The sequence below is a fragment of the Clostridium aestuarii genome, assembly GCF_026735135.1.
Classification (GTDB): domain Bacteria; phylum Bacillota; class Clostridia; order Clostridiales; family Clostridiaceae; genus Clostridium_H; species Clostridium_H aestuarii.
The window spans coordinates 634,385-865,070 of sequence record NZ_JAPQER010000002.1; the positions used below are offsets into that span (position 1 = coordinate 634,385).

Consider the following 230,686-nt stretch of genomic DNA (forward strand, 5'->3'; position numbering starts at 1 on the left):
CTTAAGTCAGTTACATCTTTATCTAATCCTATATCTCTAAGACCTAATCCTCCTGCAATTTCTTCAATCTTTGCATCTATAATGTAGAAATCATTATTGTCTAATAAGTCTTGGATATTTCCCATTTCCTCTAATAATTTCTCTAATTGTTCTGGTGATGCCTCAGCCATTTTATCCGTTATTTGAAGCATTTCCTGTTCTAAATCAAATAGATATTGAAAAGCCTCTCTTAATACATCTCTTATACTTTTTCCCTTTTCTAATTGAGTATGCTGATCCATGTAACCAACATTCACCCTATTACTCCATTGAATCTTTCCTTCATCAGGCATAAGCTTTCCAGTTATTATATTCATAAAGGTAGATTTACCTTCTCCATTTGCCCCTATTAATCCAATATGTTCCCCTTTTAATAATCTAAATGAAACATCTTCAAATATAGCTCTATCGCCAAACCCATGGCTCATGTTCTTAACCGTTAATATACTCATACTTCTCTCCCTTCTAGTAAATAACACTACTCCAAATTCACGACAAAATTCAACATTAATTATACAATGTTTTTTTCTAATCTACCACATAAACTTCATATATTATTGATAAAAAATATATTCTATTAATTTCATAAACACTAAACCAAATATAATAGACATTTGACACTTTTTTATAAAAACTAGAATAAAATAAAGAGAAATACTAAAATTTAAGTTTTCTCTTTAAATAAAAAATATAGTTAGCTAAAATATGCTAATAAATTAATATTGAGGTGAAGTTTAATGCGCAGTATAAAGAGTAAATTAATATTTTGGTTTTCACTGACTATCAGTTTTATCTTAATATTAATATGCTTTTTCAATTATAATACAGCAAAGAAAAAAATTCTTCATGAATTTGAACAAAAAGAGTTAATGAATACTCAAAAAATATCTAAAGATATTGATAAAGTTATAAAAAGTCTTGAAGCAAAAGGAAATACTATTGCATCTATGAGTAAGAATTTAGAATATACAAAAGAAAATTATAATAGTGTAAAACTATATTTAAAAGATTCTTTATCAGATATAATGAAACCAGATGATAACTTAGAAACTTTATATACATTTTTCAGACCAAATATGCAAATTGAAAATGAACTTCCATATATGTGCATTCTTAGAGATGAAAATAAAGCTCCCTCTTCTTTTGAACCAAGTACTATGAACGACTTCAAATATTGGGAACAAGACTGGTATAAAATAGGCATAAATACAAAAGAATTTACTTGGACAGAACCATATTTAGAAGATGCTACTGGAAGAAAACTTATTTCAGGCGTAAAAATTTTAGAAAATAATAAAGGACAAACTATAGGTGTTTCTGGTATAGATGTTAACTTAGATAGAATTCAAGAAATAATGGAAAATATAGATTTAAAGAATCAAGGATTTCCACTACTAGTTTCTGAGGAAGGTACGTATATATATCATACTAATTCAGACTATATGTTGAAAAAGAATATTAATAATGAAAACAATGAAATTGGTGCATTATACAATACAATAAAAAGTAAAGAAACAGCATTTGAAATTACAGACTATAATAAAGAAAAATATTACGCTTTCTATAATAATATTAACTCCACAGGATGGAAATTAATTATTTTATATAAAAAATCAGCTATAACTAATCAATTAAATAGCATTTTAATTATAGATATTGCACTATTAGTTGTAGGAATACTATTTACAATTCTAATTTCAATGTTTTTAAGTAAAAAATTATTAAAAACTATTGATAAAGGAATTGAATGTTCAAAAGCACTAACAAATGGAGATTTAACTCAAACTATAGACATCAAAGAAAAAGATGAAATTGCTATATTAATAAAAGCCATAAATGATTCTTCAAAATCTATAAGAAATATTATTTATTCTATAAAAAATGATGTCGGTGGATTAAATCAAATTTCTAGTAATTTGCAAATTACAAATGACACTATAGTCTCAACCGCAGATAATATTGATGAACAAATTAAAAAAGTAAATTTTGATATCACAAAACAAAATGAAGATATAAACAATATTTATGAAAGCTTTGATGATGTAAATGGTTCTATGGATAAAATTTATAACATGTCAAAAGAAAATGTTAATAAAACAAGTCATAGTGTAGAAGTTATAAAGAAAACTAAAAATTTAATGGACACTTCAGTAGGTGAATTAAATAAAATTATAAATTTAGTTAATTTTTCTGTAAAATCTATGAAAAATTTAGAATGTAGAACAAAACAGATAGATAAAACATTAGATATGATTAGGAATATTTCAAAGCAAACTAATCTTTTATCATTAAATGCAAGTATCGAAGCCGCAAGAGCTGGAGAAGCAGGTAAAGGATTTTCAGTAGTTGCTGAGGAAGTAAGAAAACTAGCAGAAGAAACGAATACTACTTTAAATGAAATGGAAAACTTAGTACTCAAAATAGAAGAAGAATCAAATACAACTATAGAAACTATGAATTTAGATGTGGAAAATACAATAACTAAATTAAATTCTATAAAGGGTACTCAGTCTAATTTAAATTCTATTATTGAAAATTTAGATAATTTCGAGAAATATTCTAAAGAATTAAGTTCTATGATACAAGAGCAAAAAACTTTTAATGACACGGTAAAACAACTTCTTGAAACAATAATACACTCTTCAAAAGGAATAAAAAATTCTACTGAAAATATACTTGAATCTACTATTGAAGAAGGAACTAGTGTTAAAGGTTTGACGGAAGATTCTGCCACTTTGAATTCTATTTCAAAATCACTAGAAAATTTAATATCTAAATTTAAAATATAAATTATTAACCAAATAAGAATTTTCACATTTAATGGTTAATATTTTGGCTCAGAAAATTAGTTTAGCAAATTTTCTGAGCCTTTTCATTTAAAACTTTTTCAATTTAGTAAATTCTTATAAATAAAACTTTCAAATAGTTTCCTTCTGGAAATTTATCTGTAACTGCAAAATCTTTTGGAAGCTGATGCTCCTCTATTATTTGATATTTTTTATTTGATTCCTCAAAAGCTTTGTCTATAAATTTTTTAAACTTTATCATATTAAATGTACTGCAATTTGTAGAAGCTATAATCATTCCTTCATCTTCTGTTATCTCAATAGTTGATTTAACCAAGTCTTTATAGTCTCTAGCTGCACTAAAACTGTTATCCTTAGATGTAGCAAAACTTGGTGGATCAAGAATAACCATATCAAATTTTATATTATTCTTTTTTATCTGTTTAAAATAAACAAAAAGATCTTCAACTATTATATTATGCTTTTTATAATCAATATTATTTATATTAAAATTCTCAATAGTTTTATCTAAACTTCTCTTTGCTAAATCAAGACTTGTAGTAATTGCTCCTCCTTTTGCCGCAAACATGGAAAAAGCTCCTGTATACGAAAAAGTATTTAATACAGTTTTATTTTTAGAATACTTATCTCTAATAGATTTTCTTACTTCCTTTTGATCTAAAAACACTCCTACCATTGCACCATCATTAAGATAAATTGCAAAGTTAACTCCATTTTCCTTAACTATAAGGGGTTCTGGTGCTTTTCTTCCGCATACATAACTGTCTTGATCTATAACCATACCATTTTCATCAAATCTCTTTTTTTCATATATGCCATCAAAAGGTACTAAAGATTTTATTGCTTTAATTATTATATCTTTAAATGCATATATTCCTTTACTATACCAAGTTATAAGATAATACCCATCAAAATAGTCAACAGTAAGACCTCCTATTCCGTCTCCTTCTCCATTAACTACTCTAAATGCAGTAGTATCCTTAGAATAATAAAATCTTTTTCTTTTATATAGTGCGTTCCTAAGCTTATCATAAAATAATTTATAATCAATAGAACTTTTTTTACTACTACTTAAAACCCAACCGCATCCCTTGTTTTGATTTCCATAATATCCTCTTCCTAAAAAAGTATTTTTTTTATCTATAATCTTTACAATTTGTCCTTCTTTTTTTAAATCTTTTATATTTTCTATAGCTTCTTTAAAAATCAACGGATATCCATTCTTGTATTTATTAATAAATTCTTTTTTTACTATAAGCGTTGTCTCATTCATAATATCCCATCCTAAATTAAATTTATTGCATTATTTATTATACCTTTAAGCAATAAAATTTGTCTACTTTGTTTTCAAATTTATATTTTTTTCTTAGTAAAGGATAGTTTCCTTAATACATAATTTTTTTTAATATGTAAATAAAAAATTTATACAATTTAAAACAAAACTTGTTGACAATGATGTTTTTATATTATACAATCTTAATGAAATTAACATTAAGTAATAAATGGAAATCTTGAATAAAGTTCACTAGACGAAGGATATAAGAGAGTGCTTATTATTAAGCCGCCGAAGGGACAAACTATGTTTTACACCAATAAAGCATAGTGAAATTCTCAGGCAAAAGTATTGTATCTGGATAGACTCTGAATATAAACAGAGAGAACAAACTTGGGTTTTGTTCTCTCTTTATTTTTATGTTTTTTTATGAGAATAGCTATTCCATCATATATAAACAAAAAATTTAAAACTTTAAAGTTTTATGCAATTAACAATTTCTACAAATGGTTCTGTAAAAATTAAATATAATTTATACTAGTTGAAAGATATAAGAGAGAGCTTAAACTATTAAGCCGCCGAAGGGACAAATCTTGTTCTATCCCAATAAGATAAGATGAATTTCTCAGGCAAAAGTACTATATCTGGATAGACTCTGGATATAAACAGAGAGAACAAACTTGGGTTTTGTTCTCTCTTTATTTTTTGTTTAAAAATTTTTGTAAAATTATGTGAAAGGAAGATATTTTTATGACAGATTATAATAAAAATAAACATGGATATTTATTAGCCTTACTAGCAGGAGTTTCATGGGGCTTTATGGGCATTTTTGTAAAGAACTTAGATGATTTAGGATTTAACTCTATGACAATATCATCTTTCAGACCAACTATAGCAGTAATTTTCTATCTTATAATAAACCTAATAAAAAATCCAGAATGCTTTAAAACAAATTTAAAGGGATTACTATTCTTTGCTGTTTATGGAATATTTGCGTTAGATGGAATGTTTATTGCATCTAGTTATGCAGTTAAATATACAGGAGTTGCTACTGCTTCAGTTTTACTATTTATAAATCCTATTATTGTGGTTGTTTTATCATATTTTATATTTAAAGAAAAATTCACAACAAAAAAAATTATAGCTTTAATTTTAGCTATATTAGGATGCTGTTTAGTTGTAAAAGCATATGATAGTAACACTTTTAAATTAAATTTGATAGGTATACTATGGGGAATACTTTCTGGCGTTACAGTTGCATTGCAGAATATTTTAGGAAAAATTGCTATAAAAAAATATTCCTATAAAACACATTTGATATATTCATTTTTGTTTGGAGCAATATTTCTATGGTTCTTTGTACCGCCATGGGATTTAGTAAAATCAATTAAAGGTACAGATTCATTAATTAATATTCTTGGAATTGGCTTTGTTGCTACACTTATACCAAATGAAGCAATGATTAAAGCACTTCAGTACATAGAATCAGGTAAAGTAAGTATTGTTGCAAGTGTAGAACCTCTAGTAGCTTCAATATTAGCTTTTATAATTTTTGGTGAAATATTTGAAATTCCTCAATTGATAGGTATGTTTTTAATTATAACTTCAATACTATTAGTTCAATTAAAAGATAAGAAAAACAGTAACAGTACACAAAAAATAAAAACTGATAAAAACATTAAAAACAAACTATTATTTACTAGAGAATGAAGAGTTTTCACTCTTTCATTCTCTTGAATTTAATTATTCTCTAGGTAACTGATATTTTTAAATGTCCAAATAAAAAAATATATCATATTTAGTGCAAAAATTATACTTACTATTTGTAAAATTGACTTTAAAATAGGAATTTCATAAACTATATATAAAATCCTATATGCAAATATAGCATCTATAGTTGCTATTATATACGGTACAAAAAAAATTACCATCATTTCTCTAGATATTATCTTCTTTAATTCTCTAAAAGTTAATCCTAAATTAATCATATTATCGTATTTATTCTGTTCTTGTTTAATTTCTATGTAAAATTTATAGTTCATAAAACTAACAGCTGATAAATATAATATACTTCCTACAAAAACTATGAGGTATACTAATATATTATTGATTGTTTTTTCTGAATTATATAACTCTACTCTAAAAGTAAGATAATCATTTATATTTTTATCATTTTTCTGATATTTATATTTTATTTTTTTAGTTATTTTATCTATTTTTTCCCAGTTATCAATTTCATATCCTATAAATAATCTTTTATCATATTTATCATATATTCTATCAAATTCTTCATTTGATAAAATATATGTATTTTGTAACACTCCTTTTAAAGTAATACATCCTTCCACATTACTTTTTATAATGAAATTATCATCTTCAAAAGAATTTAATTTCTTTCCAATTAAATTCTTTTCCGATTGTAATATGTCTTCATATCTAGGTACTAATACAACTTCTCCTTTTTTCAAATTCACCATTTTTCTTTTTATTATAGAAACTGCATTATTATATTCACTTTGTTTAATAAAATTAATTTCCTGTTTTTTTTCATTTTGTTCCTTATTTAATTGTATTACATGCAATTCTATTTTATTATATTTTAAATTATTAGCTTTAAGTATATCATCAATAAATCTTTCATCCTGCGCATAATTAGAATAATCATTAACTAAATAATTCAAACTAAAAGGCGAGTTTTTAACAGCATCTCTCTTTAATACAGATTTTTGTATATACGCAGACCCTATTGATGTAAAAGAAACAGCTAATAATATAGTTACTATAAACAGCATAGTTATATTGTCATAAACTCTATACTTTAAGTCAGATAAAAACAAAAAATTCATCTTATTTAAATAAATTTTCTTAATTTTGGAAAATAAATATATTATGTAATTAACTATATAATTAAAGAATAAGTAGTTGCCCAATACAAATACCATTAATATTATCAAAAGTCTAATAGATAAAATATTATTTATATTAGAGGTAAACACTAATATATATCCTGCTATAATTACAGCAATAGAAATTACTGATTTTATTAAAGATACTTCTAATTTTAAATTTTCTTCTTTTTTATAATCTATTAAATCAATAATATTGTTAATTTTTATAGTTCTTCCTATAAATACAGGTATCATACAAAATAATATCAAGTATCTAAATACAGTTTTTAATATTACTCTCATTGAAAAATACAATTTTAATTCTTCAATTTCTAATATGTTAGAAATTATAACTATGAAAAATTTTAAAAACACAACACCAAAAATTATTCCTATTATTATAGATAAAACTCCTATAACCATATTTTCTATAAACAATATTTTTCTTATTTGCTTTTTATTCATCCCTAATATCAAAAATATTCCAAAATCTTTTTTCTTTGATTTAATAAACATCTTTAAAAAATACATAACAAAAAATATCGTTATTATATAAATTATTTCTCTAAAAAATAAAAAAATATCTTTAAGGTAACTTCCCTCAAGAAAAGGATGATAATAAATCATAGACAGTATAAAAAATGTAGCTAATGAAAAAATGCTGCTTAATAAATATCCTATATGTACTCTTAAATTTCTAAATACATTATTCAATACTATTTTCTCAAAAGTCATACCTACTGCCTCCTAAAAAAGCAATTACATCTAAAATTCTCTTATAAAAATCACTTTTTTCTTCTCCCTTATGTATTTGATTATATATTTCTCCATCTTTTAAAAATAAAACTCTATCACAAAAACTTGCCGATAATGGATCATGTGTACCCATCATTATAGACATACCAAAATTTTTATTTATTTTTTTAAATAAATTCATTATATTATTTGTTAAATTAGAATCTACTTTTCCTGTTGGTTCATCTGCAAACAATATTGCTGGTTCATGTATTATAGCTCTTGCAATAGCAACTTTTTGCTTTTCGCCTCCAGAAAGTTCGTAAATACTCTTCTTATTAACTATATCCTCTAATTTCAAAACGTCTTTTAGTCTATTTAACTTGTTATCTATTTCATTAGCTTTTACTTCATTTAAAACTAGTGGTAATATTATATTTTCTTCAATATTCAAATTATCTATAAGTCTAAAATCTTGAAAAACAAATCCTATTTTTTCTCTTCTCATTATGGCTAATTTTTCTTTATTTAACTTTTCCATATCTAAACCATTTATAATCACTTTTCCAGAAGATGCTTTCATAACAGTAGCAGCAACATTCATCAGAGTAGTTTTTCCACTTCCCGAAGGTCCCATTACAGCAACAAATTCTCCTTTATCTAACACTAAGTTAATATTTTTTAAAGCTATATGTCCATGTCCTGAACCAAAAATCTTATATATCTCTTTTAACTCTAATACACTCATCAGTTCACCTCATTATATAGCTTAAAATTTTTGAAAACAATTTTCACTTTAGTTCCAACTCCTTCTTCTGAATCAACACTTATATCATGATTTAACTTTTTACAGACCTCATTTACTAAATAAAGCCCCATACCTGTTGATTCTCCAAATTTCCTCCCATTTTCTCCTGTATAAAAAGGCTCAATAACTCTCTTTAAATCTTTTTTAGGTATTCCCACTCCTTCATCTGCTACTTCTAAAATCATAGTACCCTTATCTCTATAAGCATTTATTTTAACATACTTACCTTTATTTAAAGAATATTTAACTGCATTTATTACTAATTGTTCCAATATAAATTTAATCCATTTTCTATCAGATTTCACGCTCAAATTTTCATTAATATTTAATTTAGGATAAATTAAATTTTTTATAAAATATCTTTTCAGTGAATTTACAACTTCATTAGTTAATTCTTTTAAATTTAAATCTATTACATTAAAATCATGTTCAAAAGTATCTAATCTTGCATTATATAATGCTATATTTAATCCTCTTTCCAACTTTTCAGTCTCTTCTTTTATCTCTAAAACATATGGTTCATCCTCATTTTCTTGCAAAATTAATTTTATTACTGATAAAGGAGTTTTCATTTGATGTACCCATTGATTTATAAAATTCAAATGCTCATTTTGCTTTCTTACATAAGAATGAACTTTATATTGATAAATACCATATAAATCATTTACAAACCTATTTAAATCCTTTCCAAATTCTGATGTTCCAAAAATTCCTAATACATTGTTAAAATCATCAGGCTTTGTTTTTAAAGCAAAATATATCTTTTTATCATTTAAATACTTTATTATTAAATAAGTTACAAGTAAAAACGAACTTAAAAATATAAAATATAATGTGTTATCTAAATCACTAAATCCATTAAACACAAAGTAAATTGTAAATAAAACAACAAAATTTAAAATATATAAAACAATTAATCCTATTTGCTCTCTAAAAAATAACTTCATTAAGAATTCCTCCAAGTAATATTTAATCTATACCCTGAACCCCTAACTGTTTCTATTGCATTCTCTATTCCAAACTTATTTAATTTTTTTCTAACCCTTGTTATATTAACATTCAAAGTATTCTCCTCTACAAAATTCTCATCATCCCATAATTTTTCTAGAAGTACTTCTCTTGTTGCCACTTTAGGATATTTTTTAATTATAACTTCTAGTAATTCAGCTTCTCTTTTAGTTAAACTTATTCCTTGATTTTCAAAATAAAGTTCTAAACGCTCAGGATATAATGAAATACCTTCAATTTCAATAATTCTCTCTACAGAAGCTACTTTTGAAGCATATTCTCCATAAACTCTTCTTAACTGACCTTTTATTTTAGCTAAAACGACCTCATAATAAAAGGGTTTTGTTATGTAATCATCCGCCCCACTTTCTATTGCCATAACTTGATTCATCTCACTATCTCTAGCAGAAATAAATATTATAGGACATATTGAGTTTTGCCTTATTTTTGTACACCAAAAATACCCATCATACTTAGGCAAATTGACATCAAGTAACACTAAATCAGGTTTTTCTTCAATAAAAATCTCTAAAACTCTATCAAAGTCTTCTATTACTAATGTTTCATATTCATATTTCTTAATATAATCTGATAAAAATCCTGCTATGTTTTTATCATCTTCTACTATCATTATTTTATAACTCATAATTGTCACCTTTCTAATAACCAATTATATTTATTTAAATTAAACATTTCTTTTTAAGCTTTCTTATACAATTATATCAATAATTATCAATTTCAATGTAAAATTATTTATATTTATATAAATAAAACTGAAGAAACTATTACATTTCTTCAGTGTAAAACCATGTCTATTATAAAGTTGGATATAAAATCTTATATATTTTCATTCTACTTTTTACTTTTTCCACAAAATTCTTTTTATAATAATCTTCCCAAAATTCTTTTCTTTCTTCTTTTTCTTTATTTCCTTTGACATCTTGCCAATTTACGCCTCCCCATTTTTCTACAGCTTGTTCAATATCTTTATTTTTATAATTTTGTGATATAAACCAAGTACCTATTTTTATATTAGTATCTGGTTCAGCTAAATTTTGTAGATTAAAATCTGTAAAACCCATTTCTTTTGCTATCACTTCTGCTGATTTATCTTGTAAGTTCATAGGACCACATTTTTCACCTTTTTCATATTCTTTTGGAGCAAAATTACTTGAAATATGAATAATAGCTGCTATTAATTCTGGTTCTACACTATATTCTTTAGAATATTTTTTAATCTCAGTTTTATATTTCAAAGGAAATATTACTGTTCTAGCAAGCAATGTTCCCCCTATAATTAATACTAATATTGCTCCAAAAATCACTCCTATTTTTTTCATCTCTATGTTCCTCCTAATTCAAAATTTTATTTGTTTTTTATCTTTTTTCTTCCAAACTCAACTTACAATTATATTTTAAAACTTATAAAAATCTTTAACTATCGATTTATCTTTCACGTTCATTACATACTTATAAGGTTTATATTAATAAAAAACTTTAAGTATCTCTAATTTGATTCAACGCTTTATACCTTATAAAAATCATAAAAAGATATTGTTAGAAACAAATTAAACTTATATGTTTAGCAACATCATTATGATTATATAATAGTTTTTATATATTTTAACTTTGTCTGGTAACTGTTTTATAATAAAAATTTGATGTTACAAAATAATAAATAAAATATATTATTAGATAAGGTATTATAGTTAAAACACTAACCTCTAGCAAATTAACCTTAAATGCCCCTGTAAAAAGTGAAACTGCAACTAAACTATGAATTGAACCTACTAAAAAAGGAGTTAAAAACACAAATAGCATTTGTTTAAATATATTCATTTTAATTTCCTTATTATCTGCTCCTACTTTTCTCAAAATATCATATCTTGATACTTCCTCTTGTGCTTCTGAAAGTTGCTTGAAAAATATTATACTTCCTGTGCATATTAAAAATACTAACCCTAAAAATATTCCTATAAATAGCATTACTCCTGTCATTGTAGATATTTCTTTATATACTGAATAATATGATGAAACCATTCCTAAATTCTCTGATTTACCTTCATCATAAGCTTTGTCTTTTATTTTTTTGTACAAATTATTTACTTCTTTATCTAAAGCTTCACTTTTATTTTGATTATCCACAATATAGGCATCAATTTTTCTTGATTTATCTTTTAAATTATACTTATGATAAACACTATCTTTAACTGCAATTATTTTAAACAACATATGTTCATTAAATAGTGCATAATCTCTAAAATCTAATATATTGAATTTTTCTTTAGAACTATCAAAATCTACAGTAACCTTTTTATTTTTATAACTCTCCATAAATTTTGAATTATAAAATTCATCAAAAAATATCACTTCCTTTTCAGATTTTAAGCTTGGAAGGTCATAATTTAACTTTCTAGCCTTAAATATCTTTTTTAATTGACTCTCTGATATTATACTTGTTGGTAATTCTCTACTATCAGAATTTGAAAGTTTAACTTCAAGTTCTGCAACATTCACATGTACTTCCGATAATATTCTATTATTTTTATATTTATCAACTATACTTTTAAATTGTTTATCAAAATCATTTTCAGCTAAAGTACTTACATATGAAAATGGCATTGATTTATCCATTGTTTCTGAAAAGTTTTTATAATAACTTACACTTACTCCCATAGCTGTTAATGTAGAAGCGCTTAAAATTGCTATGGTTGCTAATGTTTTAGAATTACCTTTAATTCTATAAAGTAGCTGAGAAGTAGATATCATATTTAATCCTTTAAAATATTTTTTTTCATTTTTCTTTAAAGCTTTAATTACAAAAATTATACATGACCCAAACAAAACATACGTTCCTGAAATTACTAATACAAGAGTAATCAAAATAGTTAACATAAAACTATTTAAGGGATGATTATATATCCAGTATCCACCTCCTATAAGTATTAATGATAAGGCTGATAATATTAAAGATGCCTTTGGTTCTTTTTCTCTTTTATTTTCCGCTTTAAACAATTCAATCAATTCATATCTATAAATTATTGAATAGCCGTGTGCTGAAATTATTAAAAACAATATAAAAAATATAGTAATAGTTTCTTTAATTGCTTTAAACGACATCGTAAATTTTATAACAGTAGGTATTCCTATTAATTTTATAAGAATTCCTATAAAAATTTTTGATAAAAATATTCCTACAATTATTCCTATACCTAGAGATATAGTTCCTATTGCTAATGTCTCGTAAAATAACATTCTTCCGATTTGCTTTTTTTCTATTCCCAAAAGTGAATATAATCCTATCTCTTTTTTTCTTTTTCTTATAAAAAAACTATTAGAATACCATACAAATACTGCTGAAAATATTGCAATAACAATAGCCGCTCCTTTGAATGCATCATTTAATTTAACAACTGACAATAATGCTTCATTTATCTCATTACTGTGTTCAATTGATTTAAATATAAAATATATAGTTACACTAAAAATCATAGACAAAATATACACAAAATAATTCTTGAAATTCTTTTTTATATTGTTAAAAGCTATATCAAACAACTGCACTGTTATCACCACCTACTCTAGACATCATCTCCATTATTTCTTGAAAAAAAGCTTTTCTTGTTGATATACGATTAATCTCTTCATATATTACACCATCTTTTATTAATAAAACTTTTCTGCAATAGCTTGCTGCAAAGGCATCATGAGTTACCATCATAATAGTTGCTTTATCATTTTTATTTAATTCACTTAGTGCTTCTAATAATTCTGTTGATGATTTTGAGTCTAATGCTCCTGTAGGCTCATCAGCCAAAACCAAAGATGGTCTAGTTATCATAGCTCTTGCTGCAGCAGCCCTTTGTTTCTGTCCACCTGAAACTTCATAAGGATACTTATTTAACAAATCATTAATTCCTAATTGCTTAGATATTTCTCTAACTTTTTTATTTAGTTTTTTATTATTAATCCTTGCCAATGCCAATGGTAGTGCTATATTTTCTTTAATTGTTAATGTATCTAATAGATTAAAGTCCTGAAATATAAAACCTAGCCTTTCTCTTCTAAATTTTGCTAAATCTTTATCTTTCATTTTTGTTATATCTTGATTATCAATAACAACCTTACCACTAGTAGGCTTATCAATAGTAGATATAATATTTAATAAAGTAGTCTTTCCTGCACCTGAAGGTCCCATAATCCCTATGAATTCTCCCTGTTCTATTTCTAAATCTATTCCATTCAATGCAGTATATACATTTCCTTCTCTGCCATAAATCTTTTTCAAATCTTTTGCTACCAATACGTTTTTCAAACTAATCATCCTTTCATTTATATAAAATCTATCTTCCTGTTCAAAAAATTACAAAATTTTATTTTCCGCCCAAATAATAACCCATTATATATATAATCCATAAATGTACAGGATAAAAAATATAAAATAAGTATTTTGTAAGCTTTATATTTAATCCACGTTTGCCATTATACATAAGGAAAAATGGGAAAGCAAAAACCTGCATCCATTGGACATCAAAGAAAAACAAACCATAAGCTGTATAATTAGGATCTGTTATAAAACTTGGTAAACTTAATCCAATGGTTAGTACTAATGATACAATTATATATGCAATAATCATTTTTCCTTTTTTATTTCTTAAGAAATAAAAAACTAATGTCATAGCTACACCATATATACTAGCTTCTGTAAATACAGATATAGCCCCTGCTGCTATTGTTCCAACAATACCTAAAACATATAATTTCTTATTTTCTTTATTTTTTTTAATTAATTCAATAGAACTCATTAATAATACCGCCATTGCCATGGACAAAAATATGTTATTATGTAGTCCATATTCTCTTTTAAACAACATTACAACTAATTTACTTCCAGCAAACATAACTAAGGACCAAGTAAACAGTCTAAAGTTATATTTTCTCCTACTTCTCGTATGAAAAAATCCTTCCACTATAAAGAAAAAGAATATTGGTGCTACTATTCTTCCTGCATAACTAAACCACTCTGGCATATTAGGAACATAAGAATGTAAATGATCTAAAACCATTAATATCATTGCAAAAATTTTTAATTGAAAGCTATTCAATCTCATAAAACTCCCCCCTAAACCGATTAATCTTTGAACTAAATAATACTTACAGTGTAAATTATATAATGAACATCTATTTATCAACTATCGATTTTCATTACATATACCTTACAATCATGTAAGATTCTATCTTATTCATCTGACTACTTGTAATTTTAATATTTTATATTCTATAAATAAAAGATAGTCATATATATTTTTTTGATAAGTTTTACTTAATCCTTAAAAATAAAAGCAACCTCTTGTCATTGAGATCAATAACAAAAGATTGCTAAATTATATAAATATCAATTTTTTACCATTTTACATAAGAATAGATAAAACTTATCCAAGTCCTCTAAACTTTCAAAAGCTCCTTGAGCTGTTTTATCTTTACCTCCACCCTTGCCATTAAATTCTCTAATATGTTCTTTAAAAACCTTTCCGCAGCTTATTTTTATATTGCTATTATTAATAAATAATATATTTTTGTCTTTTAATGAAGTCAATATGCATATATATGGATTTTTACTTATAGCTTCTCCAATATCCTTAACCTCTTCAAAACTTTTATTCTCATAGCTTTTAAATATAAAGCTTTCATTTGAATCATTTATTAATTTTATAGCTTCCTCTTGCGCTAACTTAATTTTCAAATCATTTAGCTGTCTTTTCAAATTAAATATTTCCTCAGATTGTTTATTTACATTTTTAATTAAATGATTTTCATCTGTAGAAAATTTCTTGCTTAAAGTACTTATTATCTCATGCTTAACTTTAAAATCTTCGTATGCTCTCTTTCCACATTTTAAGTACATTCTGCTCATACCCTTATACTTTTCTACTTTAAGTATTTTTATAATACCTATCTCTCCAGTTCTTAATACATGTGTTCCACAACAAGGACAACAATCCATATCTTTTGCTTCTACTATTCTTATATCTCCTTCTACATCTATCTTCTTTCTCGAAGAAGTTTTATTTAAACCTTCTTTATCTACAATATAAGTTACAAAAGGTTCATTCACATATATATATCTATTTACTTCCCTTTCTATTTCCTCTATCATAGTATCAGTAAAAGGATATATATCTATATCTATAGTTACATAATCTTCTCCCATATGGAATCCTTTATTGTTCCCTTTATATAACTTATGTATAACTCCTGATAAAAGATGCTCTCCAGAATGCTGCTGTATAAAATCAAATCTTCTTTCAAAATCCACACTACATATTGCCTTTCCACACTTAAGTTCTTTTTCTATTTGATGATAAATTATATTATTTTTTTCATAAACATATATAACCTTAACTCCATTTATACTTCCAGTATCAGAAGGCTGTCCTCCCCCTTCTGGATAAAAAGGAGTTTTATTTAAAACTACCAATATTTTTTGTTCTTCTTTTATTACATCCACTATTTCTGCTTCACATTCTTTTAAATAAGGCTCTATATAATAAAGCTTTTCTGTCATATTTGTACCCCTTTCAATTATGCTTTATGTTACATCTATCAATCTTGATGACTAGATTTTTACTTCTTATATGCCAAAGACATAAGTTTAAAACCACCTATTAATCCTAATACACAACCACCACCACTTAAAATTTTATATGGGATTGGATTATTTTCAAATTTTATAGATACTAAAACTAAAAGTAGCCCTAATAAAAAAGTTATTATAGCACTCTTTTTTTTAGACATTTTTTAACCTTCCCCCTTTCTAAAAACTTCTTTATGTATAACCATTTGTAAAAATTAATTTAAATTTAACTTTACAATATCAAATTAATTTTAATTATTAATTGCCCATTACATAATACTTTATATTTTAAAGTTTTATACACATATTATCACTACAATTAAATACATAATAACATACAAAATATTCCTAAACAACACTTCTTCTAAAACAGAAAACTATCTCACTTATCATTTTTTATTCTTTCTTTGGGATATTTAATTATACTTATATCTGAATAAAGAGTTTAAATTTGGAAATTATAAAATATAAATGTAAACATTAATTCACGTAATTTCAAAGGGAAGGTGATTAACTATAGATAATCGATTTAATAATTTTCAAGAAAAACGTATGCAAATATTTGGAGAACTAGTAAAACGCTATTGGAATGGAGAACTTAAAAATGCTGATACTCTAAACATTCTTGCAGAAGATATCAAAGAAAAATATAATTTTAAGGATGAAGACATTTTCTTCATAAAAAATCACATTAGAGTAGCTATGGGACTAGACCCAAGAGATAAAGATAATTTTCAAGATGAAATAAATATTATCAAAAACTCTAAAGAAATTAATCAACCTATTATTACAAAAATAGATGGACCTTGTGAATATTGCGAAGAGGAAAATTGTAAATGCAGTGAAGATTGTAAATATGAAGCTCATATTTACAAAAGAAATAAAGGACCTGTAATAGTACGTAATAACTGTTTAAACTGTGGAGAATGCGTTACTACATGTAATTTTGGAGCTTTAGCAGATAAGATAGAGTTTATGCCAATAATAGATCTTTTAAAAGATGAAAACACAACAGTTTATGCCACTGTAGCCCCAGCAATAGTGGGACAATTTGGTGAAGATGTATCTATGGGACAGTTAAGAACGGCTTTAAAACTTTTAGGTTTTAAAGACATGGTTGAAGTAGCCTTATTTGCTGATATTTTAACTATAAAAGAGGCTTTTGAATTTACTCATTTAGTAAAAAGTAAAAATGACTTTTTTTTAACTAGCTGCTGCTGTCCAATCTGGTTTAATTTAATAAAGAAAAATTATCCTAATCTTTTTGAGCACATGTCTCCATCTGTATCACCTATGATAGCTTCAGGCAGATTTTTAAAGAAATTATATAAGGATATAAAAGTTGTATTTATAGCACCTTGTGTTGCTAAAAAAGCTGAAATAAAAGAACCTGCTTTAAAAGGTGCTGTGGACTTTGTATTAAATTTCAGAGAACTAAATGAGATATTTAAAGTACTCAATATTAATTTAAAAAAATTACCTGGAGATGAAAAAGATCAAGCTTCTTTTGCTGGAAGAGTGTATGCAAGAACTGGAGGTGTAAGTTTTTCAGTTAAAACAGTAGTAAATAGACTTGATCCAACACGACTTATTAAGCTTAAGGCTAAAAAAGTTGATGGAGTTCAAGGGTGCAAAAAAATATTAGATGACTTATCTATTGGAAAAGATATTGGTGCAAATTTTATAGAAGGTATGGGATGTAAAGGCGGCTGCGTAGGAGGACCAAGAACTAACATAAATGTAGATAAAGCTACAAAAATAGTAAATGAATTTGGAGAGGATTCTCTAATTATGACACCCTTTGATAATCTTAATGTAATGAAAATACTTAAACAATTTGGAATTAATCGTATTGAAGAGATAGCAACAAATGAAAAAATAGCAAAACTGTTAACCCGATAACAATCACTCATATTCAAATGTAGAAACTCTCATTTTAAAACTAGATATTCTCTATAACATTATGCTCTACCTTATAGCATATGTCTGGCATTTTAATTCTTAAAGTGCCAGACAACTACTCATGCAACAACATTTAACTTCTTCTTAGAAAACTTAATTTGGCACCATCATTTTTTAAAATAAAACTATTCTGAAAATATTTCATTTACTAATTTAATCAATTTATCTTTAACAAAATCTTTTTTTATAAAATAGGTAGCTCCAAGTGCTTCACAAACCTCTAACTCATTTGAAAAATTTTTTTCTCCACCATCTGAAAGTACAATTGTTTTTATATCTTTATTTAATCGCCCTAATTCTATTACAACTTGCAAACCACTTTTTTTCGGCATATATACATCAGTAATTACTAAATCAATATTGTCAGATTCTTTATATACATTAATACCTTCTTCTCCATCACAAGCCTCATATATTTTATAATTTGCTTCTTCTAAAATAATTCTTATAAATTTTCTAATGCTTGCAGAATCATCAATAACTAATATATATTTTTCTTCTGTATTCATAGTTTTTAACTTCCCCCTTTATTTATTACTAGGTATTTTCTATAATACATCAATAAAAAACATACTTATATTAAAAGTATCGTCTATTATAAAAAAAACCTAACACTTAATAAGTTAAAATTAAAGTTAGAATAAAAAACAGAAGCACAAATCACTTCTGTTTTTATTCATAACTTATAACTAAAATAATTAACTTTATAAAACTAATTATAAATATTATTGTAAAAAACTAATTATAATTAAATTTCCATAATAATAGGAAGAACAATTGGCCTCCTTTTTATCTTTTCATATAAATATCTTTCTATAGATTTTTTCATATTAGCTTTTAATACATACCATTCAATAATTTTATTTTCTAAGCAATTATCCAACTCTTTTCTAACAATTTCTTTTACTTCATTAATTAAAGCCTCTGATTCTCTTACATATACAAATCCCCTCGTAATTATATCTGGTCCTGCTATAACACTATAAGATTCTTTTTCTATGGTAACAACTACTGTGAGCATACCATCTTGAGCTAATCGTCTCCTGTCTCTAAGAACTATATTTCCCACATCTCCTACTCCAAGTCCATCTACAAACACAGCACCAGTAGGAACTCTTCCATCTATCCTAGCTTCTTTCTCTGATACTTCTAAAACCTGGCCTGTTTCTAAAACAAAAATATTTTCCCGTTCCATACCTAACTTATGAGCTAAATCACTATGATGTTTCAAATGCCTGTATTCACCATGAGCTGGCATAAAATACTTAGGATGAACTAATGTATGAATTAACTTTAATTCTTCTTGGCATGCGTGACCTGAAACATGCACTTCTTCTAAATCCTCATAAATTACTTCTGCCCCTTTTTTAAATAATTGATTAATTACCTTAGATATAAGTTTCTCATTTCCTGGAATCGGTGATGCTGAAATAATAAACAAATCTTTCGGTTCAATCTTAATTTTTTTATGAGTAGAAAAAGCTATTCTAGCAAGAGCAGCCATAGGTTCTCCTTGACTTCCAGTGGTTATTATAGTTATCTGCTCATTAGGATAATTACGTATTTCATCTACACCTATAAGATACTCTTCAGGTATATGCAGATATCCAAGTTCAATAGCTACCTGTGATATATTTTCCATACTTCTTCCACTGAAGGCTACTTTTCTTCCATACTCCACAGAAGCATTTACTATCTGCTGCATTCTATGGATATTTGATGCAAATGTTGCCACAATAATTCTTCCTTCTGACTTAGAAAATATTCTAGTAAAAGTTTCTCCTATAGCTTTTTCTGAAATTGTATGACCTGGACGCTGTACATTAGTACTATCTGCCATAAGCAGCAGTACTCCCTGCTTTCCTAGATTTGAGATGCGTTCCAAGTCCATCACTAATCCATCAATAGGTGTATAATCTATTTTAAAATCACCAGTATGTAATATCACACCAACTGGTGTATGAATAGCAATAGCACAAGAATCTGCTATGCTGTGCGTAGTTCTTATAAACTCAATTTTAAAATTTTCTATTTCTACTACATCTCCAGCTTTTATCCTATGAAGTTCACAATCTGAAAGTATATTATGTTCCCTTAATTTATTTTCAACTAACCCCAAGGTTAATCGTGTACCATAAACAGGTACATTCAATTGCTTTAAAATATAAGGTAATGATCCTATATGATCTTCATGTCCATGAGTTAGGAAAATCCCCTTTACCTTCTGCGCATTATTTAATAAATAAGTAATATCAGGAATTACTAAATCCACACCATACATTTCTTCCTCTGGGAAAGATATTCCACAGTCTATAACAACTATTTCATCTTTATACTCAATAGCTGTTATATTCTTACCAATTTCTCCAAGACCTCCTAATGGAATAATTCTTACACTGTTCTCGTTTTTTACCAATTCCTCACCTTTTTTCTTATAAATTATATTATTAATTTCATTTCTTTTATTTTTCCTTCTAATAGTAAAATTAATTCTTTTTCTTTGCAAAATTTTATATAAAGAAAAAACACTTGCTCACACAAGTGCTAAATTTCCTTATATATTTAATTAATAAATTAATTGAACCTATTAAATTTATAATGAAAAGTGATTTAGTCTATCATTAAGATCCTTAGAAAAATTATTTAATTCTTCTGTTAAGTCTTTTATATTATCCATTTTTTCTTTTACTTCTGAAGTAGAAGCTGCTATTTCTTCTGACGATGCAGATATTTCTTCTGACACTGAAAGTACTGAATCCATAGAAGAGCTTACAGCATCTTTATTTGTATATATTCCATATATTTTTTGTACATTTTCTTCAATAATTTCTGGCATTGTTTCTATATAATCAATAACTTTTTTTAAAGTTTCTCTTGTTTTATTTATGGTTTCTATTTGATTTTCTGCAACTTCCCCAGATTTTTCTACACTACCTACAGAACTATTAATTACATTTATCAATTCATTTATTAAAATATTTATCTGTTTTACAGCTCCAGAAGTTTCATTAGATAACTTTTTAATTTGTTCTGCTACTACAGCAAAGCCTCTTCCAGCTTCCCCCGCCCTAGCGGATTCTATTGAAGCATTTAAAGCAAGAAGGTTTATTTGATTAGAAATTTCTTCTATAGTATCTATTATTCCTACTATAGCATTAGATTTATTAAATAAGTCTTGTATATTGTTATTAGTCTCTTTAGATGCAATTATGTTTTCTTGGCTTTTATTTTCCAAATCATTTAGTATGTTTATAATATTTGAGTTTAAGCTATTTGCTTCTTTAGCTTCATTATCCATAATAATACTATTTTTCTTAATTAAATCTATATCTTGTGATAATATCTGCATACTTTCAAAACTATTTTGCATTTCTCTGGTAGAATCATTTATTGCAGCAGATATTTCTTCCATAGCTTCTTTTATACTACTAGTATTTTCTAAAGTAATATTTGTAGATGAATTTATAAAGAAAGCCTTTTCTTCAAGAGTATTAGATATTTCTTTTATTTTTAACAAAACATTTCTTATTTCATCAATCATTTTATTAAATACTTCGCCTATATATCCTATTTCATCTTTATTTTTAATATTAACTTTTACATTCATACTCCCCTTTGAAGCCATTTCCATGCACTCTACTATATTACTAAGAGGCTTTACTTTCTTTTTCATTAAATTTCTTATTAATAAAACAGAAACTAACGTTATTATTAAAGATATAAAAATTATAAATTTTAAAATATTATAAGCTGGTTTATAAAAATCTTCATTATAACATCCTACATTTATATACCAATCCCACGGTTCAAAATATCCCACAGCATTTACTTTTGGTTTTTCTTTATTATCCGTAGGATTTTTCCACCAAAAATGTATTATCCCATCATTTTTAGGATTATTGCCTTCAGCAAATATAAGTTCAATTACATTGTTTCCTCTTACATCTTTAACTTTAGATATATTTTCTCCTTCTTTAAAAGGATGCATTTTCTCAATTCCATTACTATCAATCGCATACATATATGCCTTTATATTTAGTTCTAATTTCTCATTAAATCCTCTAGTTTTATCATCTGTTTGTTTTTGATTTAGCATTTGGCATCTAAATATTTCTTGAGCTTCATCTCTATTTAAGGTTCCTTTATTTACTTGTTTTTCTAGACTATCCATCATAGCAAGTCCCATTTCAATCCTATTTTTCAATGCAGTCTCTCCTAAATCAGTTAAAGCCTTTTTGGAACTTAAAAAAGAGGCAACTGCTATAATCAAAACTGAAAAAACTATTAAAATAAAAAAACGTAAGTAAGATAGAAAAAAACTTTTGCTTAGTTCATTGTTTTTTAATTTTGTTTTTTTCTCCATATTCTCTCCCCATTTCTACTTCATATTTAGATTTATAATAATAAACTTTAGCTATTTTGTATCATAAATTTATCCTTATCACTCTGTGTTAAATAAAATTTTACAATAAATTCATTATAATGCAATTGATATTAATTTTCAATATCATTTTTTTGGTTTTGCAATTATATATTTTATATTTTAAACCTCTTTACTATTTCATTAAGTCTTTGAGCAAGTTCATTTTGATTTTGTGCAACATTCATTACCTTTTCCATTTCATCAGATGTTTCATTTATATCTACATGTATTTCATCTGTATTTTCTGATGATTTTTGTGCAATTTCAGCCGTAACCTGAATTGCTTCACTTACTTGATTTATAGTAGCATTTAATTCTTCTGTCATAGCCGCTAATTCTTCTGACATTTTACTTACATAATCTGCATCATTATAGTATTGATTTCCCATATTAACAAATGAATCAATTTGAGGATTTATATAATCATTAATAAATTTTAATACTTCACTGCTATTGAAAGAAAGTTTTTCAAATACTATCTGTACTTTATCAATAGTATTTTTAATATCAGCTACTGCCTCTGATGACTGTTCAGAAAGCTTTCTTACTCCATCTGCTACTACAGCAAATCCTCTTCCTTTTTCCCCTGCTCTTGCTGCTTCTATAGATGCATTTAAAGCAAGTAAATTTGTTTGCTCTGCTATATTTGCAATAGTATCCGTCATAACTTTAATATTTTGTACTATCTTTCCCTCTTCAATTGCATTTAATATATTTTGTTTTTTTTGTTCATATAATTTTTCTATTTCTTCTAAAGCATTTTTACTGTTATCTTGGAGATTTAATGCTCTTTCTTTAAACTCATTTGAATTATTGCTTCCATCTAATGCTTTCATGGACAATTCATTTATACTTGAATCTATTTCTTCCACAGAAGCTGTAATTTCTTCTGCTGAAGCACTTGTTTCTTGTACACCACCTGCTATTGTCTTTGTTACATTATTTATATTTTTAAATTTGAAACTCATATCTTCAGTTATTTCAAAAAGTTCTTCACTTGCTACATTTAAATTATGAGAATCATTTAATATTTCTTTAATTAAAGCAATTAACCCTTTTTGCATTGAATTAACTGCATTTGCAAGCTCTCCTATCTCATCTTTACGTTTTAAAAATTCATTTGGAATAACTACAGTAAAATCACCTTTTGAAACTATTTTCAAATCACTAATAGCCATTTGAATTGGTTTAGATATATTTAATTCTAAAAGTAATCCAATAATGATTCCTATAAACAACTGTCCTATAATAAGTATAATTGCTAAAATTATTATATGCCTAATATAATTTTCCCCTTGTGAAATTTCAGTACTATTCTTTTCAAATTCATTATTTACAAATTTATCTAAACTATTAAACAAGTCTTTTTCTTCACTAATAAGAGTAAACATCTCTTTATCTGTAACTTTAGACATATCTTTTGGCTCTAAAATATTGTTTACATGCAAAAAATATTTATCTGATTTTTTGTTTAGTTCCCTTAACATGTTGTTATTGTTTTCAGGATCATCTTCATTATCAAATTCTTTTATTGTCCTATTATATTTTTTAATTGCTTCACGTATCCATCCTTTTTTCATATCAATAGTTTTTAAATTTTTTTCAATTCTTATATCTCTTACATTTATACCACAAGCATTTATAGAATTTCTTAATTCCTGAATCATTGTTAATTTTTTATTATCATTCCAGGTTGTTTTTAAAGTATTTATTTTTAATAGTATATTAATTGAAAATATACTTGTAAAAATAATAATTACAGCAAAAGACATTAACATTTTTGTTCTGAATTTCAAATTTTTCATTTTATATTTTACCCCCTAATAATTAATTTAATTTTCACATATCAACTTATCGTTAACAACAAAATTTTAAAGTAAAATAAAAAAAAACAATTAATTATAATAATTAATTGTTGACCGGTTGCACCACTAGCTCTAAATTCTCAAGGTACCCAGATAAAGAGAATTCTTCATTGCTTCCAACTTCTATTTAAAATTGCTTAAATTTATTTAACGATATAATTATAATAGTTGTATCGACATTTTTCAAGAAAAATATGTATATTTCAAGTAATTAATTGTAAAAATTTGATTATTCCATATTATTTTCACATAAATACCATTTACAAAATACACTATTTGTTAAACATATTACCTCTTTTTAAAGTGAATTTTACATATAAATCTACAATATAGTAATATATATTAATCAACACTCCATATTAAACCAAAACTACTTTTATAATAATCACCTACTGCTTTTATTTTATAAATATCGAATTTTGTAATTATAATTTAACCTAGTATACTTCCCTTATCATTTGGAAATACTAAAAAATTAGGGTGATAAAATGAACTATTTTACTAATCATAAAATAATTAAAGATGAGGATGGTTATATAATTATTTTATATCTAAATCAACAATTAAATGAATTTGCAAAAGAATTTGATAAAATACCAAAAACAGATAAAGAAAACTTAGAACAAGGAATTCAAAATTATATTAAAAATAAGCTTCCGAATATTAAAATAAACACAGCTAATCAATTAACTGATGATATTATTTATACTAATCAAATCCTATACCTTCCAATACAATCAACACTTAATAAACATAATATTGTATCAAACCCCAGTGATATTTTAGTACTGGTAAATAAAAATAATAGTCTACCTTCGGATTATGTTCCTGAAAATCTTGTAATACCAAATGTTCCATTCTCTTTTGAGGAATTTAATGAAAAAAAATTAATGAGACGTGATGCAGCATTAGCTCTTGAAGAATTATTTAAGAAAGCAAAGGTAGATAATATTGACTTGTATGCAGTATCCAGTTATCGTTCATATACTCGTCAAGAAGCAATATTTACTTCAAGCATTAACAAACACGGCATAGAAATTGCTAATCAGTTTAGCGCCAAAGCAGGAGAAAGTGAGCATCAAACAGGGCTAGCAATGGATATAACAAGTGCAACAGTAAATTTCTATTTAACCCAATACTTTGGAAATACAAAAGAAGGAAAGTGGGTTAAAGAGAATGCTGCTGACTTTGGATTTATCATACGATATCCAAAAGATAAAGAACATATTACAGGTTATCAATATGAACCATGGCATATTCGTTATATTGGTAAAGAAGACGCAAAAAATATTGCAAATCAAAACATAACACTTGAAGAATACCTAAGTAAAAAATAGTTTCTGATAATTTAAATAAGACATCTTAAAAAATAACAAGTCAAAGATACTTATGAGTATGATACAAAATCTCTTAGTATCCTTACTAGTTATTTTTTAAGATGCCTAAACACTTATTTGATTCCTTTATCTAAGTACTGTTTCATTCTAAAATTCCAAAGTTTATAAGCCTCAGGACATTCATCATTAACTGCTGATAAAAATTCATCTAAAACACCTAATTTATTTAGTCCTTTCATTAAATGCCTAGGATAAATAACCTCTTCAGAATAATTATTTTTAGGATCGATTACTCTCAGTGAAAATTGTTTTCCAATGTACAAATCTTTACATCTAATATCAAGTTTTTTAAACTCAAGTCTTTTAAATTCTTTAATAAGCTTAATAATATTATGTGCTATCTCTTTATTAAAACCTCTTTTTTTAATATATTTATCTAAACGTTCTCCACCTACATAGCTTCTTACAATGTAATATGGTCCATGAGCATACGTCTTAGGAAAATATTTACTATTTTCAGTTTTCTTCAAAATGTCGTATTCCTTATTACATACTTTCTTATCTTTGAAAATCTTAATTATTTTTTTGTTAGGAAGTAAATATACAATCCCATTATGACCACGTCCTAAAAATTCACCTTTTCTCAGCATTTTCTCAGCTCTGCTATCTAAATCAATATAACCACTATTATCTTTATCCATACTCTCCTCTTCTTTAATTATATTGTTATTACTATATTGTATGAGAAATCTTTGAAAAGTATTTACTTACCTTAATGTATATCAATATAAAAAGAGTAAAACTTCTTAAGTTCCAAAATTTTCTCAAGAAGTTTTACTCTTAAATTCTTAAATTGATGGTTTTTTTATATTAATCAAGCTTTTCTAATTAAAAAATATACCTTTGCTCTGAATTTATTGTGCAACAATTTTCTTATTATTAGTTTATATACATGCTTTTCTACCATATGTTAAGTACAGAATTAATAACAAAGTACAAATCTCAGCTAAGATAATAGAAATCCAAATTCCTATATTCCCTATTACATGAGGAAGAACTATTAATGAAATTATCGTAAACACCATTCCTCTGCTTATAGATATAATATTTGCTATCTTTGATCTTTCTGTAGATTGATAATAAGTTACATTAACTATATTTATTGAAGCTATAATAAATGAGAAAACATAAATGGTCATAGCATCATAAGTTAATTTTATAAGAGTTTCATTACCATTAAAAATGCTGATTATTTTTTGTCCAAAAATTAATATTATCCCATATATAACTAATGAAGCTACAAAATTTGTTTTAACTCCCATTTTGAATACTTTATTTACCTTTTCATAGTCTCTCTTTCCATAGTTATAGCTTAACAATGGCTGTACTCCTTGAGAAACACCAATAAACAATGCTAATAACACAGTACTTATATAACCAATGATACTATAACCCGCCATACCAATTTCTCCTAACCTTCTTATTACAACCTGGTTAAAAGCAAATATAGTAACTGCTGGTGATAACTGAACTATAAACTCTGGTGTTCCTGTCTTCAAAATTCTTATAAGCTCATGTTTTTTTAGCTTAGGCACATATAACTTAAGTACTCCTTTTTCCCTAACAAAATGAGTTAAAAGAAGAATTACACTAGATAATTGTCCTAATCCTGATGCTATTGCTGCACCTGATATTCCCCAATGGAGTATAAATATAAACACATAATCTAATGCTATATTAGTTAATGCACCCACAATCAAAGAAAGCATAGCTAAATTTGGATTACCATCATTTCTAACAAATGCACTTAATGCTAAACTTCCTGAAAATCCAATTCCAAAAATCAAATAGTAATACAGATAATCAGCAGTTCCTTTTAACAATTCATCAGTAGCACCAAGCATTCTAGCTAATTGCTCTGGAAATAACATACCAATTATTGATAATACTGCTGATATAACTACTATTAAAAATATACTCTGCAAGAATATATTATTTCCTTCTTCATGCTTATTCTCTCCAAACTTTATGGACATTACCGATGCCCCTCCCATTGTTATCATCATGGTCGCGGCTATCATCAATGTTATAAGAGGTAGCGCTACATTTACTGATGCTAAAGCACTTGTCCCTACACCTCTACCTACAAATATTCCATCAACAACAATATAAAGTGCTGAAACCATCATACCTATTACAGAAGGTACAGCATATTTTATAAACTCTTTCCATAGTGACTTCATAAATCATCCCTCCTAAAAGAGATTATAAAGTCTATACCATGTATAGAGTCAATAACTTTAAATCAAAATTTGCAATTCATATAATAGCTCATCATTTTTCCATAATCCTAGTGTATTGAATAATTGAGTTTCTATACTAGTACTTATAGGATTAATCTTATTCTCTTTAATATATTTTCTTAATTTTTCTACTGCTGTTTCTCTTTCATTATTTAAATAGGTTATACATATAAATTTTCCACCTGGTATTGTTCTAATTCCTATATTCTTATTATCAATATCTTCACCACAAATTGTCGAATAAATACTCTTATAACAAATCTCACCTTCATTTAAAAACAAATCTAAATTGATGAAATATCCTGATTCACCTTCAAACATTAGCTCATTATCTTCAACAACTTTATCCATATTTCTTAGTTTTATTTCTATATCACTCTCTTTATCTTTTCTATTCAACTCAACATCTATGGTAAATCTTTTTTCTATTTCTCTAAAATATATTTCATTAGTTTCTTTCATTTCTATTGCATACTTGATTTTATCTTCTATATGACCTATAGCTATACTTACATTTTTTAATCTAATCATCTCTTTTTCTACTACTTTTCGTTGACTTTGTATAAACGATAGAAGTGCTATAACATCTTTGGTATTAAATACATCTTTAAGTGCCTTAAGAGGAGCTCCTATGTTTTTTGAATATTTTATTAAATCTAAATACATAAATTGATCTATTGTATAATATCTATAATTACTCTTAGAATCAACATAAGCTGGCTTTAAAAGTCCCATCTTATCATAAATTCTTAACGCTTGAATAGATACATTATTAATCTTAGCTGTTTCTCCTATAGAAAAATATTCTTTCATAATCACTCCATAATATATATTTTATTTAATAAATATTCTACTTTGTTGGGTATGAAGTCATTTCTTTCACAATATCTAGATATTTTTGTGATACTTCAGGACACACTGTCAATATAGTATCTATAACATAATCAATATTACTGTCATCTATTTTTTTTGCATTACACTCTTCATCAGAAATCATATCTTCATTATTTAAAGAAGCATAAATATCGCTTACAATTGGAGATTGCATAACTTTATCACTTTCTGTACATCTATCTGAAAAATATAATATTCCTTCATTTACTATAAACTGTCCATATACATATTCCTTTGGAGCTTTTGAGCCATCTTCATACTGAGTGTGTTCCACATGTTTTAAATCAAGCTTACACTTATCTTCTTTTCTTGTTAAAACACATCTTACTTCTAGTTCTAATAATCTTTTTTTCATGTTCTCAGAAAATTCTTCTCCTAAATCCGAAATAAAGCGCTTTACAGATATTGTTTTCTTCATTTTATAATTTTTTTTCATTGCAAGTATTCTCCTTTTTATTGTATTTTCTTATATTGAAAGGTTTAACCTAAACCTATAAACCAAAGATAGGTTGAATTAATTAAAACCACCTTTATAAAGGTGGTAAAAAATTTGCTGTCTATGCATCATAAAATTTTATTTATGTTTTACCAATATTTAATTATTATTCTAGTAATATACCCTACATTGTAGATGATATATTTTACTTTTATATCAGTATTATTTTCCATCACTTCTATTATTATATCACAATAATTAAAAATTAACCTTAAAGTTCTTTTTTTGAAAGTTTTTTTTGATGAAATTTTTTATAAATAATATATTTTATCTCCTAATAGTTTTGCTTCTTCTATATCATGAGTTACAATTATAACTGTCCTTTTGTCTTCACTCCAAATTTGCAAAAACTCTTCTATTATACTTTTTTTAAGTTCAAAATCAAGCCCTTTAAAAGGTTCATCCATAAGTAATAATCTATTTTTATGTGCAAAAGCTCTAGCTAGGGCAACTCTTCTTTTCATTCCACCACTAAGTTTAGCTGGCAATTTATCTTTATGTTCCTTTAGTTTTACCATTACTAAATATTTATTTATAATATCGTCCATTTCTTTTTTTTCCATATATGATTTTAAAACAAATGCTATATTTTCATAAGCTGTAAGCCATGGAATAAGCCTATCCTCTTGAAAAATATAAGATATGTTATTATCACTAAATATTATTTTTCCAGTATCTGCTTTCTCTATACCACTTATAATATTTAACAACGTTGTTTTACCACACCCTGATGGTCCCAATATAATTGAAATTTTGTTTTTCATAAACTCTATGTTTAAGTTATCAAAAATCTTTTGTCCTTCAAAACTCTTACATACATTTATTAATTTCACTTCATAATCATTAACATTATCACTCATAATTATCTTCTCCATATAGTATCCTTCATATATCATTCTTTGGCTTTATTTTTTATATAATATTTAAACATATTTTCGAAAATAAAACTTAATAAAACCACTACAATAGTCCATGCAAAAAGTTCTTCCGTATCTAAAATAGTTTTTGCATTTAAAAGATTTAATCCTATAGAATATCTCGGAGTACTTAAAACCTCTGACGCCACACATACCTTCCATCCAATACCTAAACACATAAGTATTCCTGATACAATATATGGTTTTATAGATGGCAAATAAATATCCTTTAATATGTACTTTCTCTTAACCTTATATATATGAGCCATTTGAATTAAATTTTTATTTACTGATTTTATTCCTTCAAGTACATTAGTATAGATCAGTGGAAAACACATAAACACACTTGCGAGTATTGCCACATTAGAAGATGTAACCCAAACTAAAACTATTATTATAATTGAAATAACTGGTGTTGCTTTAATTGTTATTATAAAAGGATTTAATAATTCTTCTACAAATTCATTAATTCCTGATATCACTCCTAAAATTATACCTATAATGATAGATAAAATAAGTGCTACTATTACTCTTAAAATACTTCTAAATACACTTTGCCAAAAATACCTCTTTCCTATAAGCACACATAAAGTTCTAAATACACTAAAAGGTGATGGAAACAAGATTTCATTATTAATAAAAAGGGAGCATAGCTCCCATATTAACAACCAAAATAGTAATATTAAAAATTTTTTTATTATTTTTTTTGTTTTTTTAGTTTGTTTTTTTACTCGTGTAGTAGAAATTTTCATCTGGAATTTTTCCTCCAATGGATTTTGGATTACTTTTATTTAGAATACTATAGAATTTTTCTAAAGAATCCTTTCCATCCTGTGAACTAATAAATACTATATTACATTTAGGAATAGCCTTTTCTGCTATTGCTGCCTTTAAAATTATGCCATTTTTCTCTATAAGCTTACCTGCTTCTGTTTTGTTACTATTTACAAAATCTATAGATTTCCTATATCTATCTAAAAACTCATCTACATCTTTTCCTCTTTTATCAATAAAATCTTTTCTACATATTAACGTTCCCATAACTAATTTACTATTTGCATCTGATACCTTTTCCCATTCTTTTGTTAAATCTAATTGAATTTTTAAATCTTTATTTTTCATTTTTACTGTAGTCACAAAAGGTTCTGGTAATACTGCTATTTCAACCTTTTTTGAAGCAACAGCAGTTGCTAAATCACTATGATGCATTTTATATTCGATTTTAACATCTTTATCAGGCTCTAATCCATTTTTCTTTAATATATAATTCAAAACGTACTCTGGAACAGCTCCTTTTCCACTAGCATACAGTGTCTTTCCTTTTAAATCTTTTATGCTCTTTATTGTATCACCATTTTCAACAATATGTAAAACACCTAAAGTATTTATACCCACTAGCTTAACTCCACCCTTTGTTTTATTATATAAAACAGCTGCTGAATTAGCTGGTACTGCTGCTACATCAAATTCTCCATTCACAATTTTAGGAACTATCTGGGTAGGTGAATTAAACATAGTGATATCATAATCATCCTTATTTTCTTCCATAAGCTTAACCAGCCCCATACCTGTAGGACCTTTTAATGCAGCTATTTTGATTTTTTCTTTTTTATTCTCCTTATTAGCATCATCCATACTACTTTTACTTTCTTTATTAATATTTTCTATTTTATTTGAACAACCTACTGCAAACAAAGTAGAAAATACTAATGTTAATGCCATAAATACTATCGCTACTCTCTTATTCATAATATTTGCCTCCTGTATTTAAGTTTGAAATAAAACAAGCATTTTGTTACTTTCATACATTATTGTACCACTATTTTTCAGTTTTTTTAATAATATACATAGACAAATTTATTTTTCTTCTAACACCTTATAAACTTTTTCTTTTATAAATATTTCGTACAGTTCTGAATCTAAATAACCTCTTTCAACTTCACTTTTTAAAATATTCAAAGCTTTGTTTACATCTAGAGCCTTTCTATATGCTCTATCTCTTGCTGTAAGTGCTTCAAAAATATCTAAAATTGTAAGCATCCTTCCTTTAAATGAAACTTGTTCTTTTTTTAGTTTAAAAGGATATCCTGTACCATTGCATTTTTCATGGTGAGAAATAGCTATACTTCTTACATTTTTTAAATTTTCCACCCAATTAATTTTTTTCAGTATTTGATCTGTGTAGATAACATGTTTTTCTATATGTTTTCTTTCCTCCTGTGTTAAATTTCCTCTTTTAATTTTAAGATTCTTAAATTCAAAATCATCTATTAATAATTTCAATTCACCATCATAATCTTCATACTTAACCTTTTTAATTTCTTCAAGTTTTTCTTCTTCTTCTTCAGTTATATATCCTTTTGTATTAGTTTGTACTATAAAATCTAAATACTCATCTAATTTATTATAAATTCCTTTTTCTTCTTCATTTATTAAATTTTTAAATTCTTTAATTTCTAAATTCTTTTTAATAAATTTAAATCTATAAATAATACTTCCAATTCTATCATTTGTTAGTCTATTTTTCTTCAACAATACATTTTCTGATATACCAATTTTTCCAATATCATGTAGTAGTGCTGCATAATAAAATTCCATTAACTCCTCATTAGAAAAAACATAATCTTTATAACTACCATAATCTACATTATTAATAGATTTTGCAAACCTTAAAGCAAGAATTGCAACCCTTTTAGAGTGACCAGCAGTCTCTGGATTTCTAGCATCAATAGTAGCTACCATAGTTTCCATAAAAGATTTAAATAACATTTCTATTTTTTCATACAATTTAACTCTTTGAAACAATACTGCAACTTGGGAAGCTATAGAAATAACCATCTCTGCTTCTTCATTTTCATAAGGTATTATATAATTTTGAAAATCATCTTCACTGTTAAGCTTCTTATTATAATCCTTTTTTTTGTTTATAATTTGAAGAATACCTATTACATTTCCTTCAAAATCCTTCATAGGTACAACTAACATATTAATTGTTTTATAGTTAATAATTTTATCAAAGCTGTCATTATATTTTAAACTTAATTCTCTTGGAATTTCTTTTACATTTTTTAAATTTAAATAATCTCCAGTATAAGCAGCATATCCCGCTATACTATTCTTATCTACATTTAATGCAAATTCTTTAAATTTAATTTCTCTTGAATTATTTCTTGTTATTGCAAATTTTAGAATTTTTTTCTCTTCCTTTTCTTCAACAGTGTATAAACTTCCTGCATCACTTTTTGTAAATTCCATGGCGAATTCTAATATACTTTCAAGTAATTTATATGTATCTTTTTCTTGTGATAAAGCCATTCCTATTTTGTTTAATTGCATAATTGTATATTTAAGTTTATTTATAGTTTCATTATTATTCAAGGTTTCACCTCTTACTCTTCAAAGTTATTTAATATTCATTTTCTACCAAATTAAAACCATATTCTAAAGCTTTATTAAAGTCAAATTTTTCATTAAAATGCATACAATAAACCCTTTGTCTATAGCTTAGTTTTATATATTTGGATAATTTATTTATATACAAGTGAGGATTGTCTTTAAAATCATAACTACACGTATCTTGATATAAATAATCAATTTCATTATTATAAAATCTATTTAATATATACTCACTTATTTCTGAAGAATCTCCACTAAAGTATATTGCTTTATTATTATAATTTAAAACATATCCATAACACATTAAATTCTTAACATGTTCAACTTTAATAGGTTCAATAACAATATTAAAATCCTCTGTTTTTATATTGTATATTTCTTGTTCATTTATTAAAAAGTATACCTCCTCACTCATACCTACTAAATTTAAGTATTGTTTTATCTGTTGAATATTTGGATAAATTATATTTACCCTTTTCTTTAAAACATAGTAACAATAGGCTATTAAATCACCTAAAGAACCTATATGATCCGAATGCATATGTGTAATCAAAACAATTATATAATCTGCCCCATCAATTAATTTATTTTTAATAATTTTGCTAAAAGTCCTACTTCCACAATCAATTAACAATAGAGACTTACCTTTTTTTATATAAGCATTATTATTTCCATATCTCACATTAAATGCACTGCCGCATCCAATAAATTTTAAAACCCCTTTATATCTTCCCATGAAACTCCTCCTGTAAATCAAACCCTATTTATAATAAGTTACAGATTAAACTTTTTTATAATTTTACTATTGAGTACTTTTTAATAAAGTTTTTATAATATAAAATTAGAATAATGAGCAATTATATAATTAACTATATAATTGCTCCTTCATTTTGTCTAAATTATTGTTTTAAATAATTCTAAAAATTAGATATTACTTTTTCAGCACTGTATAAATTAAAACATTATGCTGGATCCGGAATTGGTAATTCACGATTAATCATATCTGAAATATATAATATGTAGCTCTCATTCTTATATATAGCTACTATATAAATTTTATACTCTCCATAAGGAATATGATATTTATAATTATGATTACTAAGTGACCAAAGATTTAAAATTTCTCCATTAGCCATTATATCATTTAGGCCATTAATAACTTCATTAGAAGAAGATTGGACTGCTCCCACTTCAAATGTAATATCATTATCATCTTCTACATGAAATTCAATATATCCACTATCTGTGTCTATAATTATATTATCAACAGTTATTAAATTCAATTCATTAACCGAATTGTCTGTCACATATTTAACTTTAATATTATCATTTTCACTTGCACTTATAGAAATAGTATTATTAATTAATTCATGTTTTATCCAACCATTATCTCCAATCTTTACCCATATATTATTTATATTATCAGTATTATTTAACAATTCGATCGACCAACGATTTGCTTCTTTCTTAACTACTCCATCATAACCTAAGTGAGAATATTTATCGTTATTACTCATTGTTAAAGTAGTTATTTTCCCACTTCCATGCCCTCCTGATTGTAATACTGCTTTAACTCTTACCTTAATATCTATTATATCTACACTAACTGATAATAATTCTTTGGTTTCAAAATCACTAATATCTTTCCAACTTCCATTATCAATCTTATACTCCATAGTACTATCTGCCCCATTAATACTAATATTTCCATCCACATTAGCCTGTAAATTTACAATTGGTGCCTCTATTACATTTGGTACAATAAATTCATATCTTTCACTTTCATTTTCATCAGGTTCTGTTAATGAAACATAAGCAGTGTTTAAAGTATCAAATATATTTGCTGATATTGATATGCTGCTTGAAGTCGTGCTTTCAATATTAATTGTTCCTATATTATTTCCACCTATGCTTGAATCATATAAAGTTACTACTGTTCCAATTGGTATTATTCCTGTTGTATTATCTACAATTAAATTATCTTCTCCTTCTGCATTGTTAACTACTAATATTGCTGCTAATCTATCAGCTTCTGCTTTTGTTTTTGATGCTACTACTTCTGATACTGCTGTATCAAATGCTTCTTTGATTGATTTTCTATCTGGAAATGCTGGTTCTGGTCTTAAGGCTAGTACCTTTTCTGCTACTTTTAATTTTTCTTCATATGTTAATGTTCCATAATCCATTCCAAAATCCAACTCTAAAAGTCCTGATTCCAATGCCACCTTCATATCATAATCATTATTTGCACTATTTACTGTTGCTTGCCCTTCAACAGTCATAATGATATGATTTGTAAATTTTTCAGAAACATATACCAAATATTTCTTATTTTCATACTCCGCAATAATATATGCTTTCATTGTTGACATATAGGTTTCCTTACATCTATAATTACTCTGATACTCCACAACATCATTTAAGTACTCTGCAAAACCAATGCCACTATTTTGATTAACATAATCATCTACATCTTGTGCCGTGTTAATTGTAATATTATCGTATTCAAGCTCTTCTGGATCTATCCCTGCTATATAAAATTTAACTTCATTATTTAGATTATCCATACTAAATTCAATGTAATTATCATATGGCTTTGGTGCTATAACTGTATTATCAATTGCTAATAGTTTTAATTCATCAATTAAATTATCTGCAACACATTTAACTCTAATATTTTCAGTTGTATTTATAGAAACCTTATTATCAATTAATTCATATTTTGTCCAATCATTATCTCCAATTTTTACCCAAATATTATTTAAATTATTAATGTTATTTAATAATTTAACTGTATAAATCCCCGTTTCTTTTTTAACTACTGCACCATACATTATCTGAGAGTCAACACTGTTATTCTTCATAACTAAAGTTGTAATTTTCCCACTCTCATTTCCACCTTCTCCTGCTTGAGCCTTTACTCTTACATTAATGTTTATCAAAGCATCCGTATTTCTTAATGCTTCATACATACTAAATTGACTAATATCATTCCAACTTCCATCACCTATTTGATACTCCATAGTACTATCTGCCCCATTAATGTTAAGATTTTCATCAGAATCAATTTGTAGATTTACTATAGGTGCTTCTGGTTGTTGTTGTTCTTCTAATACTTCTGATACTGCTGTATTAAATACTGTTTGTATTGCTCCTTTATCGTCATATCCTTCTATTGATCTTGAACTTAATACTTTTTCTGCCACTTTTGTTTTTTCTGTTGCTTCCATCGCTGTATATTCATTTCCTAAATTCAATCCTAAATCTTGTGATTCTATTGCTGTCTTCATTTCTTCTGAACTACTTGCATTATTCACTGCTGATACAGCTGCTGCTAATTTTTCTGCTTCTTCTTTTTGTCTTATTTCTTCTTCTTTTTCTTTTATTACTTCTGACATTGCTGTATTAAATACTGTTTGTATTTCTTCTTTACCTGCATATCCTTCTGAAGATCTTGAACTTAATACTTTTTCTGCTACTTTTGTTTTTTCTGTTGCTTCCATCGCTGTATATTCATTTCCTAAATTCAATGCTAAATCTGCTGATTCTATTACTGTCTTCATTTCTTCTGAACTATTTGCATTATTTACTAATAATACAGCTGCTGCTAATTTCTTTGCTTCTTCTTTTTGTCTTATTGCTTCTTCTTTTTCTTTTATTACTTCTGATACTGCTGTATTAAATACTGTTTGTATTTCTCCTTTATCAGCATATCCTTCTATTACTCTTGAACTTAATACTTTTTCTGCTACTTTTGTTTTTTCTACTGCTTCCAATGTTTCATAATCATTTCCTAAATTTAACCCTAAATCTATTAATTCTATTGCTATTTTCATTTCTTCTGAACTATTTGCATTATTTACTGCTAATACAGCTGCTGCTAATTTTTCTGCTTCTTCTTTTTGTTTTACTTCTTCTTCTCTTTCTTTTATTACTTCTGATACTGCTGTATTAAATACTGTTTGTATTGCTCCTTTATTGGCATACCCTTCTATTGATCTTGAACTTAATACTATTTCTCCTACTTTTGTTTTTTCTGTTGTTTCCATTGCTGTATATTCATTTCCTAAATTCAATCCTAAATCTACTAATTCTATTGCTGTCTTCATTTCTTCTGAACTACTTGCATTATTCACTGATAATACAGCTACTGCTAATTTTTCTGCTTCTTCTTTTTGTTTTACTTCTTCTTCTTTTTCTTTTATTACTTCTGATACTGCTGTATTAAATACTGTTTGTATTGCTCCTTTATCGGCATACCCTTCTATTGATCTTGAACTTAATACTATTTCTGCTACTTTTGTTTTTTCTGTTGTTTCCATTGCTGTATATTCATTTCCTAAATTCAATCCTAAATCTACTGATTCTATTGCTGTATTCATTTCTTCTGAACTACTTGCATTATTCACTGATAATACAGCTGCTGCTAATTTTTCTACTTCTTCTTTTTGTTTTACTTCTTTTTCTTTTTCTTTTATTACTTCTGATACTGCTGTATTAAATGCTGTTTGTATTGCTCCTTTATCGGCATATCCTTCTATTGATCTTGAACTTAATACTATTTCTGCTACTTTTGTTTTTTCTGTTATTCCCATCGCTATATATTCATTTCCTAAATTCAATGCTAAATCTTGTGATTCTATTGCTATCTTCATTTCTGCCCAACTACTTGCACTATTTACTATTGATACAGATATAGTATTTTCATCTGGTATAGTATTTTTATCTGGTGTAGTATTTTCATCTGGTATAGTATTTTCATCCGGTGTAGTGTCTTCATCTGGTGTAGTGTCTTCATCTGGTGTAGTGTTTTCATCCGGTATAATATTTTCATCCGGTATAGTATTTTCATCTGGTGTAGCATTTTCATCTGGTGTAGCATTTTCATCTGGTGTAGCATTGTTATCTGGTGTAGCATTTTCATCTGGTGTAGCATTGTTATCTGGTGTAGCATTGTTATCTGGTGTAGCATTTTCATCTGGTGTAGCATTGTTATCTGGTGTAGCATTTTCATCTGGTGTAGCATTGTTATCTGGTGTAGCATTTTCATCTGGTGTAGCATTGTTATCTGGTGTAGCATTGTTATCTGGTGGTGGATTATTATCTCTATCATTTGGTGCTGTATATTGTCTTATAGGAACACTTATTTTATACTGCTGTTCTTCCTTTTTATCATTCTCTTCTTTCTCCTGTTTCTTCGTTTCTATAACTTCTTCTATTCCTTCTAATAATTTTGAATCTATTTTTTCTGAATTTTCCTTAACTATTTGAAGTATAAATAAATCTAATGATTCCTTAGTTATTTTCTTCATATCTAGATTTTTTTCACCATTCACTTCCGAATCCACAACCATATGTTCATTCTTTTCTAATACATTTTGAATTTCCTTAACAACCTTATTTTTATTATCAGTAATATTTATTGATGTACTAGTGCTAACAATTCCTTCTAACACTCCAACATCAATATTATTTTCAGTAAAATTCACATAAAATTTTGTCCCTCTTACTCCCATTACTGTAGAAGAAGCTTTTATTTCAAATTTACTTGCTCCTTTTAACTTTTTTTTAATATCTGCCCATATTTTACCCGACCAAAGTCCTATTGATGTTTGCCCTTCAGACTCATCTCCAGATAGTTCACTCAAAGTTAACTGATTATTTTCTGAAATAACTATTTGTTTATCATCATCTATTAAAAGTGTTACTTGTGAATTTTCATCTACAACTATACTATTTCCTTCTACTAAACTCATCCCTTCAAAAACATCAAATGGGCGTTCACCACCTTGTATAAATACTTTTGCATTACCTTTAAGCTTAGTAATTTGAGCACTTCTGTATTCCTTTGCATATATTGTTTTTCCCGAAAATATACCAACTATAAAAACTGCTATACTCATTTTTGCAACTAACTTTTGCATTCGTTTTTTAAATTTATATTCTGCCAATAAATTTTTCCTCCTTTCTAGTCTACGTTTATATCTTCAAGCTCATAAATCGAAATCATAGTTTCTTTTCCTTTTACCTTTATTTCACCTAAATAATTAGCTTTAATCTTATCCTTTACTCTTTCATAAGTTGAAGCACTTAATAATATTTGACCTCTTTTAGCACTACTTTCAAGCCTTGCAGAAGTATTTACTGTATCACCTATAGCTGTATAATCCATTCTTGTACTTGATCCTATATTCCCTACTACTGCATATCCTGTATTAATTCCTATTCCAAATTCAACAGATATACCAAATTTATCTTGTAATTTTTTTCTAAGTTTTTCTGAACCCTTTTTCATTTCAAATGCTGCTTGTACTGCTTTTAACGGATGTTCTTCTAAATCTAATGGAGCATTAAAAATTGCCATTGTAGCATCACCAATAAACTTGTCCAATGTTCCTCTAAATTTAAATATTGATTCTGATGTTAAAGTTAAATATTCGTTTAAAATTTCTACTACTTGCTCTGGCTGTACTTTTTCTGACAACGGTGTAAATCCTCTAATATCTACAAATAAGACTGAAATTTCTCTTTTTTCTCCACCTAATTGCATTTCTTTTAATTCACCTTTTAATATTTCGTCAACTACCTGAGGTGCTACGTATTTTCCAAAAATATTTGTAACTCTCCTTCTTTCTGCAAATTCATTTAAATATTTATAGGCAATACTAAAAATATAAAGGAGAGCTAATAATATTAACGGATAAGCTACATTCAAAATATATCCATTAGAATATACAAATCTTGAAATAATCAAATAAATAGCTGACAATAATAAAAGCAATATAAACGATAATTTAGGAGTTATCTTATTAAAAATAAAGTATGAAGCTATTCCCAAAAATATTGTTATCAATATTTTAATAAGCTCCGATACTTCTTGCTTAAAATTATTATGAAGTATATTTTGAATAATATTAGCATGAACCTCTACACCATACATTCTTGCATTTTTTTGAATAGAAGTATAAAAGCTATCATTAGGAAAGCCTTCAGCATAAGGACCAATTAAAACAATTTTATCTTTAAAATATATAGGAGGTACTTTTCCACTTAAAACATCGTAATATGATACATGATTAAAAGCTCCAGGAACACCATTAAAATCAATATAATATCTATTGAAAAAGTCCTTTGGTATCTCTCCATTTAATATCTTTTTTCCTGTCCTTTTTTCATATTCTTTTACTATTACATAGTCAAAACTTTTTATTTCTTTATTATTAAATTTAAAAGATTCCAATGCACTTCTTACTATTCCATCTTTAGGATCTTCAAAAACATTAATGTGCCCTGCTACACTAATCTTTTTTAATTGCTCAAAGCTCTCAATAATACTTTCAGGATTTACATCGCCTATAATTTTTCCCATTTTAAACTGCGCTGATAACTTTTTATAATTAAAGTTACCTACCACAGGAAACACTACATTTCCTACACTTTTAACTATATTAACTAATGCATCATCGCTCTCTTTTTTAGAAGATTCAGCCAAAATCACATCCACTCCAACAACTGCTGCCTCTCCTTCTTTTAACTTTTGTATAAGCTTTGCATGAACGTTTCTATCCCATGGCCACCTTCCAATATTATTTAAACTTTTATCATCTATACCTACAATAACTATGTTTTGCAAATCCACATTTTTCTTTTTATATTGAAACAAAGAATCTCTACCGTTATTTTCCACACTATCAAACAACCCTATAAATGAAATAATTACAACTACCAACGTAATAAACATTGAAAAATATATATTTTTTGTCCTCATTAACAATCTCCTAATCTATCTTTAATCTACTAATTATGTTGTTTTTATTATCTGACACATATAAGTATCCATCCATATATATTAATGAAGTGGGTTGGTTTAGTCTAGCTTCACTATAAACTCCCGCTTTACCATCTCCCAGCAATGTAGAAATTGTACCATCTTTTTTTATAACTCTTATACTATGATTAAACGTATCGGCTACATAAATATTTTCTTTTTCATCTAAACATATACCCTTAGGAAAATTAAACTTTGCACTTCCCTTTTGTCCATCTTGAAAACCACCTTTTATATAGTTAGTACCTTGTATATACTGATTTTCAGAGCCTGCAATAGTTGTAACTCTTCCTTTACTTATTTTTCTAATTCTTTGATTTCCGCTATCAGCTATATAAATTGCTCCATCGTTACCTACAACTATATCTGATGGTTCATTAAACATAGCTTCTTTTAAATCTCCATCTTTATATCCACCGTATTTACTTTTAATACCTGACAAAGTAGAAACTTGTCCTTTTTTAGATATTTTTCGTATAACATGATTTAAGATATCAGCTACATAAACATCTCCATTCTTATCTATTGCAATTCCTGAAGGCAAATTAAATTCTGCTTCTTTTGCGTTGCCATCCTTATACCCCTTCTTACCTGTACCTGCAAAAGTATATATATTTCCATTCATTATTTTTCTTATAACATTATTTCCGCTATCAGAAATATAAACATTTTTTTTACCATCCACAGCCAAATCTCTTGGTTTATCAAATTTTGCTTTACTTATATCACCATCTATATACTCCCCTAAAGGTAATTTAAAATTGTCCTTTTTATCTGAATATCCTGCTAATGTTGTAACTGTATCTTTCGATATCTTTCTTATTTTGTTATTATATGAATCTGCTATCAATAAGTTTTTTTCTTTATCTAAAGCCATTCCATAATTAAACAAGAACTCTGCCTCTAATACCTTACCGTCTTTATCACCCATTTTTCCACTTCCACTAAAAATTTCATATTTTGTATTAGTGCTTTCTTTAAACGATATTTTATTTATATTTTTAGAATTAGATGCTTGTCTAGCTAATAAAATTACTGAACATAACAAAATTATAGAAGCAATAAATACTATCTTTTTTCTACCCATAAAATTCCTCCAATAAATTTTTTATTGTTGCTTTATGTAATAAACCTTATTTAATGATAAACCATAAAAATTTATTTTTTAATTCTCTTTTCTTAAATAATTTTATCAAATTCTACTTTAATTTTCCACTATTTCTCGCAAAACATTAAAATATTATTAAATTTTTCTCAATAAATTATTTTATATGTGTAAAAAAACGTCTTTTATTGTCAAAAACATTTATTATAGTTTTATCCGTAAATTTTATAATTAGATAAATTTTTTCACTATTTATAAAAAGGTTTCTAATTGTTTGTATTTTTAATACAAAAAAATAAAACATCCTAAATTATTAAGAAGTTTTATTCTTAAATTCTCATATTCGTTTTTTAAATTAATTTGTTCATTAATATCTTATTTTCTAAAACATAGAATATTAGAAAATAGTGTATAATTGTAAATAATAAACCTTAGAGACAATACATATTTATATACAATGGTTAGAATGGATGATGATAAATATCACTATATCATTGATGCTAAAGTCGTAGATGAACTTGTATTAGAAATTAATTCTAAATCTCAATTAAAAATTTAAATGATAAATGCGTTGGTTGAAAATTTTTATTCCTACCAACGCATTTTATTTTTATAAAGTATTTTTAATTTTTCATATACTCATTATTTCATTACTCCATCTAATAGCATTAATATAAGCATCTCTTATCTCTTCAAAACTTAAATTAAATTTATCACAAAAGTTATCTATAAATTGCCAATTCCCCTTTTCATACTCTATAACAATTTTCAATATTTCACCTAAGTTATTTTGATAACCCAGAAGCGCTCTTTTTATATCATCTTCAAGAGGGGTTTGAGATAACACATCTTTCATATCTCTATTTGTTAAAACATCAATTAAAGATAATATTCCAACTAAAAAACATTCATTTTTTATATTAACAGTAAAAAGAGAAGCAATATTCTCAGCCATATTCCCTCTAATCAACGATTTCCTTATTAATTCATTTGGTTTATTATTTCCCATATCTCGCATCATAATTATTGAAATCCACTTTTTTAATTCTTTAAATCCAAAAAACACCAATGTTTGCTTTATAGATGTTATATTATTTGATATACCAAATATTGGTGAGTTAACTAATTTTAATAGTTTATATGTTAGTGAGACATCCCTTTCAATTATCTTAGCTATTTTTGAATACTCTGGACTCTCCAATTTAAGCTCCTTTAACAATCTTATTACATTAGATGGAATTACCTGAATATCTTTTCCTACCATAACAACTGGTTTTGAAAAAAAGAAACCTTGAAAATAAGAATATCCAAAATTTATAGCTTCTTCAAATTCTTCTTTTGTTTCTACTTTTTCCGCAAGAAATTGAACACCATATTTTTTATACCTTTTTACTATCTCCATTCTCTCTTCTTTAGACGTAAGAATAAAATCTACTTTTATAATATCAACAATCTTTATTAACTCTAAATACTTGTAATCTAAAACAAAATCATCTAAAGCTAGAATATAATTTTGTTTTTTAAGCAATTTACAGACATCTAAAAAATCCTTATCTGGAACTATATCTTCTAGTATTTCAACAACAATATTCTCTGAGGGAAATAAAAATGGCATTTCTTTAATGATTAGATTTTTTGTAAAATTAATAAAATATTTTTTACTTGAAACTTTATTATTATTTCTTAATAAAAGAAGACTATTATTTAGTACACTCATTGTAGCTTCATCCGCTTCATCTATTTTGCTAAAATTTTCAAGGCTTGATCTATATAGCAACTCATATGCATATACTTTCATGTTTTTATCAAGTATAGGTTGTCTTGCCATAAATATTTCCATACAAGTTCCTCCTTTGGTTATAAAAAAGTTATACAAGAATATTGTAGCATATGTTTCAATTTACAAACATTATACCACATTCAACAAAAATCCCCATTAAAATTGGGTATTTTTATAATTCTTGATTATTATTTGTTACTTTGATTCTATTTATTGGAAGTTATATAGAATTTACTCTTGTATTTTTAACTTCAATTTTCTTATCTCTTCATCTTTAAAAGCTATTATTTTTTCATATTTTTGTTCCATTTCACCCCAGTTCTTGTTAAGTAAATTTATAAATGATGCCATTTCATCTGCACTACCTGCTATACGATTAAATAACAAAAGATTTGAAGCCAATACTTCTGGAATTTCTTTATGCGAATATCTGAGCTGATGATCAATTTCACCATATCCTTCCTCAAATATTGTTCTTACTTGAATTTCTGCTATAACCTTTTGATTTGTTGGGAAAAACTCTACAAGATAATGTACTGATCGATATCCTGATTTTCTTGACTGAATTTCAATATTCAATTCTTCAAATCTTTTAGTATCATCACCTTCTCTTACGTTAGCAGTTATTTCAATAACCTTCCATGTATTTAAGATAAATCTATGTATACTCTCCCAATCTTGTTTAAAAATATGTATTGCTCTAATACCTATTAAGTCATTTATTTCTTCTTTATAATTGTCAACATGAAATTGAAAATCTTTTTCATATTTTTGTTTTCTATCACTAGTTTTTCTAATAATTTTTTCAATTAAGCGTTCAGGATTCTTTACTCTTGATTTTACTGAGTGTATCTTATTGTGTGTTCTCAAAGTATTTGCTATAAAATCAGCTTGAGTTTCATAAGTATCCCTATAATTATTAAAATCAACATATATGTCATTTAAATCATTCCATTTTATTTCATTATTCATAATTTCTTCTTCTGCAAAAGGATATTTTCTTAAAAAATCTTCCCTTATAAGTTCATACTTCATATAAATTCTCCTTAATATATATTAATTTTATATAATAGTATTTTTACTAATACAAAAATCATCCCTTAAAGTATTATATAGGTGTTTTTTCCCTATTGCAATATTGTAATTTTCACTACAAGAAAACAAAACTTTATTAAATTAAAATAAAGTTTTGCTTTGACTCTTACACTTGTAAATAATATGCTATATATTAATATAAAACAAGGATTTTAAACTTCTTAAAAAGTTTAAAATCCTTGTTTTATATTAGCCATATGCTACTTCTATTTTACTTTCAAGTTTACTTGCTGCTGCTTCATCTATTATAAATGTAACATTTGTATGAAGTTGAAGGATTGATGCAGGAACTGTTGGAGTTATTTTCCCTTCTATGGCATTTTTAATTACTTCTGCTTTATTTTTTCCACTAGCCAAAAGAATTATTTGCTTTGACTGCATTATCGTTTTCATACCCATGCTTATGGCTTTTTTAGGAACTTCATCAATATACTTAAAAAATCTTGAATTTGCCTTTATTGTACTTTCTTCAAGTTCTACAAGATGAGTACTTGCTTCAAAATTTACATCAGGTTCATTAAAACCTATATGCCCATTTGCTCCTATACCTAATACTTGAATATCTATACCTCCTGATTGTAAAATTTTTTCTTCATATTCAAAACATTCTTTCTCAATATCTTCTGCCATTCCATTAGGTATATTTATATTTTGGAGATTTATATTTACATGTTTAAAAAAATTATTCATCATAAAATAATAATAACTTTGCTCATTATTTTTATTTAATCCATAATATTCATCTAAATTAAAAGTCTTAACTTCTGAAAAATCTATTTCATTTGCATTATAAAATTTTATCAACTCATTATACATACCCACTGGTGTACTGCCCGTGGCAAGTCCTAAAATACTATTAGGTTTTAAAATAACTTGACTTGCAAGTATTTTAGCTGCTTTTTTACTCATTTCATTGTAATCTTTTAAAATCATTATTCTCATTTAATACACCTTCTTATTTATATAAAGTTATCTTTACTTATAGACAATTTTCCCCTCTACAATAGTCATTTTTACATCAAAATTTTTATCAATTAATATTAAATCTGCATCTTTTCCGACTTCAACACTTCCTTTTTCATTATACATTTTTAATATTTTTGCTGGATTTAAAGAAACCATATTTATTACCTCATTAATGCTTAAATCTGTATTTTCATATATATTTCTTACTGCTTCATTGAGCTTTAATATACTTCCAGCTAAAGTGCCATTCTCTAATTTTGCTGAACCATTCTTTACTATAACTTTCTGTCCTCCAAGTTCATATTCACCTTCATTAAGATTTCCTGCTTTCATGCAATCAGTAATTAAAACAATTTTTTCTTTTTCTTTAACTTTTAATAATATATTAAATATTCCTGGATGAACATGAATTTTATCAGCTATAAGTTCACAATATATATCACTTTCTAATGCTGCTCCTACTACCCCTGGTTCTCTGTGATGCAAAGGTTTCATTGCATTAAAGGTGTGAGTTGTTTGTGTTATCCCATCTTTTATGGCTTTCATAGCTTCTTCATAACATGCATTTGAATGTCCCATAGATAATATTATTTCTGTATTTTTCTTTACTTTTTTTATAAATTTATGATTGTTATCTTCTTCTGGAGCTAACGTTATTATCTTTATTACATCTGTATATTTCTCTATAAATGAATAATCTGGTTTCATTATATATTTGCTATTTTGAGCCCCCTTAAATTTTTCACTTACAAATGGTCCTTCCATATGAGCGCCTATCACTTTTGCTCCATATATATTATCTATTTTTTCTTTTGTCATAACTTCTCTTATTGAATTTAAAGCTTTACAAATTTGTTCTTTTGACATTGTCATAGTGGTAGGCAAGAATGATGTAACTCCATTTTTACAAATTGTTTTACTTATGGTTTCTATAGCCTCTATATCTCCATCCATGACATCACACCCACCAGCACCATGTATATGAATATCTATAAATCCCGGAGATATATAAATTCCTTTTGCATCTATTATTTGTATTCCCTCATACTTGCAATAATTTTTTTTGAATTCTTTAATTCCTATTATCTTTTCTATTTTTTTATCAAAAATTATCACTTTATCCTTTAATAGTTCTTTTTTTGTTAATATTACGCCGTTTATTATTGCTTTCACGGCTATCATCTCCTCATTTTCAATATTCTATTAAAAATCTTTATTAAGTCAAAATCACTTCATACTTATATTTATCACTCCTATATATTTCTTTTGTATGCTCTATTGGAACTCCATTTTCTAAATAGGTTACTCTTCTAAACATAAGTGCTAGAGAATTCATATCTTGTTCTAAGAGTTTTGCTTCATATTCATTAAGCATTATAGGTTCTATTGTTTGCTTTGCCTTTTCAAATACATACCTATACTCTTCTTCTAAAATTTCATAAAGTGATCTCCCTTCTAACATTTCTCTTGTTATATTAGAACACAATTTTTGTGGAAGCCACACTGTTTCAATTGCAAAAGGCTCTCCATTTATTATTCTTAATCTGTTAATTTCTATTACATTAGGTTTATCTTCATTATCTATATTAAGAACTTCTCTATCATATTTAGTAGCTAATTTTATTTTAAAGGAAAGAATTTTTGTATCTGCTCTCAAACCCTTTTCTATCATTTGTTCAGTAAATCCTTTGAGTTGAAGTTGCTGTTTTCCCTTTATTTCTGCAACAAAGGTTCCTTTCCCTTGTTCACGATAAAGATACCCTTCATTTACTAAAGCCATTACTGCTTTATTTACCGTCATCCTACTCACATCTTGTATTTCGCATATTTCTCTTTCTGGTGGTATAAGTTCGCCTGATTTTAATTCCCTATTTTCTATCATTTCCTGCAATATTTCTTTTATCTGATAATATAGAGGAAGAGGATTAGTTTTACATACCTTTTTCAATTTTTTCGCTCCTCACTAGTATTTTTTAATACTAAAATAATTACATATATGAATATATTCATATACAACATATTGATATGTTGTATATACCAATTATATAGCAAAATAAAACTTCTTAAATTCTAAAATTCTTAAGAAGTTCTATTCTTAATTTTTCATTATATGATTTTCACTATGGTTCCTATAGGCACTGTATTGGCTAGTTCTAACACATCCTTATTATACATTCTTATACATCCATTTGAAACTGCTTTTCCTATAGAACCAGGATTATTAGTACCATGAATTCCATATCCTTTAATACTTAAGCCTAACCATCTAACGCCAAAAGGTCCACCAGGATTAACAGCTCTATTAATAATTCTAAATATACCTTTTGGTGTGGGTGTTGATGGTTTCCCCACAGCCACAGGATATGTTTTTAAAATTCTATTATTCTGGTAAAGTGTAAGCGTAAATATTTTGGTATTTACAAGAATTTTATAGAAATATCTATCTAATCTATACATATAATATCCAGGAAACATAAACATATGTGTCCCTCCAAATATTACTATCTATACATTTTATTCACCTTACCACATTATGTACTCCAAAATTTATATGTTTTGCTTAATAAACTTTTATTTTTTACACAAACTAAAAATGTATTTCAAAAATCTTATATTAACAAATTTATACGTTATTATTGAAAAGTTTATCTGAAAACTATATAATTATTCACATGTATATACATTTGCATGTACATAATAAATTAAAAAACGAGGGCTTTGAAAATGAAACAAACAAAAGATATTTTTAGAAAATTCTTTAAAAGATATGCCTTAGATGCACTTAGTGCAATGGCTTTAGGACTTTTTGCTTCTTTGATAATAGGTCTTATTTTGTCACAGTTATCCAAAATACCAGGACTTGCTTTTATAAAAGATTTTGCAAATATTGTTTCTGCAAAATCGCCTGTTGTTGGTTCTGCTATAGGCGTAGCTATTGCTCATGGATTAAAATGTGCTCCTCTCACTATGTTTTCTTCAGCAGCAACTGGAGCTTTTGGTTATTCTCTTGGTGGACCAGTAGGTGCATATATAGCTGCCGTAATTGGTGCTGAATTTGGAAATCTAATTTCTAATAAAACAAAAATAGATATTATACTAGTTCCTTCAATAACAATAATTACAGGATGCATCGCTGGTAAGTTTGTTGGCCCATACATATCAACATTTATGACAAATATTGGTGAACTTATAAATGTAGCTACAACTCTACGTCCTATTCCTATGGGGATTGCTGTTTCATCTCTTATGGGTATTGCTCTTACTATGCCAATAAGTAGTGCAGCTATTGCAATATCTCTAAATTTAACAGGTCTTGCAGCTGGTGCAGCAACAGTTGGTTGTTGTGCTCAAATGGTAGGATTTGCAATATCAAGTTATAGAGAAAATAAAACATCTGGTCTTATTTCTCAAGGTATTGGAACTTCAATGCTTCAAGTCGCTAATATTTTTAAAAATCCTTTAATATTCATTCCACCAACACTTGCTGGTGCTATTATTGGACCAATATCTACTACTATATTCAAAATGGAAAATATCTCTATTGGAGCAGGAATGGGTACCAGTGGTTTAGTAGGACCTTTAGGTACTTTTACAGCAATGCAGGGAACCGAAGTAGCATATACATTAATTTTAAAAATAATATTATTACAATTTATTGCACCTGCTGTTCTTTCTTTTATCTTCTCTGAGTTCATGAGAAAAAAAGGTTGGATTAAATTTGGAGATATGGATTTAAGTTTATAAAAATACTCTATAGGGTAGCATTTTTAAAATTGTCTACCCTATAGGATACACTTTATTATAAATTAAAGTATTTTATTAGTTATGTTAAATTGGCATCCAATCTTTAAAAACAGGTTGATATCCTATTTTTAACAATCCTTGTCTTACTTCTTCAACACTCCTACCATCTATTATATCAAATTGAGGATCACTTTTTTTGTTAGAGGTATGTCCACCCACTTCTGTAGAAACTCCTGCCGATATTTTGTTAACCCCTAGTGGTATTAAATTGTTTTTAAATTCTGCACTTTCTCTTGTAGTCATTGTTATCCCTAAACGAGGTAAAAACACTCTGCATGCTAATACCATTTGAACTATATTTCTATCATTTGCATCATGTATCTCTGTAAAACTTCCTACATGAGGTCTTATTCTAGGAAGTGCAACTGCTATATCAACATCAGAATATTTATCTTGAAGATATTTAGCATGAAGTCCTACATAGAAAAATTCTTTTCTCCAATCATCCAATCCTAAAAGAGCACCTATACATACACTTCTCATTTTAGCTTTACAAACTCTTTCTGGAGCATCTAACCTAAACATATATTTCTTTTTAGGACCTGCAATATGTACCTTATCATATATTTCTTCATTATAAGTCTCTTGAAACATAGCAAAACCATCTACTCCAGCTTCAGCAAGTTGATTATATTCTTCTTGTTCAAGAGCATATACCTCTATAGATATAGAATCAAAATATTTTTTTAATATTTTAACCGCATCAATCATATAAGAAACTGGTGTTTCTTTTCTTGATGAACCAGTTAAAATAAGAATATGTCTTAATCCTGTATCATGAATTCTTCTAGCTTCTTCTTCTATCTCTTTCATTGTAAGTTTTTTTCTTTTTATATGATTCGTATAATTAAAACCACAATAAGCACATTTGTTCACACAATAATTTGCTAGATACATTGGTGTAAATAACATTACAGCTTTTCCAAAATTATTTAATGTCAACTGATGAGCCTTTTCAGCTATTTCTTCAAAATAATTTTCCGCAGCAGGAGATAGTAACGTTAAAAAATCATATACATCTAATTTATGCTTATTTATAACTCTTAAAACATCTTCATCAGTTATATTTCCCCAAAAATTTTCAAAATCAAATTCTTTATATTTTAAATATTCATTGTAGAAACTCATTTTTTTATGCCTCTCCTTCATTTAAAAATCCTGTTAAAGGTGAAGATGCACTTGCATATTTTCTCACTGCTCCTGCCTTTGCAAGATAAGCCATTCTTCCTGCCTTTACTGCAAAATTAAAAGCTTGTGCCATTTCAACTGGGTTTTCTGCAGTAGCTATTGCTGTATTTACCAAAACTGCTTCTGCTCCCATTTCCATGGCTTGTGCCGCTTCTGATGGTTTACCTATACCTGCATCTACAACTATGGGAAGATTTATTTCATCAATTAATATTTGAACTATTTCTTTAGTTCTTATCCCTCTGTTAGTTCCAATTGGAGCTCCTAAAGGCATAACTGCTGCTGCACCAGCATTCACTAATCTTTTAGCATCCATTAAATCTGGATTAATATAAGGTAAAACAGTAAATCCTTCTTTAACTAGAATTTCTGTAGCTTTTATTGTCTCCAAATTATCTGGAAGTAAATATTTGTTATCAGATATAACTTCAATTTTAATCCAATTTCCACACCCACTAGCTTTAGCTAATTTTGCTATTCTAACAGCTTCTTCTGCATTTCTAGCCCCTGAAGTATTTGGAAGAAAGATTCTATCTTTAGGTATATATTCTAAAACATTTTCTTCTTTATAAGTAATGTCAACTCTTCTTAACGCCATAGTTATTACTTGTGATTCTGATTTTTCTATAACCTTTGTAAGCATTTTTTTATCTGGAAATTTACCTGTTCCAATAAACAACCTATTTTTAAGTTCTATTCCATCAATTTTTAAATTATCCATAATTAACACTCCTATATATTTTTTTCTTTCATTATTAATCTTAGAACTGTATTAGCTTGATGGTTAGCTGCAATAGCAACTCTTGGAGCCATCAAACCACACCCTTGCTTTGCTTCATTAGTTTCATCACCAATTAAATAAAAATTTTCATTAACTTTTTTAGTTTTTATAGTATTATTAGAAAAATATCCAGCCATTCCTGAAGCAGCCACTACAATTTTATCCCTTTTATTGCTTAATATTACATTAACTAATGCAGCTTTAGCCTGTGGATTATCAAAAGCTTCAACTATAATATCCACACCTTCAAAAATACTTAATGCATTTTCCTGTGTAATATATTCATTTTTAATTTCTACTTCTACAAAAGGATTAATTTCTGAAATAAGTTCCTTCATGGCTTCTGTTTTTGTCACACCTAAATGTTTTATTAAATACTGCTGCCTATTTAAATTACTAGGCTCAACTATATCAAAGTCTACTAATACAAGTTTGCCTATTCCTATTCTTGCAAGAGATACTGCTACATTTGAGCCAAGTCCTCCTAAACCAGCAATTCCTACACAGGCTTTCTTAACCTTTTCATGTACCTTTGGAGTATGTCGTGCAACTAAAAGATTTTCTAATTCTTCTTTAGTTGGAACTTCTCCTTTTTTTATTAAAATAACTTTATCGTTATCTTTCAAAGTGAAATCTTCTTTTATAATAAATCCATTTAAAATAACTACATCTGCATCTTTCTTAAAAACATCTCTAATTTCATAAACAGTAGCATTCTCTTCTAGAGTAAATTTTTTTTCATTTACAAATATATTCATATAATCAGCCTCCACCTACAAAGCTTATAATTTCAATTTTATCCTCTTTGTTAAGTATAAACTCATTGTATTTTTCTTTTGAAACTATTTCTAAATTAACTTCTACAACCACCTTGTCCATATTTAAATCAAACTTTTTAATAAGTTCTTCTATATTCATTCCTTCATTAAACTTTACTTCTTTACCATTAACTATCATGTATATCTACCCTCCCCTCATGTTTTTATATGAAAATATATGAAAATTAATTTAATTCAAAACATTGCAACTTTCATCAATGTTGCTTTACCCAAAATTTTATCTTATTAGCGTATACTATCTTTTAATATTTTTGTAGCTGCATAAGGGTTTTTATCTGCCATAATATAAGACATTACTGCAATTCCATCAATACCTGCACAAATAACTTCTTGTGCATTTTTTTCATTTATACCACCTAAACCTATTAAAGTTATACCAATATTCTCTCTAATTTTTTTAATAAAATTTATTCCCCTAGGTTTTAACCCCTTCTTACAGTCTGTTTCATATACATGGCTTGCAAACACATAATCAGCTCCATTTTTTTCTGCTAATACTGCTTCTTCTAAACTGTGTACTGAAACTCCTACTAGACCATCAAACTCATGTTTTTGTTCCATAAATTTTTTAAATCCTATATGAATTCCGTGTGCTTTTATTTTTTTAGCTACATCCATATTTCCATTAATTATTAATTTTACATTTTTATTTTCTATAATATCTTTAATCTTATCTGCAATTGGAAGCAATTCTTCAAAAGATAAATCTTTTTCTCTAAGAATAACAGCATCTACTCCTCCATCAGCAGCCTCTTTTATAACACTATATAAATCACCCGCTTTTATAATATTTCTATTGGTTATAAGGTATAACATCTTGTTTTTACTACCTTTAAATTGTTTTATTATAATTCTCTCTCCTCTCTAATACCTAAAAAAATAAAAGCTTACCTATAGGCAAGCTTTTATATAAATATATTAGAATTTACTTTAATTTATAATAGTGCTTTCCTACGCTAATACTAATTATTTCAGGTTCGAAGAATTCCGATACAAATCGGTCTCAGCCATATATTATGGCACTCCTAGCAACTTTTAACTTTATTTAATTTTTACGTGTATATTATAACTTAATATACTATATTTGTAAAGGAAAAATAAATTCAGAATTATTATATAATAAATAAGATTGTATTTTTAATAATAATTATTATATAATATACAATATACAATATTATATTGTAATTAAATAAAATTATTTTAATTTTAAATAGAGGTGAATATTATGAATACTAAACGTACTAAAATATCAATAATAGGGGCAGGATATGTAGGAGCAACTTCTGCTTATGCACTTATGATGGCTGGATTTGCATCTGAAATTGTTATTGTAGATATAAACAAAGAAAAAGCAGTTGGAGAAGCTATGGATTTATCTCACGGTGTATCCTTTCTAAAACCAGTAGAAGTATATGCTGGAAACTATAAAGACACTGCTGATTCTGATATAGTAATCATAACTGCTGGAGCAGCTCAAAAGCCTGGCGAAACAAGATTAGACTTAATAAATAAAAATTTTGATATATTTAAAAAAATCATTCCTCAAATTGTAAAATATAATCCAAATGCTATATTACTTGTTGTTGCAAATCCTGTAGATATACTAACTTATATAACTTATAAGCTTTCTGGTTTTCCAAAAGAAAGGGTTATTGGTTCTGGTACTGTTCTTGATACTTCAAGATTCAAGCATCTATTAAGTGAACATTTTAATATAGATGATAGAAATATTCACACATATATAATAGGTGAGCATGGAGATTCTGAGGTGGCAACTTGGAGTTTAACTAATATAGGTTGTATGAATATAAATTACTACTGCAATAATATATGTAAAAAGTGTGATGGATTATCAAAATATGAAATCCATGAAAGTGTAAAGAATGCAGGCTATGAAATTATCAACAAAAAGGGAGCAACTTATTTCGCTGTAGGATTAGCAATAAAAAGAATAGTTGAAGCTATATTAAGAGATGAAAACTCTATTTTAACGGTTTCAAGTCTACTTGAAGGACAATATGGAATAAATGATGTTTATGTAGGTATTCCAACAATAGTAGGATCTAGTGGAATAAAGAAAGTACTGGAAGTTCCCTTAAATGAAGAAGAATTAATTAAATTTAAAGATTCAGCAACTCACTTAAAAGGATATATTGATAAATTAAAATTTTAATATTATATAATAAATTTCAAATCAACATATAAATTAAAATAAATGGACTATATATGCTTATTTAAGCTATATATAGTCCATTTTTAATTAAAATATTCTTCATAAATATACTATACATTTTCTCTAAGTTGTTCGACTATACTTTGATTGCTAGTTCCTTTATAAGATATAAGTGGTATCAATATTGAAACAATAATTAGTATTGGTGCAGCAATCAATACTGGCAATATAGTAAAATTATATGTGAAGAACCAAATTCCTCCCACTATTGCCTGTACTACAAGATAGGAAAATACATTTCCAATTGTCAGTGTTATGGCTATTGTCAATAATGCATAATATATTCCTTCAAAAACAAGCATTTTATAAAGCTGCTTTTTTGTCATCCCTATGCTTTTCAACATTGCAAATTCTCTTTTTCTTGTAATTATACTTGTAATAATAGAATTTATAAAATTTAATATACCAATAAATCCAACAATACAACAGAGTATGCTGCCTACGATCAAATAAGTGTTTTGCAAATGTTTAAAACTATCAACATAAATTTGTTTTGATTTATAATTCATCATAGGTTCAATATTATCTATATAGTTTTTAAGAAATTTTTCCATGGATTCACTATTTTTATCATCTACATCAAAAATATAATTTATAAACATAGGCTCTTTAACCTGATATTTAAACTCACTGGATGGTAGAAAACATGGCATACCTTCAGCACTGTATCGTCGTAAAGAAATATTATGGGGAATATTTGCCTTTGCCATCACCTCATATGTTTTTTGTTTATTATCATCAAATTTTATAGTTATTTTATCTCCAATATTATAATAACTTCTGTTATCACCATCTTCAGAATAAATTAGAGGACTAATTAGTACATATTTCCCTGTGGTAAATTTTTTTCTATCAAATTTTCCTTCTACAATATTAAGCTTTCCTACAATAAAATCATTAACTCCATAAATATCCAAGCCTACTTTTCCTGAATTTTTACTTTGTATCAATTGCTCTTTTTTATGTTTATCCATCTGTTCCATAAACTCATCTGTAAAGATATCATTAAAGTTTTTCATACCATTTTTGCTCAATTGGTGTAAATTATACTTATAATATGTCTTGCCAGCTCCTTTTATACCATCCATACTGTTGATTTCATCAATCAATTTTTGTGATGGCATATCCTCTTTACTTACAAAATGAGATTTAAAATAATTTACATGTCCCACATTAAAATCACTTACTGCGTTATTACTTAAAAATTTATCCATATCAAATCCTTTTGTTATGGTGTAAACTGCATTTAGAAGTATTAAACTAAGAGACATTGAAATAATAACCACTATAGTTTTTTTCTTATTTCTAAATAGATTCGCAAATGCCATTTTGTGAATTTTTGCGCCCTTTGATGATTCCTTGGATTTCTTTTTATATTGTGATTTTATCCCTGTATATATTACAGCTTCAATAGGTGAAACCTTTGATGCAATTTTATTTGGTTTTCGTGAACTTATATATACCGTTATAAGAGAAAATAAAGCCGAACCTATAAATATAACTGGACTTACTGAAATACTGCTATTGTCAATGTTTGTTATACTTAATATTATTGGTAACAATACAACCCCTAAAATATAGCCTAAAATAAGTCCTATTGGTATTCCTATCGCGGAGAGCATATATGCTTGTTTTTTTACTAGTTTTTTAATTTGTTTTGAAGTTGTCCCTATGGTTTTTAATAGTCCATAAAAACGAATATCTTTTGTAACTGAAATTTGAAAAATATTATAAATAATTAAATATCCAGTAAAAATTATAGATACTATTGCTGCTATAATTGCTAAAATTATAGTAGGATCTAAAGTGAATTTTGCAGACATATATGCCCAGTTAACACCGTAATCTATATCTTTAAGACCATAACCACTTTCTTTTATTACAGTTTGTATGTTTTTTTCTATATCTAAGCTATTATTAAACATTACATCTGCAAAAACTAGTCCAGAATATAGATTATTATCCTTTTGATATTTTTGATCTAAATCTGAAAGATTTTCATCTACAAATCCTTGGGAAACATATGCCATACTTGCCATTGCAACAATGTCGCCTTCCCAATATCCAGATAAAACAAAATCCTTAGTAAAATCGTTACCATTTATTGTATATTTTAATGTTATTGGAGAACCAACTTTATGCGGTACCCCCATCATATCCAGCACAATAGTATCAGTTACCACTTCATTTATTTTTTTCGGCATTTTACCTTTTGTTGGATAACAGAATCCCCATTTTGCTGTATTATCAGTTGCAAAACGTATCTCTGTAGGTCTTTTAATAAGCTTTTTATTTTCAACAGAACCCACTAGAATAGAATATCCAATATCCTTGATTAGAGGATGATTTTTCATATCATTATATTCTTCATAAGTAAGGTACTTTAACCCTGCATGAGCAGATGTTCCAACTTGCCGCATTGTTTGTTCTTGTATGGATTTAATCATTCCCATTCCTATGGTAAAAAGAGTAGTAAAAAGTACTGTAGTAAACACTATGGCAATTATTGCAAAGATATTTCTAAGTTTATTGTTTTTTAAGCTTTTTCGTGATAAGTTATTTATGACCTTTTGGTTATTATTACGCATCCAAATCACCTCCTCTAATAGATAATTTTTCCGTCTTCAATGCGTATGATTCTATCACAAAGCTGAGCAATATCTTCATTGTGAGTAATCATAACTATTGTTTGGTTGAATTTTTTACTTGTTACTTTTAAAAGTCCTATAACCTCTTGAGTTGTTTTACTATCTAGGTTTCCAGTAGGTTCATCTGCAAGAATTATTGCTGGTTTTGCAGCTAAAGCTCTTGCTATTGCAACACGCTGCTGCTGCCCACCTGATAAATTATTGGGAAGATAGTTTACTTTTTCTGTTAACCCTAAAGTATCTATTATGTTATTTATGTAATCTTTATCTACTGTGTTTCCATCAAGTTCAACAGGAAGTATTATATTTTCATAGACATTTAAAATAGGTACTAAATTATAGCTTTGAAATACAAAACCTATATTTCTTCTTCTAAATACAGTTAGTTCATCATCATTCATTTTAAATATCTCTTTGTCCCTAACTATAACTTCTCCACTTGTAGGTCTATCAAGCCCTCCTAACATATGAAGTAAAGTTGACTTTCCTGAACCTGATGTTCCTACAATTGCCAAAAACTCTCCTTGTTTTACTTCTATGTTAACTCCATCAAGAGCTTTTACTACATTCTTCTCATTACCATAATATTTCTTAAGCATACTGCTTTTTAATATGTTCATAATTATTCCTCCTGACTCAATATAAAAATTGGATTACACCAGAGCCAATAACTGTTATCACCTTTGGTATAATCCAATTATAAAATTTAATTCTTACATAATCTTTACAGATTTCAATTTTTTTCTTTCAATTTTGTAAGAAAATCGAAAACATACTTCCTTCTCCTAAAGATGATTTAACTGTTATATATCCACCTTCTTTATACAATATAAACTGTGAAAGATAAAGCCCAATTCCCATACCTTTGTAATCAGACACATTTTCGCTTCTATAAAATCTTTTAAATATTTGATTATAATCTTTTTTATCTATTCCAATTCCTTGATCCGTAATTTCAACTTTAGTATAGATTTCAAGTGGACTGATTTTAATATTTACACTAGAAAACTCAGGTGAATATTTTATAGCATTTTCTAAAATATTAGTTATAGCTTCACAAGTCCATTTTCTGTTATGAAAAAGCTTTCTATCCTCAAACTCTTCAACTTGAATTTTTATGTTTTTATCACTTGATTGAGAATAAACTGAGCTAACTGCTTTTGCAATAGTTTCTTTTATATATTCATAATCAGGTATAAAATCTATAGCTCCAGTTTCTAATCTTGACATTTTTAATAGAGATTTCATAAGCCAATTCATTTTTTCTGATTGTTCTTTCGTTCTCATTAAAAATTCTCTACTCTCATCTTCACTTAAATCTCCATTTAACAATATATCTGTATGCATAGATATATTTGCTAAGGGAGTTTTTATTTGGTGTGAAATATTTCCAATCAATTCCTTTATAATTTCTTTTTCCTTTTGAGTTTTATTTACATCATTATTTATCATTTCTATAACGTTTTTTGCTTGATATGCTAATTTAGACTCCCTAGAATCTCTAGTTTCAGATATTTTAACATCATCTTTTTTGGACAATATTTGTTCTAAAACACAACTTATAAAATCAAACTTTTTAGCTATATATCTTCTTGAAAAAAATATAACTAAGCAGCATACTAATATATCAATAATAGTAATTATTATTATACTTTTCATTTTTTACTCCTCACACCATATGTAGCCCATACCATGAACAGTCTTTATATATTTAGGGTTAGATGGATTATCTTCAATTTTCTTACGCAACCTTCTTATAGTAACAGGTAACGTGTTTTCATCTACAAAATTACCGCTGTCATCCCACAAATTACTTAGTATCTGCTCTTTAAGTAAAACTTGTCCTTTGTTTTTCATAAGATATTTTAGCAATTTAAATTCAGTAGAACTAATAGCTATTTCTATATCATCTTTATAAACTTTTAAATTATCTAAATTAATTACTATGGCTTCTGATTTAATTTCATTAAATTTATAATTGTTTACACTTCTTCTAAAAGTAGAATTTATCCTCGCCATTAAAACAGAAAGAGAAAAAGGCTTTGTAATATAATCATCTGCACCAGAATATAAACCTTCAACTTCATCAGTTTCAAGTTCTCTTGCAGTAAGCATTATAATTGGAACTGATGATGACTTCCTAATCTCTTTGCAAAAATCAATACCATTTCCATCTGGAAGATTTAAATCCAAAATAATCATATCTATATTAACTTTTTTGAACAGCTCATTAGCTGATTTTAAATTCAAAGCACTATATACATTGTAACCAGACTTATCAAAAGTAAAGGACATACCTCTGCTTAACCCCTCATCATCTTCAACTATTAAAATATTCTTCATAACTTCAACTCCCATTCTTCATCCTCTACATCTTTCCATATAAATTTATAACATAATATATTATTCTATGTTTTATAAATATTTCCTTTTAATTTTAGATAAAAGGAAACCACTAGTTACTTGTGCAACTAGTGGTTTCTTGTTTTTTAATAACAATGATTCAAAGGACCGCTCCCCTTACCAAGGTCTAGCTTTGCTTTTAATGCACCAGTTATGTATTCTTTACTATTGCGTATACTCTCTTCAGCATTGTACCCTAACGCAAGGTTACTAGCAATAGCTGAAGATAAAGTACAACCAGTACCATGTGTATTAGGGTTTTCGATTTTTTCACCTTCAAACCAATGAATTATACCATTTGAAAATAATAAATCATTAGCATTATCTTCAAGATGTCCACCTTTAATTAAAATATGTCCATCATAATTCTCAGCTATTTTTTTAGCTGCCTTCACCATATCTTCTATACTCTTAATTTGAAATCCGCAAAGAATTTCTGCTTCAAAAAGATTAGGGGTAATAACCGTTGCTAGTGGCATTAATTCATTTAATAATTTATTGATAGCATCATCATTAAGCAATTTGCTTCCTGAAGTTGCAACCATAACAGGATCAACCACAATATTTTTAGGTTTATATTCCTTTAACTTTTGTGCAATCGCTTCAATAATTTCAATTGAAGAAACCATTCCTATCTTTACAGCATCAGGAAAAATGTCTGTAAATACACAATCCATTTGATTTTTCACAAAATCTACTGAACAAGCTTCTATACCATAAACACCTGTTGTGTTTTGAGCTGTTAGTGCAGTTATAACACTCATTCCATAACATTTGTGGGCTATTATTGTTTTTAAATCTGCCTGAACACCTGCTCCACCGCTGCAGTCAGAACCTGCTATAGTTAATACTTTTTTCATATCAGCACCTCTAATTCTAATAGATTATTTATGCAGTAATTATTTATTATACAATTTCAATCTTAGCATACTTTTTCAATGTATCAAAATCCATTAAGCTTACAGTATCAATCAAATATGTTCTAAAACTGCTAGTTCCTTCTTCCCTTTCTACTATTTTTTCATATGCTTTTTCACCTGATAATCCCATCACAGTAACTGCCATTACTGAAACAGCAAAAATATTATCTTTATTAGAAGCACAGTATGTGGCTATTACACTGCCTGTCATACATCCTGTACCTGTAATTTTTGACATCATTGCATGTCCATTACGTATTAAGCATACCTTTTCACTATCTGTTACAATATCAATAGCTCCTGTAACAGCAATAACACAATTGAATTTTTTAGCAACTTTTTTTACAAATTCAATAGCCTCTTCAATATTCTGATTGTCAACAAGATCGTCTTCTTGCACATCAACTCCACCTGTATTTTTTGCATTTGTATACAAAGCTTTTATTTCAGACATATTTCCTTTAATAACAGAAAAATCTATTTCATCTATTAAAGTTTTTACTGATTCATTTCTTAACTTTGAAGCTCCTACGCCTACTGGATCTAGTACAACTGGTAATCCTAGTTCATTAGCTTTCTTTCCTGCTTTCAGCATAGATTCTATTACTCTTGTATTAAGGGTACCTACATTAATATATAGGGAATTACTTATAGATACAATGTCTTCTACTTCATTTACATCATCTGCCATAAGTGGTGAGCCACCAGCTGCTAAAACAATATTAGCACAATCATTTACAGTTACATAATTTGTTATATTATGTACAAGTGGTGGATTTAATTTTATATTTTCTAATAATTTTTTGAACATATTTGCATCTCCTTTTTCAAAATTAATTTAATTTTTAAAAAGCATATATTATATCTTAAATTTTAGAATCTCTTCTTTCAATTTTTCTGCACTTTCCTTTGATTTTGAAACCTGTTCTAAAACATCGTTGGATTTATCAGTAACACTAGATACTTTATTAGCAATATCTGTAGTTCCCTCTGCTCCTTCACTTGCTGCTTGTGCTACTCCATCTACAGTTTTTAATATATCTTCTGTAGAAGCCAAAAGTTCTTCAGAAGTTGAACTAAATTCTGTTACAAGATCATCTACAAACTTAGCATCTTTACTATATTTATCAGCAACATCAAGCATTTTCTTATAATCATTATTAACATCTGTAGCTACAAATGTAAGTAGATTATTTGAGTTCTCAGAAAGATTTTTAACTGCTTCTGTAACTTTACTCGTTATATTCTGTATTTCTACTGTTGTATCTTTTGACTGCTCTGCAAGTTTTTTTATTTCTTCTGCTACTACTGAAAATCCTTTTCCTGCTTCTCCTGCTCTTGCAGCCTCAATTGCCGCATTTAGTGCAAGAAGATTTGTTTGTGATGTTATCTGCATTATAGAATCAGAAAGCACATTTATTTGTTCAACAACTTTTGATGATTCTATAGCTTCTTCAAGCTGAATTTGAGTACTTTTAAGCATTTCATAAGCTTTTCTCTGTGCTGCTTGTACATTTCCTTTTGTATCTTCTGCTCTTTTATTTATTTCTCCTGCTTGAATTGCACCTTCCTGTGACTTTTGAGCAATAGATTGTACAGCTCTTTCTATTTCTTGTGAAGTTGCTGACATTTCTTCTGCTGAAGCTGCAGTTTCTTCCATGCTTGCAGATAATTCTTCTGTAGTTGCTGAAACATCTTCTATATTGCTGTTTAAATCAATTACATTGTTATTTACATTTTTAACAACATTTACAATAGCATACGCTTCATTATTTATATTTTTTGCCAATGCATTAATCGACTTTTGCATTAAACTTGATGCTTCTGCAATTTCTCCAATTTCATCCTTACGTTTTATGAATTTTTCTCGAACTTCAATAGAAAAATCACCTTTACCAAGTAATTTCAAATACTTAACACAACCTTCTAAAGGAATTGTTATATTCCTTGATATAATAATAGCAACTACCACTCCAATAATTACAGCAACTATTAGTAAAATCAAAAACACAGTTACTGTTTTTTTATACATAACATTACTTTGAATATGAACTTCATCTGCACGTTTTACATTATAATCAGATAATTTCTCTAATTCATCATGCAAATTATTTATTATATTTTCAATTGAAACGTACTTGTTTAAGGCTTCATTTTGTTTTCCCTCTAATGCAAGCTTTAATACCTCAGTTCTTCCTTCTCTATACTTTTGAATATTACTTTCAATAATAGGAATTAAATCTTTCTCTTCCTTGTCAAGATCTAAATTTTTATATTCCTCCCAATTTTCATTAAAGATCTTTGCTCTATTTCCTAAATCTCTCATCCTTACATTCTGTTTATCAGATTCATCCACATGAAGCATTATATAATATGTATCCCCTTCAATTGCTCTTGATTGAGTTCTACTATCATTAATACGTTCAATTGCCAATAAGTAATCTTTATACATGGATGTCATATCCTTATTAGCTTTTAAAATATTGTTATAACCCATACCAGCCATTAAAATCATTAAAATAAACATCGTTAATGATAAAATAAATATTTTTGTTCTAACTTTAAAGTTATTTAACATTTTAGTTTCCCCCCCAGTTGACATATTTTGATATATTTTTTAATTAAAATATACTTGCAAAATATATTTTACCTGTTTTTTATCAAAATTCAACATTTTTCTATTATTGTAGTATCAATGAATATATATTTAAACAAATAAATCTATTAATTTTAAACTATTTTAACTGTAATTTCTACTGAATTTGCATAATAAAACATTAAATTTAGTCTTTTACTAAAATTGTAAAAACACTCTGTATTTTCAACTTAACCTAATACTTGCTACAAAGTTTTTTACACATAATTTGATTAAAAATATATTTACAAAAGAATCATAAATATATATAATAGTTTTATGAATTAAATGAACGAAGGTTCATAATAGGAGGTAATGTTATGCCAAAGATAATAAAGGATGTTGAAAAAACTATTAGAAATTGTGCTATGCAACTATTTATTGAGTTTAGCTACAATAATGTTGATATGAGGATGATATCTAAAAATTCTAAAATATCCGTTGGAACTATTTATAACTACTATAAAAATAAAAAGCAACTTTATCTAAGCATACTTGAAGAAAGTTGGGAAAATACCTTTAATAAGCTTGATTCCATAAATTCTCTTACTATATCATCAACAGAAAAAGTAAACAAATTTATAGAAACACTTTATGAAGATATTGAAGCACGAAATGGTTTAGGTAAAACTTTGATAAATGATTCATCAAATGACTTAAAAGCTGATAAATTATTTATTAATTTGAAAAACAACTTGCTTTTAAGAGTAACAATTTTTCTTAATTCTTTTAATAAAGTAGATAGTCTTAACGATTGTTGTAACATTAATATTCGATTAGCAGAGTCTTTATTATCATCCGTATTAATAATGTTAGACTCCCATCCTAATGAAAAAAAAGATAACATAAACTTTTTAATTCAACTTATTAATTTATCTATAAAATAGAAAAGGAGTAGTATCTTTATGGGTTTACAATTTTATTTATTATCAATATTTATTGGTATTGTATGTGGTAGTATAACAAGTCTTATTGGTGCTAGTGGAGTTATGGTTATAGTTCCTATTCTAACTATGTTTTTTAACATTAGTGTACATGCCGCAATAGGTACAAGCCTTTTTGTAGATGTTGTAGCTTCTTTAACTGTATCTTACTCTTACTACAAAAATGGTAATATAGACCTTAAATCAAGTATTTGGATAGCTTTAACTTCTATTATTGGTGCTCAATTAGGAGCATCATTGGCAAGTAATATGGGGGAAAGCAATCTTTCTTCTAGCTTTGGAATTGTATTAATTATTGCAGGTTTATCCATGTTACTTAAAAGCTATAAAAATAAAACTAGTTCACCAAACAAAATTAATAAATTTATTTGTTTTAAATCAGAATGGCAAAAAATATTGGCATCTTTAATTATAGGATTAGGTATAGGAGTATTAAGTGGTGTATTTGGAGCTGGCGGAGGAGTTATGATACTTTTTGCTTTAATATCAATAATGTCCTTTCCACTTCATAAAGCTATAGGAACTTCTACTCTTATAATGGCTATAACAGCACTTTCTTCAACTATTGGATATGCTGCTAAAGGCAATATAAACTTTATGCTAAGTGCTTTAATAAGCATTGGCGCAATACTTGGAGGAATTATAGGTTCTCGTTATGCCAATAATATAAATGAAAAAACCTTAAAAAAAATAGTAGGTATATGCTTTACTCTTATGGGCGTAATAATGACTATACTAGCTAAACTTAAATAACATCTTTTAAATTAGTATATTTAACTAGATAAAACACTAGCTTAATCTTCTTCCAATAAGCTAGTGTTTTTTAACTGAAATTACTCCATTTAGAAATCATATCTCTTTTCAATCTAATTGTTATTTTTTATAAACCTCTTCTGTAATATAATCATCTGTCCAAATCATTGTAAAATGACCTTATTATTTGCAATATATACATTTTATGGTTAATATTTTTAATATTTAAATTGAGCTATAATAATATTCATTTCTTCTGCTAATTCAGCCAATGATTCACTTGCATTTGATATTTGTTCCATTGAAGCAGTTTGTTCTTCTACTGAAGCAGATACTTCTTCTGTAGCAGCTGCATTTTCTTCGGATATTGCTGATAAATTCTCAATACTACTAATTATATTATCTTTTTTGTTTGCCATCATTTTTTCTGATTCATTCAATGTATCTATTGCTTTTCTTGTTTTTTCTATGGCTTGTGCGATTCCTTCAAATTTATTTTCAGTTTCTTTCACACTTTCAGTTTGTTCATTTACAATTGTAGTCATTTGCTGCATTGTAATAACTGCATTTTCAGTTTTTGATTTTAAATCATTAATAGTTTTAGAAATTTCTTCTGTAAATTGGTTAGATTGCTCTGCCAATTTTCTAATTTCATCTGCTACTACTGCGAAACCTTTTCCAGCTTCTCCTGCGCGAGCTGATTCTATTGCTGCATTTAATGCTAATAAGTTAGTTTGCTCTGCAATGTTCTTAATCATTTCACTAGATTGATAAATCTTTTCCGCACTTTTATTTGAATTCACAATTACATCATTAATTTGTTGTGATGCATTCTGATTTATTTTTGTTTTTTCAACTAAGTCTTCAATATTTTTAATACCTTCTTCTTTTAACTGCGTAACTTTGTCTGCTGATTGATTTAATTCTTTTAGTTTATCTTGTCCATCATCTATCAATACTCCTAATTCATTAATATTAGCAACAGCTTTTTCTATATCTTTTGCTTGCTCATTAGAACCATTTGCAATTTCTCCTATTGTTCTAGCCACTTCCTGTGAAGCTGTTGATGATTGTTGACATGTTGCTGTCAGTTCTTCTGATGAAGCTGCTACCTGTTGAGATGCTTTGGAAATATCCTTAATAACATTTTTTAACGCTTGGGTAAGATTTTTAAACGCTAATGCTAACTGTCCTATTTCATCCTTCTTCTTTAGAAATTTATCTGGTATATCTTTTCTTATATCTAATTCAGCCATTTGTTTAGCATAATTTGTTGTATCAACAATAGCATGAGTTATCGTTCTAGCAATTATATAAGCAACAAATATTGCCAATATTAATCCTGCTGTACTTATAACAACTAATCTATTTCTAAGCTGACTTATATGTTTTTCTATAAATTGATTAGATTTCTCACTAGGTACCCCTATAAATAGTATTCCAATAACATCTTTATCTTTATCTAGTAATGGCTTATATACAGTCATATAAGGCTTTCCTAAAATATCTGCTTTTCCAATATATTCTTTTCCTTGTGTCACATCTTTATACGCTAAACTCTCTTTTCCCAAGAAAGTTCCTATAGCTCTTTCGCCGTCTTCAGTCATAATATTTGTTGCAATTCTTTTAAAGTCATCCCCATTTTTACTAAATATAGTTGCTACATTTCCCATACTATCTAAAACAGCATCCACCATTTCATTTCTAGACTCTATGTTCTTACCATTTTCATCTATCAATTGACCATTTTTATAATAAACATTCCCAAAATACTGTTGAAAATAATAAGTTGATGAAGAAATATCTCCCCTAAGCTTTTCTGTCAACAATTCATTTTGAAGCATTTTCATTCCATTTAAGCCTTTACTATAATCTAAAAAACTTATAGTTGAAATTATTAAAATAAGCAACGCACAAAAATAAATAATAAGTTTTGTTTTTATACTTTTCATCATAGAGCACTTCCTTTCATTCGCCTTGATTCGCTATTTTTATTTATTATTCTATATTTTTTTACTTTTTCCTCTAATTTTCGATATTTTTTTATGATTTTAACCTTATTTTTTAATACAATATTAAAACGCATTAGTTCTAAAATCTCAATTATCAATATAACTTCATCACAGTTTCCACTTATATTTAAAAGCATGCATAAAAAGTTCTCCTTTTTTATGCGTATTGTACTTATCCAATATTCCTCTATACTCAAATAGGGTGAACAAGCTTTTAGCTGTCGCAAAAACTCATCCACCCTAAATAATTATTATATTCTTACTACTAATTTCGTTTCTTATATTTTAGTATATACTCATTTTTAATATCAATAAAGTTAAGAACCTGTTTTGTAGGAACACCGTAACCTTTAATTATCGATATAGCTTCACTACACATTCACAATGCGGCGTTGATGGGAACATGTCCTTAGCTATTACCTTTTCAACCTTATATCCAGCCTCTATAAGAACATTCAAATCATTAACCAATGTTTTAGGATTACAAGAAACATAAATTATATCCTTAGCATCAAAGTCTATTACATATTTTAATGCAACCGGATGAACTCCTGGTCTTGGTGGATCTAAAATTATTATATCTGGTTTAGCTTTTACATTCTTTATTACCTTAGCCACATCTCCTGCTATAAACTCACAGTTATCAATAGCATTAAGCTTAGCATTTTCATTAGCTGCTTTAACTGCTTCCTCTATAAGCTCAATTCCTATAACCTTTTTAGCATTATTGGCTGCTATTTGACCTATAGTTCCTGTTCCACAATAAAGGTCAAATACTACTTTAGATTTTGCATCTCCCATAAATTCTCTAACTATGCTGTATAATTTTTCTGCTCCTCTTGAGTTAGTTTGGAAAAATGAAAAAGGAGATATTTTAAATTTAAGACCTAATAATTCTTCTGTAATATAATCCTGTCCATATAATATTTTAAGCTCATCTGCCTGAACCACATCTGATAGAGAGTCATTTATCGTATGAAGTATTCCTTTTAATTCTCCCTTATAATGCAATCCTTTTAGCATTTCTGTAATCTCGCTCATATCAAAGTCTATCTGAGATGTTGTTACTAAATTTATAAGAAGCTCTCCTGTATTCTTACCCTGTCTAATAACTAAGTTTCTTAAATATCCTTCATGGCTCATTATTCTGTAATGAGATAATTTTTTTTCTCTAAAATACTTTAATACTGTTTTCAAGACTATTCTAAAATTCTCATCTACTATTTGACATTCATCAGCTGTAATTATTCCAAAGCTTTTTCCCTTCATATGCATTCCAAGGCAAAGTTCTCCACCTTTTTCCATATCTCCAAAGGTAAATTCCATCTTGTTTCTATATTCCCATTCTTCTGGACTTCCTTCTATACCTAGAAATTCAAAATCTTTAATTCCTGCATTTTTAAATAATTTAAGTACCTGCTCTTTCTTAAATTCCAACTGTTTTTCATAGGAAATAAATTGGTGGGAACATCCTCCGCACAATTCAAAAACAGGACATTTTGCTTTTATCTTATAATCTGCATCTTCAATAATTTCATTTATCTTTGCTTGTGCATTACCACTTTTAAACTTATGTACAAAAGCCTTCACCTTTTGACCTGGAAGTGCATTTTTAATTAAAACCTTTTTACCCTCGTAATAAGCCACTCCAAACCCTGGGAATTCTGTATCTACAACATTAAATTCATATACTTTTCTCTTTCTCATATGTTCACTCCTAGACTATTTTAGATATTTTAAGATTTGCTACTTTTTTACCAATAGTTTGTGCCTTTTTATATTCTGCAATACTTGTGCTAACTAATGATACTACTACATAAAAAATAAACAACATAGGAACTATTTCCTTTACATAATACCCAAACAAAATTCTTAACAAAAGATCAAATACAAATAAAGCTGCTACAGAAATTATGGCTGTAACTATTAAATCTATAAGATTTGCTTTAAAAGTATCTAAAAAACTTATTTTTTTAGTTATGTCTTTTGTGTTTTCTTCAAATTCATTTTGTTCTAACACATTAAATTCCTCCTAATTAGTCAAACATAAATATTTGGCTTAAATTGTATTAAACTATAAGTTTCAAAGTTCGTTACTTATATAAAGTACAATATTAAGAATACACATAAAAAAAACATTTTTCAATAGTATATAAAAACAAAAAGACTCTAGCAATACGCCAGAGTTTTTTTGTCAGATGATATGACCAATAAGCAGGTCAATTGCCTATCATAACAGGTCAACTGCCTGCTAAATCGAAAATTTATCGTCAACTGCCTTATGGTCAATTGCTGATTTGTAAAAAATGATAATTCAATTTTTACAATATTTACATTTTTAATATACATCTTTTATTTGAAAATGTCAATAAATTTTTTTAAACTTATATTTCTTTATTTTTTCTACTACAGTCTTTATCACAAAAATTCTCTTTTCTTACACATGTGAGTTCGATTGAACCACATTTAGGACACTCTCTTTTATTATTTTCATAATTTATTTCAAATGCGTTTCCACAATTCAAACATCTTAATGTACAAACATTAATAGTATAATTTCCACCCTCTATTTTTATGGCTTTCCCCTCTGTTAATGCTTGTGTTACCTTTCTTCTCGCTCCATCAATTATATTTTGAAAAGTCTGTCTTGAAACCATCATCTTTTCTGCACATTGTTCTTGATTTAATTTTTCGATATCCTTAAGTCTCATAGCTTCTAACTCTTCTATTTTTAAAACAATTTCCTGAAGCTCACATTTTCTTTTACCCAGAGGAACAAAATAATTGTTTTCAGGGAAAAATTGAACTCTCCTCCATTTTACTGGTCTCGGCATATCATTCTCCTCACATTTTTTATAACTTATAACTCTTAAACTCATTTATTTTTTATTATAACATATTTTAATAATATAAAAAAAGAGTGAATACTCACCCTTTTTTTATTATTCGTTACAGTGTCCTTCATGTTCATGTTCAGTACATACAGAACCTGTAGATTTTAATGTTCCTGCTAAGAATGCTTCTACTGATTTTTCTGCTTCTCCTACAGCACCTACGACTACTTCTATACCATTTTCATTAAATAAATCTTGTGCAGTTGCTCCCATTCCACCAGCAATTATTACATTTGCATCATTTTCTTTTAAGAATACAGGTAAATATCCTGGTCTATGTCCTGGGTTTGCTATCATTTCACTACCTAAAACCTTTTTTCCCTCAACATTATACATTCTAAATCCTTCACAATGTCCAAAATGTCCACTTACCATATTTCCATCTACTGCTACTGCTATTTTCATTTAAACTTCCTCCTTTTATTGTACTATTAATTTTTATGAATATTATCTTTAATTTTATTCCACATTTTTATTATTGCTAAATTAGCTTTGCTATCTTTGTATTCTGTAATAGACTTTAAATTATTAATAGCTTTCATTACAGTATCATCATAAGGTATTTCTCCTACGACTTCATATTTATTATCACAACAATATTTTTTTATTTCTTCTGCAACTTCTAAATTTATATCTGCTTTATTTATACATACTAAAGATTTTATTTTAAAGAAATCACATACTGACAGAACCCTTTTCATGTCTTCAAGTCCTGATTTTGTTGGTTCTGTTACTACTAAAACAGCATCTGCACCAGTAATTGATGCCATAACTGCACAACCTATTCCTGGTGATCCATCAGAAATTATCATTCTATCATCCTGTGCATATTGCTTAGCTTTTTTTCTAACCTCAGTTACCAATTTGCCTGAGCCATCTGCACCTATTTCCATTTCTGCTCTGGAAACAACACCTTTTTCTGTTTTAGTAATCATAGTTCTTGCTCCAATATCGTCAACCAGCTTAATAGCATCTGAAGGACATATAATCGAACATGCACCGCAACCTTCACATTTATGCTCATTTATTCTGCAATCTTTTATTGCATCAAATCTGCATACTTCTTCACATTTCCCACATTTGATACATGCCTCTTCGTCCATTATTGCTTTTTTTCCTGTAACAAAATCTTTTTTATGTTCATCCTGTCCTTTATACATCAAATAAAGATTAGGAGCATCAACATCACAATCCGCTTTTATTACATCTTTAGCAAGTTCTGATAAAGCTACCGAAATAGTAGTTTTTCCTGTTCCACCTTTTCCGCTAATTACAACTAGTTCCAAGATATCACCACCTCCATTTCGGAAGCTATATTTTTAAATATTTTCTTGTATTTATCATTTTCTACAAGCATTTTACCTTTAGAATAAATTTCAGCAACTTCTCTACTATAAGGTACTGCTCCAAATACATTAATATTTTCATTTTTGCAATAATCTCTTATTATATTATGTTTATTGATTTCCTTATTGATTATAACACCAAAAGGAATATTAAACTTTCTAACAAGTTCTACTGCTAACTTTAAATCATGAAGACCAAATTCTGTTGTTTCTGTTACAAGTGCTGCTGCATCTACACTTTGAAGTATATTAACTACATTACAGGATGTTCCTGGAGAACAGTCTATTATATTGATTCCTTCATTTGCTTTCTTCAAAAGAGTTTTAATAACTGGAACAGCCATAGGCTCTCCTATATTCAACAAACCACGTTTACATACTGTTCCTTCTGATAAACCTTCTTCAATCACACCAGTAGTTCTTTCTTCATAATGCACAGCACCAACAGGACATACTATTTCACATACTCCACAACCGTGGCATAATTTTTCAAATAGTATTATATCTTTTTTAGTTTTAGCAAGTGCATTAAACTGACATGCCTCTGCACATTTACCACACATAATACATTTTTCATCATCTACTAAAGGGTAAATAACTTTAACTTCTTCTTTTTTAGTAATATCAGGCTTCAAAAATATAAATCCATTTGGTTCTTCAACATCTGCATCTATGTAAGAAGCCTTTAATATCTTTACTAAATTTGTTGATACTGTTGTTTTCCCAGTTCCACCTTTTCCGCTTAATATTGCTATATTCAAACTAGCTCAACTCCTTATTTGTGCATTCCATTGTGAGCAGTACCTGCATGAGCTATTTCTTGAAGTTTTCCATCTAAATATAAAGCTATAATATCTTCAACTTTTTCTTCTGTTCCCTTGAAGATTTTTATACCTGAACCATCTAATATTCTAAAAGCATTAGGACCTGCAGCACCTGTTATTACAATATTTACATCATTGTCAACAACTTGCTGTGCTGCTGCTATTCCTGCTCCTTGAGCTGATGTCACTCCTTTATTTTCTAGCACTGTATATTCTTTTGTTTCTGTATCAAAAATCTGAAAATAACTACATCTACCAAATCTTGAATCCAAAACATCTGTTTTTACTTTTCCTGAAGATGATACTAATATTTTCATTTAAATACCTCCTACTCTATTTATGCCACATATACTTATTTTTAGTTTCATGGCATATGCTGAATACATTATACACCAATTATTGTTTTATGGCAAATGCCATTTATTAAATTGTTATAAATTTTAATTTGTGATATATTTTAATATGAAAACTAAATTTCAAAGGATGTGGCAACAATGGAATTAACTAAGATAAAAGGAAATACATATTACATAGACTCTCCAACAAATATAGGAGTATACGTATTTAAAAATAAATTCTGTGCATTAATTGATTCAGGATTGGATAACTCAGCTGCAAAAAAATTTGATGATATATTAAAAAACAATGGTCTTCATCCAAAATATATTATCAATACCCATGCTCATTTGGATCACTGCGGTGGAAACCATTATTTCAACCAAAATTATACAGGTACTATTGTATATACTTCACAAAAAGAAAAATTATACATGGAAAATCCTCAGCTTCTTTCTACTATAGTTTCTTCAGCTCCCCCTATAAAAAAAATAGCTGTAAAAGCAAAACCTTTTAAGGTCGATTACATTTTGGAATACGGTACTAATAAAATAAATGATGAAAAATTTGAAATTATTCCTTTAAAAGGACATTCTGAAGAACACATAGGAATTATAACACCTGAAAAAGTTTGTTTTTTGGGAGACTGCATATTCAGCGCTGAGACACTTGATAAATATCCTTTTCCTTTTTTATTTGATATTGAAGCAAGTATAGAAACTCTTGAAAATCTTAGAGAAGTTGATGCAGATTACTTTGTAATAAGTCATGGTAAAAATATACTTACTAAAGCTGAACTTTTAACTTTAATAGATAAAAACATTGAAAACATTGAAAAATACATAGACATGATTTTAGAACTTTTAGATCAGCCTTGCACTAGAGAAGATATTCTTGAAAATATAATGATATTAGATGATATATCCGTAGGAATCAGAAAGTATATGCTTAATCTATCTTCTATTTCTGCATTTATTTCTTATCTTTATAATAAAGATCTAATTGATTGTTCTATTGAAGATGGAAAACTTTATTATTTCAAAAAATAATAAAAACATATCCTCCTTGATGAATATTAAAATTAACTTCAAGGAGGACTTTTTCCAATTTGTTATTCTAATTTTTTAATCTATACTTGAAATAATTTTATTTTATCTTTATATCAAATTCTCTCATAGACCTTAGTTTCCCTCTATACTCTATTTTTCCTGCTTCTATTAATTTTCTTAATCTATAATCAATAAATGTATCTCCTACCACTTGTTGTGACATTCCCATAACAGTACCTATTACCCTTGCTGCTTTCATAAATTCATTAGGGGTATATTCTAATATATCTGCATCATAATAGCTCTCATCTACATTAATTATTTTTCCATCTTTCAAAATTCTTAACGTAGATTTGCTTTTTCTAAGTTCATTCCATTCATCCATAAACATTTGTTTTGTATCTTCTTTTATTAGGGAAATATTTTCTAAAGCTTTTCCTATTTCTTCTGGATTACATTCTCCAGTTGCTCTAGCTTTATATTTTTCACCATTGAATTCTTTTTCTACACTTTTCGACACTGATATTTCATATATTTCATTATTTTTAAATCTATTAGCTAAATACCTTAGAGCAGTTTGCTCTATAACATTATCACCATGCCAAACTATTATTTTACCATCTTCTGGAATAGATAACTCTAAGTTATAATTTTCTTCAATTTCTTTGTCAATTTCCTTTATAAATTCTAGTTCTACAGTTTCAATAAACATTTGTTTAAACCATTGAACTCTTTTGTCTATATTTCGTTCAAGCTCATATATACTACCTGTAGAAAGATCATCTCTAAAACACCTTGTTTCTCCATAGTATTTGCTATCTTTATGTTCTTTAAAATATACTCTTATAGTTCCTCTTGGCGAATCTCCTATAGCTATATGGAAATAGTTACTCACAATATCCCCTCCAATAATTAAACTATTTTTATTATATATACCATAAAAACATTATTGCAACAAATAATTATATTTTCTGATTAATTAATATTATTAGCTATCTGCATAAATATTTATTTTATATTCACCTAAAGTATTAAAAGTTATATTTAATGTATATTCTTCATCTCCGGTTACTTTATGTTTATTTCCTATTAAATATCTACCTTTATCGTTTGTTAGTGCTATATTATGATATTTTACTGTTATATCTCTTTCTGCAACAGTTTCTCCATTTCTTGTACATTCCATGATATAAACCACATTATTAATATAACTAACATTATTTGATAAATTTGAATTAATTTTTATGTCTATCCAATCTCCTACGCACTTCTTCCCTGATGGATTGTTCCATGATATTATCATAGGTTTAACATCTTTATTATTATTTTTCTTCTTACTATGATTATGTCTATTAACTGTTGATATTTTTTTAACCTGTTCCTCTTTTTCATCTGCTAACTTAATATCCCTTTGATTACTTTTTAAATCCTTTACTATTCCATCCTTAGTACTGTTAAGTATACTAACAACTTGACCATTTTTTATTTTTCTAGCGTATACATACTCAGGAAATTCCACACTATCTGTATTCTTCATGAATTTGTCTAAATAAAATTTTTCTCCTTTTTCTTTACTTTTTTCAAATGCTTTATTTACCTCTTTGCATGCCACATATTTCCTTGAATCATTATAAAATGAATACATTTTGTTATTTTTTAATCTATTTTTATAATCTAAAAATAATAAGTTATTTCCTTCTTTTGATATATTATTTAAAAATGAATCAATTAATTCGTCTCTATCATACTGATAAAATCTATTATTTATAGTGTCTTTTATAATATATCCTTTCACTCGTGCAAAAGCGGTATTTTTAGCCATTAATATAAATATAAGTACTGCTATAATTACTATCAATAATTTATTTTTTTTCATTTTACCAACTTCCTTTTATATCTAATGTAGTACACCTACACCGACCTATTTTATTATATTTGTACATAGACTACCTATATTAAAAATATATAAACAATATTTATTTAATATTTTTTACATTTATTACTTTATTATACATTGTACATAAAACGATTTTTAATGTAAATCAATTTTTAGAATTTAACAGCCCTAGTATAAGAAACTTAGAATATTTCTTATACTAAGGCTGTTAGATTTATTTTTATTCAACACTAATTGCATTAACAAAACACTAAAGTGTAAACACATATCTTAATAATATTATTGGCTAAATATAACAATTAGAAACATTTTAAACTTTTCTACTGCTAAAAGTGCATGAGGAATCCCTGCTGGCATAACTATTGTCTCACCTTTTTTTACCATAAACTTTTCATCCCCAACAGTAATTTCTGATTCACCATCAAGTATGTATACTAATGCATCTCCATTAGATGAATGCGAACTAATTTCTTCTCCTTTATCAAAAGCAAATAGCGTAACACTTGAGGCTTTTCCTTGTGACAATGTTCTGCTTATTACTGTTCCCTCTTGATAATCTACAAGAGATTCCATTTCTATAACTTTTGAAAAATCTATATTTTTAATTAGATGTTGTATCATTTTTCTCCCTCCAATATTGCTTTCTGCTAAATTTTCATTATATATATTATGTGTAAAACAATTCGACTTTAATATAAATAGAACTATTTATTAAAAAAATTTTTACTAAACCTAAGATATAATTAAAACAGGCATAAAACTTTAAGCTTTAAAGTTTTATGCCTATAATTAAATTAACTTATTCTTATATTTAACCATTTTATAATATCATCCAATATATTATCTTTACAATCTTCATTTAATATTTCATGATATAAATTATCATATAATTTAATATCCTTATCTTTTGAAGAAATAGTATCATAAAAGTTAACTGAAGATTTAGGTGAAACAATTTTATCTTCCTTTCCATGAAGTATAAGACATGGACAATTATAGTTCTTTATATTATTTTTTAACCATTTTATTCCTGAATTTGCTATTTGAAGATTTAATCTTACAGTTGTATTTTTTAATACTAGTTCATCACTTTTGTATTGCTCTACAACATCTTTATTCGTACAAACAAGATCACAAAATTGATTTGGTACTTGTCCTCTAAAAAAGTATGGAAACTTTAAACTCTTTAATTTTACTGAAAACGGAATATCTCCTGTAGCAGCACCTGATAATATTTGTCCACAAATTTTATCACCATAAAGTATACCGTAACAAGCTGTAATAAATCCTCCCATACTGTGCCCAAATATAAATAATGGTATATTTGAATACTCCTTTTTTATCAATTCGACAAAACTATCAATGTCTTCAACAAAATCTTTAAAAGAGTTTACATACCCTCTTTTCCCGTCAGATTTACCATGACCCCTATGGTCAAATTTATATACTACATAACCATTTTCAACAAATTTATTTTTTACATATTCATATCTTCCACAATGTTCAGCAATTCCATGTACTATAAGTATTGTTGCCTTTGGATTTGATGGTATATCCTTTGTATAAAAAATTTTTGTTCCATCAAATGAATCTAAGTAATTTTCAGTATCACTCATTACAAACATCCTTTCTTTGATATCCACTTTATTATTTTATTATAGCAATCTTCGTTTTACTTATTTTTTCATAAAACAATCTATCCTTTATAAAAATATCTGTAATTCATCACTACAAATGTCTTTATGATACTTACATATTCTGTGTTTTACCTAAAGCAATCTTTTTGGATACCATATTGAAAAGCATTTTATAAATTTTGCTAATTTTAAAAACAATTTCCGCTAAAATTATTCCTCCTATTACATCCCAAACAAGATGTTGTTTAACAAATAAAGTAGATAAAATTATAATTGTTGCCGTAAAACTAACAATTAATATACTCTTTGTATTTTTAGCCTTACAATTTACTATTCCTTTTATCATGAGATAACTTGTAAAAACATGAATACTTGGGAAACAATTATATGGATTATCCGTTTTATATATGAATTTAACAAGTTTTGATAATATATCATTTTGTTCTATTACAGGTCTTTCAATTCCCGTTTGAAACAAGAAAAATATAGCATAACTTAGTAATAATCCTAAAATTAAACTAATAATCATTTTATGATATATCTCCTTATCTCTGAAGCAAAAATAAACTAATGTAGATATCATAAAAGGATACCAAATTATATATGGAATTATAAATATTTTTGAAAAAGGAATTAAATTATCCAAACCTATTGAAATATCGTATACACCTCTAGAAGAATTATTTAAAAATGCATAAAATATATTTATCACAGGTATTATCAACATCAAACTTAACGATGGTATATTTACCTTTATCTTATTTATCATATTTTTAAGTTTTCACTCCTTGTTTTTTTATTTTACATCATAACTTATATTATAAAAAACAAATATATATATATCAATTCATTTATATTACATTTTCAAATTTAAAACTTACATTTTTGTAAGTAAATCTCACTACTTCCTTTAAAGTAGATTTTTTCGAAGCAATAAAAAAGAAAACTTCTTAAATTTTCAAGAAGTTTTACTTTTTTATTCCTATATTATTGATTTTTCCACTTAGCTAGAGCATCTGCTAAAGCTGAATTTATTGGCTCATCTACATTTTGTTTTTTCAAATATTTATTTACATCTCTCTTATTAACACTCTTACTTTGATTTTCTTTTCTTTTCTTAAATACTGACATTTTCTCTCTATATCCACATGTAGCACATACAAATATCTCCCCGTCACCTTTTCCTCTTAGTTCTAGCTTCTTGTGACATTCTGGACATCTTGCATTAGTTACCTTTGCTAATCCTTTTCTATATCCACATTCTCTATCTTGGCATACAAGCATTTTTCCTTTTTTACTGTTTACTTCTAATAAATATTTACCACATTCTGGACATCTTGCTCTTGTCATATTATCGTGTTTATAAGATTCCGTACTAGTTGCTACATCTGATACAAGTTTTGAAGCATAATTTCTCATATCTCCTATAAATTTCTTATCATTTAAATTTCCTTTGCTAATTTGAGATAACTGCTGCTCCCATTTTGCTGTAAGTGTAGGGGATTTTAAATCAGATGGTACCAGTTCTACTAATTGTTTTCCTTTTGATGTTGGGAATATATCTTTTCCCTTCTTTTCAATATAAAAAGTGTTAAATAATTTTTCTATTATATCTGCTCTTGTAGCGACTGTACCTAATCCACCTGTTTCTCCTATAGCTTTTACAAGTTCTTTATTATCTGTATTCATATATTTTTTTGGATTTTCCATAGCTGAAAGCAAAGTAGCTTCATTAAATCTTGCTGGTGGTTTAGTCTGTCCTTTTACTGATCTAACATCAACTAATTTCACCTTATCTCCCTTATTAAGCTCCGGTAGTGATTGATCTTTTATATCTTCATTATCAATATCATCATCTAAAACCTCTTCATTATCATATACTGCTTTCCATCCCTTTGCTTTAACTATTTTACCTTTGGATATAAATATTTCTTCATCAACTGAAACATTCACTGTAGTTTGTTCATATTCAAAAGCAGGATACAATACAGATAAAAATCTTCTTACTACCAAATCATAAATATTTCTTTCCTCAGATGTAAGCTCTCCTAAGCTTAATCTCTGTTCCGTTGGAATTATAGCATGGTGATCTGAGACCTTACCGTTATCAACAAATCTTTTGTTTGCATTTATTTTACCTCTAAGCACCTGTCTTGCACTCTTTGCATATGGTCCAACTGCTATATTATTCAATCTTTCAGGTAAAGTTGCAACTATGTCTGTAGTTAAATATCTTGAATCCGTTCTTGGATATGTAAGCACTTTATGATTTTCATATAATCTCTGCATAAGTGATAATGTTTTCTTAGCTGAATATCCATATCTTCTGTTAGCATCCCTTTGAAGCTCTGTTAAATCATATAATGCAGGAGAATATTTTTTCTTTGCAGCTTTTTTCACCTCTGTAACTTCTCCTGTTTTACCCTTTACCTTTAAAGCAATTTTTTCTGCTTTTTCCTTATTAAATGTACGTGTCTGACTACTTCTATTGTCCTGCCACTGTAGCTCAAATTCCTTTGTCTTTCCTTTAATAGTATAATAGTCTCTTGGAACAAATTTCTTTATTTCTTCTTCTCTCTCTACTATCATTGCAAGTGTTGGAGTTTGAACTCTTCCTGCTGAAAGTTGTGCATTATATTTACAAGTTAATGCTCTTGTAACATTAAGTCCTACAATCCAATCTGCCTCTGCTCTACATACAGCTGATCTATATAAATTTTCATAATTTTTTCCTGGTTTTAAATTATTAAAGCCATCTCTAATAGCCTTATCTGTTTGAGATGAAATCCATAAACGTTTAATTGGTTTTCTAAATCCAACTTTTTCCATGATCCATCTAGCAACAAGTTCACCTTCACGCCCAGCATCTGTAGCTATTACTAAATCGTCAATATCTTTTCTTTGCATGATAGTTTTAATGCTATGAAAATGCTTTGAAGTTTTTTTAATTATTGCAAGCTCCATTTTCTTTGGAAGCATAGGTAAAGTATCCATACTCCATTTTTTATATTTTTCTCCATATCTTTCTGGATCTGCAAGTGTAATTAAATGACCCAATCCCCAAATAACAATATACTTAGAACCTTCTAATGAGCTTTTCCCTTTTTTATTACAATTTAATACTTTTCCAATATCACGAGCTACTGAAGGTTTTTCTGCTAAAACTAAAGTTTTTCCCATGTTATCTCCTTTCATGTTCATTACTGTTTGTTATCTTATTTCATCTTTAACAGTATAACATATATAATGTTTATAATTTTCACAGAAGAATAAAAGGCTGCAGAAAATTATTACTGCAGTCTTTTATTCTTCATTAATTCAAAATAAAGTTCTTCCTGTCTATCTACTTTAATATTAAAGCTGTTTCTGATTTCACTTATCTTTTCAACATCTATATCTGCTACAATTAATTCCTCTTTTTTATGACTAGCTACAATAATATTCCCTAAAGGATCTATAACCATAGAATCACCACTATAAATAATTCTATTTGTTTCACCAACTATATTCGCTCCAATTACATAACATTGATTTTCTATAGCTCTTGCTCTCAAAAGAGTGATCCAATGTTCTCTTCTTGCTTCTGGCCAATTTGCAATTACTATAATAACTTGTGCTTTTTTAGATGCTATTTGAAATATTTCTGGAAATCTTAAATCATAACATATAAAGGCTGAAAATGTAGAATCATCTATCTTAAAAAAATCAATCTTATTACCTTTTTCATAAAATTCATGTTCCCTTCCATAAGAAAAAGGATGCATCTTAGTATACCTAAGGAGTTCTTCACCATTGGGTGATACCATTGATAAATTATTTTTACCTTTTCCACTAGTCGCCTTTTCAACATACCCAAAACACACATTAATATTGTGCATATCAGCCTTTTCCTTAAACCATTCTATAGTTTCTTCATTTTCATCCCCTATACGGTTTATATTCCTTGAAAATCCTGTCAAAGTCATCTCGGGAAATATAATTATATCAGCTTTTTTCTTACCAGCTTCAGCTATAAAACCTTCACATTTTTGCTGATTTTTTTCTTTATTTCTTACATCAATATTAAACTGAGCTACTGCTATTTTCATTGTTACCCCCGTTATAACAGTTCACAGTGAACAAACGACAGCCAACAGTTAAGAATTGTTGCTAATTAAAAACTGCACATACTTTCAATTGTCATCTATAAACTATTTAAATATGCTATTTTCCCATTCTTATTGAATCTATTAAATTTTTTGGAAAATCTCTTTCTTCCATAGCTACAGCTAATTTCTCATAATCATAAGGTATTTCTATAAGTTCAACATCAATACCCTCTTCTTCTACCTTTAAAATGCAGTAAGTAGCATTTGGGTTTCCTATTTTAGGTTTACCAACACTTCCATCATTCACCAAAAGCTTATTATCATATTTTTTAGAATAAGGTAAATGAGTATGTGCACAAACAAGTACATCACCTGTAAACTCGTCTATTACTTCTTTTGCTTCCGTTGAATTTTCCATTAAATATTCATTTACTGCTCTAGTGCTTCCATGAACAAATTTTATAATTTTCCCCTTATCTACTATAGTTATATCTTGTGGAAGTCTCTTTAAAAACTTTTTATTCTTATCACTTACTTCACTACATGACCAAGGTAGTACAAAGTTTTTATTAAGTTCATTATCCCTAACATATTTTATATCACCACTTACTACTGCTGAATCATAATTTCCTATAATAAGTAATATATTCTCTTTTTTTATTAAATCAATTACTTCATTTGGAAAAGGACCATATCCAACTAAATCCCCAAGACATACTATTGTATTTATATGTCTTTTATTTATATCTTTAAGCACTTCTTCTAATGCAAAAATGTTTCCATGTATATCTGATATAACAGCTATTTTCATATACGTCATCCTCCTTTGTACATACCACTACTATTTCTTAATAATATCATATTTTTTATACAAAAATTATATATTTAATAATTTCACTGTACAATAAAATGTTTTCATTAATGTAAAAGCGCTTCGTTTATGATAAACGAAACGCTTTTATATATGTAAATAAGGCTTTGGGTCAACTGCTACATATGTCAACTGCCCGCTGTATCCTTTAATTACATTCCTAAATATTAAATAAATCTTTTGATATTTTTTTAACAACTTTTTCAATTATTAATATACATAATTTCTGCTAATTTGTCAAATTTTTTTTGCAAAAATATTTTTTTATAATCTAAAAATTTCTACAATTAAATTTTTAAATGCCAAATTGAAGTTTTGTTGTAACCTTTTATTGAGGAAGCATAATAAATCTTATTACAAATAATGACGCCATAATATACATTATAGGATGAACTTCTTTATGTCTTCCAGTTACAATTTTCATTATTGGATAGAATATCATTCCTGCTGCCACACCATTAGCTATACTATAACTGAAAGGCATAATAGCAATTGTGAAAAATGCTGGAAGAGCTTCTGTAAAATCATCAAAATCTATATCTTTAACAGCTCCTAGCATAAGAACACCTACAATTATAAGCGCTGGTGATGTAGCTTCTGCTGGAACAACACCAACTAGTCCACCAAAGAAAATAGAAATTGCAAATAGAATCCCTACTACAAAAGTAGTAAGTCCTGTTCTTCCTCCTTCTGAAATACCTGCTGTAGATTCTACAACTGTTGCTAAAGTAGTAGTTCCAAACATTGCTCCCAATGTTGTAGCTACAGCATCAGAAAATAAAGCTTTTCTCATGTTTTTAACTTTTCCATCTTTTTCAATCATTCCTGATTTTTGAGCTGTTCCTACTAAAGTTCCTATAGAATCAAATAAATCTACTAAACTGAAAGTTATAACAACCATTAAAATACTTGTAATTGCACCAATAACTCCTGTACCCCCATGTGCAAGAAGTCCTTTAAAATCAAAAGCCATAAAAGTTTTTCCTACTGGAGGAATATAAAACAATTTCACACCTGAAATTTTAGTTATACCCATAGGTATTCCTATTAAAGTAGTTAAAACAATTCCTATTAACATTGATGCTTTTACTTTACGTGCCATAAGTATTCCCATAATAATAATTCCTATTACAGTTAATATAGTACTTGGATTTGTAAAACTTCCAAAACTAACTAAAGTTCCTGAATTTGCAACTATAACATTTCCGCTTTTAAGACCAATAAGCGATATAAAAAGTCCAATTCCTCCAGTTATAGCAAGTTTAAGATTGTTGGGCAAAGATTCTACTATTTTTTCTCTTATTGATGTAAGCGTAATTAAAATAAATATTGTTCCCGATATAAAAACCGCTGCCAATGCTTGCTGCCATGTATATCCTAATGTTAAACACACACTGTAAGAAAAGAATGCTGTAAGCCCTATACCTGGTGCCAACACAAAGGGTAAATTTGCATGGAATGCCATTATGAATGTACCGATAGCTGAAGCTATGCATGTACTGGCAAAAGCTGAACCCACTATTGGATCATTAATAATACTAAGCGAAGCTGCTGCATCTCCTTTTAATCCAGCTGCATTCATTCCTGAAATTTTTAAAATATTAGGAATTACTAAAAGTGCATATGCCACTGTTACAAATGTAGTAAACCCTGCTAATACCTCGGTTTTAACGTCTGTATTGTTTTCAGATAATTTGAATAATGATTCCCAAATAGATTTTGATTTTTTTGTTTCTTTTGTTTTTCTTGTAATATCCACACGTTTGTCCTCCTTTTGTAAATAAAAAAATCTAGTATTAGATTGTGAGTAAATCTGATACTAGATTTTAAAATACTTGTTTAGATTTACCCATAGTGAGAAATTTCGTGGTTTTCTCGTAGAAACTACCGAACCTTGTTATCGGAATTATATGGGGTTACATAACTCTATTAAATTTTACTAAGAAAAATGTTATCATTTCACTTTGTATAAGTCAATATATTTTATTATTGTAATAAAATTCTGTTTTTTCTAACAAATAAAGTCAATCTTTTCTCCTATAGAATTGGCAACCTTTACAAGCTTTCCATATCCATCATATCTTTCATCTATAAATTCTTTTGATACATCTTTCTTATCTTCTTTACTATGATTTACAAGAATAATTTTTTCTTCATTAATATCCTTGCAAAATTCAATAATCCTTAATAAAAAATTGTTTTCATTAAAAAAACATCCTTTTATTTTTTCATAATCATTGTTGATTTTTTTTATAAAAACTTTCATATTTAATTTCAGCATATACTGATAATTAAATATCAATCCTAATTTACTTAAATCTCTTTTATATTTTTTTGCTAAATCCATTAAATTGTCTTCAGCATTTCTTTCTATCATATCATTTCTTAACATTTTTACCAGCTCGTTATAGAAATCAATAAATTCCATCATATCGTTTTTAATTACATCAGTATTATGGAAAATTTTTATTATTACATTTTGATATTTTGTTATACTCTTAATCTTTAACATTATATTTTCTTTATCTAACAATGCTGTATCATTCTGACTTTCATAATACTTATCATTAATAGTAAATTCAGTGTTTTGTGCATTAATAAATTTATTCCATATACCTGTATAAGAAACAATCTTTCCTTCTTTATCAAATATACTGAATTCATTATTTTTCCCTTCTATTTTTGATTTTAAAATCAATCTTTCTTTATCATATACATATTTTTCTATAAAAACTTCAATTCCTATATTTTCTTCTTCTATAACTTCTTTAAGTTTGCGCAATACAGCACCATTTGTGTCACTACTTTTTATATTCACAGCAAGTTCTATAGTTTTTTCTCCTATAGCTACAGTAAAAGTATGTTTCCCATCATCTATTATTGCAAGTGCTTTTTCATATACGATTTTACTTAAATTTTCCTGACAGTCAGCTAATTGTATGACTTTTACTTTAAATATTCCTTTTCTTGCTTTATTTGTCACATAAGCTTTTATTTTACTATCATCACTAGAAGTCACTACCTTATTCATAAAGCTTCCATCATCATCTGTTGAAATAATTTTTTTACATATATAACTTAAATTCTTTGCTCTTTTATTTAAATCTATTATAAATGCTAACAACTTATCGTCATGCGATTCATACAACAAACTCATATTATTCTCCCCGGATTCTTGATAATATTCATTTGCTATATCATATGCAATATACCAGTTTATAGATGACAGATAAGAATTGATAATTAATCAAAAAAACAAGCTGCTGATAACTAGTTATCAGCAGCTAATAATTCATAAATTTTTATTTAAAGTATTCAACTCCAGCTTTAAATATTTCTTGATCTTTTTCTCCTATAATATTCTTATAAACATTTTTACCTATTCTTTCTGAGTGAGCCATTTTCCCAAGTATTCTTCCATCTGGACTTGTTATACCTTCTACAGCATACATAGAGCCATTAGGATTGAATTCTACATTACAGCTAGGATTGCCAACAAAATCAACATATTGAGTTGCTATTTGTCCATTTTCAAATAACTTTTCTGCCATTTTGTCACTGCAAACAAATCTTCCTTCTCCATGAGAAATTGCAACTGCATGAGTATCTCCTGCTCTTACATTATTTAACCAAGGAGAAAGCTTAGAAACAACCTTTGTATTTACCATCTTAGACATATGTCTGCCTATCTTATTAAATGTCAATGTTGGGCACTCTTCATCCATATCTCTTATTTCTCCATAAGGTACAAGGCCAAGTTTTATTAGTACTTGGAAACCGTTGCATATTCCAAGCATCAACCCATCTCTATTGTTTAAAAGTTCCATTACAGACTCTTTAACTTTAGGATTTCTAAACACCGTAGCTATAAATTTCCCCGAACCATCAGGTTCATCTCCAGCACTGAATCCACCTGGAAGCATTATTATTTGAGACTGCTTTATTGATTTAGCCATAGCTTCTATTGAATATTCTATATCTTTTGGTGTTATATTTCTAAATACTTTAGTTTCTACCTCACCACCAGCTTTTGTAAAAGCTTTTTGTAAGTCGTACTCACAATTTGTCCCAGGAAATACTGGTATAAATATTCTAGGCTTTGGAATTTTTATTGAAGGTCCTTTAATTGCCTGTTTATCTGATATTTCATATTTTATTTCATCTTTTATATCTTCTGTTTTAGTAGAAAATACTTTTTCTAATGGTTTTTGCCATTTTTCATAAAGTTCATCTATATCTATTTCTACATTATTAATTTTTATTAATGGCTTAGATTGCGTAAATCCTAAAAGAACATAATTTACATTTGAAAAAGCTTCTTTTAATTCAACCTTATCATCTATCTCTAAAATAATTGAACCATAATCTTCACTGAATAAATCTTCAGCTTTTATATTATGTGAAAAATTCATTCCTACTTTATTTCCAAAACACATTTTTGCTATTGTTTCCGCAACTCCACCCATTCTTACACTATGAGCTGCCAAAACTTTGCCTTCACTTATAAGTTTATTTACAACATCAAAATTCTTTTTTAATATTTCAAAATCAGGAATATTATCTTCCTTCTTTAGAGCCTTTAATAAAACAACTCTATTCCCGCACTTTTTAAATTCAGGAGATATAACCTTATCAGTATCTACAACATTCACTCCAAAAGCCACCAAAGTAGGAGGTACATTCATATCTTTAAAGGTTCCTGACATACTATCTTTTCCACCAATTGCAGGTATTCCAAATCTTTTTTGAGCATAAAAAGCTCCAAGTAAAGCACTGAATGGTTTACCCCATTTTGATGGATTACTACCTAACTTTTCAAAATACTCCTGCAATGTAAGCCTTGTATTTTTATAATCTCCACCTGCAGCAACTATCTTTGTTACTGATTCAACTACTGCATATAAAGCTCCATGGAAAGGACTCCATTTACCTATCTTTGGATTATACCCATGAGCCATTATACTCCCTGTCTTTGTTTCGCCATGTAATACTGGAATTTTAGCACACATAACTTCACTTGGAGTTGCTTGGTATTTTCCACCAAAAGGCATTAATACAGTACCTGCCCCTATGGAACTATCGAATCTTTCTACTAATCCTCTTTGACTACACACATTTAAATCTTCCATAGTTTCTATCCATTTTTGTTTAATATCATCTACAGATTTCTCATTAAAATAAGTATTTTCTGAAGGATTATTTACTTTTATATTAGTTTTTTGTTTTACTCCATTGGTATCTAAAAATTTTCTACTTAAATCTACTATATACTTATCTCTCCAGCTCATTTTAAGTCTATTATCATCAGTAACCTCAGCTGCTCTCACTGCTTCAAGATTTTCTTCTTCAGCATATTTTATAAATTCTGCTGCATCACTATTTTCTACAACTACAGCCATTCTTTCTTGAGATTCAGATATAGCAAGCTCAGTTCCATCTAATCCATCATATTTTTTAGTAACCAAATCTAAATTTATATTAAGCCCTTCACTTAATTCTCCTATGGCAACTGAAACACCACCTGCTCCAAAATCATTACATCTTTTAATCATTTTGCTAACATGTTCATTTCTAAAAAGTCTTTGAAGCTTTCTTTCTGTAGGAGCATTTCCTTTTTGTACTTCTGCGCCACAATTTAAAATTGATGTTTCATCATGTTCTTTAGATGAACCTGTAGCGCCACCACATCCATCACGTCCTGTTCTTCCACCAACTAAAATAACTGCGTCCCCTTTAACTGGACATTTACGTATAACATTTTCCTTAGGTGAAGCTGCAATTACAGCTCCTATCTCCATCCTTTTTGCTACAAAATCTTCATCATAAACCTCAGCTACATGTCCTGTTGCAAGACCAATTTGATTTCCATAAGAACTATAACCATGAGCTGCTTTTATAGTTATCTGTCTTTGAGGAAGCTTTCCATCTAAAGTTTTCTCAATTGTTTGTCTAGGATCTGCACATCCTGTAACTCTCATAGCCTGATATACATATGATCTTCCAGAAAGAGGATCTCTAATTGCCCCGCCGAGACATGTTGCAGCACCACCAAAAGGTTCTATCTCTGTTGGGTGGTTGTGAGTTTCATTTTTAAACATAATAAGATATTTTTCAATTTTACCATTAACATCAACTTCACATTCTATACTACAAGCATTGATTTCATCTGATACTTCAAGGTCATCCAGCATTCCTCTTTTTCTAAGTTCTTTCATTCCCATTACAGCTATATCCATAAAACATATATCTTTTTCTTTATCACCATATACAAAATCTCTAGAATTTAAATATTCATTGTACGCTTTCTTAATAGGCTCTACATATTTTCCTTCTTCAAATTCAACCTCTTCAATTTTTGTTGAAAATGTTGTATGTCGGCAGTGATCTGACCAATAAGTGTCTATAACTTTAATTTCAGTTATAGTAGGATTTCTTTTTTCTTCATTTTTAAAATACTGCTGACAAAACTTCAAATCTTCAAAGCTCATCGCAAATCCTTGTTCCTGCATAAAGCTTTTAAGTTCTTCATCATTTTTATTTACAAATCCCTCTAAGATTTCAACATTCTGAGGAATATTAGTTTCCATTTCTAAACTTTCAGGTTTTGAAAAAAGTGCTTCTCTTGAATCAACACTATTTATATAATAATGCTTGATTTTTTTTAGCTTTTCCTCACTAATTTCACCTTTTATTATAATTACCTTACCACATCTTACTATAGGTTTTTCTTTTTGAGTCAGTATTTGAATACATTGAGCTGCTGAATCAGCTCTTTGATCATATTGTCCTGGGAGATATTCCACTGCAAATACTTTACATTTATCATCTACGCTAATTTCTTCATCATAAACATTATCTACTGTAGGTTCTGAAAAAATTAAATTTCTAGCTTTTAAATATTCTTCATCTTCTATTCCAGCTACATCATAACGATTTAATATTCTTAAATCTTTTACATCCTTTATATTAAGATTTTCTCTTATATCCTTTAAAAAGCCCTTTGCTTCAACATCAAAACCAAGTTTCTTCTCAACAAATATTCTTCTAACTTTAGTTTTCATGTACACATCCCTTTCTTTTTCCAATATCTTTTCTATAATAAATACCTTCAAAGTTAACTTTAGCAATATCATCATAAGCTTTTTCTCTTGCTTCTTCTAAAGTATCGCCTAATGCTACTACAGATAATACTCTTCCGCCTGAAGTTATAAGCTTATCTTCTTGTAACTCTGCTCCAGATACAAACATCTTATTTTCTACTTTATCTAAGCCTTTTATTGTAAATCCTTTTTCATACTTTATAGGATATCCTTTTGATACAGCTGTAACACAGCAAGCATTTTTTTCTTTCCATTTTAATTTAACATTACTTAAATTTTTATCTATTGCATTTAATATAAGTTCTACATAATCACTTTCCATAAGAGGTAATACTGCTTGAGTTTCTGGATCGCCCATTCTTACATTATATTCTAAAAGGTAAACCCCTTTTTTAGTTATCATAATTCCAAAGAATATAGTACCTATATAATCCATTTTCTCTTCTTTAATTCCATTTAAAGTAGCCTTCAAAATATCTTTTTTAAATTGATCTAAAATTTCATCGCTACAGTAGCAATTTGGAGCAACAACTCCCATTCCTCCTGTATTAGGTCCTTTATCACCATCAAGAACTTGTTTATGATCTTCACTAGATATAAAAGGAATTATAGTTTCTCCATCTGTTATAGAAAGAATAGAAGCTTCAACACCTTCTAAAAATTCTTCAATTACTATTTTAAGTCCAGCTCCTTTGAATATATCCTCTAACATAAGTTTGTTTATTGCCTCAATACCTTCAAACTTATTCTCACATATAATAACTCCTTTTCCAGCAGCAAGCCCATCTGCTTTTATTACTACTGGATAACTACATTTTGTTAAATAGTCTAACGCCTTTTTTCTATCCTCAAAAACTGCATATTCAGCAGTTTTTATTCCATACTTTTTCATAAAATCTTTAGCATATATTTTGCTTCCCTCAAGTTCTGCAGCTTTTTTAGATGGACCAAATATTTTTAAGTTGTTTTCCTTAAACTTATCTACTATTCCTTCTACTAATGGAGCTTCAGGACCTACAATTGTAAGGTCTATACACTCTTTTTTAGCAAATACAACTAATTCATCTATATTTTCTATATTTACATTTTCACATTTATTTTCATTGGCAGTACCACCATTTCCCGGTGCACAATAAATCTTATCTATTGAGGAATTTTCTGAAATTTTCCAAGCTATAGCATGTTCACGTCCACCAGAACCCACTATTAATACTTTCATTTTAAATTCAACTCCCTATCACAACAGTTTAAAATTTAAACATATTGAAATTTATTCTTTACTGAATTTTTAATCTTCTATTTTTAACTAAATTTTAGTGTTTAAAATGTCTTATTCCTGTAAACACCATTGATATTCCATTTTCATTACATGCTTTTATTGAATCCTTATCTCTTATTGATCCACCTGGTTGAATTATGGCTTTAATTCCATATTCAGCAGCCTCTTTTACTACATCATCAAATGGGAAGAAAGCATCCGATGCAAGCACTAATCCATCTTTTGCTCTTTCAAGTGCTTGTTTTGCTGCCCATATTCTATTAACTTGACCTGCTCCTATTCCTGTAGCCATACCGTCTTTAGCTACAACTATAGCATTAGATTTTACATATTTACAAACCTTCATTGCAAATATCATGTCCTTCATTTCACCTTCAGTTGGCTGCTTTTCAGTAACAACTTCGATTTTATCAGCAAATTTATCATCTTCACTCATTACCAAAATTCCGCCATCTACTTTAGCAATATTGAATTCATCTTCTGGCTTAACAGCACATTTTATAACTCTTAAATTCTTCTTAGTTTTTAACACTTCAAGTGCGTCATCATCAAACTCAGGTGCTATAACTATTTCCAAGAATATTTTCACCATTTCTTCTGCTGCTTCCTTTGTAACTTTTCTATTACAAGCTGCAATTCCTCCAAAAATTGAAATTGGATCACAGGAATATGCTTTTATGTAAGCTTCTCTAATATCATTTCCAATAGCAACTCCACATGGTGTATTATGCTTAAGTCCACAGCAAGCTATCTCATCAAATTCCCATACTGTTTTCCATGCTATATCCATATCTTTTATGTTGTTATATGAAAGCTGTTTTCCGTTCAGCTGTTCAAAATTATTAATTGCACCTTTTCCATTTGTAGCAGTATAATAAGCAGCAGTTTGATGAGAATTTTCACCATATCTTAAATCCATAGATTTCTTATATGAAAAATCTAAATAATTAGGATATTCCTCTTCTTCTAAAAGGAAACTGCTTATAGCTCCATCATAAGCTGCCATTAAATTAAACACCTTACCTGCAAGATGTTTTCTTGTTCTATAGTCTACATCTTCATTCTCTTTTATCTGTTCCATTACATTATCATAATCCTTTGTATCTGTAAGAACTATAACATCTTTAAAATTTTTCGCTGATGATCTAATCATAGTTGGACCACCAATATCTATAAATTCTATTTTTTCATCAAATTCTAAATCTTCTTTTACCTTTTCAAAGAAAGGATATAAATTTACAACTACCATATCAATTGGTTTTATATTTTTTTCTTCTATAACCTTCATATGCTCTTCATTTTCTCTTACAGCAAGAATACCACCATGTATAACTGGATGAAGTGTTTTAACTCTTCCATCTAATATTTCATCAAAACCAGTAACCTCGTTAACCTCTGTAACTGGTATTCCATTTTCTTTTAAGTGTCTGAATGTTCCCCCTGTAGATATTATTTCTACATCTCTATCTATTAAAAACTTTGCAAGTTCTAGTATTCCTTCTTTATTAAACACACTTATCAATGCTCTTTTAATCATGATATTTCCTCCACTCTTAACTTATTCTTAGACTATTTTTATTTTTCTTCCTTCAATTTTAACTCTTCCTTCTGAAATAAGCTTTATAGCTTCTGAAAGAGCTTTATGCTCCTGCTCAAGCACCCTTTTTTGAAGGGTTTCTGGAGTATCATCTTCTAAAACTTTAACAGCTTTTTGAATTATTATACTTCCCGTATCTGTACCTTCATCTACAAAATGAACAGTACATCCTGTAATTTTCACTCCATATTCTAATGCTCTCTCATGAACCTTTATTCCATACATACCCTTTCCACAAAAAGATGGTATTAAAGACGGATGAATATTTATTATCTTATTGTGAAATCTTTTTAAAATATCACCTTTTAATATGGATAAAAATCCTGCTAAAACTATTAAATCTACCTTTTCATTCACAATTTCTAATATTTTATCTGAAAGAGCAACCCCATGCTCTTTTTTATCAATTACAAAAGTTTTAATATCATGTTTTTTAGCTCTATCTATTCCAAAAGCCCCCGCTTTATCACAAATTACACACTCTATACAACAATTCAAATAATTATTTTCTATACTGTCAATTATTGATTGAAGGTTAGTTCCTCCTCCTGATATAAGAACTGCTATTTTAAGCATACACCTTTGCCTCCAGCTTCTACGCATCCTATTTTATACGCTTTACTGCCCAAACTTTCTATTGATTTAATAACATCTTCAGCATCTTCTTTACTTACACATACCACATACCCTATTCCCATATTAAAAGTATTAAACATATGTTCTTCTTCTACTCCTAAGCTCATCATATATTTAAAAATAGGAGGAATTTCAAAACTGTTTTTATTTATAACGGCTTTAAAATCATCTTTAAACATTCTAGGAATATTTTCATAAAATCCCCCTCCAGTTATATGAGCCATTCCTTTAATTTTATATTCTTTTATTAAATTCAAAACTATCTTCGCATATATCTTTGTAGGAGTTAATATTACATCTCCAATTTTCTTTTCATCAAAATCCTTATTTAAATCAGTAATCAATTTTCTAACTAAAGAATATCCATTACTGTGAATTCCTGAAGATTCAATTCCTATAAGGACATCCCCTACACTTATTTTACTTCCATCTATTATTTCATCCTTTTCAACAATTCCTACACCAAAACCAGCTATATCATATTCTCCCGTTTTATAAAAACCAGGCATTTCGGCTGTTTCTCCTCCAATAAGAGCACAACCAGCTTGCATACATCCTTCACTGACTCCCTTTACTAAATCCGCTGCTTTTTCTGCATCAAGCTTTCCGCAAGCAATATAATCCAGGAAAAACAGTGGTTTTGCTCCGTGGCATAATATATCATTTACACACATTGCAACACAATCTATACCCACTGTATCATATTTTTCCATATCAAAGGCTACTTTTAATTTAGTTCCAACTCCATCCGTACCGGATACAAGAACAGGATTTTTAAACTTAGGAAGTTCATACATTCCTGCAAAACTTCCTAAATTATTAAGCACTCCTGCATTAAATGTGTTTCCTGCATATTCCTTCATTAGTTTAACTGCTTTATATCCTTCTTCAATATTTACCCCTGCGTCCTTATAAGTTGCCATGTTGTTCACTACCTTTCTAAATAATCCTTTGAATTTTCAATTGGAGCCGATATTGGATATTCTCCATTAAAACAACCAAGACAAAATCCTTTGTTTCCTTTTAACACATTTAAAAGTCCATCTATACTTAGATATCCAAGAGTATCTGAACCTATTAATTCATTTATTTCCTTAACTTCCATTTGAGATCCAATTAATTCTTTTCTATATGGCGTATCAATTCCAAAGTAGCATGGATATTTTACAACTGGAGATGATACTCTAAAATGAACTTCCTTCGCACCTGCTTTTTTTAGGATTTCAACTAATCTTCTGCTAGTTGTACCCCTTACAATTGAATCATCTACAAGTACAACCCTTTTACCTTCTACATTTATCTTTAAAGCATTAAGTTTTACTGAAACTGCTTTTTCCCTCATTTTTTGTGAAGGAGATATAAAAGTTCTTCCTACATATTTGTTTTTTATAAGACCTATTCCATAAGGAATTCCTGAAGCTTTTGCATATCCAACTGCTGCCGGTATTCCTGAGTCCGGAACCCCTACAACTATATCAGCTTCTACTGGTGCCTCTTTATAAAGCTGTTCTCCAGCTAATACTCTTGAACTATAAACATTAATCCCATCTATAACACTATCAGGTCTTGCAAAATAAATATATTCAAATGCACAAGTCATACACTTAGTTCTTTCTGCAAATTGTATTGATTTAAGTCCATTAGCATCTACAATCACAATTTCTCCTGGTTTAACATCTCTAACGAATTCAGCTCCTACTGCATCTAACGCACAGCTTTCAGAACATAAAATATAATCTTCTCCAATTTTCCCAATACACATAGGTCTTATACCATTCGGATCTCTAACTCCTATTAATTTATCATTTGTTAATATAACTATTGCATAAGAACCCTTAACCGCTTGAATAGCATCAACCACAGCCGATTCTATACCTTTTTTAGCTTTTCTTGCTATTAAATTTAGTATAACTTCTGAATCAATTGATGTTTGAAATAAAACCCCTGCGTCCTCTAAAAGTTCCCTTATTACACCTGCATTAACAAGATTTCCATTATGTGCTATAGAAATATCTCCAAGTTTGAATTTACTTGAAATAGGCTGAGCATTGGAAGCTTTACTATCACCTGTAGTAGAATATCTAACATGCCCTATAGCTGCCTCCCCTTTCATTTCTTGTAGTATATCTTCATTAAAAACATCTGATACTAATCCCATATCTTTATAGCAATTATGATTTCTACCATCTGAAACAACTATACCTGCACTTTCCTGACCTCTATGCTGTAGAGCATATAATCCATAGTAAGTTAATGCAGCTACATCCAACTTAGACTTGGAATATATTCCAAACACTCCACATTCTTCTTTAAACTTATCACATTCAATTTCTTTTTCCAATATCACAGCATCATTATTCATAGATTTTATCCCTCAACTTCCTAATTATCAATTGTCAATTGAGCATTATCAATTCTTTTAAGTATTTCAACATACGCTTCTTCTACGTCTCCCAAATCTCTTCTGAATCTATCCTTATCCAATTTTTCATTTGTAACAGCATCCCAAAATCTACATGTATCTGGTGATATTTCGTCAGCTAAGATTACTTCACCATTAAATCTTCCAAATTCTATTTTAAAATCTATAAGCTTTATATTCTGTTTTATAAAGAATTTTTTTAATATTTCGTTTATTTTTGCTGTAACATCATATATATTTTTTAATTCTTCAAAAGTTGTAATTCCAAGTGCAACAGCATGATAATCATTTATTAGTGGATCTCCTAGTTCATCGTTCTTATATGATATTTCAAAAACTGGTGTTTTTAATTCCATTCCTTCTTCAATTCCAAGTCTTTTTGCCATACTTCCTGCTGCAGTATTTCTAACTATAACTTCAAGTGGAACTATTTCAACCTTCTTACAAAGCTGCTCTCTTTCATTTAGTTTCTTCTCAAAATGAGTTTTTATGCCATGCTCATGAAGAAGCTCAAATATCATTGATGTAATACTATTATTTAAAATTCCTTTATTACTTATTTGTGATTTTTTAACGCCATTAAAAGCAGTTGCATCATCCTTATAATAAATTATTACATGACTTTCATCGTCACCTTCATATACTTTTTTTGCTTTTCCTTCATATAACATATTTCTATCCATTATATTTCAACCCCCTCAGAATTTTCATTTATAAATTTTTCTTTCATATCGCTTCTATATTTTATTAAACATTCTTTCAATTCTGGATATTTTAAAGATAAAATTTGAATCGCTAACATCCCTGCATTAAAACTATTATTTATACCTACTACTGCTACTGGAATTGGCTTTGGCATTTGCACCATTGATAAAAGCGAGTCATATCCGTCTAATGCTGCGTTGATTGGTACCCCTATAACAGGTAAAATTGTTTGAGATGCGATGACTCCTGGAAGATGCGCTGCAAGTCCTGCACCAGCTATTATACATTCATAGCCTTCATTTTCTACATTATCTATAACTTCCGATAGTTTTTCAGGTACTCTATGAGCTGATAATACAAAAGCTTTATATTCAATATTAAATTCCTTTAATATATCAGCTGCACCCTTCATTTTGCTAATATCTGATTTACTTCCAAAGATAATTGCTACCTTCATTAGTAGACCTCCTTATACGAATATCTTATGAGATAATAGTATCACTGGATATACAGCAAGTCAATACATTATTGTGTTTTTTTTAAAAAACATTCGTATATATTATTATTATAAAACGCAAAAACACACTATCGTTCGTGCTAAAACGAACAATAGTGTGTTTTTATATTAGTGATTATTCTCTTATCCTTTAATTGATTCAACTCTTCCTATTTTTTCTTCCTCTAAAATCTTAAAATATTTTCTAGTTTCAGCCACTACAACTCCACTTAATCCAAGTAATGCAATTAAGTTTGGTATTGCCATTAACCCATTTACTATATCTGCAATAACCCAAATTAATTCGAGTTTTAAGAATGAACCTGATGCAACTAGTATTATATAAATAACCTTATATGGTTTTATTCCTTTAATTCCAAATAAGTATTCCGTACATCTTTCACCATAATAATTCCATCCAAGTATAGTTGTAAATGCAAAGAATATAAGTCCTATTGTTACAATCATTTGACCTATCATTGGAATTGATAAACCACCCTTAAACGCTGCACTTGTCATATTTGCACCTTCAAGATTTGAATTCCAAGCTCCTGTTAATATCAACACAAGACCTGTCATAGTACAAACTACTATAGTATCAAAGAAAGTACCTGTCATTGATATAAGTCCTTGACGAACACATGATTTTGTCTTTGCCGCAGCTGCTGCAATTGGTGCACTACCAAGACCTGATTCATTTGAGAAAACACCTCTTGCTACACCACTTTGAATTGCTTTCATAACTGTAGCACCCAGAAATCCACCTGCTGCTGCTGTAGGGGTAAATGCACTTTTAATTACTAACATAATTGTTTGTGGAATCAAACTAGCATTAGCTACTAAAATCATAATTGAACCTACGACATAAAACACAGCCATAAACGGTACTGTACGTTCCGCAACACCAGCTATACTCTTTATTCCTCCAATAGTTACAAGACTTACTAATACTGTTAATATTACTGCTGTAGCTACTATTGGCATATTGAAAGAATCTTTAGCTACCTCTTTTATTGCATTTACCTGAGCAAAAGTACCAATTCCAAAGAATGCAACTCCTATACCAAAAACAGCAAACATCTTTGCAAGCCATTTGTTTCCTAGACCTTTTTCTATATAATACATTGGTCCTCCTGACATTTGGCCATTTTTATCTACTGTTCTATATTTTACTGCAAGTAATCCTTCTGAATACTTTGTAGCCATTCCAAAAAATGCAGCTATCCACATCCAGAATAAAGCACCTGGTCCTCCAGCTTTTATAGCTGTAGCTACACCAACAATATTACCTGTACCTATAGTTGCTGACAATGCAGTACAAAGTGCAGCAAAACTTGACACATCACCTTCTGCTTCAGCTTCATGATCCTTTGAAAACAAATATTTTAATGCTAATGGTAATTTAAAGATTTGTAAAAGTCCTAATCTTAAAGTCAGATAAATACCTGTACCTACTAGTAAGATTAGTAGTGGTGGTCCCCACACCACGTTATCGATGCTTTTGAATAGTGTTAATAGATTTGACATGTTATCATCCTCCTATTGATTTAATGTAATTACTAACTCGGACAGGAGGAGGATAGAATTATTGTGTGAATAACTCAATCCTCTGTCCTTTTACCTGAGAGTTTCGGCAGAATTTTATATTCTGCTTTGCTCCTTCGGTGCCTGCAAAACGCAGATCTCTCCAGAGGCTCGTCCGATAACGGTCTTTTGCTACCACTATAGCTACCTGAAAGATTAACCCCTTCGGTGGATGGAAAACCATCTCTCTCCCGCTACCTTCATCCGAACTTCTTAATATCATATTTTGTTTTTAATAAATTAAGTAACATTATAATAAATTATGTATAATATTACAATAGTTTTTTGTAAATTATTTTTATTTTTTTATATATCTTCTTTTTCCAATCGATCCAATAACCATAGCCGCAATTACTATATATATCAATATGCTACTATATTTTTCATAGCCTTCAACAAGACCTGATGCACCAAAAAGCGCTATAAACACTCCCATTACAATGCTATAAATTCTTTCCCATTTTACTAGCCCTTCAACATCTTTTACTTCCCCAGAACGATATTTATTTCTTACAACTTTCTCCATTTGTGTTGATAAAAGTATCTGTATTCCACCTAAAACTATTAATAAAATCTGAAATGCTTTTCCCATTAGTATCTCTCCTTTTTTAATTTGTCTCTACATAGCTATTATAAAGATTTTTTTATATTTTTCAAATCCATAATATAACAATACATTTTTTGTTATTTATTTCAATTGTAATCTTTTGCATTATCTTGTATAGTCATTTATTATTATATATTTATTACACTCTTTTATTACATTGACCATCTTATCCAAATCACATGAAGAAAAAAAATCAACACAAATATTACACAATAAATGTCTTCTATAATTTCTTAAAATCATATATTTCCCTCTACATTCAAAGTTATCCACATACTTTATATCAATATTGAATATATCATCTATATTTATAAGTTTTTTATCAGATTTATCATATATACATATGTAATTATCTTGTATTATTACTTTTAACTCTAAAATATTTTTCACTATAAAAAAAGTTACGATAAAAATTAATGAACAAAAAAACACACTTAAATTCATCATAAATTTTATATTAATAAAAATTAACAATGCTATTATTGATGCAGAAAAACTTATAAATATACTTGATAAATAAATTTGACTATTACACTTAAAAACCAAAAACTATACTCCTCTCACAAAATTTAATTGACTATAATTTTAATACGCCATTCGCAAAAACTCTAATTTCCCATTTAAAATTCTAACTATGTAAAATCCTATAATACGTAAATTTCAATTCAATATTATCAATATATATTTTATATTTATATTGCATTATTATACAATTAATATAATAATATTTCTAACATGAATTATTATTTTCAAGTAATATATTTATATCAAAAATAGAGCTTGTTAAGTTCCAAAATTCTTAACCATTATGATTGATTTTGAATAAAATAAAGTTATAAAACTTATTAAGTATATTCTCAGGAGGTTTAATATGTTTTCAGCACCAATTACACTTGGCAAACATCAATTGCCACCATTACCTTATCCTTATAATGCACTTGAGCCAATAATCAGCTCAACAACTTTAAAATACCATCATGATAAACATCATAAATCATATGTAAACAACTTAAATAAGTCAGAACTTGAATTAGTTAAAGCACGTAAAAATAACGATTTTGAACTTATAAAATTTTTAGAAAGAGAATTAGCTTTTAATGGCTCCGGACACATACTTCACAGCATTTACTGGTCTATAATGGCTCCAATTGGCTGCTGCGGACAACCTAAATTTTATACAATGCAACAAATTAGTAATTCTTTTGGAAATTTTGAAGCTTTTAAAGAACAATTAATTAAAGCTGCAATAAAAGTGGAAGCTTCTGGTTGGGGTATTTTATCATGGAACCCTACATGGAGACGATTAGAAATTTTAACTGCTGAGAAGCACCAAAATCTTACGGAATGGGGCAGTATTCCTATACTCGTTGTGGATATATGGGAACATGCATATTATCTTGATTATCAGTATAAGCGCAGCGAATATGTAAACAAATGGTGGAAACTTATAAACTGGTATGCAGTAGAAAAAAGATTGTTGTTAGCTATAGACGGTAAACTTCCAATCACATTATTTTAATTAAAATTTTTAAGAATAAAACTTCTTAAATTCTTAAATAAGAAGTTTTATTCCTATATAAGTTATTTTATTAAATCTAATCCACTCAAAATACCTTGCTGCTTAGCTTGTGTTAAAATATTATTATATACCTCTTTCACCTCTTCTGGTGATGTCATTCCTATTCTAGATTCTTCATTTGTGTTTTCTTCAAAATACATCTTTGCTTGTCTGTTATCACTTAATAAAGCTTTCAATACCTCTAATAATTCACCATCTTGTATTTTTATATTTATTTCCATAAATAATCACCTCTTACATTTAAAATACAACATAAAATTTAAAATTCCTTTTTAATTTAATACTTTAAATTAAATAAAAGCTTTTATATTATATAGATATTAATATAAAATTCTTTATGTTACCTTTATTCTTTTTCAGTTTTTTGAAATTTAACAATCAATTTAAACAAATCCCCATCTATATTAATTATCAACTCTCCATTTTGAAGTTCTATAAAACTTTTAGCTATTGCAAGACCAAGTCCTGATCCTTCTGTATTTCTAGACTTATCACCTCTTGTAAAACGCTCTGTAATCTCCTCTGCATCAAAATTCATTTCATAATTTGAAATATTTTTAAATGTAAAGCTTACTTCTTTTTCATTTTCTAAAATATCTATGTATACTCTTGAGTTAGGCATAGAGTATTTTAATATATTACACATAATATTTTCAAAAATTCTATAAGTCTTCTTACCATCTAATTCACAAATAATTTTATTTTCTGGAAGCTTCATCTTCATTTGAAGTGTGCTTTCATTGATTTTTTCTTCTAATTCTCCTAGTGTTTGTCTGAATAAAGCAATTACATCTATTTTTTCTAAATTAAATTCTATATTACCACTACTAGCCTTACTTGCCTCAAACAAATCCTTTATCAATTCGCTTAACCTTTTAGATTTCCTATCAATAATATCTATATATTCTTTTTTGGTTTCATTTGTAATATCTTGTTTTTTTAATAAATCAATATAAGTAATAATAGATGTAAGTGGAGTTTTAAGATCATGTGATACATTTGAAATCAAATCTGTTTTCATTTTCTGACTTTTTACTGCTTTGTCAACTGCCACTTTAAATCCATCTTTGATATTGTTTAGATTTTTACATATTGGACTAAATATCCCCATATTTTCGTTAATAGTAATATCAACATCACCATCTGCTAGCTTCATACTAATGTCATTTAACTCTTTTACATTAACAATAATCTTTAACAAATATTTAAATAAAAATATAGTATAAACAATCGCTAAAATCACTCCAAAAGCTCCAAATAATGCAACAACCCATAATATGATTAAATTAATCCCTAATATTTTAACCATTTCTTTATAAACATCCTTTGTTACATCTATACTTAATATTTTTTTAAAGATTGTTTTTATTTTTCTAAAAATACAAGAACATATTCTAAATAAAGCACTATTTTGAATAAAACCTTTTTTAAATCCTGTATGATAAATATATTTAATATAAATAATACTTAAATAAACAAGTAAATATAATACAAAGGTTGTTAAAATTCCTATAATATAAAAATACATATTAGCATCACAAATAATATTTATAATGTTAAACTCTGAATAAACTCTATAACTAAGTTCATTTAGAACTGTAAATAAAACACTAATAGCTGCAATCCATGTAATTCCCTTGAGTTCTAAAAACATTTTATTAAAAAGCCTGCAAATAGATATTTTGCTTTGTACAGAATAAGGTATAGAAAAAGCTATTATAGTTAGGATAAGCAAACTTAAAGCTCCTATTACTAAAATCAATACGCAACATGACGTAATATTAAAATCTTTTATTTTATAGGTAAACATATCATTATAAGGAGATAAATCCATTGGAATAATATATGTAATATCTAGATTGGCATAATCTGCTTTGTATTCATCACTTATTTCTAACCTTCGTATAAATTCAGATTTATTAAATTTATATTTTGATAAACTATCTACTTTAGCATTACCTTTTTCATCAGTTTGTATATGTGCATAAAACCGACTTTTATTGATTATCTCTTGCAATTTACTTTCTTCATCATCTGGTATATTGGTTACTTTAATAGTTTTATCCTTATTGGTAATGTAATATTTAATGCTTTTTAAGTCTTCATATCCAGTATTATCCCAACTATCCTCTTGAATTTTTGATTTTTTTAAGTAATCAGTTAATCCTCTTAATGTAAAAATAAAGTTATCACTTTCTATATAAGCTTTTGTGCTTTTTTCCGTATTAATCACAAGATTTTTGATAGGTGCATAACTTCCTACTGAAATCACTGAAAATATGAATATCATAAGTACAGTCATAAAAGCTGATGACATAATTTTATTTTTATCATCCTTTATATTATTTTTCAAATTTGTATCCAATTCCCCACACCACCTTTAAATATTTTGGTTCTTTAGGATTAATTTCAATTTTTTCTCTAATCCTTCTTATATGTACTGTAACTGTATCTGGGTTATATGCTGGTTCTTTCCATACCATTTCATATATTTCCTCTATAGAAAATACCCTATTGGAATGGCTCATAAGTAAATAAAGAATTTTATATTCAAGAGGTGTTAATTTTACTGATTCACCATCTACTAAAACTTCTTTACTTTCATCATTTAATTCAATCCCATCTATTCTTATGACATTTTCTTTTTGTGTTACAGTATTTGAATAGCTTGTATACCTTCTAAGATTAGAATTAATTCTTGCTAACAATTCCATTGGATTAAAAGGTTTTGTAACATAATCATCTGCACCAATATTAAGTCCCCATATTTTATCCATATCCTCTGACTTTGCAGAAAGCATAATGATAGGAACTGTACTTTTTTCTCTTATTTTAATGGTAGCACTTGTACCATCTAGCCTTGGCATCATAATATCCATTATGATTAGATGAATTTCTTCTTTTTCAAAAATTTCTAATGCTTGTTTTCCATCATATGCCTTAAAGACATTATAATTTTGGTTTTTCAAATAAACTTCTATAGCATCTGTTATTTCTTTTTCATCATCAACAACTAATATATTATACATATGTATATTTCACTCCTTAATGTTCTGAGATATCTCTTACACTATATTAGCATATATTATTTAATTTTTTACTGCTATAATTCTTACAAATTTCTTAAGAAAACTAAAATACTAATACTTTATATTTTTCATTTCATTTTCTCTTATATTTAAACCTTAAATTTATTAGATTTAAAAAAAGGATACCTCCATCTATACAGAAGTATCCTTTTTTAACATATTTATTTTCTAATTGTTTTTTATTTTCTTTACACTTTAACTTTTACTATAATAGAAATCACTAAATTACTAAATCAAATTTAGAGTGGCAAAAAACAAAACACATACCCCGAAAGGCAGTGTTTTCAATGTGCGACCAAGTCTATAAGCCGAGTTATGTGTTAAACAGTCATCTATCTAGGCTTATTGTTACCAATAAGCTCAAGCGATTTTACCCGAAGACGAGACGGGCAACCTCATGTGTCTTCCTATTCAATCTTGCTCCAAGTGGGGTTTACATAGCCGCAAAGTCGCCAATGCGCTGGTGAGCTCTTACCTCACCTTTCCACCCTTACCAAAGTAAACTTTGGCGGTATATCTCTGTTGCACTTTCCTTAAAGTTGCCTTCACTGGGGGTTACCCAGCACCCTGCCCTACGGAGCTCGGACTTTCCTCTCCTGCAAAATTTGCAGCAGCGACTGTCTGGCTTACTCGCAGATATAATCTTACCACATTACATATCAAAAATCAAATTTATTTTCCTGTAAATTTTTGCTAATCACAATTTCAACTTTCACCTAAGTAAATTATTCTTCCACAGTTTTCACAACATACTATTTCTTTACTATTATTTAATTTATTTAAAGTAATCAATGATATCTTTATTTTACACCCCATACATACTCCTTTTTTAACTTCAACAACTGCACTACCTTTTTCATTTCTTAATAAATTAAGCTTTTCTAATATTTCTTTTGGAATTTCTAATTCTAATTTATCCACTTCCCTTTGTACATTAACAATCTCCTGTTTTGCTTTAGTTATTTTCTTACTTGCATCTTCTTTACAATTATAAAAATCCTCTTTTACCTTTAACAACTGCTGTCTCAACTTTTCTTTTTCTTTTTTAAATTCTTCTTCTTTTTCTAAAAACTCTATGCATTCATTTTCCATCTCTATAATTTTAGATTTATGTTTCTCTATTTGTTCTTCAAGTTTTGCCATCATACCGAAATTACTTCCACATTCATTATATAATTTATATTCACTTTGTTTTTGTTCTTCTTTTTCTAAATCTATATTTTTATTTATTTTAATGCATTTACTTTCCATTTCCTCTATTTTTGCTTTCTTTTCTAAATATATATTTTTAGCTTCTTCAAATTCCTTTTTCATTTTTCTCAGCAAATACATATGTGACCCGTCTTTTAAGATTTTATTACTTTCTCTAACTTTATTATAGTTTTTCTCAATTTTTATTAATTTTTCTAAATTATACTTCATTTAAATTCCCCCTAATATATTTTTATCTTAAGGCTTTAATTTCATTTATATAAATCATTGAATAATTAACAACCAACTTTATTAATAAAAATAAAAAATAGAAATAAGCCCCAAAACTCATTTCTATTTTAATTTATATGGATCATAAATATTTTCTGAAACAATAACGTCATTATTAAAACCCATGTTTTGTATTTTGTTTTTTAGAATTTCACCTACAACTTTAACCGCTGGCCACTCTGTTCCAAAATGTCCAGCATCTATTACAGCTATTCCTTGTTCATTGTAGTCACTAACATAATGATATGTAGTATCACCTGTGATAATACAATCAGCACCTAATTTTCTAGCAACATCAAAATAATCCTGACCACTTCCATTTATTACTGCAATTTTACTTATATTTTTAAAATTTTCTCCCGCATATCTTACATAAGAAAGCTCTAACGTGCTTTTCACTTTTTCACATAACTCTTTTAATGTTATAGGCTCTTTTAAAGCAACAATCCTCCCTATTCCACTATTTTGATATGACAAGCCTACATTATGTACAGGATCAATTATTTCAAAATTTTCAAATTCTAATATTTTCATAATTATATCATTAATTCCGCCTTTAACAGAATCCAGATTAGTATGGCTGGAATACAAACTTATGTCATTTTTAATTAATTCTATAATCTTCTTGCCTATAAGAGTATCCGTTGTAATAGCCGATGGTTTTCTAAACAAAAGAGGATGATGCGTAAAAATTAAATTACACTTCTTTTGTTTCGCTTCTTCTATAACCTTTAAAGTACAATCTAAAGCTACAAGAACAGACGTGACTTCACTGTTTAAATCTCCAACCATTAAGCCTACATTATCATAGTCCTCTTTCAATTTTATTGGCGCAATTTTTTCCATTATATTTTTTATATCCCTAACCATTAAAGACATAATAACAATTCCTCCAATTTATTTACCTTAACTTCAATTTCTTGCTTTCTCTTTTTAGCTGGTTCTGTTTTATCCTCTATGTAATTTAATATATTTTTACATTTATTTATTTTAAAAGCAATATATTTATTCAAAAGAGGATGTTTTTTGCTTATTAACTTTTCGCTTATTTCATAATAAATATTGTCAAGTTTTTTAGGTTTATTATCATATCTAACTTTTATTATTTCGTAAAATTTTTCTTCATCTATACTTAATTCCTCATCAATTATATCATATCCCTGTTCATAAATGTACTTTCTTAAAACTTCAGGATTTTGAACAGGTTGAAGTATCATATACTGTGAACTTTTAAAAACATTTTTTCTTTCTTCGATTATATCTCTAATCAAATTTCCACCCATGCCAGCAATTACAACACACTCCACTTCATAAGGTTCTATAGTTCTAAGCCCTTGCCCTAATCTACAGTCTATTTTTTCGCTTAATCCTTCTTTGTTAATATTTATTCTTGCTTTATCCACTGGCCCTTTATTTATATCTGATGCAATAGCACTATTACAAATTCCTTTTTTTATTAAATAAATAGGTAAATATGCATGGTCTGTTCCTATATCAGCCATATTTTTACATTTATCTAGCATTGATGCGATATCTTTTAGTCTAGTACTTATATTCATAAACCTTATCTCCTATATAAATTGAATTAATGTTTTGATTTGCATTAAGAAAAATACTACTGCTATTATTAAAACAATATAAATATATCTATTAGCACTTTTTTTATCATATTTAGCATGAAAATGTGCTGCATAATACATACAAAATAAAATTGCCATATTTAAAATACCATATGTCATTTGTTTAAAAGCAAACTGCTTTCCTGTGCCCATTTTTACTGGTTCAAATTTAGCATTAAAACTTAATGGCATTTTTGTTGGAAGCACCTGCTTTAAGTATAGAATAAAAGGTGTAACAGTAAAAATTACTATTACAACACTTACAAGTATAAAAGGCAACATAAATCCACTTTCTTTATGTAAGCTTATTTCTTTATTATTTTCATATTCCCAATCTAAAAACTTAATTTTCCTATCAAATAAAACATTTTTAAATTCATCTATTTTTTCTGGCGCTATGGCATAATTTATTTCTTCAGTTTTTAAATATATAACTTCTGAACCATAAGTTACAAACATTCTAGTTGTTCCTATCTTATTTAAAACATATCTTCCAAAAGCAAAATTATTCTTACCAATCCCTGATAGTTTTACACCATTTATAATTCCTTTAGAGGTTTTATATGCTTTTATACTATCAAAAGAAATCTTTACCTTTTTTAATCCCCAAAAACCCATTATATATAAGTTATCATCATCAATTACATATTTTAATGATAACGCTAAAATCAAATAATAAAACCAATAAATATTAATTGCAACTAAAAAAATTTTAATTAATGAAAGCAGTACATATAAATCCACCAAATGGTTTATTAATAATACACAAGCATTAATTAATATTATTAATAAAAATATAAGAAAAGGTCCATTACCTTTTTTACATTTATATGTTTCCATCACATCACCTCTTTAAAGGTATTATATCATAAAAAAAGAGTAAAGTTAAACTTTACTCTTTTTGAAAACATCTTATCTCTAATCCAAATAATCCTTTAATTTTTTACTTCTACTTGGATGTCTTAACTTTCTTAAAGCCTTAGCTTCTATTTGTCTGATTCTTTCTCTAGTTACATTAAACTCTTTTCCAACTTCTTCAAGTGTTCTTGCTCTTCCATCATCAAGTCCAAATCTAAGTCTTAGAACCTTTTCTTCTCTAGGAGTTAATGTATCAAGTACATTAATAAGCTGCTCTTTTAGCATTATAAACGCAGCTGCTTCAGCTGGAGCTGGAGCCTCATCATCTGGAATAAAATCTCCTAAATGGCTATCTTCTTCTTCTCCAATAGGAGTTTCTAAAGACACTGGTTCTTGAGCTATCTTCATAATCTCTCTAACTTTATCAACTGGTGTTTCCATAATTTTAGCTATTTCCTCTGGTTGAGGTTCACGTCCTAATTCTTGAATTAATTGTCTTGAAACTCTGATAAGTTTATTTATTGTTTCAACCATATGAACAGGTATTCTTATAGTTCTTGCCTGATCAGCTATAGCTCTTGTTATCGCCTGTCTAATCCACCATGTAGCATAAGTACTAAACTTATAACCTTTTCTATAATCAAATTTTTCTACAGCTTTTATAAGACCTAAATTTCCTTCTTGAATAAGATCAAGAAAAAGCATTCCACGCCCAACATACCTTTTCGCAATACTAACAACTAATCTAAGGTTTGCTTCAGCCAACTTTTTCCTAGCAAACATTTCTCCTTCTTCTATTCTCTTAGCTAAATCGATTTCTTCTTCAGGCGCTAAAAGAGGTACTTTCCCTATTTCTTTTAAATACATTCTAACTGGATCATCTATTGATATGCCTTCTGGTACAGATAAATCTAATTCTTCTTCTTGTTGTGTCTCAACATCTTTTGCATTTCCAATTATTTCAATATCCATTGACTCAAGAACTGCATAAACTTTTTCTATTTGTTCAGGAGTTAATTCCACATTTTCTAGTTCATCCATAATTTCTTTATAAGTCAAACTAGATTTTTTCTTTCCCTTATCAATAAGACTTTTTACTATTTTCATTTTTTCATTATTATCTTTTATAGTAGTTTTTTTAGAAGTATTTTTCCTTTTGTTCTTTTCGGTCATTTAATTACCTCCTTTCACACTTGTTAATTTGCATTATTTCATTTTGAATTATCTCAAATTCCTTTACAAATTTTAATGATTCTTGAAATAATCCTTTTGATTCATATTCTTTGATTTTCTTCATAATTTCTTTTTTCGACTCCTCCAGCTTAAATTTTTTAATTTCTCTAATATAATCATTTACAAGCTCTTGATAATTCTCTTTATTTATAGGTTCAATTTGTTCAATAATTATCCATTCTTTTAAAGTTTCTGTATCATTACATCTAGCCTCTATATAAGCTTCTATATTTTCAATATCATTTTTTATATTTTCACTTATTAGATTAAATATTTTTTTATGGCTATCTATTATTAATTCTTCTACACTAATAACACTTATTATATATTCATAATTTTCAATATCTTGAAGCATAATTTTTATCAAATTACGTTCTGCTTTTACATAAGCAGGCTCTAAGTATAATTTTTGTCCAAAATCATTTCGAGTATACATATTTTGTGTAATTTTTACATTTTTTTGAATTTCTTCACTTAGTAAATCGTATATTGCTTGTTGTTTTATGTTTGTTTCCTCTGAAATTTTTCTTATGTAAACATCTTTTTCAACAGGATCCAATTCTGAAATAATTTCAGCAACCTTATGTATATATTTTATAGTCATTTCTCTGTTTTTTAAATTCAAACCATACTTAGCCATTTTTATTCTATAATCAATAAAAGGCAAGGAACTTTCTACCAGCTTTGAAAAAGCTTCTTTACCATTATTTCTAATAAATTCATCTGGGTCTTTACCTTCTGGAACTGTTAAGACTCTCAAATCGAACCCTTCTTTTTTCAATATCTCAAGTCCTCTTATAGTAGCTTTTTGTCCCGCTAAATCTGCATCATATGCTATTATTATTTTATCAGCATATCTTTTTAATAATTTAGCTTGATTAGATGTAAGTGCTGTTCCCAAAGAGGCTACAACATTAGTAATCCCATATTGATGCAAAGATATGCAATCCATATACCCTTCCACAATAATTAATGTTCTATTTATATTATCTTTTATAGCAAAATTTAATCCATAAAGATTTGTTCCTTTTTTAAACACTTGAGTTTCAGGAGAATTTAAATATTTAGGCTTAGAATCATCTAAAACTCTTCCTCCAAACCCAATAACTTTTCCTCTGTAATCAAACACTGGAAATATAACTCTCTCTCTAAACCTATCATAGAAAGAATTATTTCTACCTTTTATGATTAATCCCACATTAAGCAAATCGAGCTCAGAATATCCTTTATTCTTTAAGTATTTAATTACATTATTCCATCCTTTAAATGCATACCCTAATCCAAATTTTCTAATTGTATTATTCTGAATTCCTCTTCTCTTCAAATAATCAATAACTATTTTTTCATATTGAAGATTTTTAAAATAGTATTTTGCTGCTTCTACATTTATTTTGTAAAACCTTTCATTTGTATCTCGTTTAGCCTTGCTATTATCATCAATATCTATATCTATATTTGCCTTCTCCGCAAGGTATTTTATTGTTTCAACGAAAGGAAGGTTTCTAATCTTCATAACAAACGAGATTACATTACCAGCTTCACCACATCCAAAGCACTTATATATCTGCTTATCCTGAGACACACTAAAGGAAGGTGTCTTTTCATGATGAAATGGACAAAGCCCTACAAAATTTCTTCCAGCTTTTTTCAATTTCACATTTTCAGAAATAATATCAACTATATCATTTTGTTCTTTGACTTTCTCAATTATTTCTTCACTTATCACTTGAGTTTCCCACCCAGTCATTATTTTAAATTTGTTTTTAAATCAACCATGTATGTATTCGACAAAAAAACATAATATCCTTCTTTAATTTTTCAAATTTCTATAGATATATATATTCTTTAGAAAACAGAAATTTCCTTCATTTTTTTCATATTTCTCTATTTTAATATTTACTAATGTATTTTTTGATTTATTTGTAAATTTTATTCATATTTCTAATACATTACAATCTTTGGTACATATAATTCATTAAATAAGTATAAACAATAATCATCACTCATACCAGAAATATAATCTGTAACTCCAACGCAAAGCCCTTCCTCTTCTACTATTTGTAAATAAAATCTAGGCATATTCTGAGGATTTTTCAAAAAATAATTATAAACTTGTTCTAAAACAAATTTAGCCTTATACCTTTCTTTTTTTAGTATTTCCCCATTATAAATATTATCGAACATATATTTTCTTAACTCTACTAAGCTGCGTTCTATTTTGTAACTTAACCCTACTTCAATTTTATCTTTTTCTATATTATTTAAAGTAGTATAAATACAATCTTTGACAAGAGTACCTATTCTTTTTCCGTGAGTCTGTCCTAAAGTTTGAAGAAATTCTCTAGGAATCTCCTCTTTTCTTAATAAGTCCGCTCTTATTGAATCATCTATATCATGATTAACATATGCAATTTTATCACTATATCTAACCACTTGTCCCTCTAAAGTAAAGGATTTTTTTTCCTTTCTAGAAAATCCACTATGATGTAATATACCATCTAGCACCTCTTTAGTCAAATTTAACCCTACCCCTTGTTTTTCTATTTTTGAAAGTACTCTTATACTATTTTCATTATGTTTAAATCCTTTAGGATTTAATTTGTCCAATACTTCTTCTCCATTATGAGCAAAAGCTACATGTCCTATATCATGTCCTAATGCTATGGCTTCAATTAAATCTATATTTAATCCTATTCCCCGACCTATAGTTTTAGCTATTTGGGCTACTTCTAGAGTATGCGTAAGTCTAGTTCTATAATGATCTCCCCATGTTTTTATATAAACCTGCGTTTTATGTTTCAATCTCCTAAAGGATTTACTATGAATTATTCTATCGCGATCTAACATAAATACTGTTCTTATACTATCTTTTTCTTCTATTTTTTTTCTTCCTTTAGTGTTTGATGAAAAAGCAGCATACGGTATTAAAATATTTTTTTCATCGTATTCTATCTTCTCTCGTATATTCATTGAAAAGCACCTCTTCGCGCTAATTTTATTTCCTTCTTTCTATAGTATTTCTATACTTTTATATGAAATTCCTTTTTTTATAACTTAAATGTATAATATATAAACTTTATTAATATGTTTATATTGAAGCTTTTTTTAAGGAGTGTTACTATGCCTGAATCAGCTAAATCATACAACTTTAACTTATTGTCTGAAGAAAATGTAAAAAGATCAGTTTTACCTTTCTATAACTTAGAAAATTCACAGGTAACTGCAATAAAATTCAAAAATACAGATAAACAAAGAGCTGTTTACAAAGTAACTTATTTAAGTAAACAATATTGTTTAAAAAAAGTTTACTTTAATAAAGAAGAACTACTTTTTGTTTACTCTGCTATTGAATGGCTATACCGAAATAATATACGTGTCCCTAAAATTCTTCCTACTAAATACAATGGTCGATTTGTCAATTATAAAAACATGCTATTTATATTAACACCATGGATTGATGGAGATAAATGTGACTATGATTGCCATGATCATTTAATAAAGTCTTCCTATAATCTAGGTTACATGCATAATATTTGTTTAAATTTTACTCCAATAATAGGAAGTTTTAATAGAAAAGGATGTAATGATTTTTATAAATCTATTAACAAACATTTTGAAAATTTACTTTCAAACTCTAATTTAGCCTTCAAATACAAAGATTATTTTTCAAAAACTTTCTTAAATGATTTCGGTAAAGGGATCTACTTAGCACAAAAATCACTTGAAGCTTTGAGCAAAATTAATCCTGATAATTTGACAGTATCTTTATGCCATATGGATTATGTGAACAAAAATATAATATTTGATAATTCTTCAAATATATGGCTAATAGATTTTGACAAATGTAGAATGGATTATGCTGTTCATGATTTTTCTTATTTTTTTAGAAGACTTCTGAAAAGAGATAATACTGATTGGAATATGGACATTCTACTAAATTGTTTAGAATCTTATGAAAAAATACGTCCATTAACTATTGATGAATACAACTATTTACTAGGTTATTTAGCTTTTCCACAAAGATATTGGAAAATTTCTAGAGACTATTATAGAAATATACGACAATGTAACAAAAAATCATTTACAAATATATTAAAAAAATCCACTAAACATTTTGATTCTCAAATTAAATTTGCAGAAAGTTTTTCTTGTTATATTGAAAATAAATTTAATACTACAAAAAAGTCACCTATATATTAAACGGTGACTTTTTTATACTAAAATTTATTATCTAAGATTTTTTATCTGAGCTTGAGCTGCTGCAAGTCTTGCTAGTGGAACTCTAAATGGTGAACATGATACATAATTAAGTCCTATTCTATGACAGAATTCAACTGATGATGGATCCCCTCCATGTTCTCCACAAATTCCAATTTTTAAATCTTTTCTTGTTTTTGTTCCTAATTGTACTGCCATTTCTATTAGTTTACCCACACCACTCTGATCTAATCTTTGGAATGGATCAGATTCATATACATTCTTATCATAATAATCATTTAAGAATTTACCTGCATCATCTCTTGAAAATCCAAAAGTCATTTGAGTTAAATCATTTGTTCCAAATGAGAAAAATTCAGCTTCTTTAGCTATCTCATCTGCTGTTAACGCTGCTCTTGGTACTTCTATCATAGTACCAACTAAATATTTCATATCAATACCCTCAGCAGCTATTATTTCATCTGCTGTTTTAACAACAATATCTTTAACATATTTTAATTCTTTTCTTTCTCCAACAAGTGGAATCATAATTTCTGGAACAATATCATATCCCTCTTCTTTCTTAACTTGAATTGCTGCTTCTATTATTGCTCTCGTTTGCATTTCAGCAATTTCTGGGTATGAAACCGTAAGTCTACATCCTCTATGACCCATCATTGGATTAAATTCATGCAAGTTTTCAATTGTAGATTTTAACTCTTCAAAACTCAATCCCATTTCTTCAGCAAGGTCTCTTATATCTTCAATTTCACTTGGTAAGAATTCATGTAGTGGAGGATCTAAGAATCTTATTGTTACTGGTCTATCCTGCATAGCCTTATAAATACCTATAAAATCTTTTCTTTGCATTGGAAGTAATTTTTCTAATGCTTTTCTTCTATGCTCTTCATTATCAGAAACTATCATTTCACGAACAGCAGGTATCCTTTCCTCATCAAAGAACATATGCTCTGTTCTACAAAGTCCAATTCCTTCAGCTCCAAATTTAACCGCTTGTTCAGCATCTCTTGGAGTATCAGCATTAGTTCTTATTTTTAATCGTCTAATTTCATCTGCCCAAGCCATAAATGTTCCAAAATATCCTGTTATTTCAGGAGATACTGTTTTTAATACATTTCCGTATACATTTCCGGTACTACCATTAAGAGATATATAATCTCCTTCTTTATAAGTTTTTCCTCTAACAATAAAGTTTTCTTCTTTTTCATTTACTTTAAGTTCTCCGCATCCAGCTACACAGCAAGTTCCCATTCCTCTTGCCACAACTGCTGCATGTGAAGTCATTCCTCCTCTTACTGTAAGTATTCCTTCAGCGGCTACCATACCTTCAATATCTTCTGGTGAAGTTTCTAATCTTACTAAAATTACTTTCTCACCTTTCTCATGATGTGCTTTAGCATCTTGAGCTGTAAAATAGATTTTACCGCAAGCAGCACCTGGTGATGCTGGTAACCCTTTAGCAATAGGCGTATGTTTTTTTAATTCTTCTTCATCAAAAGTTGGATGAAGTAATGAATCTAACTGTTTAGGTTCAACCTTTAACAAGGCTTCTTCTTTACTTAATGTTCCCTCTTCTACTAAACTAACAGCAATCTTTAAAGCTGCATTTGCTGTTCTTTTTCCATTTCTTGTCTGTAAAAAATATAATTTACCTTGTTCTATAGTAAATTCCATATCCTGCATATCTCTATAGTGTTTTTCAAGTTTTTCAGCTATATCCATAAATTCTTTATAACATTTTGGAAGATCTTGTTGTAATTTTGAAATTGGCTGAGGAGTTCTAATCCCAGCTACAACATCTTCTCCTTGTGCATTTATTAAGTACTCACCAAAAATTTTATTTTCACCAGTAGCAGGATTTCTTGTAAATGCCACACCTGTTCCCGAATTATTTCCCATATTACCAAATACCATTGATTGAACATTTACAGCTGTTCCCCAACTAGCTGGTATATCATTTAATCTTCTATATACTATAGCCCTAGGGTTATTCCATGAACTAAATACAGCTTTTACTGATTCCATCAACTGTTCTTTAGGATCTTGTGGAAATTCCTTTCCAATTTCTTTTAAGTATAATTGTTTATATTGAACTACAATATTTTTTAGATCTTCTGCATCTAAATCTGTATCATATTTAACACCTTTTTGTTCTTTTACGCTATCTAAAATATCTTCAAATTTTCTTTTTTCTAGTCCTATTGCAACATCGGAGAACATTTGAATAAATCTTCTATAAGAATCATATGCAAATCTTTCATTGTTTGTAAGCTTTGTTACTCCTTTTACTGATTCATCATTTAGTCCTAAATTCAGTATTGTATCCATCATTCCCGGCATAGAAACTCTAGCACCAGATCTTACTGAAACAAGAAGAGGATTTTCTTTATCACCAAATTTTTTACCTGTCACTTTCTCAGTTTCTGAAAGCGCTTCTTCTATTTGCTGTACAATATTATCTGATATTATTTCTCCATCTTCATAATATTTTGTGCAAGCTTCTGTAGAAAGTGTAAATCCTTGCGGAACAGGTATCCCTAAATTTGTCATTTCTGCAAGATTAGCACCTTTCCCTCCAAGAAGGTTCCTCATACCTGCATTACCTTCATTAAAAAGATAAACATACTTTTGATTTTTCATAAAAACATCCCCTTTGTATTTTGTCTTTTTATTATACGGGTTTCCCCGTTAAACACTTATTATTGATTTTCCTCACCCATTTTCACAAAAAGACGTGTTATGTTTGTCTTTGAAAGCTTACCTACTACCTTAAATTTCTCTTCATTTTCCTCTGTGAATTTTTCAATTACTGGTAAGCTATCCACCTCACGTTCAATAATTTTTTGCGCAGCTGAATAAGCATCTTCTTCTGGTTCAACAAATATTATATTAGGCATTCTTGTCATAATTATTCCTACTGGAACTTTGTTTATATCAGTTCCCCCTATAGCGATTTTTAAAAAATCCTTTCTAGAAACCGCTCCAACTAAGCATCCATTATTTTCTACAAAAATAGTTCCTACATCATTCAAAAACAAATTTACTATAGCATTATAAACAGTAGTCTGTTCATCTAAAGTAACAGGCTTTGACATTATATCTTTTACCTTAATTTTTTTTATGTAATCATATACTATACTTGAAGTTGGTTTTTTAGAATATATATATCCAACCTTTGGTCTAGCTTCTAATATCGCTGTCATAGTAAGAATAGCTAAATCTGGTCTTAACGCTGCTCTAGTAACTCCTATTCTATTTGCTAATTGTTCACTTGTTATAGGTTGATTTTCTTTTACTAATTCTATAATATCTTTTTGTCTTGTTGAAAGCTTAATTGTTTTCGACCCCCTCTATGTTAATGCTACTACATTATATCATGTGTTTAGTAAATTAGCATAACACTTTTATTTATTTATGACTCATTTTTAAAAAATATTTAGATAAATGATATACTTTTCTTCAATTACCTCTTATTTGTTACTATATTTATGGTATATATATGTTTTGTTTTCTACAATTTTATTAAAGTAGCACTATATATTATACACTTTAGCCTATACTAAAAAACAAAACGACAGCATTATATGCCGTCATTGTTTTCTTTACCTACATCATCAATTTCTTCAAAAGTTACAGTATATTGATAAACATTGTCATCTTTAGCATCTTTCTTTCCAATATCAAACTTATCTTTCATATCATTTTTTGCATCATCAACTTTGTCTTTCATATCATTTTTTACATCATCAACTTTGTCCTTCATATCTGTTGTTATATCATCTACTTTGTTTTTTACATCTTTAGCTTTATTTCTTATTATTTTATTAAACACTTCAACCGAACCATCACTTTTTACTATTTCTACTGTTATCTTTGTAAACACTGCTGTTAATACTCCTACAGCTACAAGTGGTGGCCACAAAAGAGCTACTGCTCCAGCAGCTAATCCCATATTAACTGGAATATCCACAATTACTTTTTTATCTTTTTTTATTCTAATCCTATTAACATTACCTTTCTTAACTGTTTCCTTCATCCATTTCATAAACTCATCTTTTGTAGTATATAAATCATCTTTAATATTGCTTTGGTTCTTTTCAATATATATCAAAGCATCAACTACATTGCCATCACACTTTTCTAAAGCTTCTTTGGCTTCAGTATAAGTAACTCCTGTTCTTTCCCTAATAATATCTATTTTTTCTAAAGAAATTTCACTCATGAACTCACTCCCTTATAAATATTTAAATATTTCTAAACTTTTAGGTTTCTTAGAATAACTTTGAGAAATAAATATGTTTAAAATTTTATATATTTCATTTTTCACTTCCCGGGGTATTGAAATCCTATTTATATTCTCCAACTCTATATTATTTAAAAATCTTAATATACTATATCCAGTATAACTTATATTAGTACCATTACTCCTTCTACAATTCCTACATATACCACCGTGATATTGAAAACTTATATAGTTTGAACTTATAATTTTTTTACCACATATACTGCATCTATCAAAATCGAAACCATATCCTGTAAACTTTAAAAGCTTCATTTCAAAGCATCTTGTTAAAATTTCCAAATCCACCGCTTTGTTTTTGATAAGATAAAAAGCTTTAACAAATTCTTTAAAAAACTCCCTTATGCTTTCTTCATCATTTAAAGCTATTATTATTAATTCACAAAAATAAGATGCATAGGTTATTGAATCAAAATCCTTTAATATTCCTTGAAATGAATCTATTGTTTCAACTTCATTTATTGTATATAAGTTTTTACCTCTATAAAGTACATATTCGCCAAAGCAAAAGGGTTGTGTAGACGATAGAAATTTACTTTTACTAGTTTTAGCACCTCTTGCTATTGATGAAATTTTTCCTAATTTCTCACTGAACAACCATACAATTTTATCTTTTTCCTTAAAATCCTGAGTTTTTAGAACAACAGCTCTGCTTTTAAATATTGCCAGAAAACCATCTCCTATTTATTATTATAACCTATTTATATAAACAAATAACAGTATTTTTTTTATTTTTTTGTAAAATTTTCCTTTTATTCTCTATATCCTAATTCTTTTAACATGAATTTACTATCACGCCACTCTTTTTTTACCTTAACCCAGATTTTAAGATTAACTTTTGCATCTAAAAACTTTTCCATATCTTGTCTTGAATAAGTTGAAATTTTCTTAAGCATTCTTCCACCTTTACCTATAATTATCCCTTTATGTGTATCCTTTTCACAAAGTATGTTTGCATCTATATGATAAGTTCCAATTTGATTTTTTTTCATAGAAATTATTTCCACAGCAATTCCGTGAGGAACTTCTTGTGATAAAAGTTTTAATGATTTTTCTCTAATTATTTCAGAAATCACAAATCTTTCTTGTTGATCTGTTATCATATCATCTGGATAATATTTAGGTCCTTCTGGCATATACTTAGCCATTAATTCTTGAAGAGTATTGATATTTTTTTTTCTTTTAGCAGAAATAGGTATTATTTCGGCAAAATCCATATACTTAGAGTATGCTTCTAGTGCTTTTGCAACTATTTCTGGATTATTTTCATCTATTTTATTTATAACCAAGAATACAGGTTTTTCACTATTTTTTAATCCCTCTAATATCATTTCATCTCCTTTTCCAATTTCTTCTTCTGGAGTTGTCATGAACATTACTAAATCAACTTCTCTTTTCGCTTCCTGTGCACTTTTAACCATGTATTCACCGAGCTTATGTCTTGGCTTGTGAATACCTGGTGTATCAACAAAAATAATCTGATAATTATCTTTTGTTAATATTGCATGTATATTATTTCTTGTAGTCTGTGGTCTACAAGATACTATAGATAGTTTTTCCCCTATTATTGTATTTATAAGTGTAGATTTTCCTACATTAGGTCTTCCTATAATTGTTACAAATCCTGATTTAAACATAATTCCTCCTTATTTTTGTAAGTCTTTTTTTGTAAATGCTCCTGGAAGTATTTCATCAATTTTTTTTATTACATAATCATTTGCATTTTTTACAAGTATTATATCAGTATTTTCATCGCAAAACTCGCTAATAACCTGCCTACAAATTCCACATGGATAAGTATATGTAGAAGTATCTCCAACTAACGCAATAGCTTTAAGATTTCTATTTCCTTTTGATACAGCACTGAAAATAGCACTTCTTTCAGCACAATTAGTTGCACCAAAAGATGCATTTTCTATATTACATCCTCCATATATTTTATTATCATCCATAATAACTGCTGCACCTACTTTAAAATTAGAATAAGGTGCATAAGCGTTCTCCCTAAATTTCAGAGCCTCTTCTATTAAATCTCTATATTCCATAACCTTTCCTCCAAAGTATTAAATTTGTCATATAGATAGTATCTAGATTATATCATGTCTTGATAGTAATTTAAAACCTTCGCATTAATATTTTAACCAAAAACTCTAAAAATCAACATAGTGAGAAATATTCCCAAAACCCCTCCAACCACAACTTCAAAAATAGAGTGTATTTCTGAATCCACTCTACTTTGAGCAATAATAAATGCCATAAGATAGCTAAGTATAATAATGACAGGTTCTTCTGTAAGTAAAACTATAGTAGTTGCTATAGAAAACCCTATAGCACTATGACCACTAGGCATTCCTCCTTTTAATGGAGTTCCTTCCCCAAATATAGCTTTAACTATTATAGTTGCTAGTGAAACTATAACTAAACTTAAAAAAATCATATATGGATTTGAATTTCTAATTTTTCTCATAACAATAAAAGTAAAAGGACTTAATCGATCACCAAAAATAATGTATCCTACTAAGACTGAATTTATTGCAGATACCAAAACTGAACCAGCTGCAACATTTTTAGCTATTTTAGCTAGTGGATGATAATAATTAGTTGTAGCATCAATAGTACATTCTATTGCAGTATTAATCATCTCACATACAAGAACCATTGTTATTGTTATTGTTATTGTTATTAATTCTATTTTAGTTAAATCATAAAAAAAACAAGCTGTTAATACAAGTAAGGTTGCAACCATATGTATCCTCATATTTCTTTCATTTCTTACTGTATATATCATTCCTTCAATTGCATAGTTAAAACTATCCATTAATTTTTTAACTTTTCTCACACACATTCACCCCTAAATTCAACTCAGAGAGTAAAAAAAATTAAGAGTAAGAGTTTTACTCTCATCTCCTAACTTTTTTAGTTTCTTGTAATATTAAATTCGTTTAATATTTCTTCTTCCCTTTTTCTCATTCTATCTTTATCTTCTTCCAACATATGATCATATCCTAAAAGATGAAGTACCGAATGAACTGTAAGATAGCATACTTCTCTTAAAAAAGAGTGCCCAAACTCCTGATTTTGTTGTTTAGCCCTTTCTAAAGATAACACAATATCACCTAAAACAAGCTTTCCCTCATCAAGATCAGCCTCACAAAACTTATAGTCTATATATACTTCTTTATATACGCTTCCATCTTCATACTCTAACATAGGAAAGGATAAAACATCTGTAATACTATCAATATTCCTTTGTTCTTTGTTTATTTCTTTTATTTGCTCATTATCTATAAAGATAACGCTCACTTCACTATCAATATTTACCCCTTCTTCTTTAAGTGCATATCCAATTATTCTTTCTACATTTTTTATCAATTTTTCAGTAACTTCTATCTTATTCTGTCTGTTATCTATATATATCATTTCATTAATCTCCTTTGTTTTTTATGTTTTTTTCTGTAGGATATTCAATTCTTTGATGATATATTCCTGATAGTGTCTTTAAAAAAGCTTTTCTTATTTTGTTAATATCTTTTAATGTCAAATCACAATTATCAAGCTGATATTCATTTAGTCTAGCCTTAATTATATTATTTACCATTTCTTCAATTTTACCCTTTGTTGGTTCATTTATTGACCTTACAGCTGCTTCTACACTATCCGCAAGCATTAATATAGCAATTTCTTTGCTTTGAGGAATAGGTCCTGCATATCTAAAATCTTCTTCTTTTACTTCTTCAGGTTTTTCACTAGTGTTTTTAGCAGTAATATAAAAGTATTTCACAAGTGATGTTCCATGATGCTGTTCTATAGCATCTTGAATTACCTTAGGAAGCTTATATTCTTTTGCAATTTCTAATCCATCTTTAACGTGAGAAGTAATTATCAAAGTACTTAAATTAGGATTAATTTTATCATGAGGATTATCTTTTCCTATTTGATTTTCTTTAAAAAACATAGGTCTTTTAATTTTTCCAATATCATGATAATAAGCTGAAACCCTAGCGAGTACAGGATTACCTCCAACTTGTTCAGCAGCTACTTCAGCTAAATTAGCTACAAGTACACTGTGATGATATGTACCTGGTGATTCTAAAAGCAATTTTTTTTGTACTGGATGATTAGGATTAGATAACTCTAAAAGTTTTATAGTAGTTACTATATCAAAAACACTTTCAAATACTGGTAAAAAACCTATTGTTAAAACTGCAGATATACAACTAGCTATAAATGAATATCCTGAATTTTTCATTACCTGAAAAACATTATTACTTAATAAAAATCCTACTGTAAAAGTTAAAATTAAATTTATAGCACCTATAAACAAAGATGCATATAATATATCGTTTCTCTGCTGCAGCTTTTTAAGAACAATAGCTCCAAGTATACTATTTAATACTGTCAGCAAAGTTATTTCTATATTAAATTTAACAACTACACTTATTAATATACAGCTAATTATACTCATATTTAAGGAGATTTTATCATCAATCAAAAGTGTATACAACATTGGTATACATGCTAGTGGTATCAAAAAAGGTGTTACTGTACTAAATGTTCTTGCAAATAACACTGATATACATGTAAGTATATTGATCAAAATAAGTTTACTATTATCATAATAAATTTCTCTATAATACTTACGAAGATAAAACCATTGTATAAACATTACTAAAAGTACCAGCACACCTGCTGCTATATAAATATATTTATTATTATTATCATTTAATAATCCTAAATCTTTCAATATAATTAAGTCTCTTGCAGTTATTGGTTCTCCTTCTTTAACTACAGTTTGCCCTTTTTTTATCATAATAGGCTGTACCTTTTTCCTAGCCTCTGCCTTTAATTGATTAGTCTTATCTTCATCATAAAAGAAATTAGGTTTTATTTCTGAGTATCCTATGCTTTTTCCAAGTTCTCTTAAAACTTTTGAAAGCTTAGCCGCATTGAACTTAACATCAACAGTATCCTGTGCTTTTTTTATACTTTCTTCATTATCTTCTATATTGTAATTTAAAACCTTATCCATAATAGGTATTAAATTTTTCTTAAGCAAACTCATTTGTTCTTTATTCAGGCTCACAAAAGTTTTTATATCTTCTTCAGACAAATTAATTGACGTATCTTCTTTTAATTTCTTAATTTTTTCATCTTCACCAACAGAGTCACTATCAGCTTGCTTAGACGCATAAAAAAACAAACTCTCTAATTCCTCTAATATATTTTTTTTCATCTCCAAATTTTTGCTATATTTTTCTCCAACTGCTTCAGCAGCTTGTTCTTCTTTTTCCTCTGTCTTTAGCACATCCTTTACTTCTCTTGGTGCTTTAATATTAAACCTAGCAATTTCACCTTCTTTTAGATTATATTTTTTAGTTACTAAAGATGTAATCAAAACAACAAATATAAAGGTAAATGTAAACAAAAAAGTTATTATTCTTTTAGTTTTTCTACTGTCTATTACATATTTAAATTTATCCATTTTTTATAACCACATCCCTTTGTTTTTTAACTTATATATCTTAAGTAAGTTCATCATCTATTTCTATTTTCTTAGGCTGAGCTATATCTTCTTCTACTATTAATACAACTCTAACTTGATAGTTTTCTTCTTTAGTTTTAACATCTACTATCTTATCTATTATTTTAACAGATTTATCTAGTTTTACAATTATTTTAGAAAAAAGTTCCTTAGTAATCTTTTGGGTAATTTGCTCCTTATTAGGAGTATCAATCCGTTCCTTAACTTCATAATAAATTTCTTGTTTAATTAATGGTTTATCTATAACTATTTTATCATAAATCTTAAAATTATTTTCTGATTTCTTAACATAAATTTTTTTTCCTAAAACTTCACAATAAACATTTACTAATTTATTGCCTGTTCTCTCTCTTTTCACCTTTTTAGTTGAAACTTCTCCTATTTCTTCATAAAAAGTTCTAGCAATAACATTTGCATCAGAATGTACCTTATATGAACTCTCCTCCTTACCTTGTTCTCCTTTTACAAGCAAATCACCTTTTTTAACTATATCACCTTTTTTAACTATAGCAGTTCCTTCTGTTGTATAAACTCTTACAACCTCTCCATCTCTTTTAGCTACTATATCACAATAACTATCATCTATAACAATTTGAGGCGGCTGATGCCTTTCCACAATATTTATCTTAAGCTTTCCCCCTTCAATCCTTGCCCTAGCCCACATAATATCCTTATTATGCTTAACTATTTCATCTTCTATATCATATACATCTATTTTACTTTTATTAACTCCACAAGTAATACCAAAAGACTTTAATTGATTTCTGATTTCATAAGGAGTAATATTTTGTTCTGTTATTATTTCTATATCCCATATAAAGGTAGATAAACAGTAAATTATTATAGCAAATATTATTGCTCCACCTACTAGTGTTTTTCTCTTTTTAATTTTTATCATAAAAAATGATACGCCCCGCCTATCAATAATCTTTATTTTTGTATTAGTTCTTTTAGCTATAACATTTATTTTATGATAATTCTTAAGGTTTATGTCAATACAAAGTGTAGTTATATTTTTTCTTTTAATATTTTTAACACATATATTATTTTTCCAAAGCAAATTTATAAATTTTTCAGGAGTTATTGATTGAATTTCAATTGTCATTATTCCCTTTTTGTATTTATTAAAATTAAAATTCCTCATAATTTATTCCCCTTGCACTCTATTCCTATGATAGGTTATAGTTTTAAATTTCCCACTTATAATTATTGTGCTTCCCCCAATAAATCTTACTTCTAATCTTTCGCCCTCTATCAATATTAGTCCTATATTGGAATTTATTATCATTTTATTTTCTTCAAATAATACTATTCCCTTATGATTTTCAATAGCTATTTCATTATTCCCAGTAATAGTTATTTTAGGTATGTTTAAAACAACGTCCCTAGGCAAATCTAATTTTTGCGCAATATTTTCTCTTGTCTTATCTAATTTATCTCTCAATTTATGTTCTCCTCAAAATTTCTTTCATACTAATTTATGAAGAAATCTTTTAATAAATTACTAATTAAATACAAAATAAAAAGAACCAGCTTTTAACTGGTTCTTAAGTCAAACTTATAGATTTTTTATTTTAAATGTTGTTTTACAATTAAGCTGATGAGCTTACCGTATACACGCCATTTTAGTTTAAGCATAGCAATTAACATAACTTTTCACATGTCTTTTATACTATTTGCCCCTACTTAATCAACTACTTGGCTAATTATTTCAGCAATTTCATCTTCATTCAACTGCTTAGGAAGGTACTCTAATAAAATCTCTATTTCAGATTCAGTTTTTTAACTAAATCCTGTCTATTGCCTTTCTTAAACAGCAATAGCTTTTCTTCTCTGTTTTACTTTTTTTGATAAAATTCCTATAATGTCTTCATCATCTAACGTCTTATTATCAGTATTTTCGACCTGTAAAACAGCAGACCTTGCCATACTTAAAGTACTAGCCATAAATTATTTCTATTTATCATGGCATTTTTCTAATCTTGTTGTAATCTTTCTTTAAGAGACATACTTCAAGTACCTTCTTTCAGTATAACATTATATTCTATCTATGTTTTGCCTTTCTTCTTCTTGCCGCTTCTGATTTTTTCTTTCTTTTAACACTTGGTTTTTCATAGTGCTCTCTCTTTCTTACTTCAGATAAAACACCTGATTTAGCACATGATCTTTTGAATCTTTTTAATGCACTTTCTAAACTTTCGTTTTCTCTTACTTTAACTTCTGACACCGATTATCCCTCCCTCCCTAGCAGTATTCAAAGCTAAGTTGCTTATAGTTGCTGAGGGCAAAATAGCACATTGCTAATTATACAACATTATTTTATATACTGTCAACTGTTTTCACTGTTTAACTAAATTTTATCTTACTTAACCCGGTGGCCAGGTAAGATTTCTTCCACCTAACATATGAAAATGGATATGAGGGACTTCCTGTCCTCCATCTTTTCCACAATTCATTACTATTCTATATCCGCCTTCTTGTATATTAAGTTTTTTTGCAATTTCTTTACAAACTTTAAAGATATGAGCTATTATTTCAGAATCTTCATCAGTTATTTCATTTAAACTTTCTATGTGTTTTTTTGGAATTACTAAAATGTGCGTTGGTGCTGCTGGATTAATATCCTCAAAGCTCAATACCTTATCATCTTCATAAACTTTTTTGCTTGGTATTTCACCTTTTACAATTTTACAAAAAATACAATCTTCCATGTGTGTCACCTCCTTACCAACAATGTATAAGTATTCAACAAAAGTATGCTAAATTCCTTCTAATAACATTATTTTTTATACTTATAGAATTTCACCTATAATTAATTCATCTTCTATATTTTTTAAAGTAACATCTAATATTTTACCTTTTAAATCTTCTTTAAATTTTGAAATAACCTTTATATAATTAGGTGTGTATCCTTCATAGTACTCTTCTCTTTCACTTATTTTATGCTCATAAAGAACATTCGTTTTTATTCCTATGAATTTTTGCATAAATTCTCTTTCGTTATCTTTATTAAGGTTTATAAGTTTTTTGCTTCTTTCTTCCTTAATATTTCCATCAACTTGATTTTTCATAGCTGAAGCTTTAGTTCCTGTTCTAGGACTATATTTAAATATATGCATTTTTGCAAGTTTTATATTCTCTAGAAAATCATATGTTTTGTTAAACTCCTCTTCAGTTTCTCCTGGGAAACCTACAATTATATCAGTAGTTATAGATAAATCATGAATATTTTTTCTAAGTTCATCAACTATATTCTTATATTTTGCTGCTGTATATTTTCTGTTCATTCTTTTTAAAGTTTCATCACATCCACTTTGAAGTGAAAGATGAAAATGAGGACATAATTTTTTCAATTTACTCATTTGTTTAATAATATTTTCTGTGAAAAACTCAGGTCCAATAGAACCTATTCTTACTCTTTCAATGCCTTCAATTTCATCTATTTCGTGAAGTATATTTAAAAGGTTAATATCTCCATCTAAATCTGCTCCATAAGAAGAAATATCGATACCTGATAGAATTATTTCTTTAAAGCCGTGTTTAGCTAGTTCTGTAACTTCATTAACTACTTTTTCAGGTTTTTTACTGCATACAGCCCCTCTAGCAAAAGGTATTAAACAATATGAACAAAAATTGTTACACCCATCTTGAATTTTTAAAAAAGCTCTTGTCTTATCTTGATATTCCTTTATTTTTAAGTCCTCAAAAACTTTATTCTTAAGAACATCATTTACAACAACAATTTGTTTTTTTTCTTCTCTTGCTCTATTTACCCAATATACTATTTCTCCTTTATTTCTTGTTCCTAATACTACATCTATGTCTGCAACTTTTGAAACTTTGTCTGGAGCAATTTGAGAATAACATCCAACTGCTGCAATTATGGCATCTTTATTCAACCTTCTAGCTCTAGATATCATTTGCCTTGACTTTTTATCACTCATATTTGTAACAGTGCAAGTATTTATTACATAAACATCTGCTACATCATTAAAAGATACTACTTCATATCCATTTTTTATAAATTTTTCTGTCATAGCTTCTGATTCATATTGATTCACTCTGCATCCTAATGTAGCAAAAGCGACTTTCATTAACTTACCCCTCCTAAATCTCCCAATTCATACATAATTAAACTAACACATGTCAAACCCGCAGTTTCAGTTCTAAGTATCCTAGGACCTAAAGTAACAATGTGTGCACCATTATCCTTCAGACTTTTTATCTCTTCTTCTTCAAATCCACCTTCTGGCCCTACTACTATAGCAACCTTTAAAACTTGTTTGTCAAGCTCTTGAATAAGCTTTTTAATACCATAGTTTTCTGCATTTTCATATGCTACTACTATTAAATCCATTTCCTTTAATTCATCAATAAATTCATCAAATTTCAATATACTTCTAATATTAGATATCAAAGTTCTCTTGCTTTGTTTACATGCTTCAAATGCTATTCTATTCCATCTATCTAATTTTTTCATTTCTTTATTTATATCTTTTATAGAAGAAGATACTCTATTAGTTTCTATAGGAATTATTTCTTTAACTCCTAATTCTGTACACTTTTGAATGATAATCTCCATTTTTGAAGCTTTAGGAAGCCCTTGATATAAATATACTTCTATAGGACTTTCATTGTTAACTTGTAATTCTTTTAATATTTCAACTTCAACCTCACTCTTAGTAATACTTTGTATTTGAGTTAAGTATTCTTTACCATTACAGTTATTTATATTTACATTTTCTCCTTCTTTAAGCCGTAATACCTTGTATATATGTTTTACATCTTCGCCTTCAATTATAGCTTTATTTCCACATATCTTATCCTGTGATATAAAAAACTTATGCACAACCAACTCTCCTTCTTATGATTTTGCAATTATACAACACCATTCACCATCTATATTAACTTCTTCTATATTAAATCCACATTTTTTTAATTTATCCATAACATCCTGTTTTCTATCCAAGATTATTCCTGATGCTATGAAATATCCATCATCCACTATAAACTTTTTGACATCCTCAGCTAATAGTTTTATTACATCAGCTAGTATATTAGCAACTACTATATTAGCTTTACCATCTATAACTTCCATTAAATTTCCATAAAGTATTTCTATATTATCTATATTATCTATATTATTAAGTTTCACATTTTCCTTAGCTACATCTACAGCAACTGGATCAAGATCTACTCCAACAACTTTTTTAGCATTTAATTTTGATGCTGCAATTGCAAGTATACCTGAACCAGTTCCTATATCAAAAACGATTGAGTCTTCTTTTACATACTTCTCCAAAGCTTTAATACATAACCTTGTTGTCTCATGAGTTCCTGTTCCAAAAGCCATACCTGGATCTAATTCTATTATTATTTCATCATCTTCTTTATTATAGTTCTCCCATGTAGGTTTAACTACTGTTTTTTGCCCTATTTTAGTAGGTTTATAATACTGTTTCCAATTATTCGCCCAATCTGCTTCATTTACTTTTTTTACAATAACTGAGCCTTCACCTTTATTTATACCTAAATTATCCAACTCATCTATTTTTTCCTTTATATACTCTAAATATTCATCAAATTTTTCATCTTGCTTATAATACGCTTTTATAATAGCTCCTTCTTTTATACTTATATCCATCCCATTTTCATCAAACCAGTCAAATTCCCCTGGGTTCTTTTTCTTATCTTCTATATCTTCTGAATCCAAAATAGAAACTCCCTGTACTCCTGTATTATAGATTATCCCTGTTATAGCCTCCACAGCTTCACTGCTTGTAATAAGCTCTACTTCTAACCAATCTTTATCCATTATAAAAAGCACTCCTTCTTATGTTAAAAATTCTTTGCAAATTTAACTTATTTAATTATAATGCAACTCTTTAAAACTGTAAACTTAAAAACTTGTTTCTCTCAAATGAGAGAAACAAGTTTTATTTAAAACTATCCTTTATCTTATCAACAAAAGATTTTTTAATAGTATCTTCTATTTTTTCACCACTAGCTTCCATAAATTCTAATAATGTTTGTTTTTGCTTGTCATTTAAATTTTTTGGAATATCTACTATAATCTTAACATATTGATCGCCTCTACCATGTCCATTAACTTTTGGCACACCTTTACCTTTTAATCTAAAAACAGTTCCAGATTGTGTTCCTTGAGGCACCTTGTACTTAACATCTCCATCTACAGTTTCAACTTTCAATTCTGCTCCTAAAACTGCTTTACCAAAACTTATATGTTCTTCTATATATATATCAAAGCCTTTTCTATTAAAAAATTTGTGTGGTAAAACTCTAATATTTACATATAAATCTCCTGATGGACCCCCACTTTTTCCTGGTTCACCTTGACCTCTTAAAGGCAATACATTACCATTATCTACTCCAGCAGGTACCTTTATTTTTATTTTTTTATTTTTTCTAACTGTACCTTTTCCATGACATTTTGAACATGGATCACTTATACTCTTTCCTGTACCACCACATTTGTCACAAGTTGAAGTAGTTACAAAACTTCCAAGCGGAGTATTTCTTTGATATCTAACTTGACCAGTACCACCACATTTATCACAAGTTTTAGGACTAGTACCTGGTTTTGCCCCTGTTCCATTACAGCTTTCACAATTTTCATTTCTAGTAATAGATATTTCTTTTTCCACACCAAAAACAGCTTCCTCAAAAGTTAACTTTAAGGTATACTCAAGGTCAGCTCCTCTTATTGGACCATTTTTTCTTCTTCTAGATGAAAAACCTCCACCAAAAAATGAATCAAAAATATCTTCAAAACCACCCATATCAGAGAAATCAAATCCGCCTGCTCCGCCACCACCATTAAAATCAGTAGTACCAAATCTATCATATTGTTCTTTCTTTTGAGCATCTGATAATACTTGATAAGCTGCATTTGCATCTTTAAATTTTTCTTCCGCTTCCTTATTATCTGGATTTCTATCTGGATGATACTTCATTGCAAGCTTTCTATAAGCTTTTTTTATCTCATCTTCACTAGCGCTTCTTGATACTCCCAGAATTTCATAATAATCTTTACTAGCCATCCTTTATTTCCCACCACCTACTGTATTATTACCATATAAAATACATTAATCATTTGATTACTAAAATTAAGGGAAGGGTAATTACCCATCCCTTAATAACTTAACTATTTCATTATACCTAAATTATTTATCATCTTCAACTTCAAAGTCTGCATCAACCACATCATCATTCTTCTTATTTTCTGAATCAGCAGTTGCTCCTGTGTCTGCTCCTGCCTGTGATCCTTCCTGTGGTCCTGCTTGTTGATACATTTTTGATGATATTGCATGAAATGCTTCAGTTACTTCTTCTGTTGCTTTCTTAATAGCATCTATATCTTCTCCATCTTTAACTTTCTTTAACATCTCTAATTTTTCTTCAACAGTTTTTTTGTCTTCAGCTGAAATTTTGTCTCCAAGATCTTTTAATGTTTTTTCTGTTTGATAAGCAACAGAATCCGCATTATTCTTCACATCTATAGCTTCTTTTTTCTTTTCATCTTCAGCTGCATGTTTTTCTGCTTCTTTAACAGCCTTATCTATTTCTGAATCATCTAAGTTAGTAGAAGCTGTAATTGTAATATTAGCTTCTTTTCCTGTTCCTTTATCTTTAGCTGAAACATTTAGTATACCGTTAGCATCAATATCAAAAGTTACTTCAATTTGAGGTATTCCTCTTTGTGCTGGTGGTATATCTGTTAATTGGAATCTTCCAAGAGTTTTGTTATCAGCAGCCATTTTTCTTTCACCTTGAACTATATGAATATCCACTGATGTCTGATTATCTGAAGCTGTTGAAAATATTTGACTCTTTCTTGCTGGTATTGTTGTATTTCTTTCTATTAACGGAGTAGCTATTCCACCCATTGTTTCTATACCAAGTGTTAATGGAGTTACATCTAAAAGTAAGATATCATTAACTTCTCCAGTTAATACTCCAGCTTGAATTGCTGCACCCATAGCAACACATTCATCCGGATTAACTCCTTTAGTTGGTTCTTTTCCTGTAAAGTTTTTAACAGCCGCTTGAACTGCTGGAATTCTTGTAGATCCTCCAACAAGTACCACTTTATCTATATCTCCTACTGAAAGTCCAGCATCACTTAATGCTTTTCTCATTGGCTCAATTGTAGCTTCTACTAAATCATGAGTTAATTCATCAAATTTAGCTCTTGTTAAATTCATATCAATATGTTTTGGACCAGTTGCATCAGCTGTTACAAATGGTAAATTAATATTAGTTGTTGTTGATGATGATAATTCTATTTTAGCTTTTTCTCCTGCCTCTTTTAATCTTTGAAGAGCCCTGTTATCATTTCTTAAATCTATTCCATTATCAGCTTTAAAAGTTTCAGCTATATAATTCATTATCTTTTCGTCAAAATCGTCTCCACCAAGCTTAGTATTTCCATTTGTAGATTTAACTTCAAACACTCCATCTCCAAGCTCTAGAATAGATACATCAAAAGTACCTCCACCTAAATCATATACAAAAATCTTTTGAGTAGTATCCATCTTATCAAGACCATATGCAAGTGATGCAGCTGTTGGTTCATTTATTATTCTCTTCACATCAAGTCCTGCTATTTTACCAGCATTCTTAGTAGCCTGTCTTTCACTATCATTAAAATATGCTGGAACTGTTATAACTGCTTCTGTTACAGTTTCGCCTAAATAAGCTTCTGCATCTGCTTTTAATTTTTGAAGTATCATTGCTGATATTTCTTCTGGTGAATATTTCTTGTCTTCTATATTAACTCTATAATCTGTTCCCATATGTCTTTTTATAGAACCTATAGTCTTATCAGGGTTTGTGATTGATTGTCTTTTTGCAATTTGACCAGCAAGTCTTTCTCCATCATCTTTAAATGCTACTACTGATGGTGTAGTTCTAGCACCTTCTGCATTTGCTATAACAGTTGGATTTCCACCTTCCATAACCGCTACACATGAATTGGTTGTTCCTAAGTCTATTCCTATAATTTTTCCCATTTTGTTTACCTCCCATTAAGTTAATTTACAATTTCAAATTATTAATATTAAGCTAATTAGCTACTTTAACTAAACTATATCTTAAAACTTTATCTCCTCTTTTAAAGCCTTTTTGAAAAACTTCTACGATTTGATTTTTTTCAAAATTTTCGTCTTCAATATGCATTATTGCATTATGATAATTCGGATCGAATTCACAATCTGTTGAAATTTCTTCAACTTCAAGTTTTTTAAATGCATCTTCAAATTGTCTTATGGTAATTTCAATTCCTTTTTTTAAATCTTCTGCACTTCCATCTACTGAAATAGCTCTTACCAAATTATCTAAAACCGGAAGCATGTTTGCAAGTATATCTTCACATGCATTCGTATATATAGCTTTTTTTTCTTTCTCTGTTCTTTTTCTAAAATTTTCATATTCTGAACTTATTCTCATTAATCTTTCTTTTAATGAATTAGATTCATTGTTTAATTTTTTATTATCTTCTTTTAAATTATTTATTTCTTTTTCAAGTTGTAATACTTCATCATTATTTTCAGTTTCTTCAACTTCAATTTTCTCAGCTTCAACTTTTTCTTCAGTTATGTTCTCTTGATTATCCTCTATATTGGATTCACTCGATTTTTTTTCTAAATTTTCTTTTTCATTTTCCATATTCATTGTAATTTCACCTCTCGTCATCTCCAAAATAAATTTTATTGATATTTTCATTAAGTGTTTCCGCAAATTGTGTAAGCACTGAAATAACTCTAGAATAAGGAATTCTTGTTGGTCCAATAACACCTATACTGCCTAGCGGTTTATTTCCCAAACTATATATAGTAGACACAACACTACAGTCTTGAGCATCTGTTATAAAATTTTCTTTTCCTATACTAATATGCACATTGTTATTCTCATGTTCACCACAAATTGCATCATCAAATAATTTACACATTATCTGTTTATTATCTATTAAAGATAAAAACTGTTTTGCTTTTTCAATATCATTGTACTCAACATAATTAAATATATTGGCTGTACCTTCGCAATAAATTTCACTATTACCATCTTTACTCAAAGTTTCGTAAAGCACAGTAATAATAGCATCAAATATAGCTTCATATTTATTTAAATAATTTTTAATATCATTTATTACTTTTAAATTAATATCCTGTATTGTTAAATTATTAAGTTTACTATTTAAAACCTTAGAAATTTTTTCAATAATATCATTATCAATTGGCTTACTTACTCTTATAATATTATTAGTTATAAGACCATTTTGTGTAATAACAGTAACTAAAATATTATTGTTGTCTATGTTCATAAGTTGAATTAACTTAATACGACTATTTCTTGCTGATGGCATTTTAACTACACAAGTTAATTTAGTAAGTTCTGAAAGTAGTAAAATTGATTTTTTTACTATTTTATCTACTTCATATAAAGCTTCATTAATGAGTTCATCCTTTATTTTAAGTTCCTGTTCTAGACTTAACTTTGGTATTTCTAAAAGCCTATCAACGTACAGCCTATATCCTTTATCAGAAGGTCTTCTACCTGAAGAGGTATGTAATTGTTCAATATATCCCATATCTTCTAAGTCAGACATCTCATTCCTTACAGTAGCAGAACTTATACCTAAATCATATTTTTTAGCTATTGTTCTGGAACCTATAGGCTCTCCTGTACAAATATAATCACGAATAATAGCCTCTAATATCTTTAACTTTCTTTCATTTAGGTTAAAATCCATATCAATGAATCCCCCTTTTATTAGCACTCTATGTTGTTGAGTGCTAACGACTACGTCTTTAAGTTATCACTCTACTATTTTTTTGTCAACACCACTTTGTTTCCATAATTTATTTATTTCTTTCAATTTCCGTTGTATATTCAAATTTTCTTTAGAAATCTCTTTTTTTCTCATTATTGCGCCCATGTTTTAACAACTTAACAGGAAATCACTCATTACAAAATTTGAAACTTCTATTCCTTTATGCGATAAAAACACTCTTCCATTTTCTTCTCTCAATAGATCTTTTTTCTTGTGTTTATTAATTATTTCTCCATAAACATCATATATAGAAATTTTAAACTTTTTATTAAATTTTTCTATAGAGATTCCTTCTATCTTTCTAAGTCCCATAAACATAAACTCTTCCATTTCTTCTTCTTTTGAATTCTTTTTCTTATGGACTATTGCTGAATTTTTATTGATTATTTTTTCTATGTAATTATCAATATTACTTTCATTCATCCATCTATCTCCATATAAATAAGAGTGAGACGATGAACCACATCCTATGTAATCTTCTAAATTCCAGTAAATCAAATTATGTTTACATTCTTTACTAGGTTTTGCAAAATTGGATATTTCATATTGATAATATCCGTTGTCCTTTAAATATTCTAAAGTATATCTATACATTTGTCTTTCAATATCTTCATCTGGTAAATTTAATTTATTTTTTTCGTATAAATCATAAAAAGGTGTTCCTTCTTCTATAATTAAGCTATAGCAAGATATATGTTCTGGATTAAGATCAATTACGTTTTCTAGTGTTTCTTTCCATTCTTGTAAATTTTGATTTGGAACTCCAAACATTAAATCTATATTTATATTTTCAAATCCCATTTCCCTTGCCATTTTAAAACTTGTCTTGAATTCTTCTACCGTATGTATCCTGCCTAATTTTTCAAGATGAGTATTCTGCCACGCTTGAAGTCCAATACTCAATCTGTTTACACCCATTGATCTAAATAATTTTAGTTTTTCCTTACTAAAAGTTCCAGGATTACCCTCTATTGTAAATTCTAAATCTTTATTTTTTTCTAGTTTGTCTATACTTTTTTTTAAAATATTCCAACCTTCTAAAGATAAATAGGTGGGAGTACCCCCACCTACGAATATTGTACCAAATTTTTTATTTTTCATATTATCAATCTCTTTAGAAAGCGCCTCTGCATAACTAAGCATTTTATCTTCTTTTCCACAATATGATGGAAAATCACAATAAAAACACTTTTGCTTACAAAATGGAATATGAATATATAGTGCTATTATATTATTCATAACACGCTCCCAAATCTATTTTTATTTTGTTTTTGAAAATTCTGCTCTTAACATTTAACTATTAATGCTAAAATTTAGTCAACTTTTAGTATTGACATAAACGCTTCTTGTGGAACCTCTACACTACCAACCTGACGCATTCTTTTCTTTCCTTCTTTTTGTTTTTGAAGAAGCTTTTTCTTTCTTGAAATATCTCCTCCATAGCACTTTGCAAGAACATCTTTTCTCATTGCTTTTACAGTTTCTCTTGCTATTATTTTAGAGCCAACTGCTGCTTGTATTGGAATTTCAAACATTTGTCTTGGAATAACTTCTTTTAATTTTTGAGCTATAGCTCTTCCTTTATGATATGCTCTTTCTTCAGGTACAATCATGGATAAGGCATCAACAATATCAGCATTTAACAATATATCTAACTTAACTAATTTAGCTTGATTATATCCATACAACTCATAATCTAAAGAAGCATATCCTCTTGTTTTAGATTTTAACATATCAAAAAAGTCATATATTATTTCGTTAAGTGGCATATAATAATTTATTACTACTCTTGTAGTTTCAATATAATCCATGTCTATATATGTACCACGTCTATTTTGGCATAACTCCATTACTGCACCAACATACTCTGATGGAGCTATTATAGAAGCCTTTACTATAGGTTCTTCCATGTGATCTATTTCTGTAGGATCTGGAAGATTTGCTGGATTTGTAATTTCAAACACTTCTTCATCATTTTTAAATACTTTGTATATTACAGATGGTGCTGTAGTTATGATATCAAGATTAAATTCTCTCTCTATTCTTTCCTGAATAATCTCCATATGCAAAAGTCCTAGGAACCCACATCTAAACCCAAATCCTAAAGCTGCAGATGTTTCTAGTTCAAATGCTAACGCTGCATCATTTATTTTCAATTTTTCAAGAGCTTCTTTAAGTTCATCATATTTTGCCCCATCTACAGGATAGATACCACTATAAACCATAGGCATAGCTGGTCTGTATCCTTCAAGAGGTTTATCTGCAGGTCTTAACGCTTCTGTTATCGTATCACCCACTCCAGCATCACTAAGATTTTTAATAGATGCTGTTACATATCCAACTTCTCCTGCTCTAAGTTCTTCCATCGGAACATATCCTGGTGCAAAAACCCCCACCTCTGTTGCTTCATATTCTTTCCCACTTGCCATGAATTTTATTTTTGTACCTGGACGAACAATTCCTTCTTTAATTCTTATATAACATACAACTCCTCTATAACTATCATAATAAGAATCAAATATTAATGCCTTTAAAGGAGCTTCTTCCTTTCCTTGTGGTGCTGGTACTTTTTCAACTATAGCTTCTAATACATCTTCTATATTTAGACCAGTTTTAGCAGAAACAAGTGGTGCATCTTTTGCTTCAATCCCTATAACATCTTCTATTTCTTGCTTTATTTCATCTGGTCTAGCACTCGGTAAATCAATTTTATTTATAACCGGTACAATTTCAAGATCATGTTCCAGTGCAAGATAGCAATTAGCTAAAGTTTGGGCTTGTATTCCTTGTGTTGCATCTACAACAAGAAGAGCTCCTTCACATGCTGCTAAACTTCTTGAAACCTCATAAGAAAAATCCACATGGCCAGGAGTATCAATCAAGTTTAATATATACTCTTCTCCATTCTTTCTCTTATAAACTAATCTTGCAGCCTGAGATTTTATAGTTATTCCTCTTTCTTTTTCAAGCTCCATGTTATCAAGCACTTGACTTTCCATTTCTCTTTCAGTCAAAGTACCTGTTGCTTCCAATAACCTATCTGCTAGTGTAGACTTACCATGATCAATATGTGCTACTATAGAAAAATTTCTTATCTGTTTCTTTCTATTATTCTGCATTTGTTTACCCCCATTGCCATAATAAATCAAATTAAATTATACCATACAACGCTGTATACATGTCAATAAAAAGTATTTTTCATCAAACTAATCTAACCAAATTTTCTTCCATAATTTTTATTAATTTTAAGACTTTTTCCATTAATCCATATGTAAATTTATCAAATTTAGCATTAATATTAGAAATCACATCTTTATTTATGAAAAACATATAATTTTCTGTATAAATTCTAAAATCAAAAGGTTTTAAATTATACAAAACTTTTATTTTAGGAACACTACCATCATTTTTTTTACCCACCAAGTCTTTTATTAAATATCTATCAGTGCTATCTAATATTTGCTGCATATGTCCTAATTCCCATTTAGTCTTATTATTTTTATAATCGTGATTTCCAACTACACTTAAATATATTTGTCTATTTAGATTTGCATTCACCTTCACAACACCATACACTATACTTATAATAAAACTGAAAAAAATGAGGTTAAAAATGATCTTACTCTTTTTCATAAAAAAAGCACCTCCTTTTTATTAAGGATGTACTTTTTTTTATTTTTTTATTCAATTCTTTCCATTCAAATATTCTGCAATTATTCTAGCTAGATATTTTGCAGATGCTTTAGCTTCTTCCGTAGTATTTATATGTGATCCAATCTCCATTAAAGTAGCATTATTGCTAATATCTTGATTATAAAACTTTCTACCATAATTGTAATAAAATATTCCTTTACAAAAACCAGGATATAATTTATCAGATATATTTATGATTTTTTTTACAAGTTTTATCTGATTATTAAAATGGGGATTTTTCTTAGTTATAACAAACATAAATCTTGCAACATTTTCTCCATTAATTGTTGTAGTAACAGCTTCTTTATTCTCAACAGAATCTCTATGCATATCTATTACTAATTTAAAATCTTTATATTGATTCATATACTTATTTAAAGTTACCCGTGATCTTTCATAACTTTTCCTATAAGCTGTAGTATCATGAACTGTAGTATCATGAACTACAGATACACCATATCTCTCCAATTCCTTTTTTAATTCTTCACCTACTGAACATACGCTTTTTGTTTTGTCTATAGTATTAATTGGTCCTGGTTTATAACTCTCACAAGTATGTGTATGATAAATAAGGACTTCCGGCTTTAAAGGCAATGTCTTCTTCAAATTAGGATTATATGCTGGAAGCATTCTCCCATTGGGCTCAATTTTAGTTTGTAATTCATCTTCAAGTATCTGGTCATCGTCTAATGTAAAGTTATTAAAAATACTTTCTTGTCTTTTCTTTGCAATTTTAGAATTTATCTTTGACTTATTAAATTCTTCATAATCATATTTTGATGCTATATTATAGTTTTTATCAACTTTTAAATAAGAAATTTCCTTTCCTACAATACATAAAGAATTTATACTTTTAAAACCTAATAAATTTAAAAATCCCTTTATTAATAATTCATTTTCTTTATCAGCTTCTTGTTTTGATGATGTAACTTTAATTAATGGTACTGTGTAATTCAAAACTTTAGTATAAAATTTATCTTTTTCTTGTTCTCTATTAAAAATTACTTTTCCATTTTTATTAAATAACAATAATGAAAAAAGAATACTTATAAGTAACATACACAAACTTGTAGTTAGTGTGAAATTATTTTTTTTTAGTTTATTCTTCTGAATGTACACCATGACACCTCCTCTGTTTATTTATATATATGAGGCGTCATTTTTTAAATATTACTAATTCACATATTTATTTATATCTTCTAAGTCTAAAGCTGGTTGGAGTGCAATATTAATTCCATTGGCAATCACCTTTGAAATGGAATCAACAACAACATCTATTTCTTTAGGTGTAACAACTAAATCTCCAACATAAGGATGCAAAATTTCATTTATAAGTCTTTCTTTTTCTCCTTTATTAAGTGATTTAAGCATATTATAAAACTCTCCACCTTTAGTAGCTTGATTGATTATTTCATCAATTGCTAAATCTATAGTATCATTCGCTAACGTTGCAGCATGAACTACTGTAGGAACTCCTATAGCTATTACAGGTATTCCTAAAGTTCGTTTGCTTATTTCCATTCTCTTATTACCTATTCCAGAACCTGGAGATATTCCTGTATCTCCTATCTGAATAGTTCTATTTACTCTTTCCGTTTTTCTTGAAGCTAAAGCATCAATACAAACTATTAGATTAGGTTTTATTTTATCTGCTACAGATTTAATTATTTCTGCAGTCTCAATTCCTGTAAGTCCTAACACACCTGGAGAAATAGCACATACTGGTCTTACATTTTCATCAATACTATCTGGTACTAACTCTTTCAAATGCCTCGTAACCATTAATTTTGATATTACTTTAGGTCCTAAAGCATCTGGTGTGACATTCCAATTTCCAAGCCCAACTACCAAAGCTGTCATGCTCTTATCCAGTTTTACTATTTTAGATAACGTTTTAGCAAGTGCTTTGCTTACATCATCCATTACTTCTTTATCGTAGTGAACAAATTCCGGCATATCAATAGTTATATATTCTCCTATAGGTTTTCCCATACTTTTTTCTCCATGTTCATTAACTATCTTAACATGTGTAACTTTCATTCCTATTTCTTCATATTCTTCAATTTGAACTCCTGGTATTTTTCCTTCATTTTGTTGCTCATATACTTCTTTTGCTTCTACAGCTAAATCCGTTCTTATTCTAGTCATAAATATATCTCCTCTTTTACTAATTTTTTATTATTATGTTTTCCATTTTTCTTTTTATTAATTCACCATATATACCAACCAAATTTTAAATTCTAAACTTTTTAATTTTTACTTGAAGTGCTCAACAAATAATGCTATAATATCATTTGTTGAGTAAGGCAGTTCATTAAGAATTCCCCAAGCTGCTTAACCCTACTATAATAACAAGGGGGTGAAAATGAAATGGCAAACATTAAATCAGCTAAGAAGAGAATAAAAGTTATCCAAACTAAAACTCTTAGAAATAAAATGATTAAATCAGCATTAAAAACAAAAATAAAGAAATTCGAAGCTGCTATTGCTAGTCAAAGTATGGAAGAAGCTAAAGCTGCTTTTGAAGTATGCGTTAAATCATTAGATATGGCTGCATCAAAAGGAATTTTACATAAAAACAAAGTAGCTAGAAAAAAATCAAGATTAGCTGCAAAATTAAGTAATTTAAGCGCTTAATAAAAAACCGGTGAACTTAAACACCGGTTTTTTGTCTTTTTATAAATAATTTTTAAATTTAGCACTAATCAAACACTAGCTGTTTCTATAATTAAAAGCTCCATTTCAGTTTTAGCATCTACAGAACTGCTTTTTAACAATTTTTCAGTATTTAAACATAATTCAATGCTTTTTTGTATTTGTAGCAATGTAAACTTTTTACTCTGAATCATCATTTTTTCACATATGTATGGATGAAGTTTAAGTTCTCTTGACATAGTTTCCTTAGTTTTACTACTTTCCACACCTAATTTTATATCAAAAAGAAGTTTAAACTGTCTTTCAATCATTCTGAGAATACTCGTTACAGATTCTCCCTTAAATAATAATTCATTTAAAATATCTAATGCTCTTCGAGGTTTTCTTTGAGATAAATAATCTACTAAATTAAAAATATCATTATCATTTTTACTGCTTACAATTTCCATAATATCTTCACTAGTTATTTCTCTACCTAATGCAAAACAGCACAATTTTTCAACTTCATTCTCTATTATATCCATATTGTTTTCTACAGCATTACAAAATAGAGCTAATTCTACTTTATCTATTTTTTTATTTTTTTCATCAAAAATAGTCTTAACTTTCTTCTGTAACATACTTCCTTTTAATTTAGAAAATTTAACACCAGTAGCTATTTTACTTATTTTTTTTACTTTATTACTTTCTTTTTCTCTATCATTATCAAAAATATAATACATTATTAATATACATTCAGTAGGCAGTTTCTTTACATACTCATTAATTTCCTTCGAAACTTTTTCCATAGATTTATCTACTTTATCTCTTAAAAAATTAGCTCTATATATAACGACAACCTTTTTGTCACTCATAAATGGTAAAGTCTCACAAGCATTTATAATAGTTTCTTTATCAACTGTCATTCCATCTAGTTGAACATAATTCAAATCCAAAAAGTCTTTTTTTACTGAAATATCTATTATTTTATTTATGTTCTTTTTAATACTACGCTCATCGCTTCCACAAAATATATAACAATTACTTATTTCATTTTTTTTTAGCTTATTTTCTAATTCTAAAAAATCAATCAATATTCTGCCCCCTATGTTTAAATTCATACAGTATTTTTTATTATATCACGTTATAAACAATAATAAAACATAACAATAACAGAGGAACATATTTTACTATCCTGTAACCTTTCTTTACAAACACATAGCTCATAAATAATATCATTAAATCAATTCCATAAAAATAATTATATATTATAATAGGTGGTGCAAATTTAAGTAGTATATAATTTGCTCCATCTATAGCAGTAATAATTAAATATAAAATTGAAGTAATAATTTTAAATATGGGAGTAACTTTATACACTAAAACTCCTAAATTGGCTAAAAATATAAGAACCGAATATAATGGCACAAGAATTAAATTTGCAGGTATAAAAAACAAACTTATATTATTAATAGTACACATTACATATGGCATTGAAAATATTTGAGCACTTAAAGTTATACTTAAACTGTTGTTTATCTTCTCAGGTAGTTTATATAGTACTCTTTTTATTTTTTTTCTATATAAAATTATACCTAGTGTAGATAAAAAAGACAACATAAAACCAATATTCAAAATATAATAAGGTCTTATTAAAAATAAAATAATCGCAGCTAAACTAAGTGCTGAAATACTGTCATAGTTCTTATAAACTACTTTTGATAACTTTAATATAAATATCATCACATATGCACGAATTGTAGCTGCCTTTGCACCTGTAAACATTAAATAAGCAAAGGAACTTACTAGTGCTAATTTAACTCCTATAATACATTCTAGAATTTTATATACTAAAGCCATATGAAAACCTGATACACTAATTATATGACAAATTCCCAGTCTATTAAATTGATCTTTATATTGTTGTGATAAGTACTTTGTATCACCATAAGCGGTAGCCATAATTATTCCTGTTTTCTCCCCACCTAATATTTCAGAGTAACTGTAATATATATTTCTTTTCATGTCATATAATTTACAAATAAAGTCTTTATTCTTTTCTATGTATTTTTCTACTCTATATGTCCCTACAACACCATTAAAGTAGTTCTTATTATATGTAAAATTCCCTGTTGCAGTTATTTCATATCCATCTTTTAATCTATTTGTATTACCTAAAAGTATTATTTTTCTACCTTTACATTTAGCAATACAATATCTATTTTTGTTCTCGATAATTCTAAAATCAGCTTTTTTGCTAAGTGAAAAATTAAAATATATATATATGCTAAAACATCCAATAAAAAAGAATGAGATTATAATAATAAACAATTTACTGTCTAGTGTAAAAAAAATACTAACAAAAAATAATACCGCTATAACCGTACCAAATAAAATACTACTATCTAAAACAATTGAAGAAAAACATCCCATAAATACAGCTATAGCATAATAAATAAGCGGTCTTTTCATAGTTTTTTATCCTCATAAATATTTGCTACAATTCTATCACACATACAAAAACACCTCCATGTATTAATTTAGCCAAACACCTGGAGGTTTAATCCCTTAAACTCTATCTACTTCTTTAGTAAACGCAACTATTGCTATTTCAATAATCAAAATAATTGCTGTTATTTTTAAATGAACTAAGCTACTTTTTAGTATATTTAATAATTTCTCATTATAAATTATTGATAAAATAGGAATTGCTAAAATCACATTAATTATCATAACCATGGTTATTACTTTGTTTTTTAAACTCTTTTTAAATTCTATAAAATAATAAACAAATACCATAATACCAAAATAAGTTAAAATAAAAGCATTTACTTGCCCTATAAGGCTACTATTTTTTCTTTCCAAATAAAAAACTAATATAGGAAAAACCCCAAAACAAATTCCATATAACAGCATTCCTAAATTAAAACTTTTAAAAATATTTTTATCTATTAAAATATTTTCATATTTATTAATTTTAATATTTTGATATTCACTATATATAAGTAATGAATTTAAAAATACTACTACAAAATTTATAATTAAATACACTTTAGCATTTATAGGGAACTGACATCCTAGAAATATAGAGAATAGCACTCCTAAAAATTCACCTGCAGATATTATTAAAATGAAACTTAATATATCCTTTAAAACTTTTATTACTTTTTTACTCTCTTCTATAAATGAAAGAATATTCATAAAATCATTATCTTTAACATATATATCACTTAATTTTTTAGCAATATTAGTACAGTTTTCACCTGTTGCAATACCTACATTTGCTGCTTGAAAACTAGGCAAATCAGTAAATTTGTTGCCAGCAACTGCTAGATTATATCCCAACTTTTTAAAACCATACGCAATTCTCCATTTATTTTCAGCAGATATTTTACAATAAATTCCTATTCTTTCAATAAATTTTTCAACTTCATCATCAGTCATATGTTCCATTTCTACTTCAGATAAAACCATATCATTCCTATTTAAAATTCCATATTTTTTACCAAAAGCTAATGCAGTAACTTTATTATCATTAGTCATGATCACTGGCTTTATCGCTAAACTTCTACAATAGTTCAAATATTCACTCATATTCTCTTTAATAGGATTTTCAAATCCTATTAATCCAACAAAAACTAAATTACTTTCAATATTTTCATTAACAGTAGGTTGATAATGAAAATTTCTATATGCATAACCTTCAACTAAAAGACATTCATTAGACATATTTAAATGTGCATCTTTTATTTGATTTGTGTCTTCAACGGTCAATTCTATTTCTACACCATTTTTCATTATATGAGTACATCTTTCTAAAAGTTTATCCACTGCTCCTCTAACATTTGCTCTATAATTATCATCTATTTTATTTAACGATGTCTTAATTCTCTTATCTGTATCATAAGGTATTTGAAATGTTCTTTTATATATTTTATCTAATTCCTTTTTATAAATTGATTTTTTTATTCCATACATTACAAGAGCTTTTTCAATCAAATCTCCTTTTATAATTTCTCCATCAGTATTTCTTTTAGCATCACTACACAAAATACCAATATTTAAAATTCTATCTATATTATCTTCATCTATATGTATTTCTTTAGAATCAACTTCCATAATTTTTTCACAAGAATATATTTTTCTAACATACATCTGATTTTCTGTTAAAGTTCCTATCTTATCTACAAAAATAACATCGGTCTTGGAAAGCATTTGAATTGAAGAAATCCCCTTAAGTTCAACGCCCAGTTTTTTTACTTTGTTTTTAATATTTAACAATATAATGGTAGTAATTATTATTGTTTCTAGCGGCACTAGCGTTAAATATCCAATAGATATTAATGTTATTATTTTTTCTATATCAGCTTTAACATTAAAACTATATATTCCTATAATACATATTGCTATAATATAAACTATAGTCAAAATATTTATCATATTTGTTATATTCTTTCCTAAAATATTTTTACCATGTTTTTCTTCTAAAAACCATTTTGTTATTCTCCTTATTTGAGTACCTTCTCCAACAGTAACTACAATAGCTTTAGCATTTCCATCTATAACAAAAGAAGATTTAAAAACTAAATTTTTCATGTCAGTCAATAATATTTCTTTATCTTCTATTTTAGTTTGATATTTCTCTATAACACCAATATCACCAGTGACAGCAGATTCTTTAATCTTTAATTTATTACATTCTATAAGTCTTAAATCTGCTGGAACTATGTCTCCTCTTTCCAAATAAACAATATCACCTACAACAAGTTCTTCACAATCAATTCTACTCCATTTGCCATCTCTAATAACCATAGTCTCTTTAGGAGTTATCTTTTTTAGCTCTTTTAATTTTTTTTCATTTTCATAATCTATAAGCGTATAAAGGATAGCACATAAAAAAATTATTAGTCCCAAAATAGTAGCAAGTTGAATCTTGCTACTATAAAATAATAGTAAACATATTATCATTCCAACTATTACATATAAATTTATAAGCTGCTTTAAAAATAAACTTCCGAAATTTTTCTGTTTTATATTTAATGTTTTATTTGCTCCATATTTTTCTCTATTTTCTTCTATTTTTTCTTTTGAAAGCCCCTTATGAATATCACTTCTAAGTTCTTTTACTATATCATTCCAACTATAATTATACCAAGCCTTCATAAAAATCCCTCATCTTTTTCATTACATATTTTATTATATTCTAATTACCATTAACATAATCCTATGATAATAGTCGTTCATAAAATAAAACTCTTTAACTAAATAGGTAAAAAAATAATAGTGAGCCTAAAAAGGCTCACTAATTTATTTTTTATTATTGTTATCTTTAAAATAATTTTCACGAAAATAGTTTTTTTCATTATTATCATCTTCAATTAGATATAACACAGTGTTATTAACTGATGGTTTGATTTCATATTGAAAAGGTATTTTTACACTTAACACTTCATATTCCTTACCTTCAGTTAAATTTACTTCTACACCTAATCTTTCTTTAGTGTTATGTTTAAATATAACTTTTTTTATAGGTTTTATTAATTCTTGTTCTTGTTCAAATTGTTGTTCTTGTTCAAGTTCTTGTTCAAGTTCTTGTTCAAGTTTTTGTTCATATGGTTGTGTTAATGTTTCTTCCATCAATCATTACTCCTTTTTCTTTTTTATTTTATATATTTCAAACATTATGTAGCTATAATATTATAGCATTTTTCTTGCTCCAATTCAAAATTATTAATTTATATTCATCTGGCTTCTATTTTATCCTTAAGCTTTGCTAATGTTTTAGAACCTACCCTATCTATTTGGGTTAAATCATCAATTGATGAAAACTCTCCATTTTCTTCTCTATAATCTATTATTTTTTGAGCAATAGTGTCTCCAACACCGGGTAATGTTTTTAATTCCTCTTTTGTCGCAGTATTTATATTTATCTTATTGCTACTTTTAGCATTTGAAATTGAATTAGATATATTTATAGTATTTACTTTTAATGAATTTTTAATTTGATTTTTACTATATACAATTATGCAATCTTCATCCTTAAGCTTCATTGAACAATTTATACTTAAACTATCTGCCTTATCTGTAAATCCACCTGCTTTTTCTACTAAATCCTTTACCCTACTTCCATATTCTACTGTATATACATTAGGTTTTTTTACTTCGCCCTTAATCTCAACAACAATATTTTTATATTCATTTGAATTTATATTATCATTTAAGTTATTTTCTTTAGAATTATCTACAATCACTTTATCATTTTTTTCAAATTTTTTATTACTACTGCTAACAAAAATATCTTCATTATTACAGCATTGAGGTTTTGATAGTAAACAGCCAACTATCAAAAAAATTGTACATCCTACTATCATTGCTATTGATCCAATCAATTTTTCCCTATTTAGCATTTTATCCTCCATTTTTAATGTCCTAGTTAATCATTATTGACATCAACATAAAATTTAATAACTTACATTCTTAAATTTTATTATTTAAGGAAATTACATAATTAAAATTTAAAATACAAGTTTTGTTGTGAACAACGCTTTAAAAATTTTTTTCGCTATATTTCGAGCTTATCCTAAACCTCAAAAGATAAATTTTCGAAGCAGTGAATAATAGAACTTGCATGTAGCTATGTAATTTTGAAATTATGCAATTTCCTTATTTAAAAAACAAATTAACTTTCCATTCTATTTTTGATATGATTAATTTTTTTTGTTATACTATTCATATAAAACTCAGGAGGTATATGATGAACAAACTAATAACATACATACTAGCCTTTATATTAATATTTTCACTGACAGCAAATAAAGCTGAAGCCAAAAATGTACCCCCTAAAATATCTGCTGATGGGGTCGTGTTGATGGATGCAACAACTGGCTCAATATTATATTCTAAAAATCAAGATTCAAAGTACCCTCCAGCTTCTACTACTAAAATCATGACCGCTCTTTTAGCTCTTGAAAATTGTAAATTGGACGATATAGTAAAGATAGGTAAAAAACCTCCTTTTGTAGAAGGAAGTAGAATAGGAATTTTGGAAGGTGAAAAATTATCTGTAAAAGATTTATTATATGGATTATTATTACAATCTGGTAATGATTGTGCACAAGCACTAGCAGAACACATTTCAGGTTCTATTGATACATTTAGTGAATTAATGAATAAAAGAGCTTTAGAATTAGGTTGTCAAAATACTAACTTTGTAAACCCTCACGGGCTATACGATGCTGCCCATAGAACAAGTGCAATGGATCTTGCATTAATATTAAAAGAACTTAGCAAACATAAAGAATTTAAAGAAATTGCAACCACTACAATGTACTACATAGAACCTACAAACAAGAGCAAAGAAAAACGTCCAATTTGGAATAAAAATAGGTTAATTCAACCTAACTCAGAATATTATTATGAGGGATGTGAAGGTGGTAAAACTGGCTATACTGTTCAATCAAAGCATTCTTATGTATCTGTTGCATCAAAAAATGGACAGAGGCTTATAGCTGTCCTACTTCATGATTCAGAACGTACTTATTGGTCAGATGTACGAAAATTATTTGATTATGGTTTTGACAATTTTTCTTTAGAAACATTCTATTTAGAAGGAGATCACCTAACTGAATATACTATAAATGATAATATTAAAATCCCCCTTTTAGCTAGTGAAAACTTTTATTATGTAAAAAACAGCTCATCAAATGAAGTTCCTACGCTAAAAATAAATAATAAAGATTTAAGTGAAAAGTCTTTTAAAAGAGGAGATAATATATTAACTGCTTCTATATTATACAAAGATAAGCGTATAGGAACCTTAAACTTAGCTAGTGGCATTGATTATTCATCCAAAAAACCTTTGTTTAATTTTAGTGAAAAATTTAATTTTAATATGATAAAATCATTCTTATTGAAAATATTAAAATTTACTTCTATATTATTAATACTAGCAATTATTATGTTACGAATAAGAAAAAAAATTAGAGACAAAAAAAGAAGAAAAAGAAAAGAAAAGATACGCGAAAAGATTTATATGTCTAAGTACAAAAACTTTAAATAATAAAAGAGCACAAATTTAAACATTTATATTTGTGCTCTTTTATACTTTATAACTTTTTTTAAGTTTCGTTAAAAGCTCATTCATATCATTAGGCAATCCACACTCAAAATTTAATATTTGTGATGTTCTAGGATGAGGAATTTGTAGCCTGTATGCATGTAAAGCCTGTCTATCAATATATTTTCTTACTTCATTTCCATATAAAGTATCTCCAAAAATGGGATGTCCTATACTACTTAAATGTACTCTTATCTGATGTGTTCTTCCTGTTTCTAAAGTAAGCTTAACTAGATCTGCATCATTAAAACTCTCCACAACCTCAAAATGAGTTATACTTTCTTGACCCCTTTTGTCTATAACTCGTTTAATACTTCCATCCTCGCATTTATATATAGGTTTATGTATTATTCCTTTTTTCTCTTTAAGATTTCCATGAACAATTGCTAAATAATTTTTTTGAAATTCAGCTTTATCCATATCCCTAGCAAGAGCCATGTGACTAAAAGAATTTTTAGCCACAAGTATTAAGCCAGTTGTATCTCTATCAAGTCTACTAACTAGTCTTACAATGCTCTTTTCATTTTTTTCTTTAAAATAATACAATAATCCATTAGTTAGTGTTCCATTAGGATAATTCCTAGTTGGATGCACTATCATATTGGAGGGCTTGTTAACTATAATAATATCACAATCTTCATATATTACATCAAGCTGTATTTTTTCTGGAACAATATCTTGTTGTTCTTCTTTTTTTTCAATTTCAACTTCAATTCTATCTCCAGCTCTTACTCTAGTATATAAAGTAACATTATTATCGTTTATTTTCACATGCCCATCTCGTACAGCTTTTCTACTAAATCTGCTAGAAAATTTAGCTATACTTCGTAAATACTCATTAAGCTTTAAATTATCCTCATCAGCATTTACATTAAAAACTAATTTATTACTCAACTATAGCTATAACTTCTATTTCAAGTAATGCGCCTAATGGAAGTTTTCCCACTTGGAAGCAAGATCTTGCTGGTTGTTCAGAAGGGAAGTACTTACCATAAACTTCATTTACTTTTCCAAAATCATTAATATCACTTAATAAAACAGTAGTTTTTACTACTTTAGAAAAATCAGTTCCTGCTTCTTCTAAAATTGCTTTTAAACTTTGCATAACTCTTTCTGCAGCAGCTGCTACATCACCAGTAACTAATTCTCCGTTTTCTGGATTTATTGGAACTTGACCTGAAGTAAATAATAAATTTCCCACCTTAACTGCTTGTGAATATGGACCTACTGCACCTGGTGCTTTTTTAGTACTAATAATTTCTTTTTTCATTTTATATTCCTCCTAGTTTTCATTTTATATTTTATGTAATTGTTATTTTTACACAACATAACTATTATATCAAATTTTTTATTTTTTAACTACTTTTTTCTATATTTTTAATACTAAATCCTTTTATATAATACATTTGTTTGCTTTTTAACTACAATAACATGAATTTTGATTTTACTTTATTCATTTGTATTAGCATAATAGTGTCTTTTTCTTGTCTTAAAGCTATTTTCTATAATTAGTAAGCAACCTCGTTTTATTCACTCCATTTAAAAATACAATTTTATTTTTATTCATCCTAGCTTGTTCTTTATTCACTTTAATGTCATGTATTTCATCCAAAATTTTTTTATTGTATTGTTTTTCATAAATGAAATAAGAAATTTCTTCTAAATATTCGGTTTCTCCTTTTAAACTATACATACTAATTTGATTAGCACTAATACAATTATATCCGTATTTCATTATATCATCAATTGACATGTTTGTTTGACAATATTTAGGCAAGATCATAAGAATTGCTGGAATTCTTGGTATTATTTTAGGACTTTTAACTTTTTCAACAACTTTATCTATAAAAATATGCTGATTTTGTATCCTTCCAAGATCGCCTTCCGCAAGTCCAGTTCCATTATTATTTTTTCTCCATCTGAAAAATTGTTCTGCCTTTTCCCCATCTAAATGAACAATCGTACCTTTTTTAAAATGAATATGTAAATCTTGAGTATCATCATCATAATTCATAACATTCTGTATTTTTACATCTATTCCTCCAATGCAATCTACAATTTTTCTAAACCCTTCATAATTTAACTTTACATAATAATCAACATCTAGACTTAAAAGCTTTTCTACTGCATCTACAGCACATTCTGCTCCACCCACAGCATTTGCTGCATTAATTTTTGCATTTTTTCTGTTAATCCTTATCAAAGTATCTCTTGGAATAGATACTATATTAACTTTTTTCTGTACATCGTTATAATGAACAAGCATCATTGTGTCTGTTCTTTTAGGATTATTTTTATCTTTGACTCCTGGAGTTCCTATGTCTTCTCCTAAAGCTAAAATATTTATTGACTTATCGTTTTTATATTTATCATCATATGTATCGTCAATCACATTATCTATTTCATCATTGACAACTTCAGGATTACTATTTAACCCTTTATGTAGATATTTTTCACTTAACAGCATCAAACATATAGCAAATATTAAAACTATTATTGAACTTTTAAAAAGATTTTTCTTTCTTTTTTTACTCATCTTTCCTCCATTTTAGGGAATATAACATATAATTTCTAGCCTCTATTGTATCATTATGTAAAAGTTCTCCTTTATCAACTACATATTTTATAGTATTATCAAAACACATAATTAACCCTTCATTCAAATTTTCATAAGTTACCTTTCTTACTCTTTCAACCCCTGGAAAACTTCTTAGAGGTTCAATGTAATCTGCTATGTAAATAATTTTATCAAGAAGAGTCATATTTCTTCTAGCAGTAGTATGATAAACTACAGCATCTAATACTTCATTATCTTCTATTCCCATAGTATTTTTTGCAATATAAGCACCTACAACGCCGTGTAATATATTCGAATTTCCTAAACACACTTCATTTATATTATACCCATATTTTTCAGCAATATTTAACATTTCATCATTTTTTACGTATTTACCACAGTCATGAACAAGTCCTGCTATTTTTGCTTTTTCCACATTAGCACCATAAATTTCTGCAAGCTTCACTGCAGTATCTCTAACACTTAAACTATGTTTAAATCTTTTATCCTTTAAATTTCTCTTTAAATATTCTATTATTTTTTTCTCTGACCACATTTTAAAATCCCCCGTATAAATTATAATTTATATAAATTCATTTTTGTAAGCAAATCTTCTAATTTTTCTGGCACTAAATAACTTATGTTTTCTCCTTTTTTTACTTTTTTTCTAATATTCGTAGAAGAAATCTCCAAAATAGGTATATCTAAAAACGTAATTTTTTTATTATATTTTTCTTCAACTTTATTTTTGTGCATAATAATTTCCTCTTTGCTGTATCCAGGTCTATTAAAGACTACAAATTCACACAACTCTAAAATCTTGTTTGCATTTTTCCATAAACATATATCCATCAAGCAATCTGCACCTGTTATAAAATACCATTTAGTTTTAGGCTCCATTTTATTAAAAAACTCTAAAGTTTCATAAGTATAACTTAAACCTTTTTTATTTATTTCATAATCACTTATATCAAATTTTTCCTCATTTTGTATAATTTTTTTTATAAAATTATATCTAATACATGAATCCGTTAATTTTTTATTAGTTTTATGAGGTGGATTACCAGATGGCATAAATATAACCTTATCCAGGTGCAATTTATATAATGATTCATATGCTACATGTAAATGTCCATTATGTATAGGATCAAAGGTACCACCAAAAATTCCTTTTTTACTCACAATATATCATCCTTTTTTTTATTTTTTATAAATCAAATACTGTTTTATATTATAAAATTCAGAATAAATTTTCTACAATATAAAAGTATATCATAAAAAGAGTAAAATTTATTGTAAAATTAAAAGGTATGCATTTTTTATCTAAAGCAAAGCTACTTACCAAAATTCAATGTATCATTTGCAGATTCCACTTTAACATCTACATTTACAATTAAATCTATTATTTCCATAATATTTTCAACCTTTTTTTCTGGATATTTTCTGTATAGTTCTTCAGTAATATCAAAAACATCTAAATTTTCATCTTTAAATTTATAAAAAATATTATAGCATGCTTTTTTTATGTTATTTTCTGTTGTCTGTTCAAGTTGCTTTAATGATCTATCATTTATAGTAAATTGCTTTTGAACTTCTGCTAAAGAAGTTTTCACTCGTATGTTTTTGATTAATTTTATACCTTTTTCATCATATTCAATCTTTGTATTTGTCTTACTATTTAAAATTTCTAAAGTTATAAATTTATTATTTTCTTGAGGATTTGCAGGTTCTAATGTACCTGATTTCACACTATTCATCATAAAATTAAACCCCTGACCCTCCTCTCTTTTTATAACTCCAACCATCTTATCGTCTTTTATTATAGCTCCTCCAGATATTTCTATTTGATTCTGTAGAACATCCTTTTTCTTTTGTATTATAGTTACTATATTGATTTTATCACCAATTAATCTTTGGTTATAAAATTCATTTAGTGGTAATTCCATAGCTCTAGAAGATGCACCTATATTATCTATTAACTCCCTAATATATATTCCTACATAGTTTTCTTCCTTATAATTTGGCTTAATTATCTTCTCAGGATCATCAATACAAATAGCAATATATGATCTTATAAGTAATTCTTGGTCTCTATCAAAAAAATCAACAAAATTATCCAAACCATATTCAGCAGCTCTTTGAGTAAAAACCACAACTTTATTTTGTGTATAATCAAGCTTAAAACTAGATCCTAAAGCAATATCTCTCACTGTTTCCAATAAAGTTTTACCTGTACCCTTAAAAATAAGTCTTTCATCTTTTCCAGCCTCATTTTCACCTCCTATGTTAGCTTTGAAAGCCTCAACATACATTATAGGATTGTTATTGTTTTTATTGATATCAACAAATACCGATGTAACAAATAAAACCTTGTTAATATCTTTGTAACTAAAACATCCGACTATAAAGACACTATTCATAATTATTATAATAAAAAAACAAATAATCTTTTTCATCATTTCCCATCCTCATCAAATATATTTTTAGATATTTCACTAAGATTTCCTCTGACAACTACATCTTTAAGTTTCTTAGTTTGTAGTGTTCCTAGTGGATATAAATAAGGATATCCACAACTATCCAATACTGCAAGATGTGAAATCAAGATGAAAAAGCCCATATAAAATCCTGGTAATCCTAATAGTGATGAAAACATTAATATTATTATTTCCCATGTCAAAATAGCTTTATATAAAGTGGGAATCAAAAAAGTCGCAATTGAAGATAATGCAACAACTACAATAGTACTTTGTGACGCTAATCCAGCTCCAATAGCTGCCTCTCCTAAAATAAGAGCTCCTACTATACTCATAGCCTGACCTGTAGGTTGTGGAAGTCTTATCCCCGCTTCTCTTAGCAATTGAAAAAAAATAATCATAAGTAACACTTCCACTATAGTAGGAAAAGGGACTCCCGCTCTAGCATTTGCTAATCTAAATACAAATATAGTAGGGATTAGAGAAGAATGATACGTTGTTAAAGCAACATAAAGTCCTGGCAGCAAAAGGCCAGCTAAAAAAGCAATCCACCTTTGAAGTCTTGATATATTTACATAATGTTTGGTTAAATAATAATCATCAGCCGCTTGTAAGTGTTCTAAGAAAAAATAAGGTGCAATAACCACCTGTGGTGAGCCGTCTACAATCACTATAACTTTTCCTTCAAATAATTTTGAAGCAGCTATATCCGGTTTCTCTGTATATCCAATTGTATCAAACACAGTATTACTATACTTTAGTTTTTCTTCAATATAATTTATGTCCAAAACAAAATCTGTATTTATATTTTCAATTATATTTTTTACATATCTAACCAAAGTTTGAGGTGCTGTTTCTTTAATATAACAAATCATCACTGCAGTATTTGATTTTTGACCTAAAGATAAACTTTCAAATTTTAAATTTTCATTTTTAATCCTTCTTCTTATCAACGCAACATTATCAACACTAACCTCTGTAAAGCCTTCTCTAGGGCCTTTAATCACTGCTTCCGTTGGTGGAATATCTATGCTTCTCTTCGAAAATCCTTTAGCTTCACAATAAATTGCAGTCTGCCAAAAATCACATATCATCACTACATCTCCAGATAATATGTGAAACACTGCATCTTCCTCTGAATTCACATCTCCAATATCATTTGCTACCAAAACTTGTCCTTTTATATTTTCAATATTATTTACCACATTGCTTTGCATTAAAGGTGAAATTATATACTCACTTATAAATTTTGAATCACATAAATCACTTATAAAAATCACATATATCTTTCCTTCTGTACATTCTATAATCCTATATTTAATATCAAAATTATCCTTTAGTTTTTCTTTTATATAATCAATATATCTTTTATCCATTGATATCCCTTCTTATAATATAATGTCCTTCTCATATTTTATTTTTTGTAGAAACAGGGATACTATTCGTTTTCTTGTAAATAATATTATAATGATTATAAAAAATTAACTATATATGATTTAATTTTATAAAATGTATTAAAATGTATTTAAAAGGTGGTGACTAAGTGAACAAATTAAATTCTAGACATTTTATATTTATAATTTTAGGAACCACTATAGTAGCATTAAAAACATATCCAAATTTAGTTATTGAATATGCAGGAAGAGATTCATGGATATCACTAATATTAGCTTCTATATTTATATTTTTATTCTCTATTTACATATTATGGATTTGTAAACAAACTAATTGTTATGATATGCATACCATATATATCTCTTCATTAGGAAATATATTTGGAACCTTATTTTTATTTTTATTTACATTAACTTTATTTCTAACTTTAATTGAAAGTTCTTCAATTGAAGCTAGTGGAATGCATGTAAACTTACTATTAGAAACTCCCAATTGGTACATACTCATATTTTTCTTATTAGCAGCAGTCTATTCAATTAAGAAAGGACTTAGGTCTATAATAATTATAACTATTATAGCTATTGCTTTTATAATGGTAGCAGGAATAAATTTAGGTGTAATGACAATGAAATACAAACAAAGCAAATATCTTTTCCCAATTTTAGCTAATGGCATAGATTTAAACTTATTAATAGGAGTAATTAAATCACTAGGTTTATACAGCAGTTGGTCAATAGCTATACCTTTTCTAGTAAATATAGATAGCAATAGTAAAAATAAATTAATAAAAACTAATATAATTGCATTAGTTATAGTTATACAAATGCAAATTGTTTCTATGACAGGAATCATAATGACTTTTGGACCTAAAAGATCAGTAAATATATTATATCCTAAGCTAATACAAACTCAATTAGTAAGATACTTTGGTTTTTTAGAAAGTGGAGAGTTTTTTGTAATGCTTCAAATGGTAGGTGGATGGTTTGTAAAGTATATATTAACTTTTTATGCTATTTTAAAACTATTAGAAAGAATAAATTTGCACAGTAAATATAATATATACATAATTACAATTTTAATTTTTATATTTTCATTTTTTATTACCCAAAATAATTTTACATTAATTAATTTATTAATTTATTATAACTATATATCATTAATAAATTTTGTCATAGTTCCATTAATAGTATTTACTATATTTTTTATGAAAAATAAAAAAACTGCTGATAATTAATTTCAGCAGTTTTAATAACTATTTATTTTGGTAACTCTATTTTAGGTTCCTTTGCTCTTTTATATAGTACAACCACATTCCCTATAGCTTGAACGCCCTCACAATTTATTTCTTCGCATAAAATATCCGACGCTTCCCTTGCTGTTATTCCACTATTATTAAGAACTTTCAATTTAACAATCTCTCTCTTTCTTAATGCATCTTTGACTTGCTTTAAAAAAGTTTCTTCAACCCCATTTTTTCCCACTTGAAAAATAGGTTGTATTCTATTAGCAAGACCTCTTAAATAGCTTCTTTGTTTACTAGTTATCATACTTATCCTCCTATAGTAAAAATTCAAATTCAAAATTATTAAGTCTTACAATATCTTCATCTTGAATTCCCAATTTTTTAAGTTCATCAATAATTCCTTTATCTTTTAATACTTTATGAAAGTATCTTAAAGAATCAGGATCATATACATTAACACTTTGAAGAAGTCTGTCTACAAAACTTCCTTCTATAGAATATACATTTCCTTCTACTTTAATTTCATAAGTAAATTTCTTTTCTTCTTCAACATATTTTTCTTCTTCATCTATTTCTAAATCTTTTACAGGTATTGTACTCAATATCCTAGCAGCCTCTTTTATTAAGTCGTCTACCCCTTGTCTTGTTGCTGCTGATATTTTAAATACTTTATCATATCCCATTTTGTTTAATTCTTTTTTAAAATTTTCAAAAACTTCTTCATCATACAATAAATCATTCTTATTAGCTGCTATAATTTGTGGTCTATCCCAAAGTTTTATACTATAGTTTTTAAGTTCTTCATTTATTCTTTTAAAATCTTCAATAGGAGTTCTACCTTCACTTCCTGATATATCTATAACATGAATTAATAACCTAGTTCTTTCTATATGCCTTAAAAATTTTAAACCAAGTCCAATTCCTTCAGACGCTCCTTCAATTATACCTGGAATATCTGCCATAACAAAGCTTGGTACTCCTTCTACTTTTACAACTCCTAAATTAGGTTTTAAAGTTGTAAAATGATAATTAGCAATTTTAGGTTTTGCCTTTGACACCATTGATAACAATGTAGATTTACCTACATTAGGGAATCCTAAAAGTCCTACATCTGCCAACAACTTAAGTTCTAATGAGATTGTTCTTTCTTCTCCAGGCATTCCTGGTTCAGCAAAACTAGGTGCCTGCCTTGTTGGCGTAGCAAAATGATAGTTACCTCTTCCACCTCTTCCACCTTTAGCAACTATATAAGTATCTCCATCATGAGATAAATCCGTCATAATTTTATTACTTTCAGCATCTTTGATTACCGTTCCCATTGGAACTTTTATATATAAATCTTCGCCATGCTTTCCAAAGCATTTAGCGCCTCTACCATCTGCTCCGTTTTCAGCCTCATATTTTCTACAATATTTAAAATCCAGTAATGTTGTTAGATTCCTGTCAGCTTTAAGTATTACATTGCCGCCTTTTCCTCCATCTCCACCATCTGGTCCACCTAATGCAATATATTTTTCTCTTCTAAAGGAAACGCATCCATTTCCTCCATCTCCAGATTTAATAAATATTTTAGCAATATCTACAAACATTTTCTGTATCACCTTACCTTAGTTTATTTATTATACAAACGTTAACCTATAAGCATATTCATTATTAAATATATATTTATATAAATTTATATCATTTATATTTAAATCAATTTTTTTCCATTCTTCCATCCACTCTAATTCATCAGCTGCTAATTCATTATTAGCTATTAATAAGCTCTGTCCTAATTCATCTTCAAATATATATATATAAATAAATTTACATTTATTATTTTCTAATTCATTAAATATATTATTTACTAAATCTATTTTTTTATTGTATTCACTAGCAAATACTTTTTTTGAAAATTCATTTATTTCTATATTAATATCTAACTCTATTTCTCTATTTTTTAAATCCTTTAACACATTTTCAATAAAAAAACCAAAATGTTCATCACCTAGAGCATATATACTACTTATTTGTTCATTTTGCTTTATCATAACTTCTATGTATTTTTTTGCCTGTTCCTCTCTTTCAAGCTGTAAATATCCATAAATAACTTGTATGTCATTCATAAAATCATGTCTCTGTTTTCTGAGGTTACTAATATATTCACTAAATTGTTTCATTATATTCCCCCAATAAATAAATTAGTAAAAAAGCACCCTACTGGGTGCCTTTAACTATTCAGCTACTTTTTCAAATTCTACTGGATAAACACTTGCTTTTTTCTTATCTCTTCCAACTCTTTCATATTTCACTATACCATCAACTTTAGCGAAAAGGGTATCGTCTCCCCCTCTGCCAACATTTACTCCTGGATGGATTTTTGTTCCTCTTTGTCTTACTAAAATATGTCCAGCAAGAACAAATTGTCCGTCCCCACATTTAGTTCCGAGTCTTTTTGATTCAGAATCTCTACCGTTTCTAGACGCACCTTGACCTTTTTTATGGGCAAACATTTGAAGGTTTATTCTTATCATTCTTTACACCTCCTTAACAAATAGACGTACGTAATCTCCGTAACCATCTTTAATTAAATTTTTTATTCCTAGCAACATAGTTTTAAGTAAGATTTGACATTTTTCAATATGTTCATCTTCTTCATTTTCTATGTTAACACTTAAATATCCATCATCTTCAGCTTGATATTGCACATTCACTTTTAATATTTCTATAAGCCCATTTAGAGTGGCCTGTGACAAAAACGACACTGCACTACACAAAATATCATTTCCAATATCATCAAACCCTGCATGACCTTCAATTTCAAATGCTACAATACACTCTTTCTTAAACTTGAATAATACATCAATCATATTATTACGCTTCTATTTTCTCAATTTGTAATCTAGTGTAAGGTTGTCTGTGTCCTTTTTTCTTTTTTGAATCTTTTTTTGCCTTATACTTAAACACGATAACTTTTTTAGCTTTTCCTTGTTTAAGTACTTTAGCAACAACCTTAGCTCCTTCAACTACTGGAGTTCCAACTACTAAGTTTCCATCTTTATTTACAACAAGCACTTCGTTTAATTCAACAGTTGAATCAACTTCAGCCTCTAGCTTTTCTACAAATAAGATATCGCCTTCTTGAACTCTGTATTGTTTTCCACCAGTTTTTACTACTGCATACATTAAAAACACCTCCTTAATAAGAGTCTCGCCACTTTCGGTACACAAATCATTTTGTGTTTATAATAAAACCTTATGCGTGCGGTTTACAGATGCCATTGTACCATATTCATCAATATTTGTAAAGCAAAATTCAACCATATATCTTAAGGTTTTCAAATTTTCTTATCTGGCTTGCAAAAATTAAAGCTTCTACTTTAAAATACTCTAAATTGCTCATAAAATTTATATATATTTTTTTATCCAGAGCATCTATTTCTTTTATAAATTGTAATACATCTCCTAAAATATCTTTTTCATATATCTCATCAATTTCTATATATATATCATTTATCTTACATGCATTACTTATTTTAATTATTTCATTTTTTATGAGATTATTTAAATAAGAAAGCTTTATTCTATTTCCTTTACCTTTACAAATACCACATTCTTCTTCAATATAATCATATATAGATTTTCCTCTTCTTTTTCTTGCAATTTGTACTAAATTAAGCTTAGTAAAAGGATATATAACTGTTTTTTTCTTATCATCTCTAAATCCTCTTTTTAATATTTTTATTATTTTCTTCTTATCTTCATAATTATTTATATCTATAAAATCAATTAAAATTATTCCACCTAAATTTCTCATCATAATCTGTCCTGCTATTTCCTCTGCTGCTTCAGTATTAGTACTAAGCACAGTTTTATCAATAGAAATTTCTTTTGTATTTTTTGCTGAATTGACATCTATTACATACATAGCTTCAGTTTTATCTATAATAATATTTCCACCACTTGGAAGTACAACCTTATTATTTCTTAAACATAAAATTTCTTTTTCAATATTATAATAACTAAAAAGACTTTGTTTTTCTAAATATAATTCTACTTGTAAATTTATATCTGATTTCCTACTTATAAACTCTTTTATATAATTATAATCTCTCTCTGTATTCACAATTACTTTTTCAGTATTTTCGCTTAAAATATCTATTAAAACTCTTCCTAGAGTTCCCCCTCCATTATACAAAAGCTTAGGTTTTATTGAATATGCATCTTCTTTGACTATCTTCTTATAATGCTGATACAACTGAGTTATTTCTTTATTTATATCTTCTATTTCAACATTTAATGAATTTGTTCTAATCATAACCCCTACATCACTTGGCTTCTCTATATTTTGTTTAATGTATTGTATAAATTCTTCATTGTCTCCAAGTTTTTTTGAAAAATTCAAGTTGTTGTTTGAAGTTATGATAACAGCATATCTTCCCGGAATACTTATTTGATTAGTAACTTTAGGTCCTTTTTCACCTAATGGTTCTTTCATAATTTCTACTAAAAGTTCATCTCCATTTTTTATGGATGTATTTCCAAATTTACCATGAATATACATATAGGCATTTTTCTTAAAACCAATATCTATAAATGCAGATTTTATAGAAGGTACTATATTTTTAACTATTCCTTTATAAATTTCGCCTGGACATGGTTCATCACTTTCTTCCTCTATAAAACACTCTTTAAGCTTCCCATTATTCCTAAGTACAATTCTTAAAATATCATTTTGTCTTTCTATAAAAACTTCTTCCAAATATGCCACCCCTTCATCTAGTTGTCATGTATTAATGTCAACCTTCTTTTAATACATATCCTTGAACTAACATTTTATTTATAATATTCATTAGTGCTCTAGCATCTGGTAAAGCTCTATGCCTATCTATTATAGGTATATTTAACAAGCTCAATGCTTTATCTAAAGATATATTTTGTTTTATATTGTAAAATTTCCTAAATTCCAAGGATAAATCCATATAATCTTCCTTTAAAAAAGGAAGTGTTATGCCATAAATTTTACATAACATTTTTAATATATCATACTCTGCTTTTCCCCATGACACCCAAATTGTTTCTTCTTTAACATACATATTTTTTATTTTCTCAAACATAGTGCTTAAATCAATTCCCTTTTCTATATCTCCATAAGAAAAACTTCCTGCACATACATTATGTTTGTTTTTATTTTTATATTCAGTAAAATATCTGGGTTTAATAATACTGGTATATTCTTTTGTTATATCATCATTTTTATATATTACACCTATTTCTACTATTTCCTGAATATATTTTCTAGCTTTATTTTTTATAAACCTTGTAGTAGTAAATTCAAAATCAATTGCTAATAAATTGTATGGTACAAAAATAAATTCATCTTCCTCTATTAAATAAAAACTCATTTAAATATAAACTCCTCTTAAATTAAGCTTCACTTTCTTCTTATTATGATTATACCCCATTTATGTTTAAAATAAAATTTAAAACTACTTTGCAAACACAATTACATTATTTTATATAACTGTATAAATAAAAATACAAAATCAAAGTTAACTCTAGGTTAACTTTGATTTTACTTGTTTTTAAATATTCATAAGGTACTTTCCTTGATTTAATAATCACCCTATGTTAATAAACTTTAATAGTATTTCATCACCATATTACTGTTTAAAATATTTGTCAAGTGATACAAATTTATTGCTTTCACAAGCAAACATTTCTTGTCTTTCTATATGTATAAACGAATCTTTATTCATATCTTCCATATTATTTTTAATGTATTGCCCTAATAATTGCGCAGATAAATTTTCTTTACTTCCACAAGCAACTAACGTTTTCACTTTCAACTCATCTTCCTGTATTTTATACTTAAAGTTTTTAATCATAGGTTTTATATTAATTTCTTTCTCGCCTTTTTTACCCTTTTTGATAATATTCCATTCCTTTTTTTTAACTAATTCTTTTAACTTTTCCACAATATTTTTTGTATTATTACACTTCAAAACCAGCTCGTATTCAGCAGCTTCAATAGCAGCCATAGCTTGTGGTACTTTGCTATTATTTATTTTTTCTCTTACTTTTATTACATCTAAAATTTTAATACCCGTAGGAACATTTTCATTTAACTTTTTCTTTATATATTTTTCATCCGTCTCTTCATTAAAATTCAAATCCATATATTCTCCTTTAGAATATACTCCTACTGATAGCGGCTGTGCTATGGATAAAATTATATGGGGATTAAATCCTTTTGAATATTCAACAGGCAATTCTGCTCTTCTTATCATTCTGTGTATGGTCCTCATTAACTCCAAATGAGAGATATATTTTATGCTGTTATCCTTCGTAAACTTTATTAAATAACGCATTTTCGAAGCACTTCCCCTCTCTAAATTTTTCATTAGTATTTATTCCACAGTTTTTACATCCTTGTCTACAATCTGGTGTAAGTTCTCCTTTTTTTGCCTTTTCATTTTCTCTAATTAGAAATTCTTTTGACACTCCAATATCTATAAAATCCCAAGGAAATATTTCATCATAGCTTCTTTCACGACAAGCATAAAAATCTCCATCCACATTACATTCTTCCATAGCACTTAACCATTTACCTAAATCAAAATATTCATCCCACCCATCAAATTTGGCTCCTTTTTCAAAAGCTTTAATTATAACCTCACATAATTTTCTATCACCTCTTGCTAATATTGCTTCCATATAGCTTACTGGTGATTCATGCCAGTTATATGTAATCCTCTTGCTTTTAATTTCTCCTCTTACAAGTTTGATTTTTTCTTTTGCAATTTCCATCTTGTTTTGTGGAGACCATTGGAAAGGTGTAAACGCTTTAGGCACAAAAATCGATGTACTTAAAGTAACTTTTAGCCCTTTTTTTCTTTCTTCCTTAGGTATACTATAATATTGTTCAACAACTTTTTGTCCCAAATCAGCTATACCTACTATATCTTCATGTCTCTCATAAGGAAGACCAATCATAAAGTATAACTTTATAGTTGACCAACCAGACTTAAAAGCGCTAGTTACAGAGTCTATAAGGTTTTGTTCAGTAACTCCTTTATTTATTATGTCTCTCATTCTTTGACTTCCTGCCTCTGGTGCAAAAGTAAGGCCTGTCTTTCTAACCTTTTGAATTTCTTTTATTAAATCTACCGAAAAAGCATCAATTCTAATTGATGGCAGAGACACCCCTACCTTCTTTTCTTTATATTTTTCTATTAATGACATAATTAAATTTTGTATATCTGAATAATCGCAAATACTTAGTGATACAAGAGAGACCTCTTCATACCCAGTAGCTTTTAATAATTTATCTGCTTGCTCTAATAGTTTTTCAGTGGTCTTTTCTCTAACTGGTCTATAAATCATTCCTGCCTGACAAAATCTACAACCTCTTGTGCATCCTCTAAAAGCTTCAAGTGTAACTCGATCATGAACTATTTCCAAATAAGGTACTATTAACTTATCTGGGAATTCCACTTCACTATAATTATAAACAATAGCCTTTGCAACTTTTTCTGGAACATCTTCATACTTAGGTTTAAATTCTTTTATAGTTCCATCTTCATTATAACTGTCTTCATATAAACTCGGTACATATATTCCTCTTATTCGCACAGCTTTTCTTAAAAAAACTTTTTTGCTTAGCCCCTTTTTTTTACATTCTTTGTATAAATCCATCAACTCATCAAGTTGATTTTCACCTTCTCCTAAAGCAAAAACATCTGCTATATTGTAAAGTGGCTCAGGATTATAAGCACAAGGTCCTCCAAACAAAATAATTGGTTCTTCTTCTTCTCTTTCAGAAGCTCTTATAGTTATGCCTGCCATATCCAGCATATTAAGTATATTAGTATAACTCATTTCATACTGCAAAGTAAAACCAACAAAATCAAAGTTTTTTAATGAATCCTTAGTTTCTAAAGTATACATAGGTATATCATTTTTTCTCATTTGTTCTTCCATATCAGGCCATGGAGCAAAAGCTCTTTCACAAAATGTATCTTTTCTTTGGTTTAACGTATAATAAAGTATTTTTGTTCCTAAATGAGACATTCCTACCTCATAAACATCTGGGAAACAAAACGCAAACCTTATATCAACTTTATCCTTATCTTTTTGAAAAGAATTCAACTCTCCACCAGTATATCTAGCAGGTTTTTGAACTTTATACAATATATCATCTGAAATCTTATTCATCAAACTTCCTCCTAAGTTATATTACCGTGTATATTTCTATCATAATATTTTATCATAATACATTCTAAAAATAAAATAATTTGTCTTAAGTAAACCACTATATAATTTAGTTAATTGGGTTTGTAATTTTTATTTATTTATTTCTTCTTTCCATTCTTTCCATTCTTCCATACTAATATCTGCCCATTTATCCATCTTGTCTATTTCATCAATACTATTTAAATATTCTTTTATTGTTATATTTCCATATACCTTTAACGCTTCAATAAGTTCATTCTCATATATATTATTTATAACTTTCATATCAGAGTTCAATACTGTAAAAATATTGTACTTATTTTTATCTACTATACTTAATGCTTCTAGTAAAGTCTTTTTATAATAAATGGATATACTTTTATTTTCTATATAACCTTTTTTCATAAACTTATATTTTTTTCTTATAATATCCCCCATAATTAAATAAACTATCCTTTCTTTTTCTTTATATGAGATAATTATTATAAAGACTCCAATAATTCCTATATTAATATTCTTTATGCCATGGAGAAATAGGATTCCAAAACTACTTAACATAAAAAATCCAATAATCATACTCACTTTAACAGTTATTCTATTAGCTCTTTTATATAAAGTTCTAAAGGATAAAATATCTCTTAATATCCTTCCACCATCAAGAGGTAGTGCTGGAATAAGATTAAAAGCCCCTAATGTTAAATTAGTTGTACACAGTAACCTTAAATAATAATTAGGTAATATTCTGTTAAGTAAATAAAAAACAAATGCTAAAAACAAGTTACTTAAGGGACCACTTAATGATATTATTAAATCCTCTTTAGGTTCAGCTTCATCTAATTTTTTTAACTTTAATACAGTTCCTATTGGTAAAATTTCAATATCCACACCCTTAAATCCCAGTCTTTTAGCAGTTAAATAATGTACAAGTTCATGAATAAAAACAAGTAAAAAAGAAATAACTACTCCGCCTTTTATTCCTATAATAATTAGTAGTATTATATATGGCAAAAATGATTTACTTATTTTCACAAATAAACGTTCTGTATTTTTCATTTCTTATTTCTTCACTCTTATATTTTTTTCTAAATTCATATTTTTACCCATAAATAAAATTTCGAAATGGATAAATTCTCCTGAGTTATCCTTACTATTTTTAGCTATTATATCACCTTTTTTTACTGTGTCATTTTTATTAACCACTATTCTTTCTAAATTACAATACTTCGTTTCTACACCCTGACCATGGTCTATTAAAATATATTGTCTTAAATTATCATCCATCCCACATTTTTTTACTTTTCCATTAAAACTTGCTAAAACATTGCTGTTACTTTTCATTTGTATATCAATTCCACTTTCTTTTTCTTTTATAAGATTACTATAAACCGGAAGAGAAAACTTCTCTTTTATTTTTTCCTTTATTGTTTTTTCACCTAAAAATCCTGCTTTAACTTTATCAATAAATTCTACAATATCATCTTGAATATTTTGGTTAAACCTTATATCTTTTATTTTTTGTACAACACTACCACAATCATAACTTTTGTGCACAATTTTCTTAGAATATTTATATACTGCCACAGTTTGTGGAGTAACTATCATTTTACATATGATAACTAAAGTCAACATAACCAAAACCCCACATAAATCTTGCATTAATCTTTTAATTAAAATATTCTTCTTATGTTTTTTTTCTGAAGAATTATTATAATATCCATAATTATAGTTTCTTTTTTGGTTAACAATAGAGTTATAATAGCTTTCATACTCTGAATTATAGTTACCCATTTTATCCCCCCATAAATTTACTATATATAATATATATTTATGTTACATTATTTCTATTACCTTACATACCAAAAATATATTTACTGAACATTCAACTTGTAAATTAACATCAATATACATATAAAATACTTTTCTTCTAATGAAAAATAAAATCTATACAATATTTTACACAGAAATAAAGAAATTTTTTCAATAAAAAGCACCTGTCTACTTGACATATATCAGTTCAAGCATCAGGTGTTTTACAAATTAATTTGTCTATAATGCAGCCTTATAAATTTTTAGAATATCTTCTTTTTGAAGCTTCTTAAAACTTCCTAATCCTCTATTTCCTGCTGCTTTTTGTGCCATTTCCTCTAATCTTTCATCATTTATTCCTACTTCATGTAGTGTTGCAGGAATACCAAGTGCTGCAAAAAACTCTTTTGTTTTAGCAATAGCTTTTTTAGCCATTGCTAATTTATCTTCCTTGATATCAATATTCCACACATTAACTCCATATTCTGCAAATTTATCTACTGTAGATTCATCTAAAACATAACTCATCCAATGCGATGTAAGTATTCCAAGTCCTATTCCGTGAGTTATATCATATATAGCACTAAGTTCATGTTCCATCCCATGTGTGGCCCAATCTGTAATCTTCCCATAAGTTAATAATCCATTTAGTGCAATACTCGATGCCCACATTAAATTAGCTCTAGCTTCATAATTCTCAGGCTCTTTTACTACTATTGGTCCATATTTTATACATGTTTTAAGTACAGCTTCTGCCAATCTATCTTGTAAAAAAGCTTCTTTTGTAAGACTAAAATACTGTTCAAAAACATGACTCATTATATCTACAGTACCCGCTATTGTTTGATTAGCTGGTACTGTTGTTGTATACATTGGATCAAGTATTGAAAACTTAGGTTTCAATATTTCATTACTTACAGCTAATTTTTCTTCTGTTTCAAGATTACTTATAACAGCATTACCATTCATTTCAGAACCTGTTGCTGAAATAGTAAGTATCGTTCCTATCGGAAGTGCATTGGTTATTCTTGCTTTACCAACAAAGAAATCCCATGGTTCTCCTTCATAATGATATCCTGCTGCTATTATTTTAGAACAATCAATTATGCTTCCTCCACCAATTGCTAGTATAAAATCAATATTATTTTCTCTACAAATTCTAACTCCTTCTTTTACACTTGTTAGTCTAGGATTAGGTTCAATGCCTCCAAGTTCAAAAAAAGAAATTTCTTGTGAATTTAGTATTTCTACAATTTTATCATATATTCCATTTCTTTTTATACTTCCTCCTCCATATGTTAATAAAACTCTTGAACCCTGTTTTTTTATTAATCTACCAAGCTTATTTATTTGGTTTTCTCCAAAATATACCTTTGTAGGAATTGAATAATTAAAGTTTAACATTTTGATACCCTCCCCAAATTACTATATTTAATGATTTTGTTTATTAACTATGATAACAATATTTAATCCTTATTACAATCGATTTTCTACTGATATACAATTACAATTAATTTTTTATTTATTATTTTAATCTATTACGTCTCATAATTTTGAGGGTATCTTTAATCACAACTTTTAATACAGCATAAGTTGGTATAGCTAAAAAACCTCCTATAAATCCTAATAATGAAATAAACATTATAACTACAAATATTACAACCAATGGATGTATATTTAATCTATTTCCTATAACATGAGGTGAAATAAAATTGCCCTCTAGCTGCTGAACTACAAATAAAACCACTAATACTTTTATTACCATGGATATTCCTCCACTAAGTGCAATAAGTACAGCTGGTAATACTCCAATAAAAACTCCTAAAATAGGAATAATAGATGTTATCATTGAAAATACTGCTAATATAAAAGCACTTTCTATTCCTATGATTTTATATCCAATATAAGTTAATATCCCAATAGCAGTTGATACTATTAGCTGACCAGTTATATATATTGATAAAGTTTTATCTATATTCCTTAATAACCCTTTAATATCTTCTCTATGTTTTTGGGGTATAATTTTTAAAAAATTCTTAGCAAATATTGTATCATCTCTTAATAAATAAAACAAAATAAAAGGTATTAATATAATTTGGTTTCCTATATTGGCCAAGCTAGAAATAAATTTTCCAGTATTCCCCATTACATTTTTAACTATTGTTTGTGAACTAGTTATAAGTTTTTGCTGTATATTTTTAATAGGAATAATATGATAGAATTTCTCTTCTATAATATCAGTATCTCTTTTAGCAACTTCGATTTGTTTAGCCATATTAGAAAAAAAATCGCTAAATTCATTTCTTAATGAAGCCCTAGCTTTTATAAATATAAAAGCTAAAACACTTAACAAAATTAAAAAAGCTAGTAAGACAGCAATATTGGAATTTATTTTTTTCCTTTCTAGAAATTTAACTAAAGGACGTAAAATATAGTAAAAAAGCACTCCTATAATAATAGCTAAAAATAACGTATCCATAATCACCTTAAAAGGTATTAATAAATAATTCATTTTACTTAATAAAAAAATAGCAATTAATACTAAAATCGTTCCCGTTAAATACTCATAAATTTTATTACTATACATCATAATATTAATTCCTTTCTTTGTTATCTTAAGTAATCTAAATATATATTATCCATAAACCGCCTACTACATACTAGTTCTCTTTAATATTTGAATTTTAGCTAAATATACTTAATGTTTATTACCACTATAAACACCAATTTAATTTTAGTATATAATTTAGTCTCTAATACAAAAAATAAAAACGATATTTCTTTACTAGAAATATCGTTTTTACCTATTTATTTTTATTTCAAAAATCCTTGTAAAATTGTTTCTTGTGCTTCTTCCTCAGTGAGTCCAAGTGACATTAGTTTCATAAGCTGATCCGATGCAATCTTACCAATAGCAGCTTCATGTATAAGTTGAGCATCCTCACAACTAGCTGAAAGTGCTGGTATAGATGTAACTTCTGCATTTCCCATAATTATTGAATCACATTCAATGTGGCCTCTACTCTTATTCTTACCATTTAACATAAAATAAAATTTTTGTTTTGATTTATCTTTTGCTACAGTACGAGATATAATTTGAGCAGAAGCATCTTCTCCTATTAAATTTATAGTTAAATTAGAGTTTGCCTCCTGATCACTTTCAGTAAATATTCTTTCTGTAATAATTAGATATGCATTTTTATGTAAATTAACCTCCATATCTTTTTTACTATCATCAACACCTTTTATTTGAACTAATTCCATTTCAAGTATTCCATCTTCCTCTACATCTATAACGGTTTTAGTATGAAAAGCCTTTTGAGACTTTCCTGTGCTTTCAGCATAGTGTTTTTCAATATATTTAGCCTTTGCTCCTTTATGTATAAATATTTCATGTATTCCAATGTGTTCAGTTTTTTGTGCACTACAATTGTGAATTCCACAACCAGCCACAATAGAAATATCTGCATATTCTCCTACATCAAAGGTATTATAAACAGTATCTGTAATATTTTCATTTGAAATTATTACTGGAACATGCACACTTCGATTTTTAGTATTAGGCTGTATCACTACATTAATACCTGACTTATCTTCTTTATTTTTAATGCTTATACTATTAGATGTATTTCTACTAATAGATTCTCCATTACTTCTAATGTTATGTACCCCATTAAACAACTCACCAGTATCATCGATTTTATTTAATATTTTTTCTTCTATTGAATTCACCATACCTATTACCTTCTCCCCTCACAAGTACCACAAAAATCACAAGCAGCTTGTTCTTTAATTTCTTTTATAATTTGTTCTTTACTTGTTGTTTTTTGTATTTTTCCATCTGATAAAACTATAACCTCATCTGCAATATTTATAATACGTTCCTGATGAGAAATAATAACTATTGTAGTTTTATATTTTTTGTGCATATTTCTAAAAGTCTCAACCAGTCTTTGGAAACTCCATAAATCTATTCCCGCCTCTGGTTCATCAAAAATAGCAAGTCTTAACTCTCTTGCAATTACCGATGCAATCTCTATTCTTTTAAGTTCTCCACCTGAAAGACTTCCATTAACTTCTCTATTAATATAATCCTTAGGACAAAGTCCCATATCTGCTAATAGTTCAGATATATCTATCTTGTTTTTATTTTCTTTACTTGCAAGCTCTAAAAGTTCCTTTACTGTCATCCCTTTAAAATGTGGTGGCTGTTGAAACGCATATCCTATTTTTCTTTTAGCTCTTTCAGTAATACTAATATTTGAAATATCTTCACCTTCAAAATTTATTTCTCCTGAAGTAGGTTTGTATATTCCCATCATAAGCTTACATAATGAAGATTTTCCCCCTCCATTAGGACCTGTAATAACATAAATCTTATTTTCATCTAATTTTAAATTCATATTTTTTATAATTTCAACTTTTGCATCTTGTTCTTCTAATTCTAATGATACATTCTTAAATTCTATCATTTGAAGATTCCCCTTATCTATGTATTTTAATATAAAACTCATTTTTCTACACTATACCTAATTATATTATCATTATGTACAGTTTCTTTCAAGATTTGTCTTGAAAAATAATTACTGCTAAAAAGCAGAGGGATATAAATATAGTATTTCTATATTTATATCCCTTTATTATCCCTTTATTACTTCCACCATTCGTAAAGAACAGTCATTATTATTTCTCATTTTTTTACTTACAATATTTAAAATTAAATATGAAATTGCAAGAGCAACCATTCCTAATAAAAAACTAAATAATTCATAATTTTTATACCCTGCGTCTTTAAATACATTTATTCCAAATCCTATTCCAATAACCATCATTACTAACGGAAATACATATACCCATAAAATCATTTTATTAAAAACTTTTTGTTCAAGCGTAACCTTAACTTTATCGCCTACATTTGCTCCTAAGGTATTCTTTATTTGGGTAGTAACTGCTGATACTTCACATCCACCTTTACAACTTCCGCAGTTTTCTCCACAAGCTGAACCTCTTTTAAAAACTACTGAAGCATATTCTCCATTTGTAGACACTATATATCCTGTTTCTTTCATATATATCAACTCCTGAATAATATTTATTATGCCACTAATAAGTATAGCACACTTATTACTTTTTTCTACACATTTTTTCGTACTACTTATTATGCATTTTCATACTAAATATCCATATTTATCACAAACATCCATCTAACTCTTACGATCCATCATACCCCTCTACAGTATAGAACAAGGAATTTATTTTGTCAATTAATCGAATTATGTAATTTCTTAGATTAACCAATACTTAATATTTTAAACAAATAAAAACAGAGTATATAAATACTCTGTTTTTATTCATTAAGCTCAGTCAAACATCTAAGCTAAACCTTTTAAACTTATTCTTATACTATTCCTTGTGCTAGCATGGCATCTGCAACCTTTAAAAATCCTGCTATATTAGCTCCTACCACATAATTATCTTTATATCCATATTCTTCAGCACACTTAACTGTATTTATATATATATTCTTCATTATATTATTGAGTCTTTCATCTACCTCTTCAAATGTCCAAGAATATCTCATACTATTTTGAGACATTTCTAAAGCTGATACTGCAACTCCACCTGCATTAGCTGCTTTTGCAGGTCCAAAGAGAACTCCATTTTGTAAAAATACATTTACTGCATCCAATGTAGATGGCATATTAGCACCTTCTCCTACAGCTATTACACCATTTTCAATTAAAACTTTAGCTTCCTGTTCATTTATTTCGTTCTGAGTAGCACATGGAAGAGCTATATCACATTGTATTGTCCATATTCCTCTATGTTCTTCATGATATTCTGCATCTTTATGATACTTAATATATTCTTTTATTCTCTTTCTTTCCACTTCTTTAATTTTTTTAACTGTGTCTAAATCTATTCCGTTTTTATCATAAATATATCCATTTGAATCACTGCAAGCTATTACTTTAGCACCTAATTGTTGTGCTTTTTCCATAGCATAGATAGCTACATTACCAGATCCAGATACTACAACTTTTTTGTCTTTAAAACTCATTCCTTTACCTTTAAGCATTTCATCAACAAAATAAATCAAACCATATCCTGTAGCTTCTTTTCTTACAAGACTCCCACCATAATTCAAACCTTTTCCAGTTAAAACACCGGCTTCATAAGTACTTTTCAATCTTTTATACTGTCCAAACAAATAACCAATTTCTCTTCCACCTACCCCAATATCTCCAGCAGGTACATCCATATACTGTCCTATATATTTGCAAAGTTCTGTCATAAAACTTTGACAAAATCTCATAATTTCTCCATCAGATTTTCCTTTAGGATCAAAATCTGATCCTCCTTTTCCTCCACCAATTGGAAGACCTGTTAATGAATTTTTAAATATCTGTTCAAAACCTAAAAACTTTATAATACTTAAATTTACAGTAGGATGAAGTCTAAGTCCACCTTTATAAGGACCTATCGCACTATTAAATTGAATTCTAAATCCTCTATTTACTTTAACATTACCATTGTCATCTACCCACGGAACTCTAAACATTAATTGTCTTTCTGGTTCAACAATTCTTTCTAAAATACCATTTTCTATGTATTCAGGATGTTTTTCAAATACTGGAATTAAGGATTTAAAGACTTCTTCCACTGCTTGGTGAAATTCTATCTGTCCATCATTTCGTTGTTTCATTTCTTCAAATGTTTTTTCTACATATTTTTTTGCATTCACAATAAGTACCCCCTAAAAGTAAATTCATAGCCCTTGTTAATTATAATATCATAACAATAATTATTATTATATGATTTTATTAAATTTTGTGCAAATTTTATTATTTTTACACCTTGTAAAATTTTACAGAATGAAATTAATAATATTATTTAATATTTTTCACCTCATCTATAACTTTTTTATATAGTTTAAGTGTTAAATTGGTAACTTTGTTCCACTTATGTTTTTCACATATACTTTTTAGTGCATTTTTTTTCAAAGAATTTGAAAACTTATCATCAGATAGTATTTGTATTATATTATTATTCAAACTTTCATATATTTCCTTAATAAATTTCATACCATTAATTTGGTGTTCTACTAATTCTGGAAATGCTGCATTATCAGGAACTACCACAGGACAGCCTGCTACCATTGCTTCCAATACAGAAACTTCTAAAGATTCGTAATGAGATAAAAATACCACTAAATTTGATATTTTATATAGCTTTTTCTTCTTATCATCATCCATATAATTAATAAATAAAACTTTATTTTCCATTCCTATATTTCTTATATCTTCTTTTAATTCTTGTATATTGTTATCTTTTGCCGATATTATAAACTTTATTTTATTATATTTTTTATTTATTTCATAAATAGAATTTATTAAAAGCTGTTTATCTTGTTCAAAAATACATCTTCCAACATACAAAATAACTTTCTCATCTTCTTCAGCATAATCTCGTCTAAAATCCTCAAATTTAATTTTAGTTTCTTTAGTATTTATTCCATTTGGAATAATCCATATTTTTTCCTGAGGAGTTTTAAATATACTCTTTATTTCATTTCTAATATAATTACTAAAAACTATAACTTTACAAGATTCATGTATAAGCATCCATTCTACAGAAGATATATATCTCTGCATTTCTGTTTTTATTCCATTATTTCTTACATATTCAGTAGAATGTATAGTACTTATAATGGGGATATTTAAACTCCATTTTAAAGTTTTTACTGCATATGCTGTGGTCCAATCATGTGCATGTATAACATCCATCATTCCATGTTTTCTAATTAATCTTATAGCTTGTTCTACTATTGCAAAATTAAGCTGCATTATCCACTTAGTAAAATCATTTGTATCTATTTTATAAGGTGATATTCTATAGACTTCTACTCCTTCATCATTCTCATATATAGGCAAAGTACCATTTTCACAAGTAATTACATGAACTTCATGACCTTTTTGTGCCAAACTATGAGACAAATAATATACATGTTTTGCTGTTCCTTCAATATCTTTAGATGAGTACCCCAAAGAAAGCATTAATATTTTCATTCCATTTTCGCTCCTTTAAAATTAAATTTTATATTAATATATGCATTTTTCGTTCCATTTTTTTACATATTATTAATTATAGATATATATAATTTGAATTTCAACCATTATTTTCAAATTTACTATAAATTAAAGAACTTACGTAACTAAAAATATAAAAAAAAAGAAATCTAAACGCATATCTTATTGCATTTAGATTTCTTTAAATATTAACAACTATTAATTACATATTAACCATTATCATTTGAAAAGTTGTCTACCGTTGTTACTTTTCTTCTTTTTTAAGCATCTCACCTATTGCAGCTATACTTCCAAGAGATGATAAAGTTTCATTAGGAAGTATTAACTTGTTAGATGGTCCCTTTGCCATTTCTTTAAGAGCTTCTACCTGTTTTAAAGCTATAACTGTTTCGTTTGTTCCAGATTCAATTATAGCTGTATTCACTTGATTTATTGCTTCTGCTTCTGCCTTTGCAACTATTTCAATAGCCTTAGCTTTACCTTCTGCTTCAAGTAATTGAGATTCACGAAGTCCCTCTGCATGTCTTATATTTGCTTCTTTTTCTGCTTCCGCTCTAAGTATTGCAGCTTGCTTTTCACCTTCTGCTCTTGCTATATCACTTTGTTTTTCACCTTCTGCTTGAAGAATAGTTGCTCTTTTATCTCTTTCTGCTCTCATTTGTTTTTCCATTGCTTGTTGAATTTCTGATGGTGGAATTATATTTTTAATTTCTACTGAAAGAATCTTAATTCCATAAGCATCAGTAATTTCATCTACTATTTCAAGTAATTTTGAATTTATTCTATCTCTTCCTGATAAAACTTCATCTAAAGTCATATCACCAACTATATTTCTCATATTTGTAATAGTTGAGTAAACTATACCTGATTTATAATCTTCTATATTATATACTGCAAATTTAGAATCTAAAACTTTATAGAAAATAACATTATCTATTGATATTTTTACATTATCTTGAGTAATAACATTTTGCGGTTGTATATCTAATATCTGCTGTTTAGTAGAAATTTTGCGTCTTACAAAGTCTATAAAAGGCACTGTAAAATGCCACCCTGGTTGAAGTGTTCTATGATATTGACCTAATCTTTCAACAATATAAACATATCCTGTATTTACAATTTTTATAGAAGTCAAAATTGCAACTAAAATTATGACTAGTATTATTCCTCCTAAAATATTTGAAAACATAATAAATTTCTCCTTTCTTTTTTATACTAAATTTTTTTTATTATTAATTTATTACCTTCTATTGCTATAATCTTTACTCTATCACCCTTATTTATAAATTGTCCCTCATTCTTTACAGTCCAATATATACCTTCAAATTTAATTGTTGCCTTATCACTAATATTTTTATCTGCAATAAATTCTTCTCCAATATATTCTTCTTCCATTCTAAGTGTTCTTGGTACTGTTTTTTTTATAGTTTTTTTTACAATTGGATAACCTAAAGCCATCAATGCTGCACTTACTCCTATAAATGTAATAAGTTGAGTTGAAAAAGAATAATGAAGTAAAGCTAATATCATTGCTACTATTCCTCCAGCAGTAAACCAAATAAATAAAAAGCTACTAGTAGCTGCGTCTATGGCTAAGGCAATAGCTGCTATAATCAACCATAACACTAATTCAAACCACATAATGTAGGAATCCTCCTTCCTATAACTAATTTCATTTTATATTTTCTTTGGTCTTATTATATATCAATATAATATATTTTAATATAGTTATCTCTACTTATACAATAATTATAGCTATAATATATTATTATTAAAAAATGTTTATACCTTTGTGTTTATTGAAATTAAGTTGTTTTTTAACTGTATTTCATATTTCACATCATAAATATTAAATTTGATATAATTTCTTATTTGTTAACATAAAATCATTAATTATACTTAAATTTTCATTCTTTATATAGTAAAATAGTTGACAGATAAACATTGCACAGTGTAGAGTTTAAATAGTTAAAAGGTAAATATTATAAAAATTGTGTAATGAAATAAACTATTTACAACATAATAAAGATTGGAGTGTTGAATAATGAATTTCATTAAAGTTGCTGCTGCATGCCCTGTAACTAATGTAGCACATATAAATTTTAATGTTGAAAATATAAAAGATTGTATAAATAACGCTTTGAATAAAAATTGTAAATTGGTAGTTTTCCCAGAGCTTTGTATTACATCATATACTTGCGGAGATTTATTTTCTCAACAACATTTAATTGAAAAATCCAACTTAGCAATAAGAAGACTTTGTGCTTTTTCAAAAAATAAAGATATTCTAATAGCTATAGGTTCTCCCCTTGTATATAATAACTGTTTATATAATTGTGCATATATAATATATAATGGCACTATACTTGGAATCGTTCCTAAAAGTTATATACCTAACTATTCAGAATTTTATGAAAAGCGATGGTTTACTGATGGAATTGATATAAAAAATAAATCTATAAATCTTACATTTCAAAAAAACATTCCTTTTGGAGTAAATTTAATTTTTACTAGTGGTGTTTTTAAATTTGGCTTTGAAATATGCGAAGATTTATGGACTGTTATACCTCCAAGTTCATACCTTAGTCTAGGTGGTGCTAATATAATTGGAAATCTTTCTGCATCAAATGAGCTTGTAAGTAAATCAAAATATAGAAACTCATTGATTCAAAATCAAAGTGCACGATGTATTTCTTCATATGTATATTCATCTGCTGGGATTTTTGAATCATCTACCGACTTAGTTTTTAGTGGGCATTTATTAATTTCTGAAAATGGTACTATTTTAAAACAAAATAATAGATTTCAACGTGAAAATGAAATCATCACTTCAATAATTGATATAGATAAATTAAATAATGAACGTTTGAAAAATTTAAGTTTTAGAGATAGCGCCAAATTTTTACCTTTTGAAGTTAATGAAGTTACTTTTAACTTCATAGATTCAAAGGTAAACGAGTTTGATAGATTTGTTCATAAACATCCTTTTGTACCTTCTGATGAATGCGAACGTGAAGATCGCTGTAAAGAAATATTTAATATTCAAACTGCTGCTCTTGCAAAACGTCTAACACATACTGGAATACAAAAATCTGTTATAGGAATTTCTGGTGGACTTGATTCTACATTAGCTTTACTTGTAATAGTTAAAACATTTGATATTTTAAATATACCTAGAGAAAACATAATCACAATAACTATGCCAGGATTTGGTACTACAGATAGAACTTATAATAACGCAGTAAATTTTTGTAAAGAATTAGGTACGGATTTTAGAGAGATAAATATTGTTGATGCTTGCCTACAGCATTTTAAAGACATAAATCATCTAGTTGAAAAACATGATGTTACCTATGAAAATGTTCAAGCAAGAGAAAGAACTCAAATACTTATGGATATAGCTAACAAAGAAAGTGGACTTTTAGTTGGGACTGGGGATCTATCGGAACTTGCACTAGGCTGGGCTACTTATAATGGAGATCACATGTCAATGTACTCTGTAAACTGTTCAGTACCTAAAACCTTAGTTAGATACCTCGTACAATATGCAGCAGATAAAGAATCCTCTGATAAAATTTCTGAGATACTTGTTGATATTTTAGATACACCCGTAAGTCCCGAACTTCTTCCTAAAGATAAGAATGGAGAAATAGCACAAAAAACTGAAGATATAGTAGGTCCTTACGAACTTCATGATTTCTTCTTATATTATTTCATAAGACAAAATGCTGTTCCTAAAAAAATATTATTTCTTGCTAAACATGCATTTAAAGATATTTATGATGACAAAACTATTGAAAAGTGGTTTGATAAATTTATAAGAAGATTTTTCACTCAACAATTCAAACGCTCAGCATTACCTGATGGTCCAAAAGTAGGAAGCATAAGTTTATCTCCTAGAGGAGATTGGCGAATGCCATCAGATGCAAGCTATAAAACTTGGCTTTAAAACTTTTATATAAATAAAAGTTGAGGGTTGATACTAGTCAACTCTCAACTTTTATTTATATATGTCTACCAAAAGTCCAGTAATTTCATCAATTGTAGCAGCAACTCCTAAATTTTCTTTTTCATCGCTTAAAAGCATTTCAGTAATTTCTTTTAATTTTTCATCTATAGTTTCTACTGTTATAAAATATTGAGTCTGCCAAAAACTAATATCTTTTTTAACACCATACATATGACTAAGTATAGACTCCAGATACCCTCTTATCATTCTCTTATATGCAGCTACATCAGCATAGCATTTTGTTATAGATAGTCTATTCCCTTTCTTTTTTATATCCTGAAGCATTTGTTTTAACTGTTCTTCAGATTTTTTTTGTTGTGAAAAACTAAAATTTTGAGAAAAACTTTTTTTACCAGTAGCTATTTTTTTCTCCGATTTTATTGGAGTATTTCTACCTACTCTTGAGATTTCCATAACTTTCACTCCCACTCAAAACTCATTTGTATGTATTATATCTAATTTGTTTAATAAAAACAAAATTCTATATTACTTTAATTTTATCATTTATTCATTAGCCATGTCCACATAATAAATTTTGATGTAAATATTCACTCTTAAAATCATATAATTTGTCTATATATAAAAATGAATTTTAAATTTTTATTTATATAAAAAAAATTTTAAGTTATAATTAGACATGTTAAATAACAATATTTTTATATTGTTCAAACTATTTACATTGAAATCACTAAATTATATTTATATAGCTAACTGATGGGGGTAATTATATGAAAAAACTTTTAACTATGTTTTTTACATTTTTAAAAATAGGTGCGTTTACCTTTGGAGGAGGATATGCAATGATTCCTCTTATAGAGGTAGAAGTGGTAAATAAGCAACATTGGATAGATAAAGAAGAATTTTTAGACATAATTGTTATATCACAAACGTTTCCTGGAGCTCTTGCTGTAAATTCTTCTATATTTATAGGATATAAAATAGGTGGTGTGGTTGGTGCATTACTAGCATTAGCTGGAGTGGTTGTTCCTTCTTTTTTTATAATTATAATTATCGCATATTTTTTTCTACAATTCAGAAATAACCTAATTGTAGATTTAGTATTTAAAGGAATTTCTTCTGCTGTTCCTATGCTTATTCTTGTTGCTGTAATTAGTCTATCAAAATCATTAAAAAAAGAACTTTCTACTGTTTTAATGATTCTGTTAACAGTTATAGCTATTTCTGTATTGGATATTCATCCTGTTTTAATAATAATTTTATCAGGAATCTATGGTGCTGTATTCCTTAGAAAGAAGGTGAATTAATGAATTTTTTATTACAGATTTTTTATACCTTTCTAAAAATAGGTATGTTCAGCTTTGGTGGTGGCTTAGCAATGCTTCCTTTTATAAATAAAGAAATTGTAGAAAAACATCATTGGATTAGTCTTTCTACGTTTAAAGATATAATTGGTATAGCACAAATGACCCCAGGTCCTATTGCTATTAATTCTGCTACTTTTGTAGGTTTTAAGATACAAGGTGTTTTGGGAAGTTTATTTGCAACTTTAGGTGTTATAACCTTTTCATTTATATTAGTATCTATTGCAACTCATTACATAATGAAGTTTAAAGAATCAAAAGTATTAAAAGCAGCAATGTTAGGAATGCGTCCAGCTGTTATAGGACTTATACTTTCAGCTTTTATACTTCTAGCAAAAAATTCATATTCTCTACAAGATAAGAAAAGTTTAATTATTGGAGGACTTATAGGTTTTCTTTTATTCAAAACTAAGCTTCATCCAATTTTAATCATATTTTTTTCAGGAATATTAGGAATAATTTTTTATGGAATTATACCAACATTTTAAGAAATTTAAAATATAAAAACTAAAGACCACAAATATAGCATATTCTATATTTGTGGTCTTTAGTTTTTAATATATATAATAATTTTCATTATATAAATAATAATATTATTATGAGCCATATAAATAATAACATGGAGGTAATATATATGTTCTATAGCAAAAAAATTAATGAGACCTTAGAAGAATTAAATACTGATTCGATAAAAGGTCTTTCTACTGAAGAAGTAATTAATCGTTCAAAAAAATATGGTTTAAATAAGCTTGTTTCTGGTAAAAAGCAGACCATTTTACAAATGTTTTGGACTCAAATTAACGATATAATGATTTATATACTGATAGCAGCAGCAATTGTTTCTGCTGCTGTAGGAGAAGTAAGTGATGCAATAATAATAGCTATTATTATTGTATTAAATGCTGTTATTGGAATAATTCAAGAATCCAAAGCAGAAAAATCATTGGAAGCTTTAAAAAATTTATCTACACCCAAAGCTGTAGTGAAAAGAGATGGTGAATTAAAAGAAGTTTCTTCTGAAAAAATAGTCCCTGGAGATATTATTATCATGGATGCTGGTAGATATGTTCCCTGTGACTTACGACTTATAGAAACCGCTAATCTTAAAGTTGACGAATCCGCATTAACTGGCGAATCAGTACCTGTAGAAAAAAATTCCCAATTAATTTTAGAAAACGAAACCATTCCTCTAGGAGACCAAAAAAACATGGCTTTTATGTCTACTCTTGCAAGTCATGGAAGGGGTGTAGGAATCGCTGTTGCAATAGGTATGGATACAGAAATAGGTAAAGTAGCTGAAATGCTAAAAGAAGAAAAGAATGAATTAACTCCTCTCCAAAAAAGATTGGAACAGCTAGGTAAAATACTTGGGATAAGTGCTCTAATTATTTGCGGAGTTATATTTGTAATTGGTTTTATTCAAAAAAGAGATTTATTTGAAATGTTTCTAACATCAATAAGCTTAGCAGTTGCTGCTATTCCAGAAGGTCTTCCTGCTATTGTTACTATTGTTTTAGCATTAGGTGTTCAGCGAATGATTAAGGAAAATGCTATTATCCGTAAGCTTCCTGCTGTTGAAACCCTAGGTTCTGTTAATATTATTTGTTCTGATAAAACAGGAACATTGACTCAAAATAAAATGACAGTAACAAAATTCTATTCTGATAATTACTTAGAAGACATACATAAATTAAGCTCCAAAAATTATATACACAATTTACTTATACAAAGTCTAACTCTATGTAATGATGCAACATATTCGGAAAACAATAAAACAGGTGATCCAACAGAAATAGCACTTTTAGATGCGGGAATAAAATTTAATATTTTTAAAGATGAATTAGAAAAAAAACATAAAAGAATAAATGAAATTCCTTTTGATTCTGATAGAAAACTCATGACTACTGTTAATGAATACGATAATGAATTTTATGTTTTTACTAAAGGCGCTGTAGATAACCTAATAAAAATATGCAATAAAGCCTATATAAATAATGAAACCATACCACTAACAGATAAAATTAAAAATGATTTTTTAAATGCAGCTTCTTCTATGTCAAATGATGCTCTTAGAGTATTAGGCTCAGCTTATAAAAAAGTTAAAGATGCACATGTTGAAATAGATGTCTTGGAACAAGATTTAATTTTAATAGGTCTTGTTGGTATGATTGATCCCCCACGACTAGAAGTAAAAGATTCTATAAATTTATGTAAAAAAGCTGGTATATCTACAATTATGATAACTGGCGATCATAAAGCAACTGCTTTTGCAATTGCAAAAACTCTAAACATAACTCAAAATGAGAATGAAACTATCTCAGGAACAGAACTTAACAATCTGTCTCAAGATAAACTTAATGAAAAAATAGATAATTTAAAAGTTTTTGCTCGGGTTTCACCTGAACATAAGGTTAAAATAGTAAAAGCACTCAAATCCAAAGGAAATATTGTATCCATGACTGGCGATGGAGTAAATGATGCTCCTTCTCTAAAAATTGCAGATATAGGTGTTGCAATGGGAATTACAGGAACGGATGTGGCTAAACAAGCTTCTGATATAATCCTAACTGATGATAATTTTTCCACTATTGTTTCAGCTATCAAAGAAGGTAGAAACATATATATAAATATAAAAAAATCTATTTTATTTTTACTATCTTGTAATATGGGTGAATTAGTAGCAATATTTATTGCCATACTTTTGGGTTGGTCATCACCTTTAAGACCAGTACACATACTATGGATAAATTTAATAACAGATTCTTTACCTGCTTTAGCTCTAGGAATTGATCCAACTGATACAGGTGTTATGACTAAAAAACCTAGAAGTCCAAAAGAAAGCATTTTTGCCGGCTCAATAAAAGGTTTAACATTAAATGGTCTATTAATTGGAGCATTAACTTTAATAGCTTTTCAAATTGGCATTACTAGATATTCTAATTCTATAATGCATGCTCAAACTATGGCTTTTATGGTAATGAGTATTTCTGAACTGGTACACTCATTAAATATGAGAAATTCAGAAAAATCAATATTTAAAATAGGTTTCTTTACTAACAAACCTTTAATATTATCTATATTATTGGGCATATTACTTCAAAACACATTATTATTTATACCTGCATTTAGAAATATTTTTAAAGTGTATAAATTAAACATATATGATTGGAAATGGATAATTATTTTAAGTATAATGCCATTGTTATTTAATGAAATAGCAAAACTCATAAACAACAAAAAATAAGAAAAGTGCTTTGCACTTTTCTTATACTGTTTTCTCAATAATATCTTCTTCTTTTTTTAATAACCTTGGAGCAAAAGTCTTTATACCAATAAGACCTAGTGGTGCTGTAAATAAAATAGCTAAAACTGCTATTGCTAAAATAACAGAACCTGAAGATATTCCTGCTACCAATGGTACTCCTCCAATTGCAGCTTGTACTGTAGCTTTAGGAGAATACGCTATAGCACAAAATAGTTTTTCTTTAAAGTTTAAGTCAGAACCAATTAATGAAATTATAACTCCAATTGTTCTTCCAATAAGTCCTACAACTATAACTATTAATCCTAAAGCACCTGCATCTAATGCAACCTGAGTATTAACTGCTGCACCTATTAATACAAATAAAAATATTTGAGCAAAAAACCACATCTTATTTAACTTTTTTTCTAATTTTACTGCTATATTACATGATCTTTGTAATAATACAAATCCCATAGTCATTATTGATAAGAGTCCAGCAACACCGATTTTATCACCTATCAGCTTTACTATTAAAGCAGTTCCGAAAAGTATTGCAAGTTGTTCTAATTCTTTCAACTTCAAACTTTGAAATACTTTATGTAATATAATTCCTACTAGTAATCCTAGAATAATTCCTCCAATAATTTCTACTGGTATATGTGCTATTTGTACTCCTACAGACTTATTTATATTATTTGCCATACCTAAAAATGCAGTAAATAAAGTAATAGCAAAAACATCATCTATAGAAGAACCCGCTAAAATAATTATTGGAATACCTTTATCCATACCTAATCCACTTTCTTTAAGTTCTAACATAGATGGTACAACCACCGCTGGAGATACAGCTGCAATTATAAATCCAAGCATTCCAGCTTCAATTATTGGTAAATTCAACATTTTACTGGCTGTGAATGTTATCAAAAACCCTTCACATAAACATGGTATCATACTCATTTTTATAGCTGTTTTCCCTACCTTTTTTAATATCTCCTTATCTAATCCAAGACCTGCTCTTAAAAGTATTATAATAAGTGCTAAAGTTCTTATTTCCGATGAAATTTTCAAGAATCCAGAATCTAGATAGTTTAATCCATAAGGTCCTATTAATATTCCAACTAAAATCATACCTAATAAACCAGGTAATTTGATTTTTTCAAACATTTTACTGAATAAAAATCCTAATAATAAAATTAGCATTATACTCTTTATCATTTTGTATTCCCCCTTCTACTCTTTTGTTAATACATAAAAAACTAAAAACATATAATATTTGTATTAAAATAAAAATAGCTTCTACGATTTACAAAAATCGTAGAAGCTATTAGCATTCCTGCGTTTTTGGGAATAAACTTCCCTTGGAGAGCTTCATCTCCCAAAATATATGAAAATTATATCATTTTAATATTTTATAGTCAACCCTGTAAATTCTTTATCTTGTAAGATATAATAAACAAAAATATTATCATTATACACTAATACATTACTATATAAATATTATAGATATTAAGATAAATTGCTTATACTGAAAAAACTACATATCAACGTTTTCTTCAGAATCAGTATTCTTATTTATTACATTAAATAACCATGCACCACTTGTTTCACATAAATATCCTAAAATTGCACCCAAAATTAGTGCTGGTATTATAGCTTTCCAATCTCCTCCAGAAGCAAACGTTGAGAATGATCCTATGAATGTTCCTGGAATAAATTCGAATAATTTGATTTTAGCCTGTATACACATCATAAATGTTATCACAGCAGTACTAATAGCACCCACATGTGCAAACTCCATATGGTTACATATTTGTATAATTACCATAGCCCAAAAAACACCACTTAAATTTGTAATAATAGCTGTTTTAAAACCTTTTAACTTACCTCCTGCTGCAAAAAATGCTGTACATCCAGCAAATCCCGCCCATCCAAGCAATCCTAAAGAAGGACTTAACCCTGTCCAAATACCACACAAAATTGCAGTAGTTAAAGAAAGTGCAAATAAATTCTTCATTTTTTCACCCCTATTTTATTAGATTATACACAATCTTAAAAATCAACTTTTTTCCAATAGCTTTTGTGCTGTTTTTTAAATTAAAAGACACAGAATAATAAATACCTGTGCCTTTTAATTCTATTAACAATAGTTTAAGACTTTATAATAAATAGTTTATATTTTATATGTAAAATATTTATTAAGTTATATACGAATGAAGAATTTAAATATTTCACATATTTTTTATGCTACTAAATGAATTTAAATTTTCTATTTTGCATCTACCTTAAGTACTGTGTTTAGCATTACACTTGCACCATTTGTACACTGCTCAACAGATGTGAACTCCGGCTCACAGTGGCTATGACCATCCTTTGAAGGAACAAAGACCATAGTAGTAGGCATTATTTCTGATACGAACTGAGCATCATGTCCTGCTCCACTGTTAATGTACTGATTAGAAATACTTAATTCATCAGCACTTGCCTTAACAAACTCTACTAATTCTTTATCAAAGTATACTGTATCACGTGCCCAAGCTTTCTCATAATCGACCTTGCATTTAGCAACTTCTTTAGGCATATTCTTAATAATATCAAGAACCTGTTCAATTACTTTAGGATCTTCATGTCTTGCATCAATTGAGAAGTCAACGAAATCAGGAATTACTGTATGAACACACGGATGACACTTAATTTCACCTGTTGTATAAACAAGAGCTGGATCAAGTTTGTCTAACTCATTATGCAAATAAATAAGAACCTGAGAAGCTGCATAAAGAGCGTCCTGTCTATATTCCATTGGAGTAGTACCCGCGTGATCTGCTTGACCATAAGTTCTTATTCTGTAGTTAAGCATACCAAGTACACAAGTAACAACACCTATATCATTATTAGCAGCTTCAAGGATTGGACCCTGTTCAATGTGAAGTTCAAACATACATTCATAATCATTAGGGTTTAATCTGTTTTCTACTGTTCCAGCATAATTACTGGCTGCTAAAGCTTCTCCAAAAGTAGTTTTTCCATCTAATACACTCTTTGATGCAATCATTGTATCTTTATCAAATTTTCCACAAACAACACCTGATGACATCATTGCTGGTGGATATAACGAACCTTCTTCATTTGTCCAAATCATAGCTGTAATCGGATGCTTATGAGGAATCTTTTGATCTACAATAGATTCTAAAACTTCCATAGCTGTCATAACACCTAAGATTCCATCATAGTTACCCCCATTTTTTACTGAGTCAACATGAGATGCCATAACAATTCGTTTTGCATTAGAATCTGAACCTTGAATAGTAGCATACATATTTGCCATATCATCCACAGTTATTTCAGCTCCAATAGCCTTCATTCTCTTTTTAAACTCTTCTCTAGCTTGGACAGCTTCTTGTGACAATGAGTATCGAGTAATTCCACCATGCCCTGCATCACCATAAGTTGCAAAAGTTTTGATCTTATCTTCCATTCTTTTTACATCACAAAATTTGTTATTCATTATCAAATACTCCTCTCTAATTTTTCATATTTAATCGTATTTATTTTATGAATATTGAAAATATTCCACTTGCTAAAACCACTTCTTTTCTAACCAAACATAATTACTCAACAATAGTCTTACATATTTAGTTATATTATCATTGGAGCTTTTCTTTTGATGAATTTACCATAACCTTTTTCTCCAGTAAATTTACCATTTTCTGCAATTACTTTCCCTCTAGAAATTGTAACTTCTGGATATCCTTTTAGTTTCATTCCTTCATAAGGGGTATAATCTACATTTTCATGAAGCATTTCTTTTGTTACTGTTTTTTCTATATGAGGATTAAAAATAACGATATCAGCATCACTACCTACAGCGATAGTACCTTTTTTAGGATACATTCCAAATATTTTAGCTGCATTAGTTGATGTAATCTGCACAAATCTTTGTAAATCAAAATTATTTCCCCCTACTCCATAGGTATACATCAATGCCATTCTTAATTCTACACCAGGCGCTCCATTTGGAATTTTTCCAAAGAATTCTTTTCCTAATTCTTTTTGTTTCATAAAGAATGGACAATGATCAGTTGCTACTAATTGAACAGTATTCTTTGCTAATGCTTTCCACATGTATGGCCAATTACTCTTATTTCTTAAAGGTGGTGACATAACATATTTAGCCCCTTCAAATCCTGGTTCTTCATAATTATCATATGATAATACTAAATATTGCGGGCATGTTTCTCCCATTATTGGATATCCTGCTTCTCTTGCACGCTTTATTTCTGAAGCAGATTCTTCACAACTGTTATGCACTATATAAAGGGGAGTTCCACATAATTTAGCTAATTTTATAGCTCTACCAGCAGCTTCACCTTCCACTATATCTGGACGAGATACTGCATGATATTTAGGTTCTACTTTCCCTTCTGCTTTTAATTTTTCTGTAAAGTATTTTATAGCATGATAATTTTCAGCATGAACAGATGTTAATCCACCATTTTCATGAACCTTTTTTAATGTCTTCATAAGAATATAATCTGTAACTCTCATACCATCATAAGTCATAAATAATTTAAAACTAGGATACCCTTCTTTAATCATAGTAGGTATTTCTTCTAAAATATCATCATTCATATCGGTTATATTTAAATGAATACCATAATCTATCACAGCATTTCCATCAGCTTTTTCTCGCCAAATCGCAGCAGTTTCTTTTAATGTTTTTCCTTTAGATTGTATTGAAAAATCTACTATTGTTGTTGTTCCTCCACAAGCTGCTGCAACAGTTCCAGTATTAAAATCATCACTAGCATGTGTTCCACCAAATGGCATATCCATGTGAGTATGAGGATCTATGCCTCCTGGCATCACATATTTCCCTTTTGCATCAATAATTTTAGCTTCCTTATCTTCTAAATTTAACCCTATTTGTATAATTTTTTCATCTTTTATGCCTATATCGCCTTCAAATGTATCAGCAGCTGTTATGATTGTACCACTTTTAATAATACTGTCAAATTTTCTCATATCAAACTCTCCTTGTATAATATATTTAGTAAACGATTGCATAGTTCTGCAATAATTAACTTTACTAATTTTTAAGCCATTAAGCTTCTATATTATCTTCCACTACAGCATAATAGAATTACACCACATACATAAAATACTATAGGGAGATTTTTAACATGTTTTGTATTAATAAAACTAAACAACTTAATATTTTGAAACAAACCTCTGAACTTAATAACATGATTACTAAGTAACCTATCGGTTTTATAAATTTACTTACTGACAATTTTGATATTGATACTTTTATCCCAAATTCTTTTAAAGAACATTATTATGCCGATTTGGGCAGGGATAGAGAATGTGAACCTGCTGAATCCTTTTTCAGTAGATTTAAAATTACATTTGAAAATGATATTGGTGACTCATATTTAACTGCTATATCTAAACTTATTAATATTCTATTAGCTTACGCATAGCCATCAAGTTAAAATATATAATTTCCTAGAAATGTTGAGCAGATTATTTTTATTCAATTTAAATATATCTTTTATGTTTAACTTTTTTTCTTGTCTTCTTCTATTAATTTTGTTACAATTTTTCTTTAACAGCAACTTTTAAAATATTTTCTTTAAAATTTTTATTTGTAAGAAAATAGGATAGCAAAATGTCATCCTATTTTCCATTGTTTATTTTAGTCCCATTTGTTTTTTACAACACCCTCTGCTTGAACTCCACGTTGGCAAGGTTTTTTAACTATTAATGTACCTATTCCTTTAGCTACAAGTACTGGTGGTTCTAATATATCCATATCATTTTCTGCTGCTTCTGGTTTTCCGTTTCTTCTTGATGATGTTGCTACTTTATATGTTTTAAATTCACATCTACGAGAACTGTTTCCTAATTTTACGATTTTCCCTCTGCATTCTATATAGTCTCCTTCATATACTGGAGCTAAGAATTCAACATCTTCATATCCTGCAAATAATGATTCATCTCCATCTTGAAGAACACAAAGTTCTGTTCCAACATCTCCATAAATATCTAAATGTATGTTAGGTTGAACAACTCCTCCTAAATAATGTCCTCCATTCATTCTATATCTTAATACAGATTCTCTTACCATTTAAAGGCACCTCCTAAATTTTCTAAATAAATTTTCTAAACTTCACTTTATGTTAAATTAATTTATTCTTAAATTATTTTGCTGGAACTTCATATATTGCAATTGTTTCAAGAGTCATAACTGGATCTTCATAAACATCTACCGCAGAATTTTGTTTTATAAGACCAGCATTACCAGCTATTTTGAAAGCTCTTAATTGAACTTTTCTTTTATTTCCTTCTACTCCAATTATTCTTCCTGCTACTTCAATGAAATCGCCTGCATAAGTTGGTGCTGTAAAGCTTATTTTTTCATATCCTATGCATTGTCCTTCATTGCCATCATGCATAGCCATTAATTCTGTAGAAACATCTCCCATATATTCTATTGTACGAGAACCATTTACTAATTCTCCTGCATAGTGTGCGTCTGATGAAGACATACGCACACGAATCATAGTTTCATAATTTTTTTCTGGTTTTACAAATGCCATATTTCTTACCCCCTAATATTAAAAATAAAATTGTTTAAACAAGACAAATTAATTTAAATTTATCTACCTATTAAGTTAGTCCCATTTATTTTTCACAACACCCTCTGCTTGGACTCCACGTTGGCAAGGTTTTTTAACTATTAATGTACCTATTCCTTTAGCTACAAGTACTGGTGGTTCTAATATATCCATATCATTTTCTGCTGCTTCTGATTTTCCGTTTCTTCTTGATGGTGTTGCTACTTTATATGTTTTAAATTCACATCTACGAGAACTGTTTCCTAACTTTACAATTTTCCCTCTGCATTCTATATAGTCTCCTTCATATACTGGAGCTAAGAATTCAACATCTTCATATCCTGCAAATAATGATTCATCTCCATCTTGAAGAACACAAAGTTCTGTTCCAACATCTCCATAAATATCTAAATGTATGTTAGGTTGAACAACTCCTCCTAAATAATGTCCTCCATTCATTCTATATCTTAATACAGATTCTCTTACCATTTAAAGGCACCTCCTCAATTTTCTAAACTTCACTTTATGTTAAATTAATTTATTCTTAAATTATTTTGCTGGAACTTCATATATTGCAATTGTTTCAAGAGTCATAACTGGATTTTCATAAACATCTACTGCAGAATTTTGTTTTATAAGACCAGCATTACCAGCTATTTTGAAAGCTCTTAATTGAACTTTTCTTTTATTTCCTTCTACTCCAATTATTCTTCCTGCTACTTCAATGAAATCTCCTGCATAAGTTGGTGCTGTAAAGCTTATTTTTTCATATCCTATGCATTGTCCTTCATTCCCATCATGCATAGCCATTAATTCTGTAGCAACATCTCCCATATACTCTATTGTACGAGAACCATTTACTAATTCTCCTGCATAGTGTGCGTCTGATGAAGACATACGTACACGAATCATAGTTTCATAATTTTTTTCTGGTTTTACAAATGCCATATTTCTTACCCCCTAATGAATATTTATTAGCTTTTTGCACCCCCCTAAACCCGTTAGGATTCAAGGATTTTCAAGTTTTATCAAAAAGGATTTTCCTCACCTAATGTCGAATATATATAGTAACCACAAAATATAAATTCTTGGTGGTATCCTTATGATCAATATTAAAAATCAAATTCATCTTTGTGATATTTAGGATAGTATTTACTTTTTTGATTGATAGTTTTGCAATAAGCTATTAATATTTATCCTAGCACTGAACTCTTAGCTTACATCTTCAAACTTTTCTTATTGACGTTTAGTGATACCTACCTTTTATAACATACGGTTCACAAAATATCCTTTGTATCTCCAAAGCCTTGAAGTTAGTTAAGATACTATCATTATATTTGATACAGTTATTGGATAGTCAACCCTATATTGGATATTTTTTTAACATACATTTACAAATCAACACCTTAACTATACCCCTAGGGTAACGTTAGTTATTTATTGCTTCTTGCATTTATAATTTCGTCAATCATTATTGGAACAACCTTAAATAAGTCTCCATCGATGCCCTCATCTGTACATTCAAAGATTTCAGCTGTTGCATCCTTATTTAATTCAATTATTAATTCTGAATCCTGCATACCTACCTTGTGCTAAATTGCACCAGAGATACCAATATCAACATAAAACTTTGGATGTTACAGTGTTATCTGTTTATCCTATTCCTGTTTTCTCACGATTATAAAGCAACATCAATACTCCTACACAAAGTTATATTCCATCCAGTAACATTATCTGCTAAAAAAGTTGTAAAGAAAGGTCTATTGTATGCGTGTGTTAAATCTAATACTTTTACTCATTCTAATGTTTTATCCATATTAAAAATCACACAATACATTAATAATTAATATTTTTACATCTTATTAGTTATTTCTTTTTACATATAACCAATTTTGTATAATTTCCCATATATATATTATTTTACATTTTTATTCACATTCCTCTTTTATTTTTTATATTTTATATTTATTTAAAACGCTTATAAACTAATTATTACACCTATTTGTCTTTTGTAATTTTTATCTAAAAACTCAAGTTTTTCTGCAAAAATTTTATAACTACAGTTAGAGTTATTACAAAACATTTTTGTATTGTTAAGTTTAATAATAACTTTTTTATCGCCTATCAACATGTCTTGAAAGGTTTTAGTATATTTTGAATGTACTTTAGATGAAGAGTGCCCGCAATATAAAAAAGAACCTATATGTCAGACACTCTAAAAAAGAGTGTCTGACATATAGGTTCTTTTTTATATATAATTATCAGTAAATATGAAGGTCTTTAATATGAGCAAAATCACATTTTCTAAAGAAGTTATTGAAAAAACTAACTCAGAACACTTATGTAAAGCGCATTAGCAAGAAGTCTATAACTACTCTATTACTGTCATTATTTCTTGTATAGGTTTTCTAGGAGGACTTTTAATATCCTTATCTTGAGGAACACCAATTGGAGTTAATGCCATAAGTGAATATCCATCTTTTTTAAATCCTATTGTTTCACTTATCTCTTTTGCTGCATACATAGGTCCTGTTATCCAACATGTTCCATATCCCATATTAGCGGCTGCAATCATTATATTTTCCATAGCTGCTGATACCCCTTGTACTCCTGAAGCTGTATCTAAAAGAGCCTGTAGTTCTTCCTGTGGTGCCCCTGCTAACTTCAATTCATTATAACCAGTTGGTATGTATTCACCTATATAAACTAAAATTATAGTTGGAGCATTTTTAAATGCAAGTTGGTATCTAAGTCCTTTAGTAAATTTTTCTTTAATATTTTTATCTAAAATCTTGTCTGCTACAGCTTTATTTTTTTCTTCCACAGCTTTAGCTATTTTTTCAATTAACTCTTTATTCTTAATTACGACAAAATGCCAATTTTGAACATTCTTTCCTGATGGTGCAAATGATCCTGCTTTTATTATTTCTTTTATATGTTCCATAGGTACTTCGATATCTTGAAATTTTCTAACACTATGTCTATTGTATATAAAACTATTATCAAACATAAATTTCACCTTCTTTTAAATATATTTATACCATAATAATATCAATTAATAAAATAAAAGCAAGGAGCCTTTATTTTAAAGCTTCTTGCCTATTTATTATTTTTTATAATGTTTACAAGAACTTATTAAAATAAGTTCTTGTAAACATTAAGAATATCTTCTCTTGTGAAAGGAACGTAGTTGTTAACTAGAAGTCTTTGTTGCCCAGCTATAACACTGTCAGTGAATCCTTCTATTTCTTCTTCCTTCATTCCGTATTCCTTAAGTGGTTTTCTTGCTAATAGCTTATCAAGAAGATTTGCAAGTTCAGCATATACGTCAACGTCTCCACTTACTCCTAAAATATCAGCTAATACTTTATTTATTTCTTTTATTTTTCCATCTGGGTTCTTTTTGTTGTAAGTCTTGAATACTTCAACAAAGAATTGGTAATTTGCTTCACCATGAGGAACATGATAAACTCCACCTAATGGATATGAAAGCGCATGAACAGCTCCTACTCCAGTATTACCAAAAGCAACACCTGCATAGTTACTTCCAACTACGAAGTCTTCAATTATTTCAGTTCTATATTCTTCGCCTTTTTCTACTACATCCATATATCCTTTAATAATTAATTCTATAGCTTTTACACTGAAAAGTTCTGTATAAGAATTTGATTTTGGTGATACATAAGATTCAATAGCATGAATCAATGCATCTACTGAACTTGTTACAAAGAACTTAAATGGAAGCCCTTTTACTAATTCAGGTATTAATACTGCATGCTCTGGTAATAATTCATCTACAGCAAGACCCATTTTTGTGTGTTTTGATTTTATTTCTGCTATAGAAATATTTGTAACTTCACTACCTGTTCCACAAGTTGTAGGAACTATTATAAGTTCTTTTTCTTTTACTAATGGTACACTTTTTTCAAAGAAATCAACACAGTTTCCTGAATCTTTTAATACTAATAGTTTAGAAATATCTATAATACTTCCCCCACCTATAGCAATTATTCTCTTATAATCTTTTCCTCTTATTTCAGCCATTATAGCATTAATCATTTCGTCTGATGGTTCACCAAACCCAAATTTTTCTTGGAACATGAAATCAGCTTTAAGATCTAACTCTTTCATGAATGGTGTGTAAAGGAATTCGTTTGTAAGTACAAAATCCCCTTCACCTATGTTAAATTCTTTAGCAAACTCAGCAAATGTATTAAACTTATGAAGTTCTGGTTGTATTTTTAGTAATCTCATACTAAGGCCTCCTTAGATATTAACAAATAATTAATTTATACTTATAAGCCGCTTTAAAAAACGGCTTATATTTAAATAGTTAACTTCAGTTTATAATTAAGCCCAAATTTCCTCATCAGTTGGAACCTTAGCATCTTTAATAACCATTCCAATTCTTGAAACGTTTATTAAATGTTTATAATCGAAGTTTTCTGAAATTGCGTTGTTACCCCAAGTTCCACAGCCTAAAGTAGTTGTTGGAGCAAATCCGTTAGTTAATGATCCACCAGCAGTTGTTGATGATGGTGCATTTACAACTAATCTACTTACAGTTAAGTTAATTCCAGCATAGTCAATATGTTCTTGGTTGTTTGAGTGTAAAGCAGCTGAATGTCCTTTTCCTTCTAAATCTAAGTTAGTTTGAGCTATTCTTACACCCTCTTCAAATGTATCGTATTTGAAAGCAGCCATTACTGGGCACATTTTTTCTTTGCAAAGATCATCTTCAGCACCAATTCCACTAGCTTTTAATAATATAACTTTTGTTTCTTGTGGAACTTCTACACCAGCAAGTTCAGCAACTTTTTGTACTGATTGACCAACAACATCTTTGTTAATGTGTCCATCTACAAAGATTACTTTTCTGAACTTATCAACTGCTGCTTCATCATCGATGTAGTACGCACCATTTGCTACAGCTGCAGCTACAACTTCATCATATTTTTCAGCAGGAGCTATTATAGTTTGTTCTCCTGAACAAATTATACCGTTATCAAATTTTCTACCTGCTATTATTTTAGCAGTAGCATCTACAAAATCTACATCTCTATCAATTACAACTTGTACGTTACCAGCTCCAACTCCATATGAAGGTTTTCCACTTGAGTATGCAGCTTTAACAACTCCCATACCACCTGTTGCAACTACTACGTCAACAGCTTTCATAAGTTCGTTAGTTTTTTCTATTGAAGATTCTCTAATAACTTGGATAGCATCTTGTGGGCATTTTACGCCTTGTTCTTTTAATTCTTTCATTATTAATTCTACAGTATATGCACTACATTTTTGTGATCTTGGATGTGGCGCAACAATTATGGCATTTCCACCTTTTAATGCGAACATTGAGTTACACATTGGAGTAACTATTGGGTTTGTAGTTGGTGTAACTGCTCCTACTACTCCTACTGGTTTAGCAACCATAACAAGTCCTTTTGCTTCATCTCTATCTATTATTCCAACACTTTTTTTATCTTTTAAATTGTTCCAAATAGTCTTTGATTTTCCTCTGTTTTTACCAACTTTATCTTCATATACTCCCATTCTTGTTTCTTCCACAGCCATTTCAGCTAATTCTTCTGCATTATCATAAACAGTTTTAGCTATTACTTTAACTATAGCATCCAACTCTTTTTGAGTATATGTTGCTAATTCCTCTTGAGCTTTTTTTGCCTTTTCTACAAGTTCTAAAATAAATTGTTTGTTATCCATTTCAATTCCTCCTGAAGTTTTATAGTTTTATAGTTTTATAGTTTTATATTTATATCAAAGTATTCAAAATTTATAAATACTTTTAGTAATCTTTACACATAATTTTTATTTTTTCATAGTTCCTGTTTTTTGAAATCTTGAATGCCATAAAAGTGCTTCATCTAATATATGTGGTGTATGTTTAGCTCCATTTTCTAAAGCTCTATTATAATAATCTAAAAGCATTGGTTTGTAATCTGGATGAACGCAATTATTAATTATTTCTAGTGCTCTTTCCTTTGGACTTTTTCCTCTTAAATCTGCAACTCCCTGCTCTGTTACTATAACCATAACATCATGTTCAGTATGATCGACATGCGAAACCATAGGAACTATTGATGATATATCTCCATTTTTAGCTGTAGAAGCTGTAGTAAATATTGTAATAGCTCCATTTCTAGCAAAATCTCCTGAACCACCTATACCATTCATCATTTTTGACCCCATTACATGCGTAGAATTAACATTTCCATATATATCCATTTCCAAAGCAGTATTCATTGCTATTATACCAAGCCTTCTAGCAACTTCTGGATTATTGCTTATTTCTTGAGGTCTTAAAATTATTTTATTTTTAAAGAAATCAATTTCTTCCAAAAACTTTTCAAACCCTTCTGGTGATGCACTTATTGATGTAGTTGAAATCAAGTTAGATTTTCCACATCTTAACAATTCCAGCATAGAATCTTGAACAACTTCTGTATAACATGTTAAATTTTCAAATTCTGAATCACACAACCCATAAAGCACTGCATTTGCAACACTTCCCACTCCAGATTGCAATGGCAATAAGTTTTTAGGTAATCTTCCTAATTCAACTTCTTTTCTAAAAAATTTTAATATGTTTTCTGAAATTTTTCTAGCCACTTCATCTGTTGGTGCTAATGATCTTGCTTTATCCTTCATATCAGTTTCAACTATCGCTGCTATTTTATCTAATCCACATTCTATGTAAGTTGTTCCTATTCTCTGTCCTACTTCAGTTAATGGAATAGGTTTTCTACATGGTGGATTCTCATGTATATATATATCTGCCATTCCTTCAAGTTCCATTGGTTTAGCTGTATTAACTTCTACAATAACTTTGTCAGCATTTTTTATAAATGCTGGAGCATTACCAATTGCTGTTGTAGGAATTATGTGTCCATCTTCTGTTATTGCTAAAGCTTCTATTATAGCCACATCAACTTTTGGAAGTACTCCATAATTTAAATATTGAGTTGAATGACTTAAATGCATATCCAAATATTCTACATTACCTGCATTAATTTCTTTTCTTAATTCAGCATTTGTTTGATATGGAAGTCTTTTAGCAATAATTCCTGCCTCTCCCCATGCTCCATCCACTTCTGGTCCTAATGATGCGCCAGAGTATAAAGTTATTTTCATTTTTTTTCCACTTTTCTTAACTCTTTCTGCAAGTGCAAGTGGTACGGCTTTTGGATATCCTGATGGTGTAAAGCCGCTAGCACCTATTACCATTCCATCTTTTATTAAGTTGCTTGCTTCTTCTGCTGACATCATCTTATTAAATAGTTCTTTATTTCTTATTCTATCATTACGCATTTTCCCACTCCTTAATCCAGCTTAACAGGAAATCTATTAAACATAAAATTTTATTTTTGCATGATTTTTATAAAAAATCTTTATATAAAACTCATTCAATACTAAAAATTAATGTTTCAACGTTAATGATTCAACGTTAACATTTTAACATACACTATTATAAGTATTCAACAATTTGAGAAAAAAATCCATTACATTGGCATTTTATGTAGAATTATAGTGAAAATAACCATTCCTAGCAATGCGAATGGATAAGTTGCTCCATATCCAGCTGCTGGATCATCACTGCCTACAGCATCTATAGCAGCTCCAAGTCCAGGTGTAGATGTCATTCCTCCACAGATTGCTCCTGATAGCATTATCCAATTTATCTTAAATACATATCTTCCAACCAATAATCCCAAAAGCATTCCAACAACTCCAACTACTATTGATACTATAGCTAAATACCACCCAGTACCAAGCAAAGAATCAAATACCATAAAACCATATCTAAGCCCTACTATTGCAAGAAAAAATGCAAGTGAAAGTTGTCTAACTACACCAAGAATCTTATTGTTCATTCTAAAATTCAACGGTCCTATTTTTCCTATATGTCCAAGTACTAATGACCCTAATAAAACTCCACCTGTAGACCCTAAACTAAAATCGCCTAATGGTCCCATAGGTATTTTCACTTTTCCTACTGTATATCCCACAAAACAAGCTACTGCAAAACCTGTTAAATCAAATGCTACTTCTTTTATTTCTTTTCCACCTGACTCTCTTTTAGCAGCCTTCATTTCCTCATTAAATTTCCTTTGTTCTTCTTCTACATCTATTCCAAAAATTTTTGGGAAAAAGTTAACCGCAAGTATAACTATTAGAACTCCAAATGGATACCCAATAGCATGTCCTACACCAACACCGCCTTCAGCAGCAGCTATAAATTTTTCTTTTAATTCCGCCGTAAGTTCCTTAGTATTTTCTTTGTTAATTTTTCCTGTTGGATCTAATATTTTAAAAAATTTATCCTTTTCTCCATCAGTCATTAAATCAAATTTTTCTGTCTTTTCCGTAGCATGCCCTTTAGCAGTCTCTAATGCCGCCGCAAGCCCTGGAGAGCTTGTAAGTGCTCCTGTATAAACTCCTGATACTTCATATGGGCTTGATCCGCCACTTAAAAACGTCATTCCATATGTACCTGCAGCTCCAAATAATGTAATTAAGAATCCTAGAATAACGAACTTAGCTCCATATTTTTTTAAAACAGTTCCCATATCTTTTGCAGCCAAAAGTCCAACTGCAGCAACAAATAATACTAAAAACAATATAAAAAAATCTTTAGAAACAATCCCCGCGCTTATCATTTTGTTTGCTGCTTTATATCCCGTTGCTTTTTCACCAGCTTTTATTATTTTATCTCCATATCCATAAACCCACCATCCAATTAAAAGTCCACTAAATAGTGTTCCTGAAACTCCAAAATTAAATTTACCGAATTTTATTTTTCCAAATAAAAGTCCTGTAAAAACAGCCACAAACATCAATATAAATGGATTTGTCAGCCAACCTATCAGGTCAAACTTTATCATCTTCTCGCCTTCTTTCTCTATTGTTTTATATTTAATTATATTTTTTATAGAAATTATAATATATTTTAACTTATTTTATTTAATTTTTGTTATTTTTTTAACATTTCAAAGCAAAAGAAAAGAATATAGCACCTAAAATTTAGCATTAAATCTCTTTTCCCATTCTTTTATAAGTTCTTCTTTAAAATCAGTATGGGCAATATTTATTAAATTTCTTGCTCTATCTTTTAATGTTTTTCCTTTAAGATGAGCAATACCATGCTCCGTTACAATATAATCCACATCATTTCTCGAAGTTGTAACTGCTGCACCTTCATCTAAAAATGGAACAATTCTTGATACTTTTCCTTTTGCTGCGGTTGAAGGTGTAGCTATTATAGATTTACCACCTTTACTCATAGCAGCTCCTCTTACAAAATCAACCTGTCCTCCAACTCCGCTAATTTGTTTGCTACCTATACTTTCTGAACACACTTGTCCCGTTAAGTCAATTTGAACACATGAATTGATAGAAACCAAATTATCATTTTTCATAATAACTCTTGGATCATTTACATAGTCAACTGGATACATTTCTACCATAGGATTATTATCAATAAAATCATATAATTTTTTAGTTCCCATAAGAAATGTTACAATTGTCTTCCCCTGATGAAGAGTTTTCTTCTTATTAGTTATAACTCCAGCTTCAACTAGTTCAACCACTCCATCAGAAATCATTTCAGAGTGTATTCCAAGATCCTTCTTATCTTTAAGAAACAAAAGCACTGCATCTGGAATCGCTCCTATTCCTAGTTGTAATGTATCACCATCATTTATTAATGAAGCACAATTTTCTCCTATAGCCTTTTCAATTTCACCTATTCGAGGTGGTTGAAGTTCAATTATAGGATGTGAAGATTCAACTATATAATCTATGTCAGATACATGTATAAATGCGCTACCCATTGTTCTAGGCATTTGTTTATTTACTTGTGCAATTACTATTTTTGCACACTCAGCTCCTGCCTTTGTATAATCAACTGATACTCCTAAACTGCAATTACCATGTTCATCTGGTGAACTAACTTGAACCAAAGCAACATCTACTGGCATATATCCTTCTTTAAATAATTTTGGTACTTCATGAAAGAAACAAGTAGTGAAATCCGCTCTACCTGCATTAACTGCTTCTCTAGTACTTCCACCTACGAACACAGCATTATGTCTAAAATGTTTTTCCATTTCAGGTTTTACATATTCACTTCCACCCATGGCTACCATATGCACTATTTCTACATCAGAATAATTTTCTCTATTTTCTACCATTGCTTCTATTAAAGTTACGGGTTCTGCACAAGCATGTCCTACTACTACTCTATCTCCTGATTTTATATGAGATACAGCTTCTTTAGCATCAACTACCTTACTTTTATAAAGGTCTTTCCAGTTCACTTGTTCATCCTCCTTCAATATCATTCTAACTATATATTTTATCAAACATATCTATATAATCATTAAAACACCTTATGTAAATATATAAAATTAATATTAAATAATTCCTTTTACTAATTATTAAAATCTTTTTTAAATTTAAGGGAGATAAATTCTCCCTTAAATTATTATTTTACTCTAGCTATAGCCTTTGCTAATTTTTTCTTATGAGCTAAGTTACCTTGTCTTGCTATCATTACTCTTTGTGCTTGTGGTGAACCTGCTCCATGCATTGATTCTGTTCTATATCCTACTGCTGCTGTTCCAAGAGCTAAGTTTTCTATTAACCTTAATACTCTCATTCTATTTTCTGTTGAAACTTTTTCAACACCTCTTAGGTATTTTTCAACATAGTGTCCTACTTCTTCACTTCTGAAATCTTTTTCTGATGGCATAGTTACCATTAATCCACCTGCTATATCTTCTGCAAGTCTTACTATTTCATATGGGAATCTTGTTACATTTTGTTTACATACATTTGCAAGTAATAAATCTATTAAGTAGTTTCCTGATTCTGTTTTATGTCCTTCTGCTGAACATGCTATTCCACACGCATATAATGTTTCATTTAAGTGTGTCATTTCTATTAATTTATCCTTTATGTGTGTTGCTTTAGCAGCTCCATTATAATCTGCAGCTAATGCAGCAGCTCCTATTAATACATCCCCAACTCCAACTTTACATCCACCATAACTTTGTCTATGGTATCCTGCAAATCTTTCAACTAACATTCCTGCAAATTCAGTTTCTCCATTTAAGAATATTTTTTCATTTGGTACAAAAACATCATCAAACACAACTAATGCTTCTTGTCCACCAAAATTATAATTTCCTACATCTAAATCAGCACCATTTTCGCTCTTTCTTGTATCGCAAGATTGACGTCCCATTATAATAGTTATACCTTCAGCATCTGTTGGAACTACGAAAGATATTGCATAATCCTTATCTTCTGGTCTCATAGCTATAGTAGGCATTACTAAAATTTCATGTGAATTTGTAATACCTGTTTGGTGTGCTTTTGCTCCCCTAACCACAACACCATCTTCTCTTCTCTCTACAACTCTTAAGTATAAATCCGGATCTGCTTGTTTACTTGGTGACAATCCTCTATCGCCTTTAGGATCTGTCATTGCTCCATCTATTGTTAAATCATTTTTTTGTACGTGTTCAATAAACTTCTTAAATCTTTCATGGTAGTTTGTACCATATGCTTTATCTATTTCATAAGTTGTACTATATTCTGAATTGAAAGCATCCATCCCAACACATCTTTGAAAACAAGCTGCTGTTTTTTGTCCTAATAATCGTTGCATTTTTACTTTTTTAACCAAATCACTTGTGTTTTGATGAATATTTGTGAAACGATTAACTTTTTCACCTGTTAAATGTGAAGTAGCAGTCATTAAATCTTCATATTCTTCCATTTGAGCTAAATCATAAGTCATCTTAACCGAATTCATTGATGGACGCAATATTGGATGATCTACTACATTCTCTATTATTTCTCCAAACATATAAACCTTTAAATTAAGCTTTCTAAGACTTTCTACATATTGTTCTCCTGTCATTAATGCCATTTCAAACATCCCTTTCATAAAATATATTTTCATTAACTTTTTTCAAAGTATTACATATAATTTTTATATTGTTTGTATTTTCACAAACTTATATCGCAACATTTATGCCAAATTTAAAAATTTATATAAAAAAAATAATAAAACAGGTGTTTTTTTTACAGCACTCCTTATTTCATGCACTTTTAACTATGTATTTTTTATTTTAAATTATATATTACCTTAATCGTTTTTTAATAATAAGAATAATAACATTAGCTTATTATTAAAATAATTATGAATTCTGTTCTATTTTTGCAACAATATTTGATATTTTTTTAACATACTTTAGACATGAAACCTTCCACCCCTCCACAACATAGAATAAAACAAACTCAAAGGTATAGCTTTGTTGCAAAAATGGAACAAGTTCCATTTTTGCAACATCTTTTTCCTATATTCCTATAAAATTAAACTTTTTTATATTTTTTTCTTATAAATAGTACCTTGAATCTTCTTTTTGGCTATATCTTAAGTTTATTCTGACTCTAAAAAATTTTGGAAGTAGTGAACAATAAATCTCATATTTAACCATACAATTTAAAAGTTTTAAAATTCTCTAATTTATATAAAAAAATTAATCCTAGCAAAATTTTACTTTACCAGAATTAACCTATTAAATTTATTAGCCATAACCCTTAGTCCTATTATAAATTTTATTTACTATCTAATCTATTGATCTTATTAACTAAATTTGTAATTTTATAATAATCATCATCAGAAGAAATTTGTATTTTACCATATAATGATTTAAGATTTTCATGTTCAGCACAACAACTTGCACAACCATATAAAACTACAACTACATCATACACACTATTTTCATTTGCTGACATTATTTCATATTCATCTCCAAATTCTTTTTTAAATCTAAAGATAATTCCTTTTCTATCGTACCTCGGATTACATCCACCACAATATTTAACTCCAATTTTCACAAAATCACCTTATTATTTATTCTTTTTTAATATTTTTCTAGCAAAACCTAAAAGTTCTTCACTAATTACACTGCTAAGTTCAACTTTTTTGATTTCAGGAATTTCTGCTTTTAAAGCAGTTTCTATTATTTCTTCAACTGTATACTTTGCAGATGGACATCCACTACATTTACCTAAAAGCTGAATTTCAACTATACCATCTTCAATATTTTCAACTTTTACATTTCCATAATGACTCTCAAGGTAGGGTCTTACCTTTTCATCGAGTACCTTTTCTACTAATTCTAACTTAATAGACATACTTCCACTCCATTCTATATATTTTATGAGAGGTAATTTCCACCCTTATTAAATCATTCCTTTAATATTAAGTGAACACCATCTAACAAGCTCATTTAGTACTAAACTGCCATCCCAAGGGAAATCATATAAATTCATGAATCCTATTTTTGTTACCCTATCAACACCCGATTTAGTTACACAATCTGCAAATTTTATAACTTTTTCTTTATCCTTTGATGCTATTCCAACACATTGGATTTTATTTGTAATCAATTTTACAACTTCAAATATATTATCTACTTCTTTTACAAAAATAGTTCTCCCATGAACAGGTTCTTCTAATCTAACGTCTTTATCTATGAGAATAGTATATTCAAGCCCTTTACTGCTATAAAAAGTCTTGTCTAAACTCAAGCCATACTCTCCTCTTTTATTTATTATCTTAGCAGCTATATACTGTTCTATACCATTTTCTATATATCTTTTACTCATTTTCTGAAAAATCTTTGATAACCTGTATCCTACTTTTTCAATAGGTACAAAGCTTTTTTCAACAAATAGTACTTGTGGTGAAGAACAAGCCTTCTGATCAAAAGCAACTATATCCGATACCAGGTTTTCCAAATATCTATCAAAATCACAGCTTTCCACTGCTGTTTTATCAAAAACTGCAAAAGAATACTTAGGTCCAAAAACTAAATCTTTACACGTCGTCTTTTTAGGTAAACAAGCAATCGAATCCACAGCATCTTTTCCACCCCATATTACTCTAGCATCAGCTTGAAGAGACATTAGAGAATTCTGTTTTTTATCTCCACTGTCAAAATATATAATACATATATTTTTTAATAAGGTTTCAGAAGAATATATTTTACCTTCAAAGTCAATTTCAATATCATCAAGAATGTTTAATAATTTAATAACATCTTTTATACTGTTTCGAGGAACTCTAAGCAAATTTGAATTTTTACACAACATAGCTTGAAAAGCTGAATATATAGCTAATGTGGGTACATTACCAGCTACCCAATGGCACACCATTCCTCTTGCCTGAGCTTTTATATACTTTTCATCATCAACTTCTAAAAACTTGTCTAAATATTCTTCTTTTCCTAAACTTACATTTAATAATTTTTTTATATTATTTTTTTTTAAATAAAAAGAAAGGAAAGGCACTCCTTGAATTTTTAAAATTTCTCTATTAGAAGAAAGTTTTTTGCTGTACTCATGCATGATAAGTACAATTGCTTCTACAGGCATAGAAGATAATATTTTTCTATTATCTTTTAAGTTAATAGTTATCTCATCAAAACTATTAATTTTTAGTCCATTTTTATAGAACTGACCATTAAATGCATAACATTCAATCATAATCTATTCTCCTTTTCAGCAAAAGTATCTCCACATCCTCTTATCTCTGCTTTTTCTACTCTAGATTTAAATTTAAAATATTTGCCTTTTCTTCCACATTTACAATCATCAGTTCCTACAAATTCGCCTATATCCTCTGTTAAAATAGCTTGTGCTGGATAACTTGATGCTAAAATACTCATAACTTCTATAAGTCCTGTTTCACCTGTTTTAACTTCTTCTAAAGTTAATAAATCTCTTATTATAACTTCTGCAAAGTCAGGAACATGCTTGTACCCACATTCACAATCTATAAATACAACTCCCACCTGTTCTACCATTCCATAGAAATCTATTATATTATTCGGATTTGTATTAAAAATTTCTGCAACTGTCTTAGAAAACTCTTCTTTATTTACTTTTTCTGAAGTAAGTTTTTTCCATCCACCACTATGCAGAAGTTTAATATTAGGCATATTTAATCTTATGCCGTTTTCTTTTAATACTTTTACAAACTTAGACCATACAATATAAGTAAACCCATATACTAATATTTCACTATCCTTATATTTTTGTTCAAATTCCCTAAGTCTTTCTAAGTTTATTTTTAGCTCTTCTCCTTGTTTATCCATAACATAGTTTATTTTATTTGCAAACGTACTTACCCCTCTTACAGCAGCCCCTCTAGCACTCATAGTTGCAGATTTTTTATTTATATCCTCGCTGTCTATTATAAGCATAGGTCTTCTTTTTGTACCTAGAAAGCTTTTTAATGTAGCAATAAGCCCTTGCGATTGACGAACGGAGGTTTTTCTGTCCAAATATATCTTACTTGGATTACCTGTAGTTGTAGCACTTGAATTTAGTGTTCTAATTACTTTTTCATCATCACAAGTTTTAAGTTCAAAATACTTAAACATATTTACAGGTATAAAAGGTACTTTTTCTACTGTTTCTATTTCATCAACATTAAAATCTAACTTATCGTATAAACTCTTTATATTTAAGTTCTTCATATTTTCTTTTAATTGCGGTTTCATAACTTGAAGAAATAGCTTTTCCTTTTCTTTCTGTACTCTTTCAAATTGTTCTCCTAATATAATATCATCCATTAAATTTAAGTCTTCCATTAAATTCACCTATTTCATATACTTATTTTTTCCATTTCTTTAAGTTTGTGAATTAAAATCTTTCCAGAAGAATTTTTAGGCAATTTCTTTAAAAACTCTATATATTTAGGAACTTTATATGAAGCAAGTCTATCTCTACAAAAATCCCTTATATATTTAGTATCCATATTTATGCTATCACTTTTTAATACTACAAAACTTTTAATAGCTTCTCCTAAAAGTTCATCATATACACCAATAACAGCACATTCAACAACATCAGGAATTTGTACAATTACATCTTCAATTTCTTTAGGACTTGTTCTATTTCCACCACTTTTTATAATATTTTTTTCTCTGGAAACTATATATATATACCCATCTTCATCTATTGTAGCCAAATCTCCTGTATATAGATACCCATTTCTAAGAACCTCGTCTGTTTCTTCTTTGCTGTTAAAGTATCCCTTCATTATATTTTTTCCTTTAGCCACAACTTCTCCTACTTTTCCTGGTTTTACAGGTAATCCTTCTTTATTTAAAACCTTAAGTTCCGTCCCAGGAATACCTTTTCCTATAGATCCAATTTTTTCTTTAATATCGCATGGTGCCAAATAGGATAATCTAGACGTAGCTTCTGTTTGTCCATACATTATATAGATTTGAGTACCTTTTAATGTATCCATAAGCTCTTCTATAAATACATTTGCTAGTTTTCCTCCCGCTTGAGTTATATATCTTAAAGAAGGTAATTTACATTTTTTCAAATTAGTCATTCTTAATAAGATTTGATAGGTACTTGGAACCCCAGCAAAGCTTGTGCATTTATATTTATTTATATCTTCTATTACCGTTTGAGGAAACATAAATCTGTTATTTAACACAAGACTTCCCCCAACCTTAAAATGAGTGTGCAATAGAGAAGTACCATAGCAATAATAAAAAGGCAATACCACTTCCGCTCTTTCACTTTCTGTGAGCTTTAAATATTCTATTATAGAATTTGTATTATGCTTCAAATTACCATGAGTGAGCATTACTCCTTTAGGTTTTGAAGTAGAACCAGATGTAAATATCATTACCGCAGTATCATTTTCACTTATTATTTGATAATCTTCATCCTGCATATATGGTAAGTCCTCTATTTCATTTTCCGTATAAATTTCTACTTCACTGGAAATAACCTTTTCTATCTTTTTTTTATATTTTTCCTGAATAAATACTAATTTTATATCTAAACAATCCATAATATATTTTATCTCTTGACTACTTATAGATGGATTCACTGGTACACAGATACTTCCACTTTTAATAATCCCAAAATAGCATTGAATAAAAAAACTAGAATTCTCAGAAATAAGAAGTATACTATCCCCTTTAGTATTTTTTAATGCAGCTTTTACTTTCTCTACCTGACTATATATATCCTTATAAGACATTTCTTTTCCATCTATTATCACAGCCGTTTTATCTAATCTACTTGAAGTTTCAAAGATATAATCTGTAAAGGTCATATTATATCTCAACATCATACTTTTTAAGAATTTTTTTAATATCACCTATAGTATACATTCTTGATACATCAATAACATCCATTGCTATTTCAAATTCTTCTTCAAATGCTGTTATCATCTCTACATGAGCCATAGAATCCCAACCTTCTATATCGTCCGGACCTAACTCATCACTTATATTTTCTACATTTTTTATATGAAAAGAATCACAAATAATTTCATTTATTTTTTCTAAGTTACTCATTTTAATTCCTCCTAATCATCTATGTTTAATATTTAATATTTATATTTGTTATTATTTTAACAAGCAATTTTCATGCCATAATTACTTATATTAAATTTTTCATTGAAAATCTTAATATTATTCTATAGAATCCATAATAAATCACACTGCATCATCAAATTAAACTTCTGAATAGTAAAAATACGTTCATATAACAAATAAACATTGTTGCATTTTTGCAACAATGTTTCATATTATAAGTTATATAAATATACCAAAATCTAAATTGATATTTAGATTTTTTACCTAAAACACAATAAAAATAATTTGATTAAAATTTTGTATCAGTAAAGCAAACTTCACTATTCATTATCATATGTATGTTGTTTAAAATCTTTTTTTTAAATTCTAAATTTATAATTTAATCAGTATTATATAATTAAATTGCAAAAATGCAACACGTTGCATTTTTGCAATTTCAAAGTTATTATTTTTGGGAAGAATATTTTTGCAAATATTTTTTTCTCTTTCTTACAAATGTAGATGCATTTATTCCTAACACCTTAGCTGCAGCTCTTACATTTCCATATTTTTCGTAAGATTTCATAATGAGTTCATACTCTAAACTTTCAACTCCTTCTTTTAGTGGAATAATATCGTCATTTGCTTTTATTAAGTTTTTATTATTTAAAGACATAATTTTGTCGGGTAAATCATTTAAACATATTTTGCCCTCACTATTCATAACCACAAGCCTTTCTACAATGTTTTTAAGTTCCCTTACATTTCCTGGCCAATTGTATTCATAAAGGCATTTTAAAGCATCAGATGTAAAAGAAACATTTAAATCATATCTCTTATTAAAATTAGCCAAAAAATGTTTGATAAGAGGTACTATGTCATGTTTTCTTTCTCTAAGTGGACATATATTGATAGGAACTACATTTAACCTATAATAAAGATCTTCTCTAAAACTTTTCTCTTTTACCATCTTTTCTAAATCGCGATTTGTTGCTGCTAAAATTCTAACATCAACTTTTATAGGTTTTATTCCCCCAATTCTTGTTATCTCATTTTTCTGAAGCACCCTAAGAAGCTTAACCTGCATCTCTAGTGGAATTTCTCCAACTTCATCTAAAAATAAAGTTCCTCCATCTGCAACTTCAAAAAGTCCCATTTTTCCACTTTTACCAGCTCCAGTAAAAGCGCCTTTTTCATATCCAAAAAGCTCTGCTTCAATAAGAGTTTCTGGAATAGCTCCACAATTTATCTCTAAAAACTGTTTGTCTTTTCTGTTACTATTTTTATGTATAAATTTGGCAATTTCTTCTTTTCCAACTCCTGTTTCTCCAAGAATCAATACCGTAGTATCCACTTTAGCAACTTTATTTCCAAGCTGTATAGTTTCAAGCATTCTATGATCTTTAGCTACAATATCTGTTGAGTTTAAAATTTTAGCTCGCATTTCTTCAATTTCATAATAATATTTTTTAGCAAGTTTCTTGTTTTTTTCAAGTTGTTCTTTCAAATCTAAAAGAGCTGTAACATCTCTAATATTTGTTACTACAAGAAATATTTTACCTTTTTCATTAAATATGGGACTAGAAGATGCCATAACTTTTTTGCCAGTTTTAAATTCTTGCTGTATTGTCACACTTTTCCCCTGTTTTAATGCAAGCAAAGTAGCTGATTGTGAAATATACCCTTCTTTTTCTAATTCTTTCATATTCTTTTCTAATAAATCGTCTCTTTTTAAGCCTGTTATTTCTTCATATGACTTATTTATTTTTAAAGTATTGGCATTTCCATCTGTAACATATATTCCATCATAAGAAGATTCAATAATAGAATCTAATTGGTCATAAGTAAGATGATAGTTTTTATCATTATTTAAAGTATTGTTTAATGATAGGTTTTGTCTTTTAGTTCTCATTACATCCTCTATTTTCAAATTTGCATTCCTCCACTATTTATAATCTTAACACTTATCTTAATTATATTATTAAACCTTCGTGTTTATATAATTTTTACAAAACAGTCTCTATAAATAAAGCTCTTTGAAAATAACATCACATATACATTATAACATGTTGTACATAAAAAATATTATCATCATACACTAATACATTAATATATAAATACTATAAATATTAGGATAGATTCCTTATAAGGAGATCATACAATGTATAAAGATATAATTATAGTAAATCCAAAAAACAAATCATCAACATATGATTGTTCACCAGAAATATCCCTTATATTATTGCCCCATAAGTCTATTAATAATATAATCAATGCTAAAATGTATTTAGATAATAAAAAAGTTAATTGCAAGATTGCACAAAATAAAATAAGCTATACTCCTTTTCAAAAACTTCATAGTGGAAATCATCATATTAAAATATCAATCCTTGATTCCTATGGAAATACAACTAAAATGAAATGGTCCTTTAAAATAAAAAAAAATAGATTAGCGTATGAAAAATACAACTTCTATTATGGTATACCTCATGCTCATACTTCTTACTCTACAGGTAGAGGAACTCCTTTAGAAGCTTTTAAATACGCTTATAAAAGAGGGCTGGATTTTTTAATCATAACTGATCATTCTAAAAGTCTAGGCAAAAAAATAACCTATAACTCAAAACAAAGGTCTAAATGGCACGCAACCGAAGAACAAACAATTAAATTCATTAAGAAAGGCAAGCATTTTCTTTCTTTACGAGGATTTGAAGTTTCATCTAATCATTATGGTGATTTTAATGTTATTAATAGCGCTAATTTTGTAAAATCTAAAGTCAAAGATTTCGATAAATTCAACCACTGGTTGGAAGATGAAAAATCTGCTATAGTTTCTATAAATCACCCACACAAATATATAGAATCTTTTAAATTCCACAAAGGATTAGATAAATTTATTAATTTTATTGAAGTAGGAAACGGTTCACCGCCTTACAAATATCTTAATGGTGAAAAATATTATTATAAACTTTTAGATAAAGGTTGGCATTTAGGAGCAATTAATGGACAAGACAATCACAGAGCTAACTGGGGTGATACCGATAATTTAACTGTAGTTGTATCAAAATCTTTAAGAGAACAAGATTTTATGGAAGCATTTAAAAACAGAAGAACTTATTCATCAGAAACCAGAACATTAAAACTAAGCATTCTAGTAAACAATTGCCATATGGGAAGTATAATTAAAACTAATAGTACTAGAGAGTTAAAATTCAATATTATTGCAGAAGACAAAAAAAACCCTATAAACAAGATTGAAATCATATCTAATGGGGGCGAAATTATAAAAGAAAAGATTTTCAACACGCAAACTAAAGCTGCATGGAATACATCTCTTCCTTATATAAGTGAAAAATGGTATGTAATTAAAATAATCCATAAAAACAACAAATGTGGAATAGCTTCTGCTGTATTTACTGAATAATATAAGAATATTGCATCGCAATATTCTTATATTATGAGTTTGCATCCAGTTTCATAATTAAACGATTCTTTAACCTTATGAAACTTTTCTTCATCTATATTATCAGATTTTATTGTTACACATAAATTAGTAGGATTAAAAGAAGGGTTCTTTTTTAGTTTTATCCCTACTTCACTGCACAATCTAATGGCTAAATTAATAATTGCATTTTGATTAACAGCTTTGGAAATAGAAATAGCCCATCCAATTTCTTTAGATAATAATTTTATATTATCCATATATCTTTTTCCTATAATTGGTGATATAAATGATAATTCAATATATTTTCCATGACAATTTGATTTTATACTTTTTTTGTATGGCTTAAATTCCTTATTCGTAAATACATTATCTATTAAATTCAACGCTGTATTTTGCTCCATTTTATCTTTATTATCATTTACAATAAATAAATCTTTATCCTGTATTTCATTTTTCTCACCAGCTTGGTTAATTTCTAATGACAAACCTGTTACCTTTTTAAACTTTTCTTTTTCATCTTTTAATTTATATGTAGAATTAAGTATAACCTTAATATTTTCTTGTTGAATATTATAGGATATCTTTTTTATATCAGCTTCTTTTAATAATGATCTTATAATATTTTCTGCAGCATTAATATTTGTTGACTCATTAATCTTGATATTCCAAGAGGTTTGCTCTTTAAATTCTTTCATTTTTTCATATATAGAATCAGCTATAACCTTGGGAAAATCAAAATTTAATATTGCTGTTTTATCGTTAATTTTAAGCCCCGCTTTTTTATATCCATATTCATCAAACAACTCTGACATAATATCATTTATTTCATTTTGTTTTAACTCCCTTGGACTTAAAGCTTCTTCTACTTTTTCTTTAGTTTGTGCTTTAAACATAAACAATCTTTGTATATCACTTTCAAAATAAATAGAACCTACGATTAATTTTTGAATATCTTTTAAATCTTCCCATTCATTCTTTTGTTCTCCATACCATATATACACAAGTTCTTCTATCGTAAATAATTTTCCCTCATAATTCTCTCTTACATAGTTCCAAAGCTTATCAACATTGTATCTATTTAGCTGTTCATTACTACTTAGTACATAAGAAAACTGTCTTTTCAATTGCTTTCTTTTATTTCTAATATCTATATCAAAAACCTCACCACTTTTTGGTGCATATATTCTACTTCTCACCTCTCCAATAAGTTCTCCTGCTAATCTTTTCACTACTTTTTCATCTCCATGCACCAAAAAAGTATTTTTAGGTGTTAATCTATCTATAATAGATTTTATCTCTCCTTTATCTGCATGTGCAGACAACCCAACAAGTTGAATATCACATCTAACAGGCATGCTTCTTCCATTAATTTCTAAAATTCTATCTTCTTTATTCTTTTCTAATAAATTAAGAAGTTTTCTTCCTGGAGCTTCTTCATCTTGATATCCTGTTATCACTATATAGTTATTCTCTCCTGCTGCTAATTTTTCTGCATATAATTGACTAGGACCTCCCGTTAACATTCCTGAACTAGAAACTATGATACAAGATTCTTTTGCCTCTATTATATTTTCTCTTTCTTTTTTATTGCTTATAGCCTTTATATAATCATCATAAAAAGGTTCTATCCCTCTTAAAATCTTCTTTCCTAAACTATTTTTCAAATATAGTGGATTATGTTTATAAGCAGCATTTATGTTTTTAACCATTCCATCAACATATACATTAACCTTTTTTAAGCTTCCCTTATTCATAGCTTTTTTTAATATTAATATTATTTCTTGTGCTCTTCCTAACGCAAAAGCTGGTATAATCATCTTTCCTTCTTTATCAATACATTTATTAGCTATTTCTATAAGTCTTTGTTCTTCTATTTCTCTATTTGAATGAAGTTTATCACCATAAGTCGATTCAAATATTCCTATATCAGGTCTTAATCTAGGCAATTTAGCTCCTTCAACACTTTTTTGTGAAAAAACAGAAAAATCGCCCGAATAAAAAACCGCTCCTTCTTTTGTTTTTAAATATACACAACTCGCTCCTGCAATATGTCCTGCATTGTATAAAGTAAGCTTTATATCCTCTAATATTTCAAATTCTACTTCATAATTTATGGTAAATACTCTATTAAGCATATTTTCAACATCAATTTCTGCATAAAGAGGAATTTCAGCCTCTCTATTGTTCATTATTTTTAGACTATCATATAAAAGTACTCTAACCAAATCTTTAGTCATATTATTCATATATATTTTAGCATTAGGATATTCTTTACTTATTATAGGCAGTGTTCCTATATGGTCTAAATGAGCATGACTTATTACTATAGCATCAACGCCACCATACTCTTGAATTGTTCTAAAATCAGGTAAAGGATCTTTAGAATTGCCTTGTCTTATTCCACAATCCATTAATATATTTTCATCATTAGTCTTCAACAATACACAGCTAGCACCAACTTCACAGGCTCCTCCTAAAAACATAATTTTCATATATTCACCTCATAATATTAAATTTAATTTTCATATCTCTAAAAAAAACAGCAAAACCTTATTTCATATTTTGCTGTTTAAGTTTATTTTCTTTTTTTCTTCTTTTTTTCTTCTAATATTTCCATATCAGTATTGTTTTTTATTCTATTAGGTTTTGCTTTAGCCTTTATTACTTCATTTTTATCATTTGATAAACGTCTTCTTTTTCCCCATCCCATCAAATCCATAAACCACATAAATAAAACTATAAATACAGCTGATTGCGCATACTGTAAAAACCTATTAGGTACTTTATTAGCCCAAAATATACTAGGTACAATAAATACTATAATAGCAATAGAAAGAACCACCCATTTATTAATTTTTATTTTGTCTAAAACATAAGCTTTAAGAACATTATAAACAAGCAAAACTATAATAACCAACACTAACATTTCTAAAAATACTTTCGCAAAATTCATTACGCTTCCTCCTCTTATTTTGTCATCCATTACTATATTATACTTTTATATATGTACATTTTTCAAGTTATTAGTTGATATTTTTATAAAATATACCTATAATATTAATTATTAGTGTTTATAAAACATTTTTCATTATTTTTTATCTTCCGTTAATTATTTTTGATTTATTAAATATCATTGATAAATTTCAGGTTTCGTGAAAATAAATATAAATATACTTATAATATATTATTAATTATTTCTTCATAAAAAATTTTCATATAATGTTATTAAACATTATATATTCCGAGGTGACTTCTATGAATTTAAAAATAAATGGGCTCGATGATTTAGATCTTCAAATTTTAGAAATATTAATAAAGGATTCTAGAACTCCTTATTTAGAAATAGCAAGAAAATGCCACGTAAGTGGCGGCACTATTCATGTTAGAATGAAAAAGATGGAAGACCTAGGTATAATCCAAGGAACTAAACTTATTTTGGATAACTCAAAATTAGGTTATGATGTATGTTGCTTTGTTGGTATATACTTGAATAAAGCTTCCTCTTATAATAAAGTTTTAGAAGAATTAGAAACAATAAAAGAAATTGTAGAACTTCATTATACAACAGGTCAATATTCTGTTTTTGCAAAGGTTATTTGTAAAAGTATTTCTGACCTTCAAAATTTACTTGTAAATAAAATTCAGGTTATCCCTGAAATTCAAAGAACAGATACATTTATATCTTTATCACAACCAATAGATAGAAACATTCAATTATAAAATAGGACTTTACATATTACTATCTAAAAATGTAAATTTATTATGAAACACTAAAAATTTAAGTTTTAAATTTCCCATTTATAATCAGTATTAATATTTATTAATACTGATTTTTTATTTTATTATAATAACTTTACATCATATATTTTTCTATATTTCTAATATTTATTTATTTTTCACTAATATTTTTTATGAAATTGCAAATAATAAATTTTGTAAGACATATATTCATAAAGGAGATGTAATTTTATGAAAACATTAGATATTTTCGCTCTTATATTAGTTATAATTGGGGCTGTAAATTGGGGATTAATTGGTTTCTTTAGATTTGACCTTGTTGCCGCTTTATTTGGCGAAATGTCAACATTTAGTAGAATAGTTTATGCTCTAGTTGGTATTGCTGGTCTTTATTCTATTTCTTTCTTAGGAAAAAATAGAGAAGTCAGAGAAGAAAAATAATTTTGAAAATAACTCTCATATAAAAGAGAGTTATTTTATTTTTTTGTTGACTTTATAAAGTTATTATATTAAAATATATTTAAAATACTTTTTAATAAAATCATTGATCAGGAAGAGTAGTTATTAGATTTAGTCACAGAGAATTGGGGATGGTGGAAACCCAATACGATATCTTATAGTGAATGGACCTGCTAGATGTAAACCGAAATCTGAATTTTAAATTTAGAGATTAGTCTTTACCGTGTTTCGCACGTTACAGCGATAGGATATGTTAGTATCTGAAGTGAGAGATGTTTAAATACCATATAATTTAATAGTTATATGTTTTAAACATAATTTAGGTGGCAACGCGGATAATCTCCGTCCTATTTATTAGGACGGAGTTTTTTTATTATTTAAAAATAATATTAATAAAAGGTGGTGAGTTAATATGTCATGAAATGATGATCTATGTGACTGGTGTATATCAAAAAATAATTTAAACTATATTTATTTAAAAAGGAGTAGATTTATTATGAATTCAAATTTAAAAAAAGGTATTATTAACTCATTACTTTTAGGGATAGGACTTATCCTACATCAAATATCCCCCCCAATATTATCTGTAAAGCCGGATTTCATGCTTGCAATGATGTTTATAATAATAGTTTTAAATAAAGATTACAAGACCACTTTAATTACAGGAATTACATGTGGAATTCTAACCGCACTTACTACCGGCTTTCCTGGAGGACAGTTACCTAATATAATCGATAAAATCATAACAGCTAATTTAATGTATTTCATGTTTTTACCTTTACGTAATAGAATGAGTAATCAACTTAAAATTATATTATCTTCTTCTGTAGGAACACTAATTAGCGGATTTATATTTTTATTTTCAGCATCAATTTTAGTAGGACTTCCAGGTTCTGTTTCTTTATCCACACTATTTATCGCTGTAGTTGTACCAGCAGCTCTAGTAAATGCTATAGCTGGAACAGTTATATTTAATGCTATACAAGTATCTTTTAAACGTTCAAATATCAATATTTTCTAATTACTTTATATATAAAACGAGGGGGCTATATTATGAATTTAGATCTAAGAAAATCAATTATCAATTCACTTATTTTAGCTATAGGATTTATTTTACGACAAATTTCTCCACCATTATTATTTGGGATGAAACCAGATCTCTTGCTAACAACAATGTTTATAATAATCCTTATAAACAAAGAATATAAAACAACTTTAATTACAGGTATAATATGCGGGATTCTAGCTGCATTAACAACTAATTTCCCTGGTGGTCAACTTCCAAATATAATAGATAAAATAATAACATCTCACTTTATTTACTTTATCATAATACCATTATTAAACAAATTTAGTAATCAGATTAAAGTCATAATTTGCTCTTTATTAGGAACATTAATTAGTGGATTTGTATTTTTACTTTCAGCCTCTATTTTAGTAGGACTTCCAGGTTCAGTTTCTTTATCTGCATTATTTACTACTGTAGTTATACCAACGGCATTGGTAAATACTATAGGGGGAGCCGTTATATTTAATGCTATTCAATTATCTTTTAAACGTTCAAATATCAATGTTTTCTAATTAATTTCATATATTAAAATATATTATAAGGGGGCAATTTATTATGTTAGATAACAAAACAGGATTTTTTGGTGAATTTGGTGGACGTTATGTTCCTGATAAACTAATCAAAATTTTAGATGAAGTCAAGGCTGAATTCTATAAATGCAAAAATGATTCTAAATTTATTGATGAATTGGATTATTATTACAAAAATTTTATTGGAAGACCTTCTCCGCTGTATTTTGCTGAAAAATTAACTAAAAAAATTGGTGGAGCAAAAATTTATCTTAAAAGAGAAGATTTAAATCATACAGGAGCACATAAAATTAATAATACTATGGGGCAAGTATTATTAGCAAAAAGACTTGGTAAAAAAAGAATCATTGCAGAAACCGGTGCTGGACAACATGGTGTTGCTACTGCTACTGTTTGCTCTTTATTTGATATGGAATGTATAATTTATATGGGAGAAGAGGATACTCAAAGACAATCTCTTAATGTTTTTAGAATGGAACTTTTAGGAGCAAAAGTTGTTCCTGTTAAACATGGAATGAGAACTTTAAAAGAAGCTGTGGACGAGGCTTTAAAAGATCTAATGGAGAATTATGAACACACTTATTATATGCTAGGTTCAGCTGTTGGTCCTGATCCTTATCCAGCTATGGTAAATTATTTTCAATCTATTATTGGCACTGAAGCAAAGAAACAGATTATTGAAACTGAAGGCATTTTACCTAACTACCTTATAGCAGCTGTAGGTGGCGGCAGTAACGCAATTGGATTATTTTCTCCTTTTTACAATAATAAAGAAGTAAAATTCATAGGAGTTGAGCCTGCTGGAAAAGGTATTGAAACAGGTATGCATGCAGCTACACTAAGTTTTGGTAAACCTGGAGTATTGCATGGTTTTAGATCTTATGTTCTTCAAGATGAACAAGGTGAATCACTCCCTGTATATTCTATTTCTGCCGGATTAGATTATCCAGGTGTAGGTCCTGAACATTCATTTTATAAAGATATTAAAAGAGCTGAGTATGTATCAATAACCGATGAAGAAGCCTTAAATGCTTTTGAAGAATTATCTAGAACAGAAGGAATTATCCCTGCATTAGAAAGTTCTCATGCAGTTGCTTATGCTATTAAATTAGCTAAACAATGTTCTGAAGATAAAATTATAATTGTAAACCTATCTGGAAGAGGCGACAAAGATGTAGATCAAGTTTGTAAAATCTTAAAATCAAAATAGACTATTGCTGTTACGCAACATTAGTCAAATGATAATTGACCAAAGCAGTGAATAACTATAAATATTTTGATAATACAAAAACAAAAGACCTAAATATAGATAAACTCTATATTTAGGTCTTTTAAAATTCTTTTTTAAACAATCTTTTACTCAAAAACCTCTTCTGATTCTATTGGCTTTCCTACAAATCTAACTATAAGACCTATAAGAACTATATCTATTGGAAGCACTAAATATATAGGTGCTCCAAGCCCTACTGGAATATATCCTCCTAATACAGCTACTGCTGCAACTATTAATGCATAATAAAGCTGTGTTTTAACATGATCAATATGGTCACACGCAGATCCCATAGATGATAAAATAGTTGTATCTGAAATTGGAGAACAATGATCTCCAAATATAGCACCAGTAAGAACCGCACTAACAGCTGAAACCATATATGCATGATCTGGATTTAATGCAAAAGCAAGTGGTATTGTAAGCGGCATTAAAATACCCATTGTTCCATATGAAGTACCTGTAGCAAAAGATATAATAGCTGCTAATATAAATATAATTGATGGCAATATAAATGGTGGTAAATTTCCTGATAATACAGCTACTAAAAATTTAGCTGTTCCAAGCTCTTTAATAACACCACTTAATGACCAAGCAAGAAGTAATATAACCCCTGTTATTATTAAAGATTTCATTCCTTCTACCCATGTATCAAGTGCTTCACCTAAAGTAAATATTTTTTGTCCTACCCCCATTACAATAGCAACAATACTCGCAAGTAATGCAGCTTGGAATAAAACTATACTAGCATCTGAAGCTCCAAAGAATTCCTGAATCACTTTAAAAGATACTGGATGTTGGTTAAATAATGCAACTATTTGTGCATTAGCTTCTTGATCACTCATTATCGCTCTATATCCATCATAATAAAATCCTAGAAATGCTCCTATTATTAATACTAATATAGGAACTACTGCATTTTTAACTTTTAACACAGTTCCTTCTTTTGGTTGTAACTCTTCAGTTTCAGTTGAAGCCATAGGATGTGCACTATCAGCTAAAAGTTTTCCTGTTGTTCTAGCTCTTCTTTCAGCTTTTAACATTGGTCCAAATTCTCTCAATAATAGAGCTGTAAATACTATAAATATAAGAATTAATATATTATAAAATCTATAAGGAATAGTCTCAACAAATAAGTTATATGCACTAACACTTTGACCTATTGATTCATATCCTTCTTTTATTAAACTAAGTTCATACCCTACCCATGTTGAAATAACTGCTATACCAGCTATCGGAGCTGCCGTAGCATCAATTACAAAAGCTAATTTTTCTCTTGATATTTTCATTTTATCAGAAATTGGTCTCATTATTGGTCCAACTATAAGTGAATTTGCATAATCATCAAAGAATACAAAAAGTCCTAAAAGCCATGTAATTATTTGTGTACTTGTTGGTGATTTAGCCTTTTTTGATAATGCTTCAGCTACAGCCTTTGCTCCACCCATTTTAGTAATTAAAGCTATAAGTCCTCCTATAGTTAAGCATTGAAGTATTATACCTGCATTCCAAGGATCAGCAAGTGAACCAAGCACATGGTTAACTATATTTAAAAATCCATGAAAAATTGCTCCAAAAACACTATAATCATTTAATCCTATTAAAAATGTTCCTGAAAACACTCCAATAAAAAGTGATAAGATTACATTTTTTGTTATAAACGCTAGAATTATTGCAATTAAAGGTGGCAATAAAGTCCACACACCAAATTTATTTGCATTAGCCTGCACAACATCTGGCTCAGCTGCTAATGCTGTTGTAGCAAATAACATAAGTACAGCAATTAAAGTAAAAATAAAATTCCTATTTCTTTTCATTTTGTCTCCCCCTATTTATCTTTTACTAAAAGTGATTTATATCGAAGAGAGAGCTTTCTTAAAAACGCAAGAAAAGCCTCAAGCTTACACTCAAGGCTTATTAAATACTATTTATTAACTGTAATTAAAATAATATTAATTACCAGCACCTAATAAGTTGAATGATAGCTCTCCACAAACATAATATTTGTGACAGTACTGTACATATTCTATACAATCCCAACATATAACCTTAAAGCATCAGTTATATGCTTCGGCGACATTTCCTTTCCTGATGAATCACTGTGCTTAACTCATCAACAGTACTATTAAATACCGCACCTCTACCACTAACTTCGATATTCACTTTATTTACTTTTTTTATTATACATCAACAATAAGTTCTAGTCAACAACGAATTTACATCTCTTTTTTTATTCCTCTATTCAATGTATTTTCATAATCAATAAAATCATATATATCTATTTCAAATAAATCACTAAACTTTTTAAGTTCATCTATTTGTAAATCTTCTATCGCTTTATCATTTTCTTCACAATATAAAACAATTTCTCCTATAACACCATGTGCATCTCTAAAAGGCATTCCTTTATTTACAAGATAATCTGCCCCTTCAGTAGCATTCAAAAAACCTTTTTTAACTGCTTTATACATTTTTTCTTTTTTTATTTTTAAAGTACATACCATTCCATTCATAACCTTTAAACATTTTAAAACCGTATCGCTTGCATCAAAAAAAGGTTCCTTATCTTCCTGCATATCTTTATTATATGTAAGCACAAGTCCTTTCATAGTTGTAAGAAGCCCCATAAGATTTCCATAAACTCTTCCCGTCTTGCCTCTTATAAGCTCTGCTGCATCTGGATTTTTCTTTTGAGGCATTATACTGCTACCTGTAGAAAATTCATCACTTATATATATAAAGTCAAATTCCTTACTATTCCATATAATAAATTCTTCACTCATTCTGCTTAAATGCATCATTATTATAGAAAAATCTGAAATAAGCTCTAATAAATAATCTCTATCACTTACTCCATCCATAAAATTATCTACTGGCTTTTTAAAACCTAATTCCTTAGTTGTAAAATGTCTATCTGTATTATAAGTTGTACCAGCTAAGGCACAACATCCCAACGGATTTTCATCCATAATTTCAATAGCATTTAATAATCTTTGTTTATCTCTTTTAAACATACTGTGATATGCCATCATATGATGAGTAAATGTTACAACTTGTGCTCTTTGAAGATGGGTATATCCCGGCATTATAACATGATTTTCATCTGCAATCTTTTTAATAGTTTTTAAAAGTATATCTATGTTTTCTACTATTTCTTTAGATTTAGATTTTGAATATAGTCTCATATCTACTGCTACTTGGTCATTTCTGCTTCTTGCTGTATGAAGCTTTTTTCCAACTTCTCCAACCTTTTTTATAAGGTTCACTTCCATAAAACTGTGTATATCTTCATAATCCCCTTCAAGTTTTAACTTACCACTTTCTATCTCTGAAAGAATTTCATTTAATCCATTTATTATTGTTTCCTTTTCTTTTTCAGTCAAAATATTACACTTAGATAACATTTTAACATGTGCAATACTACCTATTATATCTTCATAATATAAAGTTTTATCAAAACTTAGAGAACTATTAAAATCCTCCATAAGCTTACTTTCTGCATTTTTAAATCTTCCTCCCCAAAGTTTCATACCAAACTCCTCCAACATATATCTTCTAAATTACACTTATATTTGTTTATTATTTATATTAAATAAACAGAGTGTGCTAGTTAATATCTATACATTTATAATTAACTAGCACATAAATTTTTATTAATATTTTTCTTTATTAATCATAGCATTAATCTTACTTGGAAGCCCGAATAATTTAATAAATCCTTCTGCATCCTTATGGTCATATAATTCACTTGCTCCAAATGATGATATTCCTTCATCATATAAAGCATATGGTGATTCCATACCTGCTACCATCATATTTCCTTTGTAAAGCTTTAGTTTCACAGTACCTGTTACCTTTTCTTGCGTTACGTCTATAAAAGCATCTAATGAATCTTTAAGTGTAGTAAACCATAAACCATTATAAACTAATTCACCATATTTTTGTGCTATACCTTGTTTATAATGAAAAGTATCTTTATCAATAGTTAAATACTCAAGTTCCTTATGTGCTTTATATAAAACAGTTCCACCTGGTGTTTCATAAACTCCTCTTGACTTCATTCCTACAAGTCTATTTTCTAACAGATCTATAACTCCAATACCATTTTCAGCACCAAGTTTATTTAATGTTTTTATTATTTCCACTGGATTCATTTCTTTTCCATCAATTTTTTTAGCTATACCTTTTTCAAAATAAATTTCTACATAAGTAACTTCATCCTTAGCTTTTTCAGGAGGAGTAACCATAAGATACATATCCTGTTTATGTTCATTTTTTAAATTTTCCAAATCTCCACCTTCATGACTTACATGCCATATGTTTTTATCTCTAGAATATATCTTCTCTTTTGTAACTGGTATTTCAATTCCATTTGCATTAGCATAATCAATAGCATCTTCTCTTGATTTAATATCCCACATTCTCCAAGGAGCAATTATTTTTATTGAAGGATCAATTGAAGCTATGCCTACTTCAAAACGCACTTGATCGTTTCCTTTTCCTGTACATCCATGACATATATATTTTGCACCTTCTTTATGTGCTACCTCCACAAGTTTTTTAGCCATAAGTGGTCTTGCAAATGATGTTCCTAACAAATATTTACCTTCATACATCGCATTAGCTTTAACACCCTTAAAAACATAATCTTCTACAAATTCTAAAGTTAAGTCCTCAATATATATTTTTTCCGCTCCAGACTTTAATGCTTTTACTTCTATTTCATCAAAGTCATCATCCTGCCCCAAATTTATGCAACAAGCAATAACATCTAAATCATAGTTTTCCTTTAACCATGGAATTATTATCGATGTATCCAATCCTCCTGAATATGCTAAAACAACTTTATCTTTCATTTATAAAACCCCTTTCCCCTATACTCACACTGAATTTTTATTCATTTTTTTAAAATTAGCTTCATATAATCTTATGTATATTTATTAATATTTTTTATTTATACTATATTTGAAACCACTATTGTTTTACTGTGTTTCGTATAATTATTAATATTTCTTAGAAAACTTCCATGAAATTATTATACAACTTTATTTATATTTATGCAATACTTTTTATAAATATACATATATTTTTATTATTTTAATACCTTCTTCAAAAAAACTTTAGTTCTTTCTTCTTTTGGTTTACTAAATATACATTCTGGAGGTCCTTCTTCAACAATTTTACCTCCATCCATAAAAATAACTCTATCAGCAACTTCCTTTGCAAATCCCATCTCATGTGTAACTACTACCATTGTCATACCTTCCTCAGCAAGCCCTTTCATTACACTTAAAACTTCTCCTACAAGTTCAGGATCCAATGCAGAAGTAGGTTCATCAAACAACATTATATCTGGATTCATAGCAAGTGCTCTAGCTATAGCAACTCTCTGCTTTTGCCCACCTGAAAGTTTAGATGGATAATAATTTTTTTTCTCTTCTAATCCTACTTTCTTTAAAAGTTTCTCTGATCTTTTTAATACTACATCCTTACTTTCTTTTTTTACTGTAATAGGAGCTTCTATAACATTTTTCTCAACTGTCATATGGGGAAATAAATTAAAATTTTGAAAAACCATTCCCATTTTTTCAATCATCTCTCTCATATGTTTTTTATTTTTTATATTAAGCTTTTGTCCTTCAACTAAAACTTCTCCCCCATCAGGTATTTCAAGATGATTTAGGCATCTTAAAAAAGTACTTTTCCCTGATCCTGAGGGTCCTATAATTACTAAAACCTCACCTTTTTTAACTGTTATATTCAAATTTTCAAAAACCGTAAGACTTCCAAACTTTTTAGTTAAATTTTTAGTTTCTATCATATTCATACTAAACACCTCAATCAATATACTGATAATTTTTTCTCAAATCCACCAAAAATGGTTGTAAATATTGTTGTCATAAAAAGATATAACACTCCGGCTATAAATAATGCTTCTACTGGCTTTGCTGTTGCAGATAATTGTAATTGCGCTGTTCTCATAAGCTCGCTCATAGCTATTACAGAAACTAAAGATGTATCTTTAAGCATTGTTATAAATTCATTTCCTACTGGCGGAATAATGTTTTTAAATGTTTGTGGTAAAATTACTTTTCTCATAGTCTGCATATAAGTAAATCCCAAAGCACTGCAAGCTTCAAATTGACCTTTATCTACAGAAAGTATACCCCCTCTTATTATTTCTGCCATATATGCTCCTGAATTTAAACTTAATCCAAGTATAGCTGCCTGCATTGGACTTAATTCTATTCCTACAAAAGGTAGTCCATAATAAAATACAAATAATTGCAAAAGCATAGGAGTTCCTCTAAACAGCCATGTATACAAAGAAGCCATTCCAGACACAATTTTATTTTTACCTAATTTTAATAACGATACAAAAATGCCTATTACACTTCCTAAAACCACAGATATTACTGTAAGTTCTATAGTCATAATACTCGCTTTAAGCAATATAGGAAACATATCCTTTAAAATGTTAGTATCCAAATTTTATTCCCCCTAACTCACTATATAAAATTTTTAAAATTGTGCCCCTGTATCATTCAATACAAGGGCTTTGTTAATTAATATTAATTTCTTTATTTATCGTATGCATCAAATCCAAACCATTTAACTGAAAGTTTCGATAGAGTTCCATCCTTTTTTAGTTCATCAATAGCTTTTTGTATTGCTTCTTTTAATTCTGTATCTTCTTTTTTAAATCCAACTCCCATAGGTTCTTCACTTACTTTTTCTTCTAACACTTCAAACTTCCCTGGATTTTTAGCTAAGTAATATCCTCCAACCTGAGCATCCATTATTACTCCATCAATTCTACCTATTGACAATTCAGTAAACGCCTCAGTTATTTTATCATAAGGTTTCACTTCCTTTAATCCCTCCATCTTTTTCGCTGCTTCATGACCTGTTGAACCCATTTGACATGCAAGTATTTTCCCTTTTAAATCATCTAATTTATTTATTGAATCATTTCCCTTTTTTACTGCTATAACCTGTCCGCCCATAACATAAGGTTCAGAAAATAATATAGTTTTTTTCCTTTCTTCTGTAATACTTAATCCTGAAATTATAGCATCAAACTTACCAGATTGAACTGCTAAAAGTATCCCCTTCCATTCAGTTGGAACAAACTCTACTTCAACCCCTAATTTTTTACCTATTTCATTTCCAAAATCTATATCAAATCCAACAAGATTATTACTCTTATCTCTAAATTCCATTGGAGGATATGAATCATCTAAACCTATTTTTATTTTTCTTGCCTCTTTAACTTTCTCCAATGAATTTACATTTTGCTTATTTTGTTCTTTGCTTGAATCTTTATTGCTTCCACATCCTATAAATAAACTCCCCCCTATCATAATACTTAATAGAATCGTCAATATTTTTTTCATATTTATTCACCCATTCCCTTCTAAACATTTTTTAACCCATTGATATACATGTTCTTAGTTGATTTACTTCTCCCTTGCAATGTAATAATTATACAACATTCAGTATATTTATGCAATACCTTTTTATAAATATACAGTTTTTTCTTAGTTTACATGTATAAAAAAATATGCTTACAAGTATACATTACTCATAAGCATATTAATAAAACTATTCAAAATATATAGTAAATCAACACTACTATCATCCTTTTTATAGGATAATTTTTAACACTAGTTGTATGTAGAATAAAATTATTCACGCAATATATCTAAAAATACATATTCATCATATATACTAAAATTATTGTCCCCATTACTACAATAAGCATATTTTGCTTTTTTAAAATTAAAATACCTGCAAATAAACATCCTATTAATGAAGTAACAACACTTCCAGTGGAAAATAACACTTCAGGAAATAGAAGTCCACTAAGCGCAGCATACGGTATATACTCCAAAAATGATTTTACAAACTTTGTTGGTTCTTTCCCCTTATATAATACTAAAGGTATTGCTCTTGTTAAATAAGTAGTCATTGCAATAAAAAAAATCATAATAATAATTCTATTCATTATCTTCACCTTCTTTAATTGGCAAGAATACTGCTCCAATTAATGAAGCTGCAATAATAGTAATAATTATTCTCCAATTACCAATTGATTTATTCAATAATGGAATCCAGTATATAATTGAACTAATAAGCATTGCAATAACAGTTACTATAGCTATCTTTATAGATTCTCTCACCGCTGGAAGGAGCAAACCTAAAAACATAATATATATTGCAATACCAATACTGTTAGAAATAGATTTAGGTAGTATATCTGCTAAAAGCACACCTGCTAACGTTCCTGTAACCCAACCAACGTGTGAAATAAGCTGTGCCCCAAATATAAAAGAAGTTTTTAATTCTTGTTTTGTCATCGACACAACAAAAACTTCATCTGTAATTCCAAAAGCTAATAAAGCTCTTATTTTTGTTGATACAGATTTCGTTAACTTATTGGCAACACAAAACGACATAAGCAAATATCTTGCATTAATCATAACTGTAGTTATTATAATACTACTCAATCCAATACCTTGAGCAAACATATTAACCCCTATAAATTGTGCCGCTCCTGTAAAACTTACGGAGGCCATAATTACTGCTAAAGCTCCGGATAATCCACAATTCTTTGCAATCAATCCAAAAGTAAGCGAAATCGGAAAATACCCCATAAAAATTGGAATTCCTGCTTTTACTCCCATTTTAAATTCTTCTTTGTCTTTAAATTGAATACTTATTTCCATATAAGCCCCCCCCTAATTTAGAATAAATTATTTTATTTATATTTAGATATGTAATTTTACTCTAAAATACTTTTACATTATATAATACTACTAATCAAAATTTCAAATGTAAATATATTTTTTACAAACAAATATATTTAGATTTTACTAAACACACTAATAAAACAAAAACTTGCAAGAAACTATCCTGCAAGTTTTGATTTTATTAAAATTATATTATAATTTAAACTTATCCGTTTCATCATTTAATTTAACTGTAATTTCATTAAGTTGTACAGCTAAATTTGATACTTCTTCTGAATTTGCAAACATCTCTTCTGTAGATGCTGAAATTTCTTCCGAAGATGAAGATATTTCATCAGCAATAGTAGATATATCTTTTATTTTATCTGAAACTATTTTATTTGATTTTGTTGTTTTATTAAGTGATGAATATGTAGTATCAATAAGAGGTACTATATCATCTATAGATTTTAATATCCTTTCAAAACATTTTACATTCTCCAACACTGTATTCATCTGGTTTTCTACTAAACCTTTAACTTCACTGGAATTATTTATTACATCGCCAGTTTCATTACTTATTGATTGAACTAAAACTTGTATTTGTTCTGTTGATTTTTTTGATTGCTCTGCAAGTTTTTTTATTTCATCTGCCACTACAGCAAATCCTTTTCCAAATTCTCCTGCCCTTGCTGCTTCTATTGCTGCATTAAGTGCAAGAAGATTAGTCTGCTCTGAAATCTGGTTTATAACATAAGTTATATTACTTATTTGAGATACACTGGAATTTAATTCGTTTATTGTATCTACAGTTATATCAAATCCTTTTTTAACTTCTTCAATAGATTTTAGTAAAGCATCTATTTGATCTTTTCCTATACTTGCTTCGTTTTTCGCTTCATCTGAGTTATTTTTTACTAACAGCAACTTGTTTTTTACACTCTCCATCTCAGATGTTAAATTATTCATGTGTTTTACTGTTTCAATTAAATCATTTGCCTGATTAGTCGCTCCCTTTGTTACATTCTGGACAGCAATAGCTACTCCATTTGATGCCGATGTCATTTCTTTAGCATTAGCTGTTAAATTATCTGACATATCTTTTGTTTTATCTACTTGCTCTTTTATACTTCCCACTATCACCCTTAAACAATGCGACATATATCCAAAACTATTAGCAAGAATACCTATTTCATTATCAGATTTTATATTTATATCTATAACATCAAGTTCACCATCAGCTATTTTTTTAGATGTATCAACAAGTTTTTCCATTGGATTTATAATACTTTTTGCAATTGAATATAATATCAGTGCTGAAATCGCAAAACAAATAGCAGCAATACTTAATATCATAATTACAATTCTACTAGTAGTTTGATATACATTTTTCATAGATAATCCTATATCCAAGCTTCCAATATGAACACCATCTTTATAGACTGGAACTTTCACATCATAAACGCGTATATTATCTTCACCATAAGTAATTTCTTCTGAATAAACTTCTCCTTCTACAGCTGATTGTCTACTTCCTTCATCATTTAAAGCTTCATTATTTCTTTTTTCATCACTATGAGCTATAATATTTAAATTTTTATCGATAAAGCAAGCATAAATTATACTTTCATCCCTTACAATATCATTAACCAAAGTTTGAGGTTCTAGGCTTGTCCTTAATTCATTTACTTTGTTTGCAAGGATTCCTATTTGTATCATTCCTCCATCTGGTCTAATAACATATCCATATTTATAATAGTCATTTGTCTCCCTACTTTTCCTGAGATTTTCCATAAGTTCACTTTTTTTACCTGATACAACCGAATACGATATATGATCTTCTCCAAAAATTGCGCCTATACTTGAAGGCACATTAGAATAAATCACCTTTCCTTTTGAATCCACAAAATTTATTTCATCAATCTTAAAATATTTAGAAATTCCTCTTAAATATTCATTATTTATTTCATTAGGTTTATCTGATAAAAATTCACCCAAATTTCTTATTTTATCTTCTATTGATTGATTTATTGTATCCATTGCCACACTATTTTTTCCTATTTGACTAGACACTTGTGTTGCTAAATTTATTCCATCCTGATGTATTTGTTTTAATAATTTATCCTTTGTTATATGAATTGTTAAAACAGATATTAACATTACAATTATAAATACAATTATTAGTGGAACAGTAAGTATTTTAAACTTTACAGATTTATATTTTGATAATTTTTTTTGAGACATTTTTACATCGCCTTCCTTTATATAGTTAAATACCCCTTAAAAAACCATATAGTATACACTACTTTTAAAATATATCATAATTTGTAGAATATTACAATTGTCTGAAAACAACATTAAATCTAAATTTGTATTTTAATATAAAAAATAAAAAAATTGTAAAGAAACTTTATTGTCCCTTACAATTTTTTATTCATTAAAAATATATTTGTTAATCAAAACTATAAATTATTAATAACCTCTTGTGCAAACTCCATAGTTTTAGCAGTTCCACCTAAATCAGTAGTTACTATCTCTCCTTTTTTCAAAACTTTAGCCACAGCATCATCTATTTTTTTAGCTACTTCATATTCTTCTAAATATTTAAGCATCATAACACCAGATAAAATAGCCGCTGTAGGATTTGCTATATTTTTACCTGCTATATCTGGTGCAGAACCGTGTACTGCCTCAAACACTGCTATGTCCTCACCTATATTAGCTCCTGGAACTACTCCAAGTCCTCCAACCAGACCTGATGCCATATCTGATAATATATCTCCATATAGATTAGGCATTACAAGCACATCATAATTCTGTGGATTTTGAACAAGTCTCATACTCATAGCATCCACTATCATATCATTAAATTGAATATCCTTATGTTTCTCTGCAACTTTTCTAGAACAGTTTAAAAATAAGCCATCTGATAATTTCATTATGTTTGCTTTATGAACTGCTGTCACTTTCTTTCTTCCTTGCTTTTCCGCAATATTAAAAGCAAATTCAGCTATCCTATCACTAGCTTTTTTAGTTATTACCTTTATACTTTCAGCTGCCACATCTCCTACGTTATGTTCAATACCTGCATATAAACCTTCTGTATTTTCTCTAACAATAATAAGATCTACATTCTCATACCTACAAGGAACTCCTGAATATGTTTTTACAGGTCTTACATTTGCATAAAGATCAAGAGATTGTCTAAGCCCAACATTTACGCTTCTAAACCCTTTACCAACAGGTGTTGTTACAGGACCTTTAAGTGCAACTCTGTTTTTCTTAATACTATCTATCACATAATCAGGAAGTGGAGTTCCATATTCATCTATAACCTTAGCTCCTGCTTCAGCCACCTCCCAATTAATTTTAACTCCACTTGCATCTATAACCATTTTTGCAGCCTCCATAACTTCTGGACCAATTCCGTCTCCTGGTATTAATGTGATATTATATGCCATTTTGCTTACCCCTTTTCATATTAAGATTTATTTAAAATTTCAACGAAATAAACATTTTTATTATTCAAGTTATCTATCTATTTATTTATTTTTAATTGAATTAATAAGTCCACCTTTAATTATCATATTTTTCTGTCTTTGTGAAACTTCTAATTTCATAGAATAAATTTTTCCTTTTGTTTTATTTTCAATAACAATTTTTCCGTTTTCAACACTACTAATTGCATCATTTATCACTATTTCATCAAATTCATCTATATCATTATAATCATTACAATCTTCAAACACCAAAGGTATTATTCCATTATTCACAAGGTTTGCCATGTGTATTCTAGCAAAAGATTTTGCAAACACAGCTTTTACTCCAAGATAAAGAGGTACTAAAGCTGCATGTTCCCTACTTGAACCTTGACCATAATTTTCTCCTGCAAGAATAAATCCTCCATTGTTTTTCTTAGCTCTCTTAGAAAATTCTGGATTACAAGGAGCTAAACAATAATTTGATAAATGAGGTATATTAGATCTAAATGGTAATAATTTAGCATTTGATGGCATTATATGATCCGTAGTTATGTTATCTTCAACCTTTATTAAAATTTTACCTTCTACTATATCTTTAAGTGATTCAGCTAGAGGGAATGGTTTAATATTTGGACCTCTTACAACCTCAATTTCTTCAGAATTTTCTGCTGGTTTTACAACTAAATTATCATTTATTAAGAATTTCTTAGGCATTTCTACTTCTATAGCTTCTATAAATTCTCTTGGATCAGTAATATATCCTGTTAATGCAGAAATTGCTGCTGTCTCTGGGCTTACCAGATAAACACCTGCTGATACCGTTCCACATCTTCCTTCAAAATTTCTATTTATTGTTCTAAGAGACACTGCGTTATTGGCTGGTGATTGCCCCATTCCTATACATGGACCACATCCACTTTCAATTATTCTTGCTCCTGCTGCAATCATTTTTGACAATGCACCATTTTCTGCAATCATATTTAATACTTGTTTAGATCCTGGTCCAATTACTAGAGATACATTTTCATTAACTGTTTTTCCATCTAAAATATTTGAAACCTTCATCATATCTACATAAGATGAGTTAGTACAACTTCCTATTGTTACTTGATCCACCTTTACTCCTTTTAATTCTGATACTTTAACTACATTATCAGGACTATGAGGACACGCAATTAATGGTTCTAACTCACTTAAATTAATTTCTACTGCTTCATCATATTGAGCATCTTCATCTGCCTTTAATTCTACAAAATTTTCTT

The 230,686-nt window shown here is 28.1% G+C and carries 205 protein-coding genes, 1 other RNA gene, 1 pseudogene, 8 riboswitches and 1 other annotated feature (2 of these 216 cut by a window edge); of the genes and pseudogenes, 24 read left to right on the forward strand and 183 right to left on the reverse strand.

Annotation, left to right across the window (positions count from 1 at the left end; translation table 11 throughout):
- Nucleotides 1–491, reverse strand: partial view of an ABC-F family ATP-binding cassette domain-containing protein gene (locus OW763_RS07230; RefSeq protein WP_268040417.1) — the 5' end (the start) only. It extends 1,066 nt beyond the left edge of the window; the window shows 491 of its 1,557 coding nt (coding positions 1–491); it begins with the start codon at nucleotides 489–491; its stop codon lies off the left edge, out of view.
- Nucleotides 492–776: 285 nt separating this feature from the next.
- On the opposite strand from OW763_RS07230, the gene OW763_RS07235 reads away from it, so the two are divergent.
- Entirely contained in the window at nucleotides 777–2,828 is a 2,052-nt protein-coding gene (locus OW763_RS07235; RefSeq protein WP_268040418.1) for a methyl-accepting chemotaxis protein, read from the forward strand.
- 103 nt (nucleotides 2,829–2,931) lie between these two features.
- Here OW763_RS07235 and OW763_RS07240 read toward each other — a convergent pair whose 3' ends face one another.
- Nucleotides 2,932–4,119 carry a class I SAM-dependent rRNA methyltransferase gene (locus OW763_RS07240; protein ID WP_268040419.1) on the reverse strand — a complete coding sequence of 396 codons (1,188 nt, stop codon included), beginning with the start codon at nucleotides 4,117–4,119 and terminating at the stop codon, nucleotides 2,932–2,934.
- Nucleotides 4,120–4,375: 256 nt separating this feature from the next.
- Nucleotides 4,376–4,483, forward strand: a riboswitch (glycine riboswitch).
- Nucleotides 4,484–4,660: 177 nt separating this feature from the next.
- Nucleotides 4,661–4,770: riboswitch (glycine riboswitch) on the forward strand.
- A gap of 99 nt (nucleotides 4,771–4,869) precedes the next feature.
- Here OW763_RS07240 and OW763_RS07245 point away from each other — a divergent pair.
- On the forward strand, nucleotides 4,870–5,829 hold the full coding sequence (locus OW763_RS07245; protein WP_268040420.1) for a DMT family transporter: 960 nt from the start codon (nucleotides 4,870–4,872) through the stop codon (nucleotides 5,827–5,829).
- Nucleotides 5,830–5,858: 29 nt separating this feature from the next.
- On the opposite strand, the gene OW763_RS07250 is transcribed toward OW763_RS07245, so the two are convergent.
- The 10 genes from OW763_RS07250 to OW763_RS07295 all read right to left on the reverse strand — a co-directional run bounded on the left by OW763_RS07250 (nucleotide 5,859) and on the right by OW763_RS07295 (nucleotide 16,353).
- Nucleotides 5,859–7,742 (reverse strand): FtsX-like permease family protein, encoded by a 1,884-nt coding sequence (locus OW763_RS07250; protein ID WP_268040421.1) that lies wholly within the window; start codon nucleotides 7,740–7,742, stop codon nucleotides 5,859–5,861.
- Nucleotides 7,732–8,490: an ABC transporter ATP-binding protein gene (locus tag OW763_RS07255; RefSeq protein ID WP_268040422.1), complete on the reverse strand. Its 759-nt coding sequence runs from the start codon at nucleotides 8,488–8,490 to the stop codon at nucleotides 7,732–7,734. The genes OW763_RS07250 and OW763_RS07255 overlap by 11 nt, the downstream gene beginning before the upstream one ends.
- A complete protein-coding gene (locus OW763_RS07260; protein WP_268040423.1) occupies nucleotides 8,490–9,497 on the reverse strand; it encodes a sensor histidine kinase in 1,008 nt (335 codons plus the stop codon). The genes OW763_RS07255 and OW763_RS07260 overlap by 1 nt, the downstream gene beginning before the upstream one ends.
- Nucleotides 9,497–10,204, reverse strand: a complete 708-nt coding sequence (locus OW763_RS07265; RefSeq protein ID WP_268040424.1) for a response regulator transcription factor — start codon at nucleotides 10,202–10,204, stop codon at nucleotides 9,497–9,499. Before OW763_RS07265 ends, OW763_RS07260 begins: the two co-directional genes overlap by 1 nt.
- A 169-nt stretch (nucleotides 10,205–10,373) precedes the next feature.
- Nucleotides 10,374–10,898, reverse strand: a complete 525-nt coding sequence (locus tag OW763_RS07270) for a transglycosylase SLT domain-containing protein (protein ID WP_268040425.1) — start codon at nucleotides 10,896–10,898, stop codon at nucleotides 10,374–10,376.
- Between the two features lie 283 nt (nucleotides 10,899–11,181).
- Nucleotides 11,182–13,122 carry an ABC transporter permease gene (locus tag OW763_RS07275; RefSeq protein ID WP_268040426.1) on the reverse strand — a complete coding sequence of 647 codons (1,941 nt, stop codon included), beginning with the start codon at nucleotides 13,120–13,122 and terminating at the stop codon, nucleotides 11,182–11,184.
- Complete coding sequence (locus OW763_RS07280) at nucleotides 13,109–13,873, reverse strand: ABC transporter ATP-binding protein (RefSeq protein ID WP_268040427.1); 765 nt, start codon at nucleotides 13,871–13,873, stop codon at nucleotides 13,109–13,111. Before OW763_RS07280 ends, OW763_RS07275 begins: the two co-directional genes overlap by 14 nt.
- 58 nt (nucleotides 13,874–13,931) lie before the next feature.
- On the reverse strand, nucleotides 13,932–14,669 hold the full coding sequence (locus OW763_RS07285) for a TraX family protein (RefSeq protein WP_268040428.1): 738 nt from the start codon (nucleotides 14,667–14,669) through the stop codon (nucleotides 13,932–13,934).
- A 284-nt stretch (nucleotides 14,670–14,953) separates the two neighbouring features.
- Nucleotides 14,954–16,123 carry an alanyl-tRNA editing protein gene (locus OW763_RS07290; protein WP_268040429.1) on the reverse strand — a complete coding sequence of 390 codons (1,170 nt, stop codon included), beginning with the start codon at nucleotides 16,121–16,123 and terminating at the stop codon, nucleotides 14,954–14,956.
- A gap of 59 nt (nucleotides 16,124–16,182) precedes the next feature.
- On the reverse strand, nucleotides 16,183–16,353 hold the full coding sequence (locus tag OW763_RS07295; protein ID WP_268040430.1) for a hypothetical protein: 171 nt from the start codon (nucleotides 16,351–16,353) through the stop codon (nucleotides 16,183–16,185).
- Between the two features lie 391 nt (nucleotides 16,354–16,744).
- On the opposite strand from OW763_RS07295, the gene OW763_RS07300 reads away from it, so the two are divergent.
- Nucleotides 16,745–18,094, forward strand: a complete 1,350-nt coding sequence (locus OW763_RS07300; protein ID WP_268040431.1) for a [Fe-Fe] hydrogenase large subunit C-terminal domain-containing protein — start codon at nucleotides 16,745–16,747, stop codon at nucleotides 18,092–18,094.
- 185 nt (nucleotides 18,095–18,279) lie between these two features.
- On the opposite strand, the gene OW763_RS07305 is transcribed toward OW763_RS07300, so the two are convergent.
- The 4 genes from OW763_RS07305 to OW763_RS07320 all read right to left on the reverse strand — a co-directional run bounded on the left by OW763_RS07305 (nucleotide 18,280) and on the right by OW763_RS07320 (nucleotide 24,382).
- The gene (locus OW763_RS07305) at nucleotides 18,280–18,663 is read right to left on the reverse strand and encodes a response regulator (RefSeq protein ID WP_268040432.1); all 384 of its coding nucleotides are present in this window, start codon (nucleotides 18,661–18,663) and stop codon (nucleotides 18,280–18,282) included.
- Between the two features lie 239 nt (nucleotides 18,664–18,902).
- A complete protein-coding gene (locus OW763_RS07310) occupies nucleotides 18,903–20,570 on the reverse strand; it encodes a ribonuclease J (RefSeq protein WP_268040433.1) in 1,668 nt (555 codons plus the stop codon).
- Between the two features lie 177 nt (nucleotides 20,571–20,747).
- A complete protein-coding gene (locus OW763_RS07315; protein ID WP_268040434.1) occupies nucleotides 20,748–22,517 on the reverse strand; it encodes a methyl-accepting chemotaxis protein in 1,770 nt (589 codons plus the stop codon).
- Between the two features lie 173 nt (nucleotides 22,518–22,690).
- On the reverse strand, nucleotides 22,691–24,382 hold the full coding sequence (locus OW763_RS07320) for a methyl-accepting chemotaxis protein (RefSeq protein WP_268040435.1): 1,692 nt from the start codon (nucleotides 24,380–24,382) through the stop codon (nucleotides 22,691–22,693).
- Nucleotides 24,383–24,485: 103 nt separating this feature from the next.
- Nucleotides 24,486–24,569: riboswitch (cyclic di-GMP riboswitch) on the reverse strand.
- A 361-nt stretch (nucleotides 24,570–24,930) separates the two neighbouring features.
- Between OW763_RS07320 and OW763_RS07325 the strand changes: the two genes are divergently transcribed.
- Entirely contained in the window at nucleotides 24,931–25,779 is an 849-nt protein-coding gene (locus OW763_RS07325; protein WP_268040436.1) for a M15 family metallopeptidase, read from the forward strand.
- Between the two features lie 113 nt (nucleotides 25,780–25,892).
- Here OW763_RS07325 and OW763_RS07330 read toward each other — a convergent pair whose 3' ends face one another.
- The 18 genes from OW763_RS07330 to OW763_RS07415 form a co-directional block, all read right to left on the reverse strand.
- A complete protein-coding gene (locus OW763_RS07330; protein WP_268040437.1) occupies nucleotides 25,893–26,480 on the reverse strand; it encodes a protein kinase in 588 nt (195 codons plus the stop codon).
- 243 nt (nucleotides 26,481–26,723) lie between these two features.
- Nucleotides 26,724–28,022 (reverse strand): MATE family efflux transporter, encoded by a 1,299-nt coding sequence (locus tag OW763_RS07335; protein WP_268040438.1) that lies wholly within the window; start codon nucleotides 28,020–28,022, stop codon nucleotides 26,724–26,726.
- Nucleotides 28,023–28,079: 57 nt separating this feature from the next.
- On the reverse strand, nucleotides 28,080–28,895 hold the full coding sequence (locus OW763_RS07340; RefSeq protein ID WP_268040439.1) for a MerR family DNA-binding transcriptional regulator: 816 nt from the start codon (nucleotides 28,893–28,895) through the stop codon (nucleotides 28,080–28,082).
- Between the two features lie 37 nt (nucleotides 28,896–28,932).
- Entirely contained in the window at nucleotides 28,933–29,412 is a 480-nt protein-coding gene (locus OW763_RS07345; protein ID WP_268040440.1) for a hypothetical protein, read from the reverse strand.
- 311 nt (nucleotides 29,413–29,723) lie between these two features.
- Entirely contained in the window at nucleotides 29,724–30,347 is a 624-nt protein-coding gene (locus OW763_RS07350) for an ABC transporter ATP-binding protein (protein WP_268040441.1), read from the reverse strand.
- A gap of 17 nt (nucleotides 30,348–30,364) precedes the next feature.
- Nucleotides 30,365–31,141, reverse strand: a complete 777-nt coding sequence (locus tag OW763_RS07355) for an ABC transporter permease (RefSeq protein WP_268040442.1) — start codon at nucleotides 31,139–31,141, stop codon at nucleotides 30,365–30,367.
- The gene (locus OW763_RS07360; protein ID WP_268040443.1) at nucleotides 31,104–32,138 is read right to left on the reverse strand and encodes an ABC transporter substrate-binding protein; all 1,035 of its coding nucleotides are present in this window, start codon (nucleotides 32,136–32,138) and stop codon (nucleotides 31,104–31,106) included. Before OW763_RS07360 ends, OW763_RS07355 begins: the two co-directional genes overlap by 38 nt.
- A 108-nt stretch (nucleotides 32,139–32,246) precedes the next feature.
- Entirely contained in the window at nucleotides 32,247–33,767 is a 1,521-nt protein-coding gene (locus OW763_RS07365) for an HD-GYP domain-containing protein (protein WP_268040444.1), read from the reverse strand.
- 28 nt (nucleotides 33,768–33,795) lie between these two features.
- A complete protein-coding gene (locus OW763_RS07370) occupies nucleotides 33,796–34,521 on the reverse strand; it encodes an MBL fold metallo-hydrolase (protein WP_268040445.1) in 726 nt (241 codons plus the stop codon).
- 226 nt (nucleotides 34,522–34,747) lie between these two features.
- Nucleotides 34,748–39,736, reverse strand: coding sequence for a FecR family protein (locus OW763_RS07375; protein WP_268040446.1), 4,989 nt, complete (start codon nucleotides 39,734–39,736; stop codon nucleotides 34,748–34,750).
- A 17-nt stretch (nucleotides 39,737–39,753) separates the two neighbouring features.
- On the reverse strand, nucleotides 39,754–41,553 hold the full coding sequence (locus OW763_RS07380) for a CHASE2 domain-containing protein (RefSeq protein ID WP_268040447.1): 1,800 nt from the start codon (nucleotides 41,551–41,553) through the stop codon (nucleotides 39,754–39,756).
- 10 nt (nucleotides 41,554–41,563) lie between these two features.
- A complete protein-coding gene (locus tag OW763_RS07385) occupies nucleotides 41,564–42,700 on the reverse strand; it encodes an NHL domain-containing protein (RefSeq protein WP_268040448.1) in 1,137 nt (378 codons plus the stop codon).
- A gap of 649 nt (nucleotides 42,701–43,349) precedes the next feature.
- Entirely contained in the window at nucleotides 43,350–44,558 is a 1,209-nt protein-coding gene (locus tag OW763_RS07390; RefSeq protein ID WP_268040449.1) for an EAL and HDOD domain-containing protein, read from the reverse strand.
- 171 nt (nucleotides 44,559–44,729) lie between these two features.
- Nucleotides 44,730–45,533: a RelA/SpoT domain-containing protein gene (locus OW763_RS07395; RefSeq protein WP_268040450.1), complete on the reverse strand. Its 804-nt coding sequence runs from the start codon at nucleotides 45,531–45,533 to the stop codon at nucleotides 44,730–44,732.
- A 249-nt stretch (nucleotides 45,534–45,782) separates the two neighbouring features.
- On the reverse strand, nucleotides 45,783–46,535 hold the full coding sequence (gene nagB / locus OW763_RS07400; RefSeq protein ID WP_268040451.1) for a glucosamine-6-phosphate deaminase: 753 nt from the start codon (nucleotides 46,533–46,535) through the stop codon (nucleotides 45,783–45,785).
- A gap of 33 nt (nucleotides 46,536–46,568) precedes the next feature.
- Nucleotides 46,569–47,732, reverse strand: a complete 1,164-nt coding sequence (gene nagA / locus OW763_RS07405) for an N-acetylglucosamine-6-phosphate deacetylase (protein ID WP_268040452.1) — start codon at nucleotides 47,730–47,732, stop codon at nucleotides 46,569–46,571.
- A 43-nt stretch (nucleotides 47,733–47,775) separates the two neighbouring features.
- Nucleotides 47,776–48,507, reverse strand: a complete 732-nt coding sequence (locus OW763_RS07410; protein WP_268040453.1) for a GntR family transcriptional regulator — start codon at nucleotides 48,505–48,507, stop codon at nucleotides 47,776–47,778.
- Nucleotides 48,508–48,665: 158 nt separating this feature from the next.
- The gene (locus OW763_RS07415; RefSeq protein ID WP_418921791.1) at nucleotides 48,666–49,040 is read right to left on the reverse strand and encodes a L,D-transpeptidase; all 375 of its coding nucleotides are present in this window, start codon (nucleotides 49,038–49,040) and stop codon (nucleotides 48,666–48,668) included.
- Nucleotides 49,041–49,283: 243 nt separating this feature from the next.
- Between OW763_RS07415 and OW763_RS07420 the strand changes: the two genes are divergently transcribed.
- Nucleotides 49,284–50,303 carry a PTS sugar transporter subunit IIC gene (locus OW763_RS07420; RefSeq protein WP_268040454.1) on the forward strand — a complete coding sequence of 340 codons (1,020 nt, stop codon included), beginning with the start codon at nucleotides 49,284–49,286 and terminating at the stop codon, nucleotides 50,301–50,303.
- Nucleotides 50,304–50,387: 84 nt separating this feature from the next.
- Here OW763_RS07420 and thiH read toward each other — a convergent pair whose 3' ends face one another.
- The 5 genes from thiH to thiE form a co-directional block, all read right to left on the reverse strand.
- On the reverse strand, nucleotides 50,388–51,491 hold the full coding sequence (gene thiH, locus OW763_RS07425) for a 2-iminoacetate synthase ThiH (protein WP_268040455.1): 1,104 nt from the start codon (nucleotides 51,489–51,491) through the stop codon (nucleotides 50,388–50,390).
- 4 nt (nucleotides 51,492–51,495) lie between these two features.
- Nucleotides 51,496–52,272, reverse strand: coding sequence for a thiazole synthase (locus OW763_RS07430; RefSeq protein ID WP_272507340.1), 777 nt, complete (start codon nucleotides 52,270–52,272; stop codon nucleotides 51,496–51,498).
- A gap of 11 nt (nucleotides 52,273–52,283) precedes the next feature.
- Nucleotides 52,284–53,090, reverse strand: coding sequence for a sulfur carrier protein ThiS adenylyltransferase ThiF (gene thiF, locus OW763_RS07435; RefSeq protein ID WP_268040456.1), 807 nt, complete (start codon nucleotides 53,088–53,090; stop codon nucleotides 52,284–52,286).
- Nucleotides 53,091–53,094: 4 nt separating this feature from the next.
- Entirely contained in the window at nucleotides 53,095–53,289 is a 195-nt protein-coding gene (gene thiS / locus OW763_RS07440; protein ID WP_268040457.1) for a sulfur carrier protein ThiS, read from the reverse strand.
- A 107-nt stretch (nucleotides 53,290–53,396) separates the two neighbouring features.
- A complete protein-coding gene (gene thiE, locus OW763_RS07445; protein ID WP_268040458.1) occupies nucleotides 53,397–53,987 on the reverse strand; it encodes a thiamine phosphate synthase in 591 nt (196 codons plus the stop codon).
- A gap of 115 nt (nucleotides 53,988–54,102) precedes the next feature.
- Nucleotides 54,103–54,208, reverse strand: a riboswitch (TPP riboswitch).
- A gap of 188 nt (nucleotides 54,209–54,396) precedes the next feature.
- On the opposite strand from thiE, the gene OW763_RS07450 reads away from it, so the two are divergent.
- Nucleotides 54,397–55,344, forward strand: a complete 948-nt coding sequence (locus OW763_RS07450) for an L-lactate dehydrogenase (protein ID WP_268040459.1) — start codon at nucleotides 54,397–54,399, stop codon at nucleotides 55,342–55,344.
- 110 nt (nucleotides 55,345–55,454) lie between these two features.
- On the opposite strand, the gene OW763_RS07455 is transcribed toward OW763_RS07450, so the two are convergent.
- From OW763_RS07455 to OW763_RS07485, 7 genes are all read right to left on the reverse strand, one after another.
- Nucleotides 55,455–57,992: an ABC transporter permease gene (locus tag OW763_RS07455; protein WP_268040460.1), complete on the reverse strand. Its 2,538-nt coding sequence runs from the start codon at nucleotides 57,990–57,992 to the stop codon at nucleotides 55,455–55,457.
- A 14-nt stretch (nucleotides 57,993–58,006) separates the two neighbouring features.
- Nucleotides 58,007–58,672 (reverse strand): ABC transporter ATP-binding protein, encoded by a 666-nt coding sequence (locus OW763_RS07460; protein ID WP_268040461.1) that lies wholly within the window; start codon nucleotides 58,670–58,672, stop codon nucleotides 58,007–58,009.
- A gap of 127 nt (nucleotides 58,673–58,799) precedes the next feature.
- Nucleotides 58,800–59,711, reverse strand: coding sequence for a sensor histidine kinase (locus tag OW763_RS07465; protein ID WP_268040462.1), 912 nt, complete (start codon nucleotides 59,709–59,711; stop codon nucleotides 58,800–58,802).
- Between the two features lie 3 nt (nucleotides 59,712–59,714).
- Nucleotides 59,715–60,395, reverse strand: a complete 681-nt coding sequence (locus tag OW763_RS07470) for a response regulator transcription factor (RefSeq protein WP_268040463.1) — start codon at nucleotides 60,393–60,395, stop codon at nucleotides 59,715–59,717.
- 146 nt (nucleotides 60,396–60,541) lie between these two features.
- Nucleotides 60,542–61,315: a bifunctional hydroxymethylpyrimidine kinase/phosphomethylpyrimidine kinase gene (thiD, locus tag OW763_RS07475; protein WP_268040464.1), complete on the reverse strand. Its 774-nt coding sequence runs from the start codon at nucleotides 61,313–61,315 to the stop codon at nucleotides 60,542–60,544.
- A 46-nt stretch (nucleotides 61,316–61,361) separates the two neighbouring features.
- A complete protein-coding gene (gene thiM / locus OW763_RS07480; RefSeq protein WP_268040465.1) occupies nucleotides 61,362–62,186 on the reverse strand; it encodes a hydroxyethylthiazole kinase in 825 nt (274 codons plus the stop codon).
- Nucleotides 62,187–62,234: 48 nt separating this feature from the next.
- A complete protein-coding gene (locus OW763_RS07485) occupies nucleotides 62,235–63,953 on the reverse strand; it encodes a methyl-accepting chemotaxis protein (protein WP_268040466.1) in 1,719 nt (572 codons plus the stop codon).
- Between the two features lie 377 nt (nucleotides 63,954–64,330).
- Between OW763_RS07485 and OW763_RS07490 the strand changes: the two genes are divergently transcribed.
- Nucleotides 64,331–64,897, forward strand: coding sequence for a TetR/AcrR family transcriptional regulator (locus tag OW763_RS07490; protein WP_268040467.1), 567 nt, complete (start codon nucleotides 64,331–64,333; stop codon nucleotides 64,895–64,897).
- 18 nt (nucleotides 64,898–64,915) lie between these two features.
- A complete protein-coding gene (locus OW763_RS07495) occupies nucleotides 64,916–65,707 on the forward strand; it encodes a sulfite exporter TauE/SafE family protein (protein ID WP_268040468.1) in 792 nt (263 codons plus the stop codon).
- A 218-nt stretch (nucleotides 65,708–65,925) separates the two neighbouring features.
- Here the strand turns inward: OW763_RS07495 and OW763_RS07500 are convergent, their stop codons facing one another.
- The 9 genes from OW763_RS07500 to OW763_RS07540 all read right to left on the reverse strand — a co-directional run bounded on the left by OW763_RS07500 (nucleotide 65,926) and on the right by OW763_RS07540 (nucleotide 73,100).
- Nucleotides 65,926–67,662 carry a methyl-accepting chemotaxis protein gene (locus OW763_RS07500; RefSeq protein ID WP_268040469.1) on the reverse strand — a complete coding sequence of 579 codons (1,737 nt, stop codon included), beginning with the start codon at nucleotides 67,660–67,662 and terminating at the stop codon, nucleotides 65,926–65,928.
- Nucleotides 67,659–67,856, reverse strand: a complete 198-nt coding sequence (locus OW763_RS07505; RefSeq protein WP_268040470.1) for a hypothetical protein — start codon at nucleotides 67,854–67,856, stop codon at nucleotides 67,659–67,661. The genes OW763_RS07500 and OW763_RS07505 overlap by 4 nt, the downstream gene beginning before the upstream one ends.
- Before the next feature lie 217 nt (nucleotides 67,857–68,073).
- A complete protein-coding gene (gene rlmD / locus OW763_RS07510) occupies nucleotides 68,074–69,426 on the reverse strand; it encodes a 23S rRNA (uracil(1939)-C(5))-methyltransferase RlmD (protein ID WP_268040471.1) in 1,353 nt (450 codons plus the stop codon).
- Nucleotides 69,427–69,436: 10 nt separating this feature from the next.
- Complete coding sequence (locus tag OW763_RS07515) at nucleotides 69,437–69,739, reverse strand: RDD family protein (protein ID WP_268040472.1); 303 nt, start codon at nucleotides 69,737–69,739, stop codon at nucleotides 69,437–69,439.
- Nucleotides 69,740–70,103: 364 nt separating this feature from the next.
- A complete protein-coding gene (locus OW763_RS07520; protein WP_268040473.1) occupies nucleotides 70,104–70,553 on the reverse strand; it encodes a DUF134 domain-containing protein in 450 nt (149 codons plus the stop codon).
- A gap of 108 nt (nucleotides 70,554–70,661) precedes the next feature.
- Entirely contained in the window at nucleotides 70,662–71,018 is a 357-nt protein-coding gene (locus OW763_RS07525) for a NifB/NifX family molybdenum-iron cluster-binding protein (protein WP_268040474.1), read from the reverse strand.
- A gap of 26 nt (nucleotides 71,019–71,044) precedes the next feature.
- Nucleotides 71,045–71,899, reverse strand: coding sequence for an ATP-binding protein (locus OW763_RS07530; protein WP_268040475.1), 855 nt, complete (start codon nucleotides 71,897–71,899; stop codon nucleotides 71,045–71,047).
- On the reverse strand, nucleotides 71,890–72,720 hold the full coding sequence (locus OW763_RS07535) for an ATP-binding protein (RefSeq protein WP_268040476.1): 831 nt from the start codon (nucleotides 72,718–72,720) through the stop codon (nucleotides 71,890–71,892). The genes OW763_RS07530 and OW763_RS07535 overlap by 10 nt, the downstream gene beginning before the upstream one ends.
- A 14-nt stretch (nucleotides 72,721–72,734) precedes the next feature.
- Entirely contained in the window at nucleotides 72,735–73,100 is a 366-nt protein-coding gene (locus OW763_RS07540) for a NifB/NifX family molybdenum-iron cluster-binding protein (protein WP_268040477.1), read from the reverse strand.
- A 177-nt stretch (nucleotides 73,101–73,277) separates the two neighbouring features.
- Between OW763_RS07540 and OW763_RS07545 the strand changes: the two genes are divergently transcribed.
- Nucleotides 73,278–74,168: an MBL fold metallo-hydrolase gene (locus OW763_RS07545; RefSeq protein WP_268040478.1), complete on the forward strand. Its 891-nt coding sequence runs from the start codon at nucleotides 73,278–73,280 to the stop codon at nucleotides 74,166–74,168.
- Nucleotides 74,169–74,265: 97 nt separating this feature from the next.
- Here OW763_RS07545 and OW763_RS07550 read toward each other — a convergent pair whose 3' ends face one another.
- The 21 genes from OW763_RS07550 to OW763_RS07650 all read right to left on the reverse strand — a co-directional run bounded on the left by OW763_RS07550 (nucleotide 74,266) and on the right by OW763_RS07650 (nucleotide 99,633).
- Nucleotides 74,266–75,063, reverse strand: a complete 798-nt coding sequence (locus OW763_RS07550) for a DUF3658 domain-containing protein (protein ID WP_268040479.1) — start codon at nucleotides 75,061–75,063, stop codon at nucleotides 74,266–74,268.
- A gap of 93 nt (nucleotides 75,064–75,156) precedes the next feature.
- Entirely contained in the window at nucleotides 75,157–76,044 is an 888-nt protein-coding gene (locus OW763_RS07555; RefSeq protein WP_268040480.1) for a hypothetical protein, read from the reverse strand.
- A 300-nt stretch (nucleotides 76,045–76,344) separates the two neighbouring features.
- Nucleotides 76,345–76,686 carry a cupin domain-containing protein gene (locus OW763_RS07560; RefSeq protein WP_268040481.1) on the reverse strand — a complete coding sequence of 114 codons (342 nt, stop codon included), beginning with the start codon at nucleotides 76,684–76,686 and terminating at the stop codon, nucleotides 76,345–76,347.
- A gap of 173 nt (nucleotides 76,687–76,859) precedes the next feature.
- A complete protein-coding gene (locus tag OW763_RS07565; RefSeq protein WP_268040482.1) occupies nucleotides 76,860–77,681 on the reverse strand; it encodes an alpha/beta hydrolase in 822 nt (273 codons plus the stop codon).
- A 133-nt stretch (nucleotides 77,682–77,814) separates the two neighbouring features.
- Nucleotides 77,815–78,471, reverse strand: a complete 657-nt coding sequence (locus OW763_RS07570; protein ID WP_268040483.1) for a phosphatase PAP2 family protein — start codon at nucleotides 78,469–78,471, stop codon at nucleotides 77,815–77,817.
- Nucleotides 78,472–78,689: 218 nt separating this feature from the next.
- Nucleotides 78,690–80,882 (reverse strand): DNA topoisomerase III, encoded by a 2,193-nt coding sequence (locus OW763_RS07575; RefSeq protein ID WP_268040484.1) that lies wholly within the window; start codon nucleotides 80,880–80,882, stop codon nucleotides 78,690–78,692.
- A gap of 110 nt (nucleotides 80,883–80,992) precedes the next feature.
- Nucleotides 80,993–81,790, reverse strand: coding sequence for a carbon-nitrogen family hydrolase (locus tag OW763_RS07580; protein WP_268040485.1), 798 nt, complete (start codon nucleotides 81,788–81,790; stop codon nucleotides 80,993–80,995).
- A gap of 115 nt (nucleotides 81,791–81,905) precedes the next feature.
- Nucleotides 81,906–82,601: a metallophosphoesterase family protein gene (locus tag OW763_RS07585; protein ID WP_268040486.1), complete on the reverse strand. Its 696-nt coding sequence runs from the start codon at nucleotides 82,599–82,601 to the stop codon at nucleotides 81,906–81,908.
- 388 nt (nucleotides 82,602–82,989) lie between these two features.
- On the reverse strand, nucleotides 82,990–84,420 hold the full coding sequence (locus OW763_RS07590) for an NCS2 family permease (RefSeq protein WP_268040487.1): 1,431 nt from the start codon (nucleotides 84,418–84,420) through the stop codon (nucleotides 82,990–82,992).
- Nucleotides 84,421–84,493: 73 nt separating this feature from the next.
- Nucleotides 84,494–84,595, reverse strand: a riboswitch (purine riboswitch).
- A gap of 77 nt (nucleotides 84,596–84,672) precedes the next feature.
- Complete coding sequence (gene fliD, locus OW763_RS07595; protein ID WP_268040488.1) at nucleotides 84,673–85,818, reverse strand: flagellar filament capping protein FliD; 1,146 nt, start codon at nucleotides 85,816–85,818, stop codon at nucleotides 84,673–84,675.
- 145 nt (nucleotides 85,819–85,963) lie between these two features.
- Complete coding sequence (locus OW763_RS07600) at nucleotides 85,964–89,722, reverse strand: phosphoribosylformylglycinamidine synthase (protein WP_268040489.1); 3,759 nt, start codon at nucleotides 89,720–89,722, stop codon at nucleotides 85,964–85,966.
- A complete protein-coding gene (gene purD, locus OW763_RS07605; RefSeq protein ID WP_268040490.1) occupies nucleotides 89,712–90,980 on the reverse strand; it encodes a phosphoribosylamine--glycine ligase in 1,269 nt (422 codons plus the stop codon). The genes OW763_RS07600 and purD overlap by 11 nt, the downstream gene beginning before the upstream one ends.
- A 94-nt stretch (nucleotides 90,981–91,074) precedes the next feature.
- Nucleotides 91,075–92,577 (reverse strand): bifunctional phosphoribosylaminoimidazolecarboxamide formyltransferase/IMP cyclohydrolase, encoded by a 1,503-nt coding sequence (gene purH, locus OW763_RS07610; RefSeq protein ID WP_268040491.1) that lies wholly within the window; start codon nucleotides 92,575–92,577, stop codon nucleotides 91,075–91,077.
- Nucleotides 92,578–92,604: 27 nt separating this feature from the next.
- Entirely contained in the window at nucleotides 92,605–93,213 is a 609-nt protein-coding gene (gene purN, locus OW763_RS07615) for a phosphoribosylglycinamide formyltransferase (RefSeq protein WP_268040492.1), read from the reverse strand.
- On the reverse strand, nucleotides 93,201–94,196 hold the full coding sequence (gene purM / locus OW763_RS07620) for a phosphoribosylformylglycinamidine cyclo-ligase (RefSeq protein ID WP_268040493.1): 996 nt from the start codon (nucleotides 94,194–94,196) through the stop codon (nucleotides 93,201–93,203). The genes purN and purM overlap by 13 nt, the downstream gene beginning before the upstream one ends.
- An 8-nt stretch (nucleotides 94,197–94,204) precedes the next feature.
- A complete protein-coding gene (gene purF, locus OW763_RS07625; RefSeq protein ID WP_268040494.1) occupies nucleotides 94,205–95,635 on the reverse strand; it encodes an amidophosphoribosyltransferase in 1,431 nt (476 codons plus the stop codon).
- A 20-nt stretch (nucleotides 95,636–95,655) separates the two neighbouring features.
- The gene (gene purC / locus OW763_RS07630; protein ID WP_272507344.1) at nucleotides 95,656–96,378 is read right to left on the reverse strand and encodes a phosphoribosylaminoimidazolesuccinocarboxamide synthase; all 723 of its coding nucleotides are present in this window, start codon (nucleotides 96,376–96,378) and stop codon (nucleotides 95,656–95,658) included.
- Nucleotides 96,378–96,857, reverse strand: a complete 480-nt coding sequence (gene purE / locus OW763_RS07635; protein ID WP_268040495.1) for a 5-(carboxyamino)imidazole ribonucleotide mutase — start codon at nucleotides 96,855–96,857, stop codon at nucleotides 96,378–96,380. The genes purC and purE overlap by 1 nt, the downstream gene beginning before the upstream one ends.
- Before the next feature lie 183 nt (nucleotides 96,858–97,040).
- The gene (locus OW763_RS07640; protein ID WP_268040496.1) at nucleotides 97,041–98,423 is read right to left on the reverse strand and encodes an alanine/glycine:cation symporter family protein; all 1,383 of its coding nucleotides are present in this window, start codon (nucleotides 98,421–98,423) and stop codon (nucleotides 97,041–97,043) included.
- Between the two features lie 72 nt (nucleotides 98,424–98,495).
- Nucleotides 98,496–98,597, reverse strand: a riboswitch (glycine riboswitch).
- 181 nt (nucleotides 98,598–98,778) lie between these two features.
- Nucleotides 98,779–99,072: a hypothetical protein gene (locus tag OW763_RS07645; protein ID WP_268040497.1), complete on the reverse strand. Its 294-nt coding sequence runs from the start codon at nucleotides 99,070–99,072 to the stop codon at nucleotides 98,779–98,781.
- Nucleotides 99,073–99,192: 120 nt separating this feature from the next.
- The gene (locus tag OW763_RS07650) at nucleotides 99,193–99,633 is read right to left on the reverse strand and encodes a hypothetical protein (RefSeq protein WP_268040498.1); all 441 of its coding nucleotides are present in this window, start codon (nucleotides 99,631–99,633) and stop codon (nucleotides 99,193–99,195) included.
- A gap of 325 nt (nucleotides 99,634–99,958) precedes the next feature.
- On the opposite strand from OW763_RS07650, the gene OW763_RS07655 reads away from it, so the two are divergent.
- Nucleotides 99,959–100,606 carry a superoxide dismutase gene (locus tag OW763_RS07655; RefSeq protein ID WP_268040499.1) on the forward strand — a complete coding sequence of 216 codons (648 nt, stop codon included), beginning with the start codon at nucleotides 99,959–99,961 and terminating at the stop codon, nucleotides 100,604–100,606.
- A 62-nt stretch (nucleotides 100,607–100,668) separates the two neighbouring features.
- On the opposite strand, the gene OW763_RS07660 is transcribed toward OW763_RS07655, so the two are convergent.
- From OW763_RS07660 to OW763_RS07710, 11 genes are all read right to left on the reverse strand, one after another.
- The gene (locus tag OW763_RS07660; RefSeq protein WP_268040500.1) at nucleotides 100,669–100,887 is read right to left on the reverse strand and encodes a hypothetical protein; all 219 of its coding nucleotides are present in this window, start codon (nucleotides 100,885–100,887) and stop codon (nucleotides 100,669–100,671) included.
- A 125-nt stretch (nucleotides 100,888–101,012) separates the two neighbouring features.
- A complete protein-coding gene (locus tag OW763_RS07665; protein ID WP_268040501.1) occupies nucleotides 101,013–103,031 on the reverse strand; it encodes a sensor histidine kinase in 2,019 nt (672 codons plus the stop codon).
- Nucleotides 103,009–103,701 (reverse strand): response regulator transcription factor, encoded by a 693-nt coding sequence (locus OW763_RS07670; protein WP_336296886.1) that lies wholly within the window; start codon nucleotides 103,699–103,701, stop codon nucleotides 103,009–103,011. The genes OW763_RS07665 and OW763_RS07670 overlap by 23 nt, the downstream gene beginning before the upstream one ends.
- A 342-nt stretch (nucleotides 103,702–104,043) precedes the next feature.
- Nucleotides 104,044–104,388: RNase P RNA component class A (gene rnpB, locus OW763_RS07675), an RNA gene on the reverse strand.
- 72 nt (nucleotides 104,389–104,460) lie between these two features.
- Nucleotides 104,461–105,177: a zinc ribbon domain-containing protein gene (locus OW763_RS07680; RefSeq protein ID WP_268040503.1), complete on the reverse strand. Its 717-nt coding sequence runs from the start codon at nucleotides 105,175–105,177 to the stop codon at nucleotides 104,461–104,463.
- A gap of 123 nt (nucleotides 105,178–105,300) precedes the next feature.
- Nucleotides 105,301–106,116: a Nif3-like dinuclear metal center hexameric protein gene (locus tag OW763_RS07685; protein WP_268040504.1), complete on the reverse strand. Its 816-nt coding sequence runs from the start codon at nucleotides 106,114–106,116 to the stop codon at nucleotides 105,301–105,303.
- The gene (locus OW763_RS07690) at nucleotides 106,107–106,796 is read right to left on the reverse strand and encodes a tRNA (adenine(22)-N(1))-methyltransferase (RefSeq protein WP_268040505.1); all 690 of its coding nucleotides are present in this window, start codon (nucleotides 106,794–106,796) and stop codon (nucleotides 106,107–106,109) included. Before OW763_RS07690 ends, OW763_RS07685 begins: the two co-directional genes overlap by 10 nt.
- Nucleotides 106,797–106,808: 12 nt before the next feature.
- Nucleotides 106,809–107,696: a PH domain-containing protein gene (locus OW763_RS07695; RefSeq protein ID WP_268040507.1), complete on the reverse strand. Its 888-nt coding sequence runs from the start codon at nucleotides 107,694–107,696 to the stop codon at nucleotides 106,809–106,811.
- 78 nt (nucleotides 107,697–107,774) lie between these two features.
- Nucleotides 107,775–108,887, reverse strand: coding sequence for an RNA polymerase sigma factor RpoD (gene rpoD / locus OW763_RS07700; RefSeq protein ID WP_268040508.1), 1,113 nt, complete (start codon nucleotides 108,885–108,887; stop codon nucleotides 107,775–107,777).
- 4 nt (nucleotides 108,888–108,891) lie between these two features.
- Nucleotides 108,892–110,694: a DNA primase gene (gene dnaG / locus OW763_RS07705; RefSeq protein ID WP_418921792.1), complete on the reverse strand. Its 1,803-nt coding sequence runs from the start codon at nucleotides 110,692–110,694 to the stop codon at nucleotides 108,892–108,894.
- 194 nt (nucleotides 110,695–110,888) lie between these two features.
- A complete protein-coding gene (locus OW763_RS07710; RefSeq protein ID WP_268040510.1) occupies nucleotides 110,889–111,917 on the reverse strand; it encodes a deoxyguanosinetriphosphate triphosphohydrolase in 1,029 nt (342 codons plus the stop codon).
- Nucleotides 111,918–112,067: 150 nt separating this feature from the next.
- Here OW763_RS07710 and OW763_RS07715 point away from each other — a divergent pair, with 150 nt between their 5' ends.
- Nucleotides 112,068–113,147, forward strand: coding sequence for a CotS family spore coat protein (locus OW763_RS07715; protein ID WP_268040511.1), 1,080 nt, complete (start codon nucleotides 112,068–112,070; stop codon nucleotides 113,145–113,147).
- A gap of 27 nt (nucleotides 113,148–113,174) precedes the next feature.
- Here OW763_RS07715 and ppdK read toward each other — a convergent pair whose 3' ends face one another.
- The 26 genes and pseudogenes from ppdK to gpr all read right to left on the reverse strand — a co-directional run bounded on the left by ppdK (nucleotide 113,175) and on the right by gpr (nucleotide 139,700).
- Entirely contained in the window at nucleotides 113,175–115,805 is a 2,631-nt protein-coding gene (gene ppdK, locus OW763_RS07720; RefSeq protein WP_268040512.1) for a pyruvate, phosphate dikinase, read from the reverse strand.
- A 59-nt stretch (nucleotides 115,806–115,864) separates the two neighbouring features.
- On the reverse strand, nucleotides 115,865–116,500 hold the full coding sequence (locus OW763_RS07725) for a transcriptional regulator CcpN (RefSeq protein WP_268040651.1): 636 nt from the start codon (nucleotides 116,498–116,500) through the stop codon (nucleotides 115,865–115,867).
- Between the two features lie 245 nt (nucleotides 116,501–116,745).
- Nucleotides 116,746–117,387, reverse strand: coding sequence for a DUF4342 domain-containing protein (locus tag OW763_RS07730; RefSeq protein ID WP_268040513.1), 642 nt, complete (start codon nucleotides 117,385–117,387; stop codon nucleotides 116,746–116,748).
- Nucleotides 117,388–117,399: 12 nt separating this feature from the next.
- A complete protein-coding gene (gene recO, locus OW763_RS07735) occupies nucleotides 117,400–118,149 on the reverse strand; it encodes a DNA repair protein RecO (protein ID WP_268040653.1) in 750 nt (249 codons plus the stop codon).
- A gap of 68 nt (nucleotides 118,150–118,217) precedes the next feature.
- Nucleotides 118,218–119,102 (reverse strand): GTPase Era, encoded by an 885-nt coding sequence (gene era / locus OW763_RS07740; RefSeq protein ID WP_268040514.1) that lies wholly within the window; start codon nucleotides 119,100–119,102, stop codon nucleotides 118,218–118,220.
- 9 nt (nucleotides 119,103–119,111) lie between these two features.
- A complete protein-coding gene (locus OW763_RS07745; RefSeq protein WP_268040515.1) occupies nucleotides 119,112–119,510 on the reverse strand; it encodes a cytidine deaminase in 399 nt (132 codons plus the stop codon).
- Nucleotides 119,511–119,602: 92 nt separating this feature from the next.
- Nucleotides 119,603–120,283 carry a diacylglycerol kinase gene (locus OW763_RS07750; RefSeq protein ID WP_268040654.1) on the reverse strand — a complete coding sequence of 227 codons (681 nt, stop codon included), beginning with the start codon at nucleotides 120,281–120,283 and terminating at the stop codon, nucleotides 119,603–119,605.
- Between the two features lie 98 nt (nucleotides 120,284–120,381).
- Nucleotides 120,382–120,885 (reverse strand): rRNA maturation RNase YbeY, encoded by a 504-nt coding sequence (ybeY, locus tag OW763_RS07755; protein WP_268040516.1) that lies wholly within the window; start codon nucleotides 120,883–120,885, stop codon nucleotides 120,382–120,384.
- 4 nt (nucleotides 120,886–120,889) lie between these two features.
- Nucleotides 120,890–122,947 carry an HD family phosphohydrolase gene (locus OW763_RS07760; RefSeq protein ID WP_268040517.1) on the reverse strand — a complete coding sequence of 686 codons (2,058 nt, stop codon included), beginning with the start codon at nucleotides 122,945–122,947 and terminating at the stop codon, nucleotides 120,890–120,892.
- A gap of 40 nt (nucleotides 122,948–122,987) precedes the next feature.
- Entirely contained in the window at nucleotides 122,988–124,151 is a 1,164-nt protein-coding gene (gene yqfD, locus OW763_RS07765) for a sporulation protein YqfD (RefSeq protein WP_268040518.1), read from the reverse strand.
- A gap of 3 nt (nucleotides 124,152–124,154) precedes the next feature.
- Nucleotides 124,155–124,451 (reverse strand): sporulation protein YqfC, encoded by a 297-nt coding sequence (gene yqfC / locus OW763_RS07770; protein ID WP_268040519.1) that lies wholly within the window; start codon nucleotides 124,449–124,451, stop codon nucleotides 124,155–124,157.
- Between the two features lie 242 nt (nucleotides 124,452–124,693).
- Nucleotides 124,694–124,954: pseudogene (locus OW763_RS07775) on the reverse strand (GatB/YqeY domain-containing protein).
- A 97-nt stretch (nucleotides 124,955–125,051) separates the two neighbouring features.
- A complete protein-coding gene (rpsU, locus tag OW763_RS07780) occupies nucleotides 125,052–125,234 on the reverse strand; it encodes a 30S ribosomal protein S21 (protein WP_268040520.1) in 183 nt (60 codons plus the stop codon).
- Between the two features lie 139 nt (nucleotides 125,235–125,373).
- On the reverse strand, nucleotides 125,374–125,718 hold the full coding sequence (locus OW763_RS07785; RefSeq protein ID WP_268040522.1) for a histidine triad nucleotide-binding protein: 345 nt from the start codon (nucleotides 125,716–125,718) through the stop codon (nucleotides 125,374–125,376).
- Nucleotides 125,719–125,799: 81 nt separating this feature from the next.
- The gene (mtaB, locus tag OW763_RS07790; protein WP_268040524.1) at nucleotides 125,800–127,101 is read right to left on the reverse strand and encodes a tRNA (N(6)-L-threonylcarbamoyladenosine(37)-C(2))-methylthiotransferase MtaB; all 1,302 of its coding nucleotides are present in this window, start codon (nucleotides 127,099–127,101) and stop codon (nucleotides 125,800–125,802) included.
- Nucleotides 127,101–127,856: a 16S rRNA (uracil(1498)-N(3))-methyltransferase gene (locus OW763_RS07795; RefSeq protein WP_268040526.1), complete on the reverse strand. Its 756-nt coding sequence runs from the start codon at nucleotides 127,854–127,856 to the stop codon at nucleotides 127,101–127,103. Before OW763_RS07795 ends, mtaB begins: the two co-directional genes overlap by 1 nt.
- 15 nt (nucleotides 127,857–127,871) lie before the next feature.
- Nucleotides 127,872–128,822: a 50S ribosomal protein L11 methyltransferase gene (gene prmA / locus OW763_RS07800; RefSeq protein WP_268040527.1), complete on the reverse strand. Its 951-nt coding sequence runs from the start codon at nucleotides 128,820–128,822 to the stop codon at nucleotides 127,872–127,874.
- Between the two features lie 121 nt (nucleotides 128,823–128,943).
- Complete coding sequence (gene dnaJ / locus OW763_RS07805; protein ID WP_268040528.1) at nucleotides 128,944–130,068, reverse strand: molecular chaperone DnaJ; 1,125 nt, start codon at nucleotides 130,066–130,068, stop codon at nucleotides 128,944–128,946.
- A 123-nt stretch (nucleotides 130,069–130,191) separates the two neighbouring features.
- Nucleotides 130,192–132,039, reverse strand: coding sequence for a molecular chaperone DnaK (gene dnaK / locus OW763_RS07810; RefSeq protein ID WP_268040529.1), 1,848 nt, complete (start codon nucleotides 132,037–132,039; stop codon nucleotides 130,192–130,194).
- 52 nt (nucleotides 132,040–132,091) lie between these two features.
- On the reverse strand, nucleotides 132,092–132,700 hold the full coding sequence (gene grpE / locus OW763_RS07815; protein ID WP_268040530.1) for a nucleotide exchange factor GrpE: 609 nt from the start codon (nucleotides 132,698–132,700) through the stop codon (nucleotides 132,092–132,094).
- 7 nt (nucleotides 132,701–132,707) lie between these two features.
- Entirely contained in the window at nucleotides 132,708–133,778 is a 1,071-nt protein-coding gene (gene hrcA / locus OW763_RS07820) for a heat-inducible transcriptional repressor HrcA (RefSeq protein ID WP_268040531.1), read from the reverse strand.
- A 189-nt stretch (nucleotides 133,779–133,967) separates the two neighbouring features.
- Nucleotides 133,968–135,098: a radical SAM family heme chaperone HemW gene (gene hemW / locus OW763_RS07825; protein WP_268040532.1), complete on the reverse strand. Its 1,131-nt coding sequence runs from the start codon at nucleotides 135,096–135,098 to the stop codon at nucleotides 133,968–133,970.
- 74 nt (nucleotides 135,099–135,172) lie between these two features.
- Entirely contained in the window at nucleotides 135,173–136,978 is a 1,806-nt protein-coding gene (gene lepA / locus OW763_RS07830) for a translation elongation factor 4 (protein WP_268040533.1), read from the reverse strand.
- 82 nt (nucleotides 136,979–137,060) lie between these two features.
- Nucleotides 137,061–137,492: a hypothetical protein gene (locus tag OW763_RS07835; RefSeq protein WP_268040534.1), complete on the reverse strand. Its 432-nt coding sequence runs from the start codon at nucleotides 137,490–137,492 to the stop codon at nucleotides 137,061–137,063.
- Nucleotides 137,493–137,543: 51 nt separating this feature from the next.
- Entirely contained in the window at nucleotides 137,544–138,671 is a 1,128-nt protein-coding gene (locus tag OW763_RS07840) for a stage II sporulation protein P (RefSeq protein WP_268040535.1), read from the reverse strand.
- A 54-nt stretch (nucleotides 138,672–138,725) separates the two neighbouring features.
- Entirely contained in the window at nucleotides 138,726–139,700 is a 975-nt protein-coding gene (gpr, locus tag OW763_RS07845; protein ID WP_268040536.1) for a GPR endopeptidase, read from the reverse strand.
- A gap of 222 nt (nucleotides 139,701–139,922) precedes the next feature.
- Here gpr and rpsT point away from each other — a divergent pair, with 222 nt between their 5' ends.
- Nucleotides 139,923–140,189, forward strand: a complete 267-nt coding sequence (gene rpsT, locus OW763_RS07850) for a 30S ribosomal protein S20 (RefSeq protein ID WP_268040537.1) — start codon at nucleotides 139,923–139,925, stop codon at nucleotides 140,187–140,189.
- Between the two features lie 68 nt (nucleotides 140,190–140,257).
- Here rpsT and holA read toward each other — a convergent pair whose 3' ends face one another.
- The 5 genes from holA to OW763_RS07875 all read right to left on the reverse strand — a co-directional run bounded on the left by holA (nucleotide 140,258) and on the right by OW763_RS07875 (nucleotide 146,593).
- A complete protein-coding gene (holA, locus tag OW763_RS07855; RefSeq protein ID WP_268040538.1) occupies nucleotides 140,258–141,280 on the reverse strand; it encodes a DNA polymerase III subunit delta in 1,023 nt (340 codons plus the stop codon).
- A gap of 40 nt (nucleotides 141,281–141,320) precedes the next feature.
- Nucleotides 141,321–142,658, reverse strand: a complete 1,338-nt coding sequence (locus OW763_RS07860; RefSeq protein ID WP_268040539.1) for a ComEC/Rec2 family competence protein — start codon at nucleotides 142,656–142,658, stop codon at nucleotides 141,321–141,323.
- Nucleotides 142,659–142,754: 96 nt separating this feature from the next.
- Nucleotides 142,755–145,349, reverse strand: a complete 2,595-nt coding sequence (locus OW763_RS07865; protein WP_268040540.1) for an HAD-IC family P-type ATPase — start codon at nucleotides 145,347–145,349, stop codon at nucleotides 142,755–142,757.
- Between the two features lie 144 nt (nucleotides 145,350–145,493).
- Nucleotides 145,494–145,823: a hypothetical protein gene (locus tag OW763_RS07870; protein WP_268040541.1), complete on the reverse strand. Its 330-nt coding sequence runs from the start codon at nucleotides 145,821–145,823 to the stop codon at nucleotides 145,494–145,496.
- A 104-nt stretch (nucleotides 145,824–145,927) separates the two neighbouring features.
- A complete protein-coding gene (locus OW763_RS07875) occupies nucleotides 145,928–146,593 on the reverse strand; it encodes a helix-hairpin-helix domain-containing protein (protein ID WP_268040542.1) in 666 nt (221 codons plus the stop codon).
- Nucleotides 146,594–146,940: 347 nt separating this feature from the next.
- On the opposite strand from OW763_RS07875, the gene OW763_RS07880 reads away from it, so the two are divergent.
- Nucleotides 146,941–148,245: a D-alanyl-D-alanine carboxypeptidase family protein gene (locus OW763_RS07880; protein ID WP_268040543.1), complete on the forward strand. Its 1,305-nt coding sequence runs from the start codon at nucleotides 146,941–146,943 to the stop codon at nucleotides 148,243–148,245.
- A 39-nt stretch (nucleotides 148,246–148,284) separates the two neighbouring features.
- Here the strand turns inward: OW763_RS07880 and OW763_RS07885 are convergent, their stop codons facing one another.
- The 7 genes from OW763_RS07885 to OW763_RS07915 all read right to left on the reverse strand — a co-directional run bounded on the left by OW763_RS07885 (nucleotide 148,285) and on the right by OW763_RS07915 (nucleotide 154,712).
- Nucleotides 148,285–149,196 carry an RluA family pseudouridine synthase gene (locus OW763_RS07885; RefSeq protein ID WP_268040544.1) on the reverse strand — a complete coding sequence of 304 codons (912 nt, stop codon included), beginning with the start codon at nucleotides 149,194–149,196 and terminating at the stop codon, nucleotides 148,285–148,287.
- Complete coding sequence (locus OW763_RS07890; protein WP_268040545.1) at nucleotides 149,189–149,572, reverse strand: RidA family protein; 384 nt, start codon at nucleotides 149,570–149,572, stop codon at nucleotides 149,189–149,191. Before OW763_RS07890 ends, OW763_RS07885 begins: the two co-directional genes overlap by 8 nt.
- A 225-nt stretch (nucleotides 149,573–149,797) precedes the next feature.
- Nucleotides 149,798–150,838 (reverse strand): LCP family protein, encoded by a 1,041-nt coding sequence (locus tag OW763_RS07895; protein ID WP_268040546.1) that lies wholly within the window; start codon nucleotides 150,836–150,838, stop codon nucleotides 149,798–149,800.
- Complete coding sequence (gene yqeK, locus OW763_RS07900; protein ID WP_268040547.1) at nucleotides 150,831–151,415, reverse strand: bis(5'-nucleosyl)-tetraphosphatase (symmetrical) YqeK; 585 nt, start codon at nucleotides 151,413–151,415, stop codon at nucleotides 150,831–150,833. Before yqeK ends, OW763_RS07895 begins: the two co-directional genes overlap by 8 nt.
- A 20-nt stretch (nucleotides 151,416–151,435) precedes the next feature.
- The gene (nadD, locus tag OW763_RS07905) at nucleotides 151,436–152,041 is read right to left on the reverse strand and encodes a nicotinate-nucleotide adenylyltransferase (RefSeq protein WP_268040548.1); all 606 of its coding nucleotides are present in this window, start codon (nucleotides 152,039–152,041) and stop codon (nucleotides 151,436–151,438) included.
- 152 nt (nucleotides 152,042–152,193) lie between these two features.
- On the reverse strand, nucleotides 152,194–153,315 hold the full coding sequence (locus tag OW763_RS07910) for a Ger(x)C family spore germination protein (protein ID WP_268040549.1): 1,122 nt from the start codon (nucleotides 153,313–153,315) through the stop codon (nucleotides 152,194–152,196).
- Entirely contained in the window at nucleotides 153,315–154,712 is a 1,398-nt protein-coding gene (locus OW763_RS07915; protein ID WP_268040550.1) for a spore germination protein, read from the reverse strand. Before OW763_RS07915 ends, OW763_RS07910 begins: the two co-directional genes overlap by 1 nt.
- A 167-nt stretch (nucleotides 154,713–154,879) precedes the next feature.
- Here OW763_RS07915 and OW763_RS07920 point away from each other — a divergent pair, with 167 nt between their 5' ends.
- A complete protein-coding gene (locus OW763_RS07920; RefSeq protein ID WP_268040551.1) occupies nucleotides 154,880–155,965 on the forward strand; it encodes an endospore germination permease in 1,086 nt (361 codons plus the stop codon).
- 22 nt (nucleotides 155,966–155,987) lie between these two features.
- On the opposite strand, the gene yhbY is transcribed toward OW763_RS07920, so the two are convergent.
- From yhbY to OW763_RS08025, 21 genes are all read right to left on the reverse strand, one after another.
- The gene (gene yhbY, locus OW763_RS07925) at nucleotides 155,988–156,278 is read right to left on the reverse strand and encodes a ribosome assembly RNA-binding protein YhbY (RefSeq protein WP_268040552.1); all 291 of its coding nucleotides are present in this window, start codon (nucleotides 156,276–156,278) and stop codon (nucleotides 155,988–155,990) included.
- Between the two features lie 10 nt (nucleotides 156,279–156,288).
- Nucleotides 156,289–157,563: a GTPase ObgE gene (obgE, locus tag OW763_RS07930; protein ID WP_268040553.1), complete on the reverse strand. Its 1,275-nt coding sequence runs from the start codon at nucleotides 157,561–157,563 to the stop codon at nucleotides 156,289–156,291.
- Nucleotides 157,564–157,593: 30 nt separating this feature from the next.
- Nucleotides 157,594–158,133: a Spo0B domain-containing protein gene (locus OW763_RS07935; protein ID WP_268040554.1), complete on the reverse strand. Its 540-nt coding sequence runs from the start codon at nucleotides 158,131–158,133 to the stop codon at nucleotides 157,594–157,596.
- Between the two features lie 54 nt (nucleotides 158,134–158,187).
- A complete protein-coding gene (rpmA, locus tag OW763_RS07940; protein ID WP_268040555.1) occupies nucleotides 158,188–158,487 on the reverse strand; it encodes a 50S ribosomal protein L27 in 300 nt (99 codons plus the stop codon).
- A 3-nt stretch (nucleotides 158,488–158,490) separates the two neighbouring features.
- A complete protein-coding gene (locus OW763_RS07945; protein WP_268040556.1) occupies nucleotides 158,491–158,823 on the reverse strand; it encodes a ribosomal-processing cysteine protease Prp in 333 nt (110 codons plus the stop codon).
- Nucleotides 158,824–158,827: 4 nt separating this feature from the next.
- Nucleotides 158,828–159,139, reverse strand: coding sequence for a 50S ribosomal protein L21 (rplU, locus tag OW763_RS07950; protein ID WP_268040557.1), 312 nt, complete (start codon nucleotides 159,137–159,139; stop codon nucleotides 158,828–158,830).
- A 130-nt stretch (nucleotides 159,140–159,269) separates the two neighbouring features.
- The gene (locus OW763_RS07955; protein ID WP_268040558.1) at nucleotides 159,270–160,715 is read right to left on the reverse strand and encodes an Rne/Rng family ribonuclease; all 1,446 of its coding nucleotides are present in this window, start codon (nucleotides 160,713–160,715) and stop codon (nucleotides 159,270–159,272) included.
- Between the two features lie 37 nt (nucleotides 160,716–160,752).
- Nucleotides 160,753–161,358: a 3'-5' exonuclease gene (locus OW763_RS07960; protein WP_268040559.1), complete on the reverse strand. Its 606-nt coding sequence runs from the start codon at nucleotides 161,356–161,358 to the stop codon at nucleotides 160,753–160,755.
- Nucleotides 161,359–161,616: 258 nt separating this feature from the next.
- Nucleotides 161,617–162,324, reverse strand: a complete 708-nt coding sequence (locus OW763_RS07965) for a TIGR03936 family radical SAM-associated protein (RefSeq protein ID WP_268040560.1) — start codon at nucleotides 162,322–162,324, stop codon at nucleotides 161,617–161,619.
- On the reverse strand, nucleotides 162,293–164,170 hold the full coding sequence (locus tag OW763_RS07970) for a TIGR03960 family B12-binding radical SAM protein (RefSeq protein WP_268040561.1): 1,878 nt from the start codon (nucleotides 164,168–164,170) through the stop codon (nucleotides 162,293–162,295). The genes OW763_RS07965 and OW763_RS07970 overlap by 32 nt, the downstream gene beginning before the upstream one ends.
- A 129-nt stretch (nucleotides 164,171–164,299) precedes the next feature.
- Complete coding sequence (locus tag OW763_RS07975) at nucleotides 164,300–165,241, reverse strand: M50 family metallopeptidase (RefSeq protein ID WP_268040562.1); 942 nt, start codon at nucleotides 165,239–165,241, stop codon at nucleotides 164,300–164,302.
- Nucleotides 165,242–165,244: 3 nt separating this feature from the next.
- On the reverse strand, nucleotides 165,245–165,976 hold the full coding sequence (locus tag OW763_RS07980; protein WP_268040563.1) for a M23 family metallopeptidase: 732 nt from the start codon (nucleotides 165,974–165,976) through the stop codon (nucleotides 165,245–165,247).
- Nucleotides 165,977–166,234: 258 nt separating this feature from the next.
- Nucleotides 166,235–167,398 (reverse strand): iron-containing alcohol dehydrogenase, encoded by a 1,164-nt coding sequence (locus OW763_RS07985; RefSeq protein ID WP_268040564.1) that lies wholly within the window; start codon nucleotides 167,396–167,398, stop codon nucleotides 166,235–166,237.
- A 121-nt stretch (nucleotides 167,399–167,519) separates the two neighbouring features.
- Nucleotides 167,520–168,584, reverse strand: coding sequence for an AI-2E family transporter (locus tag OW763_RS07990; RefSeq protein WP_268040565.1), 1,065 nt, complete (start codon nucleotides 168,582–168,584; stop codon nucleotides 167,520–167,522).
- A gap of 224 nt (nucleotides 168,585–168,808) precedes the next feature.
- Nucleotides 168,809–169,729, reverse strand: a complete 921-nt coding sequence (locus tag OW763_RS07995; protein WP_268040566.1) for a SufB/SufD family protein — start codon at nucleotides 169,727–169,729, stop codon at nucleotides 168,809–168,811.
- 5 nt (nucleotides 169,730–169,734) lie between these two features.
- Nucleotides 169,735–170,466, reverse strand: a complete 732-nt coding sequence (locus tag OW763_RS08000) for an ABC transporter ATP-binding protein (RefSeq protein WP_268040567.1) — start codon at nucleotides 170,464–170,466, stop codon at nucleotides 169,735–169,737.
- Nucleotides 170,467–170,634: 168 nt separating this feature from the next.
- A complete protein-coding gene (locus OW763_RS08005) occupies nucleotides 170,635–171,063 on the reverse strand; it encodes a SoxR reducing system RseC family protein (protein WP_268040568.1) in 429 nt (142 codons plus the stop codon).
- A 329-nt stretch (nucleotides 171,064–171,392) separates the two neighbouring features.
- Nucleotides 171,393–172,739 (reverse strand): NADP-specific glutamate dehydrogenase, encoded by a 1,347-nt coding sequence (gdhA, locus tag OW763_RS08010; protein ID WP_268040569.1) that lies wholly within the window; start codon nucleotides 172,737–172,739, stop codon nucleotides 171,393–171,395.
- Between the two features lie 145 nt (nucleotides 172,740–172,884).
- Complete coding sequence (locus OW763_RS08015) at nucleotides 172,885–174,063, reverse strand: glycosyltransferase family 4 protein (RefSeq protein ID WP_268040570.1); 1,179 nt, start codon at nucleotides 174,061–174,063, stop codon at nucleotides 172,885–172,887.
- A gap of 265 nt (nucleotides 174,064–174,328) precedes the next feature.
- A complete protein-coding gene (locus tag OW763_RS08020; RefSeq protein WP_268040571.1) occupies nucleotides 174,329–175,273 on the reverse strand; it encodes an SPFH domain-containing protein in 945 nt (314 codons plus the stop codon).
- Between the two features lie 26 nt (nucleotides 175,274–175,299).
- Entirely contained in the window at nucleotides 175,300–175,725 is a 426-nt protein-coding gene (locus OW763_RS08025; RefSeq protein ID WP_268040573.1) for an NfeD family protein, read from the reverse strand.
- Between the two features lie 403 nt (nucleotides 175,726–176,128).
- On the opposite strand from OW763_RS08025, the gene OW763_RS08030 reads away from it, so the two are divergent.
- Nucleotides 176,129–178,033: an NAD(+) synthase gene (locus tag OW763_RS08030; protein ID WP_268040574.1), complete on the forward strand. Its 1,905-nt coding sequence runs from the start codon at nucleotides 176,129–176,131 to the stop codon at nucleotides 178,031–178,033.
- A gap of 51 nt (nucleotides 178,034–178,084) precedes the next feature.
- On the opposite strand, the gene OW763_RS08035 is transcribed toward OW763_RS08030, so the two are convergent.
- Nucleotides 178,085–178,507, reverse strand: coding sequence for a YaaR family protein (locus OW763_RS08035; RefSeq protein ID WP_268040575.1), 423 nt, complete (start codon nucleotides 178,505–178,507; stop codon nucleotides 178,085–178,087).
- 314 nt (nucleotides 178,508–178,821) lie between these two features.
- Here OW763_RS08035 and OW763_RS08040 point away from each other — a divergent pair, with 314 nt between their 5' ends.
- From OW763_RS08040 to OW763_RS08050, 3 genes are all read left to right on the forward strand, one after another.
- Nucleotides 178,822–179,358 carry a chromate transporter gene (locus OW763_RS08040; protein WP_268040577.1) on the forward strand — a complete coding sequence of 179 codons (537 nt, stop codon included), beginning with the start codon at nucleotides 178,822–178,824 and terminating at the stop codon, nucleotides 179,356–179,358.
- Nucleotides 179,358–179,903 (forward strand): chromate transporter, encoded by a 546-nt coding sequence (locus tag OW763_RS08045; RefSeq protein ID WP_268040578.1) that lies wholly within the window; start codon nucleotides 179,358–179,360, stop codon nucleotides 179,901–179,903. Before OW763_RS08040 ends, OW763_RS08045 begins: the two co-directional genes overlap by 1 nt.
- Nucleotides 179,904–180,049: 146 nt before the next feature.
- Nucleotides 180,050–182,659, forward strand: a complete 2,610-nt coding sequence (locus OW763_RS08050) for a calcium-translocating P-type ATPase, PMCA-type (protein WP_272507348.1) — start codon at nucleotides 180,050–180,052, stop codon at nucleotides 182,657–182,659.
- 21 nt (nucleotides 182,660–182,680) lie between these two features.
- Here OW763_RS08050 and OW763_RS08055 read toward each other — a convergent pair whose 3' ends face one another.
- The 23 genes from OW763_RS08055 to OW763_RS08165 all read right to left on the reverse strand — a co-directional run bounded on the left by OW763_RS08055 (nucleotide 182,681) and on the right by OW763_RS08165 (nucleotide 208,611).
- Nucleotides 182,681–183,874 (reverse strand): cation:proton antiporter, encoded by a 1,194-nt coding sequence (locus OW763_RS08055; RefSeq protein WP_268040579.1) that lies wholly within the window; start codon nucleotides 183,872–183,874, stop codon nucleotides 182,681–182,683.
- Between the two features lie 93 nt (nucleotides 183,875–183,967).
- Nucleotides 183,968–184,044, reverse strand: a riboswitch (Fluoride riboswitch).
- A gap of 149 nt (nucleotides 184,045–184,193) precedes the next feature.
- Nucleotides 184,194–184,673: a DUF1097 domain-containing protein gene (locus OW763_RS08060; RefSeq protein ID WP_268040581.1), complete on the reverse strand. Its 480-nt coding sequence runs from the start codon at nucleotides 184,671–184,673 to the stop codon at nucleotides 184,194–184,196.
- Nucleotides 184,674–184,925: 252 nt separating this feature from the next.
- A complete protein-coding gene (locus OW763_RS08065) occupies nucleotides 184,926–186,161 on the reverse strand; it encodes a Zn-dependent hydrolase (protein ID WP_268040582.1) in 1,236 nt (411 codons plus the stop codon).
- A gap of 131 nt (nucleotides 186,162–186,292) precedes the next feature.
- A complete protein-coding gene (gene hydA, locus OW763_RS08070; protein WP_268040583.1) occupies nucleotides 186,293–187,678 on the reverse strand; it encodes a dihydropyrimidinase in 1,386 nt (461 codons plus the stop codon).
- 673 nt (nucleotides 187,679–188,351) lie between these two features.
- Nucleotides 188,352–188,783, reverse strand: coding sequence for a hotdog family protein (locus OW763_RS08075; protein ID WP_268040584.1), 432 nt, complete (start codon nucleotides 188,781–188,783; stop codon nucleotides 188,352–188,354).
- A 73-nt stretch (nucleotides 188,784–188,856) separates the two neighbouring features.
- Nucleotides 188,857–189,255 carry a hotdog fold domain-containing protein gene (locus tag OW763_RS08080; protein ID WP_268040585.1) on the reverse strand — a complete coding sequence of 133 codons (399 nt, stop codon included), beginning with the start codon at nucleotides 189,253–189,255 and terminating at the stop codon, nucleotides 188,857–188,859.
- Nucleotides 189,256–189,330: 75 nt separating this feature from the next.
- Nucleotides 189,331–189,762, reverse strand: a complete 432-nt coding sequence (locus tag OW763_RS08085) for a hotdog family protein (protein ID WP_268040586.1) — start codon at nucleotides 189,760–189,762, stop codon at nucleotides 189,331–189,333.
- Nucleotides 189,763–189,822: 60 nt separating this feature from the next.
- A complete protein-coding gene (locus OW763_RS08090; RefSeq protein ID WP_268040587.1) occupies nucleotides 189,823–190,221 on the reverse strand; it encodes a hotdog fold domain-containing protein in 399 nt (132 codons plus the stop codon).
- Between the two features lie 485 nt (nucleotides 190,222–190,706).
- Nucleotides 190,707–190,853 carry a hypothetical protein gene (locus OW763_RS08095; RefSeq protein WP_268040588.1) on the reverse strand — a complete coding sequence of 49 codons (147 nt, stop codon included), beginning with the start codon at nucleotides 190,851–190,853 and terminating at the stop codon, nucleotides 190,707–190,709.
- A gap of 791 nt (nucleotides 190,854–191,644) precedes the next feature.
- A complete protein-coding gene (locus tag OW763_RS08100; RefSeq protein WP_268040589.1) occupies nucleotides 191,645–192,283 on the reverse strand; it encodes a nitroreductase family protein in 639 nt (212 codons plus the stop codon).
- Between the two features lie 125 nt (nucleotides 192,284–192,408).
- Complete coding sequence (locus tag OW763_RS08105) at nucleotides 192,409–193,527, reverse strand: 4-hydroxybutyrate dehydrogenase (RefSeq protein ID WP_268040590.1); 1,119 nt, start codon at nucleotides 193,525–193,527, stop codon at nucleotides 192,409–192,411.
- Between the two features lie 96 nt (nucleotides 193,528–193,623).
- Nucleotides 193,624–194,994, reverse strand: a complete 1,371-nt coding sequence (locus OW763_RS08110; RefSeq protein ID WP_268040591.1) for an aldehyde dehydrogenase family protein — start codon at nucleotides 194,992–194,994, stop codon at nucleotides 193,624–193,626.
- Nucleotides 194,995–195,099: 105 nt separating this feature from the next.
- Entirely contained in the window at nucleotides 195,100–196,599 is a 1,500-nt protein-coding gene (locus OW763_RS08115; RefSeq protein WP_268040592.1) for an acetyl-CoA hydrolase/transferase family protein, read from the reverse strand.
- 191 nt (nucleotides 196,600–196,790) lie between these two features.
- A complete protein-coding gene (locus OW763_RS08120; protein ID WP_268040593.1) occupies nucleotides 196,791–198,173 on the reverse strand; it encodes an aspartate-alanine antiporter-like transporter in 1,383 nt (460 codons plus the stop codon).
- 132 nt (nucleotides 198,174–198,305) lie between these two features.
- On the reverse strand, nucleotides 198,306–199,607 hold the full coding sequence (locus tag OW763_RS08125) for an acetyl-CoA hydrolase/transferase family protein (RefSeq protein WP_268040594.1): 1,302 nt from the start codon (nucleotides 199,605–199,607) through the stop codon (nucleotides 198,306–198,308).
- 167 nt (nucleotides 199,608–199,774) lie between these two features.
- On the reverse strand, nucleotides 199,775–201,226 hold the full coding sequence (locus tag OW763_RS08130) for a 4-hydroxyphenylacetate 3-hydroxylase family protein (protein ID WP_268040595.1): 1,452 nt from the start codon (nucleotides 201,224–201,226) through the stop codon (nucleotides 199,775–199,777).
- 692 nt (nucleotides 201,227–201,918) lie between these two features.
- Nucleotides 201,919–202,200, reverse strand: a complete 282-nt coding sequence (locus OW763_RS08135) for a hypothetical protein (protein ID WP_268040596.1) — start codon at nucleotides 202,198–202,200, stop codon at nucleotides 201,919–201,921.
- Between the two features lie 12 nt (nucleotides 202,201–202,212).
- Nucleotides 202,213–202,500, reverse strand: coding sequence for a NifU family protein (locus tag OW763_RS08140; RefSeq protein ID WP_268040597.1), 288 nt, complete (start codon nucleotides 202,498–202,500; stop codon nucleotides 202,213–202,215).
- Between the two features lie 48 nt (nucleotides 202,501–202,548).
- Nucleotides 202,549–203,853, reverse strand: a complete 1,305-nt coding sequence (locus OW763_RS08145) for an acyl-CoA reductase (RefSeq protein WP_268040598.1) — start codon at nucleotides 203,851–203,853, stop codon at nucleotides 202,549–202,551.
- Nucleotides 203,850–204,962: a LuxE/PaaK family acyltransferase gene (locus tag OW763_RS08150; RefSeq protein ID WP_268040599.1), complete on the reverse strand. Its 1,113-nt coding sequence runs from the start codon at nucleotides 204,960–204,962 to the stop codon at nucleotides 203,850–203,852. Before OW763_RS08150 ends, OW763_RS08145 begins: the two co-directional genes overlap by 4 nt.
- 14 nt (nucleotides 204,963–204,976) lie before the next feature.
- A complete protein-coding gene (locus OW763_RS08155; RefSeq protein ID WP_268040600.1) occupies nucleotides 204,977–206,455 on the reverse strand; it encodes an AMP-binding protein in 1,479 nt (492 codons plus the stop codon).
- A 1-nt stretch (nucleotide 206,456) separates the two neighbouring features.
- The gene (locus OW763_RS08160) at nucleotides 206,457–206,699 is read right to left on the reverse strand and encodes an acyl carrier protein (protein ID WP_268040601.1); all 243 of its coding nucleotides are present in this window, start codon (nucleotides 206,697–206,699) and stop codon (nucleotides 206,457–206,459) included.
- A gap of 466 nt (nucleotides 206,700–207,165) precedes the next feature.
- Nucleotides 207,166–208,611: a sigma-54 interaction domain-containing protein gene (locus tag OW763_RS08165; protein ID WP_336296887.1), complete on the reverse strand. Its 1,446-nt coding sequence runs from the start codon at nucleotides 208,609–208,611 to the stop codon at nucleotides 207,166–207,168.
- Nucleotides 208,612–208,860: 249 nt separating this feature from the next.
- Here OW763_RS08165 and OW763_RS08170 point away from each other — a divergent pair, with 249 nt between their 5' ends.
- Nucleotides 208,861–210,123, forward strand: a complete 1,263-nt coding sequence (locus OW763_RS08170) for a CehA/McbA family metallohydrolase (protein ID WP_268040604.1) — start codon at nucleotides 208,861–208,863, stop codon at nucleotides 210,121–210,123.
- A gap of 26 nt (nucleotides 210,124–210,149) precedes the next feature.
- Here OW763_RS08170 and OW763_RS08175 read toward each other — a convergent pair whose 3' ends face one another.
- Complete coding sequence (locus OW763_RS08175) at nucleotides 210,150–212,636, reverse strand: MBL fold metallo-hydrolase (RefSeq protein WP_268040605.1); 2,487 nt, start codon at nucleotides 212,634–212,636, stop codon at nucleotides 210,150–210,152.
- An 83-nt stretch (nucleotides 212,637–212,719) separates the two neighbouring features.
- Nucleotides 212,720–213,097 carry a hypothetical protein gene (locus OW763_RS08180; protein WP_268040606.1) on the reverse strand — a complete coding sequence of 126 codons (378 nt, stop codon included), beginning with the start codon at nucleotides 213,095–213,097 and terminating at the stop codon, nucleotides 212,720–212,722.
- A 302-nt stretch (nucleotides 213,098–213,399) separates the two neighbouring features.
- Between OW763_RS08180 and OW763_RS08185 the strand changes: the two genes are divergently transcribed.
- From OW763_RS08185 to trpB, 5 genes are all read left to right on the forward strand, one after another.
- Nucleotides 213,400–213,864 carry an Lrp/AsnC ligand binding domain-containing protein gene (locus tag OW763_RS08185; protein WP_268040607.1) on the forward strand — a complete coding sequence of 155 codons (465 nt, stop codon included), beginning with the start codon at nucleotides 213,400–213,402 and terminating at the stop codon, nucleotides 213,862–213,864.
- Nucleotides 213,865–214,113: 249 nt separating this feature from the next.
- The gene (locus OW763_RS08190) at nucleotides 214,114–214,323 is read left to right on the forward strand and encodes a DUF378 domain-containing protein (RefSeq protein WP_268040608.1); all 210 of its coding nucleotides are present in this window, start codon (nucleotides 214,114–214,116) and stop codon (nucleotides 214,321–214,323) included.
- Nucleotides 214,324–214,417: 94 nt separating this feature from the next.
- Nucleotides 214,418–214,694, forward strand: a binding site (T-box leader).
- A 143-nt stretch (nucleotides 214,695–214,837) separates the two neighbouring features.
- The gene (locus OW763_RS08195; RefSeq protein WP_268040609.1) at nucleotides 214,838–215,362 is read left to right on the forward strand and encodes a tryptophan transporter; all 525 of its coding nucleotides are present in this window, start codon (nucleotides 214,838–214,840) and stop codon (nucleotides 215,360–215,362) included.
- Between the two features lie 32 nt (nucleotides 215,363–215,394).
- Complete coding sequence (locus tag OW763_RS08200; RefSeq protein WP_268040610.1) at nucleotides 215,395–215,922, forward strand: tryptophan transporter; 528 nt, start codon at nucleotides 215,395–215,397, stop codon at nucleotides 215,920–215,922.
- Nucleotides 215,923–215,965: 43 nt separating this feature from the next.
- Complete coding sequence (trpB, locus tag OW763_RS08205) at nucleotides 215,966–217,150, forward strand: tryptophan synthase subunit beta (protein ID WP_268040611.1); 1,185 nt, start codon at nucleotides 215,966–215,968, stop codon at nucleotides 217,148–217,150.
- Nucleotides 217,151–217,296: 146 nt separating this feature from the next.
- Here the strand turns inward: trpB and OW763_RS08210 are convergent, their stop codons facing one another.
- The 11 genes from OW763_RS08210 to OW763_RS08260 form a co-directional block, all read right to left on the reverse strand.
- Nucleotides 217,297–219,027 carry a Na+/H+ antiporter NhaC family protein gene (locus OW763_RS08210; RefSeq protein WP_268040612.1) on the reverse strand — a complete coding sequence of 577 codons (1,731 nt, stop codon included), beginning with the start codon at nucleotides 219,025–219,027 and terminating at the stop codon, nucleotides 217,297–217,299.
- A 157-nt stretch (nucleotides 219,028–219,184) separates the two neighbouring features.
- Nucleotides 219,185–219,361: riboswitch (Lysine riboswitch) on the reverse strand.
- 65 nt (nucleotides 219,362–219,426) lie between these two features.
- A complete protein-coding gene (argH, locus tag OW763_RS08215; RefSeq protein WP_268040613.1) occupies nucleotides 219,427–220,740 on the reverse strand; it encodes an argininosuccinate lyase in 1,314 nt (437 codons plus the stop codon).
- A 123-nt stretch (nucleotides 220,741–220,863) separates the two neighbouring features.
- Entirely contained in the window at nucleotides 220,864–222,066 is a 1,203-nt protein-coding gene (locus OW763_RS08220; protein WP_268040614.1) for an argininosuccinate synthase, read from the reverse strand.
- A 236-nt stretch (nucleotides 222,067–222,302) separates the two neighbouring features.
- The gene (locus OW763_RS08225) at nucleotides 222,303–223,037 is read right to left on the reverse strand and encodes an amino acid ABC transporter ATP-binding protein (protein WP_272507354.1); all 735 of its coding nucleotides are present in this window, start codon (nucleotides 223,035–223,037) and stop codon (nucleotides 222,303–222,305) included.
- Nucleotides 223,038–223,051: 14 nt separating this feature from the next.
- A complete protein-coding gene (locus OW763_RS08230) occupies nucleotides 223,052–223,699 on the reverse strand; it encodes an amino acid ABC transporter permease (protein WP_268040615.1) in 648 nt (215 codons plus the stop codon).
- 92 nt (nucleotides 223,700–223,791) lie between these two features.
- Nucleotides 223,792–224,607, reverse strand: a complete 816-nt coding sequence (locus tag OW763_RS08235) for an ABC transporter substrate-binding protein (protein ID WP_268040617.1) — start codon at nucleotides 224,605–224,607, stop codon at nucleotides 223,792–223,794.
- Between the two features lie 308 nt (nucleotides 224,608–224,915).
- Nucleotides 224,916–225,218, reverse strand: coding sequence for an AzlD domain-containing protein (locus tag OW763_RS08240; RefSeq protein WP_268040618.1), 303 nt, complete (start codon nucleotides 225,216–225,218; stop codon nucleotides 224,916–224,918).
- Entirely contained in the window at nucleotides 225,211–225,939 is a 729-nt protein-coding gene (locus OW763_RS08245; protein ID WP_268040619.1) for an AzlC family ABC transporter permease, read from the reverse strand. Before OW763_RS08245 ends, OW763_RS08240 begins: the two co-directional genes overlap by 8 nt.
- Before the next feature lie 216 nt (nucleotides 225,940–226,155).
- Entirely contained in the window at nucleotides 226,156–228,186 is a 2,031-nt protein-coding gene (locus OW763_RS08250; protein ID WP_268040620.1) for a methyl-accepting chemotaxis protein, read from the reverse strand.
- A 218-nt stretch (nucleotides 228,187–228,404) separates the two neighbouring features.
- Nucleotides 228,405–229,403 (reverse strand): isocitrate dehydrogenase (NAD(+)), encoded by a 999-nt coding sequence (locus tag OW763_RS08255; protein WP_268040621.1) that lies wholly within the window; start codon nucleotides 229,401–229,403, stop codon nucleotides 228,405–228,407.
- 81 nt (nucleotides 229,404–229,484) lie between these two features.
- Nucleotides 229,485–230,686 carry the 3' portion of an aconitate hydratase gene (locus tag OW763_RS08260; protein WP_268040622.1) on the reverse strand. The gene runs 718 nt beyond the window's last position, so only the last 1,202 of its 1,920 coding nucleotides appear in the window; its start codon lies off the right edge, out of view; it ends in the stop codon at nucleotides 229,485–229,487.

Coding starts and splice junctions, on each gene's coding strand:
- dnaK (WP_268040529.1), bottom strand. CDS start 132,039: ATGGGAAAAATTATAGGAATAGACTTAGGAACAACCAATTCATGTGTA.
- OW763_RS08195 (WP_268040609.1), top strand. CDS start 214,838: ATGAATTCAAATTTAAAAAAAGGTATTATTAACTCATTACTTTTAGGG.
- OW763_RS07260 (WP_268040423.1), bottom strand. CDS start 9,497: ATGAAGTTATTTTTTAGAGAGCAAATAGGATTAATTGTTTTATATATT.
- OW763_RS07340 (WP_268040439.1), bottom strand. CDS start 28,895: ATGAAAGAATATTTTTCTATAGGAGAAACAGCTAAGATTAATAATGTA.
- OW763_RS07785 (WP_268040522.1), bottom strand. CDS start 125,718: ATGGAAGATTGTATTTTTTGTAAAATTGTAAAAGGTGAAATACCAAGC.
- OW763_RS08110 (WP_268040591.1), bottom strand. CDS start 194,994: ATGGATAACAAACAATTTATTTTAGAACTTGTAGAAAAGGCAAAAAAA.
- mtaB (WP_268040524.1), bottom strand. CDS start 127,101: ATGAAAGTCGCTTTTGCTACATTAGGATGCAGAGTGAATCAATATGAA.
- OW763_RS08085 (WP_268040586.1), bottom strand. CDS start 189,762: ATGGTAAGAGAATCTGTATTAAGATATAGAATGAATGGAGGACATTAT.
- OW763_RS07350 (WP_268040441.1), bottom strand. CDS start 30,347: ATGGAGAAGATAATTATGAGTGATAATGTTAATGATTATGAAGTGAAA.
- OW763_RS08020 (WP_268040571.1), bottom strand. CDS start 175,273: ATGTTTTCAAATATTTTAGGAGGAATAATACTAGTCATAATTTTAGTT.
- OW763_RS07945 (WP_268040556.1), bottom strand. CDS start 158,823: ATGATTGATGTATTATTCAAGTTTAAGAAAGAGTGTATTGTAGCATTT.
- rplU (WP_268040557.1), bottom strand. CDS start 159,139: ATGTATGCAGTAGTAAAAACTGGTGGAAAACAATACAGAGTTCAAGAA.
- OW763_RS07570 (WP_268040483.1), bottom strand. CDS start 78,471: ATGATAAATAAGATAAAGGTAAATATACCATCGTTAAGTTTGATGTTG.
- purH (WP_268040491.1), bottom strand. CDS start 92,577: ATGATTAAAAGAGCATTGATAAGTGTGTTTAATAAAGAAGGAATACTA.
- OW763_RS07680 (WP_268040503.1), bottom strand. CDS start 105,177: ATGAAGTATAATTTAGAAAAATTAATAAAAATTGAGAAAAACTATAAT.
- purF (WP_268040494.1), bottom strand. CDS start 95,635: ATGAATAATGATGCTGTGATATTGGAAAAAGAAATTGAATGTGATAAG.
- OW763_RS08035 (WP_268040575.1), bottom strand. CDS start 178,507: ATGGAAATCTCAAGAGTAGGTAGAAATACTCCAATAAAATCGGAGAAA.
- OW763_RS07520 (WP_268040473.1), bottom strand. CDS start 70,553: ATGCCGAGACCAGTAAAATGGAGGAGAGTTCAATTTTTCCCTGAAAAC.
- OW763_RS08015 (WP_268040570.1), bottom strand. CDS start 174,063: ATGAAAATATTAATGCTTTCTTTGGGGTACTCATCTAAAGATATTGAA.
- OW763_RS07995 (WP_268040566.1), bottom strand. CDS start 169,729: ATGGTGAATTCAATAGAAGAAAAAATATTAAATAAAATCGATGATACT.
- OW763_RS07330 (WP_268040437.1), bottom strand. CDS start 26,480: ATGGATAAAGATAATAGTGGTTATATTGATTTAGATAGCAGAGCTGAG.
- fliD (WP_268040488.1), bottom strand. CDS start 85,818: ATGAGTTTGTTGTATGAATCGCATGACGATAAGTTGTTAGCATTTATA.
- OW763_RS07345 (WP_268040440.1), bottom strand. CDS start 29,412: ATGAAAAAAAATTATAAAATGAAGAAAACAATATCTGTAAAGCGCTTT.
- OW763_RS07505 (WP_268040470.1), bottom strand. CDS start 67,856: ATGCTTTTAAATATAAGTGGAAACTGTGATGAAGTTATATTGATAATT.
- OW763_RS07270 (WP_268040425.1), bottom strand. CDS start 10,898: ATGAAAAAAATAGGAGTGATTTTTGGAGCAATATTAGTATTAATTATA.
- OW763_RS07415 (WP_418921791.1), bottom strand. CDS start 49,040: ATGTTTATGTTTCCTGGATATTATATGTATAGATTAGATAGATATTTC.
- OW763_RS07545 (WP_268040478.1), top strand. CDS start 73,278: ATGGAATTAACTAAGATAAAAGGAAATACATATTACATAGACTCTCCA.
- OW763_RS08180 (WP_268040606.1), bottom strand. CDS start 213,097: ATGAATTTTGCGAAAGTATTTTTAGAAATGTTAGTGTTGGTTATTATA.
- era (WP_268040514.1), bottom strand. CDS start 119,102: ATGTTTAAATCAGGATTTGTAACAATTATAGGAAGACCTAATGTAGGA.
- OW763_RS07450 (WP_268040459.1), top strand. CDS start 54,397: ATGAATACTAAACGTACTAAAATATCAATAATAGGGGCAGGATATGTA.
- OW763_RS07235 (WP_268040418.1), top strand. CDS start 777: ATGCGCAGTATAAAGAGTAAATTAATATTTTGGTTTTCACTGACTATC.
- OW763_RS08000 (WP_268040567.1), bottom strand. CDS start 170,466: ATGATAGAATTTAAGAATGTATCATTAGAATTAGAAGAACAAGATGCA.
- prmA (WP_268040527.1), bottom strand. CDS start 128,822: ATGGATAAAGATTGGTTAGAAGTAGAGCTTATTACAAGCAGTGAAGCT.
- OW763_RS07560 (WP_268040481.1), bottom strand. CDS start 76,686: ATGATACAACATCTAATTAAAAATATAGATTTTTCAAAAGTTATAGAA.
- OW763_RS07575 (WP_268040484.1), bottom strand. CDS start 80,882: ATGGGAAAAACTTTAGTTTTAGCAGAAAAACCTTCAGTAGCTCGTGAT.
- purM (WP_268040493.1), bottom strand. CDS start 94,196: ATGGCAACTTATAAGGACGCAGGGGTAAATATTGAAGAAGGATATAAA.
- OW763_RS07715 (WP_268040511.1), top strand. CDS start 112,068: ATGCCTGAATCAGCTAAATCATACAACTTTAACTTATTGTCTGAAGAA.
- OW763_RS07865 (WP_268040540.1), bottom strand. CDS start 145,349: ATGAAGGCTTGGTATAATTATAGTTGGAATGATATAGTAAAAGAACTT.
- OW763_RS07760 (WP_268040517.1), bottom strand. CDS start 122,947: ATGGATAAATTTAAATATGTAATAGACAGTAGAAAAACTAAAAGAATA.
- OW763_RS08100 (WP_268040589.1), bottom strand. CDS start 192,283: ATGTTTGATAATAGTTTTATATACAATAGACATAGTGTTAGAAAATTT.
- yqeK (WP_268040547.1), bottom strand. CDS start 151,415: ATGTGGTCAGAGAAAAAAATAATAGAATATTTAAAGAGAAATTTAAAG.
- OW763_RS07655 (WP_268040499.1), top strand. CDS start 99,959: ATGTTTTCAGCACCAATTACACTTGGCAAACATCAATTGCCACCATTA.
- thiF (WP_268040456.1), bottom strand. CDS start 53,090: ATGAATATATTTGTAAATGAAAAAAAATTTACTCTAGAAGAGAATGCT.
- thiM (WP_268040465.1), bottom strand. CDS start 62,186: ATGTTCAAAAAATTATTAGAAAATATAAAATTAAATCCACCACTTGTA.
- OW763_RS07420 (WP_268040454.1), top strand. CDS start 49,284: ATGAAACAAACAAAAGATATTTTTAGAAAATTCTTTAAAAGATATGCC.
- OW763_RS07565 (WP_268040482.1), bottom strand. CDS start 77,681: ATGAGTGATACTGAAAATTACTTAGATTCATTTGATGGAACAAAAATT.
- OW763_RS07300 (WP_268040431.1), top strand. CDS start 16,745: ATGCAAATATTTGGAGAACTAGTAAAACGCTATTGGAATGGAGAACTT.
- OW763_RS08075 (WP_268040584.1), bottom strand. CDS start 188,783: ATGGTAAGAGAATCTGTATTAAGATATAGAATGAATGGAGGACATTAT.
- OW763_RS07600 (WP_268040489.1), bottom strand. CDS start 89,722: ATGAAAACTAAAGTTAGAAGAATATTTGTTGAGAAGAAACTTGGTTTT.
- grpE (WP_268040530.1), bottom strand. CDS start 132,700: ATGAATATGGAAAATGAAAAAGAAAATTTAGAAAAAAAATCGAGTGAA.
- rpsT (WP_268040537.1), top strand. CDS start 139,923: ATGGCAAACATTAAATCAGCTAAGAAGAGAATAAAAGTTATCCAAACT.
- ppdK (WP_268040512.1), bottom strand. CDS start 115,805: ATGAAAAATCAAAAGTATGTTTATCTTTTTAATGAAGGTAATGCAGGT.
- OW763_RS07245 (WP_268040420.1), top strand. CDS start 4,870: ATGACAGATTATAATAAAAATAAACATGGATATTTATTAGCCTTACTA.
- OW763_RS07980 (WP_268040563.1), bottom strand. CDS start 165,976: ATGGGTAACTATAATTCAGAGTATGAAAGCTATTATAACTCTATTGTT.
- OW763_RS07695 (WP_268040507.1), bottom strand. CDS start 107,696: ATGGAAACATATAAATGTAAAAAAGGTAATGGACCTTTTCTTATATTT.
- OW763_RS08095 (WP_268040588.1), bottom strand. CDS start 190,853: ATGCAGGATTCAGAATTAATAATTGAATTAAATAAGGATGCAACAGCT.
- OW763_RS07685 (WP_268040504.1), bottom strand. CDS start 106,116: ATGTCTTTAATGGTTAGGGATATAAAAAATATAATGGAAAAAATTGCG.
- OW763_RS07470 (WP_268040463.1), bottom strand. CDS start 60,395: ATGAAGAATATTTTAATAGTTGAAGATGATGAGGGGTTAAGCAGAGGT.
- OW763_RS07290 (WP_268040429.1), bottom strand. CDS start 16,123: ATGACAGAAAAGCTTTATTATATAGAGCCTTATTTAAAAGAATGTGAA.
- OW763_RS08050 (WP_272507348.1), top strand. CDS start 180,050: ATGTTCTATAGCAAAAAAATTAATGAGACCTTAGAAGAATTAAATACT.
- OW763_RS07240 (WP_268040419.1), bottom strand. CDS start 4,119: ATGAATGAGACAACGCTTATAGTAAAAAAAGAATTTATTAATAAATAC.
- yhbY (WP_268040552.1), bottom strand. CDS start 156,278: ATGATAACTAGTAAACAAAGAAGCTATTTAAGAGGTCTTGCTAATAGA.
- OW763_RS07335 (WP_268040438.1), bottom strand. CDS start 28,022: ATGAAGTCACTATGGAAAGAGTTTATAAAATATGCTGTACCTTCTGTA.
- purD (WP_268040490.1), bottom strand. CDS start 90,980: ATGAAAGTATTAATAGTGGGTTCTGGTGGACGTGAACATGCTATAGCT.
- thiH (WP_268040455.1), bottom strand. CDS start 51,491: ATGAGTTTCTACAATGAATATTTAAAATATAAAGAATTTGATTTTGAA.
- OW763_RS08225 (WP_272507354.1), bottom strand. CDS start 223,037: ATGAATATGATAGAAACTAAAAATTTAACTAAAAAGTTTGGAAGTCTT.
- OW763_RS07455 (WP_268040460.1), bottom strand. CDS start 57,992: ATGCGTAATAATAACCAAAAGGTCATAAATAACTTATCACGAAAAAGC.
- argH (WP_268040613.1), bottom strand. CDS start 220,740: ATGAAACTTTGGGGAGGAAGATTTAAAAATGCAGAAAGTAAGCTTATG.
- OW763_RS07360 (WP_268040443.1), bottom strand. CDS start 32,138: ATGAATAAGAGAGTAGCGATAGTATTTATGGCATTAACATTAGTATTT.
- OW763_RS07870 (WP_268040541.1), bottom strand. CDS start 145,823: ATGGAAGAAACATTAACACAACCATATGAACAAAAACTTGAACAAGAA.
- OW763_RS08145 (WP_268040598.1), bottom strand. CDS start 203,853: ATGATTGAATGTTATGCATTTAATGGTCAGTTCTATAAAAATGGACTA.
- OW763_RS08055 (WP_268040579.1), bottom strand. CDS start 183,874: ATGATAAAGAGTATAATGCTAATTTTATTATTAGGATTTTTATTCAGT.
- OW763_RS08185 (WP_268040607.1), top strand. CDS start 213,400: ATGAATTTAAAAATAAATGGGCTCGATGATTTAGATCTTCAAATTTTA.
- OW763_RS08030 (WP_268040574.1), top strand. CDS start 176,129: ATGAATTTCATTAAAGTTGCTGCTGCATGCCCTGTAACTAATGTAGCA.
- OW763_RS07285 (WP_268040428.1), bottom strand. CDS start 14,669: ATGAGATTGAATAGCTTTCAATTAAAAATTTTTGCAATGATATTAATG.
- OW763_RS07970 (WP_268040561.1), bottom strand. CDS start 164,170: ATGAATAAGATTTCAGATGATATATTGTATAAAGTTCAAAAACCTGCT.
- OW763_RS07395 (WP_268040450.1), bottom strand. CDS start 45,533: ATGAAGTATGAACTTATAAGGGAAGATTTTTTAAGAAAATATCCTTTT.
- OW763_RS07295 (WP_268040430.1), bottom strand. CDS start 16,353: ATGTCTAAAAAAAAGAGTGCTATAATAACTTTTTTATTAGGGCTACTT.
- OW763_RS07325 (WP_268040436.1), top strand. CDS start 24,931: ATGAACTATTTTACTAATCATAAAATAATTAAAGATGAGGATGGTTAT.
- OW763_RS07380 (WP_268040447.1), bottom strand. CDS start 41,553: ATGAGGACAAAAAATATATATTTTTCAATGTTTATTACGTTGGTAGTT.
- OW763_RS08060 (WP_268040581.1), bottom strand. CDS start 184,673: ATGAAGAATTTATTTGCACTTTCTTTAACTACTGCAATTTTGTGTGGT.
- OW763_RS08120 (WP_268040593.1), bottom strand. CDS start 198,173: ATGATAAAGTTTGACCTGATAGGTTGGCTGACAAATCCATTTATATTG.
- OW763_RS07355 (WP_268040442.1), bottom strand. CDS start 31,141: ATGAAAATTTCTACTACACGAGTAAAAAAACAAACTAAAAAAACAAAA.
- OW763_RS07555 (WP_268040480.1), bottom strand. CDS start 76,044: ATGAAAAAAAATAAATTATTGATAGTAATTATAGCAGTACTTATATTT.
- OW763_RS07465 (WP_268040462.1), bottom strand. CDS start 59,711: ATGAAAAGTATAATAATAATTACTATTATTGATATATTAGTATGCTGC.
- OW763_RS07910 (WP_268040549.1), bottom strand. CDS start 153,315: ATGAAAAAGATTATTTGTTTTTTTATTATAATAATTATGAATAGTGTC.
- OW763_RS07860 (WP_268040539.1), bottom strand. CDS start 142,658: ATGAAAAGACCGCTTATTTATTATGCTATAGCTGTATTTATGGGATGT.
- OW763_RS07975 (WP_268040562.1), bottom strand. CDS start 165,241: ATGAAAAATACAGAACGTTTATTTGTGAAAATAAGTAAATCATTTTTG.
- OW763_RS08165 (WP_336296887.1), bottom strand. CDS start 208,611: ATGAGAACTAAAAGACAAAACCTATCATTAAACAATACTTTAAATAAT.
- thiS (WP_268040457.1), bottom strand. CDS start 53,289: ATGATAGTTAATGGTAAAGAAGTAAAGTTTAATGAAGGAATGAATATA.
- OW763_RS07745 (WP_268040515.1), bottom strand. CDS start 119,510: ATGGAATATAGAGATTTAATAGAAGAGGCTCTGAAATTTAGGGAGAAC.
- OW763_RS07390 (WP_268040449.1), bottom strand. CDS start 44,558: ATGGAAATATTTATGGCAAGACAACCTATACTTGATAAAAACATGAAA.
- OW763_RS08170 (WP_268040604.1), top strand. CDS start 208,861: ATGTATAAAGATATAATTATAGTAAATCCAAAAAACAAATCATCAACA.
- OW763_RS08190 (WP_268040608.1), top strand. CDS start 214,114: ATGAAAACATTAGATATTTTCGCTCTTATATTAGTTATAATTGGGGCT.
- OW763_RS08005 (WP_268040568.1), bottom strand. CDS start 171,063: ATGAAAGAAACAGGATATATAGTGTCTACAAATGGAGAATATGCTTCA.
- OW763_RS07315 (WP_268040434.1), bottom strand. CDS start 22,517: ATGGAGAAAAAAACAAAATTAAAAAACAATGAACTAAGCAAAAGTTTT.
- OW763_RS07960 (WP_268040559.1), bottom strand. CDS start 161,358: ATGAGTTTTTATTTAATAGAGGAAGATGAATTTATTTTTGTACCATAC.
- purC (WP_272507344.1), bottom strand. CDS start 96,378: ATGGATAGAAATATGTTATATGAAGGAAAAGCAAAAAAAGTATATGAA.
- OW763_RS07710 (WP_268040510.1), bottom strand. CDS start 111,917: ATGAATATACGAGAGAAGATAGAATACGATGAAAAAAATATTTTAATA.
- yqfD (WP_268040518.1), bottom strand. CDS start 124,151: ATGAGGAATTTTAATTTTAATAAATACAAAAAGGGAATAATGACAATT.
- lepA (WP_268040533.1), bottom strand. CDS start 136,978: ATGCAGAATAATAGAAAGAAACAGATAAGAAATTTTTCTATAGTAGCA.
- rpmA (WP_268040555.1), bottom strand. CDS start 158,487: ATGATAAGAATAAACCTTCAAATGTTTGCCCATAAAAAAGGTCAAGGT.
- OW763_RS07660 (WP_268040500.1), bottom strand. CDS start 100,887: ATGGAAATAAATATAAAAATACAAGATGGTGAATTATTAGAGGTATTG.
- OW763_RS08080 (WP_268040585.1), bottom strand. CDS start 189,255: ATGGCATTTGTAAAACCAGAAAAAAATTATGAAACTATGATTCGTGTG.
- OW763_RS08040 (WP_268040577.1), top strand. CDS start 178,822: ATGAAAAAACTTTTAACTATGTTTTTTACATTTTTAAAAATAGGTGCG.
- OW763_RS07875 (WP_268040542.1), bottom strand. CDS start 146,593: ATGCTAAATAGGGAAAAATTGATTGGATCAATAGCAATGATAGTAGGA.
- hydA (WP_268040583.1), bottom strand. CDS start 187,678: ATGAGAAAATTTGACAGTATTATTAAAAGTGGTACAATCATAACAGCT.
- purN (WP_268040492.1), bottom strand. CDS start 93,213: ATGCTTAAAATAGCAGTTCTTATATCAGGAGGAGGAACTAACCTTCAA.
- OW763_RS07540 (WP_268040477.1), bottom strand. CDS start 73,100: ATGAAAATATTAGTATCATCTTCAGGAAAAGTAAAAACAGATGTTTTG.
- OW763_RS07370 (WP_268040445.1), bottom strand. CDS start 34,521: ATGGGAAGATATAAAGGGGTTTTAAAATTTATTGGATGCGGCAGTGCA.
- OW763_RS08105 (WP_268040590.1), bottom strand. CDS start 193,527: ATGAGATTACTAAAAATACAACCAGAACTTCATAAGTTTAATACATTT.
- OW763_RS08220 (WP_268040614.1), bottom strand. CDS start 222,066: ATGAAAGATAAAGTTGTTTTAGCATATTCAGGAGGATTGGATACATCG.
- OW763_RS07250 (WP_268040421.1), bottom strand. CDS start 7,742: ATGACTTTTGAGAAAATAGTATTGAATAATGTATTTAGAAATTTAAGA.
- hrcA (WP_268040531.1), bottom strand. CDS start 133,778: ATGGATTTTAACCTAAATGAAAGAAAGTTAAAGATATTAGAGGCTATT.
- OW763_RS07525 (WP_268040474.1), bottom strand. CDS start 71,018: ATGAAAATAGCAGTAGCAGTAGATGGAAATATGGTAAGTGGACATTTT.
- dnaJ (WP_268040528.1), bottom strand. CDS start 130,068: ATGGCTAGTAAAGATTATTATGAAATTCTGGGAGTATCAAGAAGCGCT.
- OW763_RS08210 (WP_268040612.1), bottom strand. CDS start 219,027: ATGAAAAGAAATAGGAATTTTATTTTTACTTTAATTGCTGTACTTATG.
- OW763_RS08240 (WP_268040618.1), bottom strand. CDS start 225,218: ATGAATAGAATTATTATTATGATTTTTTTTATTGCAATGACTACTTAT.
- OW763_RS07585 (WP_268040486.1), bottom strand. CDS start 82,601: ATGAAAATAGCTGTTATATCAGATATACATGGAAACATTTTTGCATTA.
- OW763_RS07320 (WP_268040435.1), bottom strand. CDS start 24,382: ATGAAAAATTTGAAATTCAGAACAAAAATGTTAATGTCTTTTGCTGTA.
- OW763_RS08175 (WP_268040605.1), bottom strand. CDS start 212,636: ATGAAAATTATGTTTTTAGGAGGAGCCTGTGAAGTTGGTGCTAGCTGT.
- OW763_RS08065 (WP_268040582.1), bottom strand. CDS start 186,161: ATGAATAACAAATTTTGTGATGTAAAAAGAATGGAAGATAAGATCAAA.
- OW763_RS07500 (WP_268040469.1), bottom strand. CDS start 67,662: ATGATGAAAAGTATAAAAACAAAACTTATTATTTATTTTTGTGCGTTG.
- gpr (WP_268040536.1), bottom strand. CDS start 139,700: ATGACTAGAATAAGAACGGATTTAGCTGTAGAAGCAAAAGAAGTATAT.
- OW763_RS08250 (WP_268040620.1), bottom strand. CDS start 228,186: ATGTCTCAAAAAAAATTATCAAAATATAAATCTGTAAAGTTTAAAATA.
- OW763_RS08200 (WP_268040610.1), top strand. CDS start 215,395: ATGAATTTAGATCTAAGAAAATCAATTATCAATTCACTTATTTTAGCT.
- OW763_RS07255 (WP_268040422.1), bottom strand. CDS start 8,490: ATGAGTGTATTAGAGTTAAAAGAGATATATAAGATTTTTGGTTCAGGA.
- OW763_RS07835 (WP_268040534.1), bottom strand. CDS start 137,492: ATGAAAAAGAGTAAGATCATTTTTAACCTCATTTTTTTCAGTTTTATT.
- OW763_RS07915 (WP_268040550.1), bottom strand. CDS start 154,712: ATGGATAAAAGATATATTGATTATATAAAAGAAAAACTAAAGGATAAT.
- obgE (WP_268040553.1), bottom strand. CDS start 157,563: ATGTTTGTAGATATTGCTAAAATATTTATTAAATCTGGAGATGGAGGA.
- OW763_RS07750 (WP_268040654.1), bottom strand. CDS start 120,283: ATGGATAGTTTTAACTATGCAATTGAAGGAATGATATATACAGTAAGA.
- OW763_RS07460 (WP_268040461.1), bottom strand. CDS start 58,672: ATGAACATATTAAAAAGCAGTATGCTTAAGAAATATTATGGTAATGAG.
- OW763_RS07965 (WP_268040560.1), bottom strand. CDS start 162,324: ATGCGTTATTTAATAAAGTTTACGAAGGATAACAGCATAAAATATATC.
- hemW (WP_268040532.1), bottom strand. CDS start 135,098: ATGAATAATATAATAGCACTATATATTCATATTCCATTTTGTAAGCAA.
- OW763_RS07645 (WP_268040497.1), bottom strand. CDS start 99,072: ATGGGAAAAGCATTTCAGATTTTATTAATAGTTTTAGGTGGAATACAG.
- thiE (WP_268040458.1), bottom strand. CDS start 53,987: ATGTTATACCTTATAACCAATAGAAATATTATAAAAGCGGGTGATTTA.
- OW763_RS08150 (WP_268040599.1), bottom strand. CDS start 204,962: ATGGAAGACTTAAATTTAATGGATGATATTATATTAGGAGAACAATTT.
- OW763_RS07490 (WP_268040467.1), top strand. CDS start 64,331: ATGCCAAAGATAATAAAGGATGTTGAAAAAACTATTAGAAATTGTGCT.
- OW763_RS08115 (WP_268040592.1), bottom strand. CDS start 196,599: ATGCGTAATGATAGAATAAGAAATAAAGAACTATTTAATAAGATGATG.
- OW763_RS08155 (WP_268040600.1), bottom strand. CDS start 206,455: ATGACCTTTACAGATTATATCTTTGAAACTTCAAGTAGATTAGATAAA.
- rlmD (WP_268040471.1), bottom strand. CDS start 69,426: ATGAGAAAGAGAAAAGTATATGAATTTAATGTTGTAGATACAGAATTC.
- OW763_RS07305 (WP_268040432.1), bottom strand. CDS start 18,663: ATGAATACAGAAGAAAAATATATATTAGTTATTGATGATTCTGCAAGC.
- OW763_RS08245 (WP_268040619.1), bottom strand. CDS start 225,939: ATGGAAATAAGTATTCAATTTAAAGACAAAGAAGAATTTAAAATGGGA.
- dnaG (WP_418921792.1), bottom strand. CDS start 110,694: ATGACTGGGTGGGAAACTCAAGTGATAAGTGAAGAAATAATTGAGAAA.
- OW763_RS07880 (WP_268040543.1), top strand. CDS start 146,941: ATGAACAAACTAATAACATACATACTAGCCTTTATATTAATATTTTCA.
- OW763_RS07580 (WP_268040485.1), bottom strand. CDS start 81,790: ATGAAAATAGCAGTAGCTCAGTTTAATATTGATGTAAGAAATAAAGAA.
- OW763_RS07385 (WP_268040448.1), bottom strand. CDS start 42,700: ATGGGTAGAAAAAAGATAGTATTTATTGCTTCTATAATTTTGTTATGT.
- OW763_RS07265 (WP_268040424.1), bottom strand. CDS start 10,204: ATGAGTTATAAAATAATGATAGTAGAAGATGATAAAAACATAGCAGGA.
- OW763_RS07730 (WP_268040513.1), bottom strand. CDS start 117,387: ATGAGTGAAATTTCTTTAGAAAAAATAGATATTATTAGGGAAAGAACA.
- OW763_RS07495 (WP_268040468.1), top strand. CDS start 64,916: ATGGGTTTACAATTTTATTTATTATCAATATTTATTGGTATTGTATGT.
- rpoD (WP_268040508.1), bottom strand. CDS start 108,887: ATGACCGAAAAGAACAAAAGGAAAAATACTTCTAAAAAAACTACTATA.
- OW763_RS07640 (WP_268040496.1), bottom strand. CDS start 98,423: ATGTCAAATCTATTAACACTATTCAAAAGCATCGATAACGTGGTGTGG.
- OW763_RS07935 (WP_268040554.1), bottom strand. CDS start 158,133: ATGAAACAATTTAGTGAATATATTAGTAACCTCAGAAAACAGAGACAT.
- trpB (WP_268040611.1), top strand. CDS start 215,966: ATGTTAGATAACAAAACAGGATTTTTTGGTGAATTTGGTGGACGTTAT.
- ybeY (WP_268040516.1), bottom strand. CDS start 120,885: ATGATATATATAGATAACAGACAGAATAAGATAGAAGTTACTGAAAAA.
- OW763_RS08025 (WP_268040573.1), bottom strand. CDS start 175,725: ATGTGGTTTGAATTAGTGTTATGGTTGATTATAGCAGCTATTGCCTTA.
- OW763_RS07985 (WP_268040564.1), bottom strand. CDS start 167,398: ATGTTAAACTTTAATTATTCAATTCCTACAAAGGTATATTTTGGAGAA.
- OW763_RS07430 (WP_272507340.1), bottom strand. CDS start 52,272: ATGGATAATTTAAAAATTGATGGAATAGAACTTAAAAATAGGTTGTTT.
- OW763_RS08090 (WP_268040587.1), bottom strand. CDS start 190,221: ATGGCATTTGTAAAACCAGAAAAAAATTATGAAACTATGATTCGTGTA.
- nagB (WP_268040451.1), bottom strand. CDS start 46,535: ATGAGAATAATGATTTTAAAAGATTACAATGAAATGAGTAAAAAAGCA.
- thiD (WP_268040464.1), bottom strand. CDS start 61,315: ATGAAAAAAGTATTAACTATAGCAGGTTCTGACTGCAGCGGTGGAGCA.
- purE (WP_268040495.1), bottom strand. CDS start 96,857: ATGAAGGTAGCAATTATCTTTGGAAGTAAATCAGATATTAGCAAAATG.
- OW763_RS07890 (WP_268040545.1), bottom strand. CDS start 149,572: ATGAAAAAAGAAATTATTAGTACTAAAAAAGCACCAGGTGCAGTAGGT.
- OW763_RS07690 (WP_268040505.1), bottom strand. CDS start 106,796: ATGAATATAAGTACTAGACTAAAAGATATCGCATCAATGCTAGATAAA.
- OW763_RS08130 (WP_268040595.1), bottom strand. CDS start 201,226: ATGGCATTAATGACAGGAGAACAATATGTAGAAAGTCTTAGAAAGCTT.
- OW763_RS07990 (WP_268040565.1), bottom strand. CDS start 168,584: ATGATGTATAGTAATAAAATTTATGAGTATTTAACGGGAACGATTTTA.
- OW763_RS07485 (WP_268040466.1), bottom strand. CDS start 63,953: ATGTTAAATAACTTTAAAGTTAGAACAAAAATATTTATTTTATCATTA.
- OW763_RS08235 (WP_268040617.1), bottom strand. CDS start 224,607: ATGAAAAAAATATTGACGATTCTATTAAGTATTATGATAGGGGGGAGT.
- OW763_RS08255 (WP_268040621.1), bottom strand. CDS start 229,403: ATGGCATATAATATCACATTAATACCAGGAGACGGAATTGGTCCAGAA.
- OW763_RS08140 (WP_268040597.1), bottom strand. CDS start 202,500: ATGTCTATTAAGTTAGAATTAGTAGAAAAGGTACTCGATGAAAAGGTA.
- OW763_RS08045 (WP_268040578.1), top strand. CDS start 179,358: ATGAATTTTTTATTACAGATTTTTTATACCTTTCTAAAAATAGGTATG.
- OW763_RS07895 (WP_268040546.1), bottom strand. CDS start 150,838: ATGAGTAAAAAAAGAAAGAAAAATCTTTTTAAAAGTTCAATAATAGTT.
- OW763_RS08160 (WP_268040601.1), bottom strand. CDS start 206,699: ATGAGTAACTTAGAAAAAATAAATGAAATTATTTGTGATTCTTTTCAT.